Annotated in this window: 195 protein-coding genes and 1 tRNA gene (2 of these 196 only partly in view); 96 read left to right on the top strand and 100 right to left on the bottom strand. The window is 55.8% G+C overall.

Annotated elements, in window-relative coordinates; translation table 11 throughout:
• Window positions 1-1,173: the 5' portion of a histidine kinase gene (locus tag PVT68_RS02020; RefSeq protein ID WP_280320910.1), read on the bottom strand. The gene continues 423 nt to the left of window position 1, outside the view; the window shows 1,173 of its 1,596 coding nt (coding positions 1-1,173); the start codon lies at window positions 1,171-1,173; its stop codon lies off the left edge, out of view.
• Window positions 1,174-1,653: 480 nt separating this feature from the next.
• Here PVT68_RS02020 and PVT68_RS02015 point away from each other — a divergent pair, with 480 nt between their 5' ends.
• On the top strand, window positions 1,654-1,989 hold the full coding sequence (locus PVT68_RS02015; protein ID WP_280320908.1) for a hypothetical protein: 336 nt from the start codon (window positions 1,654-1,656) through the stop codon (window positions 1,987-1,989).
• A gap of 23 nt (window positions 1,990-2,012) precedes the next feature.
• Here PVT68_RS02015 and PVT68_RS02010 read toward each other — a convergent pair whose 3' ends face one another.
• The 5 genes from PVT68_RS02010 to PVT68_RS01990 form a co-directional block, all read right to left on the bottom strand.
• Entirely contained in the window at window positions 2,013-3,002 is a 990-nt protein-coding gene (locus PVT68_RS02010) for a hydrolase (protein ID WP_280320906.1), read from the bottom strand.
• Window positions 3,003-3,087: 85 nt separating this feature from the next.
• Entirely contained in the window at window positions 3,088-3,615 is a 528-nt protein-coding gene (locus PVT68_RS02005; RefSeq protein WP_280320904.1) for a DUF411 domain-containing protein, read from the bottom strand.
• Window positions 3,599-4,582, bottom strand: coding sequence for an L-histidine N(alpha)-methyltransferase (gene egtD / locus PVT68_RS02000; protein ID WP_280320902.1), 984 nt, complete (start codon window positions 4,580-4,582; stop codon window positions 3,599-3,601). The genes PVT68_RS02005 and egtD overlap by 17 nt, the downstream gene beginning before the upstream one ends.
• The gene (gene egtB / locus PVT68_RS01995; RefSeq protein ID WP_280320900.1) at window positions 4,579-5,955 is read right to left on the bottom strand and encodes an ergothioneine biosynthesis protein EgtB; all 1,377 of its coding nucleotides are present in this window, start codon (window positions 5,953-5,955) and stop codon (window positions 4,579-4,581) included. The genes egtD and egtB overlap by 4 nt, the downstream gene beginning before the upstream one ends.
• A gap of 177 nt (window positions 5,956-6,132) precedes the next feature.
• Complete coding sequence (locus PVT68_RS01990; protein WP_280320898.1) at window positions 6,133-8,799, bottom strand: TonB-dependent receptor; 2,667 nt, start codon at window positions 8,797-8,799, stop codon at window positions 6,133-6,135.
• A gap of 323 nt (window positions 8,800-9,122) precedes the next feature.
• Here PVT68_RS01990 and PVT68_RS01985 point away from each other — a divergent pair, with 323 nt between their 5' ends.
• Window positions 9,123-11,480, top strand: a complete 2,358-nt coding sequence (locus PVT68_RS01985; RefSeq protein WP_280320897.1) for a penicillin acylase family protein — start codon at window positions 9,123-9,125, stop codon at window positions 11,478-11,480.
• Window positions 11,481-11,579: 99 nt separating this feature from the next.
• Here the strand turns inward: PVT68_RS01985 and PVT68_RS01980 are convergent, their stop codons facing one another.
• From PVT68_RS01980 to PVT68_RS01950, 7 genes are all read right to left on the bottom strand, one after another.
• Entirely contained in the window at window positions 11,580-11,843 is a 264-nt protein-coding gene (locus PVT68_RS01980; protein ID WP_280320896.1) for a hypothetical protein, read from the bottom strand.
• 81 nt (window positions 11,844-11,924) lie between these two features.
• Window positions 11,925-13,304, bottom strand: a complete 1,380-nt coding sequence (gene cysG, locus PVT68_RS01975) for a siroheme synthase CysG (protein ID WP_280320895.1) — start codon at window positions 13,302-13,304, stop codon at window positions 11,925-11,927.
• 19 nt (window positions 13,305-13,323) lie between these two features.
• Window positions 13,324-14,601 (bottom strand): serine--tRNA ligase, encoded by a 1,278-nt coding sequence (gene serS / locus PVT68_RS01970; RefSeq protein WP_280320894.1) that lies wholly within the window; start codon window positions 14,599-14,601, stop codon window positions 13,324-13,326.
• 20 nt (window positions 14,602-14,621) lie between these two features.
• Complete coding sequence (gene crcB / locus PVT68_RS01965; RefSeq protein WP_280320893.1) at window positions 14,622-14,996, bottom strand: fluoride efflux transporter CrcB; 375 nt, start codon at window positions 14,994-14,996, stop codon at window positions 14,622-14,624.
• Window positions 14,997-15,052: 56 nt separating this feature from the next.
• A complete protein-coding gene (locus PVT68_RS01960; protein WP_280320892.1) occupies window positions 15,053-16,402 on the bottom strand; it encodes a replication-associated recombination protein A in 1,350 nt (449 codons plus the stop codon).
• Window positions 16,395-17,012 carry an outer membrane lipoprotein chaperone LolA gene (gene lolA, locus PVT68_RS01955; RefSeq protein WP_280320891.1) on the bottom strand — a complete coding sequence of 206 codons (618 nt, stop codon included), beginning with the start codon at window positions 17,010-17,012 and terminating at the stop codon, window positions 16,395-16,397. Before lolA ends, PVT68_RS01960 begins: the two co-directional genes overlap by 8 nt.
• Before the next feature lie 126 nt (window positions 17,013-17,138).
• The gene (locus PVT68_RS01950; protein ID WP_280320890.1) at window positions 17,139-19,463 is read right to left on the bottom strand and encodes a DNA translocase FtsK; all 2,325 of its coding nucleotides are present in this window, start codon (window positions 19,461-19,463) and stop codon (window positions 17,139-17,141) included.
• Window positions 19,464-20,027: 564 nt separating this feature from the next.
• On the opposite strand from PVT68_RS01950, the gene trxB reads away from it, so the two are divergent.
• From trxB to infA, 4 genes are all read left to right on the top strand, one after another.
• Entirely contained in the window at window positions 20,028-20,969 is a 942-nt protein-coding gene (gene trxB / locus PVT68_RS01945; RefSeq protein WP_280320889.1) for a thioredoxin-disulfide reductase, read from the top strand.
• A gap of 113 nt (window positions 20,970-21,082) precedes the next feature.
• A complete protein-coding gene (gene aat, locus PVT68_RS01940) occupies window positions 21,083-21,817 on the top strand; it encodes a leucyl/phenylalanyl-tRNA--protein transferase (RefSeq protein ID WP_280320888.1) in 735 nt (244 codons plus the stop codon).
• A gap of 174 nt (window positions 21,818-21,991) precedes the next feature.
• Window positions 21,992-22,711, top strand: coding sequence for an arginyltransferase (locus PVT68_RS01935; RefSeq protein ID WP_280320887.1), 720 nt, complete (start codon window positions 21,992-21,994; stop codon window positions 22,709-22,711).
• 208 nt (window positions 22,712-22,919) lie between these two features.
• On the top strand, window positions 22,920-23,138 hold the full coding sequence (gene infA / locus PVT68_RS01930; protein WP_010130378.1) for a translation initiation factor IF-1: 219 nt from the start codon (window positions 22,920-22,922) through the stop codon (window positions 23,136-23,138).
• Window positions 23,139-23,232: 94 nt separating this feature from the next.
• Here the strand turns inward: infA and clpA are convergent, their stop codons facing one another.
• Window positions 23,233-25,518: an ATP-dependent Clp protease ATP-binding subunit ClpA gene (clpA, locus tag PVT68_RS01925; RefSeq protein ID WP_280320886.1), complete on the bottom strand. Its 2,286-nt coding sequence runs from the start codon at window positions 25,516-25,518 to the stop codon at window positions 23,233-23,235.
• Window positions 25,519-25,643: 125 nt separating this feature from the next.
• On the bottom strand, window positions 25,644-26,039 hold the full coding sequence (clpS, locus tag PVT68_RS01920; RefSeq protein WP_280320885.1) for an ATP-dependent Clp protease adapter ClpS: 396 nt from the start codon (window positions 26,037-26,039) through the stop codon (window positions 25,644-25,646).
• 353 nt (window positions 26,040-26,392) lie between these two features.
• Between clpS and cspD the strand changes: the two genes are divergently transcribed.
• Entirely contained in the window at window positions 26,393-26,677 is a 285-nt protein-coding gene (gene cspD, locus PVT68_RS01915; RefSeq protein WP_280320884.1) for a cold shock domain-containing protein CspD, read from the top strand.
• Between the two features lie 246 nt (window positions 26,678-26,923).
• Here cspD and icd read toward each other — a convergent pair whose 3' ends face one another.
• Window positions 26,924-28,174, bottom strand: a complete 1,251-nt coding sequence (gene icd, locus PVT68_RS01910; RefSeq protein ID WP_280320883.1) for an NADP-dependent isocitrate dehydrogenase — start codon at window positions 28,172-28,174, stop codon at window positions 26,924-26,926.
• A 218-nt stretch (window positions 28,175-28,392) separates the two neighbouring features.
• On the opposite strand from icd, the gene PVT68_RS01905 reads away from it, so the two are divergent.
• The 6 genes from PVT68_RS01905 (at window position 28,393) to PVT68_RS01880 (ending at window position 34,356) form a co-directional block, all read left to right on the top strand.
• The gene (locus tag PVT68_RS01905; protein ID WP_280320882.1) at window positions 28,393-29,073 is read left to right on the top strand and encodes a pseudouridine synthase; all 681 of its coding nucleotides are present in this window, start codon (window positions 28,393-28,395) and stop codon (window positions 29,071-29,073) included.
• 279 nt (window positions 29,074-29,352) lie between these two features.
• On the top strand, window positions 29,353-30,570 hold the full coding sequence (mnmA, locus tag PVT68_RS01900) for a tRNA 2-thiouridine(34) synthase MnmA (protein ID WP_407666118.1): 1,218 nt from the start codon (window positions 29,353-29,355) through the stop codon (window positions 30,568-30,570).
• Window positions 30,567-31,202, top strand: a complete 636-nt coding sequence (gene hflD, locus PVT68_RS01895) for a high frequency lysogenization protein HflD (RefSeq protein WP_280320881.1) — start codon at window positions 30,567-30,569, stop codon at window positions 31,200-31,202. The genes mnmA and hflD overlap by 4 nt, the downstream gene beginning before the upstream one ends.
• 69 nt (window positions 31,203-31,271) lie before the next feature.
• Entirely contained in the window at window positions 31,272-32,645 is a 1,374-nt protein-coding gene (gene purB / locus PVT68_RS01890) for an adenylosuccinate lyase (RefSeq protein WP_280320880.1), read from the top strand.
• 34 nt (window positions 32,646-32,679) lie between these two features.
• Window positions 32,680-33,876, top strand: a complete 1,197-nt coding sequence (locus tag PVT68_RS01885) for a cupin domain-containing protein (protein WP_280320879.1) — start codon at window positions 32,680-32,682, stop codon at window positions 33,874-33,876.
• Window positions 33,877-33,894: 18 nt separating this feature from the next.
• Window positions 33,895-34,356: a GNAT family N-acetyltransferase gene (locus PVT68_RS01880; protein WP_280320878.1), complete on the top strand. Its 462-nt coding sequence runs from the start codon at window positions 33,895-33,897 to the stop codon at window positions 34,354-34,356.
• Between the two features lie 88 nt (window positions 34,357-34,444).
• Here the strand turns inward: PVT68_RS01880 and PVT68_RS01875 are convergent, their stop codons facing one another.
• Complete coding sequence (locus PVT68_RS01875; RefSeq protein WP_280320877.1) at window positions 34,445-35,983, bottom strand: SulP family inorganic anion transporter; 1,539 nt, start codon at window positions 35,981-35,983, stop codon at window positions 34,445-34,447.
• Between the two features lie 223 nt (window positions 35,984-36,206).
• Here PVT68_RS01875 and PVT68_RS01870 point away from each other — a divergent pair, with 223 nt between their 5' ends.
• Window positions 36,207-36,875, top strand: coding sequence for a response regulator transcription factor (locus PVT68_RS01870; RefSeq protein WP_280320876.1), 669 nt, complete (start codon window positions 36,207-36,209; stop codon window positions 36,873-36,875).
• Window positions 36,872-38,332: a sensor histidine kinase gene (locus tag PVT68_RS01865; protein WP_280320875.1), complete on the top strand. Its 1,461-nt coding sequence runs from the start codon at window positions 36,872-36,874 to the stop codon at window positions 38,330-38,332. Before PVT68_RS01870 ends, PVT68_RS01865 begins: the two co-directional genes overlap by 4 nt.
• On the opposite strand, the gene PVT68_RS01860 is transcribed toward PVT68_RS01865, so the two are convergent.
• From PVT68_RS01860 to PVT68_RS01840, 5 genes are all read right to left on the bottom strand, one after another.
• Window positions 38,329-40,659, bottom strand: a complete 2,331-nt coding sequence (locus PVT68_RS01860) for an FdhF/YdeP family oxidoreductase (RefSeq protein ID WP_280320874.1) — start codon at window positions 40,657-40,659, stop codon at window positions 38,329-38,331. The genes PVT68_RS01865 and PVT68_RS01860 overlap by 4 nt on opposite strands.
• Entirely contained in the window at window positions 40,656-41,573 is a 918-nt protein-coding gene (gene fdhD, locus PVT68_RS01855) for a formate dehydrogenase accessory sulfurtransferase FdhD (protein ID WP_280320873.1), read from the bottom strand. The genes PVT68_RS01860 and fdhD overlap by 4 nt, the downstream gene beginning before the upstream one ends.
• A 59-nt stretch (window positions 41,574-41,632) precedes the next feature.
• Window positions 41,633-41,953: a heavy metal-binding domain-containing protein gene (locus PVT68_RS01850; RefSeq protein ID WP_280320872.1), complete on the bottom strand. Its 321-nt coding sequence runs from the start codon at window positions 41,951-41,953 to the stop codon at window positions 41,633-41,635.
• Window positions 41,954-42,092: 139 nt separating this feature from the next.
• Window positions 42,093-44,267, bottom strand: a complete 2,175-nt coding sequence (locus PVT68_RS01845; RefSeq protein WP_280320871.1) for a malate synthase G — start codon at window positions 44,265-44,267, stop codon at window positions 42,093-42,095.
• 119 nt (window positions 44,268-44,386) lie between these two features.
• Window positions 44,387-45,322: a LysR family transcriptional regulator gene (locus tag PVT68_RS01840; protein WP_280320870.1), complete on the bottom strand. Its 936-nt coding sequence runs from the start codon at window positions 45,320-45,322 to the stop codon at window positions 44,387-44,389.
• 176 nt (window positions 45,323-45,498) lie between these two features.
• Here PVT68_RS01840 and PVT68_RS01835 point away from each other — a divergent pair, with 176 nt between their 5' ends.
• The 4 genes from PVT68_RS01835 to pta all read left to right on the top strand — a co-directional run bounded on the left by PVT68_RS01835 (window position 45,499) and on the right by pta (window position 53,343).
• Window positions 45,499-47,097, top strand: coding sequence for an isocitrate lyase (locus tag PVT68_RS01835; RefSeq protein WP_280320869.1), 1,599 nt, complete (start codon window positions 45,499-45,501; stop codon window positions 47,095-47,097).
• Window positions 47,098-47,369: 272 nt separating this feature from the next.
• A complete protein-coding gene (locus PVT68_RS01830; RefSeq protein WP_280320868.1) occupies window positions 47,370-49,760 on the top strand; it encodes a glycoside hydrolase family 9 protein in 2,391 nt (796 codons plus the stop codon).
• Window positions 49,761-49,965: 205 nt separating this feature from the next.
• The gene (locus PVT68_RS01825) at window positions 49,966-51,201 is read left to right on the top strand and encodes an acetate kinase (RefSeq protein ID WP_280320867.1); all 1,236 of its coding nucleotides are present in this window, start codon (window positions 49,966-49,968) and stop codon (window positions 51,199-51,201) included.
• 3 nt (window positions 51,202-51,204) lie between these two features.
• Complete coding sequence (gene pta / locus PVT68_RS01820; RefSeq protein WP_280320866.1) at window positions 51,205-53,343, top strand: phosphate acetyltransferase; 2,139 nt, start codon at window positions 51,205-51,207, stop codon at window positions 53,341-53,343.
• 96 nt (window positions 53,344-53,439) lie between these two features.
• Here the strand turns inward: pta and PVT68_RS01815 are convergent, their stop codons facing one another.
• The 7 genes from PVT68_RS01815 to ppsA all read right to left on the bottom strand — a co-directional run bounded on the left by PVT68_RS01815 (window position 53,440) and on the right by ppsA (window position 63,618).
• Window positions 53,440-53,856: a (R)-mandelonitrile lyase gene (locus PVT68_RS01815; RefSeq protein ID WP_280320865.1), complete on the bottom strand. Its 417-nt coding sequence runs from the start codon at window positions 53,854-53,856 to the stop codon at window positions 53,440-53,442.
• Window positions 53,857-54,066: 210 nt separating this feature from the next.
• Entirely contained in the window at window positions 54,067-56,277 is a 2,211-nt protein-coding gene (locus PVT68_RS01810) for an acetyl-CoA hydrolase/transferase C-terminal domain-containing protein (protein WP_280320864.1), read from the bottom strand.
• A gap of 57 nt (window positions 56,278-56,334) precedes the next feature.
• Window positions 56,335-58,557, bottom strand: coding sequence for an acyl-CoA dehydrogenase (locus PVT68_RS01805; protein WP_280320863.1), 2,223 nt, complete (start codon window positions 58,555-58,557; stop codon window positions 56,335-56,337).
• A gap of 134 nt (window positions 58,558-58,691) precedes the next feature.
• On the bottom strand, window positions 58,692-59,534 hold the full coding sequence (locus PVT68_RS01800; RefSeq protein WP_280320862.1) for a DMT family transporter: 843 nt from the start codon (window positions 59,532-59,534) through the stop codon (window positions 58,692-58,694).
• The gene (gene rraA, locus PVT68_RS01795) at window positions 59,521-60,021 is read right to left on the bottom strand and encodes a ribonuclease E activity regulator RraA (protein ID WP_280320861.1); all 501 of its coding nucleotides are present in this window, start codon (window positions 60,019-60,021) and stop codon (window positions 59,521-59,523) included. The genes PVT68_RS01800 and rraA overlap by 14 nt, the downstream gene beginning before the upstream one ends.
• A 192-nt stretch (window positions 60,022-60,213) precedes the next feature.
• The gene (locus tag PVT68_RS01790) at window positions 60,214-60,912 is read right to left on the bottom strand and encodes a L,D-transpeptidase (protein ID WP_280320860.1); all 699 of its coding nucleotides are present in this window, start codon (window positions 60,910-60,912) and stop codon (window positions 60,214-60,216) included.
• 342 nt (window positions 60,913-61,254) lie between these two features.
• The gene (gene ppsA / locus PVT68_RS01785; RefSeq protein ID WP_280320859.1) at window positions 61,255-63,618 is read right to left on the bottom strand and encodes a phosphoenolpyruvate synthase; all 2,364 of its coding nucleotides are present in this window, start codon (window positions 63,616-63,618) and stop codon (window positions 61,255-61,257) included.
• A gap of 256 nt (window positions 63,619-63,874) precedes the next feature.
• Here ppsA and ppsR point away from each other — a divergent pair, with 256 nt between their 5' ends.
• The 3 genes from ppsR to PVT68_RS01770 all read left to right on the top strand — a co-directional run bounded on the left by ppsR (window position 63,875) and on the right by PVT68_RS01770 (window position 66,785).
• A complete protein-coding gene (gene ppsR / locus PVT68_RS01780) occupies window positions 63,875-64,741 on the top strand; it encodes a posphoenolpyruvate synthetase regulatory kinase/phosphorylase PpsR (RefSeq protein WP_280320858.1) in 867 nt (288 codons plus the stop codon).
• A gap of 223 nt (window positions 64,742-64,964) precedes the next feature.
• Window positions 64,965-66,296 carry an aminodeoxychorismate synthase component I gene (gene pabB / locus PVT68_RS01775; RefSeq protein ID WP_280320857.1) on the top strand — a complete coding sequence of 444 codons (1,332 nt, stop codon included), beginning with the start codon at window positions 64,965-64,967 and terminating at the stop codon, window positions 66,294-66,296.
• Between the two features lie 207 nt (window positions 66,297-66,503).
• Window positions 66,504-66,785 (top strand): hypothetical protein, encoded by a 282-nt coding sequence (locus PVT68_RS01770; RefSeq protein WP_280320856.1) that lies wholly within the window; start codon window positions 66,504-66,506, stop codon window positions 66,783-66,785.
• An 81-nt stretch (window positions 66,786-66,866) separates the two neighbouring features.
• Here PVT68_RS01770 and cysB read toward each other — a convergent pair whose 3' ends face one another.
• The 5 genes from cysB to PVT68_RS01745 all read right to left on the bottom strand — a co-directional run bounded on the left by cysB (window position 66,867) and on the right by PVT68_RS01745 (window position 73,600).
• Window positions 66,867-67,841: an HTH-type transcriptional regulator CysB gene (gene cysB, locus PVT68_RS01765; protein ID WP_280320855.1), complete on the bottom strand. Its 975-nt coding sequence runs from the start codon at window positions 67,839-67,841 to the stop codon at window positions 66,867-66,869.
• Window positions 67,842-68,051: 210 nt separating this feature from the next.
• On the bottom strand, window positions 68,052-68,981 hold the full coding sequence (locus PVT68_RS01760; protein ID WP_280320854.1) for a 5'-nucleotidase: 930 nt from the start codon (window positions 68,979-68,981) through the stop codon (window positions 68,052-68,054).
• Window positions 68,982-68,987: 6 nt separating this feature from the next.
• Entirely contained in the window at window positions 68,988-69,668 is a 681-nt protein-coding gene (locus PVT68_RS01755; RefSeq protein ID WP_280320853.1) for a TetR/AcrR family transcriptional regulator, read from the bottom strand.
• Between the two features lie 128 nt (window positions 69,669-69,796).
• Window positions 69,797-72,169, bottom strand: a complete 2,373-nt coding sequence (locus PVT68_RS01750; RefSeq protein ID WP_280320852.1) for a TonB-dependent receptor — start codon at window positions 72,167-72,169, stop codon at window positions 69,797-69,799.
• 123 nt (window positions 72,170-72,292) lie between these two features.
• Window positions 72,293-73,600, bottom strand: a complete 1,308-nt coding sequence (locus PVT68_RS01745; protein WP_280320851.1) for an NAD(P)/FAD-dependent oxidoreductase — start codon at window positions 73,598-73,600, stop codon at window positions 72,293-72,295.
• 281 nt (window positions 73,601-73,881) lie between these two features.
• On the opposite strand from PVT68_RS01745, the gene PVT68_RS01740 reads away from it, so the two are divergent.
• Window positions 73,882-75,216 carry a glutamine synthetase family protein gene (locus PVT68_RS01740; protein WP_280320850.1) on the top strand — a complete coding sequence of 445 codons (1,335 nt, stop codon included), beginning with the start codon at window positions 73,882-73,884 and terminating at the stop codon, window positions 75,214-75,216.
• 67 nt (window positions 75,217-75,283) lie between these two features.
• Here PVT68_RS01740 and PVT68_RS01735 read toward each other — a convergent pair whose 3' ends face one another.
• The 7 genes from PVT68_RS01735 to PVT68_RS01705 form a co-directional block, all read right to left on the bottom strand.
• Window positions 75,284-76,942 carry an alanine/glycine:cation symporter family protein gene (locus PVT68_RS01735; protein WP_280320849.1) on the bottom strand — a complete coding sequence of 553 codons (1,659 nt, stop codon included), beginning with the start codon at window positions 76,940-76,942 and terminating at the stop codon, window positions 75,284-75,286.
• 257 nt (window positions 76,943-77,199) lie between these two features.
• Entirely contained in the window at window positions 77,200-78,237 is a 1,038-nt protein-coding gene (locus PVT68_RS01730; RefSeq protein ID WP_407666117.1) for a D-cysteine desulfhydrase family protein, read from the bottom strand.
• A 90-nt stretch (window positions 78,238-78,327) separates the two neighbouring features.
• Entirely contained in the window at window positions 78,328-78,660 is a 333-nt protein-coding gene (gene yajC, locus PVT68_RS01725) for a preprotein translocase subunit YajC (RefSeq protein ID WP_280320847.1), read from the bottom strand.
• 134 nt (window positions 78,661-78,794) lie between these two features.
• Window positions 78,795-79,241 (bottom strand): helix-turn-helix domain-containing protein, encoded by a 447-nt coding sequence (locus PVT68_RS01720; protein WP_043316188.1) that lies wholly within the window; start codon window positions 79,239-79,241, stop codon window positions 78,795-78,797.
• 417 nt (window positions 79,242-79,658) lie between these two features.
• Window positions 79,659-80,135 carry a thioredoxin-dependent thiol peroxidase gene (gene bcp, locus PVT68_RS01715; protein ID WP_280320846.1) on the bottom strand — a complete coding sequence of 159 codons (477 nt, stop codon included), beginning with the start codon at window positions 80,133-80,135 and terminating at the stop codon, window positions 79,659-79,661.
• A 99-nt stretch (window positions 80,136-80,234) separates the two neighbouring features.
• Complete coding sequence (locus PVT68_RS01710) at window positions 80,235-80,756, bottom strand: DUF2244 domain-containing protein (RefSeq protein WP_280320845.1); 522 nt, start codon at window positions 80,754-80,756, stop codon at window positions 80,235-80,237.
• Between the two features lie 87 nt (window positions 80,757-80,843).
• Entirely contained in the window at window positions 80,844-81,101 is a 258-nt protein-coding gene (locus PVT68_RS01705; protein ID WP_280320844.1) for a hypothetical protein, read from the bottom strand.
• Here PVT68_RS01705 and asnS point away from each other — a divergent pair.
• A complete protein-coding gene (asnS, locus tag PVT68_RS01700; protein ID WP_280320843.1) occupies window positions 81,085-82,485 on the top strand; it encodes an asparagine--tRNA ligase in 1,401 nt (466 codons plus the stop codon). The two genes, PVT68_RS01705 and asnS, sit on opposite strands and share 17 nt — an antisense overlap.
• A gap of 83 nt (window positions 82,486-82,568) precedes the next feature.
• On the opposite strand, the gene PVT68_RS01695 is transcribed toward asnS, so the two are convergent.
• The 15 genes from PVT68_RS01695 to PVT68_RS01625 form a co-directional block, all read right to left on the bottom strand.
• Window positions 82,569-83,549, bottom strand: coding sequence for a malate dehydrogenase (locus PVT68_RS01695; RefSeq protein WP_280320842.1), 981 nt, complete (start codon window positions 83,547-83,549; stop codon window positions 82,569-82,571).
• Window positions 83,550-83,655: 106 nt separating this feature from the next.
• Complete coding sequence (locus PVT68_RS01690; protein ID WP_280320841.1) at window positions 83,656-84,270, bottom strand: dUTP diphosphatase; 615 nt, start codon at window positions 84,268-84,270, stop codon at window positions 83,656-83,658.
• A gap of 31 nt (window positions 84,271-84,301) precedes the next feature.
• On the bottom strand, window positions 84,302-85,078 hold the full coding sequence (locus PVT68_RS01685; protein ID WP_280320840.1) for a TatD family hydrolase: 777 nt from the start codon (window positions 85,076-85,078) through the stop codon (window positions 84,302-84,304).
• A 142-nt stretch (window positions 85,079-85,220) separates the two neighbouring features.
• Window positions 85,221-85,574 (bottom strand): PilZ domain-containing protein, encoded by a 354-nt coding sequence (locus tag PVT68_RS01680; RefSeq protein ID WP_280320839.1) that lies wholly within the window; start codon window positions 85,572-85,574, stop codon window positions 85,221-85,223.
• Between the two features lie 161 nt (window positions 85,575-85,735).
• Window positions 85,736-86,770 carry a DNA polymerase III subunit delta' gene (locus PVT68_RS01675; RefSeq protein WP_280320838.1) on the bottom strand — a complete coding sequence of 345 codons (1,035 nt, stop codon included), beginning with the start codon at window positions 86,768-86,770 and terminating at the stop codon, window positions 85,736-85,738.
• The gene (gene tmk / locus PVT68_RS01670; protein WP_280320837.1) at window positions 86,767-87,405 is read right to left on the bottom strand and encodes a dTMP kinase; all 639 of its coding nucleotides are present in this window, start codon (window positions 87,403-87,405) and stop codon (window positions 86,767-86,769) included. The genes PVT68_RS01675 and tmk overlap by 4 nt, the downstream gene beginning before the upstream one ends.
• Before the next feature lie 40 nt (window positions 87,406-87,445).
• Window positions 87,446-88,558 (bottom strand): endolytic transglycosylase MltG, encoded by a 1,113-nt coding sequence (mltG, locus tag PVT68_RS01665; RefSeq protein ID WP_280320836.1) that lies wholly within the window; start codon window positions 88,556-88,558, stop codon window positions 87,446-87,448.
• 61 nt (window positions 88,559-88,619) lie between these two features.
• The gene (locus tag PVT68_RS01660; RefSeq protein WP_280320835.1) at window positions 88,620-89,525 is read right to left on the bottom strand and encodes an aminotransferase class IV; all 906 of its coding nucleotides are present in this window, start codon (window positions 89,523-89,525) and stop codon (window positions 88,620-88,622) included.
• Between the two features lie 68 nt (window positions 89,526-89,593).
• Entirely contained in the window at window positions 89,594-90,835 is a 1,242-nt protein-coding gene (fabF, locus tag PVT68_RS01655) for a beta-ketoacyl-ACP synthase II (protein WP_280320834.1), read from the bottom strand.
• 171 nt (window positions 90,836-91,006) lie between these two features.
• The gene (gene acpP, locus PVT68_RS01650) at window positions 91,007-91,243 is read right to left on the bottom strand and encodes an acyl carrier protein (protein WP_010130751.1); all 237 of its coding nucleotides are present in this window, start codon (window positions 91,241-91,243) and stop codon (window positions 91,007-91,009) included.
• A gap of 224 nt (window positions 91,244-91,467) precedes the next feature.
• Complete coding sequence (gene fabG, locus PVT68_RS01645) at window positions 91,468-92,223, bottom strand: 3-oxoacyl-ACP reductase FabG (protein ID WP_280320833.1); 756 nt, start codon at window positions 92,221-92,223, stop codon at window positions 91,468-91,470.
• A 66-nt stretch (window positions 92,224-92,289) separates the two neighbouring features.
• Window positions 92,290-93,234: an ACP S-malonyltransferase gene (fabD, locus tag PVT68_RS01640; protein WP_280320832.1), complete on the bottom strand. Its 945-nt coding sequence runs from the start codon at window positions 93,232-93,234 to the stop codon at window positions 92,290-92,292.
• Between the two features lie 83 nt (window positions 93,235-93,317).
• Window positions 93,318-94,352 carry a phosphate acyltransferase PlsX gene (plsX, locus tag PVT68_RS01635; protein WP_280320831.1) on the bottom strand — a complete coding sequence of 345 codons (1,035 nt, stop codon included), beginning with the start codon at window positions 94,350-94,352 and terminating at the stop codon, window positions 93,318-93,320.
• 3 nt (window positions 94,353-94,355) lie between these two features.
• A complete protein-coding gene (gene rpmF / locus PVT68_RS01630; protein WP_043316110.1) occupies window positions 94,356-94,547 on the bottom strand; it encodes a 50S ribosomal protein L32 in 192 nt (63 codons plus the stop codon).
• Window positions 94,548-94,626: 79 nt separating this feature from the next.
• Window positions 94,627-95,169, bottom strand: a complete 543-nt coding sequence (locus tag PVT68_RS01625; protein ID WP_280320830.1) for a YceD family protein — start codon at window positions 95,167-95,169, stop codon at window positions 94,627-94,629.
• A gap of 122 nt (window positions 95,170-95,291) precedes the next feature.
• Here PVT68_RS01625 and PVT68_RS01620 point away from each other — a divergent pair, with 122 nt between their 5' ends.
• A complete protein-coding gene (locus PVT68_RS01620; RefSeq protein ID WP_280320829.1) occupies window positions 95,292-95,873 on the top strand; it encodes a Maf family protein in 582 nt (193 codons plus the stop codon).
• Window positions 95,874-95,915: 42 nt separating this feature from the next.
• Here PVT68_RS01620 and PVT68_RS01615 read toward each other — a convergent pair whose 3' ends face one another.
• Both PVT68_RS01615 and rluC read right to left on the bottom strand, forming a co-directional pair.
• The gene (locus tag PVT68_RS01615; protein WP_407666168.1) at window positions 95,916-96,554 is read right to left on the bottom strand and encodes an HAD-IA family hydrolase; all 639 of its coding nucleotides are present in this window, start codon (window positions 96,552-96,554) and stop codon (window positions 95,916-95,918) included.
• Window positions 96,555-96,611: 57 nt separating this feature from the next.
• Window positions 96,612-97,535, bottom strand: coding sequence for a 23S rRNA pseudouridine(955/2504/2580) synthase RluC (gene rluC / locus PVT68_RS01610; protein ID WP_280320827.1), 924 nt, complete (start codon window positions 97,533-97,535; stop codon window positions 96,612-96,614).
• Window positions 97,536-98,439: 904 nt separating this feature from the next.
• Here rluC and rne point away from each other — a divergent pair.
• From rne to PVT68_RS01595, 3 genes are all read left to right on the top strand, one after another.
• On the top strand, window positions 98,440-101,538 hold the full coding sequence (rne, locus tag PVT68_RS01605) for a ribonuclease E (protein WP_280320826.1): 3,099 nt from the start codon (window positions 98,440-98,442) through the stop codon (window positions 101,536-101,538).
• Window positions 101,539-101,660: 122 nt separating this feature from the next.
• Window positions 101,661-101,748: transfer RNA gene (locus tag PVT68_RS01600), tRNA-Ser, on the top strand.
• Window positions 101,749-101,987: 239 nt separating this feature from the next.
• A complete protein-coding gene (locus PVT68_RS01595; RefSeq protein WP_280320825.1) occupies window positions 101,988-103,268 on the top strand; it encodes an MgtC/SapB family protein in 1,281 nt (426 codons plus the stop codon).
• A gap of 575 nt (window positions 103,269-103,843) precedes the next feature.
• Here the strand turns inward: PVT68_RS01595 and PVT68_RS01590 are convergent.
• The gene (locus tag PVT68_RS01590; RefSeq protein WP_280322566.1) at window positions 103,844-104,692 is read right to left on the bottom strand and encodes an alpha/beta fold hydrolase; all 849 of its coding nucleotides are present in this window, start codon (window positions 104,690-104,692) and stop codon (window positions 103,844-103,846) included.
• Window positions 104,652-105,017 carry a hypothetical protein gene (locus PVT68_RS01585; protein WP_280320824.1) on the bottom strand — a complete coding sequence of 122 codons (366 nt, stop codon included), beginning with the start codon at window positions 105,015-105,017 and terminating at the stop codon, window positions 104,652-104,654. The genes PVT68_RS01590 and PVT68_RS01585 overlap by 41 nt, the downstream gene beginning before the upstream one ends.
• Here PVT68_RS01585 and PVT68_RS01580 point away from each other — a divergent pair.
• The 8 genes from PVT68_RS01580 to PVT68_RS01545 all read left to right on the top strand — a co-directional run bounded on the left by PVT68_RS01580 (window position 105,016) and on the right by PVT68_RS01545 (window position 118,005).
• Window positions 105,016-105,699, top strand: coding sequence for a hydrolase (locus PVT68_RS01580; protein ID WP_280320823.1), 684 nt, complete (start codon window positions 105,016-105,018; stop codon window positions 105,697-105,699). The two genes, PVT68_RS01585 and PVT68_RS01580, sit on opposite strands and share 2 nt — an antisense overlap.
• 43 nt (window positions 105,700-105,742) lie before the next feature.
• Window positions 105,743-107,761 (top strand): amidohydrolase, encoded by a 2,019-nt coding sequence (locus PVT68_RS01575; RefSeq protein WP_280320822.1) that lies wholly within the window; start codon window positions 105,743-105,745, stop codon window positions 107,759-107,761.
• 16 nt (window positions 107,762-107,777) lie between these two features.
• Entirely contained in the window at window positions 107,778-109,424 is a 1,647-nt protein-coding gene (locus PVT68_RS01570; RefSeq protein ID WP_280320821.1) for an MFS transporter, read from the top strand.
• A gap of 32 nt (window positions 109,425-109,456) precedes the next feature.
• Entirely contained in the window at window positions 109,457-110,848 is a 1,392-nt protein-coding gene (locus PVT68_RS01565) for an alginate export family protein (protein WP_280320820.1), read from the top strand.
• Between the two features lie 191 nt (window positions 110,849-111,039).
• Window positions 111,040-111,744 carry a TVP38/TMEM64 family protein gene (locus PVT68_RS01560; protein WP_280320819.1) on the top strand — a complete coding sequence of 235 codons (705 nt, stop codon included), beginning with the start codon at window positions 111,040-111,042 and terminating at the stop codon, window positions 111,742-111,744.
• Window positions 111,744-113,987, top strand: coding sequence for a hypothetical protein (locus tag PVT68_RS01555; protein ID WP_280320818.1), 2,244 nt, complete (start codon window positions 111,744-111,746; stop codon window positions 113,985-113,987). The genes PVT68_RS01560 and PVT68_RS01555 overlap by 1 nt, the downstream gene beginning before the upstream one ends.
• Complete coding sequence (locus PVT68_RS01550; RefSeq protein ID WP_280320817.1) at window positions 113,984-115,264, top strand: glycosyltransferase; 1,281 nt, start codon at window positions 113,984-113,986, stop codon at window positions 115,262-115,264. The genes PVT68_RS01555 and PVT68_RS01550 overlap by 4 nt, the downstream gene beginning before the upstream one ends.
• 65 nt (window positions 115,265-115,329) lie before the next feature.
• Window positions 115,330-118,005, top strand: coding sequence for an endonuclease/exonuclease/phosphatase family protein (locus PVT68_RS01545; RefSeq protein WP_280320816.1), 2,676 nt, complete (start codon window positions 115,330-115,332; stop codon window positions 118,003-118,005).
• A 32-nt stretch (window positions 118,006-118,037) separates the two neighbouring features.
• On the opposite strand, the gene PVT68_RS01540 is transcribed toward PVT68_RS01545, so the two are convergent.
• Complete coding sequence (locus tag PVT68_RS01540; RefSeq protein WP_280320815.1) at window positions 118,038-118,463, bottom strand: protein tyrosine phosphatase family protein; 426 nt, start codon at window positions 118,461-118,463, stop codon at window positions 118,038-118,040.
• 249 nt (window positions 118,464-118,712) lie between these two features.
• Between PVT68_RS01540 and PVT68_RS01535 the strand changes: the two genes are divergently transcribed.
• The 5 genes from PVT68_RS01535 to PVT68_RS01515 all read left to right on the top strand — a co-directional run bounded on the left by PVT68_RS01535 (window position 118,713) and on the right by PVT68_RS01515 (window position 120,887).
• Window positions 118,713-119,393, top strand: coding sequence for a Bax inhibitor-1/YccA family protein (locus PVT68_RS01535; RefSeq protein WP_280320814.1), 681 nt, complete (start codon window positions 118,713-118,715; stop codon window positions 119,391-119,393).
• Between the two features lie 75 nt (window positions 119,394-119,468).
• Window positions 119,469-119,861: a sulfurtransferase complex subunit TusD gene (gene tusD, locus PVT68_RS01530; RefSeq protein ID WP_280320813.1), complete on the top strand. Its 393-nt coding sequence runs from the start codon at window positions 119,469-119,471 to the stop codon at window positions 119,859-119,861.
• Window positions 119,862-119,865: 4 nt separating this feature from the next.
• The gene (gene tusC / locus PVT68_RS01525) at window positions 119,866-120,231 is read left to right on the top strand and encodes a sulfurtransferase complex subunit TusC (protein WP_280320812.1); all 366 of its coding nucleotides are present in this window, start codon (window positions 119,866-119,868) and stop codon (window positions 120,229-120,231) included.
• Window positions 120,232-120,266: 35 nt separating this feature from the next.
• A complete protein-coding gene (gene tusB, locus PVT68_RS01520; protein WP_280320811.1) occupies window positions 120,267-120,545 on the top strand; it encodes a sulfurtransferase complex subunit TusB in 279 nt (92 codons plus the stop codon).
• Window positions 120,546-120,551: 6 nt separating this feature from the next.
• Entirely contained in the window at window positions 120,552-120,887 is a 336-nt protein-coding gene (locus PVT68_RS01515; RefSeq protein WP_280320810.1) for a TusE/DsrC/DsvC family sulfur relay protein, read from the top strand.
• A 17-nt stretch (window positions 120,888-120,904) separates the two neighbouring features.
• On the opposite strand, the gene PVT68_RS01510 is transcribed toward PVT68_RS01515, so the two are convergent.
• A complete protein-coding gene (locus tag PVT68_RS01510; RefSeq protein WP_280320809.1) occupies window positions 120,905-121,318 on the bottom strand; it encodes a secondary thiamine-phosphate synthase enzyme YjbQ in 414 nt (137 codons plus the stop codon).
• A gap of 83 nt (window positions 121,319-121,401) precedes the next feature.
• Here PVT68_RS01510 and trmA point away from each other — a divergent pair, with 83 nt between their 5' ends.
• From trmA to PVT68_RS01495, 3 genes are all read left to right on the top strand, one after another.
• Window positions 121,402-122,493: a tRNA (uridine(54)-C5)-methyltransferase TrmA gene (gene trmA / locus PVT68_RS01505; RefSeq protein WP_280320808.1), complete on the top strand. Its 1,092-nt coding sequence runs from the start codon at window positions 121,402-121,404 to the stop codon at window positions 122,491-122,493.
• Window positions 122,494-122,596: 103 nt separating this feature from the next.
• Entirely contained in the window at window positions 122,597-124,396 is a 1,800-nt protein-coding gene (locus PVT68_RS01500) for a copper resistance system multicopper oxidase (RefSeq protein WP_280320807.1), read from the top strand.
• 26 nt (window positions 124,397-124,422) lie between these two features.
• Window positions 124,423-125,304, top strand: coding sequence for a copper resistance protein B (locus PVT68_RS01495; protein ID WP_280320806.1), 882 nt, complete (start codon window positions 124,423-124,425; stop codon window positions 125,302-125,304).
• 45 nt (window positions 125,305-125,349) lie between these two features.
• Here PVT68_RS01495 and PVT68_RS01490 read toward each other — a convergent pair whose 3' ends face one another.
• Genes PVT68_RS01490 through rmuC form a run of 3 tightly spaced genes read right to left on the bottom strand, consistent with a single transcriptional unit; the run spans window position 125,350 to window position 128,168 of the window.
• Entirely contained in the window at window positions 125,350-125,814 is a 465-nt protein-coding gene (locus PVT68_RS01490) for a DUF2489 domain-containing protein (RefSeq protein WP_280320805.1), read from the bottom strand.
• On the bottom strand, window positions 125,811-126,755 hold the full coding sequence (locus PVT68_RS01485; protein WP_280320804.1) for an AEC family transporter: 945 nt from the start codon (window positions 126,753-126,755) through the stop codon (window positions 125,811-125,813). Before PVT68_RS01485 ends, PVT68_RS01490 begins: the two co-directional genes overlap by 4 nt.
• A 3-nt stretch (window positions 126,756-126,758) precedes the next feature.
• A complete protein-coding gene (gene rmuC, locus PVT68_RS01480) occupies window positions 126,759-128,168 on the bottom strand; it encodes a DNA recombination protein RmuC (RefSeq protein WP_280320803.1) in 1,410 nt (469 codons plus the stop codon).
• A gap of 93 nt (window positions 128,169-128,261) precedes the next feature.
• On the opposite strand from rmuC, the gene murI reads away from it, so the two are divergent.
• From murI to PVT68_RS01400, 16 genes are all read left to right on the top strand, one after another.
• Window positions 128,262-129,125, top strand: coding sequence for a glutamate racemase (gene murI / locus PVT68_RS01475; protein ID WP_280320802.1), 864 nt, complete (start codon window positions 128,262-128,264; stop codon window positions 129,123-129,125).
• A 109-nt stretch (window positions 129,126-129,234) separates the two neighbouring features.
• On the top strand, window positions 129,235-131,955 hold the full coding sequence (locus tag PVT68_RS01470) for a PD-(D/E)XK nuclease family protein (RefSeq protein ID WP_280320801.1): 2,721 nt from the start codon (window positions 129,235-129,237) through the stop codon (window positions 131,953-131,955).
• Entirely contained in the window at window positions 131,952-133,010 is a 1,059-nt protein-coding gene (locus tag PVT68_RS01465; protein WP_280320800.1) for an alpha/beta hydrolase, read from the top strand. The genes PVT68_RS01470 and PVT68_RS01465 overlap by 4 nt, the downstream gene beginning before the upstream one ends.
• A 5-nt stretch (window positions 133,011-133,015) precedes the next feature.
• On the top strand, window positions 133,016-136,474 hold the full coding sequence (locus tag PVT68_RS01460) for a UvrD-helicase domain-containing protein (RefSeq protein WP_280320799.1): 3,459 nt from the start codon (window positions 133,016-133,018) through the stop codon (window positions 136,472-136,474).
• Between the two features lie 316 nt (window positions 136,475-136,790).
• The gene (locus tag PVT68_RS01455; protein ID WP_280322565.1) at window positions 136,791-137,858 is read left to right on the top strand and encodes a 3-deoxy-7-phosphoheptulonate synthase; all 1,068 of its coding nucleotides are present in this window, start codon (window positions 136,791-136,793) and stop codon (window positions 137,856-137,858) included.
• 128 nt (window positions 137,859-137,986) lie between these two features.
• Window positions 137,987-138,907: a hypothetical protein gene (locus tag PVT68_RS01450; RefSeq protein ID WP_280320798.1), complete on the top strand. Its 921-nt coding sequence runs from the start codon at window positions 137,987-137,989 to the stop codon at window positions 138,905-138,907.
• 430 nt (window positions 138,908-139,337) lie between these two features.
• Window positions 139,338-139,685 (top strand): hypothetical protein, encoded by a 348-nt coding sequence (locus PVT68_RS01445; protein WP_280320797.1) that lies wholly within the window; start codon window positions 139,338-139,340, stop codon window positions 139,683-139,685.
• 472 nt (window positions 139,686-140,157) lie between these two features.
• Window positions 140,158-140,562, top strand: coding sequence for a hypothetical protein (locus PVT68_RS01440; RefSeq protein WP_280320796.1), 405 nt, complete (start codon window positions 140,158-140,160; stop codon window positions 140,560-140,562).
• Window positions 140,563-140,679: 117 nt separating this feature from the next.
• Window positions 140,680-141,024 carry a hypothetical protein gene (locus PVT68_RS01435; protein ID WP_280320795.1) on the top strand — a complete coding sequence of 115 codons (345 nt, stop codon included), beginning with the start codon at window positions 140,680-140,682 and terminating at the stop codon, window positions 141,022-141,024.
• 516 nt (window positions 141,025-141,540) lie between these two features.
• Complete coding sequence (locus PVT68_RS01430) at window positions 141,541-141,834, top strand: hypothetical protein (RefSeq protein ID WP_280320794.1); 294 nt, start codon at window positions 141,541-141,543, stop codon at window positions 141,832-141,834.
• A 154-nt stretch (window positions 141,835-141,988) separates the two neighbouring features.
• Entirely contained in the window at window positions 141,989-142,258 is a 270-nt protein-coding gene (locus tag PVT68_RS01425) for a hypothetical protein (protein ID WP_280320793.1), read from the top strand.
• Window positions 142,259-142,423: 165 nt separating this feature from the next.
• Window positions 142,424-142,852: a hypothetical protein gene (locus PVT68_RS01420; protein WP_280320792.1), complete on the top strand. Its 429-nt coding sequence runs from the start codon at window positions 142,424-142,426 to the stop codon at window positions 142,850-142,852.
• A gap of 133 nt (window positions 142,853-142,985) precedes the next feature.
• Window positions 142,986-144,167, top strand: a complete 1,182-nt coding sequence (locus PVT68_RS01415) for an SEC-C metal-binding domain-containing protein (RefSeq protein WP_280320791.1) — start codon at window positions 142,986-142,988, stop codon at window positions 144,165-144,167.
• Between the two features lie 88 nt (window positions 144,168-144,255).
• Window positions 144,256-144,681 (top strand): Sbal_3080 family lipoprotein, encoded by a 426-nt coding sequence (locus PVT68_RS01410; protein WP_280320790.1) that lies wholly within the window; start codon window positions 144,256-144,258, stop codon window positions 144,679-144,681.
• Window positions 144,682-144,809: 128 nt separating this feature from the next.
• Window positions 144,810-146,369 (top strand): IS1182 family transposase, encoded by a 1,560-nt coding sequence (locus PVT68_RS01405; RefSeq protein ID WP_280320789.1) that lies wholly within the window; start codon window positions 144,810-144,812, stop codon window positions 146,367-146,369.
• 198 nt (window positions 146,370-146,567) lie between these two features.
• A complete protein-coding gene (locus PVT68_RS01400; protein ID WP_280320788.1) occupies window positions 146,568-147,332 on the top strand; it encodes a hypothetical protein in 765 nt (254 codons plus the stop codon).
• A gap of 110 nt (window positions 147,333-147,442) precedes the next feature.
• Here PVT68_RS01400 and PVT68_RS01395 read toward each other — a convergent pair whose 3' ends face one another.
• Window positions 147,443-148,126: a winged helix-turn-helix transcriptional regulator gene (locus PVT68_RS01395; RefSeq protein ID WP_280320787.1), complete on the bottom strand. Its 684-nt coding sequence runs from the start codon at window positions 148,124-148,126 to the stop codon at window positions 147,443-147,445.
• A 194-nt stretch (window positions 148,127-148,320) separates the two neighbouring features.
• Between PVT68_RS01395 and PVT68_RS01390 the strand changes: the two genes are divergently transcribed.
• Entirely contained in the window at window positions 148,321-148,545 is a 225-nt protein-coding gene (locus tag PVT68_RS01390) for a tautomerase family protein (protein WP_280320786.1), read from the top strand.
• Between the two features lie 281 nt (window positions 148,546-148,826).
• Window positions 148,827-149,468 (top strand): hypothetical protein, encoded by a 642-nt coding sequence (locus tag PVT68_RS01385; protein WP_280320785.1) that lies wholly within the window; start codon window positions 148,827-148,829, stop codon window positions 149,466-149,468.
• Between the two features lie 106 nt (window positions 149,469-149,574).
• Here the strand turns inward: PVT68_RS01385 and PVT68_RS01380 are convergent, their stop codons facing one another.
• Entirely contained in the window at window positions 149,575-150,516 is a 942-nt protein-coding gene (locus PVT68_RS01380; RefSeq protein ID WP_280320784.1) for an alpha/beta hydrolase, read from the bottom strand.
• 235 nt (window positions 150,517-150,751) lie between these two features.
• On the opposite strand from PVT68_RS01380, the gene PVT68_RS01375 reads away from it, so the two are divergent.
• From PVT68_RS01375 to katG, 9 genes are all read left to right on the top strand, one after another.
• Window positions 150,752-151,336, top strand: coding sequence for a DJ-1/PfpI family protein (locus PVT68_RS01375; RefSeq protein WP_280320783.1), 585 nt, complete (start codon window positions 150,752-150,754; stop codon window positions 151,334-151,336).
• A gap of 100 nt (window positions 151,337-151,436) precedes the next feature.
• Window positions 151,437-151,784, top strand: coding sequence for a GFA family protein (locus tag PVT68_RS01370; RefSeq protein ID WP_280320782.1), 348 nt, complete (start codon window positions 151,437-151,439; stop codon window positions 151,782-151,784).
• A 571-nt stretch (window positions 151,785-152,355) separates the two neighbouring features.
• Window positions 152,356-152,742, top strand: a complete 387-nt coding sequence (locus PVT68_RS01365) for a thioredoxin family protein (RefSeq protein WP_280320781.1) — start codon at window positions 152,356-152,358, stop codon at window positions 152,740-152,742.
• Between the two features lie 45 nt (window positions 152,743-152,787).
• Window positions 152,788-153,117 (top strand): transposase, encoded by a 330-nt coding sequence (locus PVT68_RS01360; RefSeq protein ID WP_280320483.1) that lies wholly within the window; start codon window positions 152,788-152,790, stop codon window positions 153,115-153,117.
• On the top strand, window positions 153,078-153,956 hold the full coding sequence (locus PVT68_RS18390) for an IS3 family transposase (protein ID WP_407666142.1): 879 nt from the start codon (window positions 153,078-153,080) through the stop codon (window positions 153,954-153,956). Before PVT68_RS01360 ends, PVT68_RS18390 begins: the two co-directional genes overlap by 40 nt.
• Before the next feature lie 439 nt (window positions 153,957-154,395).
• A complete protein-coding gene (gene trxC / locus PVT68_RS01355) occupies window positions 154,396-154,851 on the top strand; it encodes a thioredoxin TrxC (protein WP_280320780.1) in 456 nt (151 codons plus the stop codon).
• Window positions 154,852-155,273: 422 nt separating this feature from the next.
• A complete protein-coding gene (locus PVT68_RS01350; protein WP_280320779.1) occupies window positions 155,274-157,010 on the top strand; it encodes an alpha/beta hydrolase in 1,737 nt (578 codons plus the stop codon).
• Between the two features lie 369 nt (window positions 157,011-157,379).
• Window positions 157,380-158,147, top strand: a complete 768-nt coding sequence (locus PVT68_RS01345) for a hypothetical protein (RefSeq protein WP_280320778.1) — start codon at window positions 157,380-157,382, stop codon at window positions 158,145-158,147.
• 210 nt (window positions 158,148-158,357) lie between these two features.
• Complete coding sequence (gene katG / locus PVT68_RS01340) at window positions 158,358-160,532, top strand: catalase/peroxidase HPI (RefSeq protein WP_280320777.1); 2,175 nt, start codon at window positions 158,358-158,360, stop codon at window positions 160,530-160,532.
• 143 nt (window positions 160,533-160,675) lie between these two features.
• Here katG and PVT68_RS01335 read toward each other — a convergent pair whose 3' ends face one another.
• Entirely contained in the window at window positions 160,676-162,307 is a 1,632-nt protein-coding gene (locus PVT68_RS01335) for a sodium:solute symporter (RefSeq protein ID WP_280320776.1), read from the bottom strand.
• Between the two features lie 257 nt (window positions 162,308-162,564).
• Between PVT68_RS01335 and PVT68_RS01330 the strand changes: the two genes are divergently transcribed.
• On the top strand, window positions 162,565-163,008 hold the full coding sequence (locus PVT68_RS01330) for an HD domain-containing protein (RefSeq protein ID WP_280320775.1): 444 nt from the start codon (window positions 162,565-162,567) through the stop codon (window positions 163,006-163,008).
• Window positions 163,009-163,022: 14 nt separating this feature from the next.
• Window positions 163,023-163,652 carry a nucleotidyltransferase domain-containing protein gene (locus PVT68_RS01325; RefSeq protein ID WP_280320774.1) on the top strand — a complete coding sequence of 210 codons (630 nt, stop codon included), beginning with the start codon at window positions 163,023-163,025 and terminating at the stop codon, window positions 163,650-163,652.
• A 21-nt stretch (window positions 163,653-163,673) separates the two neighbouring features.
• On the opposite strand, the gene pelA is transcribed toward PVT68_RS01325, so the two are convergent.
• The gene (gene pelA, locus PVT68_RS01320; RefSeq protein ID WP_280320773.1) at window positions 163,674-165,221 is read right to left on the bottom strand and encodes a pectate lyase; all 1,548 of its coding nucleotides are present in this window, start codon (window positions 165,219-165,221) and stop codon (window positions 163,674-163,676) included.
• A gap of 91 nt (window positions 165,222-165,312) precedes the next feature.
• Window positions 165,313-165,957: a thiopurine S-methyltransferase gene (gene tmpT, locus PVT68_RS01315; RefSeq protein ID WP_280320772.1), complete on the bottom strand. Its 645-nt coding sequence runs from the start codon at window positions 165,955-165,957 to the stop codon at window positions 165,313-165,315.
• Window positions 165,958-166,089: 132 nt separating this feature from the next.
• Here tmpT and hrpB point away from each other — a divergent pair, with 132 nt between their 5' ends.
• Window positions 166,090-168,627, top strand: coding sequence for an ATP-dependent helicase HrpB (gene hrpB, locus PVT68_RS01310; RefSeq protein ID WP_280320771.1), 2,538 nt, complete (start codon window positions 166,090-166,092; stop codon window positions 168,625-168,627).
• 92 nt (window positions 168,628-168,719) lie between these two features.
• Here the strand turns inward: hrpB and PVT68_RS01305 are convergent, their stop codons facing one another.
• From PVT68_RS01305 to PVT68_RS01295, 3 genes are all read right to left on the bottom strand, one after another.
• On the bottom strand, window positions 168,720-169,208 hold the full coding sequence (locus PVT68_RS01305; RefSeq protein ID WP_280320770.1) for a TIGR00645 family protein: 489 nt from the start codon (window positions 169,206-169,208) through the stop codon (window positions 168,720-168,722).
• 99 nt (window positions 169,209-169,307) lie between these two features.
• A complete protein-coding gene (gene nfuA / locus PVT68_RS01300) occupies window positions 169,308-169,910 on the bottom strand; it encodes a Fe-S biogenesis protein NfuA (protein WP_280320769.1) in 603 nt (200 codons plus the stop codon).
• A 142-nt stretch (window positions 169,911-170,052) separates the two neighbouring features.
• Complete coding sequence (locus tag PVT68_RS01295) at window positions 170,053-170,739, bottom strand: type 1 glutamine amidotransferase domain-containing protein (RefSeq protein ID WP_280320768.1); 687 nt, start codon at window positions 170,737-170,739, stop codon at window positions 170,053-170,055.
• Between the two features lie 208 nt (window positions 170,740-170,947).
• Here PVT68_RS01295 and metH point away from each other — a divergent pair, with 208 nt between their 5' ends.
• Both metH and PVT68_RS01285 read left to right on the top strand, forming a co-directional pair.
• Window positions 170,948-174,643, top strand: a complete 3,696-nt coding sequence (gene metH, locus PVT68_RS01290) for a methionine synthase (RefSeq protein WP_280320767.1) — start codon at window positions 170,948-170,950, stop codon at window positions 174,641-174,643.
• Window positions 174,644-174,776: 133 nt separating this feature from the next.
• Window positions 174,777-174,986 (top strand): DUF2970 domain-containing protein, encoded by a 210-nt coding sequence (locus tag PVT68_RS01285; RefSeq protein ID WP_280320766.1) that lies wholly within the window; start codon window positions 174,777-174,779, stop codon window positions 174,984-174,986.
• A gap of 101 nt (window positions 174,987-175,087) precedes the next feature.
• Here PVT68_RS01285 and PVT68_RS01280 read toward each other — a convergent pair whose 3' ends face one another.
• Window positions 175,088-175,222, bottom strand: coding sequence for a hypothetical protein (locus PVT68_RS01280; RefSeq protein ID WP_280320765.1), 135 nt, complete (start codon window positions 175,220-175,222; stop codon window positions 175,088-175,090).
• Window positions 175,223-175,505: 283 nt separating this feature from the next.
• On the opposite strand from PVT68_RS01280, the gene PVT68_RS01275 reads away from it, so the two are divergent.
• Together PVT68_RS01275 and PVT68_RS01270 are read left to right on the top strand one after the other, a co-directional pair.
• The gene (locus PVT68_RS01275; protein ID WP_280320764.1) at window positions 175,506-177,170 is read left to right on the top strand and encodes a nitrite/sulfite reductase; all 1,665 of its coding nucleotides are present in this window, start codon (window positions 175,506-175,508) and stop codon (window positions 177,168-177,170) included.
• Window positions 177,154-177,711, top strand: coding sequence for a DUF934 domain-containing protein (locus PVT68_RS01270; protein ID WP_280320763.1), 558 nt, complete (start codon window positions 177,154-177,156; stop codon window positions 177,709-177,711). Before PVT68_RS01275 ends, PVT68_RS01270 begins: the two co-directional genes overlap by 17 nt.
• Before the next feature lie 67 nt (window positions 177,712-177,778).
• Here PVT68_RS01270 and PVT68_RS01265 read toward each other — a convergent pair whose 3' ends face one another.
• The 5 genes from PVT68_RS01265 to PVT68_RS01245 all read right to left on the bottom strand — a co-directional run bounded on the left by PVT68_RS01265 (window position 177,779) and on the right by PVT68_RS01245 (window position 183,077).
• Window positions 177,779-178,903: an ArsA family ATPase gene (locus PVT68_RS01265; RefSeq protein ID WP_280320762.1), complete on the bottom strand. Its 1,125-nt coding sequence runs from the start codon at window positions 178,901-178,903 to the stop codon at window positions 177,779-177,781.
• Window positions 178,894-179,190 (bottom strand): cory-CC-star protein, encoded by a 297-nt coding sequence (locus PVT68_RS01260; protein ID WP_280320761.1) that lies wholly within the window; start codon window positions 179,188-179,190, stop codon window positions 178,894-178,896. The genes PVT68_RS01265 and PVT68_RS01260 overlap by 10 nt, the downstream gene beginning before the upstream one ends.
• Window positions 179,187-180,872, bottom strand: a complete 1,686-nt coding sequence (locus PVT68_RS01255; RefSeq protein WP_280320760.1) for a carbon starvation CstA family protein — start codon at window positions 180,870-180,872, stop codon at window positions 179,187-179,189. Before PVT68_RS01255 ends, PVT68_RS01260 begins: the two co-directional genes overlap by 4 nt.
• A gap of 170 nt (window positions 180,873-181,042) precedes the next feature.
• A complete protein-coding gene (locus PVT68_RS01250) occupies window positions 181,043-181,783 on the bottom strand; it encodes an MliC family protein (protein WP_280320759.1) in 741 nt (246 codons plus the stop codon).
• 70 nt (window positions 181,784-181,853) lie between these two features.
• The gene (locus PVT68_RS01245; protein ID WP_280320758.1) at window positions 181,854-183,077 is read right to left on the bottom strand and encodes a CaiB/BaiF CoA transferase family protein; all 1,224 of its coding nucleotides are present in this window, start codon (window positions 183,075-183,077) and stop codon (window positions 181,854-181,856) included.
• A gap of 206 nt (window positions 183,078-183,283) precedes the next feature.
• Between PVT68_RS01245 and PVT68_RS01240 the strand changes: the two genes are divergently transcribed.
• Complete coding sequence (locus PVT68_RS01240; protein WP_280320757.1) at window positions 183,284-183,643, top strand: DUF962 domain-containing protein; 360 nt, start codon at window positions 183,284-183,286, stop codon at window positions 183,641-183,643.
• Here the strand turns inward: PVT68_RS01240 and PVT68_RS01235 are convergent.
• Complete coding sequence (locus tag PVT68_RS01235; protein ID WP_280320756.1) at window positions 183,640-185,115, bottom strand: TyrR/PhhR family helix-turn-helix DNA-binding protein; 1,476 nt, start codon at window positions 185,113-185,115, stop codon at window positions 183,640-183,642. The two genes, PVT68_RS01240 and PVT68_RS01235, sit on opposite strands and share 4 nt — an antisense overlap.
• A 184-nt stretch (window positions 185,116-185,299) precedes the next feature.
• Here PVT68_RS01235 and phhA point away from each other — a divergent pair, with 184 nt between their 5' ends.
• From phhA to PVT68_RS01215, 4 genes are all read left to right on the top strand, one after another.
• Window positions 185,300-186,094 (top strand): phenylalanine 4-monooxygenase, encoded by a 795-nt coding sequence (gene phhA, locus PVT68_RS01230; RefSeq protein ID WP_280320755.1) that lies wholly within the window; start codon window positions 185,300-185,302, stop codon window positions 186,092-186,094.
• Window positions 186,095-186,410: 316 nt separating this feature from the next.
• The gene (locus PVT68_RS01225; protein ID WP_280320754.1) at window positions 186,411-186,881 is read left to right on the top strand and encodes an Lrp/AsnC family transcriptional regulator; all 471 of its coding nucleotides are present in this window, start codon (window positions 186,411-186,413) and stop codon (window positions 186,879-186,881) included.
• Window positions 186,882-187,044: 163 nt separating this feature from the next.
• Window positions 187,045-188,649, top strand: coding sequence for an aminotransferase class V-fold PLP-dependent enzyme (locus tag PVT68_RS01220; protein ID WP_280320753.1), 1,605 nt, complete (start codon window positions 187,045-187,047; stop codon window positions 188,647-188,649).
• 166 nt (window positions 188,650-188,815) lie between these two features.
• On the top strand, window positions 188,816-189,985 hold the full coding sequence (locus PVT68_RS01215; protein ID WP_280320752.1) for a cation:proton antiporter domain-containing protein: 1,170 nt from the start codon (window positions 188,816-188,818) through the stop codon (window positions 189,983-189,985).
• Window positions 189,986-190,381: 396 nt separating this feature from the next.
• On the opposite strand, the gene PVT68_RS01210 is transcribed toward PVT68_RS01215, so the two are convergent.
• Genes PVT68_RS01210 through PVT68_RS01200 form a run of 3 tightly spaced genes read right to left on the bottom strand, consistent with a single transcriptional unit; the run spans window position 190,382 to window position 196,235 of the window.
• Window positions 190,382-193,537, bottom strand: a complete 3,156-nt coding sequence (locus PVT68_RS01210) for an efflux RND transporter permease subunit (RefSeq protein ID WP_280320751.1) — start codon at window positions 193,535-193,537, stop codon at window positions 190,382-190,384.
• Window positions 193,534-194,775: an efflux RND transporter periplasmic adaptor subunit gene (locus PVT68_RS01205; protein WP_280320750.1), complete on the bottom strand. Its 1,242-nt coding sequence runs from the start codon at window positions 194,773-194,775 to the stop codon at window positions 193,534-193,536. Before PVT68_RS01205 ends, PVT68_RS01210 begins: the two co-directional genes overlap by 4 nt.
• Window positions 194,775-196,235: a TolC family protein gene (locus tag PVT68_RS01200; protein ID WP_280320749.1), complete on the bottom strand. Its 1,461-nt coding sequence runs from the start codon at window positions 196,233-196,235 to the stop codon at window positions 194,775-194,777. The genes PVT68_RS01205 and PVT68_RS01200 overlap by 1 nt, the downstream gene beginning before the upstream one ends.
• Window positions 196,236-196,588: 353 nt before the next feature.
• Between PVT68_RS01200 and PVT68_RS01195 the strand changes: the two genes are divergently transcribed.
• The 4 genes from PVT68_RS01195 to PVT68_RS01180 all read left to right on the top strand — a co-directional run bounded on the left by PVT68_RS01195 (window position 196,589) and on the right by PVT68_RS01180 (window position 201,439).
• The gene (locus PVT68_RS01195; protein WP_280320748.1) at window positions 196,589-197,773 is read left to right on the top strand and encodes an acyl-CoA dehydrogenase; all 1,185 of its coding nucleotides are present in this window, start codon (window positions 196,589-196,591) and stop codon (window positions 197,771-197,773) included.
• 297 nt (window positions 197,774-198,070) lie between these two features.
• Window positions 198,071-198,688, top strand: coding sequence for a trimeric intracellular cation channel family protein (locus PVT68_RS01190; RefSeq protein WP_280320747.1), 618 nt, complete (start codon window positions 198,071-198,073; stop codon window positions 198,686-198,688).
• 51 nt (window positions 198,689-198,739) lie between these two features.
• Entirely contained in the window at window positions 198,740-200,488 is a 1,749-nt protein-coding gene (locus PVT68_RS01185; protein WP_280320746.1) for an alpha/beta hydrolase, read from the top strand.
• 93 nt (window positions 200,489-200,581) lie between these two features.
• A complete protein-coding gene (locus PVT68_RS01180; RefSeq protein ID WP_280320745.1) occupies window positions 200,582-201,439 on the top strand; it encodes a sulfurtransferase in 858 nt (285 codons plus the stop codon).
• A 72-nt stretch (window positions 201,440-201,511) separates the two neighbouring features.
• On the opposite strand, the gene msrA is transcribed toward PVT68_RS01180, so the two are convergent.
• Window positions 201,512-202,141, bottom strand: a complete 630-nt coding sequence (gene msrA / locus PVT68_RS01175; RefSeq protein ID WP_280320744.1) for a peptide-methionine (S)-S-oxide reductase MsrA — start codon at window positions 202,139-202,141, stop codon at window positions 201,512-201,514.
• 41 nt (window positions 202,142-202,182) lie between these two features.
• Complete coding sequence (locus tag PVT68_RS01170) at window positions 202,183-202,800, bottom strand: class I SAM-dependent methyltransferase (RefSeq protein ID WP_280320743.1); 618 nt, start codon at window positions 202,798-202,800, stop codon at window positions 202,183-202,185.
• 222 nt (window positions 202,801-203,022) lie between these two features.
• Here PVT68_RS01170 and PVT68_RS01165 point away from each other — a divergent pair, with 222 nt between their 5' ends.
• Both PVT68_RS01165 and PVT68_RS01160 read left to right on the top strand, forming a co-directional pair.
• The gene (locus PVT68_RS01165) at window positions 203,023-204,288 is read left to right on the top strand and encodes a porin (protein WP_280320742.1); all 1,266 of its coding nucleotides are present in this window, start codon (window positions 203,023-203,025) and stop codon (window positions 204,286-204,288) included.
• A gap of 57 nt (window positions 204,289-204,345) precedes the next feature.
• Window positions 204,346-204,882, top strand: a complete 537-nt coding sequence (locus tag PVT68_RS01160) for a J domain-containing protein (protein ID WP_280322564.1) — start codon at window positions 204,346-204,348, stop codon at window positions 204,880-204,882.
• A 21-nt stretch (window positions 204,883-204,903) separates the two neighbouring features.
• Here the strand turns inward: PVT68_RS01160 and PVT68_RS01155 are convergent, their stop codons facing one another.
• On the bottom strand, window positions 204,904-205,683 hold the full coding sequence (locus PVT68_RS01155) for a methyltransferase domain-containing protein (RefSeq protein ID WP_280320741.1): 780 nt from the start codon (window positions 205,681-205,683) through the stop codon (window positions 204,904-204,906).
• A 47-nt stretch (window positions 205,684-205,730) separates the two neighbouring features.
• Window positions 205,731-206,435, bottom strand: coding sequence for a DUF599 domain-containing protein (locus tag PVT68_RS01150; RefSeq protein ID WP_280322563.1), 705 nt, complete (start codon window positions 206,433-206,435; stop codon window positions 205,731-205,733).
• A 284-nt stretch (window positions 206,436-206,719) separates the two neighbouring features.
• On the opposite strand from PVT68_RS01150, the gene PVT68_RS01145 reads away from it, so the two are divergent.
• The 4 genes from PVT68_RS01145 to PVT68_RS01130 all read left to right on the top strand — a co-directional run bounded on the left by PVT68_RS01145 (window position 206,720) and on the right by PVT68_RS01130 (window position 213,056).
• Window positions 206,720-209,632 carry an insulinase family protein gene (locus PVT68_RS01145; protein WP_280320740.1) on the top strand — a complete coding sequence of 971 codons (2,913 nt, stop codon included), beginning with the start codon at window positions 206,720-206,722 and terminating at the stop codon, window positions 209,630-209,632.
• Window positions 209,629-210,381 (top strand): carboxy-S-adenosyl-L-methionine synthase CmoA, encoded by a 753-nt coding sequence (gene cmoA / locus PVT68_RS01140; RefSeq protein ID WP_280320739.1) that lies wholly within the window; start codon window positions 209,629-209,631, stop codon window positions 210,379-210,381. The genes PVT68_RS01145 and cmoA overlap by 4 nt, the downstream gene beginning before the upstream one ends.
• A 15-nt stretch (window positions 210,382-210,396) precedes the next feature.
• Window positions 210,397-211,374 carry a tRNA 5-methoxyuridine(34)/uridine 5-oxyacetic acid(34) synthase CmoB gene (cmoB, locus tag PVT68_RS01135; RefSeq protein WP_280320738.1) on the top strand — a complete coding sequence of 326 codons (978 nt, stop codon included), beginning with the start codon at window positions 210,397-210,399 and terminating at the stop codon, window positions 211,372-211,374.
• 296 nt (window positions 211,375-211,670) lie between these two features.
• A complete protein-coding gene (locus PVT68_RS01130) occupies window positions 211,671-213,056 on the top strand; it encodes an L-serine ammonia-lyase (RefSeq protein WP_280320737.1) in 1,386 nt (461 codons plus the stop codon).
• 35 nt (window positions 213,057-213,091) lie between these two features.
• On the opposite strand, the gene PVT68_RS01125 is transcribed toward PVT68_RS01130, so the two are convergent.
• From PVT68_RS01125 to PVT68_RS01105, 5 genes are all read right to left on the bottom strand, one after another.
• Window positions 213,092-213,889, bottom strand: coding sequence for a class I SAM-dependent methyltransferase (locus PVT68_RS01125; protein ID WP_280320736.1), 798 nt, complete (start codon window positions 213,887-213,889; stop codon window positions 213,092-213,094).
• A 78-nt stretch (window positions 213,890-213,967) separates the two neighbouring features.
• The gene (locus PVT68_RS01120) at window positions 213,968-214,363 is read right to left on the bottom strand and encodes a SpoIIAA family protein (protein WP_280320735.1); all 396 of its coding nucleotides are present in this window, start codon (window positions 214,361-214,363) and stop codon (window positions 213,968-213,970) included.
• 218 nt (window positions 214,364-214,581) lie between these two features.
• Window positions 214,582-214,989 carry a hypothetical protein gene (locus PVT68_RS01115; RefSeq protein ID WP_280320734.1) on the bottom strand — a complete coding sequence of 136 codons (408 nt, stop codon included), beginning with the start codon at window positions 214,987-214,989 and terminating at the stop codon, window positions 214,582-214,584.
• 456 nt (window positions 214,990-215,445) lie between these two features.
• On the bottom strand, window positions 215,446-216,075 hold the full coding sequence (locus tag PVT68_RS01110; RefSeq protein ID WP_280320733.1) for a hypothetical protein: 630 nt from the start codon (window positions 216,073-216,075) through the stop codon (window positions 215,446-215,448).
• Window positions 216,076-216,136: 61 nt separating this feature from the next.
• Window positions 216,137-216,787 (bottom strand): OmpA family protein, encoded by a 651-nt coding sequence (locus tag PVT68_RS01105; protein WP_280320732.1) that lies wholly within the window; start codon window positions 216,785-216,787, stop codon window positions 216,137-216,139.
• Window positions 216,788-217,271: 484 nt separating this feature from the next.
• Between PVT68_RS01105 and PVT68_RS01100 the strand changes: the two genes are divergently transcribed.
• Window positions 217,272-217,544 carry a hypothetical protein gene (locus PVT68_RS01100; protein WP_280320731.1) on the top strand — a complete coding sequence of 91 codons (273 nt, stop codon included), beginning with the start codon at window positions 217,272-217,274 and terminating at the stop codon, window positions 217,542-217,544.
• An 82-nt stretch (window positions 217,545-217,626) separates the two neighbouring features.
• Here PVT68_RS01100 and PVT68_RS01095 read toward each other — a convergent pair whose 3' ends face one another.
• From PVT68_RS01095 to PVT68_RS01085, 3 genes are all read right to left on the bottom strand, one after another.
• Window positions 217,627-217,854, bottom strand: coding sequence for a SlyX family protein (locus tag PVT68_RS01095; RefSeq protein WP_280320730.1), 228 nt, complete (start codon window positions 217,852-217,854; stop codon window positions 217,627-217,629).
• Window positions 217,855-217,872: 18 nt separating this feature from the next.
• Window positions 217,873-219,018 carry a serine hydrolase domain-containing protein gene (locus PVT68_RS01090; protein WP_280320729.1) on the bottom strand — a complete coding sequence of 382 codons (1,146 nt, stop codon included), beginning with the start codon at window positions 219,016-219,018 and terminating at the stop codon, window positions 217,873-217,875.
• Window positions 219,019-219,140: 122 nt separating this feature from the next.
• Window positions 219,141-219,974 carry an ion transporter gene (locus tag PVT68_RS01085; RefSeq protein WP_280320728.1) on the bottom strand — a complete coding sequence of 278 codons (834 nt, stop codon included), beginning with the start codon at window positions 219,972-219,974 and terminating at the stop codon, window positions 219,141-219,143.
• Between the two features lie 199 nt (window positions 219,975-220,173).
• On the opposite strand from PVT68_RS01085, the gene yciH reads away from it, so the two are divergent.
• Window positions 220,174-220,497, top strand: a complete 324-nt coding sequence (gene yciH, locus PVT68_RS01080; RefSeq protein ID WP_280320727.1) for a stress response translation initiation inhibitor YciH — start codon at window positions 220,174-220,176, stop codon at window positions 220,495-220,497.
• A 65-nt stretch (window positions 220,498-220,562) separates the two neighbouring features.
• Here yciH and PVT68_RS01075 read toward each other — a convergent pair whose 3' ends face one another.
• Together PVT68_RS01075 and PVT68_RS01070 are read right to left on the bottom strand one after the other, a co-directional pair.
• Window positions 220,563-223,238, bottom strand: coding sequence for a hypothetical protein (locus tag PVT68_RS01075; RefSeq protein WP_280320726.1), 2,676 nt, complete (start codon window positions 223,236-223,238; stop codon window positions 220,563-220,565).
• A 311-nt stretch (window positions 223,239-223,549) separates the two neighbouring features.
• Window positions 223,550-225,073 (bottom strand): alanine/glycine:cation symporter family protein, encoded by a 1,524-nt coding sequence (locus PVT68_RS01070; protein ID WP_280320725.1) that lies wholly within the window; start codon window positions 225,071-225,073, stop codon window positions 223,550-223,552.
• A 205-nt stretch (window positions 225,074-225,278) separates the two neighbouring features.
• Here PVT68_RS01070 and PVT68_RS01065 point away from each other — a divergent pair, with 205 nt between their 5' ends.
• Window positions 225,279-227,291 carry a S9 family peptidase gene (locus PVT68_RS01065; protein WP_280320724.1) on the top strand — a complete coding sequence of 671 codons (2,013 nt, stop codon included), beginning with the start codon at window positions 225,279-225,281 and terminating at the stop codon, window positions 227,289-227,291.
• On the opposite strand, the gene PVT68_RS01060 is transcribed toward PVT68_RS01065, so the two are convergent.
• From PVT68_RS01060 to PVT68_RS01050, 3 genes are all read right to left on the bottom strand, one after another.
• A complete protein-coding gene (locus PVT68_RS01060) occupies window positions 227,288-229,225 on the bottom strand; it encodes an LTA synthase family protein (RefSeq protein WP_280320723.1) in 1,938 nt (645 codons plus the stop codon). The genes PVT68_RS01065 and PVT68_RS01060 overlap by 4 nt on opposite strands.
• A gap of 92 nt (window positions 229,226-229,317) precedes the next feature.
• On the bottom strand, window positions 229,318-230,040 hold the full coding sequence (locus tag PVT68_RS01055) for a phosphatase PAP2 family protein (RefSeq protein ID WP_280320722.1): 723 nt from the start codon (window positions 230,038-230,040) through the stop codon (window positions 229,318-229,320).
• Window positions 230,037-230,686 carry the end of a phosphoethanolamine transferase gene (locus PVT68_RS01050; protein ID WP_280320721.1) on the bottom strand. The gene runs 952 nt beyond the window's last position, so 650 of the gene's 1,602 nt are visible here — the last part of the coding sequence; its start codon lies off the right edge, out of view; the stop codon is at window positions 230,037-230,039. Before PVT68_RS01050 ends, PVT68_RS01055 begins: the two co-directional genes overlap by 4 nt.

The raw sequence follows: 230,686 nt of genomic DNA, 5'->3' as shown, positions 1-230,686 counted from the left end.
TGATAATACGGACCTTCTTGCTTCTCCCAGGCTTTCTCTGGCTAATCCGATCGCGGCATTGATGTGCTCCTGGGACTCCTTCAACAGTGATTTTGACCTGGCATCGACCGCGGCCTCTAGTTGAATGATTATCCCGGTAAAGCCTTGCGCCAGGGTATCGTGCATATCCCTTGCAAGGCGGTTTCGTTCATTGATAATTGCCGATAGTTTAATTTGATTTGAAAGGCGCATAACTTGAATTGCTAATGTGGCAATTTGAGAAAGCGCTCGTGCCAGGCCAATCTCTTCCAGTCTAAAATCTACGGCCCCAGTAAACCGAATACTGATTAAACCAGTTACCCTACCAGATAAGAAGATTGGAACTGAGAGCGTATTGACAACGCCGTCAGAATGCAATTTTTTAGCGATAGCTTTAATAGTATCAGTGGATCCCCATTCGTGCCATTTAGACTCTGAAGACTCGGCATTACATATATATATTGATTCTTCTTCAATTTTCCCTTTAACACAGTAGTGGCCAGTAAGAAGAAAATCGCTCCAGACCGGATGGAAATCCGTCCCCTCAGGAATCAGCATTTGATCATATAAACCATTGCTTTCAACAATTTCCAGTTTGTTCGAGGAATAGCTAATCGCTAATTGAACACGATTTTGATCGTCCTTTAGCTCCCAAATACTCAAACTATGCGCGCGAAACTGCGACGTAATCATTTCAATTACGTGTTTTAAGAATTCTTCCGGATCCGATTCCCTTGATAAGGCTGACAAGGTTAGCTTGAGGGCTTCCACTTGACCCCGTATGACGTGCTCAGATGCATGCAGTGCTTCTACATCGGTATTTGTCCCATACCATTTAACTATTTCCCCGCACGAATTTTTTAATGGTACGCCCCGAAACAGGAACCAGCGATATTCACCGTCATATCTTCTCAACCGTGCTTTATATTCCCCTTCTATTCCTGACGCTAAAATTGACTTCCAGTACTCCACAAGACCTAGGATATCTTCAGGATGCACCCCTTCTTGCCAACCCCAGCCTTTTGCCCTTTCTTGCGTTAAACCCGTATAGTCCAGCCACCGCCTGTTCAAATAGTCGATACTGCCATCAGGTAAGCCCGTCCAAACTAAACCAGGTATGGTATCAATAGCTATGCGTAATTCGCTTTCTGCCACGTTTCTTTGCTCACTATCGTTGTGACTTCCTATGCTGGGCATATATTCGTACTCACTTAAACTTATTGCAGAATACCTGTGCTGGCTAATCGCTAGTTGAGCGTAATTCCAAACTCCTTGCCAGCAGCATTCTATTTACTGCAATTTATCTGCCTTTATCGATCCAAATAGAAAAAATTAAAAAATTAAAATGCTAGATTAATCATCGCTTGGCTGTAAATAGTTATTCCTTCAATGTACACGGATAACCAAATAGGAATACACGGGATACCTAAGGCTGCCAGGAGAGTTCGGATCAGAAAGGCTGAATAATTTCGGAGCGACGATACAGGGATACCCGCCTCGCAATCGGTGGTATAGGTGCCAATCTACAACAAATAAAGAAACAGTCGCCAAGCCTCGCTGGTTGGCGGTCAATGCTCTTTGGTATTGATACCTACTCGATTAGTATGCCTGCCTCTTTTTCGGGGGGAATAGAGAATGTCGATCGGACAAAAAATCTACCAGTTGATTGAACAATTCGCGATTGAGCCAACATTTTGGAAGCAATTTGCACATGCTTTCCGGGACGTACTGGTGGATCAGGGTACGGCGGATCATCTGGCTCAAAAATTAGCGACCATCGCCTCGGAGGCTTTACGTCTGAGGGCCGGGAGTGACTACCATCTTGGGATGGTTGAAGTTATCGCCCTGCACCCAGAATTTGAGCATACGATGTATCAGGATATTGCTGCTGCTAGTGCGATGCATAAGTACATGACGTTCTGTATGCATTTGGACGATCTTCAACCGGCTTCAGGTTTCACAAGCCATTGATGCAAAATGATGTAGCGATTCTATTAGCTGTAGCGGCCGGCTGAGCGCCATCCCGTCAAAAATTGCGGAATGCGCTGTTCAAGCCAATATTCCGGGCGCCAAATACTGCCGCTGACGAAGCCTACATGACCTCCCTTGCTGGTGATATCCAGTTCGACATTCGGGCTTATTTCAATGTGACTGGGGACAGCGCTTGGACAAACGAAGGGGTCGTCTGTCGCATGGATGATCAGTGTCGGGGTCTGAATAAGCCGCAATAACGGCTTGCTGGATGCCCGGGTGTAATAGTCGTCTACACCCCGGAACCCGTGCAACGGCGCGGTGAAGTGGTCGTCGAAGTGGCGGAAATCCGTAAAATATCGCTTATCATCAAGCGCGGGCATTTGTCGCGCCAACTCGGGATCAAGTGCCTTTTTCCGCAGGCTCTGCTGAAGGCTGTTGAGTAAATGCCGCTGGTAGACCTTTGAAAACCCCTGCCCCATTCGACGACTTGAAGCATGTAAATCCAGCGGGGCCGACACCGATACGGCGGCGCTAATTGGGGTATCAGCCCCGTCCTCGCCAAGCCACTTGAGCAACACGTTCCCTCCGAGCGAATAGCCTACCGCCATCAAGGGGGTATTCGGGTACCGATCGCGCAGGTGAGAAGCGAGCCATCGAGGATCTTCGCTAACACCGCTGTGATACGCCCGTGGTAGCAAGTTAGGTATCCCGCCGCAACCACGGAAATGCAGTACCGCCACCTGGAAATCCTGTGCCAACAGCGCCTGCATAAGGCCCTGAACATAAGGAGACTCGACGGAGCCTTCAAGACCATGCAGCACCAGAATGATCGGTCGTTCTTGGGTATCCACTAGCGGCGCGGGAGTGTGTAACGCGAGCCGATCGCCATCCGGCGTAGCCAGCCACTGGCACTGGGTGCGAATCCAGGGTTTGGGGCGGTGAAATCTGGGGAATATGGTTTGCAGGTGGCAATTGCCAAGGCCCACTGCGGGGGAAAAAGGTTGAATCATCGAACGGACCACGGCCCTTACTACGGGTTGAGGGGAGCGCAAGCCTAGCGCCCAGGGATTACAGAATCAAATGGATTCGCCGCGATCAATTCGCTTCCGGTACGGTCACTCTTTCGTAAAAGCGGTATTCACCTTCGGGAAGAATCGAGTAGACCACGTAAGGTTCAAATTCACCGCCTCTGTACATACCGGGACTTCCTTGGGGCATTCCTGGTACTGCAAGACCGATACTACCCTTCGGTGGATTTGCCAAAAACTGACGAATCAAACGCGCAGGTACATGTCCCTCAAATACAAATTGGCCGCGCCACACGCCGGTATGGCAACCCTGCATACTGTGTGGAACGTTCCACCTTTGTTTAATTTCCGCGGTATCCAATCCGTTTTGGGTCTCGACAACTAACCCATTCTTTTTGAGGTGGTTCACCCAGTCATTACAACAGAGACAGAATGGCGATTTGTATACCACTATATCTTGAGCGGTATTTGCGCTGTCCGGCTTCTCTGAAGCTCTGACATTGCCACTGAGCGAAATCAGGATTCCGATTGACACCAGTTGAAGGATGTTGAGGGTCCGCCTTAGGAGCGGCAATTGGTTACCGTACTTCTGCATAATAAATTGCATAGTGTTGTTTATTGTCGGTCCAGAATTTTTGTGTGGTAAACCCTGTCTCATGCAGTAACGTCCGTAATCCGGACAGAGTGTATTTGTGGCTGTTTTCCGTATGAATGGTCTCGCCCTCCGCAAACTCGAACTGCTGTCCGGAAACCTCTACCTTTTGGTCCGTGAGACTGACCAGGTGCATTTCCACCCGCTGGCGTACGCGATGGTAAAAGGCGCGGTGAGCGAAGTCATCAATATTGAAATTTCCGTTCAACTCATTGTTGATACGGGTTAAAAGATTTTTGTTGAAGGCTTCTGTCACATGCGCGCTATCATGATAGGCCCGCTCCAACACAACCGAGTCTTTTACCAGGTCGGCTCCCAATAATATTCCTTCACCCGGACGAAGCTGCTCGGCAAACCGCTGCAAAAGTTCCCGGGCTTGTTCAGGGGTGAAGTTGCCAATCGTTGAGCCAGGGAAAAACAGTACCTTGCGCTGGTGGGATTTTGGCAGTTGTTGCCAGACTGTTGTGCTGGTGAAATCACCGATTACAGGCACAACATCCAGTGTCGGCAGACGTCGCTGTATTCTTTGTTGTGCGGCAAGCAATATTTCGGGGGAAATATCCAGTGGGTAATACGCCACCGGGTCGTTCATGGCGACAAGCAGGGGTTCAGCTTTTTCACAGTTACCCGCACCTGGCTCAACCAGTGCGACCCCCTGCCCCAGGACCATCGTCATTTCATCCAATGCGCAGGAGAAAATATCGGCTTCAACCCGTGTCAGGTAGTAATCTTCTAGTTCACAAATACTTTCGAACAGCTTCGAGCCGATCTCATCGTAAAAATATTTACACGGCAACGTCTTCTGCGGTGCGGCCAATCCGGCTAAAACATCACGCTCAAACTGAAGTCGGTGATTCGATGGTGAGTCTGGCAGCCCCGCCCTACCTGCTGTAGGAATTGCCATATTCATTGCCAGTCCCCCGCCAGCCGAATACCAGTAAACTGCCACGCTTGATGCGGGTAAAAGAAATTCCGGTAACTAATACGAATATGATTGCGCGGCGTGACACAAGAGCCTCCGCGCAACACCATCTGGTTGCACATAAATTTTCCGTTGTACTCCCCTACGGCGTCTTCACTGGCGCGGAAACCCGGATATGGCCCGTAGGCACTCGAGGTCCACTGCCAGAGATTACCCATCAGCTGAATTTGGTTAACGCCTGCGGGCTCGGCAACAGGTCTGAAATTCCGGCTTTCGAGCATATTGGCCCGCTGCGCCGCGTCCTTTTTACAGTGCAGCCAGGCAGCAATCTCCCACTCAAATTCCGTCGGTAACCGCCTGCCTGCCCAAGTGGCATAAGCATCGGCTTCGTAATAACTGATATGACTAACCGGGGCGTTCAGATCCAGAGGCCGGATCCCGCCGAGGGTGAATTGCAGCCAATCGCCCTCAATAAACCGCCAGTAAAGCGGACACTGCTGCCGCTCGCTCTGCACCCAACGCCAGCCATCGGATAGCCACAAGCGCGGCTCGTCATAACCGCCATCCTGCAGAAACTCGAGAAACTCACCGTTGGTCACCAGATGGGAAGCAATGCGAAACGCTGGCTGGTAGCGCTGATGCGCGGGGCCTTCATTGTCAAAGCTGAAGTCCTCGCCCTCCCCCCCGACCGTATAATTATCTTCCGGTACGCTCAGCCAATGCTCTCCAGGGGGTTCAGCCTCCGTATCGCCTTCAAACTCTGGATCTTCACAGTACGCCGGCGCCAGAGGATTGATGGAAAAGGCATGCTTGATATCCGTCAGGAGCAATTCCTGATGTTGCTGTTCATGGTTAATGCCCAGCAGCAATAGGTTTGCCTGCTCCCGAGTGACCTCTTCCTCCGTCAACCACCGCTCAATACTTCGATCCACCTGACAGCGGTAGGCGAAAACCTGCTCAACGGAGGGGCGTGACAAGAGCCCCCGATGCGCTCGGGTAAACGGCTGGCCCAGAGTGTTGTAATAGGAATTGAAAATATGGTGGAAGGCGGGATGGAAAACGGCGTATTCGGGAAGGTAAGAGCGGAGGATGAACGTCTCAAAAAACCAGCTGGTATGTCCCAGATGCCATTTGCTGGGACTGGCATCGGGCATGGACTGCAGTAACATGTCTTCTGCAGTTAGGGGATCTACCAGGAACTCGGTTTCTCTGCGTACCACCTGATACTGTTCAAGCAGGGCGACACATTCATCGAGGGACAATTCCCGTACTGGCCCCTGCCCTTCACCTGGCTCCAGCCCGCCATTTCGTTCCTGAATATGTGACGATACCTCTGAACCTGCTTCTGAAATCAGACTCATGTTTTGGCCCGGTCAACTGCGGAGATTGCGTTCGATCATACAACCATTGTGGCGGAATCCTATGACAATGTGCGAAGTTGCGATGTAACGGGCGCCAGGAATTCTGCCCTGCACCTCGTCTCTTGAGGCACAAAAAAGGGCCGGCGAGCCGACCCTTTCGTGTGACAAAAGACGTGATCAGAAGCGAACGGTGAAGTCCGCGCCGTACATACGGGGCATAAAACGCCACGCTGGGCTGGCACCAATCGCCGCACCAGTACCGCCGTAGCCACCGGCGATTTCTTCGTCGGTCACGTTCTGTACCCACAGTGCTGCGGAATAACGATCGGATGCGCTGTTCCAACCTGCGCGCAGGTTCATCAGCTGGTAATCAGGGATTACGCGAGCGGGGTCACTTACAGAACCGACACGTTCGCCAGTCCAGTTATAGTCACCACGCAGAACCACATCACCGCCAGAGCCCAGCTCCCAGGTGTATTCGGCCAGAATGTTGAATTTGTTCTCTGGCGTACCTACGCGGGGCTGGCCAGTGCGGTCATCCTCTGGACCTTCGTTGACAGGAGGCTGATCCAGCAAGGTGTAACGGGTGTATTCGGTATGCAGATACGAGTAGTTACCGGCAACAAACAGGTTATCGGTAGCGGCCCACTGCACCTCGAATTCGGCACCACGACCTTCGGCGTCCGCGTTGCGCAGGTAATAGTTCGGAATCGGCGCGCCGACAAGATCCAGTTGCTGCAGATTCTTGTAGTCGTACGCAAACACAGACGCGTTAAAGCGAACCGCGTTGTCGAACAGGCTGCTCTTGAGGCCAATTTCCAGGTTGGTTACGCTCTCCTGGTCGAAGGACGGATCAATACCCTCGGCAACGGTAAAGCTGTTGAAACCGCCGGCCTTGAAGCCATCTGCCAGAGAGACGAAAGTCATCACATCGTCATTCCAACGGTAATCCAGCACGATTCGGCCAGACAGATCACTCCAGGAGTCGCTTAGTTTCTCGTTGAGGACCGGAGCGCCGTTGTTGTTGAACGCCATACCAAATGATTGTCCCAGCACCACACCCGGGAGGGTGATGGAATCCAGAACGGCACCATTCGGCAGAGTGATTTGCACCGGATTGCCATTGTCATCTACCAGGCCGACAGTACCTACGAGAGCCACCGGCAGAGAGTTTTGGTAGGCACTATTGATGGTGAAATCTTTTTCGTCCGCGGTATAGCGGGCGCCAACGGTGAGATCCATCTTGTCGGTGATGCTCCAGGTCACATCACCGTAAATGGCCGCTGAGCGGTAATCACCGGTATTGAGGACAGATTCATTCCACGGAGTATCTGCTGCTACCCAGGGAGCGATACCTGACATCAGAGATGCCATCATATCCGCGCGGCTCAGGTTCTGCGCGCCAAAGTTTGTTCCCAACATAGCGTTTAACGGCGCCAGCTGCGCGGCAATCTGCTGCTGGAAATCCTGGGAGTTCATGAGCAGTCCGTAAACGACTTCGGTAACTGCTGAGCCTTCCGGCATACCCGGTAAAGCGCCCGCGGCCATCGCGGCCCGGGCTTTCGCCGCAAGATCTTCGATTTCCGTTTGTGTTTCAGGAGCGGCAACCTGGAAGGCTGCGGCTAATACCTGCTGGAGCTGCTCACTACCTTTTATTCCCTCATAGAGGGCGAACGACTCGAGCGAGCCGGCAGTAAAGTACGCATCCGTCACGTGCTCCAGCTCCTCGCGGGAGTACGATGCACCCAGAGTCCATTTCAGCGTGTCCGTCGCGCCATTGAGACGAAACTCCTGGGAGAACTGGGTCTGATCGTCGAAGTTCGCGGAGCCGAACATGTAATCCGCATTGTCGGTGCCATCCTCATCCTGCTGCAGGTGGGCTTCGAAGCCGCGGTAGGCCGTGATCGAGGTAAAGCTAAAGTCTTCGAAATCGTGGGTAACCGTGACGGACCCGCCCCAGGAATCCCGATCTTCAATGGTCGGGGTATCCAGTGCGTAATCACCAAATACGTCCGTGCCGCCCCCATCTGCCTGAAGGGTGGGAACGATGGAACTGCGCAGGGCACTGCCCTGATCCATGATGCCGTAGTCGGCGCGGAACAAAACTTCAGTATTCGGGCTCGCTTCCCACAGCAGGGATGCGCGGTACGTCTGGGTATCGATGTTGCCGACGGTGAAATCGTTTTCTGCGGAAATGTTATCCGCAAAAGAGTCGCGACGGTTGGTGGACGCGGTAAAGCGGGTGTAAACGGTATCGCTCAGTTGGCGGTTGATCAGCAGGTCGGTTGACTGACGACCGTAATTGCCGGCGGTCAGGTTCAGCTCGGTGGTATCGTCTGCCTGAGGCTTCTTGGAAATAATGTGGATCGCACCACCGGTTGCGTTGCGTCCGAACAGCGTACCCTGCGGGCCTTTCAATACTTCAACACGCTCAATATCCGCCAGCGGAATCTCGGCGCCCGCCCCACGGCCGGTATAAACCCCATCTACATAGACGGCAACCGCCGGGTCGGAACCCACGGTAAAATCACCGGTTTCGATACCGCGCACGCTATAAGTCGGCTGCAGCGGTGTATCGTTATTCATTTCTACACCTGGGGTAAATTTACCCAGGTCTGTCAGGTTCTTGACACCCATCGCCTTCATGCTGTCGCCAGTGAAAGCGGAAATGGCGATCGGAACGTCTTGCAGGTTCTCCGCACGTTTCTGCGCGGTAACTACTACCTCCTCGATCTCTGCGGCAGAGGCAGCAGCGCTCAGGGCTGTAGTCACAGCGATAGCGGCAGAGAGAGTGGACAGGGAGAAAAACCGGTTTTTACCGGACAGATCGGCGTCGTACATCATCGCGTCCTCGCATTTTAGTTATATATAAAGCGTGATGGAAAATGGTCGTTTTTGATAGTCAAGTTGGGCCATATTACGGGTGTAAATGTCCCAAGAAAAGCTAGTTGTGACCTTTTTGTTGTGACTGGTCAGTTTCGTGCTGCGTAAGAAAGCCATAGTGCGCCAATATGGCGCATTATTCAACTTTATTGGTGCTATTGTGACCAGATTAAGTCCGTTGGTAACCAATTATGAACAACAAGTCACTGATAGACTCGGATACACACCAAAAGGGCTAAAAGTCCCAAAATAACAATTTTGTGCTCACCCGAAGAGATCTCAAGATGATGAAAAGCCTGTCCTTACGGGGCTACCTGTTGCGTGCCCTACTCGCTGTCTCTGTCCTGTTAATACTGGTAGTCGCCATCACCTGGGTATGGCTTCGCCAAAGTCTGCCGGTGCTAAATGGTGAGCTAGACACTGGCCAGCTGGAGAATGCCGTTACCATCGAGCGCGACGCACAGGGTGTCGCATTTATCACTGCCGAAAGTCGTGCCGATTCAGCTTTTGCCCTCGGGTTCCTGCATGCCCAGGAACGCTTTTTCCAAATGGACCTGTTGAGACGCAACGCCGCGGGGGAACTCTCGGAATTGGTGGGTGAAGCGGCACTGGAACACGACCAGGATGTACGCCTGCATCAGTTCCGGGCGCGCGCTGAACGCAATATCGCGGCGATGCCGGAACATCAACGGCAGATCCTTGCGCAATACGCCAGAGGGGTGAATTACGGGCTGAGTAAATTGGATGCGGCACCATGGGAGTACGCCCTGCTCCGCCAGCAACCGCGAAGCTGGGTACCAGCTGATAGCCTACTGACCATATTCAGTATGTATATGACCCTGCAGAGCCGTAGCGGGACCTTTGAACAGCGAGATAACGCACTTGCTGAACTCCTGCCCGGAGACCTCTACCAGTTCTTTGTTCCCAAGGGTGGAATTTGGGATGCGCCCCTGATCGGTGAGGCGCGCGGCCCACTGCCACTGCCGGAAACGGATATCGCCGCACTGGTTGAGGGGGATACACCCATGGCTTTCCATGAAATGGAAAGCGAAGACATGATCTTCGGCAGCAATAACTGGGTCGTGGGTGGCGCGCTGACCGAGCACGGTGCGGCCATTGTTGCCGATGATATGCATCTGGCAATCACCGTCCCCAACATCTGGTTCCGCGCGGGCTGGAATGTACCCGGTACGGATTTTGTAATGCGTGGCGCGACCCTGCCCGGCGGCCCTATCGTAGTCGCTGGCAGCAATGGGAAAGTCGCCTGGGGCTTCACCAATACCACCGCGGACTGGGGTGACCTGATTCCACTGGAGGTGTCCAAAAATGGCAAGCAGTACCGTACTCCCGAAGGCTGGCGCGATTTTGACGTAGTCGAGGAAGAAATTCCTATTAGCGGCAAGGCATCGGCCGTGGTCGAAGTCCGCAAAACAATCTGGGGACCCGTTGTCGCCGAGAATCACAGCGGCACGCCGCTGGCTTACCGCTGGGTGGCCCACGATGTGCGCGGAGCCAACATGAATTTGTTGAATCTGGAAACGGTGGGCACTACTCGCGACGCGATGAACCTGGCACCAGAACTGGGTATTCCCCACCAGAACCTTGTACTGGGCGATAGCCAGGGCAATATAGGTTGGACGGTTGCGGGCCCCGTGCCTCGCCGTGTTGGCCTCGATGGCAGTCGCTCCATAAGCTGGGCCGACGGCTCCGCCTACTGGGATGGTTACCTGAGCCTCGAGGAACATCCTCAGGTGTATAACCCGCCCTCCCACCGAATCTGGACTGCCAACTCCCGCACCATGGATGGCAGATATCTGGAGATTATGGGTGACGGCGGCTATGCGTTGGGGGCGCGGCAGCAACAGATTCGCGACGACCTGTTCGCCCGCGACCGGTTCACCGAACAGGATTTGCTGGATATCCAGCTTGATGATCGCGCTGTATTTCTACAGCGGTGGCAGGAGCAACTGGTAGCGCTGCTGAAAGACAAGGATGAATATGCGGAAGTACGCGAGCAGATCCTCAACTGGGGTGCACGCGCCAGTGCAGACTCTGTTGGTTATCGCATTGTGCGTAATTTCCGCCTGCGTTTTATCGACCTGTCTACGGCGCCGGTGCTCACTTATATGCAGCGGTTCCAACCAGAATTTTCCTTCGGTCGCGTAAACCGCCAAGTTGAATATCCCGCATGGGAAATGCTGTCCGCTGAGCCCGCGCACCTGTTGAATCCCGAGTATGAGTCCTGGCAAGCCCTGAAGTTGGCCGCGCTGGATCTGGCATTAGACAAGATGGCGAAAGACGGGCTGCCGCTTGCGCAACAAACCTGGGGCGTACAGAACACGGCCGAGATTCAGCATCCGCTAGCGCGCGCCGTTTCCGCGATAAACTGGTTCACAGCGATGCCACAAGATCACCTTCCTGGCGACTCTCACATGCCTCGCTTCCAGTCATCCACCAATGGCGCGTCCGAACGTATGGTGGTAGCGCCGGGACATGAAGAGCTGGGAATTTTTCATATGGCTACGGGCCAGAGTGCACATCCACTGTCGCCATTTTTTGCAAATGGGCATAGCGACTGGGTCGAGGGCAATGCGTCAAGTTTCAATGAACAGGCTATCACCCACGTCCTGACTCTGAAATAAGGAGACCCTGGTTCGCCGGCGACGATGGGACTACCGGGGGCAGGTTTTGGAATCTGCCACTCGGTACCAGCATCATGTCGCCGAAGCCAGGGTACGGATTCAAGCGGTTTCGTCGAGAATTGCGAAAGAAAGGAATGAAGTGAACAGCCCCAGGCCGAGCACAAATGGCAGGAGCGGAAAGCAGATCATCAGCAGCGATGAGCCAATCCAGAGATTTTTGACCCAATTGCGTTTAACCCGGTAATGGTAGGTATAGCGACGAAGATGACTGTCGTTATCATCCGGCAGCGCAATTTCACTTTCCCCGGGCAAAAAATTTCGAATTAGTAAGGTGCAGTAAAAGCGAAGCAGCATCCAAAACATAGAACCACCACTGGCAAACATCTCCTTCAGTATAGATAGGGGTTTGCCAGTGAATGGGAGTCGGGCGCGCCTTACTCCGGATTACTGATACCAGCCGAGACTTTCGCGCAGAGTGACCACGCCGCCGATAATTGTCAGCGCCGGTGCTCCCACCTTGTGGGTTTCCGCCAGCTCGGGAAGCGTGGCGATGGTGCCCACGATGACACGCTGATCCCGTGTCGTACCCTTTTCCACCAGTGCCGCTGGGGTGTCGACATTCATGCCGTGAGCGATCAATTTTTCCGAGATGGTCGGCAGGCCGGCCAGCCCCATATAGAACACCAGTGTCTGGTTCGCGGTAATCAGTTCCTGCCAGGGCAGAACCAGATCCCCCTGTTTCAGGTGGCCGGTAATAAAGCGCACTGATTGTGCGTGATCCCGATGGGTGAGAGGAATGCCCGCATAGGCAGAGCAGCCGATCGCCGCGGTGATCCCGGGCACGACCTGGAAAGGCACACCGGCCTCTGCGAGCTTGTCCATCTCTTCGCCGCCGCGGCCAAACACGAAGGGGTCGCCCCCTTTCAGGCGCAGGACCTTTTTGCCTTCTTTCGCCAGATCCACCAGCAGCTGGTTGATATCATCCTGGGGCACGGAGTGAAACTGCTTCATCTTGCCCACATAGATGCGCTCGGCATCCCGGCGCACAAGCTCCAGCACCTCGCTGGACACCAACCGGTCGTAAAGCACCACATCCGCCTGCTGCATCAATCGCAGGGCGCGGAATGTAAGCAGGTCCGGGTCGCCGGGACCTCCCCCCACAAGGTAGACCTCGCCACTGGGGGCGGGCCTTTCCTGCCAGCGTTCCAACTCCTGCAGCAGCGCCTGCTCGGCTTCCGCCTTATGACCGCGCTCCACCTCGCCGACAATGGGACCGTTAAATACCCAGTGCCAGAAATCTTTGCGCTGCGCTTCCGGCAATGCCGCTTTCACCCTGTCGCGGACAAGTCCGGCCAGTTCGGCGATAACACCGAGTCCCGGCGATAACAGTGTCTCGATCTGTGCCCGTAGCATGCGGGTCAATACGGGGGCAGAACCCCCGCTACTGATACCGATAGCCAGTGGCCCCCGTTCGACAATGGAGGGAAAAGTGAAGGTGCATAGCTGCGGGGAGTCGACTACGTTGACCGGCAAACGCTGTGCGCGGGCATCGCTGGAAACCTGAGCATTGACATCGCTGTCTGCGGTAGCGGCAACAACCATTTCCACATTTTCCAGCAGGTCCCTGCGATACCGGCCAACGATGTATTCGCCGCCACTAGCCAGTACCAGCTGGCGCAGCTCATCGGTAATATCCGGAGCCACCACCAGCAGGCGGGCCTCCGCTTTGTTAAGTAACCGCGCTTTGCGCGTGGCAATGGATCCGCCCCCGACAATGAGACAGGGACGGTTTTTCAAGTCAAAAGCGAGAGGCAGGTAACGCAAACTAGTCTTCCAATACTACTTAGCCGATCTTGGCCGCGCCTCCCATATAGGGGCGCAGTACTTCTGGCACCTCGATACTACCATCGGCCTGTTGGTAGTTTTCCAGCACCGCGATCAGCGTACGCCCTACTGCCAGCCCGGACCCGTTAAGGGTGTGCAGCAATTCTGGCTTGCCCGTTTCCGGGTTGCGCCAGCGGGCTTTCATACGCCGGGCCTGGAAGTCGCCCATCAGGGAGCAGGAAGAAATTTCCCGGTACTTGTCCTGAGAGGGGATCCACACTTCCAGGTCATAGGTTTTGGTCGCACCAAAACCCATATCGCCGCCACACAGCACCACCGTGCGGTATGGCAGATTCAGTTTCTGCAGAACTTTTTCTGCATGACTGGTGAGTTGTTCGAGCATATCCAGGGACTGATCCGGTCGGGCAAAACATACCAGTTCGACTTTTTCGAACTGGTGCTGGCGGATCATGCCGCGGGTATCGCGCCCATGTGAACCGGCTTCGGAGCGAAAGCAGTTGGTGTGACTGACAAATTTATGCGGCAGGGAATCGGCGTCTTCGACGATTTCATCGCGATAAAGATTGGTCAGCGGTACTTCTGCCGTGGGGATGAGATAAAAACCGCGCTCATCTTCCAGCTTGAACAGGTCCTCAGCAAACTTGGGCAGCTGCGAGGTACCGTACAGGGAATCGCTATTTACTATTACCGGCACATTGGCTTCTTGATAACCGTGCTCTTCTACATGCAGGTCAAGCATGAACTGTGCCAACGCGCGGTGCAGTTTCGCTACGGGGCCAGTCATGACCGCAAAGCGGGAACCGGTGATTTTACTCGCCACCTCGAAATCCAGGCCGCCAAGGCTTGCCCCCAGGTCCACATGGTCACGCACATCAAATGCAAAGGTCCGCGGCTCACCCCACTTGCGGACTTCAACGTTATCGTCTTCGTCCTTGCCTTCCGGCACAGAAGCGTCGGGCAAGTTGGGAATGGCCAGCAGGATATCGTCCAGCTGGTTTTGCAGTTCGGTAAGCGCGTGCTTGGCCTCGGTGAGCTGCCCGCCGAGTGATTCGACTTCTTTCAGCAACGGTGCGATGTCTTCACCTGAAGCCTTCGCGCGGCCGATATTTTTGGATTTGCTGTTGCGCTCGTTTTGCAGCGCTTCGGTGCGTACCTGCAGTTCTTTGCGTTGCTCTTCGAGCTGTTCCAGCCGGGCTGTGTCCAGCGTTACGCCGCGCTTCGCCAGCGCCGCTGCAACTTCGTCGAGTTGGGTACGAATCAGTTTTGGATCGAGCATGGTGTTTATTGATTACCGCGTTACAGATATTTCATTCCCAGTGCGATCGCTGCAGCGGTTGCTGCCAAGCACACCAGAAAGCTGACCACCACATAGGCCAGCGCCGTTAAAGGCTGGCCATTGTGCCACAAGAGCACGGTTTCCAGCGAGAAGGTAGAGAAAGTGGTGAGGGCGCCAAACAGGCCGGTCATGATCAGCAAACGCCACTCTTGCCCGAGCATCCCCCGCTCCACAATCGCCACGTAGGCTATGCCGATCAATAAAGAACCGAGAACGTTAACAATCAGGGTGCCCAGGGGGAATCGCTGCTCGAAAACCGGGAAACTCCAGATGGCGATCAAATGTCGCAGAATGGCACCAACGGCACCGCCGAGCGCAATAGCAATCCACTGCATAAAAAATAATCCGTCAGTTGAAACATGCCCTATGCCGGGGGCAACTGTGGCGGATTCTAACCTTTTTCGAGGCCCGGGTACCGCTGGTTGGGGCTGGTCCGATTGAGCTCACGCAAACGCTGCAGCTTTTCTTCGATTTTCATTTCCAGTCCGCGATTCACAGGCTGGTAATAGCGACGCCCGGCAATAGCCTCGGGGAAATAATTCTCGCCGGCGGCAAAGCCATCCGGCTCGTCGTGGGCGTAACGGTATTCCGCGCCGTGAGCCATTTCCTTGGCGAGCTTGGTGGGCGCATTGCGCAGATGGATCGGGACTTCGTGACTGGGCTCTCTACGGATGTCCGCCAGTACGCGTTTGTAGGCGCTGTAGACAGCGTTACTCTTCGCGGCTACAGCCAGGTAAACGACTGCCTGGGCAATGGCAAGCTCCCCTTCCGGACTGCCAAGACGCTCTTGTACGTCCCAGGCATTCAGGGCGATTTCCAGCGCCCGCGGGTCTGCATTGCCAATGTCCTCACTGGCCATACGCACAACCCTACGGGCTACATAAAGGGGGTCGCAGCCGCCATCGATCATCCGTGCGAACCAGTAAAGTGCGGCATCGGGATCGGAGCCGCGCACGGACTTGTGCAATGCAGATATCTGGTCGTAGAAGTAGTCGCCGCCTTTGTCGAAGCGACGCACATCCGCGGTAAGCACCTCCGCCAGGACACCCTCATCAATGACCTGGCGCCCGCTTTCGTCTCGCGACAGATCGCAGGCAATCTCCAGTAAATTCAGCGCGCTGCGGGCATCACCATCTGCACTCAGGGTAATTTTCTGCAGAACCTCAGGAGCAATCTCGATCTTGCGGGCGCGCAGCTCTTCATCTTCCGTTAGGGCGCGCTGGAGTAGCCCCGCCAGCTCTTCCTGGCTCAGGCTACGCAACAGGTAGACCCGGCAGCGGGACAGCAGTGCATTGTTCAGCTCAAACGCGGGATTCTCGGTAGTGGCACCGACGAAGGTTACCGTGCCCTCTTCCACATAGGGCAGGAATGCGTCCTGCTGAGCCTTGTTGAAGCGGTGAACCTCATCCACAAAGAGAATTGTTCCACGCCCAAACTGCGCGCTGTGCTGCTCAGCCTCTGCCACCGCCTGGCGAATTTCTTTTACGCCGGCCAGTACCGCAGACAATGTCGCGAAACGCACATCGCACTCTTGGGCCAGAAGGCGTGCAAAGGTGGTTTTGCCAACCCCAGGAGGGCCCCACAACACCATGGAATGCAACTGGCCTCGTTCTACCGCCTCCCGCAGCGGTTTACCGGGACCCAATAAATGCGTCTGGCCCACATAGTGGGCCAGTGTCTGTGGCCGCATGCGGGCGGCCAGTGGCTGGTGCCTGGGTGGCGCCTGAAACAGATCATTCATCGCGGATGATGTCAGTACCTTTCGGTGGTTTGAAATTGAATATGGATGACGACAGCCGGGGATTGGCCTGCAGGCCATCAAACTGAATGTCCGTGGTTTGCCCCATGCCATCCCTTACAGTCATTGCGGAGGGAAGTCCCTGGCTATTGAAGCGGATCACCATCGACTTGAAAGGTGCGGAAGCGCGCTTGGGGGTCAGGTAGTAAGCCCCCTTCTTGTTCTCCACACTGAAGGAGCTGCGAATATCTTCCACCTTGCCTCCCAGCAGTAAAGCGGGTGTCTCCTTCATGCGATTGTCTACCGGGCGGACGGTGACCTGTTCTAGGTCCGGATCGTACAGCCATAGCTGCTTGTTGTCGGTTACCAGCAGCTGGGGAAACGGCTCTCCGGTCTGCCAGCGAAGTTTGCCGGGGCGCTGGACGGAAAAGTTACCGCTACTCTTCTGCAGAGTTTTGCCCTTCTGATCTTTGAGAACCTGACGGAAATTGCCCGAGATCGAACCCAGGGGCTGGAGCAGCCGGCTCAATTCTTCGCTGGCATCGGCTTGTGCGCCTGTAGCCCCAAGACCAAAACCCAGTGCGGCCAGAAAAATGCTCAGTGTACGTATCATAAATGCCTTCCACTTTGCTGTTGCGGGGATTTCCTTAAAAGCCTAGTCGGCGGCAAGTGAACCCGGCCTGAACCGGGCTCCAAAGTTTGCGACCCTTGCTATTTTGGGATGTGATGGCCCGCTGGTTCAGGCGGGTGGCGGCACCAGTACCTCACGGTTGCCGTTGGGCTGCTGCGGGGAGACCACCCCTGCAGCCTCCATGGCCTCGATCATCCGCGCGGCGCGATTGTAGCCGATGCGCAACTGCCGCTGTACCGAGGAAATCGACGCCTTTCTGGACTTGGCGACAAATGCCACCGCTTCGTCGTAAAGTGCATCGGCTTCCGGGTCATCTTCACCACCTTCAGTGGCCATACCCGGCACCGGGATGCTGTTGTTCGAATCGTCCACAATGCCATCGATAAAGTCGGGTTCACCGCGACGACACCAATCTGCCACAACCTGGTGCACTTCATGGTCATCGACAAAGGCCCCATGCACCCTTATGGGCACTGCTGTACCCGGCGGAAGATATAGCATATCGCCGTGGCCCAAGAGCTGCTCCGCACCCCCCTGATCCAAAATGGTGCGGGAATCCACTTTCGAGGAAACTTGAAACGCCATACGGGTTGGCACGTTGGCCTTGATCAGGCCGGTAATTACATCCACAGACGGGCGCTGGGTGGCCAGCAAAAGATGAATGCCCGCCGCCCGCGCCTTCTGTGCGATCCGCGCGATCAGCTGCTCTACTTTTTTGCCAACGATCATCATCATGTCGGCAAATTCGTCGATCACAACGACAATTGCTGGTAGCGGCTTCAAGTGAGGAGCAGTCTGTTCGGCTTCTGGGACGCTGGACATGGGGTCAGGCTGCCAGATGGGATCCGTAAGCGGCTCTCCCGCAGCATTGGCCTCTTTAACCTTGCGGTTGAAGCCTGCCAGGTTGCGCACACCCATGGCTGCCATCAACTTATAGCGCCGCTCCATCTCCCCCACACACCAGCGCAGACCGTTCGCGGCGTCGTTCATATCGGTAATGACCGGCGTCAGGAGGTGCGGAATGCCCTCGTACACCGACAGCTCAAGCATCTTCGGGTCCACCAGAATAAGACGCACCTCGTCCGGGGTGGATTTGTACAAAAGGCTGAGCAGCATCACGTTGATGCCCACAGACTTACCGGAACCTGTGGTGCCCGCCACCAGCAGGTGCGGCATCTTCGCCAGATCTGCCACCACCGGTTGACCGGCAATGTCATGTCCGAGTGCCAGGGTCAACGCAGAACTGGCCTTGTCGTAGACTTCCGCACTCAGCACCTCGGACAGACGCACCATCTGGCGATTTTCGTTCGGTATCTCGATTCCCACCACAGATTTACCGGGAATAACCTCGACCACCCGCACACTGATCACCGCCAGCGATCGCGCGAGGTCCTTAGCCAGGTTAGTGATACGGCTGACCTTGACCCCGGGTGCGGGCTGAATCTCAAACCGTGTCACCACCGGCCCGGGAAGCACCGAGACCACCTCGGCGACCACCCCAAAATCCTTCAGTTTGAGCTCCAGAAGGCGCGACAGCGCCTCCAGTGCTTCGCGTGAAAAGCCCGCCTTCTTGTTGGCGTCCGCGGCGTCGAGTAACGACAACGGCGGCAAGGTGCCTGTCACCGGTCCGTTGAAAAGCTCACCCTGTTTCTCCTTTACCGCTCTCGGGCTCTGCTTGGGCGGCGGCGCCACTGCAGCAATCTGCGGGGGCTGACGTTTCGCCGTACGCTGTTTTTCCTCTTCAATAGCCGCCTTGCGTACCACTACCGCCTCACGCGCAACTCGCTGCTCTTCGCGGTTCTTGCGCGAACGCGCCATACGTCTGCCTATCCAACCAAGGACAAACAGCACACTGCGGCCAATATCTTCGAACAACTTCAGCCACGACATACCGGTAAATACTGTAACCCCGATAGCAAACATGGCCAGTAAAAGGATGGTGGCCCCGACATAGCCGAGGCCGGTTTCCATAAAATGGGAAATTGCAGCGCCCAAGATACCGCCATTGGAAAATGGCAGCGGTTGTTCCGCCTGGCTGAAACACAGGGTGGCAAGCGCGGCGCCGGCTATCAGCAGCGCAATCAGACCGCCAACACGCAGCGCAAAAAGGGGACCGTGGAAGCGCGCGTTCTTATCACGCAGAATGCGGAAGGCCCGCCAGCCGATCAAAATTGGAAACAGGTAAGCCATCCATCCGAGGAGTGAAAGACTGACATCGGCCAGCCAGGCACCGGTGGGTCCGATGGCATTTTCTATGCCACTGCCACTGCCGGTGTGGGACCAGCCCGGATCCCGCGGGCTATAGCTCAAAAGGCTTATCCCCACCAGCAGCGCACCCGCCAGCAGGGTGATCAAGGCACCTTCACGCACAATGCGGGCAACCAGAGAATCGGGAATGCCTGCCCCAGTCTCAGTATCACTTTCAGCCTTCACTGGCTTACCTCGGTTTTACTTATTCAGTCTGTTAACGGCGTCTACCGGATGTCGGAGAAAACTACGACCAGTGAAACCCACACTAGTTTGCACTGTGTACTACAGCCACTGTACAAATGCTACCGCAGGCTCTCTTCAGAGATCACTTTAGCTATCAATTTTATTCTTTAAATCAATAAGTTAATGGACATACCTCACGTTAATTAAACGATTTAAGTGAAATTTGTCGAGATCAAAAACAGCCCGTGTAGGCCACCGGTAAACTTCGAAACCCGACCTGCTTATGGTACAGACACAAGCCATATTCGCACCCGCACACCCCGCGCTGATTATTTGATCAAACTATAAAGACCAGCAATTAGATAAATAAGGTCTAACTATTTGGTGACTGAGATAGCATCCCTTATCATTGCCGGCAATTTTTGCACTGGTGACAAGTTCGCCGGCGGGAGCCCCTGGCCGCGAGCCGGTAACCCGGTGGGTACCCACCCGGGCTAATAAGCGCCGACGGCATTGCTGGTGTAGCGATCGATTCCCTTCAATTGAAGTATTGCGAGTTCTGTCATGAGCAACCATCACCGTCTGATCATTCTCGGTTCCGGCCCTGCCGGTTACACCGCCGCCATTTATGCCGCTCGCGCGAACCTGAACCCGGTAGTCATTACCGGCATGCAGCAAGGCGGTCAGCTCACTACCACAACCGAAGTGGAAAACTGGCCGGGTGGCACCCACGACCTCCAGGGTCCAGACCTGATGGTACAAATGCAGCAGCACGCCGAGCGCTTCGACACCAATATCATCTTCGACCACATTCACGAGGTAGACCTCAAACAGCGCCCGTTCACCCTGAAAGGCAACGAAACCTACACCTGTGACGCGCTGATCATCGCTACCGGCGCTTCTGCCCAGTATCTGGGTCTTCCCTCCGAGGAAGCCTTCCAGGGGCGCGGCGTTAGTGCCTGCGCAACCTGTGACGGTTTTTTCTATCGCGACCAGAAGGTGGTGGTTGTCGGCGGCGGTAACACCGCAGTTGAAGAGGCCCTGTACCTATCCAATATTGCCAGTGAGGTGACTCTGGTACACCGTCGCGACGAGCTGCGTTCGGAAAAGATCCTGCAGGACCGCCTGCTGGAGAAGGCTGAGAATGGAAATATCACCCTCTGTTGGAATCACACCCTCGACGAGGTACTCGGCGACGACAACGGCGTCACCGGTGTGCGTTTGAAGAGTGTGCAGGACGGCTCCGCCAAGGAAGTGGAGGTTTCCGGAGTGTTTATCGCCATCGGCCATAAGCCGAATACTGACATCTTCGCGGGTCAGCTGGAAATGAACGGCGGCTACATCGTTGTGGAGAGCGGCCTGAATGGCAACGCGACCCAAACCTCGATCCCTGGCGTATTCGCGGCAGGTGACGTCTCCGACCACATCTACCGCCAGGCGGTAACCTCCGCCGGTACAGGCTGTATGGCAGCCCTGGATGCGGAGCGCTACCTGGACGCGCAGTAACACCGGCCACTTTCCGGTAAACTCAAAAAGGCGACTTTTTAGTCGCCTTTTTCTGTTTGGAGTACCCTCTCTCCTAACCCCAATAATGGCAATTGCCAGGAAGCACAGAGCCTGTGACCGATAACGCAGACGAAATACTGACCCTGCTGGACCCCGACGCGGTCAATTTTCCCGATACCGGCAAAGCCCTGAAGGACCCTAATGGCTTGCTGGCTGTAGGCGGTGAACTCAGCCCCGAGTGGCTTCTTGCGGCCTACAGCAAAGGGATATTCCCGTGGTTTTCCGACGACCAACCGATACTCTGGTGGACCCCGTCGCCCCGCTGCATCGTTCGCCCCCAAAACCTGCGCTTTAGCCGTAGCCTGCGCAAAGTGATTCGCCAGAAGCGCTTTCAGGTAACTTTTGACCAGGCTTTCGCCGACGTCCTGGATGGCTGCGCCGGCCCCAGAGCCTCCGAATCAGGCACCTGGATTACTCATGATATGCGCCAGGCCTACATTGAAATGCACCGGCAGGGACATGCCCACTCCGTGGAAACCTGGTTGAACGGTCAGCTGGTTGGCGGGCTGTATGGACTCGCCATTGGTCGAGTTTTTTTTGGCGAATCCATGTTCCACCGCGCCACAGATGCCTCGAAAGTTGCGTTCGCATTTCTGGCAAGCCAACTGCGAGAATGGGGGTGCGAACTGATTGATTGCCAGGTATGCAATCCACACCTGTCCAGCCTGGGCGCCGTTGAGGTCTCCCGGGCTATATTTGAAACACTGCTGGTATCAGAAGTACGCAGACCGTCGTTCCCATCTCCATGGCCTCCAGCACCTGCTCCGGCCCTGTTCGATACAACCTGAGGCTTACAAACCCAGAAAACGGGTTTGTATTTTTTCTGACCCCAAATTACCCTCTGGTCTGACAGGCTTGTGAGAACCGGCTCCGGCTACCCCCATAGGTCTGCGCGTGAAAGGAGTGTTGCCGACAGTGAAAAAAGTGATATGTGCCGAAGCGTCCCGCATGGGCTGCCTGTCATGAGCAAATACTCCCAACTCGACTCCGTGCGCTTGCTTGCCACCCTCCCCCACCCCTGTGGCTATCTGGAAGATCAGGAAGCCACCACGGTGTTTGTTGACCCTCAGATACCGATTGATCAGCGTCTGTATAGCCGCCTGTCTGAACTGGGCTTTCGGCGCAGCGGTAACTACCTGTACCGCCCCCAATGCACCGCCTGTCAGGCCTGCATTCCCGCCCGAGTACCTGTAGAGCTATTTGTTCCGAACCGCAGCCAGCGGCGTTGCTGGCGCCGGAATCGGGATCTGGATGTCTTCCATCGCCGCGACATTGATACCGATGAACAATACGCACTTTATGCGCGCTACATAGAAAACCGCCATAGTGACGGTGAAATGTATCCCCCAACTCGCGAGCAATTTCGCAGCTTTCTCAATAATGCCTGGGGCAGTACTCGCTACCTCGAATTTCGTGCCCGGAACCGCCTTGTAGCCACGGCCGTTACCGATGTATTGAGCGCCGGTGTCTCCGCAGTCTATACCTATTTTGATCCCGACGAAGTGAAGCGGAGCCTGGGTAGCTACGCCATTCTCTATCAAATTGAGTGGGCCCGGCGACTCGGGCTGCCCAGCCTTTACCTTGGTTACTGGATCGCCAACTGCCACAAAATGACTTACAAAAATCAGTTTCAACCACTGGAACTGCTAAAAGATAACCGTTGGACCCTCAAGCCTGACTAAACTTCCTCCTGAGCCACGAACAATCAGTCACAGATTTAAATATTGATTGGGCTGCCTCCACTCGGACAAATCACCGAGTACCGTGGTTTTACTTGGCCTCACATCACTTTTCGTGCAAAATGCACGCCCGTCGTACCGCCGGGCCAGTTGTTTGGCCACACTTACCGGGCGGAAGAGCTAGTACAATACATTCAAAGGTTAATGCCGCATGGCAAAAGACGATTACATTGAAATGGAAGGCGAGGTCATTGATACCCTGCCAAACACCACATTCCGCGTAAAACTGGAAAATGGACATGTGGTAATCGCACACATCTCCGGCAAAATGCGCAAAAACTACATTCGTATCCTGACCGGTGACAAGGTAAAAGTGGAGCTCACTCCTTACGATCTGAGCAAGGGTCGCATTACCTATCGCGCACGCTAATCACGCACAGAATCCGGCCTCTTTGGGCGGACGCAAAAAAGCCACCTCGCGGGTGGCTTTTTTCGTTTTTGCTGTCGCACATACTCCAGCGATCTCAGTGCAGGGCGGGAACCGCCGTGGTGATCTTGAGCTGATCGTTTTCGACGGTAACCTCCACTTTGCCGCCATCCTCTGACAGGTCTCCAAACAGCACGGCTTCCGCTAGTGGCTTACGCAATTTCTCGCGAATGAGTCGCGCCATTGGGCGGGCGCCCATTTTTTCATCGTACCCATTCACAGCCAGCCACTCCCGGGCTTCATTGTCGACAACCAGGGTGACCTTGGATTCATCCAGCTGAGCCTGCAGCTCAACCACAAACTTGTCCACCACGGTTTTGACCACATTCAAATCCAGCGCACCGAACTGAATGATACTGTCGAGGCGGTTGCGGAACTCTGGAGTGAACATTTTCTTGATCTGCTCCATTCCGTCACTACTGTGATCCTGATTCGTGAAGCCGATAGAGCGCCGGCTCATCAACTCCGCACCAGCATTGGTAGTCATGATCAGGATGACGTTGCGGAAATCCGCCTTGCGGCCATTATTGTCCGTCAGCGTACCGTGATCCATCACCTGCAACAGCAGGTTGAACACTTCAGGGTGCGCCTTCTCTATTTCATCCAGCAGCACCACGCTGTGCGGATGCTTAGTGACAGCATCGGTGAGCAAGCCTCCCTGGTCAAAACCCACGTATCCGGGGGGAGCGCCGATCAGCCGAGAAACCGTGTGGCGCTCCATGTATTCCGACATATCGAACCGGATCAACTCGATTCCCATCACTTGGGCGAGCTGGCGGCAGAGCTCGGTTTTACCCACCCCGGTAGGGCCGGCAAACAGGAAAGATCCAATGGGCTTTTCCTCCGCACCAAGACCGGCGCGAGCCAGTTTGATTGACGTACTCAGCGCCTCAATGGCCATATCCTGGCCGAAGACCACCATTTTCAGGTTGTCCTCAAGCTTGGCCAGGGCCGCTTTGTCCGAGGCAGAAACGCTTTTGGCGGGAATTCGGGCCATCTTGGCCACGATGTTCTCGATTTCCGTCACGGTGATCGTATCAGTGCGCTGCTCCAGGGGCAGAAGTGACTGGAAGGCCCCAGCCTCATCGATGACATCAATCGCCTTGTCTGGCAGGAAGCGCTCGGTGATATGGCGATTGGCAAGCTGCGCAGCGGCCTCGAGGGCTGCGTCGGTAAAGCGCACCTTGTGATGATCTTCGAAGCAGGACTTCAGGCCCTGCAGAATCTGCACCGTTTCCTCAACAGAGGGTTCATGCACATCGATTTTCTGGAAGCGACGAGACAATGCGCGATCTTTTTCAAAAATGCCTCGATATTCATTGAACGTTGTAGATCCAATACAACGCAACTGACCACTGGAGAGCAGCGGCTTCAACAGATTGGAGGCATCCATCACGCCGCCAGACGCGGCGCCGGCACCGATAATGGTGTGAATTTCATCGATAAACAGTACCGCATGCTCACGCTTTTTGAGCTCAGCCAGCAGCGCCTTGAAGCGTTTCTCAAAGTCGCCGCGATATTTGGTTCCCGCAAGCAGAGAACCGAGGTCAAGGGAGTAAATAGTACTGTCCTGCAAGGGCTCCGGCACCTCACCATCGACGATACGGCGGGCCAGCCCCTCCGCAATAGCGGTCTTGCCCACGCCGGACTCACCCACTAACAGGGGATTGTTTTTGCGACGGCGAGCCAATACCTGAGTGACACGCTCCACTTCAGGTCCCCGTCCCACCAGCGGATCGATACGGCCGAGAATGGCCTCCTGATTCAGGTTGGTGGCATAGCTTTCCAATGGATCAGAGCTACCGGACTCAGAAGAGGCGCCAAGATCTTCGTCCACCTGTTCCGGGGAAGGATCCGGCGCACTGTGCGAGTTGTTGCCGCCAGAGCTCACGCGGGAAATGCCGTGGGTAATGTAATTCACCACATCTATCCGGGCCACGCTTTGCTGCTTCAGGTAGTAAACCGCCTGGCTCTCCTGCTCACAGAAAATAGCCACCAGTACATTGGCACCAGTGACTTCTTTCTTGCCGGATGACTGGACATGAAAAACGGCGCGCTGCAGAACACGCTGAAATCCCAGGGTGGGCTGGGTTTCGCGCTCGGCGTCGTTTTCGGGAATCAGTGGTGTCGTCGAGTCCACAAACTCAAGCAGCTCACGGCGCAGCGCACTCAGATCGGCGCCACAGGCGTGTAGTACATCTGCCGCGGATTCATTGTCCAGCAGTGCCAGCAGCAGGTGTTCTACGGTCATGAACTCGTGGCGTTTCGCCCGCGCACCTTTGAACGCCAGATTAAGCGTTACCTCTAAATCCTTGCTGAGCATCTAAACCTCAAACCTTACTGGCCAATGTCATCCGGGCTACTCAGGTCTACACCCGGTATTCGTGGTTTTGCCGGTTTACCGGCTGCGGCGCACCTGACTTAATTCAGGCGCTGGACAACTTCCCTCTACTCCTCCTCGCCGTTTTCGTCATCTTCATCAGCTTCGATTTCACACAGCAGCGGGTGCTCATGGTCCCGCGCGAACTGATTTACCTGCGCGGCCTTTGTTTCCGCTATATCTCGAGTATAGACACCGCAGATCGCTTTTCCCTTAGTGTGTACCTGCAACATCAGTTGAGTGGCACGCTCACGATTCACGTAAAAGAAAAGCTCCAGCGCCTCGACAACAAACTCCATAGGTGTGTAATCGTCGTTAAGCATGACCACCTTATACATTGGTGGTCGCTTGAGGCGCGGCTTGGCTTCTGCCAACGCCGTGTCCCCTTCCGCTCCATGGAAAATGTAGTCATCTTCTCCCTCGTCATGACTCGAGTGTAGTTTAATGATTAATGATTTTCCCATAGCGCCAGTCAATCAGAATTCAGGAAATGGTTCACAGTATTGACGCACCTGTTGCCGCTGATTTCCCCTCCCAGGGAGTTCGACCAGGTATCCTAAACTGCAGTAAATTTTTCGACTTGGCATTGTAACCCTAAACGGCTGCCGGCACAGTCCGCTGCGGGAGCCGATTTGCTTGACAAGGGCTGGGGTCTTGGCTACAAGAGGTATTAACCGCGCCAATGCGGTTTAAAGGCAATAGCCGATGATGTACAAATGAGTTCGTACGCAAAATGAAGCGCATGAAGCGCGATAACAATAATTAATACAACGTTTGGCGGCCAGCAGTCGCCCCGGCAATATAGAGGGATTTCGCCATGCCTACCGGTACCGTAAAGTGGTTCAATAATGCCAAGGGATATGGATTTATTCTTGCGGATGAAGGTGGAGAAGATCTGTTCGCGCACTACTCGGCAATTCAGATGGAGGGTTATCGTACCCTGAAGGCCGGGCAGCAAGTCAATTTCGATATCATCCAGGGCGACAAAGGCTACCACGCAGCCAACATCAGCATCGCCGACGCCACCCGCAAACCTGCGGCACCCGCGCCAGCCCAACACACGGCGGTGCGAGAAAAAGAGACCGAAGAAGCGCTGGACTGAATCTAGCCAGCACCAAAGCCTTCGATACAGTGTGCGCCCTGAACCCAGGGCCCTGTAAATGTCTCAGGCCAAAACTGGAACCATGGTGCCAGGTAACTGCGCACCTCAACTCCATGATTTGACCCACAATTCAGTAGATTCGCGGATGCGCCAGAGCGTATCCGGACAATGCGTAACCGAGATTTATTCCAGACACAAAAAAGCCCCGCATCTTTCGATGCGGGGCTTTTTATTGACTCAGAAGAATCAAGCCATGTGCTTGATAACTTCTTCACCGAACTCGGAGCAGGACTTCAGCTCTGCACCTTCCATCAGACGCTCAAAGTCGTAAGTTACGGTTTTGGCTTCGATAGCACCTTCCATACCTTTAACAACCAGCTCTGCAGCTTCGTTCCAGCCCAGGTGACGCAGCATCATTTCAGCGGACAGGATCAGGGAACCCGGATTCACCTTGTCCTGGCCAGCATACTTCGGCGCAGTACCGTGGGTCGCTTCGAACAGTGCAACCTCGTCAGACAGGTTGGCACCGGGGGCGATACCAATACCACCCACCTGCGCAGCCAGGGCGTCGGACAGGTAGTCACCGTTCAGGTTCAGGGTGGCGATTACGTCGTACTCAGCCGGACGCAGCAGAATCTGCTGCAGCATGGCGTCCGCGATTACGTCTTTAACCACGATTTCCTTGCCGGTATTCGGGTTTTTGAAGCTGCACCAGGGGCCGCCGTCGATCAGCTGGGCACCAAACTCTTCGCGAGCAATTTCGTAACCCCAGTCAGCGAATGCACCTTCGGTGAACTTCATGATGTTACCTTTGTGCACCAGGGTCAGGGAGTCGCGATCCTGATCAATGGTGTACTGCAGTGCTTTGCGCACCAGACGCTTGGTGCCTTCCTCGGAAACCGGCTTAACACCGATGCCGACGTTCTGCGGGAAGCGGATTTTGGTAACGCCCATCTCTTCCTGCAGGAATTTGACAACCTTGTTGGCTTCGTCAGTACCCGCTTTCCACTCAATACCAGCATAGATGTCTTCAGAGTTCTCACGGAAGATCACCATATCTACCTTGTTCGGCTCTTTCACCGGAGAAGGCACGCCACTGAACCAGCGCACCGGACGCTGACATACGTACAGGTCCAGCTCCTGGCGCAGAGCAACGTTCAGGGAGCGGAAGCCGCCGCCTACTGGGGTAGTCAGCGGGCCTTTGATGCTGACTACGTAATCTTTGATCGCTTCCAGGGTCTCAGCCGGGAACCAGTCGCCGCTGTAGGTTTCCGCCGCTTTTTCGCCGCAGAAGATTTCCATCCACGCGATGGACTTGTCGCCGCCATATGCCTTGCTGACTGCAGCGTCGATCACCTTGATCATTACCGGGGTGATATCCACACCGATGCCGTCACCTTCGATGAAGGGAATGATCGGCGTGTTCGGCACGTTCAGAGAACCATCTGCGTTGACTGTGACTTTTTCGCCGTTGGCCGGCACTTGGATGTGACCCATTAAGTTGACTCCCGTAACTCTTTGACTAAACGCCCGGCTTTACAGGGGAAAAACGGGCATAATGCGCCGAATCATCCACCGCCGGTCTTGGTTGCCGCCCATTGTTTGCGCCGTTGCACACGCCGTGGCGGCTAAAAATCGGCGGGATTATACCAGTATCCATCCGTTTTTGTAGTTTCATTACAACCAAGGCAGTAGTGCCTGCCGCAAACAGCCAAATGAGTCGACTAATCCTGATCAACAAGCCCTACGGCGTTCTCTGCCAATTCACAGACCCGGACGGGCGCCCCACCCTGGCGGATTACATCAAGACACCGGGGGTCTATGCCGCGGGCCGCCTGGATTACGACTCAGAGGGGTTGCTGCTGCTGACAGACAACGGCCGCCTGCAGCACCAGATCGCACACCCGAAAAACAAGCTGCCCAAAGTGTACTGGGCGCAAGTTGAAGGGGAAGTAGCAGAAGACGCCCTTTACATGCTCCGCCAGGGTGTCGACCTGAAAGATGGCCGCACCGCCCCGGCCAAGGCAAGAATCGTCCCCCAGTCAGAGGTGGAGCCATGGCTGTGGCCGCGTACCCCACCGATCCGCGAGCGCAAATCCATTCCCACGGCGTGGATCGAACTCACTATAACCGAAGGACGCAATCGTCAGGTGCGGCGCATGACCGCAGCTGTCGGCCACCCCACGCTGCGCTTAATCCGGAAATCCGTCGGCAATTGGCATCTGGGGGACCTGAAACCGGGAGAGCTGCGAACAGAATCCGTCAATCTGCCTCAACCCAGCGCCATCCCCCAGCACAAGTCTCGCCACAAATCCAGGACGGGAGCGGGCAAGTTCGGTGCTGGCCGCAGCACTAGCCGTAACGACCGGCACAAGAGCCCCGGCCGCAAACGCTGAAGGCGTCACAGGCACAAACGCTGAAGGCGTCACAGGCAATAGCCTCACAGCGAGTGACCTCCGCCTGATCAACTAGTCTGATGAGTGAATTGGCGCGAAGATTTCCGGCCGTCCTCATTGGTAAATCGCGCAGCCCAAAAGCGACATATTGGTCAGCAACGGTATTCACAGGTAAAATGCGCCCCCAATTTTCCGCCCCCAGTGGGCTTCGGGGCACTTGGACCTGATTGACGGGATTGAACCCCCTGTGTGCCCCTTACTGCAACAACCCGGTATTCCATGTCAGATTCGGATACATCTGTGCCTTCCAGCTCCATTGACCAGTCAGTTAATGTCCCAGGCTCCCCCAAGCGGGTCATCGTCGGCATGTCCGGCGGTGTCGACTCATCTGTGGCCGCGCTGCTCTTAATGCAGCAGGGATACCAGGTCGAAGGCCTGTTCATGAAGAACTGGGATGAGGACGACGGCACCGAATACTGCACCGCCAAAGATGATCTCGCGGACGCGCAGTCCGTTTGCTCCCGCCTCGGGATCAAACTGCACACAGCGAACTTTGCTGCGGAGTACTGGGATCACGTGTTCGAGTATTTCCTTGCGGAATACCAGGCTGGGCGCACGCCGAACCCGGATATCCTCTGCAACCGGGAAATCAAATTTAAAGTCTTTCTGGAATACGCCGAAATGCTCGGCGCTGATGCCATCGCCACCGGACACTACGCGCGCCGGAAAGATATCAATGGCCGCACCTACCTGTTGAAGGGGCTGGACGGCAACAAGGACCAGAGTTACTTCCTGCATGCGGTGGGCGAAGCCGAGTTTGCCCGCTCTTTGTTCCCCCTGGGGGAACTCGAAAAGCCGGAAGTGCGCCGCATCGCGGAAGCCAACGGCTTCATCACCTCTACCAAGAAAGACAGCACCGGGATCTGCTTTATTGGTGAGCGCCGCTTCAAGGACTTCCTGGAGCAGTATCTGCCCGCACAGCCGGGCGAGATGCAGACACCGGAAGGTGAGGTAATGGGGCAGCACAGCGGCCTTATGTACCACACCATCGGCCAGCGTCAGGGGCTGGGTATTGGTGGCGTCAAAGGCGCAGGTGACCAGCCGTGGTATGTCGTCGGCAAAGACCTGGAGCGCAATGTGCTGCTGGTTGCCCAGGGCAAACACCACCCCCTGCTCTATTCCACAGGCCTCACTGCCTCCCAGACTCACTGGATCAATGGTGCGCCGCCCACCACGGAATTCCGTGCAGCGGCGAAGACCCGCTACCGTCAGGAAGACCAGGACTGCACGATTTCCGTCGCCGAAAATGGCGACCTCCGTATCGCATTCGACCAGCCACAGCGCGCGGTGACCCCCGGCCAGTCGGTAGTGATCTACCAGGATGACATCTGTCTCGGGGGCGCAGTCATCGAGCAGGCCACCGGCGTCGGGGCAGCTATCGGGGCAGCTAAAGTATCGGATCGCGGACCAAAGCTGGCAGCTGGGAGCAACTCTTGAGTAATTGGCGAGATCAAGCACTGGCCCTGGCCGGTGTATTCCAGACTGCAATCCTGGTAGAGCGCCTGGCGAAAACCGGCACTGCACCAGCAGATCAGCTGGAAACCGCGGTGTACAGCCTGTTTCAACAGAACCCGGAGACCACGGAAGACGTGTTCGGGGGGGTTGAGAAACTACTGCCTGGTCTGCGCGGCGCCCGCCAGCTGCTGGCTACCCGCAGCCATCCGGAATACACAGACTGCCTCCGCTACGTGTTGTCGATCCTGTATTTACAGCGGCAGCTGGCGAAGAAGCCGGACCTGCTGTCGATTATCGGCAGCCGGTTGGAAAAGGCCCAACTGCAGACAGATCACTTCGGCATTGGTCACGAGAACGTGTACGCCAACCTGGCCAGTATTTACAGCGACACCCTCAGCACCTTCCGCTTCCGCATCCAGGTGCTCGGTGACTTCAATTATTTGCAACAGCAGCGGATCGCTAATCAGATCCGCACCATGCTGTTTGCCGGTGTTCGCGCCGCGACCCTTTGGCGACAACTTGGCGGGCGCAGGCTGCACCTGCTGTTCCAGCGCAAGAAGCTGATTGCCGCCATGGACGCACTGATCGCCAAGTACGAATCACTGGAACATTAACGATTTCCACTTTCCGCCGCACCCGGCAAACTGCCCACCTGCGGCTGACACTCATATCGGAGAGATACAATGACTGTCGAGCTATCCGCACTTACTGCGGTTTCCCCCATCGATGGACGCTACGAAAGCAAAACAGCAGCCCTGCGGGACATTTTCAGTGAGTACGGCCTGATCCGTGCGCGGGTGGAAGTGGAAGTGCGCTGGCTGCAACAGCTGGCCCGTCACGAAAAAATCACTGAAGTGCAGCCATTTACCGGTAACAGCAACCAGATTCTCGACGATATCGTCGCGCAGTTTTCTGTAGAAGATGCCGAACGCATCAAGGAAATCGAGCGCACCACCAACCACGATGTGAAAGCGGTTGAGTACTTCCTCAAGGAAAAGGTTCAGGGTGACGATCAGCTGGCGGCGGTCAGTGAATTCATTCACTTCGCCTGCACCTCGGAAGACATCAACAACCTGTCCCATGCACTGATGCTACGCGCCGGGCGCGACCAGGTACTGCTGCCGGCGATGAACCAGATCGTGAATGAAATTGCCACCCTGGCCAAGAGCTTTGCGGATGTGCCGATGCTGTCCCGCACCCACGGCCAGACCGCCAGTCCCACTACCGTGGGCAAAGAACTGGCAAACGTCGTGGCTCGCCTGCGCCGCCAGGTCAAACAAATCCACGAAGTGGAATTACTGGGCAAAATCAACGGTGCCGTAGGCAACTACAACGCCCATCTGTCCGCCTACCCGGACGTGGACTGGCAGGCCAATGCGGAAGAATTTGTGACTTCCCTGGGACTCACCTGGAACCCCTATACCACCCAGATCGAACCTCACGACTATATCGCCGAACTGTTCGACGCTATCGCCCGCTTCAATACCATCCTGATCGACTTTGACCGCGATGTATGGGGTTACATCTCCCTGGGTTACTTCAAGCAGAAAGTCGTGGCCGGCGAAGTGGGCTCTTCCACCATGCCGCACAAGGTCAACCCCATCGACTTTGAAAACTCCGAGGGTAATCTGGGCATCGCCAACGCCGTGTTCCAGCATCTGGCAGCAAAATTGCCCGTCTCCCGCTGGCAGCGTGACCTGACTGACTCCACCGTACTGCGCAACATGGGCGTTGGCGCCGGCTACTCTGTGATTGCCTATGCCGCTACCATGAAAGGCCTTGGCAAACTGGAAATCAACCGCGCGCGACTGGCAGAAGACCTGAACAACGCCTGGGAAGTCCTCGCCGAGCCGATCCAGACCGTTATGCGCCGCTACAACATCGAAGAGCCCTACGAGAAGCTCAAGGCATTGACCCGTGGCCAGGGTATCACCAAGGAGACCCTGGCAGTCTTTATCGATGGCCTGGATATGCCGGAAGACGCCAAGCAGGCACTGCGCGAGATGACTCCCGCCAGTTACATCGGCAATGCCATCGCACAGGCCAATAGCATCTGAGTCTTCGTTACCTAAGCAATCCGGGAGATGTTCGATGACGGCATCGGTGTATCGCTCCATTGAACCGCTAACCCACCTGGGAGAAATCCCGGTGGAAACTTTTTTGCGGGAATACTGGCAAAAAAAGCCATTACTGATCCGCAATGCATTTCCCGGGTTTGAATCCCCTATTTCCGGCGAGGAACTCGCCGGTATGGCGCTGGAAGAGCAGATTGAATCCCGCCTGATTGAAGAGTGCGGTATCGACGGCCCCTGGCAGTTGCGCAACGGCCCGTTTACCGAAGAGGACTTCTTTTCCCTGCCGAAAACCCACTGGACCCTGCTGGTCCAGGCGGTTGACCAGTGGATCCCGGAAGTGGCCGAATTGAAAAACCGCTTCCGCTTTATTCCCGACTGGCGTCTCGACGATGTCATGATCAGCTATGCCGCGGATCAGGGTAGCGTTGGCCCCCATTACGACTTCTACGACGTATTTCTGCTGCAGGCGGAAGGTAATCGCCGCTGGCAGCTGGGCCCGAAGGCCGATGCCAGCAGTCCGCGCGTTGAAGGCACACCACTGAACATCCTGAGTGAGTTTAACGCGGAGTCCAGCTGGCTACTGGAACCCGGCGACATGCTGTACCTGCCCCCTCAGTACAGTCACTGGGGCATCGCCGAAGGTGGTTGCACCACCATTTCCATTGGTTTCCGCGCTCCCGCAGCGCGCACTATGCTGGAAGATCTCGCCGCAGAACTCGGCGCGGGCCTGCCAGACCACTACCGCTATACCGACCCCGATCTCAACCTGCCGACAAACCCCGCGGAAATCGACAGTGACACCGTGGCGCGGGTGCAACGCCACCTGGCAGAGTGGCTCCAGCAACCGCAGAATATCGCCCAGTGGTTCGGCGCCATCATGACCGAGGCGAAATACCCGGATACCGTCGCCATCGATGCCGGCAGTGCGGAGGACTGGCGCGAACATCTGGCCGAAGGTGGTGCCCTGATCCTGAACCCAGGCTCCCGATGCGCCTTCTGTCGCGACCCCGCGACTCTGTTTGTAGACGGCGAGTCCCTGCCCGCCCCACTCCTGTTCGCGGAGAGCTTTTGTGGCAGTCACATGGTGAACCAGGCGGATATCGACAGCCATCCCGACCTGGCGGCGACAGATGGCCTGCTTGACCAGCTGGTTTCTCAAGGCAGTCTCATTTACCCTGAGCTTCTGGAAAACGACGAGCCAGACGAAGAATAATAAGCGGGAGAACTTTGCATGACTCTGTTTGTACGCCTGGCGGACTGGCAAGCGGATCAATCCACCATTCGCAAAATTCGGCAGAAAGTGTTTGTTGAAGAGCAGCACGTACCTCCGGAACTGGAGTGGGACGAACAGGAGGATTCAGCCCAGCACTTTCTTATCTACCAGAAAGACAAGGCTGTTGGCACCGGTCGCCTGACGGCCACCGGCAAGATCGGGCGCATGGCCATCCTCAAGGATACACGGGGACTGGGCGCCGGCCTCGAACTGCTGAAACGCATCTGTAAATTCGCACGTATCGAAGGCCAGAAATACGTCTACCTCAATGCCCAGGTACAAGCCGTGCCTTTTTATGAAAAAGCGGGGTTTGTCGTAGCCGGTGAAGAGTTCATCGAAGCGGATATCCCCCATGTGCGCATGGAGCTGTCCCTGAGCGACTACCAGCCCGACGAAAAAGTCGACGACTGGAATCGCTAAGTCCGTTCACAACAGCCCGGAAAACGAAAAGGATCTGGCTGCAGATACAGCCAGATCCAGATTGGTTTTCGGGGTTCGCTATTCGCGCTTACGCTACCGCACGAAACTCTCTCTCCTCCCAGATGGGGACCACATTTTTACGCTGGATGATATCGACATCGATTCCGCGAGCCGCTGCGGTGGCGATAAAGTCTGCAATGGTCTCTGCCACATCGTGATTGATATACACGCAGTTGCGCTTATCGAGAATCACGTGGGCATTGTCCGGGATTTCACTCAGCTCCTTGCGGATAGCACCTTTGTTCAAGAAGGTTACTTCTTCCGCCAGTTGCATATTGATCCGGATGCGATTGCCCTCTTCCGTATCCTGTTTTTTGTGCAGGAAATGAGAGTTGAGGTAATTGCGGCGCAGCAGTGCAAAAATTGCCGCAACCATCCCCACGCCAACACCGGTCAACAGGTCCGTAAACACCACCCCAAGCACAGTGATCAGAAACGGCAGGAACTGCTCCATACCGTTGCTCCACATTTTGCGAAACAGGGCCGGCTTGGCAAGTTTGTAACCGGTAAGAATCAACACCGCGGCCAGCACCCCTAGCGGGATCATATTGAGCCAGGTTGGCAGGGTTGCAACACATACCAGCAGCAGAATACCGTGGCAGATGGTGGATCCCTTGGAGCGCGCTCCGGTCTGCAGGTTAACGGAACTGCGCACAATCACCTGGGTCACTGGCAGGCCGCCGATCAGGCCGGAAAAAGAGTTACCCACCCCCTGCGCCACCAGTTCGCGATTGGTGGGTGTCGTCCGCTTCAGCGGGTCCATTTTGTCGATAGCCTCCACACTGAGCAGTGTTTCCAGACTCGCCACGACGGCGATGGTCGCCGCTACCGTCCACACCAACGGATTACCCAGCTGCGAAAAATCCGGTAGCGTAAACAGGCCAACAAACTCATTGAAACTCGTCGCCACCGGCACACTGACCAAGTGCGACGGATTCAGTCCCATGGTCGCGGAATTGCCCAACATCAGATACAACAGCACCGAGGAAAGTACCGCGACCACGGGACCCGGCACCATTGCCAGCCAGCGCGAACGTTTTACCAATGGCGTTTCCCAAACAATCAACAGCGTCAGGGAGAGTGCAAAAATTGCCAGCGCGCCCGGGTGCACTGAATTCAGCAGAGACACTGCACCGTCACTTATGGATGTGCCGGAGTCCAGGCCAAATGCATAGGGAAGTTGTTTCAACACGATAATCAGGCCGATACCCGTGAGCATCCCATTAATCACCGACGACGGAAAGAAATACCCGAAAATTCCAGCGCGTAACAGCCCGAGCACGATCTGCATCAGACCGCCTATGACCACCGCCAGTAAAAATATCTCGAACGAACCCAGTGTTTCGATGGCGCTCAGTACAATTACCGTAAGTCCTGCGGCCGGACCGGAAACACCGAGGCGCGATCCACTTGCCGCCCCGACGACAATACCCCCGACAATACCGGCAATCAGACCGGAAAATAGCGGCGCGCCGGATGCGAGCGCCACGCCAAGACATAGCGGTAGAGCGACAAAAAACACCACCACACTCGCCGGAATATCTTTCTTTAAGTTCTGCAAATCCATCACCTACAGCTCCTGTACAACTCATCAGTCAATGCGATCGACGGAAATGAAGCGGCCAGCGCGTTATACCCAGCGATGACCATGAATTCGGCGAGATTACTGACACCCCCTTTCAGCAACCTTTCAGCGATGAAATTTTCCGATTGTCTCAACAGTCACGTACAGATGCGCAGAATCGTGTAATCTTCCCCGCATTCGAACCGTCAACGGTGAGCTCAACACCATGAATGTATTGCTGGTAGAAGACGACCCACTAATCGCCCAGGGGTTATTACAGGCACTAAAGCAAAACGCCTATACGGTGGTGCACGCGTCCTATGGTGAGCGCGCTGAGGGCTTGCTTCTCGCCAACGACGTAGACCTGATCATTCTCGACCTGGGGCTACCGGACATGGATGGGCTCGAGTTGTTGCGGCGCCTGCGTGCACGCCAGAACCGGGTACCGGTACTGGTACTGACCGCGCGCGACGGCGTCGAACAACAGGTCGCGGCACTCGACCAGGGTGCCGACGACTATATGGAAAAACCTTTCGATCTGCGCGAGCTGGAAGCGCGATTGCGGGCGCTGTTGCGTCGCAGCCACAACCTGTCCACCGATGAGGTCAGCCTCGGCGCGCTGCAATTGAGCCCGTTCCAGCGCACCGCCACACTCAACGGTGACCGACTGGAACTACCGGCACGCGAGTATGAAATTCTGGAGGTTCTGTCACTCAATGCACACCGTGTAGTCACCAAGGCTCGCCTCGCGCAGCGTCTCAGCCGCGAGGGTGACGAGGTCGGAGACAACGCGGTGGAAGTGTACGTGCACCGGTTGCGCCGCCGACTGAAAGACTCCGGGCTCGCCATCCGCACCCAGCGCGGCGCCGGTTACGTGCTGGAGGAAGCCTGTTGAATACCAACCTGGGGTTGCGCGCTCTACTGCTGCTATTGGTCGGTGGCCCGCTTTTTGTACTGCTGCTGATTGAAACACTGGTCACCTTTGGTATTGGCTTGCATGTGACCAATCAGGTGTTTGACCGCTGGTTACTGGACTCCGCGTATTCTCTGGCACAGGAAGTTCGCCAGGAAAACGGCGAGTTGGTGCTCTACGCCGATGAAGCCGCCATCGAGGTGTTTGAATGGGACGAACTGGACGAAGTCTACTACCGCGTTTCCACCCTGGATGGGCGCGTGCTGGGTGGAGAAACACAAGCCTGGATAACTCCGAGCTTGACCGCGCTTAAGCAGGGGCCGGTATTCACCAATATAAAAATGGGCGGCGAGTGGGTGCGCAGCGTAACCGTGCTCACCAATCCGAATACGCCGAGTGAAAGTGCGCTGGTGAGCGTGGCGGAAACCTTGCATAAACGAATTCCGCTGTCGCGCACCCTGATGTTTGAAGTGGTGTTTTCGAAGGCAATCATGATCGTGGCGGCACTACTCGTGGTAGCACTGGCCCTGAGCAAGGGAATACGCCCACTGCTCCGCCTGAGCCAGGAAATTGCCAACCGCTCACCGCGAGACCTGACGCCTATCAGTACTCAATCAGCACCGAAAGAAGTGCGCACCGTAATCGACAACACCAACCAACTATTGGAACGACTCGACGACGCGTTCAATGCCCGTGAGCAGTTTATCGGCAATATTTCTCACCAGCTTAAAACCCCACTCGCCGGCATCAAATTGCAGGCGCAGCTCGCACTTCGGGAAAAGAATCTCGAAAGTGCACATCAGGCGCTGGAGCGTATCTGCCAGACTACCGACGCAATGACGCACCTGAATATCCAGCTACTGAAACTCGCGCGTGCAGAGGCCGCGTCCGGTCGCGGTTTACGCAACGATTCAGTCGCACTGGACAACGTCGTAAGGGAAGCGGCGGAAAGCCTGCGTGAGCTGGCCCGGGGCCGCAACGTCACGGTGCAACAGAATTTTTCCAGCGCTCCCGCAAACCCCATCCCCGAAATCTTCCCCAGCTTTAAAGTTGCCGGAGATTACTATTTGCTGCGGGAACTGGTGTGGAACCTGATGGAAAACGCCATCCTCTACGTACCAGAGGGCGGCAATGTATGGGTAGCGCTATCGCGGGAAAACGGCAAGATACGCCTAAGCGTCAAGGACGACGGTTTAGGCATCCCCCGGGAACACTGGCCGGTAATCTTCGAGCGTTTTTTCCGCTCGAAGATTAGTGGCGATGGTTGCGGGCTGGGACTCGCAATCGTGCGGGAAATTGCTTTCGCCCACGGTGCCACCGTTGAGCTGCAGGAAGCGCCCGGAACTACACCCGGCACACCCGATACTACGCCCAGCAAACCCGGGACTACAGGCGCCTACTTTGTATGTATTTTCCCCGCCGAAGAAAATCCCGGCTAAACGATCCGCTCCGGCACCGAGCTGGGCTCCAGGCGAATCGCAATATATTTTGAGGTCGGTGTATAACTACCGACACCGTAACTTTCCAGGGGAACCAGCGGGTTGGCTTCGGGATAGTAGGCTGCAGCCTGGCCCTTGGGAATATCGAAAGCGATCAGGGTAAAACCGCGAACCCGGCGCTGTTGTTCATCGCTCCACAGGGACACCACATCCACTTTCTGCCGGTCTTCAAACCCCAGACGGTGAATATCATCGAGATGCGCAAACAGTACCCGTCGCTCTCCCTTCACGCCGCGGTAGCGATCATTAAGACCATAGACAGTGGTGTTGTACTGGTCGTGTGAGCGCAGGGTCTGCAACACCAGGTCTGCATTTTTTCCGGCTTTATCCAGTGCGCTCAGCACCGTTTCCGGCAGAAGCGTCGGCAACGCCTGGGCGACAAAATTCGCTTTGCCATTTTCCGTATTCCACTGCCGTTTGCCGGCGGAATTCTCCAGATAGAAACCGCCCGGTGCCTGGATTTTCTCATTGAAACGTTCGAATCCAGGAATCACATCCTGTATCAGCTCCCGGATGCGCCCGTAGTCCTCGATCAGTGACAGCCATGGAACCGGCTTTTCACCCAGCACTGCCTCGGCCATACCGGCGACAATCGCCGGCTCCGAGCGCATCTCCGCCGACAGCGGCTGCAATTGTCCAAAGGATGCATGCACCATACTGAAGGAGTCCTCCACCGTCACCGCCTGCGGGCCGCTGCGCTGGTAATCGATATCCGTGCGCCCAAGACAGGGAAGAATCAGCGCTTCGCGGCCGGTGATCAGATGACTGCGATTGAGCTTGGTGCTGATCTGCACTGTCAGATCGCACTTCTGCAACGCCTCGTGGGTGCGATCACTGTCCGGTGTCGCCTGGGCGAAATTTCCCCCAAGGGCAATAAAAACCTTCAACTGATCGGCGAGCATGGCCTCAATTGTCTGCACCACATTAACGCCGTCTTCCCGTGGTATCGGGATCTGAAAGCGTTTTTCCAATGCATCCAGAAGTGCCGCCGGGGGTTTGTCATCGATCCCCATGGTGCGGTCACCCTGTACATTGCTGTGACCTCGCACCGGACACAAACCTGCGCCGGGCTTGCCAATCTGGCCACGCAGCAATTGCAGGTTGGTAATTTCCTGGATCGTGGCAACCGAATGCCGGTGCTGCGTGACCCCCATCGCCCAGCAGATGATGGTGGCATTGCTGCGACAGAATATATGCGCAGCCCGCTCCAGCTCTTCCTTGTCGAGCCCACCGTAAGCGAGAATTTCGTCCCAGCTGGTCGCATCCACCGCTGCGCGATAACGTTCAAATCCCTCGGTGTGCTCTTCAATAAATGCTTTGGCCAGTGGCTCGTCACCGCCGGAGCGCTCGGCCTCGTCCTGCCACTGAAACAGCCATTTGGCGATACCGCGGATCACCGCAATATCGCCACCCAGTGCCGGGCGGAAATACGCGGTGTTGAGAGCAAAGTCACCATTGGTGAGCATCTGCACCGCGTTCTGGGGTGCCTGAAAACGCTCTAACCCCCGTTCCCTCAGAGGGTTGAAGACAATAACCTGCGCGCCGCGTGCTACCGCTTCGCTCAGCGGTTCGAGCATCCGTGGGTGGTTGGTACCAGGATTTTGGCCGATCACAAAGATGGCTTCCGCGTGCTCGAAATCCTCATAGGTCACCGTGCCCTTGCCCGTGCCAATGCTGCCTTTCAGAGCCACACCGCTGGCCTCATGGCACATATTGGAACAATCCGGCAGGTTGTTGGTGCCGAAAGTACGGGCAAAGAGTTGGTACAGAAATGCCGCCTCATTGCTCGCCCGCCCGGACGTATAGAAAGCAGCCTGGTCGGGGGAAGAAAGGCTATTCAGGTGTTCGGCGATGCGCTTGAAGGCGAGATCCCAGCTGATTGGCCGATAGTGTCCACTGTTGCCGTCGTAATACATCGGCTCAGTCAGGCGCCCCTGGTACTCCAGCCAGTAATCGTCCTGTGCCAGCAAGTCTTCAATGCTGTGCCGGGCGAAAAACTCAGCATCCACGCCGCGACCGGATGCCTCCCAGTTCACCGCTTTGGCGCCATTTTCACAGAATCGGATACGCCCCTCTTTGGGCGCTTCGCCCCAGGCACAACCCGGGCAGTCGAAGCCCCCGTTCTGGTTTGTCTGCAGCATCGCGCGCAGGTTCTTGAATGGCTGGCGGCTGTCGAGCCAGGCATGGGCTACGCTGCGCAGCGCTCCCCAGCCAGCCGCAGGTCTCTGATAGGGCCGAAAACGAAAGCGATCCACCGGTGTTTTCACGAAAAGGTACACTCCCCAAAATACATCTTTTTTCGCGATGCAATATCACCGCCCTGCGATCCACTTGCGTTGCGTGAATCCCCGGATGAGCTGGTGTATGAATCGACACTCTGATTCGATGCAGGCGAACCACTGTAAACTCGCGGCGCGCCGCTGGCTGGTATATGGACCAGATTGAGATGGTAGTCCCAGGCCCAGCGCACACTGATGTCGGACGGCGAAGACAGGCTCGCCAGGGTGCCGACGCCGGCACGTATGGATTTCTGCACCAGTTCCAGGCTACAGCGACTGGTCATGGCGGCAAACCCTTCAGCCATCGGATACCCGGCTCTGGCACAGGCGCCAATGAGTTTATCCAGCGCATTGTGACGGCCAATATCTTCGCGACATAAGACCGTATTCCCACGACTATCCACAAACAGGGCTGCGTGCATGGCGCCACTGGATTTCCGGTGTTTTTGCGCACACTGAAAGCGCTGTCGGAGGTTGGCAAAATGCCGCACCGGAGGCAGCGCGGGCGCAAATCCTGGCTGACTGCTATCAATCGGCGCTAATGCCTGAGATAGAGCTTCAATCCCGCAAAGTCCGCAGCCGCTTGAGCCGGACTGGGCTCGGCGCTGTAACTTGAGCCGATTGAATGCGCGCTGGCTGATGGTGATATCGAGTTCCGCGGCATCTTGTGTGTGACGGATGTCCAGATCCATCAACTGGTCGCTGTGGCTGATTACGCCACTGGTAATACTGAAACCAAAGGCAAAATCATCCAAAGCCTCTGGCGTCGCCATCATGACGGCGTGATTGATTCCGTTGTAGCTGATGGCAACTGCCACTTCCCGGGCAAGTGGCTGGGACTGCGTTGATACCAGCTGCACATCGGACTCTGCGCAAACGTAATAGGTGTAGGCGTTATCCACGTAATTGTTAACACTCGTTCATTGTTGGTGGCGGCTCACGATGTTTTTAACTGTAGTTGTCAGCGATATTTAACTGCGGTGCCGCTAACACTCACCATCATCATGCCCCCCTTCTCACCTACCACTTCGTAATCGAGATCGATACCGACAATCCCGTTGGCACCGAGTGAGCGCGCCTGGGCTTCGATTTCAGAAAAAGCGATTTTGCGCGCTTTACCCATTTCTCTCTCGTAAGACCCGGAGCGTCCACCGATGATGTCGGTTATGGAGCCGAACAGGTCCTTGAAGATATTCGCACCCAAAATGGCCTCACCCACAACAATACCCAAATATTGTTGTATTTCGTGGCCTTCGATATTCGGCGTGGTGGTCTTAATCATGGGGATACCTTTCCGTTAGGGTGGGTCCGTTTGGGGGAAGCGCGGCGACAGATTCACAGTCGCGTTCGCAATTATAGAAACACAAAGCCCCGCGAGTCGCGAGGCTTTGCTGATCGAGATAAAGGACTTGTAAACGAAATCAGCCTTGGCGGGCTTTGAACTCCCTGCGGCGGCGATGCAGAACCGGCTCGGTATAGCCGTTGGGCTGTTCACAGCCCTCTAGTACCAGTTCGCAGGCAGCCTGGAAGGCGATGCTGTCATCAAAATTTGGCGCCATATTCCGGTAATTGGCATCTTCCGCATTCTGGCGATCCACAATCGCAGCCATGCGCTGCATCGTCTCCAGTACCTGCTCTTCGGTACAGACGCCCTGCTTTAACCAATTCGCGATGTGCTGAGAGGAAATCCGCAGGGTGGCGCGGTCTTCCATCAGACCTACGTCATTGATATCCGGTACCTTGGAGCAGCCGATACCCTGGTCTACCCAGCGCACAACATAACCGAGAATGCCCTGGGCATTGTTATCCAGCTCACGCTGAATATCTTCCTGACTCCAGTCAACGCTCTCCGCCACCGGAACCGTGAGGATATCGTCAAGACTGGCATGAGTGCGGCGTGCAAGCGCCTCCTGGACAGCTGGGACATCCACCTGATGGTAGTGCAGCGCGTGCAACGTGGCCGCAGTAGGCGACGGAACCCAGGCCGTGTTAGCGCCCGCTTTGGGGTGACCGATTTTTACGTCCATCATAGCGGCCATTTGATCCGGAATCGGCCACATGCCCTTGCCGATTTGTGCGCGGCCCTTGAGGCCAGTGGCCAGACCGACATCCACGTTCCAGTCTTCATACGCGGCGATCCACTTGGACTGTTTCATGTCCCCCTTGCGGATCATTGGGCCCGCCAGCATGGAGGTATGAATTTCATCCCCGGTGCGATCAAGGAAACCGGTGTTGATAAACACCACCCGCTCCTTTGCCTCGGCAATACATGCCTTGAGGTTAACCGTGGTGCGGCGCTCTTCGTCCATAATGCCCATTTTCACAGTGTTGCGGGCGAGACCCAGGGCGTCTTCAATCCGGTTGAACAGGGTGTTGGCGAACGCCACCTCTTCCGGGCCGTGCATTTTTGGTTTCACGATATACACACTGCCGGCACGGGAATTCTTGTGCGGCCCGGTACCGCGCAGATCGTGCATGGCAATCAGGCTGGTGATCATGCCGTCGAGAATACCTTCGGGAACCTCGTTGCCGTCTTTGTCGAGCACCGCGTCATTGGTCATCAGGTGGCCAACGTTGCGCACAAACATCAGGCTGCGTCCCGGCAGGATCAATTTGCCACCTTCCGCGCCGCGATATTCTCGATCCGCATTCAGGGTCCGCACCAGTTCCTTGCCACCCTTGACCAGGGTTTCCTGCAAATCGCCTTTCATCAGGCCAAGCCAGTTCCGGTAGACAACCACTTTGTCTTCCGCGTCGACCGCAGCTACCGAATCTTCACAGTCCATGATGGTCGTGAGCGCGGCCTCCACCAGCACATCCTTCACTCCAGCCTTATCGGTTTTGCCGATCGGGCTTTCGCGGTCGATCTGAATTTCAAAATGCAAGCCGTTCTGCACCAACAGCAGGGCTTCCGGCGCATCCTGTTCGCCGCGGTAACCGACAAATTGACGGCTGTTTTGGAGTGCGGCCACCTTGCCGTTACTTAGCACGACTTCCAGCAGCGATCCGTTGATGCGGTATTCGACAACATCCTGGTGACTGGCGCGATCCAACGGCGCGCTCTCGTCGAGAAACTTGCGTGCGTATTCAATCACTTTGGCCCCACGCACCGGGTTATAGGCACCACCCTTTTCTGCGCCCTGCTCTTCACTGATAACATCGGTACCATACAGAGCGTCGTACAGGCTGCCCCAGCGGGCGTTGGCCGCGTTCAGCGCATAGCGCGCGTTCATCACCGGCACCACCAGCTGCGGGCCGGCCATGGTCGCAATTTCCGGGTCTACGTTTTCTGTTTTTGCGGAAAAATCTGCGGGTTCCTCTACCAGGTAACCGATTTCCCGCAGGAATGCCTTGTATTTTTCCAGATCCCGGTAACCTTGAGGATTATCGCTGTACCACTGATCCATACGCGCCTGAATTTCATCGCGTTTTTTCAGCAGTGTGCGGTTTACCGGCGCCAGATCGTTGACGATATTTTCGAGTTCAGCCCAAAACACCTCGGTACTGACGCCGGTGCCCGGGATCACCTCTTCTGTAATCAGTGCATGCAATTCTGCAGCGATTTGCAGCTCGCCAATTCGGACTCGTTCCGTCATGTCTGACCTCTTGGTACTGGTAGTTTTTTCCGCATTCTAAACATGGCACGATACATGTCGCTAATTTATAGCTGCAATCTTCAGTATTTGCGAGGTGAATTTTGGTTGGGTCGAAGACCCTACAATTGCCGTCCAACATCAAGTATCAGGCGTCGCATCCAGCGATGAGGGGCACTCTGCTGCAACAGCGGGCTCCAGGCCATTTTCAGCTCAAGGGGCGGGATTTTAAGCGGCGGATCCCTCAGAACAATACGCGGATTGCTGGCACCGAGCTTGGCCAGACGGGTGGGCACGGTGACGATAAGGTCGCTTTCCTCCGCCAGCAACATGGCCACCTGGTAGTGACGGGTGAACACGGAGATATCCCGTTTGCGCCCCACACGGCCGATGGCCTCATCCACCCATCCAAGGCGCTGCACGTCTTCCGGGTTCACACCGACGCCGACCCCCATGCCGGTTTTACTGACCCAGATATGCTGTGCCCGCAGGTAACTCTCCAGATTGTAGTCATGGAGCATGGGGTTATCGGCGCGCATCACGCAGGAAAAGGTGTCGGTCCAGATGGTCGCCTGATGAAAGCTCTGGGGCATGGAATCAAAACGGTTGATGACCATGTCGACCTTGCCCTGCTCCACGTCTACAAAGCTCACGTCGCTGGGCGTCATGATATCCAGACTGATACCGGGAGCCCCCACACGCAGCTGCTTCAGCAGGGGTGGGATCAGGGTAGATTCGGCATAGTCACTGGCCATGATGCGGAAAGTGCGGCGCGCTTCGGCAGGGTCAAAGTCCCGGTTGGGCTGGATTACCTGATCGATGGCCGCGAGCGCTTCGCGCACCATTGGCTGCAGCTCCATCGCCCGTTCCGTGGGCATCATCCCCTCGCGAGTGCGCACCAGCAGCGGGTCGCCAAACAGTTCTCGCAGTCGCTTGAGCCCATTGCTCATGGCGGGCTGCGATAAACCAAGTTGGTTAGCGGCGCGGGTGACATTACGCTCACGCAGAAGTACATCGAGGTAAACCAGCAGGTTGAGGTCGGCTCTTTCCAGATTCATTGATGGGGCTCTCTGCCGGTCTTACCAGCCGGCTTAACGGTCACGAATTTTCAGGGAAATCGCCATGTATTCACACTGTGGATAGCGGAAATAATGACAATAAATTAGCCAAATTATGCCAGCACTCCTAGGATGCATACAACCCAACCGCAGTCACCTTTTCGAGGAAACACAGCATGTCCAATTACTCTAAAGAAATCCAAGCGGCAGCCAAGCTCTGTGACACCAATGGCAGCTCCTGGGATGCCATCAACCCGGAATCCGTGGCGCGGATGCGCCTGCAGAACAAATTTAAAACCGGCCTTGATATCGCGAAATACACCGCAGATATCATGCGCAAAGACATGGACGCCTACGACAAAGACTGCACCAAGTACACCCAGTCCCTGGGTTGCTGGCACGGCTTTATCGGTCAGCAGAAAATGATTTCCATCAAGAAGCACTTTGAAGGCAACACCGACCGCCGTTACCTGTACCTGTCCGGCTGGATGGTTGCCGCCCTGCGCAGCGAGTTCGGCCCCCTGCCCGACCAGTCCATGCATGAAAAAACCGCGGTAGCCGGCCTGATCGAAGAGCTGTACACCTTCCTGCGCCAGGCGGATGCCCGTGAACTGGGCGGCCTGTTCCGCGAACTGGATGCGGCCCGCGAAGCCGGCGACCAGGTCAAGGAAAAATCCATTCAGAACAAGATCGACAATCACGTGACCCACGTCGTGCCGATCATCGCCGACATCGACGCCGGTTTTGGTAACGCCGAAGCGACTTACCTGCTGGCGAAGAAAATGATCGAAGCGGGTGCCTGCTGTATCCAGATTGAAAACCAGGTTTCCGACGAGAAGCAGTGCGGCCACCAGGACGGTAAGGTGACTGTGCCTCACGAAGACTTCCTCGCCAAAATCCGCGCAGTACGCTACGCGTTCCTCGAACTCGGCGTAGACAACGGCGTGATTGTTGCCCGTACCGATTCCCTCGGTGCCGGCCTCACCAAGCAGATCGCGGTGACCAAAGAACCCGGCGATCTGGGCGACCAGTACAACGCCTTCCTGGATTGCGAGGAAGTTTCCGCCGGGGATCTCGCCAATGGCGACGTGATCATCAACCGCAACGGTAAACTGCTGCGTCCGAAGCGCCTGGCATCCAACCTGTTCCAGTTCCGCAAAGGGACCGGTGAAGCCCGCTGTGTACTGGATAGCGTGACCTCCCTGCAAAACGGCGCTGACCTGATCTGGATCGAAACCGAGAAGCCCCACGTGCGTCAGATCGGCGCCATGATGGAAGAGATCCGCAAACAAGTGCCCAACGCGAAACTGGTGTACAACAACAGCCCGTCCTTCAACTGGACCCTGAACTTCCGCCAGCAGGTATTCGATACCTGGCAGGAAGAAGGCAAAGACGTATCCGCCTACAACCGCGAAAATTTGATGAGCGCCGAATACGACGACACTGAGCTTTCCAAGCTTGCCGATGAGAAGATCCGCACCTTCCAGGCAGACGCGGCCCGCGAAGCCGGTATCTTCCACCACCTGATCACCCTGCCGACCTACCACACTGCGGCCCTGTCTACCGACAACCTGGCCAAGGAATACTTCGGCGAAAAAGGTATGCTCGGCTACGTCGAGGGCGTACAGCGCAAGGAAATCCGTCAGGGCATTGCCTGCGTGAAGCACCAGAACATGGCCGGTTCCGACATGGGCGACGACCATAAGGAATACTTTGCTGGCGAAGCGGCGCTGAAAGCCGCCGGTACAGACAACACCATGAATCAGTTCAGCTAAGCGATCGTCTCTATCCAATATCCCTGAGATTCGCTTTTATTACTTGATGGGCCGCATTGCGGCCCTTTTTTCGTTTCAGTCGTGCGATTTAGCGCCTGATTGAACAGTCTTGCGTGACCTTGTTTCCACTTCTGTATATTTGCCTGCTTTCCTATTCCAACCTCTCCTCACTTTCCGTCTCCGGCACGTCTTCTAATAAGTCATACATTTCATACGAATCTCGCAGAGATTCATTTCCATAAAAAAACTGAGAGAAACCGGAGGATCCTTTTATGCGTCTATCGCATTTATTGTTGTCCGCGACCGTGTGCTTTGCCGCACCAGCCGTATTTGCGGCACAGGCAAGCATGAACGTCGTTAACGACTGGGGACAGGGGGCGCAAGCCGATATCGTGGTGCTCAATGACGAGTCGGCGCCACTAACCAATTGGTCAGTGGAGTTTGATCTGAACGCGCAGATCACCCAGATGTGGAATGGCGTGGTGCTGTCCCAAAGTGGAAGTCACTATGTGGTGGGCCCCGCGGCCTATAACAGCACCATCGGGGTGAACGGCCAGGTCAATATCGGCTTTCTTACTACCCCGGGCGGCCTCACTGCGGTGCCAGTGACGGTCAATGGGGACGGAGGGTCTTCCGGCGGCTCGTCGAGTAGTTCCAGCAGTTCCTCAAGTAGCAGTTCCAGCTCTTCTTCCAGTAGTAGCTCCAGCTCTTCGAGCAGTAGTTCATCCAGTAGTTCCAGCTCCTCCGGCGGCAGCTCTTCCTCATCTTCCAGCTCGTCTTCAGGATCCTCTTCATCTTCTTCGTCAGGCGGGTCCGGCAGCGGGCACCTGAGCTACGAACAAAGTTCCTTCATTACCGTGGATCAATTTGGCTATCTGCCAGGCAGTGAAAAAGTTGCCGTATTGAGAGACCCGCAGCAGGGTTACGATGCCGCCGACAGCTACACACCGCCGTCGGATATCCGTGTGGTTAACGTAGACAGTGGCGCAGTCGTATATACGGCGCAGCCCCAACCATGGAATGGTGGCGCTACCGCCGAATTTTCCGGAGACCGTGTGTGGCACGTGGACTTTTCGGCGGTGACCACAGCGGGCAACTACATTCTCGCCGACGAATCCGGTGAACTGCGCTCCGCAGAATTCCGCATTGCCGCCGATGTATACCGCCCGGTACTGGTACAGGCCGTGCGCACCTTCTACTACCAGCGCGCCGGATTTGCTAAACAGGCCCCCTATGCCGATGCGCGCTGGGCCGACGGTGCAAGTCACCTGGGTGCCGGACAGGACCCGCAAGCCCGGCGGTACAACGCCACCGGCGATGCCAGCACCGAAAGGGATCTGCGCGGCGGCTGGTACGATGCCGGCGATTACAACAAGTACACCAACTGGCACGCGGACTACCTGATTTCCCTGTTGCATAGCTATCGGGAAAATCCCGCGGTATGGACCGACGACTTCAATATCCCCGAATCCGGTAACGGTATTCCCGACCTTCTGGACGAAGTGAAATGGGGCATGGACTGGCTGGTGCGGATGCAGGAAGACAATGGTTCGGTGCTCTCTGTCATGGGACTCTCCCACGCCAGTCCGCCGTCCTCTGCCAGCGGTGCCAGCACATACGGTCCCGCCACCACCGCGGCCACTTACAGCAGTGCCGCAGCCTTTGCTCTCGGCAGCCATATTCTGGGTCAGGTGCCCGGGCTACAGAGTTACGCAGCAGACCTCAGCGCCCGCGCCGAATCTGCATGGCAATGGGCCCAGGCCAACCCGGCGGTGACCTTCCGCAACTCCGATAACGGCGTGGCCGCGGGCGAACAGGAAGTGGACGATTACGGGCGTTTCGCCAAAAGCCTGATGGCCGCCATCAACCTGTACCGGGCCACCGGTGATACGCAATACCGCAGCTTCGTGGAAAGTAATTATCAGACTGCCCACTTGATGGAGTGGAGCTGGGTATCCATTTGGGAAGTGGAAATGCAACACGCGTTGCTCTACTTCGCCTCCCTTGATGGCGTCACCGCAGCGGTTGCGAGCAATATTCGCAACACCTACGCGGCTGGTATGAATGGGGATGACAACTGGCCGGCAGTCAGCGGCAACGCGGACGCCTACCGTGCCTATATCCCGCAGTACACCTGGGGCAGCAACCGCAGTCAGGCGCACCAGGGCAACCTGTTCCTCGACCAATTCCAGTACAGTGCCGGCGCCCCCGGTGAAACCGCCGCGCGCAACGCCGCCCTGCGCAACCTGAACTACCTGCATGGCGTAAACCCACAAGGCAAGGTGTACCTGTCCAACATGGGCGAGTTCGGTGCAGAAAACTCGGTGGACAGCTTCTATCACACCTGGTTTGCCGACGGCAGTGCCCAGTGGGATTCGGTCAGTGAGTCCTCCTACGGTCCGGCGCCGGGCTTCCTGGTCGGCGGCCCCAATCCCAGTTACGACTGGGATGGCTGCTGTCCCAACAGCTGCGGCAGTGCGGAAAACAACGCCCGCTGCGGCATTGCCCCCCCGGAGCCACCCTATGGTCAGCCCGCACAGAAGTCCTTCCTCGACTTCAATACCAGCTGGCCGCTGAACTCCTGGGCGGTCACCGAAAACCACAATATGTATCAGGTGGCATATATCCGCCTGCTGTCGAAGTTTGCAACCAGCAGCAACTGATTCTCCACGAACGGGGGCCGGCTACGGCCCCCAATGTTCAACGCCCGTCCCCCACACTTCACACCTCTTCTCGACATTTGCCGGTCAACCGGCCACTTCAAACCCGACAAGGCGCTGACGCATTTTTGCACTAGTCTTATGGCAAGACTGCAACAAATCCGTGCAGCTATCACTCAGTGATTGCACTCTTATACAGACGTCCAGCATGCCGACCTCCAGCCAAGTCCTTGTTCTTAACTGCGGGAGTTCCTCGCTCAAATTTGCCGTGATCGATCCCCGCAATGGCGATTTGTCTGTGAGCGGTATCGGCGAGGCGCTGGGTGAGGAAGAACCTCAGATCAAGTGGTCGATCCACGGGCAAAAATTCGCCACCAGCCTGCCTGGCGATGCCCGGCACACGGAAGTCATCCGTTTTCTGGTGGAACAGATATTGAACGACAAGCCTGAGTTGCGCGACCACCTGGTAGCAATAGGCCACCGTGTGGTGCACGGGGGCGAGAAATTCTCCCATTCGGTACTGATCAATGACGCAGTGATCAACGCCATTCAGGAGTGCGTCGCTCTGGCCCCACTACACAATCCCGCGCACTTGCAGGGCATCCAGGCTGCGCGCGAGGCATTCCCGGAATTGCCCCAGGTTGCGGTATTCGATACCGCTTTTCATCAGTCGATGCCCCGCCATGCGTTCGTCTACGCCCTACCCTTCGCCCTGTATCGGGATCACGGAATCCGCCGCTACGGTATGCACGGTACCAGCCATCGCTTTGTCACCGAGCGAGCCGCCGAACTGCTGAACCTGCCGGTAAACGAGGTCAATATCATCTCTGCTCACCTGGGCAATGGCGCGTCCATCACCGCGATCCACAACGGCCGCAGCATCGATACCAGCATGGGGTTAACGCCACTGGAAGGGCTGGTAATGGGCACCCGCTGCGGGGATGTGGACCCGGGATTGTTGATGCATCTGAGCAGCCGGCTGGATTACTGCATGAAAGAAATCAGCGATATGCTGAACAAGAAAAGCGGCCTGCTGGGAATTTCCGAACTGAGTAACGACTGCCGCGCACTGGAACAGGCCGCCTCCGAGGGGCACGATGGCGCGCAGCTGGCAATGGATATTTTCTGCTATCGCCTGGCCAAATACATCGGCGCCTACCACGCCGTGCTGCCGCAAGTGGATGCACTGGTGTTTACCGGTGGTATCGGTGAGAACTCCAGCCTGGTCAGGGAGAAAGTACTCGGCCAACTGAGGGGATTGGGGTACGAGCTCGACCTCGGTAAAAACGCACGCGCGCGATTTGGTGAAGAAGGCCCCATCGCTTCCGACCGGTCCTGCGTCACCCTGGTAATTCCCACCAATGAAGAGTGGGTCATTGCCCGCGATGCCGCCGAACTGGTACCACCAGACACCCCAAACCATGACCCGAGTGTGAGGGAATAAGGCATGTCTCGCACGATTATGCTGGTGCCGATCAGCTCCGGCGTCGGCATCACTTCTGTTAGTCTCGGGACCCTGCGCGCGCTGGAGCGCAACGGTGTCAGCGTCAGTTTTTTCAAGCCCGTCACCGAAGCGGTGAAAAACGAAAAGCACCGCGATCGCAGCAATGAAATATTGCGCAGTGCCTCCAGCCTCAACGTCCCCGATTCATTCAGCATGCAACACGCTGAATCCATGATCGGGCGCGGAGATCTTTCGGAGCTGCTTGAGGACATACTCGCACGCTTTCAGGAGTGCGCCAGAGTCGCCGATGTCGCGATTGTCGAGGGACTGGTACCCAATGCGGAAAACCAGCTGGCAAGCCAGCTGAATCTGCAGATTGCCAAAACCCTGGACGCGGAAATCGTGCTGGTGGTATGTCCGAACCTCGACTCCACCCAGCAGCTGAAAGACCGGCTGGAAATGGCCATGGCCAGTTTTGGCGGTGCCAAATCTGGGCGTGTGGTCGGCTGTATTGTCAACAAGGTTGGCGCCCCCTCCCAGCTACCGGACACCCCCGGCGCGGATATTACCGGCATGTTCGAGGCGCCGAGAGCGCGCCGCGGCAACCTGGAAATTCTTGCTCTGTTTGGCAAGAGTCCACTGCCGATCATCGGCTGTATTCCCTGGAACGCAGACCTGATAGCGCCCCGCGCCAAGGACCTCGCCGATCATTTTTCCGCCGAAGTCATCAATTACGGGGAACTGGAAACACGCAGGCTGCGCAGTATCACCTTCTGCTCCCGCTCGCTGGCAAACATGATTTATCGCTTTGAGCCCGGCTCCATGCTGGTAACGTCCGGGGACCGGCCCGATGTTATCGTCGCCGCCTGTCTGGCAGCCATGAACGGAGTAAAAATCGGCTGCCTGCTGTTAACCGGTGCTTATTACCTCGAGCCACAGGTACGCAAGCTCTGCGCACCGGCCATGGAAACCGGTTTACCGGTGATTCTGGTTGGCACCAATACCTGGCAGACGGCTCTGCAGTTACAGTCCTTCAATACCGAGACTCCCACCGATGACCTGGAGCGTATCGAAAAGGTCCAGGACTTTATCGCCGGCCACCTCGACAACCACTGGGTGGAATCTCTTGGCCGCGACTCCAATCGCCCCAAGCGCCTGTCACCGCCGGCTTTCCGCTTTCATCTCACCGAACTGGCCCGGCGCGCCAACAAGCGTATTGTATTGCCGGAGGGCGATGAGCCACGCACCGTGAAAGCCGCACTGATCTGTGCCGAGCGCGGTATCGCGCGGCCGGTATTGCTGGGCGATCCGAAAGAAATACACCGGGTTGCTGAACAGCAAGGACTCAGTCTCAACGACAAGATCGAAATCATCGATCCGCGCAGTGCGCGCGGTAAGTACGTTGAGCCAATGGTGAAGCTACGCAAAAGCAAGGGGCTGACCGAAATCGTCGCCAAGGAGCAGCTGCAGGACAATGTGGTGCTAGGCACCATGATGCTGGCGGAAGGCGAAGTGGACGGTCTGGTCTCCGGCGCAGTCCACACCACCGCCAATACCATCCGTCCCGCGCTGCAACTGATCAAGACCGCACCGGGCGCGGCCCTGGTTTCTTCGGTGTTTTTTATGCTATTGCCAGATCAGGTGCTGGTTTATGGCGACTGCGCGATCAACCCCGATCCGGATGCGCAGGAACTGGCGGATATCGCCATTCAGTCCGCCGACTCTGCGAGCGCATTTGGTATCGAACCCAGAGTAGCCATGATCAGCTACTCTACCGGAACTTCCGGCAGTGGCAGCGATGTGGAAAAAGTGCGCGAAGCGACCAAACTCGCACAGGAAAAAAGGCCCGACCTGATTATCGATGGGCCGCTGCAGTACGACGCCGCGATCATGGAAAATGTAGCGAGGAAAAAAGCCCCGGACAGTCCGGTGGCGGGACGCGCAACCGTATTTATTTTCCCCGACCTGAATACCGGCAATACCACCTACAAGGCCGTACAACGCAGTGCAGACCTGATCAGTATTGGCCCGATGTTACAGGGCATGCGCAAGCCGGTTAACGATTTATCGCGGGGTGCGCTGGTGGACGACATCGTCTATACCATTGCACTCACCGCGATACAGGCCAGTCAGTTAAAGTAGAAGCTCCTTATGAACTACTTCAAAGGTAACATTTCGATCATTGACACCTCACAAGCTCCCGAGCGCTTTTTGTCATGACCAGCCCAGAAAGCGCTCTCAATCAGTCTCTACTGGAGAGTGGTATTGCTCATCACTTACTTTCTCCAGCCAATTCACTGGAGAACCGTCAAGCGCTTCCTGGATCGCAATGTGGCTCATGCTGGTGGTATCGGTAGCCCCGTGCCAATGCTTTTTACCGCAGTTACAGAACACAACATCCCCCGCACGGATCTCCCTTTTGGGCCCACCCCAACATTGAGTCCAGCCACAACCAGCAGTGACGATGAGATGTTGGCCCAGAGGATGGGTATGCCAGGCTGAACGGGCGCCCGGCTCAAAAATCACCAACGCGGCGGAAGTTCGAGCTGGCTCAGTAGGGCTGAACAACGGATCGATCCGGACATTTCCCGTAAAGGTTGCTTCAGGACCAGCGATCGATGGCTGGGACCCAACACGGTAAATCTTCATATCCATGAAATGTCACTCCTACCGATAAATCGAATCCGGAACTGGCTCAACACCGCATTCATTGACGCCAGCGGGCAATGATTAGCCCGACAATCCGCTATCTACTTATGCGGATTATTCACAAATTTAGACCAAATGCTTAGCCTGGGTTAGAAAGGATTCAACAAACGCACAGGACAGATGCCCCCGAATATGGGTGAATCCTTGGGTTGCTGGTTACTCCGCGGCGGTCGGATCTGTGACATCCCCTAGCAGGCGGTCATTGTCCAGGTTGAGCAGTAGAGACCCCGCCACAAGATATGCCTCGAGACGATGCTCGAATGTATCGCTGTATTCAAATTCCATACGCTCGAGACAGGCGTGAATGTCCCGGTACTCTGGCGCCTGGCTTTTGCACACCTTGCGCCCCCGGCGCAGCAGCGGCCATAGTTCCCAGATTTTCCGTCCCTCTTCCTTTAGCGCCTTGAGTCCTATGGCTAGCTGCGCCTCTTCACGAGTCAAGTCGGTCCCCAGCGGGTAGTAAGGTAGCAGCTGCCGGCGATGTCCCTGCTGGAACACGGACCGAATACGTTCCGGGGTGTTGTTGGTAAATTCAGCAGGAATTTCATAGCCCCCCTCTACTTTGTGGGCTGATTTGGCCTTCTCCAGCAACTCCTGCTGAAAGCGCGAATCGGTAATACACAGCAAGGCGACGATCACATCGCGATCGCATTTACCCCGTAAGTCAGCCACGCCGTACTCAGTTACCACGATATCCCGCAAATGACGGGGGATGGTGCAGTGGGGATATTCCCACACCAGGTTGCTGCGGATATGCCCCGCGCTCTGGCGGGTACTAGGAAGGGTAATAATAGAACGGGCCCCGGGCAGCTCATGGGCCATGGCGACAAAGTTGTATTGGCCCCCAACGCCGCTAACCACCTGCGCATTTTCCAAACCATCGGAAATCACCGCCCCATTCAGGGTAACCATCATCGCGGAATTCACGAACCGCGCGTGTTGGCGTTGGGCGATTTTGAGCGCCCTGTCCTGCTGTAACTCGTTGATGAAATCGATCGCGGTCATATTGATTCCGGCCATTTCACCCGCGGGCAATTCCCGCAGTGCTTTATACATGGCGCCCGAGCCGAGATAAAAGCCACCGTGCAACCAGGTACCTGGAAGCTTCCGGCCCGCGCAGGCGCCGAGCAATTTTTTTCGCCCGCCACTGCTGTGCAGGTCGCACTCTTCAAGCTCCCCGTTTTGGTCGAGAAATTTATGCCCTCGCCAACTGTAACTGGGGTCGACGATACCCATAGCCTGAAGGAATTTGGTGTCCTCCTCGCGGAGTGGACACTGCACGCGCCCCGCCTCTCGCAGTGCAATCAGCAGCTTCTCATCCACGACGTCACTTACTTTGCCGGCGTTCAACAGCTGTTGCAGCGACGCATCGCCACAGACTTCTCGCTTGAGTACACCGGCCCGGCGCAGGTGCAGGAAACCTTCGGTTACCATCTCACTCGCACCATACAATCCGTTCTCAAAGACGCCCAGCTCAAGCGGCAATTTACATAATCGATGTTCGCCATCTCCGTGCAAAGACTGCAGGATTTCCCGGTAATCCCGGTTGTTGCCGTGACGCAATCGCAACACATGGCAGATAGCGTCTCCCAGGGCGCCGATGCCGATCTGCAAAGTGCCGCCGTCCTTGATAAGACCGGCGATATGGAAAGCCAGGGCATACTCTGTCAGCTGCACCGGTGGATTGGGTGCCGGAAATATCTGGCAATCGAAGGTGTCGCCTTCAAGAATAAAATCAAACAACTTGCGCCCAACCCGCGCATCCCCACCGAGAAACGGCAACTGCGGATTCACCTCCGCAACCATGGTGATGTGCGGATAATCGCTCGCCTGCGCCAGCGCCACCAATGGCAGGGTTAGATCCGGATTACTGCTCAGGCTGAAATCACCGCTGTCATCCGGCGCTGGTGACACCATCTGCGCGACCACATTGACGCCCCTGTCGAGAAGATCCCGGGGTACATGGGTGTAATTGGCGCTGACATAGCTTTGTTGTGCGGAGGGAGAATGCAGGAAGCTGCCGGGCTGCATGAAAAACTCACACACTTCGACATTCTTCGGCAACAGGCCTTTGCGGCGTGCCTGATTGTAGGCAAGGTCCTGGTAGTCACTGTAGAGACGATCCAGCAGCGGCTGGACAAAGCGCCGCTGCAACTCGCTACTGGCAGATGGGCGCTCCAGGGTAAGGGCAGTGAAGATCGTAAGGGAAATTTCCGGATCGCGCTCCGCGCGCGCGTAGATGGCATTGACAAAGTGGTTGGCCTTGCCGATAGCCAGTGGCAACCCCAGCACCACCCGCTTGCCAACCTTTGCAAGCACCGCATCAACACAGGCCTCTGCGGTGCTGAACGTATCCGCTTGTGCCATGGATACCCCTCTGCGATTTGCAATCCGATTGATTTGGTGGCGTGCAACACCACCCGATCAGGCGGATTTGGACAATGATTCGAAGTGGTCGACCTGGATCGCCTTGTCTACTGCATCGAAGGTTACTTTGATCTGCGCGCCCTCCTCCTCGGTAATCAGCTTATCGGCCACGGCTTTGTCGATGGTATCCGGCCGCAAGGCACGCAATCCGCCCTTCTTCATCTTTTCACGAATAGCCGCCGTTTCGTGGCTGCTCAGAAACGCCTTCTCGACGATATCGATACCGTCACCGGTAACACCGGGGAATACACCGGCAGTCAAACGGTCGCGGGTTTCCGAGGGTTCCATTATCAGGTTGGCGCAGGCCTGTGCCTGACGGTCGGAAGCTGCGCGGATACTGTGTCCCCAGGGCATGGTCAGGAACTGCATCAACTGTCCGACAAAGCGCAGGGGGAAATTGTGGAAGACCTCAATCAGGCTCACTTCAATATTGTGAAAGCCGGAGCGCATGGCAAATTCCAGCAGTGGTCGATCTGTCCTCGGGCTTCCGTCGTCCTTGAATCGCTTCAGTGTGCAGCTCATCAGGTAGAGTTCGCTCAATACATCTCCGAGCCGTGCAGAAATCATTTCCTTGCGCTTGAGCTCACCGCCCAGCGACATCAGTGAGATTTCGGTCACCAGCGTCAGTACCGCCGAGTAGCGGTTCATCTGCCGATAGTACTTGGTCGCATCGCCGACGCCTTTCGGGCTGCTGGCAAAAAGCCCACCGGTCCAGCCGTGGAACACCGCGCGGGCGAAAGTTTTAACCTGGAACAGGAAATGTTTCGGCAGCAATGCATCCAGCTCTTGCACCCCGGCATCATGATCCGGGTTGGTGGCGGCCTCCATTTCCTGCAACAGATAGGGATGACAACGGATGGCGCCCTGCCCGAAGATCATCAGGCTGCGGGTCAGGATATTGGCCCCTTCCACCGTAATAGCGACCGGCACAGCACGGTACACATTCCCCAGATAATTACTCGGGCCATCGATGACCGCCTTGCCCGCATGAATGTCCATGGCATCGTTGATCGCCTGGCGCAGTCCATTGGTGGCATGTGCCTTCATAATCGCAGAAATGACGGCCGGCTTGCGCCCCTGATCCAGCGCGCGGGTGGTGGTTTTGTGGGCGGAATCCAGTACATAGGCAATACCGGCAATTTCTGCAAGACGACGCTGTACGCCTTCGAACTTGCCGATGGGAATCCCGAACTGCTCGCGAACGTGGGCGTAGGCACCGGTGGTACGCGCGGCGAGTTTGGCCCCGCCAGTAGACAGCGACGGCAGCGAGATGCCCCGCCCGGCAGCCAGCGCGCTCATCAACATATGCCAGCCGCGGCCAATGTTCTCCTGACCGCCGATAATCCAGTCCATGGGAAGAAAGACGTCCTTGCCCCAGTTGGGACCGTTCATAAACGCCTGCAACGCGGGGATATGCCGCTGCCCAATGGTTACTCCGGGGGTGTCTGTCGGCACCAGAGCAACGGTGATGCCCAGTTCCTCCTGATCACCAAGAATGTGTTCCGGGTCATACAGCTTGAAGGCCAGTCCGAGAATGGTCGCCACTGGCCCCAGGGTGATATAGCGTTTGTGCCAGTTCACCCGCATACCCAGGGTCTTTTCGCCCTGATACTCCTCGTAGCAGACCACTCCATGGTCGACCATTGAAGCGGCATCGGACCCGGCCTCCGGACTGGTGAGACCAAAACAGGGGATTTCCTGTCCATCAGCCAGTCGCGGCAGGTAGTAGTTCTTTTGCGCTTCGGTGCCATGTGCCATCAGCAATTCTCCCGGGCCGAGAGAATTGGGCACCATGACAGTGACGCCGACCGTGGTGCTGCGGGTGGAAATCTTGGTGACGATTTGCGCATGTGCCGAGGGGGAGAAGCCGAGGCCGCCAAATTGCTCGGGAATAATAATACCGAAAAAGCGGTTTTTCTTGAGGAAGTCCCAGATTTCAGGGGATATATCGTGGTCTTCGTAGGAGATCTGCCAGTCGTCGAGCATACGGCAGAGTTCCTCTACCGGCCCGTTAAGAAAAGCCTGTTCTGCCTCGCTCAGTTCAGGTGGCCCCATATTCAGTAACTGTTCCCAGTCTGGCTTACCCGAAAGGAGTTGTGCGTCCCACCATACCTCTCCCGCCTCCATCGCCTCCCGTTCGGTATCCGAGATTGGCGGCAAGACCTTTTTGATCCATTTCAACAGGGGGGTAGTGATCCACTTCTGGCGCAGGGTACTCATTACTTATCCTTGTTTGAGAAATTTGTTGGCCGACAGCAGCGGCGTCGCTGTAGACACGCAGTGAGGAATGGTGATTTACCGGCGACTTTAGCCTGCAACTAGACGTTAGCCTGCAACTATAGGCAAAACGCCGATCAGGCAAGTGCCAGAGTGCCAATGCCAGTAAAAATTATCAACGCGGCAAATACCCTGTGCGCGGAGAAGCGTTCATTCAGCAGCACCACGGATATTACCGCGGCAAACAGAATACTGACTTCACGGGTGGCGGCAACTGCCGCCACCGGCATTACGGAGGTGGCCCACAGTGCGATGCCAAAGCCGCAGGTCGCCAGTACCCCGGAAACCGAGCTACGGACAAAGTGGGTGCGAGCAAAGGCGAACCCGATCAGCGGCCGGGTGAGCAGAACCGTGAGTATGATGCCGCCACCAGACAGGATTTCGAGCCAGGCCACATAACTAAGGGGATTCTCTACGGTGCGCACGCCAGCAGCCCCCAATGTGGTGTACCCGGTAATGGCAATACCCGTACCCAGGGAATAGAAAATTCCTTTCCCGCTGACGCGAAGCTCCTTCATGATCAGGGCAAAAATACCGCAAGTAACCAGCAAAATACCGGTCAACTGCAATGGCTGCAGAGACTCATCCAGAAATAGAAGCGCGGCGGTAGCAACCATAAGCGGGGTTACCCCGCGTGCCATGGGGTATGCGGTGCCATAATCCAGCGCTAGATAGGAACGGGAAAGCAGGTAGAAATACAGGTATTGAAAGAAGGCCCCGCCGAGCAGAAACCCCAGCGCATTCTCTCCCGGCAGCGGCAACTGGGTAGCCAGTGCCGCACCCACAAGCAGGCCGACACTGCGAATCATCGCCAGTTGTAGAAATCCTTCTTCGCTGTGTTTGACAACCGCATTCCATACGGCGTGAGCAAGCGCAGACAGCAGGATCAGCGCAAATAAGGCAGGCTCAGATATTTCCAATTTCTATAAGTGATTGGGGAGAAACTATCACACCGTTATTATCAGCGTACACATACTCTCCCGGTTTAAAGGTGACGCCGCCAAAAGTCACCGCAACGTTAAGTTCGCCGATACCTTTTTTATCGGTTTTCATAGGGTGGCTTCCCAGCGCCTGTACTCCTAACTCTAGCTCAGAAATGGCATCCACATCGCGGATACACCCGTACATCAGGATCCCCTCCCACCCATTGACGCAGGCCTTTTCAGCCAGCAGATCACCGAGACACGCGCGCCGCATGGAGCCGCCCGCATCCACCACCAGCACTTTGCCCCTGCCCGCCTTAGCCACCTGTTCCCGCACCAGTGAATTGTCTTCAAAGCATTTGATGGTGACGATCTCTCCCCCAAATTGCTCTTTACCGCCGTAGTTAATGAACATGGGTTCCAGCACCTGTATCAGGTCCGGGTATTCATCGCACAGGTCCGGGGTGGAAATACGCTGGCTCATGGATCGCCTCCTTGGAGTAAAAATCAGTGCATATATAGGTGGCTGCCATCATAGCGCTTGCAGATAGGCAACACAGCGCACCTATAAAAATGCCGGGTATTACCCTGATGGATAATCCCGGCATTTGCACGTGCTGCAACGGAAAATATCCGCACAATCACTACATCCCTTCACTCCTGCTGGAGGCCTGCTTCAATAACTCACGCGAACAGGCATTCCGACGCGGGCATATTGGAAGAACTTTTGCGCCATATGCGGCGGCATACGCACACACCCGTGGGACGCGGGGTAGCGCGGAACATGCCCCGATGCGTGCAGTCCGATACCACCATTAAAGCGGATATAGTGATTCATTTTCGCGCCGCGGTAGTAGGTGCCCGGAGGACGGCGATGCTTGCGGGTATCCACGTCTGCCTTCACCACCCTTCCGGTACTGCGGTCTACATAGCTGCCGTAAATGGTGGAGCGGTGGTTGGGACGCTTGGCCAGTACCCGGAAGTGGCCCGCACTGGTTCGAAAGCCGGCCTTTCCCGACGATACGTTAGACACGCCAACGAGACGGCTACCTTTATAGAAGTACGCCTTCTGTTCACTAAGGTTGATCCGGATCGACGGTGAACCGGACGAATGCATCGCTGCGTCGTCATCGAACCAGTTGGTTCCCGTATACGCATTCCCCAAGCTCGGCCACAGGCTGCCAACGAGAACGCCCACAAATAGCATGGCAGCCACCAGCAGTCGATGCATCTCCCGGGAGGCCTTGTCGGCAGCGGCAACACTGCGGTAATAACCCGATGTTGCGGTTCCACTTGCCGACAGATCGCCGGCACAGGCAAGAGGTATCAGCTCTGTGAGATATTTTTCTGGCGTAGACGACGAAGATTTTTGCATGACAACACCTCAATCAATACTTCAATCGAAGATTCCTGTTTGTATAAACAGTCCCCCTGAAACTCTCGATATAACAGGGACTCTTTCGATTCTATTGAGCGGGCTCTCCACGCTTAGAATACTTTTTATGCCGAAAAGCGGGTTTTATCGGGTTTGGCAATGCACTTAAGGTAATTGCCTGATGTTCACAAGAACAAGGATGCCCATTCAACAAATCCTCGTTTGCAAACCTGCGCAAGACTTTAGGAAATTGTTTCACGGACAGACACAAAAAAAGCGACCTGGAAAGGTCGCTTTTTTCAGTTCCGGAGCAGGGCTGCGCGGCAAGGTTCTGGGTTTTCCTTACGCCTGAGAGTTCGCCAGATACAGCCAGGTATCCACCGCGGTGTCCGGGTTCAGGGAAACACTGTCGATCCCCTCTTCCATCAACCACTGCGCAAAGTCCTTGTGATCTGACGGCCCCTGGCCACAGATACCGACATATTTACCGGCATTTTTACAGGCCTGGATGGCGCGGGACAGCAGCATTTTCACCGCTGGGTCACGCTCATCAAACAGTTCCGCCACCAGGCCGGAATCACGGTCCAGCCCCAGCGTCAGCTGGGTCAGGTCATTGGAACCGATGGAAAAACCGTCGAAATATTGCAGGAACTCGTCCGCCAGTAAGGCATTGGACGGGAGTTCGCACATCATGATGACCTTGAGGCCATTCTCTCCACGTTTCAGACCGTTCTGTTCCAACAGCTCGACAACCTGACGCGCCTCGTCCGGTGTGCGCACGAAAGGCACCATGATTTCTACATTGGTGAGCCCCATTTCGTCGCGCACCTTTTTCAGTGCACGGCATTCCAGCGCAAAGCACTCGCGGAAGTCCTTGGAGCGATAACGCGAAGCGCCGCGGAAGCCCAGCATGGGGTTTTCTTCACTGGGCTCGTACATCTGCCCGCCGACCAGGTGCGCGTACTCGTTCGACTTGAAGTCCGACAAGCGCACGATCGTGCGGTTGGGGGCAAAGGCCGCCGCCAGGGTGGAGATGCCCTCCACAAGCTTTTCGACGATAAACTCTTCTGGAGACGCGTAGCCACCGATGCGGTTGCGGATGTTCTTTTGCAGATCCATCGGCAGCTTGTCCAGCTCCAGCAGTGCCTTGGGGTGAATGCCGATCATGCGGTTCAGGATAAACTCCAGTCGCGCAAGTCCGACACCCTGGTTCGGCAGGTTGGAGAAGGCAAAGGCGCGATCCGGGTTACCGACATTCAGCATGATTTTAAACGGCAGATCCGGCATATCGCTGACTTCGGTGAGCGAACGCTCGAAGTCAAGCTCACCTGCCATGACGAAGCCCGCATCGCCTTCGGCACAGGTGACGGTAACCGGTGTACCGGTGGACAGCTTTTCAGTGGCATCGCCACAACCCACTACGGCGGGAATACCCAGCTCGCGCGCGATGATCGCCGCGTGACAGGTACGGCCACCGCGGTTGGTCACAATCGCACTGGCTTTTTTTAGTACCGGCTCCCAATCCGGGTCGGTCATGTCGGTGACCAGCACCTCACCGTCCTGCATTTTGGCCATGTCCTCAACGGACTCCAACACCCGCACGCGACCGGCGCCGATGCGCTGACCGATAGCCCGGCCCTCGCAGAGGATATCGCTACGCTCATGCAACTTGTAACGCTCGATACTGGTGCCGGTATCGCGGGAGCGCACGGTCTCCGGACGCGCCTGGACAATAAACAGCTTGCCAGTATCACCGTCTTTAGCCCATTCAATGTCCATCGGGCGCTGGTAGTGTTCTTCGATACGGCGAGCCTGAATGGCCAGATCTGTAAGCTCGGTGTCGCTCAGGGAAAAGCGCAGGCGATCCGCTTCCGCCACCTGCACGGTTTTGACGGAACGGCCACATTCGCCGCTCTGGTCGTAAACCATCTTGATTGCCTTGCTTCCGCGATTGCGGCGCAGGATGGCCGGGCGCCCGGCATCCAGGGCCGGCTTGTACAGGTAGAATTCGTCCGGATTCACCGCCCCCTGTACTACCGTCTCACCGAGACCGTAGGCTGCGGTAATGAAAATCACATCGCGGAAACCGCTTTCGGTATCCAGTGTGAACATTACCCCGGAGGCACCGGTTTCACTGCGCACCATGTGCTGGATACCCGCAGACAGGGCCACGCCTACGTCCGCGTAGCCAGTGTGTACCCGGTAAGCGATTGCACGGTCGTTGTACAAGGAGGCAAAGACCTCTTTGACCGCCTGCAGTACCGCGTCGATGCCGCGGATATTCAGGAAGGTTTCCTGCTGACCGGCGAAAGACGCATCTGGCAGATCTTCCGCGGTTGCGGAGGAGCGCACCGCTACAGCGGTCTCACCGCCGCCAAGAGCCTCGTAGCCAGAGCGAATTTCCGCCTCCAGCTGTGCGGGAAATGGGGTGTCTAGCAGCCAGTTGCGAATTTCGTCACCGGCGGCGGCCAGCGCAATAACGTCCTCAACATCCAGACCCTGCAGTCGCTCAGCGATACGGGTATCCAGCTGTGCACCGGCGAGAAATTCGCGAAAAGCGTCCGCGGTAGTGGCAAAGCCGCCCGGAACACTGACTCCGGCCCCGGAAAGGGAGGAAATCATTTCCCCCAGGGATGCGTTTTTGCCGCCGACCTTGTCGACATCCGCCATGCCCAGCTTCGCGAAATCGATGGTGTAAGTGGTCAATGGATTGCCCTCTGCAACTACTGTTCTGGCGGCAGATTATAAGGATGGGATTTGTAAATAATACCCCGCAAACCCGGCCAAAATTGCGCTATTTTTGTTGTAATTCTCCTACAAGAATTGGGAGCAGCCGAGATTCCTGGCCTTGGGCGGATGCCAAATTGCACACACGAATTTTCGTGGGCAGTGATATACCATTAACAAAATTATTCAACCGCCATCCGTCAAATGCCGATGCGAAACCAGGAAACCAGAGACCATGAGTGAAATACGCGCTGGCGTCACAGCACCGGAAACCACCGACTACAAAAAGCGCACGGCATTTTTCATCTCCGACGGCACCGGCCTCACCGTGGAAGCCATTGGCCACAGCCTGCTGGCACAGTTTCGCAATCAGCAGGTCGAACAGGTAACCCTGCCCTATGTGGACTCGGATGAACGGCTCAACCAGGTACTTCATCGTATCGAGCGCGCCGCGAGTGAATCCGGCCTACAGCCAATAGTCATCTCCAGCATCATCTCGGACGACATTCGCAGGCAATTGCATCAAAGCTCTGCGTTGATGCTCGATGTGTTTGAAAGCTATCTCGCGCCACTCGCCGCCCTGTTCGGCACTGATCCCGCACACACCGTCGGCATTTCACACGGTATCGCCAATGATCGCCGCTATACCGCGCGTATCGATGCCGTTCACTTTGCCATGGACAACGACGACGGTCGCCGCACCCGCGAATTTGAAAGTGCCGATATTATTCTGGTGGGCGTCTCGCGCTCAGGTAAAACCCCGACCTGCCTCTACCTCGCCCTGCAGTTCGGCTTGCGCGCCGCGAACTACCCGATCACGGAAGAGGACATGGACTCTACCGCGCTGCCGAAAATACTGCGTCCCTTTCAACACAAACTTTTCGGGCTCACCATTGATCCCCGCCGCCTGATGAGTATCCGCCAGGAACGCAGGGCCAATAGCCGCTACGCCTCGCCTGAGCAGTGCGAATTTGAAGTGCGCCAAGTTGAACAGATGTTGCGGCGCAGCCAAATCCCCTACCTGGACGCCACCGAACTCTCGGTAGAGGAACTCGCTACCCGCCTGATGTCCCAGGCAGGAATCGAGCGTAAAATCAGCTAGATTTTGTTAAGGGCACAGGATTCTGACAACTCGTTGCCGGCAGCCGTGATAAGCGCCCGCTAGATGGGTGTTTCGAGGTAACCTCGGGCCAGCCTGGAGCTATGCCACAGCTAGCGGGAAACGCCTTGAAGTGAATAGGCGCAGGGCTGGTTTTGGAGTAAAGTAGCTCCGCTCAAATGGTGCACTCTTTGTGGTGAGTGTGCCCGGATATCTGGTTGACGTTTTGCAAATCATTTCCCTGCCTTATTCGATGAATACCGGTGCCGCATTCGCAGCGCTGGCGGATCTGCCCTGCCCCGTTTGGTTAGACTCCGGAAATCCCAGTGCTCGCGGCGGCCGCTTTGACATACTCAGTGCCGACCCGATATCAGATCTGCGATTGAGTGCAGACAGCAACACGCCTTTCCAACAGATAGACGACCTTCTGTGCGAACTGGCGCCCCAGGAAGAAGATCAACAACTCCCGTTCTGCGGTGGTGTAATCGGCTACGCAGGCTATGAAATTGGTAGCAGTAGCAACTTTCTGCCACCGGACAATCGCAAAACACCGTTGCCCGGCGGCTACTTCGGACTTTACACCTGGGCGCTGATCGTCGATCACCAGTTACAAGCCAGTCACCTGGTGTTTCATCCAGCCTGCACCGAACCGCAAAAACGGGACCTGCGCGCACGATTTAGTGGCCTGGATTGGCACAGGACGCCGGCGGCGGAACACTTCCGCCTGACTTCTACGTTCAAGCATGAGTTCACCGCCGAGCAGTATCAGGCTCAGATCTCGCGCATCCTCGAATACATTCGCGCTGGTGACATCTATCAGGCGAACTTCACCCAACGCTTTGATGCGTGCTACGAAGGCAATACCTTCGCCGCGTATCTGGCCTTGCGGCAGAGGGTAGCGGGCCCATTCTCCGCGTTTCTTGCCCTACCGGAAGGGCAGCTCCTCAGTCTTTCTCCCGAGCGCTTTATTCGCGCCGACGGCAGCTTTCTGCAGACCGAGCCGATCAAAGGCACAGCTCCCCGCAGTGGCGACCCGGTGGAGGACTCCGCGTTCGCCAGGTCCCTTATGGCCAGCCGCAAAGACCGCGCGGAAAACCTGATGATTGTCGATCTGCTGCGCAATGACTTTGGCAAAGTGTGCCGCCGCGGCAGCGTGCGGGTACCGGCACTTTTCGAGCTGCAGAGCTTTGCCAATGTCCACCACCTGGTGAGCACCATTACCGGGCAGGTTCCGGAAGACGTGGAATTCCCACAGGTACTGGAAGCCTGTTTCCCCGGCGGGTCGATTACTGGCGCTCCCAAGCGCCGCGCGATGGAAATTATTCGCGAGCTGGAATTGAGTCCCCGGGGTGCTTACTGCGGGAGCATCGGCTACATCAGCAGCTGCGGCCGCGCCGATACCAATATTGCTATTCGGACACTGACGGCCGCCGCTGGCAAGATCAGCTGTGCCGCCGGCGGCGGTATCGTGGCCGACTCGGACCCAGCCGCCGAGCACAGGGAGTGTCTCGATAAAGTCCGGCTGATTCTGGAAACACTCGAGAGCCGGTTTCCCTGATTCCGGCAATCCTCCCGATGACTTGTACAATGAGTTCTGCAGCCAACCTCAGGCCGTCACGACAGTTATAGAGCTATCGCCGTTTGGTATTTCCCTGAACCCGCTGCCTCTGGTAGATTCCGCGCCACTATTTCTCTCAACCGAATTCATGCAGGTCCGGAATGATCCGGGCAGCAGTTGGTCCGCATTAACATAAGGCAGTGACAGATGCGTATTACCCTGGTCAAAAAAATTCTTGCCGATGGTTCTCTGTGTGCGAAGTGCCGGGATGTAGAACAAAAGCTCAAGGAAAACGACCAGGAAAAGTTTCTCGATCAGGTATTGATTGCCGACGAGCGAGATCCTCAAAGCCCTGGCATGCAAATGGCGCAGCGCCTTAATGTTCAGCGTGCGCCATTTTTTGTAGTGGAAGCAGAGGGTCAGGAACCAGAGGTTTATACGGTGTACTTCAAATTTGTCAAAGAGGTTTTGAACAAAGCCTCAGCCTGACCAGGCAGCCCCTGATATCAAAGCACACCGAAAAGCCCGGCCATTTTGCCCGGGCTTTTTCGTCTCTGTCTGGAGGAATATCTAGTAAACGGGCAGATCAATATGCGAAAAGAGCTCATCGATCTCCGCACGGGAAGAGGCCTGGGCGGCCTGCTCGACCACTTCGCGGGTCAGGTGGGGCGCGAATTGCTGGATAAATTCGTACATAAATCCTCGCAGGAAAATCCCCTTGCGGAAGCCGATCTTGGTCACACTGGATTGGAACAGCTCACTGGCATCGAGTGCTACCAGATCACTGTCTTCATCTTCCACCGCAGCCATATCTGCAACAATGCCGATGCCCAGCCCAAGTCGCACATAGGTTTTGATCACATCCGCATCGGCTGCGGTAAATACCACCTTCGGCGAAAGACCTTTTTCCAGAAAGGCTTCATCCAGCTTTGAACGCCCGGTAAAACCAAATACGTAGGTCACGATCGGGTACTTGGCGACCTCCTCCAGAGTAAGCTTGGAAAGCTGGCAAAGCTCGTGCCCCTTGGGGACCAGAATACAGCGATTCCACCGATACACGGGCATCATCACCAGATCACTGAACAGTTCCAGCGCCTCGGTGGCAATGGCAAAGTCTGCCGTACCGTCTGCCGCCATTTCTGAGATTTGCATGGGCGTGCCCTGATGCATGTGCAGAGACACTTCAGGGTAACGGGCGATAAACCCCTTGATCACCGGAGGCAACGCATAGCGGGCTTGGGTATGGGTGGTAGCAATGGCGAGGCTGCCGCGCTTGTCGTTGCTGAACTCCTGCGCCACCTGCTTGATATTTTCCACCTTGCGCATGATTTCGCCGGCGGTTTTCAAAATGGCCTCTCCGGCCGGAGTGACCCGCGTCAAGTGTTTGCCACTGCGTGCAAAAATCTCCACGCCAAGCTCGTCCTCAAGCAGCCGGATCTGTTTACTGATACCCGGTTGTGAGGTGAATAGACTCTGTGCCGTGGCAGATACATTGAGGTCGTGGTGCGCCACTTCCCAGATATAACGCAGCTGCTGCAGCTTCATAGCCTCTCCCTGTCAAACGTTGGCAGCACTCGTCAGGCACTGACAATGCTCATTTTTACGCCAACTGTTGGTTATAAAAACTCTATACCTATATGCGGCAAAAGCATAGCAGCGAAACCTGCAGCGAGCCAACAGATAAACCTCGACAAATGACAATCGTGTTGAAAAGAGTTACAGAATGAAACGCCGGCGAGAAGCGGTTACACCGATTTACACTTCGACATTGGCAATGCCGTGAGGGACATGACCGGTTGCCACATGGGCGGCTGCCGAAGCGCAGTGGTTGGGCTGGTCATCAAAAAATACATCGGCACCAAAGGCCCGCAGGAACTCCCCTTTTGGAAGCCCCCCAAGAAAAATGGACTCGTCGATGCGGATGTTCCATTCGCGCAGAGTTCGGATTACGCGCTCATGTGCAGGTGCGGAGCGCGCGGTGACCAGCGCTGTTCGGATGGGACAGCTTTCTGGATGAAACTCTGCCTGCAGTTGCTGTAGCGCTTCCAAAAAACCTTTGAAGGGACCGCCCTGCAAGGGTTGCCTGGCGGAGGCGCGCTCTGCGGTGGTAAAGGCGGCAAGACCATCACGTTTGAAAATCTGCTCTGCCTCGTCAGAAAAAATCACCGCGTCACCATCAAATGCGAAACGCAGAGTGTCATCGCCGCGCTGGCGCGCACCTCCGGGAATAAGGGTTGCCGCGGCGATACCCTGCTCCAGTGCACGTCGCACATCGCTTCCATCGGTCGACAGAAAAAGATGGCAACCAAAAGGGGCTATGTAACGATAAGGACTTTCGCCATTACAGAACGCGGCACGACTGATGTTCAGGCCATAGTGCTCGATGGAGTTGAACACGCGCAACCCGGTATCAGCACTGTTGCGCGACAGCAGGATCACCTCAACCCTGGGCTCACCGTCGAGACGCTGGTTGATCTGTAAAAATTTTTCGACCAGGGAGAACGCCTCCCCCTTTGGCAGCACATCGTTTTCGCGCTCAATCTGGTAGGCCGCAAACGCCTCCACCCCCTGCTCTTCGTATACCTGGTGGCTCTCGCGCAGATCGAACAGCGCTCGCGAGGAAATCGCGATAATGAGTTTGTTGTTACCGCTGGCGACTATTGATGGACTAGATGAGCTGCTCATGTTGTCTCAGGGCGCCTCCACATCATCCAGGCCCGAGGGGGTTTCGTCGTTGCGGTGGGGCTCCAACAGCACCAGCAACATATTCAGCAGATCTTCCCGGGTGCGTCGTGAGCGCACTCCCTGCTGATTGACAATAACCAGTAGCATGGCGTGACAGGTTTCCAGGGTGGCACGGGCCAACCGGTTGGTTTCATTCGGCGGACAGGTAAAGCCGAGTCGCCGGAACATATCCACCAGATGATTGATCACAAGCTCATCGTGGCGCTGGTCAAGCTCATGCAACTCCGGGATTCCCCACATTGCCTGCACCAGTGGCAGCAGGCCGCGCTGTTCCCGATAGACCGATTCCCAGCGAAACAACAGGTCACCGAGAAAATTCTTCAGCGACAGTTCTTCCAGATTGCCCGCCGCCAGATCATCCAGACGCTCGGTAAGACTGGCCAGCCACTGCTCCCCCATCGCATAGAGAATCGCGTGCTTGTTAGGGAAGTAGTGATATACAGAGCCCACCGAAACCCCCAGCTCCTTGGCGATGCGGATCGTGGTTAGGTCGTTCAGTCCTACCTGCTCCAACAGGCGACCAGTGGTATCCAATATCTGGCGGGCGCGCTCGCGAGCCCGAGCCTGTACTGGCTCCCGTCGCGGCGACAACTGATTTCTGCGGCGATTCTGTTCTGCGCTCGACACTTCGTAATCCTTTCTGCTGAGTTGCCATTTTTAACACAAATAGAGCACCTGATTAACAAAAAAGCCGGCAATCATTGCCGGCTTTTTTGCTCATCCTGTGAGACGAAGGTCGAAAACGAACGTGCGGATCAGAATCGGTAGTCGAGATTAACCCCCGCCACACGACCGCGAGAGGGGTCAGTCTGGGTAGCCGGCAGGTTGTAATCCGCTGCAGCGTAGCCCCAGTGGTAGTATTCCTCACCTGTAAGGTTTTCGACGTACAGACCCGCAGTCCATTTTTCCGATGGGGCGGTAAGCGACGCCCGCAGGTTTACCAGGCTACGGCTTGCCAGCTTCACTTCCTCGGTGTTTTCGAGATCGGCGAACTGCTCACCGGTATAGGTATATTCGCCGGAAAGCGCCATGGTGCCGAACCCCAGATCTCGGGTATAAGTCAGCACGGTAGCGGAGGAAAACTCGGGTGAGAATGCCATCTGGTTACCATCACAATCCTCACACAACTCTTCCGGCGCACCGGTGAACTCGGTATCCAGCCAGGCGAGTCCCAGGTAGAGGTCGAGGCTATCGGTGATCAACCAGCGGGCATCCACTTCCATACCCCGCCCTTGGCTTTCTCCCACATTACGGGTAACGGCGGCGGCACCGATAAAGAATGCCTGTTGCAGATTGTCATAGGTGTACTGAAATGCCGCCGCATTGACATGCAATCGGTTATCCAGCAAGCGCGCTTTCACGCCAAGCTCATAGGACAGAACCTGTTCTTCATCAAAGTTGTTGGGCTCGCCGGTAGCACTATCGACGGTCCACTCATACTCTTCGAGCCAGGCATCCTGATCTTCTGCAAAGGCCGGATCAGTTACGCGGTAGGTCAGATAATCGAAACCACCGGACTTGTAACCGGTAGCCACACTGGCATAGGCGGTGACACGATCGCTGAAATCGTGATTCACGGTGGCACGGCCGGAAATATTGCTCCAGGTGTTATCGCCGGTAATCGGACCATCGGTAAACATGGCCTGATAGTTCCAGCCACCGGTCCAGGTATCTGGCCACGGAGAATCCACGGTGTATTTTTTGTGGTCTTCGGTGTAGCGCACACCCAGACCGAGACTGGTGGCCTCGGTGAGGTCAAAGGTGGTATTCGCGAATACACCCCAGCCGCTGAATTCACCGCGAGTATAGGCCTCTTCTACAGACATGCCGTTCGGTACCCGGACACCGCCCGGAATAGACATGCCTTCGGTTGGGGCATACTCCCAAGGGTCGCCACCGGTCCAGAAGGCATCGTCCATTTCATCAGGAAACGCCAGCGCGAGCTCTTCACAGGTCATGGATGAATCCACATCCAGCTCGTAGTCGACTTCCATGGCGCCAGCACAGATGAAGTCTTCGGAATCGACGCCGGCAAAGTAAGCGTTCAGGTTTTCCCGGTAATAACTCGCTCCCAGCACCCAATTAAAGGGCCCTGAGTTGTCGGAAGTCAGGCGGAATTCCTGACTGAAAAAATCTCCGGACTGATCGCGCACAAACGTATCAATGGACTGCGCGGTCCCATCAAAGTCCTCGACATAGGTGTAGTTGTGGGTTTTATAGCCGCTAATAGCGCTGAGAGTGATATCCCCCAACTGGTGTTCGACAGTGAAAATCACATCGCCGATTTCCGCTTGGTCTGTGCCCTGCTGGTCGTTGTAAACCTCATCATAGGCGCCTTCAGTACCCAGCGCCCGGTAAATGGTTCCGTCACTGATGCGGTCTTCATACTGCGCGAGCAGTGTCATGCTAGTGTTCTCAAACCCGCTGTAAACGGCGGTCACACGCATGGCATCCGCTTCACTGGCACCCAGCTTACGGCCGCCTTCAAGGTTTTTCACATGGCCGTCTTCCTGCTGGTGAATACCGGATATGCGCAGCGCGAGATCCTCACTCACCGGCATGTCCACGGCCCCTTCGAAATTCGCCCGGCCGTACTGGCCGGCGTTGATGGAGATTTCTCCACCAAAAACGTCACCAGGCTTGCGGGAAGTCATCGCGATGGCACCGGACGCCGTATTGCGCCCAAATAGGGTACCTTGAGGCCCCTTGACGATCTCTACCCGTTCCAGGTCATACATGGTCGGCGTGGCACCGGTGCGACTCTGGTAAACGCCATCAAGGAACACACCCAGAGCCGGATCACTACCGGTGCCAAAACTGTTGTTATTCACACCGCGTACGGACACCGTATCGAAGAAGGAATCGGTGGTATCGCCCGATATACCGGGTGTAATGGCAAACAGATCTTTGAAATCGCTGAGGTTGGAATTCTTGATCGCCTCACCAGAAAAGGCACTGACGGACATGGGTACGTCTTTCAGGGACTCTGCGCGCATCTGCGCGGTGACAGTCACCTCTTCAATTTCCGGCGCAGCGCTCGCACCGCCGGCGATGCTCAAAACGGCTGCACCGATGGTGGAGGCCAGGATGTGTTTCTTGGCGGCAAACGGCTGGATAGATTGCGTCATCGTTACTCCCCGTGGGTTATTGTTGTGCGGGTTTCTACCTATTCACGACCACTCAGGATGAACCCGGCGATGGCCTTGGCAATTTGTTATCCCACAAACCGAACAAATATTCAATTTTCATATTCACCGGCCCAGCTTGTCCTTCAAGCTGTAATAAAGCATTCCCGCTACCAGCCCTGGCCAACGCAGTAGCGTTCCCCCGGGGAAGCTCGGCGTTGGAATACGCGACAATACATCAAACTGCTCTTCCGTGCCGCCAATTGCTTCCGCAAGCAGTTTTCCAGCAAAAGTCGCCGTGGGAACCCCGTGCCCAGAGTACCCCTGGCTGTAATACACATTGGGTTCAAGACGGCCGATACTCGGCATTCGATTCAGGGTGATCGCCAGAGTACCGCCCCACCCATAGTCAATACGGGTATCGGCCAATTGCGGGTAGGTTTCTAACATGTACCTGCGTACGAATGCGCGTATATCCTGAGGGAAGCGGGAGGTGTAGTTCTCCCCTCCGCCGAAGACCAGACGGTTATCACCGGAAAGCTTCCAGTAATTGATCACAAAAAGGGTGTCTTGCAACGCGTAATCGTTCGCGATCAATTCCCGCGCAGTCTCTTCCGGGAGAGGCTCGGTCGCGAGAATGAAGTTGTTGATAGGCATAATCCGCCCCGCCATCCGCGGTTCCAGATTGCCCAGATAACCATTACAGGCCAGCACCACATTGCGGGCCTTCACCTGCCCCTTGGCGGTGTTGACCACACACGGGCTGCCACCGGTGTAACTGGTAACGCGGCTGAACTCATAGAATTGAACACCAGCGTTCGCGGCAGCGGCCGCCAGGCCCAGGGCGTAGTTCAGTGGGTGCAGGTGCAGTGAGCCGCTGTCGATCTGGCCGCCATAAAACCGCTGGGACCCCACCAGCGCGCCCACTTCTTCTCTGTCCGCATAACGCATCTTGTCGTAGCCATAGCGAGTATTGAGCAGCTCGACTTCTTCGCGTAACCAACCATCGTGACTGGGCTTGGCCGCGAGGTGCATGATGCCCCGCTTCAGGTCGCACTGAATGTTGTGCTTGTGGATCAGGTCTTCCACGGTCTTTACCGCTTCCAGCCCCATGTCCCACAGAACCCGTGCTGCGTCCAAGCCAAGCATCCGCTCAAGCTCTTCCTGCCCTTTGCGCTGCCCTACCCCGACGTGGCCGCCGTTACGACCTGAAGCCCCCCAGCCAATACGCTCGGCCTCAAGCACCACCACCTTATAGCCCTGCTCGGCGAGGTGTAGTGCGCTGGAAAGCCCGGTGTAGCCAGCACCAATGATGCACACATCCGCCTCAACTACTTGATCAAGAGCTGGATAGAGGGGTGCATTATTCGCGCTGGCGGCGTAATAAGAATCGATATGGCCTAGCAGTTTGGTGACTGTTCCGCTGGCTGGCATGGGTAACTCTCCGTTAAACCGGGTCTTGTGTATTGCCTCAGCGCCAGCCCCACGATACAGAGTTTGCTATGGGGGGCGAGTGCCATCACACAAAACCGAATCATTATTCAATTTAAATTGAATGATAATTCGGTTTCCTGTCATAATCAAAACCTGCCCCGGGATTTTTTTGTCAGCTCCCACGGGCGACCCGGCCCTCTCCGACTATTTGGGTCCTGAGGGCGGGATATATACTAATGAACCCCAGCCGGGGAAAAGACCTTTCAATAACAAGGTGTACCATGGACAAGATTACCCAGTGGCTCGCAGAACACTCAATTTCCGAGGTCGAGTGCCTGGTACCGGACATGTCCGGAAACGCGCGGGGGAAGTTTACCCCAACCGATAAATTCCTCACCGAAGACAGTCGCTTGCCAGAAAGTATTCTGGTGCAGACCGTTACCGGTGACTATGTCGATGAACATAACGAACTGGTAGATCCCGCAGACACGGATATGCTGCTGGTACCTGACCCGGATTCGATCCGCTTGAACCCCTGGGCCAACGAACCAACCGCCCAGATTATTCACGACTGCTATACCCGTGATGGAAAACCCCACCCCATCAGCACCCGCAACATCCTCAAATTTGTTCTGGAAAAATACGCTGAACAGGGCTGGCAACCGGTGGTGGCACCGGAGGTGGAATTTTATCTGGTCAAGCGCAACCTGGACCCGGATGAAAAACTGTCTGCCCCGGTAGGACGTTCCGGGCGTACGGAAAAAACCCGGCAATCCTACAGTATCGATGCAGCGAACGAATACGAGCCGATCATTGAGGACATGTACGACTTCTGCGAGGCCCAAGGGCTAGATGTGGACACCCTGATCCATGAGTCCGGCACCGCACAGATGGAAATCAACTTTCTGCACGGTGACCCTCTGAACCTGGCCGACCAGGTATTTACGTTCAAGCGTACCGTGCGTGAAACCGCCCTGCGCCACGGTATCTACGCGACCTTTATGGCAAAGCCAATGGAGGATGAACCCGGCAGTGCACTGCATTTGCACCAGAGCGTCATCGACACGAAAACCGGGAAAAACATTTTTGTGAATGACGACGGCTCCGAAAATGAGCGTTTTATGCACTTTATTGGCGGCATGCAAAAATACACTCCGGGGTTCATTACCTTCTTTGCACCCAACGTAAACTCGTACCGTCGCTTCACACCGGAAATGGCAGCGCCCACAAGCCTGCATTGGGGATATGACAACCGCACTACCGGACTTCGCGTACCGGACAGCTCGCCGCAAGGCAAGCGCCTGGAAAACCGCTTCCCCGGAGCCGATTGCAACCCCTACCTGGCGATAGCAACCTCCCTGGCGTGTGGCTACCTTGGCATGATGAACAAGATAGAACCCAGCGAACCTTACAAAGGTGACTGCTCGAGTGAACCCATCACCCTGCCGCGAACCCAGGAACACGCCCTGACATTACTGGCGGAATGTCCTGAGGCGGTGGAAATGTTTGGCGATACCTTCGTGCGCGCCTGGGCGGCGATCAAACGGGATGAATACGAGGAGTTCAACCGGGTAATCAGCTCCTGGGAGCGGGAATACCTGCTGCTGAACGTATAAACGACCACAACTCAACCATAAAAAAACCCGGCGCATGCCGGGTTTTTTTATGGTTACAAGCAACGAATTACTTGTGGCTGGGATCCTTCCAGTAATCCTTGACCGTATCCTTCATTTCCTTCGCCAGGATAGTGATCCCGAACAGGTTAGGCAGCGTCATCAATACGATGGCAACGGCAGAAAGGTTCCAGATCACCGTCGTATCCTCAACCGCCGCCCAGAAAAAGGCCACCACATACACCAGACGATAGGGCATCACGGCTTTGGGGCCGAACAGGTAAATCATTGAGCGATCGCCATAGTAAGACCAGGCAATGGCGGTAGAGAAAGCAAACAGCAGAATACCCAACGTTACGATGTAACTGCCGTAATCACCAAAGAAGCCCCGCTGGAAGGCTCGGTTTGTAAGAGCTACCGAGTGCAACAGCGAATTACCCCACACATCGACGTTCGGATTTACCAGACGGCCATCATTAACCTTCAAGGTGCCGGAATAATTATCACCTGCCACCCGAAACTCCACATCCTCAGCCACGGAGCGGGAGTTCAGCACAGTGAATTCACCCTTGTTCAGAGGCTGCCCATCGGCCACTACAATGGTGCCGGTATAGGTACCGACATCGCTGGGTTTGCCACTCAGGTATCCGAACAGCTGCTTCACCTGCGCTTCATCTTTGTCCGAGTAGCTACCGGTGACGATGGTCATATCCGCCCGTTCGAAGCGGTTCATATGCTTCTCGGTCCACACACCGGAAGATAGAATCACCAGGCCGGTCAGCGTACAGATGATCAGGGTATCAATGAACGGCTCCAGCAGGGAAACCATACCCTCAGAAACTGGTTCATCGGCGCGAGCCGCGGCGTGCGCAATGGGCGCGGATCCCTGCCCTGCTTCGTTAGAGAAGAGTCCCCGGTTTACACCGCGATTAAAGGCATAGGCGAAGCTGGCACCAAGGAAGCCGCCTACCGCGGAGCTACCGTTAAACGCATCGGAAAATACCGCTGCGAATGAAGGAATGATGTTCTGGTAGTTGTAGAGGATCACTCCGAGCGCGCCAACGATATACAAGACCGCCATCACAGGCACGATGGTCGAGGTTACTTTGGCGATACGGGTAATACCGCCGATAATCACCAGACCAAGCAGAATTGCCAGCACACCACCGGTAAGCATCTTGCTCAAACCAAAGGTGTCGTACATGGCCTGTGCGATATTGTTGACCTGCGGCAGGCTGCCGGTACCAAAAGAACTGATCACGGTAGCTATGGCAAAAATCACCGCTAGCCACTTCATATTGAGACGGCGCTCCATGTAAAACATGGGACCACCCGCATAAAAGCCGTCAGCGGCCTTGATACGATACTTGTGGGAAAGGGTTACCTCGACAAACTTGGTCGTCATACCAAGGAAGGCAGTGACCCACATCCAGAAGAGTGCCGCTGGGCCGCCAAGAAAAATTGCCAGACCTACACCGCCGATATTACCAGTACCCACGGTACCGGAAAGCGCAGTGGACAGCGCCTGAAAGTGAGAGGTATCACCTGGATCGCCAGGCTTGTCGTACTTGCCCTGAACGATCTTTATTGCGTGACCAAAATAACGAATCTGCGGAAATCCGAGATACACCGTAAAGAAAAAACCCACCCCGAGAAGAACCCAGGGAAACCAGGGCGCAGACCCCAGCAGTCCATCCAGGGATAACAACAATTGATTGAATGATTCCAAACCAACCCCCACTGCTTTTATTTTGTGTGATTATTCGCCAAGTCTTCGCTGTGTAAACCAGCAAAACAAGAACCGGCCTCTGCAAGTGCACGGCAGGTTATCAGCTTCCCTGCGACGAGAACAGCAATTCACCAGCCATCGGCAGCATAGCTCTCGTTTCTGCCAAAAATTAAACAAAAACCCACCTTTTTAACCAAAACCGGCAATTTTGTCGCAAATCTATTTCTTACCACGGGATGCTACGAATGGGCATGCCATCAGAGCCCGTCTAGATATTGCATAAATTCCGCCCGGTGTGGAAACACCCCGAACTGCCCCCCGGTGTGCACAAATACCAAATGATTACTGCCGCGGTATTTACCGTTCCTGACATCCTCTAACAAACCATGGAAGGCCTTTCCGGTGTACACAGGATCCAGCAATATCCCTTCCAACTGCGCAGCTTCGGCAATGGTTCGGTAAATTTCCGGCCCCGCCAACGCGTAGCCCGGGCCGATAAACGAATCTGTCACCTGGATTTTGGATTTATCAAACCCGAATGTCTGGCCATAGCGCTGCCGCCAATCCGCCACATCCGCGACTATTTTGTTAACGAAATAGTCTGCATCATCACATACGGCATAACCCGTTACAGCACTCGCCACCCCAAGCAATTGGCAGCCCAGTGTGAGCCCCGCCTGGGTCCCGCCACTGCCACTGGCACAGACGAGATGCTCCGGCACAAAATTCAGTGCGGCACAATCCGCCAGCACTTCCTCTGCGCACTTAATGTACCCCCAGATGCCGAGACCGTCACTGCCTCCGGTGGGAATACACAGCGCCTTACCACCAAGTTGACGGTAATGTTCAGCCCAATATTCAAACAATGCCGGCAACTGTTCCACATATTCCCGCAGCGGATAAACAGATACCGCTGCACCGGCCAGATGGTCCACCAGCAAGTTGCCATCAGCCGGCAGCTCATCACTGCCGAAAAGCGCTTTTCCGCGAAGAATCAGGTGTGCCCTAAGACCGGTTTTTGCTGCTGCAAGTGCGGTTGCCCGACAGTGATTGGATTGCTCACCACCACACGTGATCAGGGTATCGCAACCCAGCGCTTTGGCTTCAGCGACAATGAATTCCAGCTTGCGAAGTTTGTTGCCGGACATAGCGCTTTCAGTAAGATCATCCCGCTTGATCCAAAGCTGCGGCCCCCCATAGGGCGTGGAATACTTTTCGGTAATTCTGTTTAGCGGCTGCAGCGGGGTTGGCACATTGGCCAGGCGCTCTCTCGGCGGGTACTGAATTGCCACCAATGGATCCTCCTAGTTTTTTCCATGCATAAAAAAACCCGGGGAAACCGGGTTTTTTGAGCCGTTCAGGCCTGTAGAGACCAGGAAACAGCATCAGATGTTCTTGATGGTGCCCTTCGGCAGCACCGCGTGTACCGCTACCTTCTGGAATTTCAGCTTCATATTTTCCGCCACTTCCAGAATCACATAGTCATCGTCGACCTTTTCCACGCGCCCCAGCATGCCGCTGGTCATTACTACTTCGTCGCCTTTTTTAAGCGCGGAAACCAGTTCCTGATGCTCTTTCTGACGCTTGCGTTGCGGGCGAATAATAAACAGCCACATAAACACGAACAGGCCACCGAACATCAGCAGAGTTATCAGTGGGTTGCCCTGAGGAGCTGGAGCTGCCTCTTGTGCCACAGCAGCAGGAATAAAGAAATCCATGGTCTAAACCTCGATAAAGTCAGTCAAAAATCTGGGGCCAACTCTAACGGCTTTGACAAAATGAGGCAATCCAGAACACCGGAAACACCGGTGCCCTGGATCACGTGATGCGAGGTGTATTGCCGAAACGCTGGTTAAAAACGTTGTCGAACCTGACGGCGATAACCCGTTGGGGACATTCCGGTCCAACGCTTGAAGGCGCTGGTAAAGCTAGTTCTATCGGAAAAGTCCAGGATACGGGAAATGCCATCCACGCTGAGTGCAGTATCTTTAAGAAAATGCACCGCGTGGCGGAAACGTACGTGATCACGCAGAGAGGCGAAACTCAGGTTGTGCTCCTGCAGGCGACGCTGCAGGGTCCTGGTGGACATACTGAGGTCAGATGCCACCGGGCGAATTGCCAGAGATGCCTTTCCAATCCGTTGTTCCAGCACATCAATTACTCGAGCGGCGATCCCGAAGCTGGTTGCTTCCGGCGGCGCCAGCAACTGGTCAAGAATGTTCGGATCACCGGACAGTCTTGCCTGCTGCAAGGGTTTGTCTTCTGAGAGCGAAGCTTGGTCTGGCTGAATATGGTTCATTGAGCTGCTCCTTGATGGGTTCCTTGAGCCGCGGTTATTGTTCTACGCCCGCTTCCTGCGAGTCCCTAATTTACCACTGCCGACAAAATTGCCGACTACAACCTGGGTGCGGGGGCGCACCTGAAAACAGGCATCGAAGCCTACCCAGAGTGTTCACTTTTTGTACTGCAACCTCGCACCACACCCAATCGCTCTGGGCAACACGGTTGAGCGGCGCTCGTTTACACAAGGCAGTATAGACCATCTGAACAGAATGCAAGGGGCGACAGTGCAATTTTTTTTAAAATTCTGCAAAAGAATCTGCCGCCTCCCCAGTCTTATGGATCGTGAGGTGCTCCCCCGTCTTCACACCAAAAGTTACTCATGTCTCAAACCTGACTTTTTATCACATCACCGAGTACTCAGGCTCTTAGCTACTCAGGTCAAATTCTCGTCAATCCAGCGCAGCACGTCCTCGTGGTGCGTTTTGGTTTTGACCTTATCGATGATGTGTTGAAGTCGACCACTCTTGTCGACGATAAACGTGGTACGGAGCAGCCCCATATATTCCCGACCCATGAATTTTTTCAGGCCCCAGCATCCATACTTGTCGGCAACCTTGTGGTCCTCGTCCGCCAACAGGTCAAAATTGAGCTCATGCTTTTCAATGAATTTCTGCAATTTGCTTTCCGGGTCCGGGCTGATACCAAAGACAACGGTATCGCGTTTACTGAACTCATCCACACTGTCACGGATACCACAGGCCTGGGTAGTACATCCCGGTGTCAGGGCTTTGGGGTAAAAATACAGGACAACATTTTTATGATCGCGAAAGTCTTTAAGAGCGACGTTTTCACCGCTCTGATTCTTCAGCGTAAATGCCGGTGCCAGATTACCGATCTTTGGAAATGCCATGCTCCCTCCCCTGCTGGAATTCGTCTTGTCTTCACGTTGGTGTAGCAACCCTTCAATCGGGAAGCTCCGTGCGCATTATATCTGCAGAAAACGATAACTTTAAAAGTCCTGCAAGCGGTAACCTTCCTCCCTGCGTGCACGCAAGCCACAGCTACCGAGCTTTTCTATCAGCGCTGCCTTTTCGACATCGGTAAGAAACTCTCCTACTTCCAGACACCCCTCAGGCCCGGAGAAAGTCACCGCTGCAGGTTCCGCCGGGTTCGCACCCATACGCACCAGTATCGCGAGGCTGCCGCGATCAAATTCCGCGTGGTACACCGGCCGCTTAAGATTGCCGCGGCTACTGTCGAGCATAACGCGATCATCACTGATCCGAATCATTTCCCGTCGAGTCCCTTCGCTGTACACATAACCGAACAGCACAGCCAACAATAGCACCTCTAAACTGGCAAACGGGATAACCATCCACGCTCCTGCCAACGCAAAGGCGATGCTAATGCCCAGAGACACCGCTACCAATGAAATAAAAACCCAGAGATTGCCCGTCATAGACAGGGATTGATTGGGCGCGAGAAGAATACAGGCCCGGCGCCCGCGCGCGCCGCCGACTTCTTTGACCATGAGCGCTTCACCCCATCACTGCGATGATTTCAGTGTAGGACAGAGGCTTGATGAACCAAGAGTCACATCCCGCTTCTATACTGCCTTCTAGGCCCCTGTTAGCTGCACCAAGGAGTCACGCCATTTTTCACGCAGGGTGTGCTGTCGTACGACGTTTGGAACACCACTAATGCGGGGGTGGATTTTCCGGCAAACAGGCGGCAAGATGCCGCCGGAAAGCGCGACCACAAGCCGCGCATAGATAACCGCGCCGATTCCCTGGGCCGCCATTTCAGCCCAGGGGCAGAGCATCAATTCTGAAAGCGCGCACGACAACAAGAGCACCATCATGCAAGTTGAATCCATCGATACTCTCCTGAAATCCAGCCAGCGTGAAGGCGATACCACGCGCGTACAGGGCTGGATCCGCACCCGCCGGGACTCCAAAGCGGGCCTGTCTTTCCTCGCCGTGCACGACGGCAGCTGCTTCGACCCGATTCAAGTGGTCGTAGAGTCCAACGTCAACAACTACCAGTCTGAAGTTTTGCGCCTGACCACTGGCTGCGCTGTAGACATTGAGGGCACCATCAAAGCGTCTGAGGGCAAGGGCCAGGCTATCGAATTGCTGGCCACCAGCGTAACGGTGGTAGGCTGGGTCGAAGACCCGGATACCTATCCGATGTCACCCAAGCGACACACTATGGAACACCTGCGCGAACACGCGCACCTGCGCCCACGGACCAATGTAAGCGGCGCCGTCGCCCGCGTGCGCAATGCCATTGCCCAGGCGATTCACCGCTTCTTCCACGAGCGGGGCTTCAACTATATACACACGCCGATCATCACCGCTTCTGACTGCGAAGGCGCCGGTGAAATGTTCCGGGTAAGCACTCTGGATCAGACCAACCTGCCTCTGACCGATAAGGGTGAGGTGGATTACTCACAAGATTTCTTCGGCGAAGAGACCTTCCTGACCGTTTCCGGCCAGCTGAACGTGGAAAGCTACTGCCTCGCGCTGTCCAAGGTGTATACCTTTGGCCCCACCTTCCGTGCGGAAAACTCCAATACTACCCGCCACCTGGCGGAGTTCTGGATGGTGGAACCGGAAATAGCATTTGCCGATCTGGCGGACTGCGCCAATCTCGCGGAAGAGATGCTGAAATACGTATTCAAGGCAGTACTGACGGAGCGTCCCGACGATATGGCGTTCTTTGCCGAGCGCATCGACAAGGAGGCCATCAGCCGCCTGGAAAATATCATCGACAACGACTTCGCCCGTATCAATTACTGCGAAGCCATCGAGATTCTTGAGAAATGTGGCGAGAAATTCGAGTTCCCGGTTTCCTGGGGTATCGACCTGGCCTCCGAACACGAGCGCTACCTGGCAGAGAAACACTTCAAGAAGCCGGTGATCGTGCTGAATTACCCGAAGGACATCAAAGCCTTCTATATGCGTGTAAACGACGACGGCAAAACTGTGGCGGCGATGGACATCCTGGCGCCCGGTATTGGTGAGATCATCGGTGGATCCCAGCGTGAAGAGCGTCTCGACAAACTGGATGCGCGTATGGATGAGATGGACATCCCCAAAGAACATCTGGACTGGTACCGCGACCTGCGTCGCTATGGCACCGTGCCACACGGCGGTTTCGGTCTCGGCTTTGACCGCATTGTTTCCTACGTTACCGGCATGGGCAACATTCGCGATGTAATTCCCTTCCCGCGCACCCCGCGCAACGTCAAGTTCTGAAGATTTACCAATCTCCAAAACAAAAAAAACCCGCATGAAAATGCGGGTTTTTTTGTGGCTTTTACCTGATGAAAAGTAAAAGCTTACGGCAGCAGGTGGGCAACTGCGTCGCGCTCTTCTGCCAGTTCCTGCTCAGTCGCAGTCATCTTCTCGCGAGAGAAATCATTGATATCTACGCCCTGCACAATTTCCCAGTCACCGTTCTTGCAGACAACCGGGAAAGAGTAGATCAGGCCTTCCTGGATACCATAGGAGCCGTCGCTGTATACGCCCATGCTGGTCCAGTCACCTTCAGCGGAACCCAGCGCCCAATCGCGCATATGGTCGATGGCGGCGTTGGCTGCAGAGGCGGCAGAGGAGGCACCGCGAGCCTTGATGATGGCTGCACCGCGTTGCTGTACGGTCGGAATGAAGTCGGTTTCGTACCACTCCTGCTCCACTTTGCCCATGGCGTCTTCGCCATTTACCTTGGCCTGATGCAGATCAGGATACTGGGTAGCAGAGTGGTTGCCCCAGATGGTCATGTGGGTGATGTCGTTAACCGTGGAATCGGTTTTGTTCGCCAGCTGGGTCAGCGCGCGGTTGTGGTCCAGACGAGTCATGGCGGTAAAATTGCGCGGATCAAGGTCCGGCGCATTGCGCTGGGCGATCAGTGCGTTGGTGTTGGCAGGGTTACCTACGACCAGCACCTTTACGCTGCGCGCAGCAACGTCGTTCAGGGCCTTACCCTGAGCGGAGAAGATTGCAGCGTTGGCTTCCAGCAGGTCTTTGCGCTCCATACCCGGACCACGAGGACGGGCACCAACCAGCAAAGCGTATTCCGCATCTTTGAAGGCAACGGTGGCGTCATCGCTCTGCACGATTCCAGCCAGCAGCGGGAATGCACAGTCCTCAAGCTCCATGGCTACGCCTTTCAGCGCTTCCAGTGCCGGGGTGATTTCCAGCAGCTGAAGAATGACCGGTTGATCTTTGCCGAGCATCTCGCCGGAAGCGATGCGAAACAGCAGCGAATAGCTGATCTGACCGGCGGCGCCGGTAACTGCAACACGAACAGGTGCTTTCACGATTAATCTCCGTTGTTTTCAGGCGCCCGCATTATAGGGCCTCGCTAATAAATTTCATTAGCCTTTAATCAGCTTCGGGCAAAATTTGTCTGGCCAGTGCCTTTGCTTACCCCGGATAACGGGTTTTCAAGGCTCCATACAATTCCGTACTGAAGCTTTCAGCGGTACTGTCCAAAGATTGTACGATTTCCGCCAGATGCTCGTTGTCTTCACGCCCCTGCCAAAGTTTTTTATAGCTTCCATCCTTGTAGCCATGATCCTGGCGGAAACGGTTGAGGACATTTTTACCTACATAGCGGCGGTAAAGATCTTCAAAAGACATATCGCAATCGATCATAAGTTGCGCGAAGCCCACAAGATCAAACTGTTTTGACGACAGGGTATTGAGAGTAAAGGCTTCCAGATCTTCCTTGAAATCACCGCTCACCGGATCCAATGCAGCAAGCTGTTGTCGCATATTTTCCGCAACCACTTCCGGTGCGCCCTGCTGTAATTCCAGGCTGAGCCCAAAATGCCAGATATCCACCAGTTCCAGCTTTACCTGCTCCATATCCGGCAGCTGCTTTTTCCACCACTTCCAGCCGTAGTGATCCAGCAACTCGGCGCTTTCGACCCAGATCGCGCGGTACCAGGCAAAGTTCTGCTCGCGCCAGTTATCGTTAACCAGCGTATTGATGTCGTCCTGCAGTGCCAGCATGGCCTGCAATTGCTGTTGCAACATAAGCAATTCCTGAATTTTTTAATACGCGCGGTCAGGCCGCACGCGGAAAAAGTCGGTGAAAATTATTGGTGGTGATTTCAGCCAGCTCTTCATATGCCAGCCCGCGCAGATCTGCGATGAATTCAGCCACTTCCCGCACATACGCGGGAATATTCGGCTTGCCGCGATAAGGTACCGGGGCAAGGTAGGGAGAGTCGGTTTCAACCAGCAGGCGATCCAGCGGCACCTTACGAGCCACATCGCGCAGCTCTTCGGCATTCTTGAACGTTACGATCCCGGAAAGCGAGATGTAATAGTTCAAATCCAGTGCCGACCTGGCCATATCCCAGCTTTCGGTAAAACAGTGCAACACACCGGCGTGCTCACGGCTACCGTGCGCACGAATCAGTTCAATCGTATCTTCCCGTGCATCCCGGGTATGCACGATTACCGGCAGGCCCACCTGCGCCGCGGCCTCCAGGTGGGCGACAAAGCTGTGTTGCTGTACTTCTTTGGTTTCGGTGCTGTAGTAGTAGTCCAGCCCGGTCTCACCCAGTGCAACCACCTTTGGTCGGGCAGCAAGCTGCTTCAACTTTTCGACATCCGCCAGTCCTGAGTCCACATCCAGGGGATGGACGCCCACGGAACAAACGACATCGTCATAACGGGCTGCCAGGGAGACCACCTGGTCCACATTCTCCAGACTGATTCCAACACACAAAAACTTGCCGACACCACGACTGCGTGCGAGCTCGAGTACCGCATCCAGATCGCCTTCGAATTGATCAAGTTTGAGTCTGTCGAGATGACAGTGGGAATCTACCAGCATGGTTTAGGGACCTATTGGTCAGAAGGTGTATTGGGACTTGGGCAATAAAGCGGGGAATTATACAGATTGAAGCCCCGGGTCGCGCGGATGATTACACCCGCTGAACAGTTGGAGGGCCAGGGGGAGCTGCGCTCCCGGAGATCTACAGAGTGTGTGTGGGTCGGCTGGATTCGAGCGAACCCGCTAACAGGGTCTCGATCTTACTCTGCGTGATATGTTCTTTGTCATTGAACTGGATACCGATTCCCGGGGTGCGATTACCCTGAGCGCCGCCAGGAGTAATCCAGACAACTTTGCCCGCAACCGGCAGCTTTTCCGGCTCGTCCATAAGGCTGAGAAGCAGGAAAACTTCGTCGCCAAGGTTGTAGCTCTTGTCGGTATTAATGAACAGGCCGCCGTTTTTTACAAATGGCATATAAGCTGCGTAAAGCACAGACTTGTCCTGAATCTTCAGCGACAGGATGCCATTGCGGGCACCGCCCCCCATACCTTTCATGTGCAACCCCGTATCGGAAACAACCGGTGAATCGTTTTTGTTGTAGCTCAGGCCGGGCCGCTTGCCCGGATACTGTGTAACTTACCCCGCCAGCCTGCAGCCTGTCTACTCCATCAACTGCCTCGAAAGGCGGACGGAACCTTCACGGGCAGCCGCGGATATCATCGAAACAGTGCCGCCCAACGGATTAGCAGCTCTTCCAGTAGCAGGCGCTTGTTTGGATTGCTGTTGCCAACCAGCAGGCCGCGGGCTTTGAGCAGGTGGTCATAAAAAGCAAACAGCGGACGCAAACTCTCAGTTCCAGAGCCTGGAGTACGCTGCAATAATGCCATGATCTGCAGGTCTCCCGCTTGGTCTGTCGAGCGTACCCTTAGCATCTGACCTACCCAGTTCTGCCAAAACTGCAGCAACTGCGTGAGCTCCACACCTTCTCCCGGCGATTCCCAGCGCCCAGCGAGAGTGACCGCCGCCTGATCACTGCGCGACAACGCCACTAGATCAGACAGAAACTGCTCGCGCATTTCGCGAGCTTCCGGCTCCATCAGGTTCACGGCAAGCAGCGGCGCACCGCCGGCCAGTGTCAGCGCACTGGCAGCCTCGTCGGTATCGACACCGCTATCGTGTAGCCAGCGCAGTGCCGACTGTGCAGAGGGAACCGGAAAGGCAATGGCTTGACAGCGGCTGCGAATGGTGGGCAACAAACCGGAGGGGTTGTCGGTCACAAGTAAAAACACCACAGAGCCAGAGGGCTCTTCCAGATTCTTCAGGAGTGCATTGGCCGCGTTGACATTCATCGCCTCCGCAGGCGCCAGCCACACGATTCTGACGCCGCCACGGCCACTGGTACGACCGACAAATTCGCCCAGCTGGCGAATCTGCTCCACCTTGAGCGGCCCCTGCTCCTTTTCCGGTACCACACGGATAAAATCAGGGTGAGAGCCGGCAATACGCAACTGACAACCGCGACACTCCCCACAAGCGAGCCCGTGGCGGGGCTGATCACACAGCAGCAGCGCGGCAAATGCATCGGCGAAACGACGCTTGCCAAGCCCAGGCTGTCCGCTAATCAGAAGCGCATGGGGACAACGCCCGGCGGTCCACTGAGCACCCAATCGCTGCCATTGCGCCGCCTGCCAAGGCAGCGGGGAAGGGATAACAGGCTGCAAGCCCTCACCATTCACACTTTCACTGCTCATGGCGTGCCCGCTATGATCTCAAGTACATGCGCGAGTTGCTGCTGCACCTCTGGCAACGCCACTGATGCATCAATTACCGCATATCGATCTGGATCCGACTCTGCGCGCGCCCGGTAAGCCCTGCGCACCTTGCGAAAAAAATCCAGCTGCTCACTTTCAAAGCGATCAGCCTCTCCAGTAGCCGCAGCGCGTTCAAGACCGATCACGGGATCCAAGTCCAGCAGCAGCACACGATCCGGGCGCAGATCTTTCTGGACAATATTTTCGAGCTGAGCGATCAAAGTGCGATCGAGCCCGCGCCCGCCCCCCTGATACGCATAAGTAGCGTCGGTAAAGCGGTCGCAGACTACCCACTTGCCAGCGGCTAGCGCCGGAAGAATCTGCTGACTCAAGTGCTGCGCGCGAGCAGCGAACACCATCAGCAATTCCGCAGTAGGGTCCACACGCTCGTCGCGCTTTTGCAGTAACAGGGTGCGCAATTGTTCTGCCAGCGGTGTGCCACCAGGCTCACGAGTCTGGATAAATTCGATACCGCGGTTTTCCAGCCACTGGGTGACAAAACGTAAATTGGTAGACTTACCTACCCCTTCGCCACCCTCAAGGGTGATGAACTTGCCTCTACTCAATTCTGACATTGATTCAATAACAACCTGCAGGCGCCTGCTGCGCGCATTTCTAATTTGTCGGATTCGTATCCGCCGGTCTGGAACGATAGTCTGAGCGGCGCTTCAATTGAAACTCACGCACTGCACGATTGTGCTCATCCAGGCTGGAAGAAAAGTGGTGGGAGCCATCCCCTTTCGCCACAAAGTACAGGGAACCTCCCTCCTTCGGGTGCAACGCCGCCCAAATGGCCTCACGCCCTGGCAATGCAATCGGAGTCGGCGGCATGCCATTGATGACATAGGTGTTGTACGGTGTAGCGGTCCGCAGATCCGCGCGACGAAGATTGCCGTCGTACTTATCACCGAGACCATAAATTACCGTTGGATCCGTCTGCAGGCGCATGCCTTTGCCCAAGCGCCGGACGAAAACGCCCGCGATTTCATCCCGCTCAGAGGGCACCCCCGTTTCTTTTTCAACGATGGAGGCCATGATCAACGCCTCGTACGGACTCTCGTACGGCAGCCCTTCTGCACGATCCTCCCACTCTCGCTGCAACACCGCAGCCATTCGCTCAAATGCCTCCCGCAGAAGGTCCATATCGGTCGCCCCGGAGCGATAGACATAAGTATCAGGGAAAATACGCCCCTCTGGATTACCCTCGATACCCAGCGATGCAGCGGCCACCGCTACCGATGCCGCAGCATCCGTTGGCTTCACTTTACGGCCATTGCGAATCTGCGTGAGGGCCTGTTCGAAAGTCCACCCCTCGACGATGGTGATTCTGTAGCGCGTGACATCACCGCGGTGCAATCGCCCCACCAGGTCCATCGCGTTGCTACCCGCGGGAACCATATATTCACCCGGGTGGATACTACTCTGCCGTTTTATCCGCGCATAAATACGGGCCCAGAGTCGCGAAGGCAGAACACCCTGCTCCTCAAGTCGATACAAAATGGTGGAAAGGTTACTGCCGTTTTCAACGTCGATACGCATGCCATCCACCGGCAATACCAGTGGACTAACAAGCGCCTTTTGCGCGGACCACAGGCCGACAGCAACGGTACACAGCAAAAGAAAACACAGGATGAATAACCAGCGCAGCCAGCGGAACCGGACAGAGTGTGCCGACTTGCCACGAGACTTGGTCGAGGTACTTTTACTGTTACTTTTCTTGCTAGTCACGATTTGTATTTACTGCCTGTGCCTATCGCAATTAGCGAGGGGCGCTATTACCGGGGAAACGCTACTGCCAGAGAACTCGATGTACCAGCTCTTGCAATTCGACAAGTGCCGGATCCACATGGCGCCGGGAATCGAAAAGAACCCGATCTCCGGCAAACAATTTTATGACCGGCACCACGCCCCTGACACTATTACAGACCGCAAGTGCATCAGCCTGTTCAAGATTCGCCAACACAATATCATCTTCAATGATTTCCACGCGACCTGCCAACCACTCACGCATTACACCGCGGACACCAAAGTAGGTCAGATCCGGCGTCCACCAGGCACCGCCACGACGAATCAGCAGGTTGGTACGCAGGCCTTCAATCACTCTACCCTGGGGGTCCCGAATTAACCCTTCCCGCTCGGCAACTGCGCCCTCAGCCTGAATATCCGCCGGCGAGGTGCTCGCACCAAATTGCGAAAGCTCTGCTGCCGCTGCTCTGTAGTTGTCTCTGCACAATAATTTACAACCTCGTACAGGCTCCTGCGCAGCGCCGTTTCTCGTTTTACTTAAAAGGAACGGCGACACTGTAGCCAACGGCTCTAACGGGGTCTCGCAGACATACAAGGCAACCCCATTATCCCAAGCTGTCGCTACCTCAAGCGCAACCGCCGTCAGGTCCCAGCGCAAACGCGGGCTGACATCCCCCATTTGGCCACCATGAAACCAGCCGTAACGCAAACGTATGCGCGCGCCACCGGGCCAGCCTTCCGTACGACCAGCAAGGTCTTGCGCGGCACGCGCAATATCATCAAGCACTGTGGCTTGCAGTACACCACAGCGATACAGCCGCGCTAGATGTAGCGACAAAAGTGGAATCTGCCCACGATGGGCGCGCATGGTCTCGAGGAGGCCGGATGAGAAATCACGATCTTCGGGCAGCCCACCGGCAAATCCCGCAGCGTCGTCACGATAGAGCATTGAAGGTGTCATCGCGGGAAGTTGTAGCCGGCACTGACAATTGTGCAAACCATCAGCGCCGGATACCGTCAGACGCGCTTGAAAATCAGCGAGCCGTTGGTGCCTCCAAAGCCGAAGGAATTGGACAGCACCGCATCGATTTTCATTTCCTGCGCAGTGTGCGGTACGAGATTTACCCCTGCGCAATTTTCGTCGACGTTATCAAGATTGATTGTGGGCGGTGCTACCTGGTCCCGCAGAGCCAGTACAGAGAAGATCGCCTCGATGGCACCGGCAGCACCTAACAGGTGCCCGGTCATCGATTTGGTAGAACTCACGGCCAGCTGGTCCAGCGCGCCGGCGAATACCGAGCGTACCGCAGCAATTTCCGCCTTATCACCCAGAGGCGTCGATGTACCATGTGCGTTGACGTAATGAATATCGCCAGCACCCATGCCGGCGTCCTGCAACGCATTGGCCATAGACAAAGCAGCGCCTGCGCCATCTTCCGGCGGTGACGTCATATGGTGTGCATCACCACTCATACCGAAGCCGCTCAACTCGGCGTAAATTTTTGCACCGCGCGCTTTTGCATGTTCGTACTCTTCAAGTACCAGAACACCGGCGCCCTCTCCCAGCACGAATCCATCGCGGTCTCTGTCCCAGGGACGGCTGGCAGCCTGCGGGTCATCGTTCCGCGTAGACAGCGCGCGCGCCGCACAGAATCCGCCGAGACCCACCGGCGTTGTCACCATTTCTGCACCACCACAGACCATCACGTCCGCATCGCCGTACTGAATAGTGCGTAAACCCAGACCTATGGCGTGAGTGCCAGTCGTGCACGCGGTGGTGGTTGAAAGATTCGGGCCTTTCATACCGTATTTAATTGAAAGGTTGCCGGACACCATATTGATAATGGCACCAGGCACAAAAAATGGAGAAACCCGGCGAGGACCCTTCTCTGCAATCAACATTGCATTGTTTTCAATCGCCTGGATGCCTCCCATTCCGGAACCAATACAGGCACCCACACGCGGGCCTGTTGCGTCCGTTATCTCCAGCCCGCTGTCCTCCATTGCCTGAATGGCAGCGCTGAGCCCAAACTGTAAAAAGATGTCCATCTTGCGCGCTTCTTTCAGCGGCACATGCGGTTCGGGGTTGAAATCTTTGACGGTGGCGGCAAAACGTGTGGTAAATGCGGAAACATCAAAACTATCAATGGGCACAACGCCGCTTTTGCCTGCCAGCAACGCGGACCAGGTATCTGCAAGGGTATTTCCCAGCGGGCTCACCATACCCATCCCGGTAACTACTACTCTTCTACGCGACACTAGCGCCTCCCCCGAAATCAATAATCACGCCGGAAACTGTACTTCTACAACCGGTCGCATTTTTACAAGGTTCAAATAGACGGAGAGCCGCGCTATGCAACATAGAACGGCTCTCGCAATGCCAGTAATGGGTAACGCTAATTACCCTTTACCTAAACTATCCAGCAGGAATCAACCAAGGTTTTGATTGATGTAGTCGATCGCCAGCTGAACGGTAGTGATTTTTTCTGCTTCTTCGTCAGGGATTTCGGTTTCGAATTCCTCTTCCAAAGCCATTACCAGCTCAACTGTGTCGAGGGAGTCAGCGCCGAGATCTTCAACAAAGGATGCTTCAGGCTTTACATCTTCTTCCTTCACGCCCAGTTGTTCAGCAACGATCTTTTTTACGCGCTCTTCAATGCTGCTCATGATTCAATTTAACTCCTAGTGGATAAAAATCTGTTTTGGTCACTGTTTAATATTCACCCAGAAACAATACTGGGTCAGTAACCGGCTAACACAGCTTATGGTTAATGCGAGGCGGCATTGTACCCTGATTTTTTCGGGATGTAATGCACCGTCTCCCAGCAACCATTGAATGATAAAAAAACTTTTACCAATCAATTACTTACGGAAATTTTCCCGAAAGAAAATCACCCCATATACATGCCGCCATTCACGTGAATGGTCTCTCCGGTCACATAACCGCCAGCGTCGCTGGCCAAAAACGCGACAACGGACGCAATCTCTTCGGGGGCACCCAAACGGCCCAGAGGAATCTTGCCCAGCAATGTTTCCCGCTGCGCCTCCGGCAGAACCTTGGTCATATCTGTGTCGATAAAACCGGGCGCTACAGTATTTACAGTGATGCCACGGGAACCAACTTCAGCGGCGAGGGCACGAGCAAAACCACCGACGCCGGCCTTGGTCGCAGCGTAGTTGCTTTGACCAGCGTTACCCATGCTTCCGACAACGGAACTGATATTGACAATACGCCCCCAACGGGCTTTGGTCATATCACGCAAACAACTTTTGGTCACGCGATAAACTGCGGTCAGGTTGGTATTGAGCACAGAATCCCACTCATCGTCTTTCATACGCATGAGCAGGTTGTCCTGCGTGATACCGGCGTTGTTCACCAGTATGGTTGGCGCACCGAACTCGGCTTTAATGGACTCCAGTACAGTAGCGATACTTTCAGCGCTGGTCACATCCAGCTTTTTACCGGCCCCATTTAGTCCTTTCTCCGTAAAACGCGCAGAAATTTTTTCAGCGCCAGCGTCACTGGTGGCAGTACCGATAACGATCGCACCCTGCGCGCCCAGGAGATCAGCAATGGCCGCCCCTATACCGCGGCTGGCACCAGTAACCAGTGCCACCTTGCCTTCAAGTGAAGTTGTAAAAGACATTATTTCCCCCAGAGACCAGTGCGCATCGCCTAACACAAACAGCGACGACACTGTGTTTCGTTAAAATTATACTGCTGTAGACGCTATCGCTTCCGACATCTGAGCTGGTGATTCGATACTGAATGCCGCGAGGCTCCGATCAATGCGCTTGGTGAGGCCAGCAAGCACTTTGCCCGGACCGCATTCAACCAGCTGCGAAACGCCATCCACTGCCATAGCCTGCACACAGGAAGTCCAGCGTACCGGACTATAAATCTGCTCTACCATCAGCGCCTTGATCGCCGCTGGATTCGCTTCGCTTTTAGCGTGAACATTATGAATCACCGGCATTTCCGGTGCGTTAAACACCGCAGCCTCAATTTGCGACGCCAGTTTTTCCGCCGCCGGGCGCATCAGCTCGGTATGAAACGGGGCGCTCACGGGCAGCGGCATAGCGCGCTTCGCACCGGCAGCCTTACAGGACTCGATCGCCCTTTCCACTGCGGCCGCTGAACCGGCAATAACCACCTGCCCCGGAGAGTTATAGTTGACCGCAGCAACCACGCCACCCTGGGCCGCTTCGGCACAAGCGGCTTCAACAGCCTGATCATCCAGACCGATAATGGCAGCCATGGCACCCTCACCAGCGGGAACGGCTTCCTGCATCAAGCGCCCCCGCTCACGCACCAGGCGCACAGCGTCGTCGAAGGCCAGCACACCAGCACACACCAATGCCGACCACTCACCCAAACTATGGCCCGCCATACACGCAGGTTTTACACCGCCGTTAGCAAGCCAGGCACGGTAGAGGGCAACACTTGAAGTCAACAACAGGGGCTGAGTGCGTTCGGTAAGGTTGATATCTTCCTGGGCGCCATTCTGGCACAGATCCCACAGATCATAACCAAGAGTGGAGGAAGCCTCGGAAAAGGTCGCGCCGATTTCAGGAAATGCCTTAGCAGTGTCACTCAGCATCCCAATTTGTTGGGAGCCCTGGCCCGGAAATACGAACGCCAAAACTGGGTTGGTCATGGAACATCCTTAAACCAAAAAAAAAGAGCCTTGCCTGGGACTGAGGTGGCAGGACAGGCCGGCCGCCGACCAATAACGGCGAGCTACTCAGATCCAGCTTGGCGCTGAACCTGCATAGACATGGCACTGCCTACTTTGTGCGCCAGGTCGGACTCAGCACACTCTTTCGCCGTTAGTAAAGCGCGGTAAAACGCCTCACTACTGGCACCGCCATGACTTTTAATGACGTTGCCCTCCAGCCCCAGAAAGCTGGCGCCATTATAGCGACCGGGCTCTAGCTGTGCGCGCCATTTTCGCAACAGATTTATGGCTAATTGGCCAAAAAAACGCTTTATCGGCGCTTTTTTGTCGATCGTAAACGTTTTTTGACCTATCAGTCGAATGATGCCTTCGGCGGATTTCATCGCAACATTGCCCATAAGGCCATTGCAAACCACCACATCAACAATACCGGTAAAAATATCGTGCCCTTCGACAAAGCCCACGTAATTGATTCCGGGATCTGACTGCAGCAACTTGCCGGCGCGGCGAATCTCTTCCGTTCCCTTGTGTTCTTCGGCACCGATATTCAACAGCGCCACCGTCAGATTACTTTTCCCGGAAAAGATTTTCTGCGCTTCCATGCCCATACGCGCAAACTGGACCAGGTCCTCCGCGCTACAGTCGATATTGGCACCGAGATCGAGCAGGAAGCAGGATGCATCTGCCGTAGGCAGCGACTTCCCCAGCGCTGGGCGCCGCACCCCCTCTACCGTGCCCAATATACTGCGACCAAGCGCCAGCAAAGCCCCAGTATTACCGGAGGTCACCATGGCACCACATGCGCCACTGGCAACAGCCTCCAGGGCCTTTGCCATTGAGGATTCACGCTTGCGGCGAAGCGCCTGAATCGGATTGCAACCCTGAGTAATGACCTGGGCACAGTCGATCACTTCCAGGCGCTCGCGCACGGAAGGGGGCTGCTTGATAAGGAGGGATTGTAGTTGAGAGCGCGGGCCGAACAGGCTGAGTTCTGCCTGCGGAAAGCGGATAAGGAATCTTGCGCAGGCCGGAACGACAGAGCGGGGACCTAAGTCCCCGCCCATCGCATCCACGGCCAATCGTAATTGGCTGGACAAAGCTTACTCTTCTTCGGAAGAGCCGCCGACGTCGATCACTTTGCGACCGCGGTAGAAACCATCTTTGGTCACATGGTGACGGTGATGCTTTTCACCAGTAGTCGGATCTACGGACAGAGTAGGTCCGCTCAGTGCATCGTGAGAACGACGCATACCGCGACGGGAACGGGTTTTTTTGTTCTGCTGAACAGCCATTTGGTGCTCCTAAACATAACTAACAGTTAACACCGGAACCGGGGCGCCTACCGGCGAGCCCAAACCCTTCAAACAATTCTCAAGACTTGTTTGACGAACCCTTCAACTGTTCCAGTACTTTAAAGGGGTTTTCTCGTTGCTCCTCCGCTTCTGCTGCCTTGCCACTACTTTGAAGATCGTCTCGAGAGACACACTCCACTTCGTGGTAAGCCACCATCGGCAGATTGAGCAAAATCTCATCTTCCAACACTTGATACAGATCCAGCTCATCACCTTCCTGTATCACCGGATCAAGAGACTTGGGCAATGCGTTGCCCTGCTCTTCCGTCCAGACGAACCCCCAATTGACCTCTGCTTCAATACGCTCGGTCACCGGCTGCAGACAACGCTGACACAGGAGATGCACCTGCACTTCCAGATGGCCACTGGCAATCTGGTTGCGCTGCAGATCCCGACCAAACGCCAGCTGCACCTGCACATCACCATCTATTGACTCGGTAGACGAGACCAGTCGAGGCAATGCATCCGATGGCACGGTGCCGTCCAATTGCTGCTCGCGCTGCACCAATTTTCGTGCATCAATGCGGCGCGGGAGCGCAGATTTCTGGGGGGGTATCGACATAAGCGCGCAATTCTATGGACTCATCTGAGCCTTGTCAAAACAATTCAGCGACCGCATGATCGCCGTTCCCAACACCACCAACAGCAGCACACGCCAAGCCACGAATCCGGAACCCCGACCTCATGCGACAACTGATACTGGCGTCCAGCTCACCCTATCGCCGCGCACTATTACAGAAGCTGGGGCTCCCCTTTCAAACCGCATCTCCCCATATAAATGAAGAAGCAGCACCCAATGAAAGCGCGACGGTACTCGCCACGCGACTAGCCAGGGAAAAGGCACAGGCCCTGCGCCACGAATTTCCCGACGCCCTGATTATTGGCTCCGACCAGGTGGCAGAATGTGACGGTCAACGACTGGGAAAACCGGGAACCCCTGATAAGGCTGCACAGCAACTGCAGCTCTGCTCCGGCAAAACAGTAATTTTTCACACCGGACTCTGCCTTTTTGACTCCAGAAGTGGAGCCCATTCCACCCTGTGCGAACAATACGCCGTTCAATTCAGAGCGCTCAACTCGCGAGAGATAGAGCGCTATATCGAGCTGGATTCCCCACTGGACTGTGCAGGATCATTCAAAGCGGAAGGTTTAGGGATCGCACTTTTCGAAAAAATGGAAGGAAACGATCCCAATACCCTGATTGGCCTCCCATTAATTCGATTGATGGAGCTACTCAGACAATACGAAGTGGACCCGCTCGCCTGAACCTCTCCACCCTTCCAGAAGCCTAACTCAGGATCCAAACTATCAAGCCACCAGCGGCGGCCACTCCAGTAACTCACTGAAATGGTCGATAATCTGACGCGGACCGCAGCCATGTAGACGTGCGCGATCGTGCACACCATAACTGACACCGATAGCGTCCATACCAATAGCGGCCGCCATCTTCAGGTCGTATTCCGTATCCCCCACCATCACCGCCTGCGCTACCGGGTAGCCGGTCTCTCGCAAAATCTCATTGAGCATGCGCGGATCAGGCTTGGACGCCGTCTCATCTGCACAGCGACTGGACAAAAACAAATGCCCAACACCGTGCACTTCAAATTCACTATTGAGTCCGCGCCGGCTCTTCCCGGTGGCCACCGCCAACTGATGACCCGCCGTCAATAGGCGATCCAGGGTAGCCAGAACACCATCGAACAGTGACAGAGGTTCCGCCCGCGCCGCGAGCCACTCCTCTGCATAGTAATCCCGAAGCAGAGCACGCTGCTCACTGTGCGCTTCAGGAAACAGGGCTGCTATCGCCTCAGGCAATCCAAGACCAATAATCTGACCAATGGCAGCAGGCTCCAGCACTGGCAGCCCAACCCTGTCAGATGCGCGCTGCATACAACGGGTAATGCGCTGCTCTGAGTTACAAACAGTTCCATCCCAATCGAGAATCACCAGCACTTACCGGCACCTCCAGCAGCTGAGACTGACACCGACACAGAACAACCCACCTCAGCTCTTGCGCAGATTGTCCAACACCAACTCGAGCTCCGAAGGCAAAGGCGCCTTTACCTGCACCCTTTCACCACTGGGGAGCGTGCAACCGACTTCCGCGGAATGCAAAAACAGACGCTTCAACCCGAGCCCACGAAACTCACCGTTCACCTCATCAGGGGTGTATTTGGCGTCCCCCGCCAGAGGGCAGCCAACAAACTGCGCATGCACCCGTATCTGGTGCGTTCGTCCGGTTACCGGCTCAGCCGCCACCAGGGTAGCGCCATTGAAGCGCTCCGCCACCTGAAAACGCGTCGTCGACGGCTTGCCTTCGCCATCCACAACCACCATGCGCTCGCCGCTTTTCAGGGTGTTCTTCTTCAGTGGAGCCTCCACCAGCTTGCACCCCCGCGGCCATTTTCCTGCCGCCAGGGCCAGGTAGGACTTACCCAGCTTGCCCGCCCGCAGCTCGGCCTGTACATGCAGCAGCACCGAACGCTTTCGCGCCACCAGAATGGCGCCACTGGTATCGCGATCCAGGCGGTGTACCAACTCCATAAACGGGCTGTCCGGATACATCTGCCGCAGCGCCTCGATCAGGCCCAGGCGCACACCACTGCCACCATGCACAGCCAAACCCGCAGGTTTGTTCACCACCAGCAAGCCGCCCTTGTCATAAAGTATGGCTGCCTCCAGTGTCCGCCGCAGCTGATCGCCAGCTACCGCTGGCGCAGACTCTTCAGACACCCTGATCGGCGGCACGCGAACCTGGTCGCCCCCTTTAATCCTATACTCCGCCTTCACTCTTCCTTTATTAACGCGCACCTCCCCCTTTCGCAGAATCCGGTAGATCCGCGAACGGGGCACGCCTTTGAGTCGCGCCTGCAGGAAATTGTCGATTCGCTGACCAGCAAGTTCTTCTGGCACGGTGAGAAACTGCACGCCAGAACCCTTTGCCGCGGACGACTGGTCGGCGTCACCGGCTTCCGGTTTACTGGATCGAGGGCTATTTTTAGGGGGGATACTTCGCATGCGGCGCATGATAGCCGCAAGCACTGTGCATTGAAAGCAGCCCGATTGCTGCCGAAGACCCACCATGATATATTCGGCCGGTCTGAATTGGGGCTGGTTTTCGGCGGTGCACGGTTTTTCTGCTATAAAAACTCAGGTGCCGTTCTTGAGAAAATACCGCCAGTCAGGCCGGTGCGCGGAACGCCGCGTGATCAACAAAACTTTGTCGGTGAGACTCCTTGTGAGCGCGTCGAAAGGCTGAGCTCAAAGATCGCGCCCAAAGAGAGTGCCCAGGGAACGCAGCAAAATTGCACCCCCCCGAAGCTCTCACCGACTTGACCCCGCTATTGCGGGATTTTTGCGAAGGTAAGACGGGCTGACGCCCGCAGCGCTTGGAAAAGACTCGATTCGTTACATCTCGCTCTGAGATTTTGTCGCCAGCGACCGAACTGGCCCCCGGCGTTTGCAGCCGATGCACCATGGCATCCCTGCGGCGCAGGTAACAAACAGGTAAGACCACAAGGGCCCAGTTACGAACCGGCCCCAGAGCCAGAACTGCGATGTAACCCATGCTGCCCCTACCCGGGAAGCAGCCAGGAGCCGCCCGAGATATACACGCGGCCGCCCTGGCAGGAAGCGAATACCGTATGAACTGGGTATTCAGAGTTAAAAATATGAACCCGGCAGGCATCGCCCATTTGCGCTGCCCATAGACCGGGCCACATATAAAACAGCAGTGATTACAGGGACATCCCCGGTCACAGCCGTATCCACTCAAGCCTGCGAGCTTCAGCGGTGTTTTTGCCTTTGCACAACGCAAGGAAAAAACTGACGCATGAAGAGAATGCTGATCAACGCAACCCAGCCGGAAGAGCTGCGCGTTGCACTGGTCGATGGCCAATGGCTGTACGACCTCGATATCGAAAACCGCACCCGCGAACAAAAAAAAGCCAACATCTACAAAGGTAAAATAACCCGCGTAGAACCCTCCCTTGAAGCCGCTTTTGTCGACTACGGCGCTGAGCGCCACGGCTTCCTGCCGCTGAAAGAAATATCCCGCGAATACTTCATAAAACAGCCCAAAGAGATCGAAGGCCGCATCAAAATCAAGGATGTGGTCAAAGAGGGCATGGAAGTTATCGTCCAGGTGGACAAAGAAGAGCGCGGGAATAAGGGCGCAGCGCTGACCACCTTTATCAGCCTCGCTGGCCGCTATCTGGTATTGATGCCCAATAACCCCCGTGCTGGCGGTATTTCACGCCGCATTGAAGGCGACGATCGCAGCGAACTGCGCGATGCCCTCTCCAGCGTCGACGTCCCCTCCGGTATGGGCATCATCGTACGCACCGCCGGTGTCGGCCGCAGTGGCGAAGAACTTCAGTGGGACCTCAACTACCTCCTGCAGCTGTGGACGGCGATCAAGAAAGAGGCGGATGACTCCAAGGCCCCCCATTTCCTGTTCCAGGAAAGCAACGTCATCATCCGCGCGATCCGCGACTATATGCGAGACGATATCGGCGAAGTCATCGTCGATGAGAATGGGGCTTACCAACTGGCGGCAGAGTTCGCCCGTCAGGTCATGCCGAACTACGCCCATAAGGTTAAGTTCTACGACGACAACATCCCGCTATTCAATCGCTACCAGATCGAAAGCCAGATCGAGACCGCGTTCGAGCGCGAAGTGAAACTGCCTTCCGGTGGCTCCATCGTCATCGACGTCACCGAAGCCCTGGTGTCTATCGACATCAACTCCTCTCGCGCCACCAAAGGCGGCGATATTGAGGAAACCGCGCGCACCATCAACCTGGAAGCGGCCGACGAGATCGCTCGCCAGTTGCGCCTGCGCGATATGGGTGGCCTGGTAGTCATCGACTTTATTGACATGCAGAGCAAGTCCAACCAGCGCGAAGTTGAAAAGCGTATGGAGAAGGCCCTCGGCATGGATCGTGCCCGCGTTCAGGTAGGTCGCATTTCCCGCTTCGGTCTGCTGGAAATGTCCCGCCAGCGCCTGCGCCCCTCCCTGGGTGAAACCACTTTCCGTGTGTGCCCCCGCTGCAGCGGCCAAGGCACCATTCGCGGCACCAAATCCCTGGCACTGTCTATTCTGCGCCTGGTAGAAGAGGAAGCCAAAAAAGAGCGCAGCGCCGAGATTCGAGCAATCACTCCGGTGAACGTCGCAACGTACCTGCTCAACGAAAAGCGCAAGGCGATCTCCAATATTGAAGCGCGCAACAATACCCGCGTGGTGGTTGTTCCCAACGCCGATCTGGAAACCCCGCATTTCGAAGTCCAACGCCTGCGTGATGACGATTCCGCTACTCTGGAAACGTCCTACAAAATCGCCAGCTCGATCGAAGAAGTGGCTGATAAAAATCAGGAAGAGGAACCTCTGCGCGCACCAGCACAGCCCGCAGTTCAGCAGATTGCCCACACTGCACCGGCACCCTCTCCTGCAGAAAAGCCGAAGGCAAAAGCTAGCAAGGAATCCAAACCGGGACTGTTCAGTCGCCTGATCAGCGCTATCACCGCGCTGTTCAGTGGCGAAGAAGAGTCCTCTAACAAAAAGCACCAGAAAGGCAAAGGACGCGGCAAGAACTATCAGCAGCGCAATCGCAGCCAGCGTGGCGGTCGCGGACGCGGACGCAATACTCGCGGTGGCCGCCGCGACGATCAGCGTAGCGACGAGCGCAAAGACGAGCGCAAAGACGAGCGCAAAGAGGACACTCGCTCCAAGCGTAACGACAAGCGCCGCGAAGACACTGAAGCCACAGAGCGTCGCAGTGATAACCGCGATAACGCACGCAGTGAATCCGGGCGCGAGCAGAGCAGAGATGGCAACCGTGAAGGCCAGCGTCGCAGCCGACGTCGCCGTGGCGGTGATCGCCGCAGTGAGCAGCAGAGCCCAGCCGCCGAGGTGGAAACCACCAACCTCGACAGCGCGGCTATCGAAGTTGCAGAAACCGGCGACGATCAGCAGCGTCCATCGCGCCGTCCCAGCAACGTGCGCGCCCGTCCGCAGCCTCGCCGTCGCGGTCGTCGCGGTGAAACCGGTGGCGCCGATGAAAGCGAAAGCGCCGAACAGCAGGAACTGAACCGTGAGGTAAACGAAGCCATCGATAGCGCCGAGCGTGAAGCGACGGCCAAACCGCGCCCGGAGCGCAAGCCTCAGGAAAAACCGGCTGAAAAGCCGGTGCAAAAGCAACCGGAGCAACAGGCAGAGAAACAGATCGCCGAGCCCGCACAAGCAGCACGCAAACCCTCAGGCGACCGGCCACAGCCAGCCCGCCAAGAAGTAGCGCAGAAAGCCGAAAAGCCGCCTGTAGAAGCGCAACCAGCAGCTGAGCCGGCCAGCGCAACATCTGTGCAAGCCTCCAGCGCGCATCCCGAAGCCGTAGACGCTGCAGAAGCGCCCAAAGCAGAAGTTGCTGAAGCGCCCAAAGCGGAAGCCCCGGTAGAAGCAGCACCGGTTAAGGAAACAAAACCCGCTGTCGAAGAGGAAAAATCACAGGCTGAATCACCGTGGAACACCGCTGCTATCGCGCCGAGCGAGCCAGCAGAGGTGGAAGAAACTCCAGCAGTGCTTGAAGACGCTACTCAAGAGTCAACCGCGGAAATTACTGAAGTGCCTGCCGAGGAAGTCCCTGTACCGGTAACTGAGACAGCTGAAGCCCCATCGGCAGAAAAAGTGGCAGCGCCGCACGCCGCGGCAAAAACCACCCGCGCCAGTAACGACCCTCGTGTAAACCCCAACCCGCTTGGAGAGTTCGAGATCGTTACCGCGCGCCCGGCAATCGGCGAGCTGCGCCCTCTGGATACTGCACAACCAGCAGCCATCCAGCACCAGCCCCGCCCACTGCAACGCCCGGTGAACGACCCTCGGGTTAAGCGCAGTGCTACAGTGGAAGCCGACAGCGACTCCGCCGAAGCCAGCTGATTCTTGCAGGCAGGAAAATGGGTTAGCTGCTCAAAAATGCAGCTAACCCATTGAAGTTATTAAAAAAATCTCAGATGCACTTGTACCGGAACAACAGCTCGGTATAATGCGCAGCACAATTTGGTGGGGTGGCTGAGTGGTCGAAAGCGGCGGTCTTGAAAACCGTTGACTGTAACAGGTCCCAGGGTTCGAATCCCTGCCCCACCGCCATATAAATGAGCCCGGCTATATGCCGGGCTTTTTTTATATGCGCTGGGGGAGATTTGGAAGAGAACCCCCGTTCGAGCCGAAGCCGGCAAAGCCAGCAGAGACCAGCGAGCGAAGCGAAGCAAATTCCAACCCGCCAGATATGATCCGGTACCGGGCAATCCTCTCCCAACTGGTCACGCCATAAAAACCCAACTCTGTCCTCCACTACAATGATGTGACAACCAGAACCTCACATCACAATGGCCCCAGACAGCCCTTTAACCCCCCATCAATTACTCGACTCCGAAAGCATCCTCGCCTTCGCCATCGCTCTGGGCCTTGGCCTACTGATCGGCCTGCAACGGGAACGCACTTCCGACCGACTTGGCGGCATCCGCACCTTCCCACTGATTGCCCTGTTTGGCGCCCTGACCGGGTACCTGAGTCAGGCGCCAGGACTCAACTGGCTTATGCTCACAGGCTTAAGCGTTATGACAGTACTTATACTGTTAGGGAATATAGAGCGCCTGCGCGGGAAGGATGATTACACCGGGATCACGACGGAAGTGAGTGCGCTCCTTGTCTATCTGCTGGGCGCATTCATTGTACTCGGCGACAAAACCGTGGCGGTGGTGGTGGGTGGAACCATAGCTGTGCTGCTGCATTTCAAGCCCGGCATGCATGCCTTTGCAGAAAAGCTCTCGGAAAAAGATTTGCGCTCAATCATGCAGTTCGCGGTGCTGTCGCTAATCATTCTACCGATACTGCCCAATCGTACTTTCGGTCCCTATGACGTACTTAACCCCTTTTCCATCTGGTTACTGGTGGTGCTGATTGTCGGCATCGGTCTCGGTGGTTACGCGGCATACAAGGTCGTGGGCGCACGTGCCGGCACTCTGCTTTCAGGCCTGATCGGAGGATTGATTTCCTCGACCGCCACGACTGTCATTTATGCCCAACAGGCCCGGAACCAGAAAAAAGCCGCGGTACTGGCCGCACTTGTGATATTGATCGCATCCACCACAATGTTTATCCGTATGTTCGTAGAAATAGCCGTCGTAGCACCGCGACAATTGATGGAGTTTCTGCCACCACTAGGCCTTCTATTTGTAATCAGCCTGCTAATCTGCGCTCTCACCTTTCTCTGCATCCGGCAGCAGGAAGACGCAATGCCCGAGCCCGGAAACCCCGCAGAATTGAAGCCTGCACTGATTTTTGGTGCCCTGTACGCACTCATTACAGTCGCCATCGCGGCCGCCAGAGAGTATTTCGGTATACACGGCATTTATGTCGTGGCGCTGATTTCCGGGTTTACCGATGTCGATGCCATCACCCTTTCCACCGCCAATCTCGCTGCCAACGGCAACATGGATGTGGGTACAGCCTGGCGCTCAATGGTCATCGCAAACCTCGCGAACCTGACCTTCAAAGCCGTCGCCTCTGGCGTTCTCGGTGGCGTGATCCTATTTCGCTGGGTCCTGCTACTGTTTGCCATTCCCTTTACCGCAGGTCTCTCGTTGTTGTGGCTATGGCCCAAATAAGTTCACAGTGATTTAAAATCCGGTTGAATTTTCAAGTACCCCTTGTACACCCAGCAACGTGTTTCTCGTTAGAGAAGGAACTCATCAATGAATGCCAAGGTACAAACAGATTCCATAAGTGCAATTGATATTGCTATCTAGTATCAAGTTTGAAGTGCAACGCAGCCGTTGGCCGCGGATGCCAGCCATGCCCGTATCGCCGAGCGGATCAAAGATGGCCAATCGCCACCAATCCCCCTGGATACCTTAATACGCATTCTTCAGGAATCTTACGATCCAACAGCGGCATTTCCCGTTCCAGAGGGCAGCTATACAGAATTGTTGGCCAACACTGCTATTCCGCTAAAGTCACTGTGCGGCGATCACCATTTGGCATTCCCAGTGGAGAACTGGTATCGACTGAATCGAACCCGGCCATCCCTTTACATCGTAACCGTCCCTCAAGCCGGGCACGCCCCCAACACCAGGAACCAGAATTCTGCGCGGTAGTCATCGCATCGTTCGTCAAAAATATGCTCGGCGCCGGCGGCTGATGCGGCGCTACGATATGATTGCGGCGCAAGTATCTAAAGTACTCAATTTCTGAAAAAAGCCAGAAGATCGGGATTGATGATATCCGGGTGCGTCGTACACATCCCGTGAGGCAATCCCTTGTAAGTTTTCAGGATGCCATTTTCCAGTAACTTCGCGGATAACGGTGCCGAGTCATCAAAGGGGACAATCTGGTCATCATCTCCATGCATCACCAGGGTTGGAACCGTGATCGCCTTAAGGTCGTCTCTGAAGTCAGTTTCACTAAATGCCTTGATGCAGTCGTAGTGAGCCTTGGCGCCGCCCATCATGCCCTGACGCCACCAGTTCCAGATGACACCCTGATCGACTTTTGCTTGCGGGCGGTTGTAGCCATAAAACGGACCGCTCGGTATATCAAGGAAAAACTGGGCGCGATTTTCCACTAGCGCCGCACGAAACCCATCGAAAACCTCTATCGGCAGTCCGCCGGGGTTTTTATCCGACTTCACCATGATCGGCGGAACCGCGCCGATCAGTACAGCTTTGGCAACACGACCGGCCTCGGCACGCGCGACATAGCGGGCGACTTCACCACCGCCGGTCGAATGCCCGACGTGGATCGCGTCTTTAAGATCGAGATGATCGACCAGTGCCGTAACATCTGCGGCATAGGTGTCCATGTCATTTCCACTGAATGTCTGGGTAGAGCGACCGTGACCGCGGCGGTCGTGGGCAATCACCCGGTATCCATGGCCGAGGAAAAACATCATCTGGTTGTCCCAATCATCCGCAGAAAGGGGCCAGCCGTGGTGGAACACGACCGGCTGAACGTCACGAGGCCCCCAGTCCTTGTAGAAAACCCGTGTCCCGTCACTGGTGATAACTCGATTGCCGATTGCGCACGTTTCCATCAACCCGACTTCCCGTGGAAAAACTTTCTCTAACGATAGATCTGTTCTCACCCACAAAGATCAAAATACCCGCAAATTTACCTAGCGTAATTTTAAGCCGGCAATCGCGATCAATCACGAAAGTAGAGAGCTGTTGAAATAATACCGGCGCATATTCTTCCGCACCTGCTAGGCTAATTTCCGTGCGTGCTTTTGCCTCCGAAACAGGTTCACTGCCTTCGTATCCCTGACTGAAAATCGTCGTAACCACAGGCATTGCCGTCGGCACTTCCACGTCACTTAAATGATTCACAACCCAATAATCAAACAGGAGCTCTCGTTTCATGTCCGCTAAACCTGAACTTTTGATACCGGGAAATTGCCAGCTGATTTTTATCGACCAGCAACCCCAAATGGCATTTGGCGTTCAATCGATCGACCGTCAGGTATTGAAAAACAACGTAGTGGCACTGGCCAAGGCCGCCAAGGTATTCCAAATCCCGACCACCATCACCACCGTAGAAACCGAAAGTTTCTCCGGGCACACCTACCCCGAGCTTCTCGCGGTTTTCCCTGAACTGCCGCTATTGGAACGCACCTCGATGAATTCTTGGGATGACCAGAAAGTGCGCGACGCACTCGCCAAAAATGGCCAGAAAAAAATTGTGGTTTCGGGACTTTGGACCGAAGTCTGCAACAACACCTTCGCATTCGACGCCATGCGCGAAGGCGGCTACGAAATCCACATGGTGGCCGACGCCTCCGGTGGTACCTCGAAGGAGGCCCATGACTACGCGATGCAGCGCATGATTCAGGCCGGAGTAATCCCGGTTACCTGGCAACAGGTAATGCTGGAATGGCAGCGGGACTGGGCGCGCAGGGACACCTACAACGATGTAATGGATATCGTCAGGGAGCACTCAGGTGCTTACGGAATGGGGGTAGATTACGCCTACACCATGGTGCACAAGGCCGAAGAGCGGGTGAAACACGGCGTGGTAGAAGCCCCGGTCGCTGCGAAAAAATAGGCAACACCGGCAAACAGTGACAACAACAATGGTGAGTTGACCGATGGATGCGCCCTCCTCTGATAATCCGCAAACGTCACCCGACAACGTCTCACGCAGGGAGGTGGTGAAAAAAGCCGCAAAAGGAACCGCGGCCCTGGGGGCATTTGCCCTACTTGGTCCGCTCGCCACCACTCGCAGCCACGGAGGCAATAACGTTTTGGCAGACCTGATTCTACGCAACGGAAATATCACCACATTCGATCCTAAAAATCCGGAAGTGAGCGCAATCGCCATAAAAGACGGACTGGTTCAGGAGATCGGCAGCGACAGCGAAATCATGGCCCTCGCCGGTGATAAAACTCAGGTCATCAACCTCGACGGCAAACGGGTTATACCAGGTCTGAATGACAGCCATATGCACCTGATCCGGGGTGGACTGAATTACAACATGGAGCTGCGCTGGGAAAATGTCCCCTCACTGGCGGATGCTCTGCGAATGCTCAAAGAGCAGGCGGACCACACACCGGCGCCACAATGGGTGCGCGTGGTTGGCGGCTGGTCGGAATTCCAGTTTGCCGAGCGGCGCATGCCGACCCTTGCAGAAATCAATCGCGCGGCGCCCGACACCCCGGTGTTCATTCTCCATTTGTATTCCCATGCTCTATTAAATCGCGCCGCACTCAGGGCCGCGGGTATCCAGCGCGACACACCCAACCCTCCCGGCGGAGTGATCGAAAAGGATGCCAATGGCGAGCCTACGGGAATGCTGATCGCCAAACCATCGGCAATGATCCTCTACACGACTCTGGCCACGGGGCCTAAATTGCCAATACAGGATCAGATCAATTCCACCCGGCATTTCATGCGGGAGATGAACCGGTTGGGGATCACTTCGGTGATCGACGCCGGTGGTGGCGGTCAAAACTATCCCGATGACTATCAGGTGGTGCAGAAACTGCACGACGAAAAACAACTGACGGTGCGCATCGCCTACAACCTGTTTGCCCAGAATGCGGGCGCGGAACTCGGCGATTACGAGCGCTGGGTGAGAATGACAGAACCCGGTGCCGGTTCGGCCATGCTGCGCATGAATGGCGGCGGCGAAAACCTGACCTGGTCAGCGGCGGACTTCGAGAATTTTCTCGAGCCGCGACCGGAACTGGCGCCGACCATGGAAAAGGAACTGGAGCCTATCGTCGCCCTGCTGGCAGAAAACGCGTGGCCGTTCCGCATTCACGCCACCTACGACGAATCGATCGACCGTTTTCTCACCCTGTTTGAGCGGGTAAATGGCAAGACCCCATTCAAGACGCGTTTCATCATTGACCATGCGGAGACCGTCAGTGAGCGCAATATGGAACGCATCAAGGCTCTGGGGGGTGGAATCGCCACACAGCACCGAATGGCATTCCAGGGCGAATATTTTGTCGATCGCTACGGTGCAGACGCTGCGAAAACCACCCCGCCAATTGCAAAAATGCTGGCGATGGATCTACCCGTCGGCGCGGGCACCGATGCCACCCGCGTTGCGTCCTATGATCCCTGGACCGCGCTGTACTGGATGACCACCGGCAAAACCGTCGGCGGCCTGTCACTTTATGACCGCGAAAACATTCTGGATCGTGCGACGGCACTGCGCCTATGGACCGAAGGTTCCGCCTGGTTTTCAGGGGAACACGCAGTGAAAGGCTCGCTGAGGCCGGGTCAATTCGCTGACCTTGCGGTGCTATCTCAGGATTACTTCAAGGTTTCCGATACGGCCATCCGGCAGACTGTGGCCGAGCTGACCGTGGTTGGCGGAAATATTGTGTATGCCGCTGGTCCATTCTCCAGGTTCGATCCGCCACTACCACCGGCCAGCCCCGACTGGAGCCCGGTCAATCGGGAAGCTTCACCGGCAATGCGCCAGACCAGTGCGCCAATACAAGCGCGAGCATTCAGTCGCGCCTGTAGTGATGGATGTACCAGCGGTTGCGCCCTCCACGGACACAATCACCAGATTGCCTGGAACTCCCCAATCCCCGCGGGCAACCAGCGGGATTTCTGGGGTGTGCTTGGCTGTTCCTGTTTTGCCGTTTGACCGGTGAAGACGCGCTGTGGCCGCTGACCAAAAGCGTAAACCCACCTCGGGCTGGGCACCGTTTCACCACATCGCTTTTGCGGTACTGTGGACCGCAACGGTCATTTCCAATATCGGCACCTGGATGCACGATGTCGCGTCGGGATGGCTGATGACATCGCTCGCGCCCTCACCACTGATGGTGGCCCTGGTCCAGGCCGCCACCAGTGCGCCGATTTTTTTGTTCGCGCTGGCCGCGGGCGCCCTCGCGGACCTCATCAGCCGACGCAAACTACTTATCGTCGTAACCGTATTACTGTTTTGCAATACGTTATTGCTGGCGGGCCTGGTATTCGCCGGCGAAGTCACACCCGGGATCTTGCTCGTATTCACCTTTGTGAATGGCACCGGTGCCGCCTTTGTCGCTCCGGCTTGGCAAGCTATCGTCCCGCAACTGGTGCCCCGTGAACATTTGCAATCCGCCGTTGCCCTGAATGGGGTAGGCATCAATATCAGTCGCGCCATTGGCCCCGCTCTGGCTGGTGCCATAATCGCGGCCATCGGAATCGCGTGGCCTTACGGCATCAATGCCGTGAGCTATCTGGTCGTTACTGCTGCGCTGCTGTGGTGGAAACCGCCGGCAACGGCCGCCAGTGACCTCCCCGCCGAGCGCTTTTGGAGCGCCATGCGCGCGGGACTGCGCTACACGCGCGCGAGCCGAGTCATGCGATCGACGCTGATCCGTGCAATCGCTTTCTTCCTGTTTGTCAGTGCTTTCTGGGCCCTTCTTCCCCTGGTAGCCCGCCAGGAACTGAAAGGCGGCCCACAGCTCTATGGCTTCATACTTGGTGCTGTAGGCGTGGGCGCCGTAGCCGGCGCCTTTCTGCTTCCAAAGCTGTCGAAGAAATTTCCCCCTGATCATCTGGTGGCGATCGGCACACTGGGAACTGCTGTGGTGCTTGTGATATTGGCTCTGGTCAAACGTACAGATGCGGCACTGGTGGCAAGCCTGCTCGCCGGTGCCTGCTGGATCACCGTGCTGTCGCGCCTGAATGTCTCCGCCCAACTCGCGCTACCCGACTGGGTCCGCGCGCGCGGGCTATCCATATTCATTACCATTTTTTTCGGAGCAATGACGCTCGGCAGTATTGTGTGGGGTCAAGTCGCCTCCCACCTGGGAATCCCCGTCGCCCAGTTGATTGCCGCCGCCGGCGCGTTAATCGCCGCAGTACTCAGCTGGCGCTTCAAATTGCTGAGCGGAGACGCGCTAAACCACGCCCCGAGCGGATATTGGCCGCAACCGCTGGTGGCGGATGACATAGCACTGGATCGCGGACCGGTGATGGTAACGGTCGAGTATCAGATTTCGCCCAGGGACACCGCAGCATTTATGCAGGCCATGCGCGGTTTGAAAGCGTCGCGAGAACGCCACGGCGCCTACGCCTGGGGACTTTTTGAAGACGTCGCCATTCCGGGAAGAATGCTGGAATACTTCATTGAGGAATCCTGGGTGGCACACCTGCGCCACCATCAGAGAACCTCCGTGCTCGACAATGAAATTCAGCAGCGCGCTCTCCAATACCAAAGCCCGGATACCGCGCCAATCGTCACCCATATGCTGGCACCGGACCCGGCAAGACAACTCCCTGCAGACAAAACCTGTGGGGACGGCACGTTAAAATGACGCCGCAACACCGGTACAACCCCGGTTCCTGTGTGCACCGAACAGCCTATCAGCTACTCGCAGCCCCCCTATTTACATTGACGGTGAATGTCGCGGCTGCTGAGCTTCCGCCTATCCAGAAACTGCGCTTCAACGAGGACTATTCGGCACTTCTCACCCAGTCGCGCTCTACCTGCTGGCCGGAGTACTGGAAAGCCATCCCCCTGCAAAATGGTGCCGGCGGCTACCTGAATATCGGCGGGGAAATCCTGCAGCGCTACGAATACACCGATAGCCCAGTTTTCGGGCAGGACCCACAGGATCGCCACGGGGTATGGTTCCAACGCTATGCGATACTTGCCGACTTGCGCTGGAGCTCACACCTTCGCCTGTTTGCACAACTTAACAGTGCTCTCGAGTCCGGGCGTCGCGGAGGCCCGAGTCCCGTGGACGAAAACAAGCTCGAATGGCAAAACCTGTTTGTGGATTTCGACATCGCAACATCGAACAATGGAACACTGACCCTGCGACCGGGCCGCCAGGAAATTGTGCTGGGTTCAGGTCGCCTTGTGGATGTGCGCGAAGGTCCGAATGTTCGCCGCACCTTTGATGGAGGCCGCATATTATTCGCAGATAATCGCTGGCGGCTGGAACTGTTCGCAGTGCGTCCGCGAGAAGATCACGCGGGAATTTTCGACGACTCCACCAGCGACCGCTATTCCCTTTGGGGTGCCTACGGGACGATCAGGCAGCCATTTGAAACTGTCGGCGATCTGGACCTCTACTATCTCGGCTATAGAGACACCGATGCGCTTTACGTGCAGGGAAGCGGCCGTGAGAGGCGCCAATCGTTCGGAGCGCGCTATTGGGGAGAACACGGAAGCTGGAACTGGAACTGGGAATCACTGATTCAAACAGGAATATTCGCCAGTGGCGATATCGCTGCCTGGACGCTGGCCACAGAGACCGGCTACCGCTTTGAACACTTTGCCTGGAAACCGGAATTGCGGTTCAGTATCAATATTGCCAGCGGCGATGATGATCTCGACGATACGGACCTCGGTACGTTCAATCCGCTGTTCCCACGCGGTAATTACTTTTCCGAAGCCGCTGTATTTGGCCCTCGCAATTTTTACAACGTCCACACATTCCTGAATCTTCTACCCAACGCCGACTGGTCTCTCACCGCCGACCTGAATCTGTTCTGGCGCCTGGAAACAGCCGACGGACTCTACAGCCCGAGCGGCCAGATCGTCCGTTACCCGAACGGCAGCACAGCACACTTTGCGGTGACAACCCTATCTCTTACTGCGGAGTACAGTCCGGTGCGTGGGTTGGTGTTTACCGCCACACACACCTTCGGCAAGCCCGAGGCCTTTCTCGAAGAGACCGGGACTCACGAATTTCTCAACTTTACCGAGCTAACGATGCAGTACCGGTTTTGACGATCGAGATCTTCCTATTGCTGACGGGTCATTCCACGAATTTCCATCGGCTATATAGCGATTGGAAATATCAACGTATTCATTCTGCCTTTGAAAGCAGGTCCCCATCACCCGACGCCTTCCGATTGGCTAGGCTATAGTGAGGCGCCAACACGAATTGGTATGCTCATAAAACTGCAGGCAGGAGTGGCGTGAAATTTTCCCCTATCTGGCTGGCCATCATCAGTGTCGCGACGGTCGCGGTGGTACTGTCCATCCTGCACTACTTCGATCTGGACGACCGCCTGATTGAGCTGATGCAATGGATGGATACCCTCGGCTGGGAGGCGGGCATCTGGTTTATGCTAGTGATCGCCGTGGCGATTGTGTTCCTCTTCCCCGGAGTGATTTTCACTATGGGCGCCGGTTTTGTATTCGGCGTGGTGAAGGGAACAATTTACGTGGTGCTCGGCACCACAATCGGTGCGGGAATAGCATTCCTGATTGCCCGCTACCTGTTCGGCAAACGCACTTCGGCGTGGGTGATGTCGAAAATCAAACCGGACAACCTCGGCGAAATCGTACGGAATGAGGGGTGGCGCATGATCATGCTCACACGCATGGTGCCACTCTTCCCGTTTAAGCTGACGAATTATTTCTTCGGGCTGACACCGCTTAAATTTCGCGATTTCGTTATCGGCACCTTTCTTGGTGTCATTCCGATTACCGTGAACAATGTGTATGTAGGCTCCATCGCAGCGGACCTCGCGAGTATCGGGAGTGAACGGGTCGAGCGCACGGCGACAGAGTGGACACTGTATGGCCTGGGGTTATTGTTTGCGGTTATCGCCATCATCGGCCTTACCCGTATGGCGCGTCGTGCATTGAAACAGAAAATCGATGGAGGAAACCTTTAATGCCCTGGATGAAATGGCTTCCCTGGCGATTCTTCGTACGCAAGTTTGCGACCGCCCACGGGTTTCTCGATCCACTGGCGGTAATGGCCCGACTGCAGCGTTTTGCCGAACCTTCGGAAGTCAGTGAACCCATCGAACTGCTGCGCGCCGGTGTAATTTTTCACGCGCGGGCCTTGATGAACAGCAAAGTCATCCAGCACAACCTCGACTGGGTCTGGCCCTACTGGATCGAGCGGCAATTTGATCCTGCTGATGTTTCGTTTATTCCCCGGGCATTTTCCATCACGCATTGCAATCTGAGCCATCGCAACTGGACCGCGGTAGGTGTGCCCGGCAGTGAAGAAATGCCTATCGTCGATCCCAGAGGCCTGCTCACCCCTCACTACGATGGGTGGTCAATCGACAGCTGGATTATCGGTGACGACGAACAAAACCTTTACCCGTCGCAGCATCAGGACGTCGATCAATATCTGGACCTGAAAGATGGTGTTGCGGTTGTCACCGAGTCGACATCCGATTACTGCCAACTCTCAACCAGGGTGTGGGCTGAACTCGACCCACACAACAACAACTGCCACCTGCAGTTGAGGGTCAGTCACAATGCCGGCGGCTGGCTGGTGGTGGCGTTGAGACCCTGCAACCCGGAAGGCGTTGCGTTTATTAACAAGGTGGCGCTGGACAGTAATCGCAATCGCTGGCTTGTCGATGGCAAGGACAAAATCCTGTTCGACAGGCCAGTGGACCGCCATCACGCCTCCGACTACCGCAAGGGCGATATCGCCCTGCACCTGCTAGACGAAGGCAATGAAACACACACCGAATGTGAGGTGGGGATGGCCACTGCCGCTGCCCTGTTTCGTATTGAGCCCGGAGCAACCGTCGACACGCTCGTTACCATTCCCCAGCATTGCAAATTGAATAGCGGTAATGCCCCGCCCGGGTGGAAGCAGAATCTCGATCACCACTGCGCGATGACGGTTCCCGATCCCGAAATGCAGTTTATTTACGACGCCGCAGTGCGCACACTGATACTGCACTCACCCCATGACGTGTACCCGGGACCCTATACCTACAAGCGCTTCTGGTTCCGGGATGCCGCGTTCATGATCCAGTCACTGCTTCACGCAGGACTACTCGATCGCGCTGAGCGTGCACTGGAGCGGTTTCCATCCCGCCAGAAACACAATGGCTATTTTCATTCCCAGGATGGCGAATGGGACTCCAACGGCGAAGCACTCTGGATCATTGACCAGTACTGCAGAATCACCGGCAGCCAACTCAAGCAGGAATGGCTCGACCCGGTGCTTCGAGGCACCCACTGGATTCACAATAAACGCATGCCCAAAGACGGCAGTCTCACCGGCGGACTGTTGCCTGCGGGATTCAGTGCCGAACACCTGGGCCCCAATGACTGTTACTTCTGGGATGATTTCTGGGGAATTGCCGGACAACAGTCTGCAGTGGCCATCTGCACTCGGGAGGGGAAAACCCGGGATGCGGAAATCTTTCAGGGTCACGCCGACGACTTCATGCTCACCGTAGACAATGCTCTGGCGCAGTGTGAGGCCAGGCTGAATCGTCCGGCGATGCCCGCATCCCCCAAGCGCAGGCTGGATGCTGGCGCCATTGGCTCAATCGCCGCAGGTTACCCGTTGAAGCTTTATGCCGAAGACGACCCGCGCCTGTTGGATCTGGTAGAGTTCCTGCTGGAAAACTGCTTCGTTTCCGGCGGATTTTTTCAGGACATGATTCACTCGGGCATCAATGCCTATCTCACCATTCATGTAGCCCAGGTGTTGCTGCGTGCGGGTGATCCGCGCTGCATCGAACTGATGCGCAACGTCGCCAACCTCGCCTCGCCCACCGGCCAGTGGCCGGAAGCCATTCACCCGCACTCGTTCGGCGGCTGTATGGGTGATGGGCAGCACGCGTGGGCCGCCGCGGAGTGGGTCACCATGCAGCGCAATTGCTTTGTGCGCGAAGAAGGGGAAAAATTGATTCTCGCGTCCGGCCTGCCTCCAGAGTGGCTTCAGGGCACCAGTTCGCAAAAGGCGATTCGTTTTGGTCCCGCGCCTACGCATTTCGGCAGTATCTCTCTGGAAATAACCCCCGGAGAGAGACCGCGCGTATCCTGGTCTGGAAAATGGCACCAAGAGGCGCCGGCAATCGAAGTGCGCGCCTTTGGCTATAAGCCCGCCATTGCAGGTAACTATATAAAACACCTGGAGCTGCAACCTCTGTGAATATCGTCATGCTCACCAACACCTACCTGCCCCATGTTGGTGGCGTGGCACGATCGGTGGATGCGTTTTGCAGGGCCTACCGCCAGCGGGGGCACAATGTATTGGTGGTCGCTCCGGAGTTCTCGGAAAAGATTGCCAATGAAATGGATGTGGTGCGGGTGCCTGCGATCCAGAATTTTAACGGCAGCGACTTTTCGGTAGCACTGCCGCTGTCACTGGAGCTGGACGACCGGCTGGATATTTTCGAGCCCGATATTGTGCACTCCCACCATCCTTTTCTGCTGGGTATGACCGCCCTCAGGATCGCGCGCAGCCGCGAGTTGCCGCTGATCTTCACCCATCACACATTGTACGAGCGCTATACCCACTACGTGCCCGCAGACTCCGAAACCCTTAAGCGCTTTGTGATCGAATTGGCTACCCGCTACTCGAACCTCGCCAGCATGGTGTTCGCGCCCAGCGAAAGTGTGGCAAGCCTGCTGCGCGAACGTGGGGTGAAGACCCCGGTTGCCGTGGTCCCTACCGGCGTACAGCTGGACAATTATTGCGACGGCAATGGCGCAGCGGCGCGCCTGCAATATGGCATCCCGGAATCCGCCTTTGTTGTAGGCCACCTGGGGCGACTGGCAGAAGAGAAAAACCTTACCTTTCTCGCCTCCGCAGTGCTCGAGCTGATGCAACGTAACCAAGACATCCATTTCCTGCTGGTGGGCACGGGCCCAATACAGAGCCAGATAAAATCACTGTTCGACGCCAGAGGGCTCAGCCCGCGACTTCATCTGACCGGAACATTGCAGGGCGAAGCCCAGCGTGACGCGTACAGTGCGATGAATGTATTCGCGTTTTCTTCCACCAGCGAAACCCAGGGTATGGTGCTCACTGAAGCCATGGCTGCGAGTGTACCGGTGGTAGCGCTGGATGCCAGTGGCTGTCGCGAGGTGGTGGAAGATAGAATCAATGGTCGCCTGGTACTCAAACACGGTGAACGGGAGATGATTGCAGCCCTGCAGTGGGTACATGATCTGCCCGAGGCGGACTATGCAGAGCTGTGCAAAGCAGCGCGGCAGACTGCAGAGCACTTTTCCATGGAAAACTGCGCGGACTCTGCGCTCACCCATTACCAGTCACTGGCGCACCAGCACTGGCCACTGGATGACTCCCTTTACGCCCAGTGGATGCGATTACGCAATACCATTGGCGCGCAATGGGAAATTCTTGAAGGTGTCACCAGTGCCGCCAGTGCTGCGCTGGAACACTCCGGCAAAAGCAAATCCTGAAAGTGAGCGTATAACCATCACCCCAGTAAATACAGACCGTTACTAAGAATCGGATTGCCCCCTTCATGCTGACCCGTATCGAGAGCACCCTGCGCCGTTGGCGCCGCCGAATGAGCCGCAGTGAATGGCTGGCGCGAATGCTCAAGTTACAGATCAACGAGCGCGACCCGGATGCGCCTGCACTGGTTCTGATTCAGGTCGACGGCCTGGCCCGCCCGCAACTGGACCAGGCCCTGGCAGAGGGCAAAATGCCCTTCCTGAAAAAACTGATCGAACGCGAACATTACCATTTGGACCACATGTACTCCGGCGTACCCGCGACGACGCCCGCGGTACAGGCGGAGATTTTTTATGGGGTAAAAGCCGCAGTCCCGGCATTCGGATTCATGTCCACCGAATCCCAGGAAATGCTGCGGATGTACGAATCCAACGCCGCCAATCAGGTAGAAAAGCGTCTCGAGGACGCGGGACACGAGCCGCTGCTGAAACAGGGAAGTTGTTATGTCAGCGTATTTCGCGCCGGGGCACTGGACGACGAAGCCCATTTCTGCCCCGCGTCAAAAGGCTGGGGCGAATCCCTAAAGCAGGCCGGACCGCTGGCCCTGGTGGCGCTGGTACTGGCCAACCTGTGGAGCCTGGTACGCACCGGGGCACTGTTGTTTCTGGAATTGATTCTGTCCCTGGTCGACTTCATCCGCGGCCTTACCAGCGGTCAGGATTTTATCCGCGAACTGATGTTTATCCCCACCCGCATCGCCATCACCATCTTATTGCGGGAACTCTCAACCGTCGGGGTAAAAATCGATATTGCCCGCGGCTTGCCGGTGATTTACATCAACTTTCTCGGCTACGACGAACAGGCGCACCGCCGGGGCCCGAGTTCCGCGTTTGCCCACTGGACACTCAAGGGTATTGATGACGCCATCGCCCGTATCTGGCGAGCCGCCCACCGTTCTTCTCGCCGCCACTACGACGTATGGATTTATTCCGATCACGGGCAGGAAGACAGTATCGCCTACGAGACACTTCACGGGCGTCCGCTGGCGGACGCCCTGAGTGACGTCTTTTCCGAACTGTCAGAAGCGCCCGACAGCTATCGCGCCACCCTCAATCACGGCGTCCAGCTGCAACGGGTACGACTGTTCGGCGGTCAATGGATTCAGAAGCTGTTTCCCATCAACTACCCTCGCACGGAACGGGAAGGCCCGGCCTGTGCCGAAACTGCCCCTATTGCACTCTCCGCGATGGGGCCGCTGGCACTGCTGTACAACCTGAACCTGACCAGTCTCAACCAGGCTGAAATTGCGCGCCTGATCGTCGAGAAAACCGGTGTACCGATGGTGCTCTACGAAGATAAAAGCACCGCGAACATCGCTGAGAGTGAACCGCCTAAGGCGAGTAAAATCCGCGGCTGGTGGAAACACGGCCCGATCTCCCTTCCGCAAGATGGCCGCAAGATCATGGGGGAACAACATCCCTTTGCGGATGAGGCAGCGGAAGACCTGGCAAACCTGTGCCGACATCCGGATGCCGGCGACTTTGTCATCAGTGGCTGGTGCGCAGGCAGCGAGAGTATTTCTTTCGCCATCGAAAATGGCAGCCACGGCGGAGCCGGCCCCAATGAGACCCACGCCTTTGCGCTGATGCCCGGAGATATTCACTTCCCACCCGGAGGTCGCCAACACTGGCGGCCGAAGGACATTCGCGAAGCAGCCCTGTCGTTTCTGAAGGCTCAACCGGCGAAAAAGTTGAAGTCACCGCCAGCGGTTGCCATTGTCGGCTCGCCGCCCAGCCCCGAAACGTCCGGCTCTAACACCCGCCCCTCACCAGGCCCCGCAGCAACTATTTCTGCAGCCGGGCCAACAGGTAGCGACAGTGGAATCTACGCCGCGGAGAAGCCTTCCCCTGCGCCAATACATCGGCAACAGTCCGAAGCGCGCCCCATTCCCGAAACCGGTCTCACTCAGAACCTGCGCGTGATGACCTACAACGTGCACATCTGCCAGGGCGTGGACGGCAAGCTGTCTCCGGAGCGTATCGCTCGCGTGATCGCCCGCTATTCACCGGATGTGGTGGCGCTGCAGGAAGTAGATGTACGGCGCCAGCGCACCGGCGGCATTGACCAGGCACATGAAATTTCCCGCCTGCTGACCATGGACTGCCACTTCCAGCCCGCCATGCACCTCGAGGACGAGCGTTACGGCGACGCCATCATGTCCCTGCACCCGGTGCGACTGATCAAAAAGGGCATCTTGCCGGGGCCACCCAAGAGCGCCAGATTGCGCGACCGTGCCGAGCCCCGTGGTGCACTCTGGGTTGAGGTGGATTTCCACGGCACCAAACTGCAGATCTTCAACACCCACCTGGGGCTGATCAAATCAGAACGCATGCGGCAGGTGGACGCACTGCTTGGAGAGGAGTGGATGGGCAGCCCCGCGTGTTCGCGCCCGCGTATTCTGGTGGGCGACTTCAACGCCCTGCCCGGCTCAACGGAGATCAGGCGCCTCTCCCAGGTGCTGGGCGATACGCAGCTGAAACTGCCCGGACACTCACCCAAAGGTACCTTTTTCAGTCGCCTGCCCAAGGCGCGTATCGACTATGTATTTGTGGATCCGGAGCTGGAAGTGCGGGATGTCCATGTGCCCCGCAGCGAACTGACCCGACTGGCATCGGACCACCTGCCACTCATCGTGGACCTGAAGGTTCCCATTCCGACCACCGAGGACAGCTCATCTGAGTGAGCTGCCAGCCAGTGAACGCCTCCAGTCCGAATTTATTCGAACATTTTCCGCACTTGTGCTTCACGGGAAGGCCGCATCCCGGCCGTGCGCCCCTCTTCAATCGCGATGTCCAGAGGAATGCCGCGTTTCGCGCGATAGATGGCCCAGACTGTGCCCACCCGGTTACCGGACGCACAATGGAGCAAAACAGGTCCAGCAGAGGCATCTTCCAGGATCGCGCCCAACTCGGCGATAAGTTCATCCGATGGCGCGCCGCCGGAAACCGGCAGGTTCACATAGCGAATTCCCGCCGCCTCCACCGCCGCCTTTTCTTCCGCGGTGCCCTCTTCCGCTGTGCGCAAATCAATAATGGTGCGAAAGCCCTTTTCCTTGAGCGATGCCACCTGCGCGAGATCTATACTGCCTCCGGTAGCCAGTTGTGGGCGCAGACGGTTGTAATTCGCTACCTCCGCCCCCATCTTGTCTCCGAAGGGCACTTCCGCTGCCTCAGCCGAAGACTCTGCGGCCACAGCGCTGGCTGTAAGCAAAGTGAAAGCACAGAGAAGCCATACTGACAATTGTTTTGAAAATTTCATTTCTAACCCTCGATATTTCGCGCTATTTTGCCCCAAGTTTTATAGGATCGTCGAACCAGCCGTCCACTTGAAGGTCCAATGCGCTGGTTATATGATCGCGAAAGATTTTATGTTCACTAGCAGGAGACGCTAATGCAGCCGCAAGTTTATTCACAGTCCAGAGCACTGGAACGCTCGGAAGCCGCCAAGGTACTGCGTAACACCTACGCACTGCTGGCAATGACTGTTCTCTTCAGCGCAGTCACCGCTGGTGTATCCATGGCCGTAGGAATGCCACGCGGCCTGAGCCTGATCTGCTCCATCGCCGCCATCGCGCTAGTGTGGTTTGTACTGCCGCGCACTGCCAACTCCGCTTCCGGTGTGGGTGTTGTATTCGCCTTCACCGGCCTGCTGGGCGCCTCCCTCGGCCCAATGCTGAACCACTACGTCGGTCTGCCCGGCGGTGGCCAGGTTGTTATGCAAGCCCTGGGTACCACTGCACTGATCTTCTTCGCGCTGTCTGCCTACGTGCTGACTACCCGCAAGGACTTCAGCTTTATGGGCGGCTTCCTGTTTGTCGGCCTGATCGCGGTTCTGGTGTGCGCCCTCGGTATGATGATTGCGAGCTTCTTCGGCGTGTACATGCCGCTGGCCAGCGTTGCCCTGAGCGGTGTGATCGCGCTGCTGTTCTCCGGTTTCATCCTGTACGACACCAGCCGCATCGTGAACGGTGGTGAAACCAACTACATCATGGCGACCACCTCTCTGTACCTGAACATCCTGAACCTGTTCACCAGCCTGCTGCACATTTTCGGGTTCGCTTCCGACGATTGATCAGCCTATAGAGCAAGTTCTAACAGTGCCCCGCTCTGCGGGGCATTTTTTTATCCGCCGGGAATCCGTCTCCACATGCAATTCACCCTGGTCGTTTACGGCGCTCCCCACGCCTCGCAAGGCGCCGCCACAGCCTTGCGCTTCGCCCGTGCGCTCCTGGCATCAGGACACAGTATCTACCGGGTATTTTTTTACGGCGACGGCATACATAACGGCAGCGCACTGGCCGCCCCCCCTCAGGACGAGCGGGACCTGCTTGGCCAGTGGCAACAGCTACAACAGGATCACCAACTGGATCTAACCATTTGTATTGCCGCGGCCCAGCGACGCGGAGTACTGAGCGAAAGTGAAGCCAACCGGCTGGAAAAGCCTGCGGCCAACCTGGCTCCCGGCTTCGAATTGTCGGGGCTCGGTCAACTGGCTGAAGCCGCTGCTCTCAGCGACCGCCTTGTGACGTTCGGAGGCTGACCCGATGGTTGACAGCAAATCCCTGCTTGCCCTCTGCCGCCATGCGCCTTACGGCAATTCCATGGCCCGCGAAGGGCTAGAGGCCGTACTGGCCTGTGCCGCTATGGATCAGACACCTGAAGTGCTGTTCATCAATGACGGCGTATTCCAGTTAATGGAGCAAAACCCGGTGGCTATCGGCGAAAAAAACCTGCGCAGAAACCTGCAGGCGCTACCGATATTCGGTGTTGAGACGCTCTTTGTATGTGAAAACAGCCTGCGCACCCGCGGCCTGAAACCCGAACAGCTGGAAATCCCCGGTGCGGAAGTGAAACTGGTAAAGGATACCGGCGCATTTATCGCCGGATTCGATCAGGTTCTGAGCTTTTAGTTACCGCACCTAATTTGAGACGCCGAGTTACTGAAATGACCCTGCATATCGTCAATCAATCCCCCTTCGCCGGCAGCGCCCTCAGCGACTGCCTGGATGCATTCAGCGACGGCGATGCACTACTGCTGATCGAAGATGGCGTGTACGGCGCATCTGGAAACCAGGACAGACTTCCAACGAGCAGTGTCTACTGCCTGAGTACCGATGCACTGGCCCGCGGTGTTGAAATTGCTTCCGGCATCACCGCAATTGATGACGAGGGCTGGGTCGCGCTGTGCACCGGGCACAACCCCATCGTCAGCTGGTTCAGGTAAACGTTTGTGAAGAATCTGCTCATTGAAGGGAAAGAGATCCCGCTGGACAAAGAAGGCTTCCTGCGCCACCTGGAAGACTGGAGCCCACAGGTAGCGGAGGCGCTTGCCGCGCAGGAAAACATTGCACTGACCGAGGACCACTGGGACGTAATACGTCTGCTGCAGGATTTTTACCGGGAGTTTGAACTCTCTCCGGCGATGCGCCCCCTGGTGAAATATGTTGGCCAGCATCTGGGCGCAGAGAAAGGTCGCAGTATTTTTCTTATGCAGCTGTTTCCGCCAAGCCCCGCGAAAATCGGCAGCAAGATCGCGGGCTTACCCAAGCCGACCAACTGCCTCTGAGTTGCCTGCCCAAAAACTCAACTGCTCACATGCACAATCACCCGGCGCTTGCCGCGGTGATGCCGATGCTCCCAAAGGTAAATCCCCTGCCACGTCCCGAGCATTAGCCGCCCGCTTTTTACCGGTATCGAGAGGCTGCTGGACGTAAGCGCGGCCTTGATATGCGCAGGCATATCGTCGGCCCCTTCCATGGTGTGCGTGTACAGGGGATCATTTTCCGGAACCAATCGATTCAACCAGTTTTCCAGGTCTACTCGTGCACTGGGGTCCGCGTTTTCCTGAATCAGCAAGCTCGCCGAGGTGTGCTGGATAAACAGGGTGCACAGCCCGTCTCTGGAATAACCCTGACTGTTCAGCCACCCCTCAACTTCGCCGGTAAACTCGTGCAGTCCCTGCCCTCGCACTAGAATTTCCAGCTGTCCAACCGCCATTGCCTCTCTCCCGGGTTAATTGTCTGGGCGCTTCCGCTATAATCCGCGCCCGATTTCATTTGGCATATTGTACGGCTCTGCTCATGGCACTTCACCGCGTAAACTCTGACGATTATCCGCAGCAACTGGACCAGAAGGTGGCCCGTCTGCGACAGGCATTCGCGCCCTATACCGAGCTGGCCCCGGAAGTCTTCCCCTCCCCACCCAGCCACTATCGCCTGCGGGCTGAATTCAAGATGTGGCAGGAAGGCGGACGGGTGGACTACGCCATGTACAAACAGGGTGAGTACAAAAAGCCGTTTGTGATCGAGGAGTTTACCGTCGGTTCCGCGCGGATCAACGAACTGATGCCGGTATTGCTGGAAGCGATCAACAACAGCGAAATCCTGCGCAAACGCCTGTTCTGCACCGAATTCCTCACCACCCTCAGCGGTGACGCACTGATCACGCTGATCTACCACAAGCCGCTGGATGCGGCCTGGGAAGCGGAAGCCCGCGCACTGCAGGCTCAGCTGGGCGTTCCCGTGCTCGGCCGCTCACGCAAGCAGAAACTGGTGCTCGAGCGGGATTACGTGATTGAAAAGCTGGAAATCGACGGCCGTACTTACCAGTACAAACAGGTGGAAGGCAGCTTTACCCAGCCCAACGGTGAAATCTGCCGGTCGATGATCCAGTGGGCAAGAAGCTGTTGCGAAGAAAGCGCCGACGGTGATCTGCTGGAACTGTACTGCGGCAATGGCAACTTCACCATTCCGCTGGCAGAGAAATTCCGCAACGTACTGGCAACAGAAATTTCCAAGGTTTCGGTGAATGCCGCGCAGGAAAATATCGCCGCGAATGGGGTGGAGAACCTGCACATCCTGCGCCTGTCCGCCGAGGAGTTCACCCAAGCCATCGACAAGGTCCGCCCCTTCCGCCGCCTGAAAGATTTCGATCTCGACAGTTACCACTTCTCCACCATACTGGTAGACCCGCCCCGCGCCGGCCTGGACGCAGACACCTGCGCGATGATCGCGCGCTTCCCGCGTATCCTCTACATCTCCTGTAACCCGGAGACCCAGCTGGAAAATCTCGCCGAGCTGACCAAGACCCACGACATCGAGCGTTTTGCGATCTTCGACCAGTTCCCGTACACCGACCATACCGAGTCCGGGATATTGCTGGTTAAGAAATAACTCACACGTCTTCATTCGGGAAATCTGGCGCACTTCGCCCTGCCAAGCGCGTTAGCTGCGCTAGCTTGGTTGGTACACATCCGGTACACAGGGATCGTTTACCATGGCACAGCAGGAGGAAGATGGCCTGAAACCGCTGTTCGGCACGCGGCGACGGTTCCTGCAGACTCTGGGTGCCGGGATGTTTTCCGCCGGCATCAACGCCGCCTTTCCCCTGGCATCCTGGGCCCTCTCCTCGCCCAAATACCTGCATAACGGCATCGGCGACTACCACCCGGAAACCTATTTCGACCTGGCCTTCCGTTACACCCCGCTGGAAATCGACGGCCGCACCGGCACTTCAACCGCCATCAACGGTACCGTACCCGGGCCGCTGATCCGCTGGCGCGAAGGCGACACGGTGACCATGGATGTCACCAACCACATGCACGACACCAGGCACACCTCGATTCACTGGCACGGCATTCTGGTGCCATTTCGCATGGATGGCGTGCCCGGAGTCAATTTCAGCGGAATACAGCCAGGCGAAACCTACCGCTACCAGTTCAGGGTCAAGCAGGCTGGCACCTACTGGTACCACAGTCACTCCTTTCTCCAGGAGCAGAGCGGTTCCTACGGGCCGCTGGTCATCGACCCCAAGGGTGGCGAGCCCTTCCACTACGATCGCGACCATGTGGTAGTACTGTCGGACTGGGCCTTCACAGATCCGGAAACCCTGTTCCGCAATATCAACCTCTCACCCGAGTACTACATCTACTACAAACGCACGGTGTTCGATTACCTGCGCGATGTCCGCAAGATGGGCTTTGCCGAAGCCAATGCGGAACTGCTGCCGTTTCGCCGGATGAATATGAGCCCGAGGGACCTGTCCAATGTCACCGGCTATATCTACACCTACCTGATGAACGGCCACTCACCGGATATGAACTGGAGCGGCAAGTTCCTGCCCGGTGAGACGGTGCGCTTACGAATTATCAACTCGTCGTCCATGAGTAATTTTGACGTGCGCATTCCGGGGCTGGATATGGACGTGGTGATGGTGGATGGCAAAGCGGTAAAACCCGTGCGCTGCCATGAATTCCGCATCGGCGTTGCCGAGACCTACGATGTCCTGATCCGCCCCCGCGAGGCAAACGCCTATACCCTGTACGCGGAGTCCCTCGACCGCAGCGGCTATGCGCGCGGCACCCTGGCACCGGAACCGGGAATGCAGGCACCTGTGCCTGCACTGCGGCCGGTCCCCGACCGCAAGCTGGAAGATATCGGCATGGGGATGATGAAGGGGAAATACTTCGGTGGCATGAGCGACGCGATGAAGGAAAAGTTGCACCACAAGCGTATGCAAATGCAGGACGACGCCATCCCCGGCCCCAACGGCCCCATGCCTTTCCTGCCGGAGAAAGACAATCCTAACGTGGCCATGGTGGTAATGAACCCGCAAAACCGCCTGGCGGAACCCGGCGTGGGACTCGGCAACGACGGATGGAAGGTACTCACCTACAAGGATCTGGTCTCCGCCGAGCCGCAGCCGTATAAAGCGACCGTCGACCGGGAAATGTGCATCAATATCACCGCCAATATGGAGCGGTTTATTTTTTCCCTGGACGGAAAAAAATTCACCGAACAGCCGGGCCCCTACCTGTTCAAGTACCACGAGCGACTGCGGTTATTCCTCGTCAACCACACCATGATGGAACATCCCATGCACCTGCACGGCATGTGGATGCAGCTGGAAAACGGCGCCGACCATGAAGAAATTCCCTACAAGCATACCATTCTGATCAAGCCCGGAGAGGCGCTGTCGGTGCTGATTACGCCGATCGAAAAAGGCGATTGGGCCTTCCACTGCCACCTGCTCTACCACATGGAAGCCGGCATGTTCCAGGTAGTGCGGGTCGCGTGAACACCCCCTCAATGAAACGTCTGGCTATGAAACGTCTGACCATAAAAAACGTCGCCACCAGTCTCACCATGCTCCTGCTCTCGCCACTGCTGCTGGCTCAGGAACCGTCACCGCAGACGGTACCGATCCAGGCCAGTGACGACGGCACCGAACCCAAACCGGAGGGTTACCGCAGCCCACCGCTGCCTCCGCCGCCCGGCCAACAGATCCGGAAATATGCTGAAGATACGCCGGGCAAACCCCAGCAGAATTTCGGGGTCATCCCCATTCACGACAATCAGAAATTTTTTCAGGTGATGGGCAAGCGGCTTGAGTACCGCCGCGACGGTGACGACGACAAAGAATTGTGGGAAATCGACGCCTGGTACGGAGCCGACCGCAACAAGCTCTACCTGGAGTCGGAAGGCGAACGGGAGGTGGGAGGCAAGACCGAATCAGCCTGGCTGGAGGTTTTCTGGAATCACGCCGTACGCTCCTACTGGGACCTGCAGCTCGGCGTTCGGCACGACTTCAATCCCGGGCAGAGTCGCTCATACTTCGCCGCTGGATACCAGGGCATGACGCCCTATGGGTTTGAAACAGACCTGACCGGCTATATCAGCGAGGACGGCGATGGGTCCTGGCGGCTGGAAATCGAACGCAGCTTTCACTTTACCCAGCGCCTGGAGCTGGAGCCGCGACTGGAAACTGGCTTTTCCTTTTCGGATATTCCCGCCTACAACATCGGCGACGGCTTCACCGGCGTCGAACTGGGGCTGCGCCTGCGCTACATGATCACTCCCAAATTCGCGCCCTATATCGGCGTATCCTGGGAGCGCAAATTCGGTGGCACCGCCGACCTGATCGAAGCCGACGGCGGAGAAACCGAGTTCACTTTCGCGGTTGCAGGATTCCGCTTCTGGTTTTAATCAGCAGTCCACCGGTTCCGGACAACCACGAATCATCGCTAAAACTCAGAACGTGCGACCTAGAATCCGCTTTGCCGCATCCAGTGCGAAATCGCGGTACTCATCCTCTACCCGCGCCATTTCCTTTTCAAACGCAAACTTTTCCTTGCGCGATAACTGTTTCCAGTCCTGCAGAATCGGAATATGGCTGGTCTTGTCTGCAATCTGATAGAAGGCCACGAACTCTTGCTTGACCGGATCTTCCACCTGCAACGAATCCAGCAGCACCCGAATACGCAATGAAGCCTCCGTCAGGCCCACACCTTCATCCAGCAGGGTTTTGGCAATGATCTGGATACTGGTATTCACCCGATCCCGCTGCGCATGTGCCGCCGCTTCCAATTCCGCCAGCCGCTGCTTCTGATTCCTGCGCACCTTGCGCAATTCCAGCACGTAATAGGTGGCAATCGCCGAAAGCACAATAATAATCGCAGCGGCAATAATCAGGATCCAGACGGGAACTTCGGTCATGGGAGATATACCTTCAACAACGCCAGTCCGGCACTGGCGGTAACAATAGATAACAGGGTGCTGATCGCAATGATATTGGCCGCAAGCTGGCTGTTGCCGCCAAGCGCGCGGGCCATGATAAACGATGCCGATGCGGTGGGCGCTGCAGCCAGCAGAAACAGGATAGCCATCGACTGGCTATCCAGGCGGAACAGCCAGCCAATCACCAGCAATACCAGCGGTACGACTAACAGCTTGAAACCACTGGCCAGAAATGCGCCGAAGGAACTGCGCCGCAACATGCTCAGATCCAGGCTGGCACCGATACACAGTAGTGCCAGCGGCAGGGTCACAGAGGCCAAGTAATCACCGGTCTGCACCACCATCTGCGGCAACTTCAGGCCAACACCCTTGGCCACCAGCGCCAGCACGATGGCCACAATCAACGGATTGCGGGCGATGTCCTTCAGTAATTTACCCCAGGAGAATTTCGCCTTCTGGCTGTACACCGCAAACAGCGCCACCGCCGCCACGTTGTAGAAAATGGTAATCACCGCCATCAACAGCGCCGCCTGCGCGAGGCCGGCACTGCCATAGGCGTTGGCCGCCCAGGCGAGGCCAATAATACCGAGGTTGCCGCGAAACGCGCCCTGGATAAAGGCACTACGATCGCCATGTTCCAGCGGGCGCGCGGTGAGCCAGGCGAGCGGCACCGTCAGTATGGTACCAATCAAGCCCGCCAGCAGCAGCGGCCATTCGTCCCCGAGGTGTGCATCGGAGCTGAAGATATTGAAAAACAACAGCGCCGGCAGTGTGACCAGAAACACCAGCTTGGAGGCATCATCAACAAATGACTCGCTAAGCAATCCTGCCCTGGCCAGCACGTAGCCAATCAGCAGGGTCAGGAAGATCGGTCCGGTTACCGACAGGGCAAATGAAAATGTGGCGAGGAAATTTTCCAAGACTTATTCCGTTTCGCTTTCGAAGGCGAGTTCTGCTTCCATTTCTTCCGCGTCTGACGCCATTTCCGGAGCCGGCAATTTGTGGCTGTCTTCTGCCTTCTCGCGCAAATCTGCCGCGATCTGCTTGCGGGTTTTCGCCCCCAGTTTGCGCAAGCTGTCGATCCGCTTCACCGCGTTGCCGCGGCCGGTAGCCAGGCGCTTGTAGGTTTCCTGGAACGCTTCGTCCGCCTGCCGGATGCGGCTGCCCAGATTGTCGAGTGACTCCAGTACCAACGCAAACTGATCGTGCAGCTTGCCCGCCTCCGCCGCGATCTTTTCCGCGTTCTTGTTCTGCTTTTCGTAGCGCCAGATATTTTCCACTGTGCGCAGGGTCGCCATCAGGCTGGTGGGGCTTACCAGCACGATCTGACGCTCATAGGCAAAGCGGAACAGCTCCGGGTCCGCCTGCATGGCGAGCATGTAAGCCGCTTCGATGGGCACGAAAATGAATACGAAATCGAGGGTGCGCACGCCTTCCAGTTGTTCGTAGGCCTTTTTGTTCAGACCGGTGATATGCGCGCGCAGGGAATTCACATGCTGCTTGAGCGCCTGGGTCCGCTCTTCATCGGTCTCCGCAGAGGCATAGCGCTCGTAATCCACCAGCGACACCTTGGAGTCGATGATCAGGTCCTTGCTTTCCGGCAGGCGCACGATCACGTCCGGCTGACGACGGCGACCATCTGCGGTAAAGCTCACCTGGGTCTCGTACTCGCGCCCTTTCTGCAGGCCGGATTCCTCCAACAGTCGCTCCAGTACCACCTCGCCCCAGTTGCCCTGGATCTTGCGATCGCCCTTGAGCGCGGAAGTGAGATTCAGGGCCTCGTCGCTGATGCGCTGGGTCTGCTCGCGCAGCGCCTTGATCTGGCCCACCAGGCTGTTGCGCTCGGCGGCCTCGCGGTCGTAGACATGCTCTACCCGCTTGCGGAAATCCCCCAGCTGGCGTTCCAGCGGGTCCAGGCTCTTACGCAGGCTGTCTTCGCTGCGGCGCACAAACATCTGCTGCTTTTCTTCAAAAATCCGGTTGGCGAGGTTTTCAAACTGCTGTGTCATGGCCGCACGGGTCTGCTCCAGCTGCTGCTTCTGTTCCGCCAGCGCAGCCTCACTTTTTTCCACCAATACCTGGCTGCGGGCCAGTTGTTGTGATCTGGCGGTGAGCGCCTCCCGGGTTTGCTGCAGCTCCACACCCAGCTGGGTCTCACGCTCACGGAGGCTTTGCAGCTGAGACGCCAGCACCTGCTGCTCCGATCGCACCGCCTGCAGCTGACTCACCAGACGCGCCCTGCCCATCCACAACACCAGTAACAGCAGGGCCAGTACGCCCACACCGGCGAGGATCGCGTGCTCGAGGGAAATTTGCAGGGGAAACCAGGTCATAAAACTCACTTAAACTTATTGCATGGCGGCGGCTGGGGTATGCTTGTCACTTCCTCGGCAACACCCAGTGCAGGAACGGGAGAAAAGTTTTACATGCCAACAGGAAACGGCCATTCTACCAAGGGCCCCAGCGCATTGATATTCGATTCCGGCGTCGGAGCCATCAGTATCGCGCGGGAAATCCGCCGCCAGATCCCCGGCCTCACCCTGCATTTCGGCATCGACAACGGCTTCTACCCCTACGGCAACAAACCCGAAGCGCTGCTGCGCCCGCGCATTGTTGAAGTGGCCAGCAATATGATGGCCGCCTGCGGGGCCGATATTTTGGTAGTGGGCTGCAACACCGCCAGCACCCTGGCACTGCCACAACTGCGCGAAGTACTGAGCCAGCCCGTGGTGGGTGTGGTGCCGGCCATCAAGCCCGCTGCGGCCAGCAGCCGAACCCACACCATCGCCCTGATCGCCACCGAAGGCACGGTAAACCGCCGCTACACCCGCGAGCTGATCGAAGAATTTGCCAACAGTGCGCGGGTCATCAACGTACCCGCCCCGGAGCTGGTCACCCTCGCGGAAGCCAAGTTGCAGGGTGAAACCATTACTGCATCCGATCTGGCACCCGTTATCGAGCACATTTTTGAGGTTCCCGGTGGCGAATCCGTAGACACTGCCGTGCTGGCCTGCACCCACTTCCCCCTGCTGCGCGACGAGCTGGCCGCGGCATCCCCGCGCCCGGTTACCTGGCTGGACTCCGGTGATGCAATCGCCCGCCGTGTATCCTGGTGGCTGGGCGAGCTGAACCTGGCACTGCCGCCAACCCCGGACAGCACCCAGTTGCTAACCAGCAGCGACGAGCACAGAGGGACGATCCTGCGGGCCTTTGCCGAGTTCGCGCCCGAATACCGGCATACTTCTACTCCAGTTAAACTTCGGCCCCAGTTAAACTCTGACCCCGGTTAAACTCTGACCCCGGTTAAACTCTGGTGCCGTAAACGCACAGTGCCAGACAACCAAGTCCTTCCGGCGCAGCGAAAAACGCAACGACAACAAGAATTCACAGCCACTGACCATGCTACAACCCGCATTTCCGTTTTTTCATATCCTTCAGCAATTGCCGGAGGGTGGTCTGCTGCTGACGCCCACCAACCGCCTGCGCAACCGCTGCCAGCAGGTTTACGGCACCAGCCAGCAGGCGAGCAAAAACTGGGCACCGCCCCCCGTTGAATCCCTGCAGGGCTGGCTCGACAAACTCTGGTTCCAGCTGCAGCAAAAACAGTGGCAACCGGCTATGTGTCGGGTACTGAACCGGGAGCAGCGGCAATTGCTGTGGCAGCAGTGTGTGGAAGAAAGCCTGGACAAGGGCCTGATCAACACCCAGCAGCTGGCAGGCAACTGCGATACCGCCCTTGCCCAGCTGATCCAGTGGAATCTTGTTACGGACCTCGCCGACACTGACCAGGCCATGCAGCCCCACTGGGAGAAAACCGGCCTGCTGCCGGATGACTTCCCCCTGTTCAAAATCCTGCCCAAGTTCCACCGGGAACTGCAGCAGCGCAACGCCATCACGCCAGACCAGCGCGACCTGCTGATTGCCCGCGCCTTCGACGAGGGCCAGCTGCCGAGGTTGCCGCAAATCTCCCTTGCCGGCTTTGTACAGAATTCCCCACTAGTGGATCGGCTGCTGACCAACGCCGCAGATTCCATTGAACGATTTGCGATTCCTGAAAAGTCGGACACTGCATTGCGGGTTGCGCCCTGCCACAGCCTCGAAGACGAACTGGTACAGGCGGCACGCTGGGCCGCGGAAAAACTTTCACAGGCCCCGGACAACAGCATCGGTATCGTGGTGAACAACCTCGGCCAGTGCCGGCCGCTGGTGGAACAGGTGTTTGCGCGGGTACTGGAACCCCAGTGGCTGGATCCCACCCAGCCCGCCTACACCTTGCCGTTCAACTTCTCCGCCGGCACCCCCCTGGCAAAAACGCCGGTGGGCGCCGCCACCCTGCAATTGCTGGAAAGCCTGCGCGATCGTTTCGATTACAGCCAGCTGCGCAACCTGCTGTTTTCTCCCTTCTGGGGCGGCGACAGCGCTGCCGAGCAACACCTGCGCAGTGCCCTGTTCCGCCGCCTGCAAAAGCAGGAACTGAAAGAAATCCCCGGAAACGTACTGCGCACCTGGGCGGAAAAGCTGGCCGCGGAAATCGCCCCGGACAGCGCACTACCGGCGCAACTCAACCAGCTCGGCGATTGGGTGCGACGCTGGCAACGGGCACCGGCCGAAATCTGGGCCCAGCGTTTTTCCGAACTGCTGCTGCGCCTGCAGTGGCCGGGCAAGCGGAACCCCAACAGTCAGGAATACCAGCAGCTGATGCTGTGGGAACAGGCGCTGGAAAGTTTCGCCGGACTCAGCGAATTCAGCGGCAGCCTGCCGCTGACCAAGGCCCTGCAGCTGTTGCGCCAGATCGCCAGCCGCACCCCTTTCCAGGCCGAGACCCGCGACGGCCCATTGCAGATTCTCGGAGTACTGGAAGCCGGCGGTCTCGCCTTCGACCATATCCGCCTGGTGGGCTTCGGCCAGCAACAGTGGCCAACACCTCCCGCTCCCAATCCCATGCTGCCGGTACTCTGGCAAAAGGACTGGAAAATGCCCCGCGCCAGCGCGGAGCGGGAACTGGAACTCGCACAACAACTCACCCGCGACCTGCTGAATGCCAGTGACGATATCGTGGTCAGCTATGCCAGCGAGGAAGACGGCGTGGGCCAGGCGTTGAGCGCTCTGTTCGGCGAGCCGGCAACGGCGAGCAGTATGCCCGGCGACGCCCTGACCGATTTCTACAATATTCTGGAGGAAGGCCCGGCACTGGAAAAAATCGGCGATACACAGCTGCCGGAACTGGGCAGTGATGAGTGCGCGCAGGTCCGCGGCGGCGCCGGCGTACTGAAAGCCCAGGCACTTTGCCCGATGAACGCACAGCTGCGCTATCGCCTCGGCGCGGAGGATTTTGCAGAACCCGGGCTGGGGCTGAGCGCGGCCGAGCGCGGCAACCTGATCCACGAAATGCTCGCCGCCTTCTGGACCCAGTGCGAAAACTCGCAAACCCTTGCGCAAATGTCCCCGGAGCAGCGAGGCCTGCAGATCGCTTCCAGCATCACAACCGCCATATCACGCCTGCAGAAAAAGCACCCGGAATTACCCGCGGCCTTCTGGCAACTGGAGCAAACCCGCCTGCGCGATATCTTCGAGCAGTGGCTGCCGCTGGAACAGGACCGCCCAGGCTTTGCCGTCACCGGGGTGGAATCCGATCTCACCGTCACCCTCGCCGGGCTAACCTTCACCCTGCGACTGGATCGCCTGGATACCCTGCATGAAGGCGAACAGCTGGTGATCGACTACAAAACCGGGCAGACCTCGGTGAATGACTGGCTTCAGGACCGCGTGCGGGAACCCCAGCTGCCGCTCTACGCCCTGTTTCAACCACAAGCGAAAGCCATCGCCTTTGGCGCAATCAAAAATGGCGACTGCAAATACCAGGGTTGCGGGGAGCTTTCCCAGCCCATCAATGGCATCAAGTCCGTAGCAGACAGTCAGAAAAGTTCAAAAGATGAAGTGCCGGAAATCATTCAATGGGACCAGCTGAAACTGCACTGGCAACAGGCCCTGGAAACCCTCGCCACCGAGTACCGCACCGGCTACGCCGCGCTGGATTTTGATCGTCCCGCCGACAATGACAGCCAGAGCGCCCTGTGGCCATTGAACCGCTGGCCGGAGCGGGAGCAGGCAAGCTCGTGATTAACAAGCGGCAGAAAAACTCCCACGAAGGGCGCGCGACTGCATCACTGCTGTGTGCGCTGATTTCTCTACTGTCAGTGTCACTGGGCGGCTGTGCCCAGATGGTCACCTCATATATTGAAGCGCGCAGTATCAGTCCGGAAGACGCCACAAACGCATCAAAAGAAGTACTCGCAGAAATGAGCAAGGGCGGATTCAGCGGATTTTCCAGCGAGGAATATTGCCCGGAAGGAAGCCTCCCGTGCCTGCGCTACCTGAAAGCCGGCGCCGCGCCGATCAGTGAAATCGAAGAACTTGCCTACGACTTCAAGCTGCAGAATCTCGCCGCCGCTGCGGGCGAACGCATTTCTCTGCAATTGTCCCGCAAGGACAGCGCGCCGTTTCAAGGCCTCGTAGTACTGCTGCACGGCTTCCGCGCCGCCAAAGAAGACATGCTGGCAACCGCCATTTATTTCCGTTTTCTGGGATTTGATGTACTGGCTCCCGACCTGCTGGGTCACGGCGAGTCGGAAGGCAGACTAGGTTTCGGGATCACCGATGGTGAATACCTCAATGAATTGCTGGATGCGCAGGCGGGTCCGTCACGCCCCATATTTCTGGTAGGTAATTCCATGGGCGCCCTCGCCGCACTAGAGCTCACTAAGCACCGCACGGATATTACCGGCGTTATTCTGCAGGCGCCGATGCTGCCCTTCGACGAAGCCGCAGTGCGGATCGCCCGCCAGTTCTCGCCACTGCGCTCCGCGCTGATTCCCGACAACAGCATTCGTCAGGGCGCCATTACGGCACTGGAACATCGTGGCCTCACGATTGCCGACACCGATATCCGCCCCGCACTGACAAAATCCGCAGTGCCCATTTTATTGCTCGCTTCGCCAGACGATACGGTGTCGCCGCTCTCCTATTTCTCCGATATCCAGGGCCCACAGCTTTCGGTCGTCCAGATCCCGGAGCGCAGCCATTTCGGCATGGCCCTGATCGGCCAACAACAACACGCAACCATTCACGCCTGGTTACAAACCACCCGTGAACACCCAGAACAGCAGCCGAATTGAATAACATGACGCAAACCCCGCCGCCAGCGAATCAACCCGTCGATGCCGAAGCCCGCGCGCAGGCGCTGGATATTTCCCAGAGTTTCGCCGTCTCCGCGCCGGCGGGTTCCGGTAAAACCGGCCTGCTGACCCAGCGCCTGCTGAAACTGCTCAGCGCCTGCCAGCAGCCCGAAGAAGTGCTCGCCATTACCTTCACCCGCAAAGCCGCGGGAGAAATGCGCGAGCGTTTATTGCACGCACTGCTGGATGCCCGCGACAACCCCGAGCCCGACAATCCTCACGGTCGTGTCACCTGGCAACTGGCCCGGGACCTGCTGGCACACGACGAAAAACAGCAGTGGCATTTGCTGCAGAGCCCGCAGCGGTTGCGCATCCAGACCATCGACGGCCTGTGTCGCAATATCGCCAGTCAGCTCCCCATCGACAGCGGACTCGGCGCCCCCGGGGAACCGCTGGAGCAGCCCGCCATCGCCTATGAAATGGCCATCGCCAATCTGCTGAAAAAGCTGGAGCAGGAACAGCTGGACGAAGATCTCGGCCGCCTGCTGTTGCACCTGGACAACAACCTGCCGGAGGTTTCCGGGCTGCTGCAGACACTGCTGGAAAAGCGCGAGCAGTGGTTGGAACCGTTGCTCTCGGTGCACAACGAGGAAGCCGAGGATTACTTCACCTTCGTAATCCACGAGCTGATCCGGGAACAACTGGAAACCTTCGGCAAATCCCTCGGCAGCTTCGCCGGAGAATTGGTGCAACTGGCGGGCTACGCCGGCAGCAATCTGCAAAAAGAAAAACCCGAACATATCGTCAGCGCCCTTGCGGGTATTGCGGCGTTACCGCCCTGCTCCGATGAAGGCCTGCCGCAATGGCTGGCACTGGCAGAGCTGCTGGTTACCGGGACAGGCACCTTCCGCAAGTCCATTTCCAAAACCATTGGTTTCCCCCCGGCGGACAAAAAGTCGCCGGACCCGGAGCGAGCCAAGGCGGCGAAGGATGCCATGACCGCGTTGCTGGCAGACATCAGTGAAAACACCGAGCTGCTGCAGATCGTCACCGAAGTCCGCACCCTGCCCAGCGGCATGGACGACAACCAGTGGCAAATTCTGCGCGCCCTGGCGAGAGTGTTGCCGCTACTGGTAGCGGAACTGAAACTGGTATTCCAGCAACTGGGCAGCACCGACTTTACCGAAGTGGCCCAGGCCGCGCTGGTGGCCCTGGGAGAAAGCGACTCTCCCACCGATGTAGCACTGAAGCTGGACGTACAGCTCCGCCACATTCTCGTCGACGAATTCCAGGATACCTCGCAGCTGCAGCTGGAACTGCTGCAGAAACTGACCGCCGGCTGGGAGCCGGATGACGGCCGCAGCCTGTTTATCGTCGGCGACGGCATGCAGTCCTGTTACGGATTCCGCAACGCCAACGTGGGCATTTTTCTCGATGCGCGTAACGAAGGTATTGGCGAACTGCCGCTGTCGCCGCTGAATCTGCAGGTCAACTTCCGCTCCAGTAACGCGGTGGTGGACTGGGTCAACCATACCTTCCGCCAGGCCTTCCCGCGAAAGGACAATATCAGCCGTGGCGCCGTGCGCTATCTGGATTCGGTCGCCTTCAAACCGGAAATCTGGGGCGCACCACCGGTCAGTTTCTATGGCTGTATCGACGACGCAGAGCGATTGCAGGAAGCCGAAAAAGCCGTAGACATTATTCAGTCCCTGCAGGCCACCGCCCCGGACGACAGCATCGCGATCCTGGTGCGCAATAAAAAGCACCTGCAACAGATACTCCCGGCACTGACCCGCGCGGGTATCCCCTACCAGGCCCAGGACCTGTCGCCACTGGCGAGCAAAATGGTCGTGCTCGATTTGCTCAGCCTGACGCGCGCATTACAAGACCCCAGTGATCGCATCAGCTGGCTGGCTGTGCTCCGCGCCCCCTGGTGTGGGCTGACGTTGCCAGATCTTTACGCGGTAGCAAATCACAACGGCGCCGAGCTGGGCGCCCGCGATCCCCGGGTACCGCCGGTCCTCAACAGTCTCGGCGAACTGGACCAGATCACAGGCCTGAGCGAAAGCGGCCGCAACCGCCTCCAACTCTGTGCCGATCTGCTGCTAAACAGCTGGCGGGAACGGGGGCGCAAACCCCTGCGCGTATGGGTGGAAGGCCTGTGGCTGGCCCTCGGTGGGCCGGCGACGGTGGCAGACAAAAAAGAGCTCAGCAACGCGGCAGACTTTTTCCAGTTGCTGGAGAAATACGATCAGGGCGGCAGCATTGCCGACTGGCCCGCGTTCGAGCAGGCTCTTGAAAAGCTCTTCGCCCGCCCGGCCCAGGAAGCCAAAGTACAGGTGATGACCATTCACAAGTCCAAGGGCCTGGAGTTCGACCACGTATTGATTCCCGGACTGGATAAAACCGGCGGTGCCGGCGGCAGTGACCAGCTGCTGCGCTGGTGCACCTGGCTGAACAGTGAAGTGGAAACCCGCTTCCTGCTCGCACCCAAAAGCCCGCGCAGCGGCAAGGACCCGCTCTACGCCTATGTGAAACACGACAACAGCGAGCGCGAACGCCTGGAAGGCACCCGCCTGCTCTACGTAGGCTGCACCCGCGCCATCCACTCCCTGCACCTGCTAGCCAGCGTCAAATCTTCCGACAAGAAAAACGAAGACTACAAAGCACCCGCCTCCGCATCTCTGCTGGCCAGCATCTGGCCCGCACTGGTGGAAAATCCGGATAACGGCTGGTGCCACTGGATAGAAACCGATGCCCTCGCGGAAACTTCCGAACGCGCCGATTACAGCTACCTGCTGCGCCTGCCGGAACACTGGCAGCGCCCGGCGCACCCGCGACAGGACTATCTCGCCCGTTACCGGGTGGACGTGCTTGAACAGAAAGAGGACGACGAACCCAACCTGCCGGAACTCGGCCAGGTCCAGCAGCGCTGGTTTCGCCACGCAGGAACCGTGGCCCACGAAAGCCTCGCCACCCTGGCAGAATCACCACACAGGCTGGCGGCACCACCCGCGCAACTGATCGAAGAGATGCGCCCCCTGTGGCAACTGCGACTTTCGCAGGCCGGCCTCAACGGCAGTAATCTGGAATATGCGCTGGAGAAAGTCGAACAGGCCCTGCTCCGCACCCTGAACTGCAGCACCGGCCGCTGGTTGCTGGATGCCGGTCACCAACAGGCGGCGGCGGAACTGGAAATGCATAGCGGTGGCCAGCAGTTGCGACGCAATATTGTCGACCGCACCTTCGTGGATGCCGAAGGCACCCGCTGGATCGTCGACTACAAAACCGCGGAGCCCGCGGCGGGCGAACCCGAAGAGGCATTTGTCGAATCCCAGCTGGAACAGTACCGCAAACAGATGGATAACTACCGCCGGCTGTTCTACCAGCGCGGAGAAAAGAATATCCGCTGCGCGCTGTATTTCCCGTTGCTGCAGCGTCTGGCAGAGCTCCCACCCGAATAGCCGTCCCAGGCGCTTCAATGTCGGTTGGGCGACGCAATACGTGCCCAACCGTCAATTTAACCGGGAACTACTCAGAGCCCACCCCATCCTAATCCCCCAGATAACGACCAATGATCCCGCAATCTCATCCCAGAAACCCCACATCAACCAAGACAAACCTCCCCCAACCGCCCAAAATCCGTGACGCGCAAATTTGTTTCAAATGAAACCCTAGCCCTACCCCCGGCCACTGGTTAGCATAACTGCCCCGCAGTCACACTTTGCGGGCAAGGAAGACCCTTTTATTACAATTAGCAGTGACAGTGACACCATGACCATGCAGCAGTTCGACGACTTAAATGTCCTCTCCCAGGACATTCTCATCACTCCGGAAGCGCTGAAATCGGAACTGCCCGTCAGCGAGGCTGCCGAAGCATCCGTAGCCGCCGGCCGCGCCGCAGTGCGCGACATTCTCGACCGCAAAGACCATCGCCTGATGGTGGTGATCGGCCCATGCTCCGTACACGACGTAGACGCAGCCATGGACTATGCGCGGCGCCTGAAGGCGCTGTCTGACCTGGTCGCCGATACCCTGCTGATTGTCATGCGCGTGTATTTTGAAAAGCCCCGCACCACCGTGGGCTGGAAAGGCCTGATCAACGACCCGTACCTGGATGACTCCTTCAAGATCGAGGACGGACTGCACATCGGCCGCAAGCTGCTGCTGGATATCGCCGAACTGGGTCTGCCCACCTCCACCGAGGCACTGGACCCCATTTCTCCCCAGTACCTGCAGGACCTGATCTCCTGGTCCGCCATCGGCGCGCGCACCACCGAATCCCAGACCCACCGGGAAATGGCCAGCGGACTCTCCTCCGCCGTGGGCTTCAAGAACGGCACCGACGGCAGCCTGGAAGTGGCCATCAACGCCCTCCAGTCCACCGCCAACCCGCACCGCTTCCTCGGTATCAATAAGGAAGGCCAGGTCGCCATCATCCACACCGCCGGCAACAAATACGGCCATGTGGTACTGCGCGGCGGCAACGACAAGCCCAACTACGACTCCGTCAGCGTCGCCATGTGCGAACGCGAGCTGGAAGCCGCCGGCCTAGTGCCCAACATCATGGTCGACTGCAGCCACGCCAACTCCAACAAAAACCACGAACTGCAGCCGCTGGTAGTCGACAACGTCACCCACCAGATTCTGGATGGCAACAAGTCCATTATCGGCATCATGGTCGAGAGCAATATCAAAGCCGGCAACCAGAAAATTCTCGCCGACCACAGCCAGATGGAATACGGCGTATCCGTAACCGACAAGTGCATCGACTGGGAAACCACCGAGAAGCTGCTGCTGAGCATGACCGAGCAACTGCGCAATACATTGAAGACACGCAACGGCTGAGGCTTAACGGTCTCCTGCCCCTCTTCGAAAAGGCCGGAAAATCCGGCCTTTTTTTATAGCCATACTTTTTATATACAATGCGCGCCTGAACTGCGGTTGCCGCAGCCAAACGCAATGAGGTAATAACCATGAACAATGACAACCCATCATTCACAAGAGTCGAAGACAGCGGCAACGTGTGGCTGGCCCAGAATACAGCGCAAGACGCCGAGCTGAGCGATCACGGCATCACCCCAACCGTACTCGACACCGAAGCAGCCGTCGGCCAGGCGATGCTGAATGAACTGCTTGAAACCGCCGCCCAGAAAGACGGCGATATCAATATCGCGCTCCTCGGCGGCCGCGGCGCCCAGGCCCTGCACCGCCTGCTGGGTGAACTGGCCAAAACCTCAGAACAGGACGAACTGCTCGGCCGCCTCAACGTATTCACTCAGGACGCCCTCGCCCCCATGAGCATGGGCAACTGCTTCAGCTTCGTGCGGGACTTCGAGCGCATCCTGGGCCCGGACTTTTTCAAAAAGATCAAAAGCTTCACCCCGATGCAGACAGATACCGACGATCTGGAAGCCGGACTGATCGCGTATCTGAACAAACTGGAATCCCTGGGCGGCCTGGATATCTTCTTCATCGGCCACGGCCCGGAAGAAAACCAGGCCTCCCACCTCGCCTACATCAAACCCTTCTCCGGCGCCCAAAGCGACCATGTAGCCGGTGTAATCCCGATTTCCAGCAGTATCCTCGAGCACCATATCAGCAAGTTCAAAGCTGGCGGCAGCGCGGTGAATGAACAGGATGAAGCAGAATGTCGGTCTGCCGAGTACATTCTTACCTTGGGTCCGGCGGCGATTCTGCAAGCGAAGAAGGTTGTGCAATCTGTTGTGGATGTCGATACAGCACCGGCGAAGGTGCAGACTTATGCGAATGTGCTTAATACGCGACTGAGTTCAGACAAAGATGAAGCGTTGCAGCAATTGAATGCGAATCCTGGACTGTGGATCAGGCTGCACCCGAATACCAAATCTTTTGTGCTGCCGAATTTGGGGCTGTAATAATCACCCAATACTTTTAAATATGGCCCATAAGGGCTAATTAGGAATTGAATTAATCAATTCAACTCAGAAGGGTCGGTATTGCCGGCCCTTTTTATTTACCAACAAGCGGTTTAAGCCAATTTACAGACTGGCAGCAAATATCAAATAAAGTTATAAATACAACAGAAAAATGATCACCACACCCACTATCTAGCGTGGAATCTGGGCACAGAATATTTTTCCCCAAAAAACAAATACTTATATCCTCGCTAAAACAGGCCGGATAGGGGGCATGGCGACCACTTTGCCGCTTGGAAAACATACACAATGAGACGCAAATAGCCTGACTGATATGGGATTCAAGCAATTTGGATAAGTATTCGACGGAAAGATAGTGATCACCAGAAATACGATCACGATACCCACTATATAACTGTTAAGCATCAAAATGAACTACGGATTTACTAAACTGGCAACCAACTGGAATGAAAAGGAAATGAATGGTATCGGCGTTCGTTTAATCAAAGCCATTCTGTTCTTTGTTCCACGAACTAACCCCGATCAGGAAAAGCTATATCCGTCTGTGGCCAAGTGGCTCATCGAAATAGACGAAAGCGGAATTCCAATACGAGAAATAGGAATGGATAAGAACAACGCCCCTTTATTTGCCGCTCCAAATAACCGCAATTTTGGGCTCTGGACAGACAGTAACAAGAGATTTGAAGTTGGAGAGCTGGAGCCATCTACCAAAGAAGAGTTTGAGTCTCTCTGGCAAAGAGTGGTGCAAAATGCTTAACAAGGCGCTGTTGTCGCCGCTATCGCGGCTGGGACAGCCTACGCGTTGCTCCGGCTGCCCCAAAGCTTGGCGTTATGGTGCCGGTCAGTATTTTTGGGTTTTTCGTGGTTGCTGAAAATTCAGTGCCACTAAATAGCATCCAATGTTGAGCCGCTTTGGCCGGTTGCTATTCAAGCTTGTTCGTTCCTAGAGTGTTTGCTCGGGTTCGGCAGAATAGGGTAGTCCGCAGCATTATCGTGGAGTGCCAGTAAGATAATAATTTGGTGGGGAAAGTGCGGTATTCTTTCCTCGTAATATTCGGGCAGTGGCCAGCCAAGCCGTGGCTGGCAAAGTGCTAGTAGGTAATCCGGAGCGCGTCAGCCATAACCAGGCTAGGCAGGCTCGCCCATCCCCTTCGGGGCTGGGCTGGACGTCCAACGCTACGCGTCGGCCGCCCCTGCTAGCAACGTTATGGCAATCGAGTAGAGAGAGCATGGAAGAAGTCATTTCTTATGTGAGCCTAGCAATAGGCGTGGCAAGTTTCGGATTTGCGGTTTATCAAACCAATGAAAAGAGAAAGCTCAACGAGTATGTGAGAGCGAATAATTGGTTCAATTACCAGAGAATGGAAAATACTAACGGAACTGTTCAGTTGGCCAAACGCCTTTATCTAGAGAAACATAAAGATAACCTCGTTCCAGAGTTGCTGGATCGCCTATCCATGGCTGATGCGCACGGGCAAGAGCTGCTGAAAGAGTCGATTCGGCAAATACAAATCGCAGAGCCTTCATTTAGATCAAAAGATATTGAGCGCTGGAAGAAGGAAGGAAAGATTTCCGAGGCCAAAGAGAAGCTGTTTACTCAGTTTTCCATAGACGCGGAGCTATCAGCGCCATAACAATGCAATGCAGCCGACGTCTTACTTTGTGCACTTTTTGCACGGTCGCTGCGCTCCCATTTTCGTGCAAAAAGCACAAAAAGTAAGCCGCGTCTGATTGCGGCGTTATGAGTCGAGATGACCTCCGAAGAGTATAAAAATATTTGTAGTAAGGTGAGTACATTCAGGGTTTCTGATCTTGAAGATACCTTATCGCTACTGCAGCAAAAGAGATCTTCTGAAGCTTCAATTGTTGCTACAGCAATAAGCCAGGGAACAGTGGAAAAGCCGGCAAAGCATAAAGGAAGTTCAATTAGCGAGTTTTGCGTAGTTACATGTACTCTAGAAGAAGCTACTTCAATCGTAGATTTTCTAATTGAAGCGGAGGCTTCCGCTGTTTCTAAAACAGGTCAATCCACAGCGGCTGCCGGCAGGTTCGCTGATCTCGTAAACAAGTGGGCGAGCTTTCGTAGTTCGCTATAGTGGGGAACTCATAACAAGCAGCGGCAGAGCGACAGCCAACGCTACGTGCTTTTTGTGTTACTCGCTGGCGCTCAAACATTAACACAAAAAGCGCTCCGCGCTGGCTGCGCCTGCGCTGGGCGTTATGGTGCCGGTCGGTAAAAATTAATATTTGTGCCGTGGCAAGTTTGGCTCACAGTTTTGGCGTCCAACATTTGGCGTTTTTGCCACGGCACATTCAAGCAGTTTCGTTCCTAGAGTGTTCGCTCGGGTTCGGTAGAATTGGGCAATTCCGCTGCAGTATTTTGGCGTGGCTCTAAGATAAAAATAGATTGGGGAAAGTACGGTATTCTTTCCTCGTAATTTTCGGGCGGTGGCCAGCCAAGCCGTGGCTGGCAAAGTGCTAGTAGTTGGTCCGGAGCGCGTCAGCCATAACCAGGCTAGGCAGGCTCGCCCATCCCCTTCGGGGCTGGGCTGGACGTCCAACGCTGCGCGTCGGCCGCCCCTGCTAGCAACGTTATGTGTCCGGCATAGAAAATGAAGAATAGAGTCACACCAGTTTCTGTAATATTTTTCGTTCTTTTTGCGTTATCTGTTCTATTCGGGTTTGCATATGAAGAATGGGATGGTCTCTGCGGCCACAAAAAAGAGTTTGGTTTGTTTCCATTCTATCGTGTAGGCACACCAACAGATCCATCCGGTGAGTGTTCGACTGGGGTTATTGTTAAAGGAGCAATTCAAACTTCTGCTGCGTTAGTGTTTTTAACAATATTCGCATTTTCTGCTCGGCGGAAACTCAAAAGGAGGTCAGGTGCGAGTAGTGGCACATAACAAGGCCGGGCAATTTGCTCCGGGCCTGCGGCCCTCCGCGGGACAGCTTACCTTGTGCACATTTTGCGCTGGTCGCTACGCTCCCATTTTCGCGCAAAACGTGCACAAGGTAAGCTGCCCCTGCCGGCGGCGATAGTGCATAAGGAAATCTAGATTGTCAATTTACGTAAGACGTGAATCAGATAATGAAAGAATTGCCTGGATAGCTAGAGATGAGTGGGAGCTTCCCGCGCAAGTTGAGAGCTTAGAAAAGTGGCTCATTGAAAATGAAGAAAAATTACCCTCGGCAAGTTATATCGCTGACATTGGTTTTAGCATGAGAGAAAACGCGTGCGGCGGCGGTGCAATTTTAAGCGTTCGAGCTATGTCAATAATGTCTAAGCTGGGAATAAAGCTGTATCTTTCAGAGTATCCAGATGAATAGCGGGCGCATCTGCACTAACAAGGCCAGGCAGTTTGCTACGGGCCTTCGGCCCTCCGCGGGACAGCTTACCTTATGCACGTTTTGCGCGGGTCGCTGCGCTCCCATTTTCGCGCAAATCGCGCACAAGTTAAGCTGCCCCTGCTGGCGGCGTTATGAGTAATCCAGATGATTAGAAAATTATTGAGAAAATGGGATGGATTGCAGTTTGATGCAATGATCAAGCAGAGAGTTGAAACGGCAAAATGGTCACTGGATAAGCACGGACAACCTACTGAGCGCGACATTGATGTGATATGTACAAGGTTTGCAAAAGAAATAGTGCTCAGAAACTTGAAAAAGGAAGATCCAAGTCAGGTTGAATTGATTAAAAAGAAAATTCAAGATGCAAGAATTGGCATTCAAAAAATGTTCATGGAGGATGGTCATAGCCATGAATTCAGCAATGTTCTTTCCTATATATGCGTCGGCTGGGATTGGGATGCATATAAAGATAGAAACCTTAAACACAATTTAACAATGAATTACCTCCTAAAAAAGCATACTTTTGCCGGTGCTTTTTTTAAAGAATCCATGCTCTTTGATAAAAGCTCATAACAAGCAGCGGCAGGGTGACAGCCAACACTACGCACCTTTTGTGTTACTCGCTGGCGCTCAAACATTAACACAAAAGGTGCTCCGCGCTGGCTGCGCCTGCGCTGGGCGTTAAATGTTCGGAGATATTGAGCGCATGGATGATATTTCTAAACAGATAAGCGAAATGATTAAAGGATTTAATGATGAGTCAAAAATGAGATTTGCTCATGCAATCCTGACCGCAGCACAAACTAAACCCGATGAGCCATGTTGGTGCAAAAGCGGAAAGTCCTTCAAAGACTGCCATCTTGATAGAGAAAGTAAGAGAAAGGTTAGCGAGGGTGAGCTGAGGAAAAACCTGTCTAGAATATTTGATTCAAAAAAATTCTGCTGTGCATCTTTCGATAGAAAGAATTGTGACCTTCCCATCAAGGGAGCGCATACAGTTCAGAGAGGGAGGGTACTATCTAGCTTTTGTAAAGATGGTCATGTAGGAACGTTCTATAGAAATACTAACGGTTTTGAAAATGTAAGAGATATAAAGTCGGGAGTAAAAAAGCAGGCATCAATATTTTATGGGTTTTGCAGCTATCATGACACCGAGCTTTTCAAGAATATTGAAAATATCGAGTTTTCTATATCTTATGAAAACTGTTGGGCAAGTTCATATCGTGCCGTGTGCCATGAGCTTTACCAAAAGAATGCTGCAAAGGAAGCTGTAGAATGGCAAATCAACAACATTGATATGGGCTATAGGTTAAGCGACCAGATAATTTTACAAGAAGAATTGTGGTTTTTAAAAAGAGATATATATAAAGGGTTTGGCGATATAGACTCAATAAAAGAAAAGTACGAGGATCTATATAAAAAAAGTAATTTTGATTTTTTAAAATCCTATGTTATTGAACTGGATGCCCCTATCTCTGTAGCTGTATGCGCGTCAATTTCTCCTTATTACAAAGTCGATGGCACTAAATTTCAGAATTTGGGTGATCCTTCATACAAGTTTCAGCATTTTTCATTATCAACGGTAACGATTAACGGTAATGCGGCGTATATTATATCTTACTTGGAGGAGCACAGTGTTATTGGTGGCTACCTGTTGGATGTCTTCTCGCGTGATACAAAGTTTATTAAGGACTGGCTTTTTAAATCTATATTTGCGTACGCAGAAAACGTGTATTTTGATCTTGATTGGTGGGATTTGCTCGATAAAAAAGCAAAAGAGACAATATATAATTTGGCTATGACCGAAAATTATACTAAGCCATTTGAGATAGATGGCGAAGTCTCAAAAGATGTCTCTGGGTCAATATCGTCAGTGACCCACATTTAACAAGCGCATGTTGTCGGACTGCTTTTCCGCTGCGCTCCAAATCAGCCGCAAATGCGGGCGTTAGCACTCAAAACAAACCGGAGATAAAATGAAAAAAATAGCTCTATTAACGGCAGTAACTTTTTTCGCTGGCTGTACCGCAATAGATGTGAAACAAGTAGACTCTTCGCATCAAATTGATCATGTTTGCTTTGAAAACAACCCAAAAGTCATCGTTGCAGATTTTGTGAGCACTGTAGAGGATGTTTTCCATGATCATCATATTACGACAGAAGTGTACTCCGGCCGAAAGCCAGAACACTGTAATTTTAAACTTACATATACGGCGCTTAGATCCTGGGATTTTTCTCCCTATCTGAGTCACGCCGAGCTTAGGTTGTTCAAAGGTCGTGAGCGAATTGGCTATGCTGAATATCACCTGAATGGCGGTGGAGGCTTTGCCCTAAACAAATGGGCAAGTGTAGAGAGCAAAATGACACCTGTTGTAAATCAGCTGTTGGCTCAGTACAAATAAGTGCCAACAAGGCCAGCCAGCAGGACGCAGCAGAGCTGCGCCTCTGCTGGCGGCGTTGAAACTGTAGAAAAACTCCCGATTCCCGACGTTTTTCGATAAAATCTGGCATCGCACAAAGGATTGTTGTCATGCCGAACTTTAAAAGGTACAGCTACGCCCAAAATGCCATGGTGGTTGTGGATTTTGAGCAACAAATCCGCCCGGGTACCTTCGAGTTTACCTTGCACCAGCTGATTGAAAACCACATCGATCTGTCAGCTTTCTACGATAAATACAATAATGACGCTGGTGGTCGTACCGCCTACGACCCGGCAATTCTGCTGAAGATTATTCTCTTCGCCTACTACCATGGTGTGCGCTCCAGCCGCGATATTCAGTGGGAATGTGAGCACAACATCCTGTTTAAGGCCCTGTCCTGCGATACCGTTCCCCACTTTACGTCCATTGCCAGTTTTATCAGCAGTTACCCCGATGCCATCGCCAATGTGTTTGAGCAGGTGCTGTTGGTGTGCGACCAAGAAGGCCTGATCGGCCATGAACTGATTGCCATTGATGGCTGCAAGATCGCCTCCAATGCCTCGAAGGAACACTCAGGCACACTGGAAGAGTTGGCACAAAAACGCGACAAAATATATCGCCAGATCAAGCAGTGTATGCGAGAACATCAGAAGCTTGACCGGCGAAAACCCAGGGATAGAGAACGCAAAGATCAGGTGGAGCAAGCCATCAACACACTAGGCAAGCACTTCCACAAGATCGACCAGTTCCTAAAGACCGCCGCCCCAAGGATGGGGCAGAGAAAGCGGCCAAAAGAAGTAAAGAGTAATATCACCGACAACGAGTCGGCCAAAATGACCACCAGCAAAGGCACCATTCAGGGGTATAACGGTGTGGCAGCGGTCGACAAAAAACACCAGGTTATTGTGGACGCCCAGGCCTTTGGCGAAGGTCAGGAGCACCATGCTCTGAAGCCTATTATTGAAGGTGTTCAGAATCACTATAAAAGAAGCGGCATTGACGTAGACCTCGTTGGCGAGGACGTAGTTATCACTGCAGACACCGGTTTTGCCAACGAAGCCAATTACGCCTGGCTGAAAGAAGAAGGCTATAACGCCTATGTACCGGACAACCGGTTCCGCTCGCGGGACCCTAAGTTCACGGGCCAGAAAGCCAAGCACGGCAAGCGTCACCGCGACACAGTAAAGGGCGTCAAACCCACCATACCCGCAGCAGAGTTTAAGCTGGATAGTGAAAATAAGCTGTGCTGGTGCCCGGAAGGTAAGTTGCTGTGGTTATACCATGAGACCATCGATGAATACGGTAAGCAGAAGCTCTACTTCGAAGGCAATCTGACCGATTGCCGTCACTGTCCGCGCAAGCATGAGTGCATGCGCAACCCCGAATCACCTGATACGCGGGAAGGCCATGGACGGCAAGTGTCGTTTACGGTAAATACCCATCATTCACCCATGCGCTGGATGCAACGGCGGGTGGACAGTCGGTATGGCAAACAGGTTTATGGCCATCGCATGTCAGTGGTTGAGCCGGTGTTTGCCAATATCGGTACGCAAAAAGGACTGAATCGGTTCTCCTTGCGAGGAAAAAATAAGGTGCAAGGCCAATGGCAATTGTACTGTATGGTGCATAACATCGAAAAAATTGCCAATTACGGATCGATAGGAAGGTAACTGAGAGAATATCGACTTATCACAGAGGGATCGTGGTCTGTACGCACAATAGTTGAATATTTCAAATGGTCCTGGTCGATATTTGTCGGATCAATATTAAAGAAGGAGTGCTGTAGAAACTATTTTTCTTGGAAATGTTTTTCTACAGTCTCGTTAATGGTCTGAGTTACCCACAGAAAGGTCGAATCAAGGAATATTATGACCGCTTTTGCTTTAGGACTATTGGCTGTATCGGGCTGTTTACTTGGTGCGTCTTCGCTACAAGCGATCAAGGAGATGGAAGTGTCAATACTAGGCTTCCCTATCGATCGGGCATGCGGCTATTTAGGTGTCATATTATTTGCAACTGGAATTGCGCTGATCTTTGTAAGATGGGCCATATGGTCCCTCTTGTATTCGTTTGGCCGCTTGCGAGACAGTCTTCCAGAATTTCTAGATCCGGTTTATATGGCTAGACCCGCATCAAGCATGGAATTAAAACTTATCTTTAATATGGGTGAAGATTTATTTGAAGGCGGTGTATCGTCAATTAATCAAATGAAGGCTTGGTATAAAGTAAACCCTAATATTTTTTGGGTGCTTAGGAGAAAAGGTGAAGGGAAACGAGACCCCATCAGAGGATACTTCTGCATTATTCCTCTAAAGGCGGAAGCTGTTAAACTTCTAAAAGAAGAACAAATTACTGGGCAGTCACTTACAGCCGCTCATATAAGCAAAGAGATAAACCCAAAATCTGTATATGTCGGTGCGATAGCCGCGAAAGGGTTTAAGTCCAAAGGTGCCGTACTACATAAAATGTTAAATCAGATTGAAATGCTTAAACAAAAAGGTACAAAAAATGTATTTACACGACCAGTCACTAAAGACGGCGTCAGACTAGTAGAGAAATTTGATTTTTCCTGCATTGGTTACGGTGAAGGTGCAAAAGGGAAGCTTCATCACCTTGACCTGCTATGTTTTTAAACTAACAAGGCACTGCTGTAGGTCATGATTCTCACCCGTTTTAACGGCTACAAAAGTAGATCACCGACTACCGGGTTTAACCAGCAAGCTTTACTGGCGGCACATTTCGTTTATATCTGTCGAGCAGAAGGAATCCCCGAAAAAACACTATCCGAAATCCAACTCTGAATATTCCGTGTAAGCGCCGAAGGCCCTACGAGTTTCATACGGCTATCCGCTACCGCTTCCCGATAACTTTCATCCCCCATCCAGCAATTCACCATGGTGCGCAGGTCTGTGGTCAGGTAAACGTCGACATCCTGTCCAGGATCTTCTAGGCATATATCCACATTGGGGCCTTTGACGATCAGCCACCAGCTGTGAAGTTTCTGTAGATCGGTGAAGCGAAACTGGATGACGGATTGATCCCCCGGCAACATGTCCGTTTTGATACTGCGCTGCAGGTAGAGCATCAGTAGCTCTACATCGAGCTCGCTGTCGCGGATATCACCGCGCGCCCAGCGCATGCCCCATTCACCCACCAGCCGCAACATCGGCAATGTCTCCTTGCCGGCCTGGGTGAGGAAATATTCATTGCCACGCTGGCCGGGAATCTTCTTCCGCAGGACGAGTTCGGCGTCAGAGAGCTCTTTGAGGCGTTTGGTGAGGATGGTCGGAGATATTAAAGGCAGGCCGCGCTGTAATTCGCTGAATCGCGTGCCACCCATATGCAGTTCGCGCAGAATCAGCATTGTCCAGCGTTCGCCAAGCAGATCCATCGCTTTGGCTATGGGGCAGAATTGACCGTATTCCATGGTTTTCTCCGCTGCAACGGGCGTTGCAGGCCATAGTTTGTGATTTGTAGCTGGTTACTACAGAAAACGTAGTGGAATACTACATCTCGCAAAGCAATGAAAACAAGCCTCTCCCCTTAATCTACTCCTATCGGAACGCGGTGTTCTGATCATTCATCAAACACGAACTTGAATCTGAACTTAGGAGAACCATCATGCCGTTGATTACTGTAAACCTGATCGAAAACGTATTCAGCCAGGAAGAGAAAGCCGAAATCATCACCCGCCTGACCGATACCATGGTCGCCATTGAAGGCGAGCATATGCGCTCAGTTACCTGGGTAAAAATTGAAGAAGTACCGGAAGGCCTGTGGGGTATTGGGGGTATGGCGCTGACAGCCCCCATGGTGCACAAGCTGCAACGGGATGGCGCGCTGTAATTCATTCTGCAGAAAGGAAGGCCGGCGTTCGCTGGCTTTCCTGATCATTTGCCAGCCTCCCCCCCTCTTTCTGCCCATCTGCCTAAAAATGCCGAAATAGTTCAAACAGCAAACCACCCGACATTTTTGTCGATCCGCCAACTCCGGTGCAGTACCGAAATCATACGCGTTCATAAATACCCGAAGTGAAATACGAAAGCCGTATAAAAACATCCGGCACAATATCTGATGGCAACTATCCTTCTGTGCGACTCGAAACACTTGTTTGAGGAGGCAGCCCCATGACAACCCCTAAGAACGTGGTCTTGATACTGACGGCTTTTGGACTCTTCACTGGCCTTGCGTCGGTATATGCCGCACCAGATAAAAAACCCGTCAATGCACTGATTATCAATACTCCAGAATTTGCAGTACCGGTCATCCCCATCGAACAGCCGCCGTTACGGCCAGACGTGCTGGATTTCCAAAGAGATTATTGTGCGAGCTTTAAACGCGGCGACGTGCTGTCCGAAGACGCCACGCGGCGTCTTATCGAATACACCGCAAAATTCGACACAATATTTTTCCCGGAAGGGGTTTACTGGGAGGGGCGGTTACTCGGAAGGTTTATCGGCCCGGACGATAATGTATCCATCGGCTGGGGCGGCGATATCGATTTGATCACCAATTGCGGCATCCCCGAACCTCCCGCTTCCATGCTCCGATTCATCCCGCAACTGGATCCGTCGACGCTGAACCTGTATCGCATTGATCATAATGTGCGCGATTTCGTGTGCAATTTTAGTGGCGGCTATCCCGTGGATATCAATGTCCGGGCCCAAGTCCTTGAATTCAAGGAGTTGCAGAATGCGTTACCCAGTTTGACCCCAGATGGGCAGGGCCAAATATGTCTGGATATAACCAAGATCCTGGCGGTTCCATAACGCACTGGATGCCATGGGGCAGTGTTGCGGGTGGGTTTAGAGGCTGAAACCGAACCCTCCCCCGCGGACCAGACTATAAAGCGCTTCCGAACTGATCAAATTTCACTCAGGTCCCCGCTACGGCTTTACCCATAAAAGCATCAATGACTTCAACGGTTTGCGTAAGGTAAGGGTCGAACAGCCAGTAGGTGTGGATCACTTGGGGAAATTCGTAGTACTGATAGGGAATATCAAAACCCTTGAGTACCTGCCCTACCTCTTTGTGGCCCGCAGTAAAACGGGGCTGACCGCTGCTGATGACCAGCGTGGCCGGTGAGACCTTGGAAAGATGTGATACTGGCGCCGCTTCCCGCCACAGTTCCGGTGACTGGCTAATGTCACTGCCGAGCCACTGCTCCAGAGGGGACTCAGGATTGGGACGTTCATGCTCCAGACTGAGTACCCCGTCGAGATCAATCAAGGCATTCACCTGCACGTCACTCTTGCCGAAAAGCTGTGATGGCCCGGCATAGGCCAGCAACGACGCCATATGCCCACCGGAAGAACCGCCGAGCAAGGCGATCTTGTCGGTGTCTATGCCGTAGTCCCCGGCAAACTCGCTTAACCAATGCAGTACATCGTTGATATCCTGCATCCCTGCCGGGTATTTGGCTTCCAGCGACAAGCGGAATTCCGGCAGCACCAGGATGTAACCCCGCTGAGCTAGCTGGTTCGCCATCGCATACAGATGAGAACGTTCGCCCGATCGCCAGCCACCACCGTGAATCATCACAATGGTCTGCCGATTGCTCGTTTTCGCGGCAGGCTTGAAAATATCCAGGTGCAGTTCGCGCTTGCCGATGGTCTTGTAACGGCGATCGAAATACACCTGCTGCCCCTCGGTAAAGGTTAACGCGGGCCATTTCAGTGACGAGTCTTGCTTTTTATAGCGGTAAAAGCGTTCTGACGGGGTGTAAGAATCGTCGACCGGAATCGTGGTGAGGCCGAGGCAGTGCTGAGCAACAAGTAGTAAGAGCGATAGTATCGATGTGCGGAATACAACTGTCATAGACCTGGGCCCTTCGTTTCTGGGGTTACTGCATTAGTTGACGCGATACGTCGTGCATATCTGCGGAGGCGAATTTTACCAAGAATAAAGGAAACAGACCGGATTCAATGACCAGGGCCTTTACGAAGACTTCTAAGTCGAGTGCAGTAAAACCCAACCGGCCGTAGACTATGGGAACACCGTATTCTGCATCTGCAACATAACTCAAAGATTACGTAGTATGAGGAAGAGCATCTTGAATATAGGAATATACATTTACGAAAATGCTGAGGTGCTCGATTTTTCCGGCCCATTTGAGGTGTTTTCAACCGCGAACAGATTGGCGGATTCCAAGGGTGCTTTGAATGTTTTCCTTGTGGCCGAACACAGTACTCCGATTATTGCCAGAGGTGGGTACTCCATTAACCCCCACTACGATTTCGACAATCACCCCGATATCGACGTATTGATCGTTTCCGGCGGCATTCATAACGGTGAACTGAATAAATCCGATGTAATCAGTTGGGTGGCAGCCACATCAGAAAACGCCAGCATAGCAGCATCCGTGTGCACAGGGGCTTTTCTTCTAGCCAAAGCCGGATTGCTGTCGGACCTTAAGGTAACGACGCACTGGGAAGATATCGAGGATCTCAGGTGCGCCCACCCGGACCTTACCGTCGTGGACTCGGTGCGCTGGGTGGATGAAGGCAAGTTCGTAACCTCGGCCGGTATTTCGGCTGGTATAGATATGAGCCTGCACCTGGTTGCAAGGTTGGCCGGACCAGAACTGGCCGAGAGAACAGCACGACAAATGGAATTTGATTGGCGCAAAAACTCGTAACAATCGAGAAAGAAAGAACCTTCGATGGCTACAGCCTGACACACGCGCCGATCGAAGGTTAGTATTCCGCGTTACCCAACTCGTATACAAGAGAGAATTAATGAAAGCTTTCGGCAGTTGCCACTGCGGCAACATCACCCTGCAGGTCGCCAGTCTCCCAATGGAAGTCACCCGCTGCAACTGCTCCCTGTGCCGGAGATACGCGGGGCTTTGGGCCTACTATGAACCCGGTGAAGTCACCATCCACTATCAGAACCCTGTAAAGAGCACCTATATCTGGGGAGACCGCGATATCGAATTCCATCGCTGCCACAACTGCGGCTGCGTGACACACTACACCTCGACAGAAAAATGCCCAGTAAAACGTATCGCAGTGAATGCCCGCATGGCCGACCCGAAGCTATTATCTGACTTGAAAATCCGGGAAGTGGATGGCGCCTCCCTATAGTCTGAATCAGAGTTCGTCCCAAAGCTTGAAGAACTACTTTAGTTTTTTAAGGAACTTAGATCCCTTTCTGGAACCGGCTTTTCGGATATATATATGAGTTTTACCCTTAAGCAATTTCGAGCGCAGTATGGATTAGTGACCAATAAGGGCTAACGGAAAAATAATTCAAGGGAAAAATATAGCGAATCAATTTTAATCGCTCTTGTTAGCCAGAAAGGACTAATAAAATCTAATTAAACTTTATCTAAGTAGAAATTCCTGTCCTTTTATATATCTAAATCGCAATTTGGAACACAAAATAGTGGCACTTTAAGTGGCTCACGGCTATAAAATATACCCTTCAATATTTCATCGAATCCATATCACACCTCCAGCAGAAAAGGTGACGGGAAAATGCAATCGATTAAATTCCCCAAATATGAGTTGCAAGGCTTGGCGCGCGATGAGCAAAGCCATACCGACAATCCCCAATAAAAAGTGACACAACAAAGGAATCGATATTAGTAGACCTTCACACACCGAAGGGACGCAATACTCTATACAAAAAAAATTGAACAGGAGATTCAATACAATGAAAGTCATAGCATGGATGCTTTACACCTCATTGACCTTGCTTGTTTTTGGGTGCGTTGTTGATAACCCTCCACTAGACTGGAACGATGAAGTACTCAACTGGTCGAGTTATGAAATAGGAGTACGAGAACTTAAAACGAGTGGCCAAAATGGGATCATCATTCTTTATTCGGATTGGTGCCCAACTTGCACGGAATATTCAACCCTTTTCAAAGATTCGGAAGTTGTTCAGGCCCTGGATGCTTTAGTTCTGATTCGGGTAAATATTGAGCTGGAACCTGAAATTGCTGAGATATTCAGTCTAGATGGCGAGTACGTCCCAAGAACCTTTGCGCTAGATTCTTCAGGGCGGATAATTAAGTCTCTAAACTCGCAAGGAACCTAACCCGCTTTTGCACACACCTCCATCTAACTGAATTGGAGGTGTCAAATGGCACGAAGAAAGCACTACAACCGCTACGACGATGATTTCAAGGCAACAGCGGTCTCGCTATCCGAGATTCCTGGCGTGTTGGCCAAGCACGTGGCTGAAGCTCTCGATATCCATGAGGTGATGCTTTATCGTTGGCGCATGGAGATGCGGCGGGGACAGATCATGGCCAAAAAGAAAAACATACAGATAGATCCTGAGGTTAAATCAGAGCTGAAACGACTCAGGAAGCTGGAGCGGGCGCATAACCTGCTCCAGGAAGAGCATGCCCTTTTAAAAAAAGCCATCCAATTCTCTTTACAACAAAAAGGGAAATCTTCGAATTCATAGACGAGCACCGGGGAAAGCACAGCATTAGCATGATGTGCCGGCTTTATGGTGTTACCCGGGATGGGTACAACTCGTGGCGTCGCCGCGGTGCATCTAACCGTGAGCGAGAAGATAGCGAGTTATTTGAGCATGTAAGGTCAATATTTAACCGACATGACGGTTGCTATGGCAGCCCTAAAATCACGCAGGAGCTTAAAAAGAAGGGTATTCACGTTGGCCAAAAGCGTGTCGCGAGAATCATGCGAAATCACGGTCTCAGAGCTGTTAAATCAAGGATTTACACGGCTAGGCCGGGTACGTATAAGCATGTCTACGGGATCAAATGCAAGATAGAAGGCATTAAGTTAACACGGCCGAATCAGCTCTGGGTGGGCGACGTCACCTACATCAAACTGAAAGATGGTAGCTGGCAGTATTTATCTGTAGTCATGGATCGCTTTAGCAGGAAGGTTGTTTCTTGGTCTCTGAGTGATCGCAGGGACGTATCTCTGACGCTATCTAGCATCGATAGGGCGGTACGAAACCGCGGGCATCACCGGGAGCTGATCTTCCACTCTGACCGCGGCAGCGAATATCTATCAGGGCAGTACCGCGAGCGCTTACGACGGTATGGTATCAGCCAGAGTATGAATCGCTTTAAGAATATGAATGACAATGCCTTCATGGAGTCATTCTTCCATCAGTTTAAGACTGAAAGGATTAAGCGCCAGGTCGTCGAATCGGCAAAACAGCTAAGATCGACAGTGACCGAATATATGCGCTACTACAACAATCAGAGATCGCATTCTTCAATTGGGTATGTTTCCCCTCAAGAATTTGAGTGTAGAATCAATTGCTAACAACTAGGTGTGTGCAAAAGCGGGTTAAGTTCCCAAGACTCTCGATGGTGGTATTTTCTCCCATCCGATGACCCTGAATTCTTAGTTCACTTCGCCGAGAGAGTTAAGAATTTCAACCAGAGTATATAAAGACACTTACAAACTGTATCTTTAGCCAGGGATATGTCGGCAGCAAGCCGACTGCAAGCCCTGTGAGGTATCTTTACGCTGCGAGAATTCCCCATTTCCGGAGCGATGGGAACACTGAATGCCAGCTCTGCTACAACTCTGTGGTATGGCGCTCTGTTCCATAGCGGAAAGATACCCTATTAAAATCACAACCGTGAATGCCCGTATGGCCGCAATGGGGCTATCGACCAGCTTTTTGATCCAGCAGGTGGATGGCGCTTCCTTCTAGGTTGGTTCACAATTCTCCCAACCTGAGCAAGGAGATATGTCCATGACCACCACACTACTCACCCAGATCGTCTGCCCGTCCTGCACCACCCAAAACCGCGTTCCCCAGCAACGTCTTGGCGATCGCCCGCTGTGTGGAAAATGTCGCGCCCCCCTGATCAGCGGCCACCCGATCAATGCCACCGATGCGAATTTTCGCCGCTTTATCGACAAAAGCGATCTGCCTGTCATTGTGGATTTCTGGGCCACCTGGTGCGGCCCTTGCCAGCAATTCGCCCCGGTATTCAGCCAGGTGGCTGCAGAAATGGCAACGCAGGCTGTATTCATAAAGCTGGATACCGAAGCCAACCAGCAGACTGCCAGTACCTTCCAAATTCGCTCCATCCCTACCCTGATGATTTTCCACCGAGGCCGCGAAATCGCTCGCTTGTCTGGTGCCTTGCCCAAACCGCAGTTTGTGCAATGGGTGAATCAGCAGTTGGACTTAATCTTAGATTAGTGCAGAGACTTCGAGCTCGACAGAATTATGGCGGCAAGTGGTAACTGCATACGATCATGCACCTATATAGCGCCATAACCGCTATTTGAGAATGCTTCAGACACGATAACTATCGAAGCATCACTATCAAACCTAGCCACACCACAAAAAACCCTCAATAGCCAAAAGTGGCTAACCGACTACATAAAAATCATAACAGCGAATATTTTTGACGCTCCTTATTATTTCGCACAAAAAAAATATTGAAAAAACGTGTAGGCCATAACAACAAAATATGCTAAAACAAAATTACCGGAATTTTATAACAGCCGTCTCGATATATCCCTTCTCACGCAACCAGCACCAAATGGGGTGTTTATTCAAACATCATGCAACAAAATAAAATCAAGAAACACAAAGTATCGGGATTTGAAGAGAGGGGAATGTCTACTGAACTTATTGTGCTAATCCATGCATACATGAGCTCTCCAATAAAACTCACATCTTTGCGAGCGCTCGTTACGAGGGAACTTCCAAATGCTGATTTATACATACCAGACCTAAATGCGGGGTGGTCATCTACTGAAACACCCGTAAATATCACTCAAAACCTTCTCGAAAATATAGATCAAATATGGGAGGTTAGAGAAAGACAGAAATCTAAACCATATGAAAGGATAATATTTGTCGGACATAGCTTTGGCGCCTTGATCGCAAGAAAGCTATACGTTTGCGCTTGCGGAGAAACCCAAGCAGCCCCATTTGAGAACGCAATTTCTGCAAAAATTGCACGACCATGGGCATATAAGGTTGAACGCCTAATATTGCTGGCCGGAATGAACAGAGGCTGGAGAGTATCTCATCATCTTTCACTTTCAAATGCTGCAATATGGTCTGCAGGGAATCTTATCGGAAATATTTTATCGTTACTACGAAGTTCACCACCGCTAATATTTTCTGTACGCAAAGGTGCACCCTTCATAACGCAACTTAGACTCCACTGGATTCACATGCGAAATCAGGCCAAAGAGAGAAAACTAGGAGATGCACTAACCATTCAATTACTTGGGTCAATCGATGATATGGTATCACCTGAAGACAATGTTGACCTTATCTCTGGACGTGATTTTGTTTATCTAGACGTACCCTATTCTGGACACTCCAACGTTATCGATATGTCTGACCCTTCCCCCGTACCAGACTTTCATGAATTGGAAAAGAATAAAGTACATACAGTTGGCGAAGCCAGATCTGCTGTTTTACGAAAAGCTTTACGAAAAAGTAAAGATGAACTGCTAACAAGCACAATGCTGCCAGCAGACTTACCCCCCGAAAGGCGCAGACTTGAAGTAACAGATGTTGTATTCGTCATTCACGGCATCAGAGATAAGGGATACTGGACTCATAAAGTGGCTCGCCGCATTCTTGAGTTAGAAAAAAAACAGGGGACTGGAAACACAATTTTTGCCACTGAGACTTCTAGCTATGGTTATTTTCCCATGCTTCCGTTTTTGTTACCCTCAAAGCGAAGAAAAAAAGTCGAATGGCTGATGGACCAGTATGCAGAGGCGCTTGCGTTATATCCCAACGCGAAATTTTCATTTATAGGCCATAGCAATGGGACATATTTACTAGCCCGCGCCTTACATGATTACCCTGCATGTAGATTTAAAAATGTACTTTTGGCCGGTAGCGTAGTTAGAACGCAATATAATTGGACCACCGTAATTTCAAGAGGCCAAGTAGAAAAGATTCTAAATTATGTGGCAACCGCAGACTGGGTAGTAGCCATTTTTCCACGCGCAATTCAAATGCTTCGACTTCAAGACCTGGGCAGCGCCGGCCACGATGGATTTATTGCCAAAAAAAATGAAGTTGAACAAATTAAATTCGTTAAAGGTGGCCATGGTGCCGCACTGAACGAAGCGAACTGGGATGCGATAGCTAGATTTATTATCACTGGCAGCCCACAAGAGCCCCCACTACCCATAAAAGGAAGGGCACAAGCATGGTTAGTTAAAATTCCAGGGTTAGTTGCACCTTTAATATGGTTACTAATAGCATCAATAGTATATTTCATATTTAAAGCCATTTGGAGCCTGGATCTGGGAGAGTCGGAAAGAACACTATTATCGGTAGGCCTTGGATTTCTTATTTGGAAGGTTGTGACTACTGTTTGACCTATTAATTAGAAATACAGCAAACTGGATACGCGCAAACTTTCATTGGATGTTCAAATAACATTCTTTCAATGTCTTCCCCGAGAACAATTTTCCCTACATGCTTTAAGCACTCTTAACACCAGAGTGCATAAAGTAACCGATATCACCTGAACATTGTGAACATTAACAGCTCTACAGAATCTACCACATCGACACACAACCATGTGTAAACAAAAATTTCCTGACATTATTAAATATTCTTTTCAGAAAATTACTTTGAAACCCTTCTAAAAAATTCATATATGACCAATCTCGAAGATTATCTAATATGGAGTATTACAAGAATACAAAATCAACAATCGACCTCACAAAAGGACAGCTAACCTAATGAAACCCAATAAGTTCAATCTTGCCAATATTTTTTTGTATTTTCTCATCGCCGCTTACTCTCTACCCTGCTTTTCAATTACCGAGAACATGGTCCAGAAGGACACAAATCAACAAGGTGAAAATATAGAAACCCCACCACTAACTATCAATCTTAGCGCTATTGACAGCGAGGCCGGCGCGGCAGGGACTATGAGATTAAATTTATTGAGCTCGACGGGAGCTTACTTGGATAACAGCAGTAAGTGGCCTGTTAAATATAATGCGTTTATTGACCTATCTTCGGGAATAGACACGGAAAACCCAGAGGAAGCCGCTCAAGAGTTCTTACTAAATGGTGGTGATGGGGGTTACGGCCTGGAAATTAGTTTAGGGCGAAAAATTGAAACCAGCGACGGTCCGGCAAGCATTTTTTTTGACCAAATAAGAGGCTTTATTTCTTATCAAAGAAACTGGCTGAATGTGGATCTGGACTTCGAATCAAATACTCGGCAGGTGATAGATGACCAAGTTCAACGTTACGCCGGGGGATTTATTTTAGACAAAGATAACTTCCATATAATTTTCGAGTGGTCAAAGTCGGATTATCAGGGTCCAAACGCCGGGGCTTTTTCTGAGATTTTGGAAGGAAAGACTCCTTTACGTATTTCTTGGCTCCGGAAATATGAGATTTCTGAAACGAGCAACTTCACTGTTCGTATAGATACCTTGACCTCCAAAGAGGGCGATATTTCTCAAATAACACTATCCAAACCGATTTCATTATAAATACTCAATTCAATAGGCCGCCAAAGCGGCCTTTTTTGTTTAAGCTACATATCCACAATCACCCTCCCCTACCTCTACAACTCGCATCCCCATGAGTTAATTTACGTCACCCTGAACAATTCGATACATCTGATACTGGCGTATGTACATTCCAAGACATATATTCATGCTTCGACCTTCAACCAACATAAAAATGGCAGGGTTTGGAACATGGAAGATAGCCAGGGAAAAACCGGCGGAAAATGCCCGGTAATGCACGGCGGTGCCACAGAATGTGGCATGTCCAATATGGAATGGTGGCCGGAGGCACTGAATATCGACATCCTGAGTCAGCACGACACCAAAACCAACCCGCTGGGCGCGAAGTTCGACTATCGGGAAGAGCTGAAGAAGCTCGACATCAATGCATTAAAAAAAGACCTGCACGCACTGATGACGGACAGCCAGGAGTGGTGGCCTGCGGATTGGGGGCACTATGGTGGTTTGATGATTCGTATGTCATGGCATGCGGCGGGCAGTTACCGTATCGCCGATGGCCGTGGTGGCGGTGGCACCGGTAACCAGCGTTTTGCGCCGCTCAATTCCTGGCCGGATAACGTCAGTCTCGACAAGGCGCGTCGCCTGCTGTGGCCGATCAAGAAGAAGTACGGCAACAAGATCAGCTGGGCGGACCTGATTATTCTTGCCGGCACCATCGCCTATGAATCTCTGGGTTTGAAGACCTTTGGCTTTGCTTTTGGGCGTGAGGATATCTGGCATCCCGAGAAAGACACTTACTGGGGTTCTGAAAAGGAGTGGCTGGCGCCAACTGACAACCCGAACAGCCGCTATTCCGGCGATCGGCAGCTGGAAAACCCGCTGGCTGCGGTGATGATGGGCCTGATCTACGTGAATCCGGAAGGTGTAGATGGCAAGCCGGATCCGCTGAAGACGGCCAAGGATGTGCGCGTAACCTTTGCCCGCATGGCGATGAATGATGAGGAAACGGTGGCACTCACCGCCGGTGGTCACACCATCGGCAAGTGTCATGGCAACGGTGACGCGGCTGCACTGGGACCGGATCCCGAGGCGGCCGATGTGGAGGAACAGGGATTTGGCTGGCGTAATCCCAAGGGCAAGGGCTGCGGGCCGGATGCGATCACCAGTGGTATCGAGGGCGCCTGGACCACCCACCCTACCCGCTGGGACAACGGCTATTTCGAGATGCTCTTCAACCACGAGTGGGAATCCAGAAAGAGTCCTGCCGGGGCCTTTCAATATGAACCGGTGAGCATCAAGGAAGAAGACAAGCCCGTCGACGTGGAAAATCCTTCCATCCGCTACAACCCGATCATGACCGATGCGGACATGGCGATGATCAAGGATCCGATTTATCGGGAGATTTCCGAGCGCTTCCACAAGGATCACGATGCGCTGTCCGAGGCGTTTGCCCGCGCCTGGTTCAAATTGACCCACCGCGATATGGGGCCCAAGTCGCGCTATTTCGGGCCTGACGTTCCGGATGAAGACCTGCTCTGGCAGGACCCGGTGCCCGCGGGTCCGACGGGTTACGATGTCCAAGCGGTGAATGCGAAAATCAAGGACAGCGGCCTTACCATCAGCGAGATGGTCTGCACCGCCTGGGACAGTGCGCGGACGTTCCGGGGTTCCGATATGCGCGGTGGCGCCAACGGTGCGCGTATCCGTCTGGCGCCGCAGAAGGACTGGCCGGGAAATGAGCCGCAGCGGCTCGCTAAGGTGCTACCGGTGCTGGAAGGCATTGCCGCCGAGACGGGTGCCAGTGTGGCGGACGTTATCGTGCTCGCCGGCAATGTGGGTGTCGAGGCGGCGGCCAAGGCTGCGGGATTTGATATTTCCGTGCCCTTTACGCCCGGCCGCGGCGATACGACGCAGGAGATGACGGATATCGAATCCTTCGAGCCTCTAGAACCCATCCACGACGGCTATCGCAACTGGTTACAGAAAGACTACGCGGTTAAACCCGAAGAACTGATGCTCGACCGCACCCAACTTATGGGGCTGACGGCGCCCGAGATGACCGCGCTTGTGGGCGGGATGCGGGTGCTCGGCACCAACCACGGCGGTAGCAAACACGGGGTGTTTACCGATCGCGAAGGTGCGCTGACCAATGACTTCTTCGTGAATCTGACGGATATGGCCAATGTCTGGAAGCCTATGGGCGACGGTCTGTATGAAGTGCGCGACCGCAAGACCGATGCGCTCAAATGGACGGCGACGCGGCTGGATCTGGTGTTTGGCTCCAACTCGATCCTGCGGGCCTATTCCGAGGTTTATGCGCAGGATGACAGCAAGGAAAAATTTGCACAGGATTTTGTGGCGGCCTGGACCAAGGTTATGAATGCGGACCGCTTTGATGTGGCATGACCTCGGTCAGTGTTGGGCTCGTTGTTCTCCGTAGCCGATCTCGTAACTGCCCTTCCCCGCTCGCGGCACCCTACCAAGGGTGCCGCACTATCCGGGAATCCATACGCGTCAGGTTACGACCAGTAGCCGCGCGTTAATTTCCCCTAAGTGCCCAACCCCATCCACAACAGCAATACCAACAAACCCACAAACCAAGCGACCAGTACCAGACTGCGGCGGTACCAGTTACAGCGTGCTTCCTCTCGCAAATGATGACGGATCGCGGTTTCATACAGGTCATTCCTGATTGCCCGGTTTCCGTTCCCAGGCCACAACCGGGACAGGATCAATGCCACATTCACCGCTACGGCAAAGCCGATAACATTCCACCACAGCCAGGAAATTTCCGGCAACGTCAACCAGCAGATGCCGTTTACGGAAATGCCGGCGAGCAGTCCGGCGATTGCATGCCTGCCCTGCACCCGATGGGTAAGGAATCCCAGCGCGAATACCGCAAGAATGGGCCCATTGGCGAGAGAGCCAATTTTGTTGATAGCTTCCAATACGGTTGTGGCGATGTCATCCACAAAAAATGCCATCACCAGTGTGACTCCACCCCACAGGGCGGTGATTACCCGGGACAGGATCAGCTCTTTATGAGGCGTCCAGCGACCGCGATGGAAGCCGCGCACAAAGTCTTCCATGGTGGTGGCGCTCAGAGAGTTGAGTACGGAATCCAGCGAAGACATGGCGGCAGCGAACAAGGCGACCAGACTCAACCCTACCAGGCCCACCGGCAATACATTGATCATGTAGAGCGGCACCGCGAGGTTGTACTCGAGACCGTTTCCGGAATCCGGAAGTGCGGCGACAAATTCAGGGTGACCAGTGGCAAACACGGCAATGCCGACGCCCACAAGGCAATAGAGCAGCACCAGGGGGAAACGCAGCAGACCGTTGATCAGCAACGCGTTGTTGGTCGCGTCGATATCACGGGTACTCAGCTGGCGCTGTACCTGGCTCTGATCGCAGCCGTAGTAGGACACATACAGAAACAATCCACCCAACAGCATGGGCCAGAACGCAAAGGTCTGACCATCCCCGAAGCCGTGATGGGCAAAATCCAGCGTGGTTTTGCGCTCTGCCGCAAACGATTGCCACATCTGTTCAAAGCCTCCACTCGCGTCCACCAAAAATGCCAACACCAGCATTAGCATTACCGCGAGAATCAGCAGCTGTATGACATCGGAATAGATCACGCCGCGAATCCCGCCCATCACGTCGTAAACGACGGTAAACGCCCCCAGTAGCATTACCGATGCGGTGAACCCCAGACCGGTAATCAGGTTGATGACCAGTGCAATACTGTAGACGGTGACCGCGGTCGCAAAGGCACGCACAAAAAGGAATAACCCGCTCAACGTCAGGCGTGTTTCCAGATCAAAGCGCTGTTCAAGGTAGGCGTAGACAGAAACCAGCTGCAGGTGACGAAACAGCGGCATCACAAACAGAATCAAAACCACCATTGCCAACGGCACCGCCAGCTCGTACTGCAGCCACAGCAGGCCGCCACCTGCCGCAAAGGCGACGAATGCCGGTGCCCCCAGGATACTGTTGGTGGAACACTGGGTGGCCATAATGGAGAGACCTACCGGCCAGGGGCCAACATTGCGACCCGCCACATAATAATCTTCCCGGCTCTCCTGACGGCGTGCGAGCCAGTACGCCATGGCCAGCAAGCCGATGCAGTAGATTGTGATGATCAGCCAGTCGATCCAGGAAATACTCTGGTTCATAGGGCTTCCCTTGTTATTGTTCTAGCGATTTACTTTTGTAGCGCGTATTTCTGACGTGGACTTCCGGGTCAACTGGGACTGACCATAACAGCCCGCGTGTTCAGGCATTCAGACTGATGGCCCCCCGGAGTTGAAATTGCCGCACGGTCAGAAATATCCGTTTGCGAATCACAGAGTACCCTCTTAGACTTCTACGGTGTACCGCTTAAACGGTGCAGCAAGTCATCATCAGACAGCCAGCCTCGACTGGTTTCATCTTGTACGATTACCTTTCCAGCCTGCTTGAGGACCTCGACGGTATCCAGCAGCACCCCAAGTACCATCCGGAGGGAGACGCCCTCTTCCATTCACTTCAGGTCTTCCAGCTCGCCCTCCAGGCCACCGATGATCCGGTGATTTGGGCCGCAGCCCTGTTCCACGATGTGGGCAAAGCCGTAGACAGTCCCCGTCATGCAGAAGTGGGGGCGGAGATGCTTACCGGTGTTCTCAATCCACGGATCGTATGGCTGGTGGAGCACCATCTCGACCTGATGCGGTTCCCGCAACGCACACGCAACAAATTCGCCGGGGAGCCCCGGTTGCAACAACTGCAGCTGTTGCGTCGCCTCGATGTCGGTGGTCGCGACCCCGTGGCCCGCGTCATGGACTTCGAGGACGCCATACAACTGCTGAAACCCCACCACGCACTGATCGCGGCCTGAAGCCGCCAGTCTCAATGAAAAAACAGGAAAGAATCCGCCTCCTGATCACCCGGGAGGCCGCACGTTTGATGTATGAGGAAGGTGTCGGCCAGTATTTCGATGCCAAACGCATGGCCGCAAAGCGCCTGATCGGTAAACAGTACCGGTTTACTCCCAAGTACCTGCCTTCCAACGGCGAGATCTCCGATGCACTGTACGAGCTCAGCCAACTCAAAGACCCCGATACTCACGAAGAACGCCTGTATCGCATGCGCTGTCGGGCGCTGGAAGTGATGGAGCAGCTTGAGCCGTTTTCACCAAGGTTAATCGGATCGGTCAGTACCGGGCGTATCCGTGAAGGCAGCGATATCGACCTGCACGTGTTCTGCGATGAAATCGAAGAGCTGGAACACTACCTGAATACGCTCGGCTGGCACTATGAACGGCAGACCACCACCATCAATGTGAACGGGCGCTTTGTGGACTACCAGCACATTCATCTGGATTTCGATTTCCCGATAGAACTGTCGGTTTACCCGTTGCGTGAACTGCGTGTCGTCGGCCGTTCCAGCACCGACAACAAACCCATCCGGCGCCTTTCCGCCACCAAGGTACGCCAACTAATCACCGACGAGCACTGGTCCCTGTATATAAAATCGGGCTAGCAATTTAGTCCGGGATGCACCCTACTTTGCCTGAGACTCCTTGATCATTTTTGTAATCTGATCGGCAAGATCGTTCGGTATCGGAAAGTGCAAATTGTACTGGGCGATCTTCCACTGGCCGTCTTCCCTGACCAGCACACCGCTGCCGCGGCATTCGCCATAGGAGGCGTTGTCCAACAGTTCATCGAACCAGGCAACATCACCGTGGAGCACTATCGTGCGATCCCGCGGTACATAGGTCCAGCCCTTACCCTGGTCAAAATAGGGTTTCGCATATTGCTTGAATTCCGCGACCGACCAGCGCTCCGTCGCATCGGTGCCGAGAAACACGCCGTCTTTGCTGAACAGATTGAAATAGCCCTCAGAATCCGCATCGGAAGCTGCCTGGTGAAAGCGGTCGAGTTGTGCGGCGATGGCGGTTTTCTGCTGCCATGCGGGGTATTCACTTTCCAGAAAGCTCGCAGGCCAGTAACCATACCAGCTGTAGCCTGTGCGGCGATCGGCATCGACATCGGATAGCCGGTAGACCCGCTTGCCATCGCGGTTCGCGAGGAACGGCTTGCTGGTTTTCAGATCGTAGAAGCGTGCCCAGATCGGCTTTGCCTTACTATCGTCAACGACCACAAGATCGTAGTCTGCGGCGTGGTAGTCGAATCGGCGGTGGTCGCTATCAACCCGATCAACGCGAAAACCGGAGAGTTTTACGAACTCGAGCCAGGCGGCGCCCGCGTTCACCGCTTCAATGATTTCTGCGGATGGATTGTCAATAGACATCAGGTATTGCAAAACCGGCACCGTTTCCCAGGCGAGAACGCCCGGCAGTTCGTAGGAACGGCCCTGTGCGGGTTTGAGTGTACCTTCATGATACTGGCCGGCCCAGCCTGTACGTTTGCCATCGATACGTACCTGCAAATCCAGCAGCAGCATATTGCCTTTGGTGACGGCTTGCGCAGTCTGGTTACGCAGTCCTTCGTCGATATAGTCGAAGGGGTAATCGCCACTGGCCACTTTGCGCAGGAAAGCGAGCACCCCCGGCATTACTTCGTCAGCGATGGTGATATGGCGATAGTAAGCGCGTTCAGTGCGATCCGGGGAGTGGGCCCAGCCACCATTGGGATACTGGCGGTCCAGCGTGTAGTGCAGGCCTTTTAACGCGGCGTCGCGGTAACGGGTATTGCCGGTCTGGCGATAGACTTCCGACAGGTACTCGATCTGCGGGTAAATGTTGCGGTTGTCGAAGCTGGCATCCGCCAGGGACTTTTCCGCATTTGCCTGCGCACGCTCCTCTGAGGATACGACTCTCAAAGGATGTTTGTTGGTAGGCCAGCCGCCGCTGTCACGCTGGTAGAGCAGTAAATTGTCGGCAATGGATTCGATCTGATTCAGCGGGTAGTGCGCAATGCCCTCCTCGCCGGTGCGGTCATTCCAGTGCTTGATGGCATCGTAAAAGCCGTCGATGGAAATTGGCTGATATACCGGTTTCTCCGGCTCTGCACTAGCCGTAGTGATGAAGCCGGCCAGTAGCGCGCCGACTACCGGCACGAGAAATTTACGGCGTATGTACGTCATTATTTATTGCTCTTTTCTATTCTGCTTAGTCTTTTCTGCTCAGTCTTTGAAAATTCGGCTGCGGAATCATCTGTGGAGTCATATGGTTTCATCATGAAACGTGGGGCTGGAGCAGCCAAACCTTTTCCAGTGCGGCGACCTTTCCCTTCAGTCCACCTTCCACATCCACGGCATCAATCAGCTCCAGATTATATTCACCGCTGTATAACCCCTGCACCTCATCGTCGTCCACGCAGAACGGCGGACCGGGCAACTGGCTCTGGTCGTAATCAAACGAAATCAACAACTGTGGCGCGCACCCCGTAAGCTTGCCCAAATGCTTAGCGTACTCTATGCGCATGCGGTGCGGCAGTGCGACCAAGGCGGCACGATCGTAGACTGCATCCACCTTGCCCAGTGCTTCCCACGTCAAGTGGAAAAAATCTCCGACGAAAATATCCAGCCCCGCTGCGCTGTAACGCTTCAGCTGGCCTTCTTCTGTGATTTCCGGTGTAAGCGCCAATTCTTCGAACAACTGCTGTACCGCCATCTCACTCAATTCGGCACCGGCCACACGATAGCCCTGCGCCAGTAGCCAGCAGATATCCAGGGTCTTGCCGCAAAGCGGCAGAAACAGCCGCGCCCCAGGCGCCAATCCCAAACTGGCAAAGTGCTTGACCAGCAGTGGATGCGCTTCCGAATTGTGGAAGCCAATTTCATTGCGCTGCCACTTGTCCAACCAGAATGCTTTTTCCATAAACCGTCCTAACAATCAGGGATGGCTACGTCAGCCATTCAACCCGGGAATCTGCGGTGTGACATTTCAGTCACGCCGACGATGTATCCCATAAATGTATCCCATATCAGGGACACGAGTATAATCGCCGCCATGTCAGATTTACCCATCCATGAGGTGCTGCCAGCTCTGCTGGACACGCTCAACACCCACAACAATGCCGTGCTCCAGGCCCCGCCCGGCGCAGGCAAGACCACAGCCGTACCCCTCGCCCTGCTGCAAAGTCCCTGGCTGGATGGACGCAAGATCATCATGCTGGAGCCGCGTCGCCTCGCCGCACGCTCGGCGGCGGCACGCATGGCAGAGCTGCTCGGTGAGTCCGTCGGCAAAACCGTAGGCTACCAGATACGTGCCGAGCGCAAGTCCAGCCGCGACACCCGTATTCTGGTAGTTACTGAGGGTATCCTCACCCGCCTGCTGCAATCCGACCCGGAGCTTGCGGATACCGCACTGGTGATCTTCGACGAATTCCACGAGCGCAACCTGCAGGGTGATCTGGCGCTGGCCCTGTGCCTGCAGTCCCAGGAAGTACTGCGGGAGGACCTGAAACTGCTGGTAATGTCCGCAACCCTGGATGCGGACGCAGTGGCGAGTCTGCTCGACAATGCGCCGGTCATCACCAGCGAGGGCCGAGCCTATCCGGTGGAAGTGGAGTACCTCTCCCACCAGCAAATTCCGGATGACCCGCGCCAACTGCCGGCACTGATGAGCCGCAAAATCCGCGAGCTGATCGAGCAACAGGAAGGCAGCCTGCTGGCATTCCTCCCGGGAGTCGGTGAAATTCGCCAGGTAGAAAGCGCATTGCGTGAAGCGCTGGGTAGCCGCAACGACATTCTGATTGCCTCACTGTACGGCGACCTGAAGAAAGAACAGCAGGACGCTGCGATTACCCCCTGCCCCGAGGGCCGCCGCAAAATCGTATTGGCCACCAACGTGGCGGAAACCTCCCTCACCATTGAGGGTATCCGCTTGGTGGTGGATTCCGGACTGATGCGGGAATCGCGTTTTGATCCCAACACCGGCATGAACAGGCTGCTGACCACGCAAATTTCCCAGGCCTCCGCCACCCAGCGCACCGGCCGCGCCGGGCGCCTCAGCGCCGGCTACTGTCTGCGGCTGTGGAGTGAATCTACCCAACGCGGAATGGCAAAGAAGAATTCGGCAGAAATCCTGATCAGTGACCTGGCACCGGTGATGCTGGAGCTCGCCAAATGGGGAGTAAGCGATGTGCGCGAGCTGCGCTGGCTGGACTTGCCCCCACCGGGACCGACGGCCCAGGCCCAGGAGCTGCTGATCGAATTAGGAGCACTGGACCGGGAGCTGCGGATTACCGATCACGGCACGATGATGCTCAATCTCGGCACACACCCGCGACTCGCGCACATGATGCTGAAGAGTGTCGAATTCGGTCTCGAAGAGTCTGCATGCCTGCTGGCGGCACTCCTTTCCGACCGGGATATTTTCCGGGGTGAACAGCGCTGGGACCGGGACATTCACAAGCGCATGGAAGTACTTATCGGGGTAGCCAAAAATAGCGGCGCGGATTTTGGAGCTATACAGCGAATTCGACAGCAGGCAAAAACCTGGCGTGCGCAGCTGCCAGGAAATTCTGACGGCAAAGCCGAGGCACCGGACCAATTCGACATCACTGGTGTGCTGCTGGGCTTCGCCTACCCGGATCGAATCGCCAAAAGCCGCCACGACCGGGAGCGACGCTTCCTGCTGTCCGGTGGGCGCGGTGCGCACTTTTCCCACGACGACGAGCTGGCACTGCAAGACTATATCGTGGTTGCCGATCTTGACGGCCAGGGCCGCGACGCGCGTATCCAGCTGGGAGCGCGTATCAGTCGCGATGCGCTCGAAAAATATTTTTCTGATCTTATCGAAACCGACGAATCGATAACCTGGGACAACAATGCCGGGCGCGCTGTCGCCAGTATTCAGACAAGGCTCGGCCGTCTGGTAGTGGAAGAAAAACCGGCTAAGGATATATCCCCTGCGCTGCTCAGCCGCGCACTGCTGGATGCCATCCGCCAGACCGGGTTGCGTATACTGCCATGGGACAAAGACGCAGAAAGCCTGCTGGAGCGCGTGCGATTCCTACAGACTGAATGTGACAATTTCAGTGATCTTGTGGGCTCGCTCTCGCTCCCGGATTGGACCGAGAAATCGCTACTGGAAACACTGGATGAATGGCTGCTGCCGCACCTGGACGGCTTCAGCAAACTGGATCACCTGAAGCAACTGGACGTGAAAACCATTCTCCAGTCACAACTGGACTGGTCCACCCAGCAGCAGCTGGAAAGTCTCGTACCCAGCCATATCGAGGTACCCAGCGGTTCACGTATCGCCATCCAGTACCGCGAAACACCGCCGGTACTCCCCGTACGCTTGCAGGAAATGTTCGGCCTGGCTCAGACCCCGACCATCCTCAATGGCCGCTATCCCCTGATGATCCACCTGCTCTCCCCCGCCCAGCGTCCGGTGCAGGTCACGCGAGATCTGGCGAGTTTCTGGCAAAATACTTATCAGGACGTAAAGAAGGAACTGCGTATCAAATACCAGAAACACTTCTGGCCGGATGATCCCACCACCGCACAGGCGACGAATAAAACCAAGAAGCGGATGTAGTACAGAGGTCTGGCCTACATGGCGGGATTCATAAGTTTTGACGGGATACCCCATAGGCAACTGCGCCATGGGGTACCCGGATTTGGCGGGGATCAGTGTTTGGTGAGTTTGTCCAGATAACCCATCAAAAAGGCGGACAGCACAAACGTCAGGTGAATGATTACGTACCACATGAGCTTTGTGTCGTCCGTTCTCTCCACTGCCATGAAAATTTTCAGCAGGTGAATGGAGGAAATGGCCACGATGCTCGCGGCAATTTTTGCTTTCAGCGACGACGAATCCATTTTTCCAAGCCAATTCAGCTTTTCTTCGTCATCCCCGATGTCCAACTGGGACACAAAATTTTCATACCCACTCATCATCACCATGACCAGCAGACCGCCCACCATGGCAATGTCGATCAGGCTGAGGACCACCAACACCATATCGGCTTCTTTGATGGTGAAGATGTGCGCGAGCAGGTGGAAGGTTTCCTTAAAAAACATTATTGCCAGTGCCACCACAGCCAGACTCAGCCCAAGATAAATGGGCGCCAGTAACCAGCGGGAGCGGTACATGGTTTGTTCGATCAGCTTTTCCAAAGTTACCTCGTATCTGTTTTGCAATTCGCGTTAATAATGGATACGCAACAAAAAAATCGCGGCCAGGCCGCGATTTTTTTTACTCAGTAATTCTTTAACTCAGTAATACGCCTGAGACTTGTCCGTGTGGTCGGTGATGTCTTTTACCCCAGCCAACTCTGGAATCTTTTCTTTCAGAGTTTTCTCAACACCCTCTTTCAGGGTCATATCCACCATGCCACAACCCTGGCAGCCACCGCCAAATTTGAGTACGGCGTACATGTCTTCGGTAACTTCTACCAGGCTTACCTGTCCGCCGTGAGACGCGAGACCAGGGTTCACGTCGCTGTACAGAACGTAATTGATACGATCTTCAAGCGGACTGTCATCGGTCACCTTGGGCATGCGCGAATTGGGCGCACGGATGGTGAGCTGGCCACCCATTTTATCGGACGAGTAATCCACCCGGGCTTCGTCCAGATAGGGAATGCTGCGGCCTTCAAAATAAGCTTTGAGACCATCAAGCTCCAGGGATACATCGCCTTCCTTTTCCTCGCCCGGGCGGCAGTAGGCAATGCAGGTTTCCGCATTCGGGGTACCCGGATTGGATACGAACATGCGGATGGCGATACCTTCACAGTCCTGCTTGGCGAGCAGATCGCGCAGGTACTCCTGAGCGGAGTCGGTGATCGTGACGTTCAATTCTGACGGCTGTTCTGACATAGACCTTCTCAAATAACCGGACTTCCTGAAACCGAACCCGACAGCAATAACCAAGTTCAGCGGTCAGGTATTCTACGCGCATCCGCGGCCAAGTTAAACCAGGCCAAAGAGCCAAGTAATCGGGAGATTGCAGAACGTCCGGCTACCCCGCCTGCGACACGGCCTCGAGCAGTGCATGCGCAGTGGCCTCCGACGACGCAGGGTTCTGGCCAGTGACTAGCAACCCGTCAATACAGACATGGCTCTGCCAGTCATCCGCCTTGGAGTAGCTCGCGCCCCGCTCTTTGAGCATATCTTCCACCAGAAAGGGCACCACATCGGTCAGCCCTACCCCATCCTCTTCACTGTTGCTGAAGCCAGTTACCTTTAGGCCGCGGACCAGTGGTTCGCCCTGTTCGTCCACCGTATGGCGAAACACGGCCGGTGCGTGGCACACCGCGCCCACCGGTTTACCGGCCCGATAGAAGCCGTGAATAATGACCACGGAACGCTGATCCTCGGCCAAATCCCACAGGGGGCCGTGGCCACCGGGGTAAAACAGCGCGTCGAAGTCGTCGGTATCCACTTCATCCAGATCCAGGGTGTGCGCCAGCGCCTCCTGGGCAACCGGGTCGTCGCGAAAGCGCCGCGTGGCCGGCGTCTGGGCATCCGGGGCGTCGCTTTTGGGGTCAAGCGGCGGCTGTCCGCCCTTGGGAGACGCGAGGGTCACGTCGGCTCCCGCATCCACAAACACGTAATAGGGCGCGGCAAATTCCTCCAGCCAGAAGCCGGTTTTCTGGCCCGTGTCCCCCAGCTGGTCATGGGATGTCAGTACCATCAGGATTTTCATGGGTTCCTCCCCTGTCGTCAGTTCACCGAGTGTAGTGTGGGTATTGCTGGAACCGGCCCTGGGACTGATCCCAGAACGATCGGTTACAAGGTAATGAATACTCGGTCTTTAGCCGTGACCAAGGCGCCGAAGAAGTTGGGCATCTGTGCTAACATTGCCGCCAATTTTGGTCCCTGGCCCCTTTTTATTTTTGGTATAGGAAATTCCCATGTCCCAGCAGTCCCGCGATCAACGCCTGAAACAGCTCTACGCCGCCCTGGGCGAGCGCATCCTGATTCTGGACGGCGCCATGGGCACCATGATCCAGCGGGAGAAGCTGGGTGAAGCGGATTACCGCGGTGCGCGTTTTGCGGACTATCCCTCCGACATCAAGGGAAACAATGACCTACTGGTTCTGACCCAGCCGGACCTGATCGAGCGGATTCACCGGGACTACCTCGAGGCCGGTGCCGACATCATCGAGACCAACACTTTCAACGCCACCCGTCTGTCCCAGTCTGACTACGACATGGAAGACCTGGTGCCGGAACTAAACCGGGTGGCTGCGGAAGTGGCGCGCCGTGCAGCCGATGCCCTCTCCACGCCGGAGAAGCCCCGCTTTGTCGCGGGCGTGCTCGGTCCGACTTCCCGCACTGCGAGCATCTCCCCGGATGTAAACGACCCCGGCGCGCGCAATGTGACCTTCGAAAAGCTGGTGGAAAACTACATCGAATCCACCCATGCACTGATCGACGGCGGCTCCGACATCATCCTGATCGAGACCATCTTCGACACCCTGAATGCCAAGGCAGCAATCTACGCGGTACAGGAAGTGTTCGAGCAGCGGGGCTTCGAGCTGCCAATCATGATTTCCGGCACCATTACCGATGCCTCCGGCCGCACCCTGTCCGGCCAGACTACCGAGGCCTTCTACTATTCGGTTGCCCATGCCAAGCCATTGTCTGTCGGCCTGAACTGCGCCCTCGGCGCCACCGAACTGCGCCCTTATATCGAGGCACTCTCTGGCGTGTGTGCGGAGCACGTATCCGCCCACCCCAATGCGGGCCTGCCGAATGAGTTCGGTGAATACGACGAGACACCGCAGGAAACTGCAGCCATTGTGGCGGAATTCGCCCAGAGCGGTTTCATCAATATTCTCGGCGGCTGTTGCGGCACTACTCCTGAACACATCCGCGCCATTGCCGATGCCGTCGCCGACATCGCCCCGCGCAAGCGCCCGGAAATCAAACCGGCCCTGCGCCTCTCTGGCCTCGAACCATATATCGCCGACGAAAATTCGCTGTTCGTCAATGTCGGCGAGCGCTGTAACGTCACCGGTTCAGCCCGTTTCAAGCGCCTGATCATGGACGAGGATTACGATACCGCCCTGCAGATCGCCGCCGCCCAGGTGGAAGACGGGGCCCAGGTTATCGACTTCAACATGGACGAGGCGATGCTGGATTCCGTCGCCGCCATGCGCCGCTTCCTCAACCTGTGTGCCACTGAGCCGGACATTTCCAAAGTGCCGTTTATGGTGGACTCTTCCAAGTGGGAAGTCATCGAGGCCGGTCTGCAGTGCGTTCAGGGCAAGGCCATCGTCAACTCCATCAGTCTCAAGGAAGGAGAAGAAGAGTTCGTCGAAAAAGCCCGCCTGTGCCTGCGTTACGGTGCGGCGGTGGTGGTAATGGCGTTTGACGAATCCGGCCAGGCGGATACTTACGAGCGCAAGATCGAAATCTGCAAGCGCAGTTACGACATTCTTGTCGACAAGGTTGGCTTCAATCCCACGGATATCATTTTCGATCCGAATATCTTCGCGGTCGCCACCGGTATCGAGGAACACAACAACTACGCGGTGGACTTTATCGAGGCCACCCGCTGGATTCGTAAAAACCTGCCGGGCGCGAATGTTTCCGGTGGCGTTTCCAACGTGTCCTTCTCCTTCCGCGGCAACAACCCGGTACGCGAGGCGATCCACTCCGTATTCCTGTACCACGCCATCAAGGCGGGAATGAATATGGGTATCGTCAACGCCGGCATGCTCGAGGTTTACAGCGACCTGCCCGACGAACTGCGGGACAAGGTCGAAGACGTCATTCTCAATCGCAACGACAATGCCACCGAGGCGCTGCTGGACATTGCGGAAAAATACCGCGGCGATGGCTCTACCGCCGAGCGCAAGGAAGACCTGGCCTGGCGCCAGTGGCCGGTGAAAAAACGCCTGGAGCATGCGCTGGTCAAAGGCATCAACAATTTCATCGAGGAAGACACCGAGGAAGCCCGCCAGGAGTCAAAACGTCCGCTGGACGTGATCGAAGGCCCGCTGATGGACGGCATGAACGTGGTGGGTGACCTGTTCGGCGAGGGCAAGATGTTCCTGCCGCAGGTGGTGAAATCCGCACGAGTAATGAAGCAGGCGGTGGCCTACCTGCAGCCCTACATCGAGAAGGAAAAAACCGCAGACAGTAAACCGAACGGCCGCATCCTGATGGCCACGGTGAAAGGCGACGTACACGATATCGGCAAGAATATTGTCGGCGTGGTACTGGCGTGTAACAACTTCGAGGTAATCGACCTGGGCGTGATGGTACCCGCGGAAACGATCCTGCAAGTGGCGAAAGAAAAGCAGTGCGACATCATCGGTCTGTCCGGTCTGATTACCCCGTCTTTGGACGAAATGGTGCACGTGGCAGCAGAAATGGAGCGACAGGGCTTCGATGTGCCGCTCCTGATCGGCGGCGCGACCACCTCCAAAGCGCACACGGCAGTAAAAATCGAACCTCAGTTCAAGCGCAACCAGGTGATTTATGTCGCGGACGCCTCCCGCGCGGTGGGCGTAGCCAGCAATCTGCTCTCCGATGAACTGCGTCCGGCATTTGTAAAAGGTGTACAGGACGAATATGTAAAAGTCCGCGAACGTACCGCCAATCGCAAACGCAACGACCCAAAACTGAATTACGCCGATGCCCTGAAAGCGGGCCCGCAATTGGACTGGGCCAACTTCGCACCGAAAGTGCCGAACAATCCTGGCCTCACAGTACTGGATGACTTCCCGCTGGAGAAACTGGTCGACACCATCGACTGGACCCCGTTCTTCATTTCCTGGGATCTCGCCGGCAAATACCCGGCGATCCTGAACGACGCCGTGGTGGGTGAAGCGGCTACGGATCTGTTCAAGAATGCCCAGACCATGCTCGCGGATATTATCGACAACAAGCGCCTGACGGCCCGTGCAGTCTTCGGCCTGTGGCCGGCGAATGCCGATGGCGACGATATCATCGTGTATTCGGATGAGAGCCGCACACAGGAACAGGCGCGCCTGCACCAGATGCGCCAGCAGATTCAGAAGCGCGGTGGCGACGGTTTCTGCCGCTCGCTGGCGGACTTTATTGCACCGGTCGGATCCGGCGTGGCGGATTATGTGGGCGGTTTTGCGGTGACCACCGGCATCGGCGCCGACGAGTTGGCGAAAGAGTACGAAGCCAAGCACGACGATTACAGCGCAATCATGGTGAAGGCGCTGGCGGATCGCCTTGCGGAGTCCTTTGCCGAATTTCTGCACCGGGAAGTACGTAAGAACTACTGGGGTTACCAGCCTGACGAAATTCTGAGCAATGAAGACCTGATCAAGGAAGCCTACAATGGTATCCGCCCCGCCCCCGGCTACCCGGCCTGCCCCGACCACACGGAAAAGGCCACTCTGTTCAAACTGCTGAACGCCGAGGAGAATGCGGGTATCGAGCTCACCTCCAGCTTTGCCATGATGCCCGCGGCTGCCGTCAGTGGCTGGTACTTTGCCCACCCGGAGTCCAAGTATTTCAATGTGGGCAAGATCCAGCGCGATCAGTTGCAGAGCCTGGCCAAGCGCAAGGGAATGAGCGAAGACGAGCTGGAACGCTGGTTGCGGCCAAATCTGGAAGATTGAGGTTTTCGCTAGACACCCACATGTAGGAGCCTGCTTGCAGGCGAACTCAAGCTGTTTTCATCGCTACAAATGTTCGCCTGCAAGCAGGCTCCTACGGGGTGCGAGTCAGAGTGGAGATACCACAGGAGTGCGTATGGAAGACAAGAACCGGAAACCATCGTTCGGCCAGGTAATTCTGAGCACGCTGGCCGCCGCCATCGGCGTTCAATCGGACAAGAACCGGGAAAGGGATTTCAGCGGGGGGAGCTTCAAGGCGTATATCGCGGCGGGCATCATCTTTACTGCCCTGTTCGTAATCACCCTGGTGCTGGTGGTAAAGACCGTTTTAAGCAATATGGGCTAATCCACGAAGCGCACTACTTCGCGGTAGAACCGGAACCCTACCGTACAGGGAAAGTCGATCACACTGCCCTACCGACACAAGTACCGGCAGGCAGTGTTTCTCTAGGCCTGAGAGGCCACCCAATAAACACAGGTCGCAACAAAAATGGCCACCAGGGCCACCGCCGCTACTGCGTCCGCCAGGTTATCGCTATCGTCAGATACAACTACTACTTCTTTTGCTACTTGATCGCTCATCGGAATACTCCGTCAGTCAAGAATTCATTATTGTTTTAGAGGGTAGCAGCACCGCGCAAACGCGGCTTTTTCAAGTAGATCAAATCCGTTTCCGGTGTGCAACAGCCCTGAATTCGGGCAGGCCCCAGCTTATAACCACCAGTTACTAAGATAGCGAAAAAAATTGTTATTTTTTGCATAAGGCGGCTGGTATGTTATGCGCCACTCAGGCTCATCAGTAGGGTCCCAAAATCCCATCCGAGCTTGAGTATCGGCGTAAAAAAGCAAATGGAATCAAGCCTTTATGTATCGATACGACGAACAGGACCACAAACTAATCCGGGAACGGGTGGCCCAGTTCCGCGGCCAGACCGAGCGCTATCTTGCCGGTGAGCTGAGCGAAGAAGAATTTCTGCCCTTGCGACTGCAAAACGGTCTGTATGTACAGCGCCTTGCACCAATGCTCCGTATCGCCGTGCCCTACGGCTTGATGAACAGCACCCAGGTGCGCCGCCTGGCACATATCACCCGCAAGTACGACAAAGGCTACGCGCATTTCACTACCCGCCAGAATGTGCAGTTGAATTGGCCCAATCTGGAAGATGTTCCAGATATTCTTGCGGAGTTGGCCGAAGTCGAAATGCACGCGGTGCAGACCAGCGGTAACTGTATCCGCAACACGACTACCGACCAGTTCGTGGGCGTGGCCCAGGACGAACTGATCGACCCGCGCCCCTATTGCGAGTTGATCCGCCAGTGGTCCACCTTTCACCCGGAATTCGCCTTCCTGCCGCGCAAATTCAAGATTGCCGTGTGCGGTGCAGAACATGACCGTGCCGCGATCCGCGCCCACGATATCGGCGTGCAGATCGTGAAGAACGCGGAGGGCGAAACCGGCTTCCAGATTTTTGTTGGCGGCGGCCTCGGGCGCACCCCGATCATCGGTGTTTCCATCCGCGACTTTTTGCCGGAAACCCACCTGCTCTCCTACCTCGAAGCCATCGTGCGCGTGTACAACCAGCTCGGTCGTCGCGACAACAAGTTTAAGGCTCGTATCAAGATTCTGGTGAAGGCGCTGGGTCCGGAAGAATTTGCCCGCCGCGTGGAAGCGGAATGGGAGCAGATTAAGGATGGCGCCGACCAGCTAACCCCGGAAGCCATCGCCTGGGCAAAACGCTTTTTCCCTGAACCCGTTTACAAAACCGTCGACGCGGCGCACGCCGGTGCCTTACTGAGAGATCAGGCCGGCAGCAATAAAGCCTTTTCCCGCTGGCTGGAGCGCAACACCTTCCCCCACCGGGTACCGGGCTATCAGGCGGTAACCCTGAGCACCAAACCTACCGGTGTGCCCCCGGGTGATGTCACCGACCGCCAGCTGGAGGCAATTGCCGATCTGGCAGACCATTACAGCTTCGGCGAAGTGCGGGTAACCCACGAACAGAATGTGGTGCTGACAGACGTGGAGCAGGAAAAGCTGTTCGAACTCTGGGAAGCGGCGCGGAAACACGGTTTCGCCACGCCGAATATCGGTACCCTGACCGACATGATCTGCTGCCCCGGCGGCGACTACTGCTCGCTGGCAAACGCCAAGTCCATTCCGGTGGCCGAGGCCATCCAGCGCAAATTCGACGATCTGGATTACCTCTACGATCTGGGCGATCTGGACCTGAATATTTCCGGGTGTATGAATGCCTGCGGCCACCACCATATCGGCCATATCGGCATTCTTGGCGTGGATAAGAAAGGCGAGGAATTTTACCAGGTACAACTTGGCGGCAACGCCAGTGAAAATGCCAGTCTCGGCAAGGTACTGGGCCCGAGCTTTTCCCGTGAGGAAATGCCGGAAACCATCGGCAAGCTACTCGACGTTTTTGTGGAAAATCGCCAGCCGGATGAACTGTTTATCGACACCTACAACCGTATCGGGCTAGAGCCATTCAAGGAGCGTGTGTATGCCAAAGCCAGCTAAAAAGCCCGTAGGTGCCCAACCGGAAAACCCACAGCGCGTGCTGTGCGATGGAGCCGTCGTGGAAAACCAGTGGCAGCTGCTGCAACTGGGTGGCGACGAAGATGTCAGCGCGGAATCCCTGCCCGCCGGTAACCTTATTCTGCCACTGACCCTGTGGCTGGAACTGCGCGGCACCCTGCAGGCGCGCAAGAATGAAATCGGCGTGTGGCTGGACAGCGATGAAACCGCAGACCTGATCGGTGACGCGGCAAAAGAACTGCCTCTGATTGCGGCCAATTTCCCCGCGTTTACCGACGGGCGAGCCTTTACTGCCGGACGCCTGTTGCGCCAACGCTACGGCTTTACCGGAGAACTGCGCGCGGTCGGAAACTTTATCCGCGACCAGCTGACTTACCTGACGCGCTGCGGGTTTAACGCCTTCGCGTATCAGGGAGACCAGCCCATGGAAGGACTGCTGGATTCGCTGCAGGACTTTTCCGACAGCTACCAGGCTGCAGTGGATCAGACCCAGCCGATCTTCCGTCGCCGCGCGCTGGCATAAATTGCAGGTATAGATTACCGGGATTGTTTGCCGGAAAATTTTAACCAGTGCCTTTTGATCAGCGTATTTACAACTGCCCGACAGCCTCGCTGTCGGGCAGTTTTTGTTTCTGTCCCTCACAGAGCTCAGCGGCCTGTAGCAGTGTGGCGACAAAACATCCCAACCCTACCCTGCCGCGGGTAACCGTACCCGACATGGGTAATCTCAACTGTGGTATTTCCCCCAGGACGTCACCCACTTCAAGTAGCACTTCGTCCTGCAACTGCAGCGCGCCCTGCAAAAATTCCACCGTTTGAGCGGATTCTGGCAATAGCCTGTTGATGATCAGCCCGACAATGGGAATGCCGGCGGCATTCAATGCCGAAGCCGCGCGCCGTGTTTCCTGCAAGGGCAGAGTTTCCGCCGTCATCACGAAAACGAATCCGGTTTCACTCGCATCTTTCAAAACCGCGACACTCTCGCGAAAGCGCGCCTGACGGTCGAGTAACGGTTGCAATTCTCGGGGGACATCAGCCGCACCCTGCTTGTCCCCGCCCACAGGATTATGAATATCTCCGCCGCTTTTCAGATGCGCCAGAATATCTGCGAACCGCCCACTGCGCTGCTTCTGTGTCAGCAGGCCGTCAGTCCAGGCAGACATGATGCGGGGTAGATTGATTAGTCGCAGAGTATGTCCAGTGGGCGCAGTATCGAAAATTATCAGGTCGTAGTCATCCCGCCGCTGGATGATTCTGGTCAGCACATCCAGCAGCGCGGCTTCTTCGGCACCGGGGGAATGACGACTCAATTTCAGTTGCTGTTCCAGCTGTGGCCGCAAACCCACCGCTATATATGCGAGCATCTGTTGTCGAACACCGGCCAGATAATCATCCAGTACCTGCTCGGGATTCAGTTCCAGACCAAAGAGTGACGCGGGGGCGTATACCGAATCCCCCAATGCAGATTCCGGGGGCAACGGGGGCGGGTCGAGCGCGACGGGATCAGTTGCGGCGCCACCAGCAAAGCCAAACAGGTCGCCAAGATTGTGCGCGGGGTCGGTGGATACCAGCAGTGTCCGTTTGCCGCTGCGCGCGGCGATGGTAGCGAGCCCGGCAGCAACACTGGTTTTGCCCACCCCGCCCTTACCGCCAACGAAAAGCAGACGGCGCTGCAACAGGTTTGGCAGGTCCAGCGCGGGCATTTTCAGCAACACCGCAGTTCATCCAGTGGCGATCGCTCCATCCCCATACGCTGATGCCACTGGTGAAAGCGCTCGAGTAAAAGCGGCTGTAGTTCCAGGGTATACAGACTGACGGGGTTCGGAATGCCAAGGGACTCGCAGTGCACAAGGAGCATAAACAGATCCTCTTCATCGCGCTGAGCCTTGGCAATGTCGCTGCGATAAGGCCCATTGTAATAGGCTTCCAGCTGTTCGCTGATGCGGTGAAAAACCAGTTGCAGGTTTTTCGGCAACCCCGGTTCGGGAGGTGTATCCGTCATCTCGCACTCCTGTCGTCCGTTACAGAAATCGCGGCTGGCTTACGCAGTGCGGATGCGCACTCCAGAGCCACCAGAATTGCCGCCACCAGCGCCACAACGTCAAGACCGAGCAAAAACCAGTCTTTTTTCTGGAAAAACTCGTTCAATTGGATTAACAACGCCAACACTGTCATCAGCAGCAAGAACACCAGCGGTACCAACGTGACCCACACTGGGCGTTTCAGGCGCACCAGCATCACCGTCACCACCAACAGCGTAAGCCCGGCCAACAGCTGGTTGGTGGTGCCGAACAGTGGCCAGATCAATAAGCCTCCGGATCCATCCGCGCCGCCGGCGCCAAACGCCAGCAATATGCAGCAAGTCACCGCCATTAGCGTGGCCGGCAGTGGCCGGCCAAGCCAGCGGATACCGTAAATTTCGCCAAATTCCTGAAAGATATAGCGCTGTAGACGCAGGCCGGTGTCCATGGTGGTGCCGGCAAACAGGGCCGCCATCACCGTCAGCATAGTGCCAGCCACCGCGCTACTGATGCCGATTCCATTGCTCAGAATCGTCGCCCCACCGTCCACAAACGCCTGTACCCCGCCCTGACCAAATCCCTGGTACACCGTCTGCCAGTCCGCCAGAGTGGCGAAGCCCGCGGTAGCGGCAAGGATTGCCGCCAGCGCCAGGGCGCCCTCACCCACCGCACCGAAATAACCAACAAAACGGGCATCGGGCTCCCGATTCAATTGTTTTGAGGTGGTGCCAGATGCGACGAGACCGTGAAATCCGGAAATGGCTCCACACGCAATAGTGACGAACAGCAGCGGAATCAGCGGTGGTGTATCCACCGGCACCTGGTGATTGATCATGGGGGCGACGACTTCCGGGTTGCCGACCAGCACCGCGGCATACAGCAGGATCAAACCGACAAACAGCTGCAGCCCGTTGATGTAATCCCGCGGCTGCAACAGTACCCATACCGGCAGCAGAGAGGCCACCGCCGCATAGGCAAATAGAATCAGAATCCAGCTGGCGCCGTCGGAAAGCCCGGCCACAGATTCCGGTAGCGACACAGGGACCGAGGGCCCGATGTAAATCAGCAGATACAGCGCGATCACGCCGAACAGGGAAACCAGGGCAAGGTTGAATTTGAAGCGGTAAATCAGCTGCCCGATCACCAGCGCCACCGCGATTGCTCCCCATATCGGCACCACCGAAGCGGGGTTTTTGATCAACAGGCCCGCGATCACAACGCCAAATACCGCGTTGACCATCAGCAGAACCAGAAAAATCACGATCATGAAAATGCTGCGGGCCCGCTTGCCCACAACATCACCGGTGAGTGAGCCCACGGAAACCGCACGATTGCGCACGCTGGCCCAGACGGCGCCGCTGTCGTGAACACCGGCAAAAAATACGGTACCCAGAATTACCCACAAGAAAGCGGGCAGCCAGCCCCAGATCACCGCAATTGCGGGTCCAACGATGGGTGCCGCACCGGCCACGGAAGTAAAGTGATGGCCCCAGAGCACGAATTTATTGGTGGGCACATAGTCCACACCATCCTCAAATTCGTGGGCGGGCGTGATAAAATCCGGGTCGAAGCGATAGATGCGATCGGCGATATAACGGGAGTAAAACAGGTACCCGCCGGCCAATCCCCCAAGCCCCAGAAGCATCAGTAAAATCGCACTCATGCAAACCATCCCTGTTCTGCATTATTGGTTGCGCAACCCCGGCGATCCAATCCTGATGCCGGTTCTGTTTCGTGGAAAATGTCGCCCAGGCCCCGTGATACTAGCCCAGACGCATTAAACATCAGAGAAATCTACGCGAAATTCATCCTTATAGCCACCAAAGTGCCATTTTAGCTGCGCAGTTTGCAGCGCATCTCGCTGGCACCGTATCCCCACACCACCGTCGCTTCGGTCTGATGTTCCCACAGACTTTCATTGCGTCCGCGATAGCGGGTACCGCTGGCGGTAGGCTCCAGTACCATGATTGACTCGTCTTCCTTGTATTCCGCGAGGGCTGCGCGGGGCTCGGTATCGTAGTAAGTCACCGTTAAGGGAGCGCCGTCGCAGAGAAAGGTCGCAGAACCTGCCGCCGGCAACAGACCGTAGCCAACCTGCAATTCAAGAATGCGGCGCCGGTAACTCTCCACCACACACTGGCGCTTGTCATCCGCCTTCCAGCATTCATTGCGGCCTTTGATCCAACCTCGCTGATAGGCTTTAAAATATCGATCCTGCCGAGCCTTTTCCGTTTCACCGGCCGCCTTGTATACCGACGCCATTTTCTGATCGAGTTCCGAGAGCGATTCATCCGCACAGATCATTTTTTCGATCGAGCTCACGCGTGCCGCGGCGCAGTCGTAGGAGGGATTGAAATTCGAGGACGCAGGAGCAGTACTCGTGTCGTCTGCACCCGCATTCCCGGATATGGTATTTACCCCGATACTCTTGTCTTTGGTGCCCGTGTCTTTGGCACTCTTTTCCCTGGTGCTGTGCTGGCTGTCGGGCGGAGTTTCGCTACCCGCTTGGGGGTTCTTTTCACACCCGTAAACGGCCAGCGACATCACCATTATCACCAGTACCCATCTAGCCACTGTTTTTTGTCCTCGGTTGTACATCCTGTTTTGTGTCTCTGCCGTTGCACCGCTCCGTTTACAGTTCAGGCTAGATGACACCCTGCGAGTGCAGCATCTCAATCTCCTCCTCGGACAGGGAAAGTTCGGACTTCAGTATCTCCGTCGTGTGCTCACCCAGTATGGGTGGTGCCTGCGGGTACTCCAGTGCTGACGCGGAAAAAATTACCGGGTTGCGCACCGTTTTCACCTTCGCGGCGGTGGGGTGATCCTGTTCCACCACCATGCCGCGGGCCTGCACCTGAGGGTCCGCGAAAACCTGCTCCAGATCATTGATCGGTCCACAGGGTACCAGGGCCTCACTGAGCATTTTCAGCCACCAGGCGGAAGGATGTTTGCGGGTGGCCAGCTCAATCCGTGGCATCAATGTCTGCCGGGCCATTACCCGGCCCTTGTTACTGGCGTATGCGGGATCGGCGGCGACATCGTCCAGTCCGGCAATAGCACAGAACTTCTGAAACTGCGCATCATTGCCTACCGCCAACATGAAATAGCCGTCACTCGCGGGCACCGCCTGATAGGGAACGATATTGGGATGCGCCGTACCCTGGCGCCGGGGCGCTTCGCCCGAGGTGAGGAAATTCTGCGCCTGATTCGCCAGCCAAGCCACCTGGGTATCCAGCAATGCGAGGTCGAGCTGCTGCCCCTCTCCGGTTCTGTCGCGGTGGATAATTGCCGCGAGGATGCCGGAAACTGCATACATCCCGGTCATCAGATCCGCCACGGCGACGCCCACCTTCTGCGGCCCAGCGCCGGGCTCACCGTCCGGCACACCCGTCAGGCTCATCAGCCCCCCCATTCCCTGAATCATCGCATCGTAACCCGCGCGACTGGCATAAGGGCCTGTCTGCCCGAACCCGGTGATGGAGCAATAGACAATGCGCGGATTGACTGATCTCACAGATTCGTAATCGAGCCCGTATTTCTTCAGGCCGCCGACTTTGTAGTTTTCCAGTAATACATCGCACTGTTGAGCCAGCTTCAGGATCAGCTGCTGCCCCTCGGCTTGCGTGATATCCACGGTGATGGATTTCTTGCCGCGGTTGGCGCTCAGGTAATAGGCCGCCTCACTGGTATCGTTACCCTCCGGATCCCTGAGAAAAGGGGGCCCCCAGTGACGGGTGTCGTCACCGCGCTCCGGGCGCTCTACTTTGATGACTTCCGCACCAAAATCCGCCAGCACCTGTCCTGCCCAGGGACCGGCGAGAATACGGCTGAGATCGAGTACTTTTAAATGGGCCAGTGGACCGGACATAAATTTGCCTATTTGCCGTTACTGCCTGTTGATTCCACATCGCCCAGAATATCGGCTTGTACGCGAGCCACGCATGGCAATGTGATCACAAAAGTTGAATCCCGGACAGTAGCAGATTCCCTGCTTATTGGTCCAAATTTCAAACCGCCGTACACTGTGGCGAGCGGACTAATCCGACCCAAAGGATCTAATAACAGGATAGCGAGATGGCAGACACCACCATGGGCAATCAGCAGAACGAACCCCAGCCGGCGACAAAGGAAACGCCGCGCTTTACATCCTTCAAAGAGTTTTATCCCTTTTATCTGGGAGAGCACAGCAACCTCACGTGCCGCCGCCTGCATTTTGTCGGCACGGCACTGGTGATTGGCCTGTTGATCACCGCTGTTACCACCCAGAAATGGTTATTACTGGCAGCGCTGCCGGTAGCCGGCTACGGCTTCGCCTGGGTAGGGCATTTCTTTTTTGAGCACAACCGCCCCGCCACCTTCAAAAACCCACTGTATTCCCTGTGGGGGGATTTCGTGATGTTCAAGGATATTCTGCTGGGCAAAATACCTCGCTAGCTTCGTTGGTCCTCACTTTCCCGCGGTTTGCGGGCAGCGCCTGGCAACTCGTACTTGCGCAATTTATTGGCGACAGCCGTATGAGAAATTCCCAACCGCTTCGCCAGCTCCCTGCTGGAATGCAATTCTTCGGGAAGCTCCGTCAATATTTCGGCGAGTATCGCCCGCTCCACCTTTGCCAACTGCTCCGGCAGGGTCAGCCCCCGCCCCCAGTTTTGCCACGGCAGTCGATCATCCACGGCTGCCGCGGGTAAATCCTCCCGCTCTAAACAAGTCGCACCGCGTCCACGGGCAGACAAAATCGCCGCCTGTAGATGCGTCTTCAGCCCCCTCAGGTTACTCGGCCAATCTCTTAGCCTGAGCTGCTCAATCAGGGAATCGGCACACTCCAGCGGCTCTCCACTGCCGCTCGCTTGCAGAATTCTCGTTGCGAAGCCCTGGATTGCCGGGCGCATGGAGCGCAATGGTGGCAAATGAATCTGGCCAGTGGCGAATATTTGCTGCAGTGCCGGTTCCAGCCCGTGACAGGCAGTAGCAGTAACCATCAGGCGGGCAATGAGGTGCCCTCCCAGCAGATATTCCGTCAATTTTCGCTGGGCTTCGGCTGGCGCCCGCTGCAAATCGTCAATCAGTACTACCGCGTCTTTTCCCAGGGCAGCGGCCTCGGTGACTGAGGCGCTTACAAAATCTTCGCCCGAATACAGACGAAACTGTCCCTTCTCGGCCAGTGGGCAGAGGTAGTAGGCAGCATGCAAAAATGTGGTTTTACCGCTTCCGGGTTCCCCGCTGATCAACAGGGGTTCCGGCAAGGGTGCCAACTGCTGCAACCGCAGACAGCTTTCACGTCGCCGGTCCAGGTCCCACAGAATTTCAGGCGGAAGTTCCTGGCCGGAACTGCCACTTGCGGGGTTCTCCTGCAGAGTCAGTACCGCACCCGCAAGTGAGGCGACCACGCCCGGGTCGTCCGCCAGGGCAATTGGCGACCAGTCCAGGGTGTACGCCCTGCCCCGCACAGTGACCGGAAACCCGTATCGGGGTGCGGTTAATCCCCGCAGTAATTCCGTCAACTGCAGGCGCGGCAGAAAGCGCTGCAACTGCATACCCGGAACCTCGGTGAGGCTGACCCCGAAGGCCCGTGCGGCAGCCAGATTGGCCGCAACAATATGCCCCTCCCGATCGACCGAGAGCACTGGGTCCGTAACGTGGCGCAGCAGGGTGTCCAGTTCGAAATGCCGCCGCTCCGAGGGAATTAACGAGATTCGGCGCACCTTCTGTACGCCGGGGATACGGTGCAGGGACTTCTCTATGGCCTGGTACTGATTAGCCAGCAGGCCGGGGGCGGACAGATAGACTTTGTCACCGCTGTCACCACCGAGTTCTCCCGACCGCACATTGATCCGGAATTCACTGAAGATACCCATTATTTCTTGCAGTATTCCCACACGATTACTGCAGGTGATCTCAATTCTCATGGGCCACCTGTAAACAATTATTTACAGAAAGTATAGTCACCCTGTGGCTGCTACCGCAAGTTTCAGGCTCCAGCCCCTGCCAAGCCCCATGCCGCTGTCTAAGAATTAAGAACAGATAACAACAGACGCAGCGGCAGCCTCTGACCCTGCGCATTGAATTCGGGCAAATGCCCAGGAGACCGTGATGGGTAAACAGACGAGCAAATATGTCGCGCGGCAACCGGATGCCTCGGGCGTTATCGAATACTCTGACCTTGAGAACCAGACCTGGCAGCGCCTGATAGAACGGCAGCTGAAGGTGGTACAGGGCCGCGCCTGCGACGAGTACCTGCACGGGCTTGAGCTGCTGGACCTTCCACGAGACCGCATTCCGCAACTGGATGAAATCAGTCGCGTACTGCGTCGGGAAACCGGTTGGGAAGTGGCGCGAGTTCCGGCCCTGATTGGCTTCGAGACCTTTTTCCAGCTGTTATCTGAACGCAAATTCCCGGTAGCCACCTTCATCCGCACCCCGGAGGAATTTGACTACCTGCAAGAGCCGGACATCTTCCACGAGATATTTGGCCACTGCGCCATGCTCACCAACCCGGCCTTCGCCAACTTTACCCAGAAATATGGGGAACTGGGCTTGAAGGCCTCCCCTAAAGAGCGCGCTTACCTGGCTCGCCTTTACTGGTTTACGGTGGAATTTGGCTTGCTGAACCGCCAAGACGGCCTACGAATCTACGGCGGCGGCATACTTTCCTCCCCCAAAGAGACCCTGTACGCCCTCGGTGAAGAACCGGTGCGCGCGCCTTTCGAGGTGGTGGATGTACTGCGCACCCCCTATAGGATCGACATAGTGCAGCCGATTTACTATGTGATCGACGATCTGGAACAACTGCAGCAGCTCACTGAAATCGACCTGATGGCACGGGTGCGCGAAGCCATGGCGGCAGGACTGTTCGAGCCCATGTTCCCGCCGAAAGAAGCTGCCTGAAGCCACAGCACATTTTTCCAACATATCCCTGTTGTTTGGCCGGGCATTGCCCGGCTTTTTTGCGTCCGCCTGTTCCTGCCGGTCGTGGAAAATTTGAAGTTAAAAGTCAGGAGAAAAATTCCACTACTGCCACGCCCGAACAGAGATTATCGTTACAGGCATCGGCAGAGGTGCAGCCAAAGGGTTCTTCCGAGCCCGCGCAACGTCGGATCCAGCCGCACCGCTCAAAATCACTGGGGTATTTTGTTGCAATGGATGGCGAACTAAGCGCATTTCAGGGAAGCGATCCCCGCGTTTTCGGGAGATATGTAGAACTATGTCCTCACTCGACGCGATTGATCGACAACTTCTTGCCATCCTTCAATCTGATGTTAGTCTCTCCATCGAAGAGCTGGCGGAGCGCGTGGGTCTCACCAAAACCCCCTGCTGGCGCCGGATTCAGAAATTGGAAAAAAGCGGCATCATCCGTCGCAAGGTCGCACTGCTGGATGCGAATGTACTCGGGCTGCCGGTATCGGTATTCGCCCAGGTGAAAACCAACCAGCACAGCGCGGAATGGGCAGAATCCTTTTCCCGTGCCATGGCGGATTTACCGGAAGTGGTGGACTGCTACCGCATGGCCGGGGACTACGACTACATTCTCCGCGTCGTGGTCAGCGATGTAGCGGCCTATGATCACTTCTATAAAAGGCTGATTGCCCACTCCGGGATATCCGATGTGGCTTCCAATTTCGCGATGGAACAGATCAAAAGCACAACAGAATTACCCATTCCTCCGAGCGAATGATCCGGCCAGCTCAATAGCTACATAATCAATAGCGAAACCATTAACTGCCCGCGGGTGATCCCTGCCGGGCAGTTTTCAGTATATTGAGGTCCGCATGTCCGCTCACGCTCGAACAAAAAATAGCGCAATAAACCCAGAGTCCGAGTCCAAAACAGAAACGCTTTTGCAGCGCATTCGCGACAACGTCATCGGCGAACGCATGCCGATGCAGACTCCTTTTGGCGAACGCCCGCTGATCTATGCCGACTACACCGCCTCCGGCCGCGCGCTGACATTTATCGAGGACGCTATCCGTAACCGGGTTTTGCCCTGGTACGCCAACACCCACACGGAAACCTCCGCCACCGGGCGCCAGACCACCGCTTTTCGCGAGCAGGCGCGCGCCGCGGTGCGTAAATCCGTGAGCGCAAGCGATGAACACGCAATCATTTTCTGCGGCGCCGGTGCCACCGCAGCGGTCAACCGTCTGGTCGACTGCCTGGGCCTGCGCGCCGACAGTTACGAACGGCTTGGCGGCAACAGCGGCAGCATTCCGGAACACCAGCGTCCGGTCGTTTTTATCGGTCCCTACGAACACCACTCCAACGACCTGCCCTGGCGTGAATCCATTGCTGAAGTGGTGACCATTCCGCAGAACAGCTGCGGCGGTGTTGACCTTGCGGCGTTACAGGGCGCACTTGATCAGTACGCCGAACGCCCTCTGAAAATTGGCAGTTTCTCCGCCGCGTCCAATGTCACCGGTATCCGAACCGATGTCGACGCGGTTACCCGTCTGCTGCACGAAAACGGCGCCCTGTCCTTCTGGGACTACGCCGCTGCCGCGCCTTATGTGGGAATCGATGTTCGGGGAAGCGACCCGGGCTGCAGTAAAGACGCGCTGTTTATTTCCCCGCATAAATTTGTCGGTGGCCCCGGCACCCCGGGCATATTGATTGTGCGACGCGCCCTGCTCCCTGCGGGCCAGCCAGCGGTCACCGGTGGCGGCACGGTTTCCTGGGTAAGTCCGGCCCGCCACACCTACCTGCCGGCCGGAGAGCGCCGCGAAGAAGCCGGCACTCCCGCCATCGTCGAATCTGTGCGTGCGGGCATGGCATTCGCATTGAAAGATCAGGTAGGTGCAGAGGTTATCGAGGCGCGAGAAGCCGAATGGCTCACTCGGGCCTTTGCCCGCTGGGCTGACAACGACAACATCCAGATACTCGGTGGTACAGAAGCGGAGCGCGTGAGCATCGTCTCACTGCATATCTTGCATGACGACAAACCGCTGCATCACGGTTTCGTAGTCGCCCTGCTTAACGACCTTTTCGGTATCCAGGTTCGCGGCGGCTGCTCCTGCGCCGGTCCCTATGGTCATCACCTTCTGCACCTGACGGATGAACAGAGCACTGCCATCGAAAAACTGGTCAGTGAAGGTGAAAATATTCTCAAGCCCGGCTGGGTGCGGTTGAATTTCAATTACTTCCTGGATGAAGAAACCGTCGACTACCTGATCGACGCCATCGACCTGGTCGCCGAATTTGGCTACCGGATGCTGCCCTATTATCAATACGACCCCAGTCACGGGGTATGGCGATATCAGGGTCAGGCGGCGGATGATCCATTGCTCCTAAGCTTTGATATCGAAGACCGCGCGCCCGGTCGGGTGACAACGCCGCTGCAGGAATTTATCCAGCAGGCGCGTCCAATTATGGAAAACCCGCCAGGGCGGGAGTGCGAACAACCGATTCTTTCGGTTGAGGGAGAAAATCTGCGCTGGTTCAAGCTCTAATTTTCTCTAGTTCCCACTGAAAAGTGAGCCAGGGCGGGCAGCGTAGATTCGGTGTCCGCCAATTGTGAAAAAGATCCAGGAAACGCGAGCGGACGTTGAAAGAAGCTCCCTTCCGCACCGATAATGCAGACAAGCCCTTCAATCAAGTCTGCTACAAGGATGCGCAGTGCCTGAGACCTCCCTGTTCCAGTCGTTTTTCCTGATCTTCACCGGCGCCGCCATCGTCGCATCACTCGCACTCTGGGGCCGTCAGCCCCTGCTCGTCGCCTACATTGCCCTCGGCGTACTGCTGGGCCCATCGGCTCTCGGCGTTATCGACAATGTGGAACTGATGGCAGAGATGTCCAACATTGGCATTATCTTTCTGCTGTTTCTGCTCGGCCTCGACATGCAGCCGAAAGCCCTCATTGCGGTGCTGCGCAAAGCCACATTCGTAGGTCTCATCAGCTGTGGTATTTTTCTCGGCCTTGGCTACGTCATCGGTAAACTCTTCAGTTTCACCGATACCGAATCCTGGGTAATCGGTATGGCGATGATGTTCTCCAGTACCATCATCGGCATCAAACTCCTGCCAACCACGGTACTGCATCACAAGCACCTGGGAGAGTTGATGGTGGGCCTGCTGCTGTTCCAGGATTTCGTCGCGATTACTTGTCTGATGATTCTGCTGAGCGGCAGCACCGGCTCTGTCGATTTCACCCGCCTCGGCATCTCCTTCGCCGCGCTACCGTTACTGATTGCCCTCGCGTGGGGCGCCGTGCGCTACCTGCTGCAACCGCTGCTGGCCAAATTCGACCGCTTTCACGAATATGTATTCCTGCTTGCCATTGGCTGGTGCATGGGGCTCGCGGAGCTGGCGGAGCTGATGGGATTGTCCCGGGAAATTGGCGCCTTTATTGCCGGTATTACCCTCGCCACCAGCCCCATTTCCCAGTACATCGCCCTCAGTCTCAAACCCCTGCGCGACTTTTTCCTGATCCTGTTCTTCTTCAGTCTCGGAGCCCAGTTCCACCTCGAGATGGTCCCGGAAATTGCCTTCCCGGCACTGGTCGCCGCGATCGCCGTGCTGATTATTAAACCGGTGGTGTTCCGCTACCTCCTCGGACAGCAGAGCGAGAGAACCATTCTTGCGTGGGATATCGGCTTCCGCCTCGGACAGATCAGCGAATTTTCGCTGTTGATTGCCTACCTGGCCATGAGCCAGCAATTGATCGGCAGTGCCGCATCGCACCTGATCCAGGCGACGGCGATTCTTACCTTTCTGGTTTCTTCTTATATTGTGGTTTTGAATTTTCCCAACCCGATTGCGATCAAGGACCACTTACGTCGGGATTAGTTTTTTTTTGCAGGAGCGCTTCGTAGCCAGCTCCCTGGCGAATTGAAGCAGGCCCTGTGGCGGCGGATCACTGGGAAGTTGCTTTCAGGACCGCGGTGAATACATCCCTGTACGCTCTGTCGCAAACGTCCCTGTTTGCGACAGTCCTGAAAGCAACTTCCCAGTAATCCACCTTCGATTCAACGTTCATCACTCCGAAGCAGTTGATACTAACGAAGCTCTGAATTTCGAATTGAAGGCGATGTGGCGGGGATGGGTTTTCGAAAGCGTCGGCGACAGGGACGTCGCCGACGCAGCGTACAGGGATGTATTCACAGCGGTTTCGAAAATCCATCCCCGGCACATTGCCGCCACCCAACCAGCTTCAAAGCGCCAAGGACTCGGAGGGAGAACATACTACGACGTTGTGCCTCCCAAAGTTCGTCCCTTCAATATCCCAAACAACGCCGGAATATCCCGCGAAAACATCAGATACAAACAGGGCACCAGCAACAGGGAAATTGTGGTCGCTGCGAGGATGCCATAGCCAAGAGAAATCGCCATGGGAATCATGAATTTCGCCTGCACCGACGTTTCAAAAATCATCGGCATCAGACCACAGAAAGTAGTTACCGTGGTCAGAATGATCGGCCGGAAACGGCGGGCAGCGGCGGCTTTGATGGCGTCGGTAATGGGTGTGCCCTGCTCTCGCAGGCGATTACCGTACTCGATCATCACCAGGGTATCGTTGATCACGACCCCCGCCAGCGCCACCATGCCCAACAGGCTGACCATACTGAGCCCATACCCCATCACCAGATGGCCAAGCAGAGCGCCGATGACCCCAAACGGAATCGCCACCATCACCGTCAGCGGTTGAATGTAACTTTTCAGCGGAATCGCCAACAGAAAATACAACACCGCCATCGTCAGCGAGAACGTCATCCCCAGCGAAGACAGCCCTTCGCGCTCATCCGCCTGACGCCCCTCGTAGGAAATCGACAGGCCCGGGAACTGCGCCCGCAACTGCGGAATGACCGTCTGATTGAGCTCATTGATCACCAGCGCCGCCTGATCCGCCGGTTCCACATTCGCGGTTACCGTCATCACCCGCCGCCCCTCGCGGCGATTGATGGTCGCGTAAGCGCGGCCCTGGTCGATTTCGACAAGATCCGGCAAGGGCAGCCACAGACCGTTCCCGGCACGAATCATGATGTTGTGGACGTCGTTCAGGGTAACGCGCTCCGCTTCCGGCAAACGCACCATTACTTTCACCTGGTCGCGACCGCGCTGCTGGCGAATGGCCTCGGCACCGTAGAGTGAGGCCCGCAACTGGCGGCCGATATCTTCCGCACTCAGACCCAGACTTTTCGCCGTGTCTGTCAGGGTGAGATCCAGCTGACGCTTACCCTGGGAAACACCCGCATCAATATCCCCCACGGCAGGAAAACCCTTCAGGGCATCCGCCAACTGCATGGCCGCGTCTTCGAGTAAATCCGTATCCGCGTGGCGCAGTTCCACCGTCAATGCCGGCCCGGCGCCGGGGCCACCGCGATCGCTGGCAAAACTGGAGCTGAGAGCGCCGGGCACCGGCCCCACTTGCCGCCGCCAGCGCTGCACGAATTCACCGGTGGTCACCGTGCGCTGGTCGCCCGGGGTGAGGTAAACATCCACCTGCACCTGATCGTCGCGGATCAGACCACGCATTCCGAGGAAAACCCCCTCGCGACCGACCTCATCGAGAATAAGGTTGCCCGCATCCATGATCTGGCGGCGTGCGCGCTCCAGTTGCGCCTCGGAGGTGCCGGGTGGAAAGGTGACCTGTACCCGACCGGAATCGCGCTCTACCTTTGGCATCAAGGTAAACCCCATACGGCCGCTGGAGGCGTAGCCAATCATCACAATCAGAATCGCTACCGAGATTGCGATGGTGATATAGCGATGGCGTACACACAGATCCAGAAATGGCTTGAAACGATTTTCCACAAACCGGTCCAGGCTGCGTGCCAGCATCTTCTGGCGCGCGGCGAAGCGGCGCGCGGACCGGCTCTTGTGACCCCGACGGGAATACGCCAGGTGCGCAGGCAGGATAAACAGAGCCTCCACCCAGGAAATGGCAAATACCGCCCCCACCACAAACGGGATCACACCAAAAATCTTGCCCATAAAACCGGGCAATTCTGTCAGCGGAATAAATGCGACGATATTGGTGAGAATGGCAAAGGTGAGAGGGACCGCGACCTGGCGGGCACCCGCCACCGCCGCTTCGAAATTGCTGTAGCCTTTCTGGCGCCACTCGTGAATATTTTCACCGGCGATGATCGCATCATCCACTACGATCCCAAGGGCAATGATGAAGGCGAACATGCTCACCATGTTGATGGAAATATCCATCGCCGGCAGGAACAGCAAAGCGCCGAGAAAACTGACAGGGATGCCGAGAGTTACCCAGAATGCCAGACGTAACTCCAGGAATGCACCCAGTACCGCGAACACCAGCAACAAGCCGATAAAGCCGTTTTTAAGCAACAGCGACAGACGTTCTTTGAAAATCTCCGAGTCGTCATCCCGTACGCTCACATGAATGCCCGGCGGCAGTGTCTCGCGCAATTCTTCCAGCACCTGGTGGGTCGCGTCGCTGACGCTCATCGGCGTCTGGTCGCCAATACGGTATACATCGATTCCTGCCGCGGGTTCGCCGTTGTAAACCATATCCCGGGGCTCATCCACCAGTGCGTCGCGGATACTTGCGATATCCCGCAGGCGCACGGTGCCGCCGGCATCGGTCTTGGTGATGGCAATATCACCAAATTGCCGCGCCCAATCGCGCCGCTCGGTCACCCGCACCAGTATCTCCCCCGCCTCGGACTTGACCCCTCCAGCAGGCACATCCACTGCCGCATTACGGATCAGCTGCGCAATATCCGGCAGTGACAGGTTGTAGCGGCGCAGGTCGTCGCGCTCTACTTCGATGGCTACTTCGTAGTCCTTTACCCCGTAGGCTTCGAGCTGGGTAATATCCGGGTGCGCTTCCAGCTTGTCGTACACCTGCATGACAAATTCACGCAGAGTGCGGTCGTCCACCTTCCCGTGCACCACCAGATCGAGCACATCCCGTTTGCGATCCGCAAGGCTGACCTGGGGACGCTCGATGTCGCTGGGAAAGGTCGACACGCGATCGATCGCTGCCTGTACGTCCTGGAAGACCTTGTTGGGATTGGCATCCTCTTCCAGTTCCAGAGTAAGGCTGGCACGACCCTCGCCAGCGCTACCGCGCAACTCCTTGATACCTTCCAGCCCTGTCACCGCCTGCTCGGCGGGAACCAGTACACCGCGTTCCACTTCTTCCGGACTCGCGCCCGGGTAAGAAATACTGACACTGACCATATCGAGGCTGAATTCGGGGAACACCTCTTTCTTGATCGAGAATGAAAAGAACAGCCCGCCGATCAGGAACACCAGCATCAGCAGGTTGGCGGTGACGTGGTTGTGGGTCATCCAGGCGATAGCCCCGCGGCGGGTTTCCACCGGAGGGCGTTTGGGACTGTGCCCGAAGCTGCCGTTATCGCTCATCCGCGCTCACCATCGGCGCCGTCACTGCGGGGGCGCTCCGGCAACTCCGGGGGCTCGCTTTTCTGGGATTGGGTTTTCTGGCGCGCAGTTTCCGCAACGCGCACCGGCATACCATCGGTCACACTGGCGAGCCGTGTCGTTACCAGGATTTCACCACCGCGCAGACCACTTTCCAGCACCGCAAATTCTTCATTGAAATGCGCAACCCTGACCGGCTGGATAACGATTTTGCCATCGCGCACTATCCACACCCGGTCCCCATCCTGCAGCGCAGTCAGTGGAATACGCACCTGCTGCCCGTTGGCACGGCCGGTAATTTCCACACGGGCGAGATCATTGAGCAGTAATTGCGGGCGCGAAGGGTTTTCGATACCCAGAGGGTCGTCCAGCTCTACCAGCACCCGTGCCAGGCGGCCCTGCTCTTCCAGTACCGGAATTACCCGCACAAAACGCCCGTCCCTGTACTCCCCCGCAGGCCACTGACTGCCGCGAATACGCACGGTGGCTTTGGGAGTGTTGAGCTGTGGCAACTGGCGCGCGGGCACTTCCACTTCGATCTGGAAGCGGTCGGCACCCGCCAGGTTGTACATGACGGTGCCCGGTGCCACACGGTCACCGATATCCACACTGCGCGACACCAGCAGTGCCGTGAAGGGACTGGCAATGGCGGTCAGACGCAGGTCGCGCTGAGCCAGGTTGACCGATGCGTGCGCCGCATCCACGCGAGCGCGGGCAGCCGCCAGTTGCGGCTCACGCAACACCAGCGCGCGATCCGCATCGGGCAGAGAGCTGCCGAGCAGTTCGAATTCTTCCTCGGCAACCGTGCGCTGCCCCTCTTCCTGCTGCAATTCTGCGCGGCGCTCCGCCAGGCTACTGCGGGCGCTCTGTAGTGCCAGCTGATAGGGCTCGCGCTCGATGCGCATCAGTGGCTGGCCTTTTTCCAGGGTCGAGCCCGGTCCCAGGTCATAGTCAAGCCATTCCACCCGGCCTTCTACCTGTGGCTGCAGCTCCACCAGCTCGCGCGCGGCTACCTTGCCCAGCGCTTTGATTGTGAGCGGGAACTGTCCGTATTCCGCCTCGGCGACTTCGACGGTAACCGGTGGCGCCTTGCGCTCTCCGCGCTGCATGGTGGGCTTTTCTTCCAGCAGCCAGTTGGACAGCAACAGGGCCATGCCAATCAGCGCAACCGGAATCACGATGCTCCAGTTGAGTTTGTTCAGGATTCCAAATTTAGACATCAATGGGTCTCCACCCGGTAAACATCCAGCTCCACCTTCGGCGGCTGCGGTAGATCTTGTGCCGCCAGCCCGCCGGAAAGCGCACGGTAGAGTGTTACCCGGTTTTCCAGTAATTCGCGGCGTGCAGTGAGATGCTGCCGCTCCAGGGATTGCTGATTGTTGGTCGCCGACAGCACGTTGAGAAAATCAACCGTGCCGCGCATGTACGCGCGCCGTTGGCGCACGGAAATCTGATCCGCCAATTCGATTCTGGTCTGTAAGTAATGCAAGCGGTCGCGGATGGCCTGCTCATTGATCAATGCCTGCTCCACTTCTCCGAGTGCCTGCATCACGGTATTGCGAAATACCGACCACCGTTCCTGCTCTACCGCCTGCTGCTGGCGCTTGGCCGCGGAGAGCGCTCCGCCATCAAAGATCACCGCCTCGACGGCTGCGCTCAGGTTCAACAGCCAGTCCTCGGCAATATCGCTCAGGGAGTTACCGCCACCACTGAAAAATACACTCAGGGTGAGACCAGGCAAGCGCTCCGCCCAGGCCTGATCCGCCAGGTAATGCCCCTGTAACAGTTCCCGCTGCGCGCCGTTTACGTCCGGGCGTCGCAACAGCAGTTGCGAGGGCACTCCAGTGTCTGGCAGCGCCGGAATTGTCGGTAAGGCATTTCCCCGATTCACAAAGGTCGGCAACCGCTGTTCTGTTGTCCCCAGCAATGCCGCCAACTGCACCTGTAAGTTCTGGATGTTTGCCCGGCTTGCATCCAGCTGTTGCATGGATTCCTGTACCAGCTGGCGCTGCTGCAATACATCGGCGGCGGCACTCACACCGCCACCAAAACGCAGCTCCAGCACTCGCAGGGTTTTGCGATTGGTCTCCAGCTGTTGTTCCAGTAGCTGGAGCTGGCCCCATTGCTCCTGCAATTGCAACCACACCCCAGTCACTTCCGCTACCAGGGTAAGCGCGGCGGTCTGCAGGTTTTCTTCCTGTGCCAGGCGCCCCGCCTCAGCGGCACGGGCGCCACTGCGCACCCGCCCCCACAAATCCACCTCATAACCGGCCGCCAGACTGCCGCTCCAGCTGCCGCCTTCGTTTTCGGCACCGGAAAAGTCGAAGCCGTCGGAGGAAGCCCGGCGCTGGTTGGTGTTGTCCAGGGAGCCAGTCAGGCGCGGCCAGAAACCACTGCGCGCCTGAGCGGCAGCGGCATCCGCTTGTTGCAGGCGCCAGTAGCTTGCCTGCAAGTCCGGACTGTCCGCCAGCGCCAGGGATACCAGCTGGTTGAGCTCGTCGTCAGCAAAACTCTGCCACCAGCGCTGCTCCGCCGCCAGCGTGCCAGAGGCGCGGAACTGCTCCGGAAGTCCGAGTGTCTGCTGCGGCAATTCCGGCGGCAGCGTCTGGCTACTGCAGGCAGTCAGGCAGAGGACACACAGTACGCGCCCCAAAACGGGAATTTTTGTCAGGTACCCCATAGCACTTTTTCGATATAACGAGAGTTGTTTTCATTATCTGAACTTATATAACACCGGCAAGGCGTTTTACGTTCATTAACGTAAATTGCGAGACGAATGGTGGGGTCCTTGGTCCGGATATTTTGCCGGCTCCAAATCGACCGAGAAAAAATGTGATCACAAACGTGATTCCCGGAAAATTGTTCGCTATGATCGACGGATAGCAATAAAGCCCCCGGCGATCTCGTATCGCTGCTGAATCAATTCTGCCGCTACGCCACGGGCTTTTGCTTAACATTCTGATACATAGCGATTTCACAGTTTGTCTTAAGTTTTCTATTAGTTTCCCTTAAGTTTTCTACGGACCCGAAACCATGAGCAAAAATCAGCCTTTGGCACACTGGGACGATATCCTGCTGCTGGACCGCCAGCTCACCGATGAAGAGCGCATGATCCGCGACAGCGCGCGGGAATACTGCCAATCCAAGTTGATGCCGCGGGTACTCGAAGCAAACCGCCATGAAATCTTCGACCGCGACATCATGTCTGAAATGGGAGAACTGGGGTTGCTTGGCTCTACCATTGAAGGCTATGGCTGTGCGGGATTGAACTACGTGTCTTACGGTCTGGTGGCGCGGGAAGTGGAACGTGTTGATTCCGGTTACCGCTCCGCCATGAGCGTGCAGTCGAGTCTGGTGATGCACCCGATCTACGCCTACGGCAGCGAGGAACAGAAGCAGAAATACCTGCCGAAACTGGCCACTGGCGAATGGGTAGGCTGTTTCGGCCTCACCGAGCCGGACGCCGGCTCCGATCCCGGCGGCATGAAGACCCGGGCTCGTAAAGTGGACGGCGGCTACCTTATCAGCGGCGCCAAGATGTGGATCACCAACAGTCCCATCGCTGACGTATTCGTAGTCTGGGCAAAAGATGACGAGGGGGATATCCGCGGCTTCATACTGGATAAAGGTATGGAGGGCCTGGCGGCACCGAAAATCGAAGGCAAGTTCTCCCTGCGCGCTTCCATTACTGGCGAAATCGTCATGGACAATGTGTTCGTGCCGGAAGAAAACCGTTTCCCGGATACCAAAGGCCTGGGCGGCCCCTTCGGCTGTCTGAACCGCGCCCGCTATGGGATTTCCTGGGGCGCTCTCGGTGCAGCGGAGTTCTGCTGGCACGCCGCGCGCCAGTACGGCCTGGACCGCAAACAGTTCGACAAGCCGCTGGCGCAGACCCAGCTGTTCCAGAAAAAACTCGCGGATATGCAGACTGAGATCACCCTCGGCCTGCAGGCCTCCCTGCGCGTGGGCCGCCTGATGGACGAGAACAAAGACTTCGACCCGACCATGATTTCCCTGGTCAAGCGCAATAACTGCGGCAAGGCCCTGGACATTGCCCGCACCGCCCGGGATATGCATGGTGGCAACGGTATCTCGGACGAATTTCACGTTATCCGCCATGTGATGAACCTGGAAGCCGTGAATACCTACGAAGGTACCCACGATGTCCACGCACTGATACTGGGGCGTGCGCAGACAGGATTACAGGCGTTTTTCTGAGACCAGCAGCCCGGAAATCCACACGATCCTGCAGCATCGCCGCTAAGGTGCTGCTGCCGGGTACAGCCTTCCGAGACCTTCGAAAACAGGATGTTTTCGCAGAGCCCCCAGGGATGGGTTCACGGCGTGTCTCGGAAGGCTGTACCCGGTAGCAGTACCGCCACAGAAGTATCTACAAAGGACCATTGCAAAGGTCCATTGCAAAGGTCCATTGCAAAGAACCCTTGCGCTGTACCTTCGTGACAGAGGACCCCATAATCTCCGCCTCACCGACAAGACTCACGCGGACGGGTACCCATGGAACAGCTGCTGCACTGGTTTGACCTGATCGGCATTGTCGTTTTCGCTTTTACTGGAGTGCTGGCGGCGGGTCATAAGCAGATGGACCTGTTCGGAGCCGTGGTGCTGGCCTGTGTCACCGCCACCGGCGGCGGCACTACCCGCGATATGATTCTCAATGTCCCGGTGTTCTGGCTGTCCGACAGTCACTACCTGTGGATCGCCGCCGCCACCGGTGTCATCAGCTTCTATCTGATCCGCTATTTGCACGTCCCCATGCGCCTGCTGATGATCGCTGACGCCGCAGGGCTCGCGGTATTCGTGGTCATCGGCACCCAGAAAGTGCTGGACCTCGGCCACTCCTCCGCTATCGCCATCGTCATGGGCGTCATGACCGGGACCTTCGGGGGGCTGATTCGCGATATTCTGTGTGGTGACATCCCGCTGCTGCTGCGGCGGGAAATTTATGCCACCGCGGCCTTGAGCGGCGCCTCTGCTCTGGTAATACTGGACGACATTGAAGGGCTGCCCGGGGAAATCGTGGTGGCCATAGCGGTACTGGTCACCCTGGGGATTCGTCTGGCGGCGCTGCGCTGGAACCTCTCCGCCCCTATCGCGCGAATGCGCCCCAACTGACCTCCGCAAGCGGCGTTTCAACCACCGGATTCCAATTCAGGCAATCGTAATATGCCCCTACGCTTTACCCTGCCCCACCGTGCTCTGTGTGCGCCCCTGCTTGCTCTCGGCGCGCTGCTGTTTTTGGCTGGCTGTGACAAGCCGGTAAAAACCGCCGGAGAGACCCCCAACCAGCTGATCAGCAAACCCTGCTGGTTTGACACCGAGCCCAGCTGGCCCACCACCCAGTGCTTCATGATGGAAGTGCCGGAAGACCACACCAAGCCCGAAGGCCGTAAAATCCAGTTCCCGGTGGTGCGCTTCTTTGCCCAGATTAGTGACCCGGACAAGGAGCCACTGCTCCACCTGGGTGCCGGCGGACCCGGCGCCAGCATGGGACTGGAGCCGGAAAATGCCAGTGACTGGCTGTGGGTCAACTATGCGGACATGACCGTGGAAAGCGGCCGTGACCTGATCGTCATCGACCCCCGTGGCACCGGTATGGCAAAACCGCGGCTGGCCTGCGACGAGTTCATCAAGGATGCCGACCTCGCCTTCACCCGCAAACTGAGCACCGACGAGGAATCCCGGGTATTCACCTACAGCATGGAGCGCTGCTACACCCGCCTCAGCCAGAGTGCCGACCTCGCCCATTACAACAGTCTCGCGGTCGCCAGGGATGTCGAGGCCCTGCGCCAGGCCCTCGGACTGCCCAAACTGAACCTCTACGGCGTCTCCTATGCCAGCCGCTACGCGTTGACCATTGCCCGGGAGTTTCCCGATTCGGTACGGGCCATGGTGCTGAACAGTGCGGTCTTCCCCAATATCATTTACGCCCAGCAACTCCCCCAGGACGTGCTGGCCGCCTATGAGCGCGGCATCGAGTTTTGCAGCAAAGACCCGGACTGCAACAAACGCTATCCGGACCTGCAACGGAGACTGGAAGCACTGGTACAAACGCTGGATGAAGAGCCACTCACGGTCGACACCGGCAATATCCACCCCGGCGAGCGCTACCCCTTTGTTCTCAGCGGCCAGCGCCTGCTGCGGGTGCTGTTTCAAGCGCTCTACAACGAACATTTTTACCGGGAATTGCCCGCCATTATCGACCAACTGGAGACCGGCGAGGCGGAACTGCTCAAGCCCTCTATTGCCAGTTTTATGGGACTGGTACTGGACCCGAATTTTGGCGACGCCGCCGGCATCAGCCATTTCTGTTACGAAGAAGCCCCCTTCGTGGACTTCGACCTGGCCCGCCAGACCGCTGCCAACAGCGGTACGCTCGGCGGCTCGGTGCGCTCGGACATCGACATGATGCAGGTGCAGTGCCGAATCTGGGCCATCCCCTCTGCGCCGCTACTGGAGTCCCAGGCCATCAAGACACCGGTCCCCACGCTGGTCATGCACGGTGCCCTGGACCCGGTACTCGCTGCCAACGACGCCGACAGGGCACGCAAAAAACTGCCCAACCACCAGTGGCTACTGTTCCCGAACCTGGCCCACGACGTGATTTCAGCCAGTGACTGCGCTGCGCGGGCCGCTGCAGATTTTCTCGATCAACCGGCCCAGCCGGTCGTGGAAACCGCCAACGCCTGCCGCAAAGAAGAACTGGCCCATCAGGCGGAGCTGGAGCGCAAGATCGCGGAGATGGAAGCACAGCGGGAGGCTTCACAGCAGCTGGCGGCAGAGCCAGGAGCTGAATCCGGGACTGACGAAGACCTGCCCAACGGCGAGCAACACGAGAAACCAAACGAAAGGCTGCGGGAAGCTCCAGCAGGTAGCCGCTACTCTGAGGCCCGCGAGAATCCAGCGCCGCAATAGGCTGCCGACACTCACGGATACGTAAGTGATTGGACTGGACAAAAACCCGGGCGGGCCTTACTTTCGCCACAAACGAAGATAAAAGCAGTCACTATGAACTATCAGCGTGTGATTACCGTCTCCGAGCTTTCCGCCTTACAGAAACAACAGGCTGAAGGCCTCTGCGATCTGGTGGTTCTCGACTGCCGCTACGATCTGGCAGATCCTCAGGCCGGTGAAAACGCCTTTCTTTCGGGACATATTCCGGGCGCCCACTACGCCAGCCTGCACCGGGATCTTTCGGCACCCTGTGCAAGATACGGCGGCCGCCATCCCTTTCCCTCGGCATCCCAGATTACCGAATTTGCCCGCGCCGCCGGTATCAACCGCGACACTCAGGTAGTGGCTTACGACGACCAGCGTCTGGCCTTTGCCGCCCGCCCCTGGTGGCTGCTGCGTCATTTCGGCCATGACAAGGTGGCCGTCCTCGACGGCGGCTTCGGCGCATGGAAAGAAGCCGGAATGGAGGTAGAGGAAGGCACCGCTTCGAGCAGCGCACCCGGCGACTTCGTCGCCCACCCCCGCAGTGGCGAACTGATGCATTACGATGACATCTATCCGCACTTGCAGAACCCACCATGGCAGCTGGTCGACGCCCGGGATGCCAAGCGCTTCGCCGGCAATGAAGAACCCATCGACCCCATTGCCGGTCACATCCCCACCGCGGTCAACAAACCCTGGCAGCTCATCACCAACGACCAGGGTTTTATCCGCCCCATCAACGAACTGCGGGAACACTGGCAAAGTATTCCCGCAGATGACGATATCGTGTGTTATTGCGGTTCTGGAGTCACCGCCTGCGTCAATCTATTAGCGCTGAGCCTGATCGATCGGGAGGCCCGGCTGTATCCGGGAAGCTGGAGTGACTGGTGTGCGCATATCCTGCATCCAGACACGCCTGCGAAGACATAGACCACCGAAGACATAGTTAGAGACGGTATAGCATGCTACGAAAAAGCGCCCCGATTGGGGCGCTTTTCGCGATCAACGCAACAGGCAGGCACCGGTACCTGCCAGGCCGCAGTAACCTCCTGGATTCTTCGCCAGATACTGCTGATGATCCTCCTCTGCGTAAAAGAAGGTCGGCGCGGGGAGAACCTCGGTAGTAATGGCTCCGTAGTCCCGATCCTGTAGCGCCTGCTGAAATTCCCGCTCGGTTTCCTCGGCCTGTGCCTGCTGCTCTTCGCCGTAGGTATAAATACAGGAGCGGTACTGGGTGCCCAGATCATTGCCCTGGCGCATACCCTGTGTGGGGTCGTGTTCCTCCCAGAAGTGGCGCAGCAACTCCCTGTAGCTCACTTTTGCCGGGTCAAAGACCACCAGCACCACCTCCGCATGGCCGGTGCCACCACTGCATACTTCGCGGTAGTTCGGATTGGGCGTGTGCCCTCCGGCATAACCCACGGCCGTTACGTAAACCCCGTCGATTTCCCAGAACAGGCGCTCTGCCCCCCAAAAGCACCCCATTCCGAAAACCGCCTGTTCCAGGCCCTCGGGAAATGGCGGCTGCATTGGGTTGCCGGAGACAAAATGTTTGCCACTGATGGGCATGGGCTCTGCACGACCGGGCAAGGCCTCGTCTGCACCTGGGATCTGGGTTTTGTCGTAATGCATGTTGAACACCTATTTGAGCATCTGGCAATTGGTCGCCGGCGCTATTTGCCCGCAAGCATAATGCAGCCCGTTGCCTTTAACGGGCGCTGAGTCTGCCACTCGTGGTATTGCGCGTCGAGTTTTTCTTGAGCCCGCGCCGCCAGCCGCCGAAACGGTGAACGGCCCGGATCCACCAGCAGAACCCGCTCGACACCCGCCCGCAGCGCGCGCCGGGTAAGATTGTAAAGTGGCGCTTCCAGCTTGTCCCAGAAGCAGATGTCGGTGCCGATCACCGCGTCAAAATCCCGCAGTGCCGCTTCCGTCACCTTTTCGTAGCGGCAGCGCCAGGTTTTGATCTGCACACCGTTCAATTCCGCGTGGTACTCCGCGAACGGAAACACGCTGGGGTCCGCATCCAATGAAGTCACCTGCGCATCAAATTCTTTGGCACAAAAGATCCCACCAAGACCCCAGCCACACCCCAGATCCAACACCCTGGCACCGCTTTCTAACGGGTGTCTTTTCAGAAAATCCATGGTCAGGCAGGAACTTTTCCAGAACTTGTTGCCGTGCAGGGACGCGTCACCCGCTTCCCGGCGCAGCCTGCGCATATCCGCGTGTGCATTGTTGCGCACCGTCAGCCCGAACATCCGGCGACTGAGAGATGTACTTTCTGCCAAGGTTCTCTCCCCTATTTATCTACATTTTTAACGACAGGTATTCTGCATTGCGGTCATTTCGTCAAAATTAAAGCAAGTACTGCCAAAAATGTGCAGTGTACCCATTCGGATATCCACCTTCAGCCCGCGGGTCTATTTTTGCATTGGAATCCAGTTCAAGCGTATTGCACTACTTCGCCTCCAGGTCCGCCTCCGGACGGATATGCGAGCAAGAGACCAGGCATGAATATACATTTCCGCATACAACTTCTGGCAGCGGCGACCCTTCTGGCGACTTCAAACGCACACGCAGTCCCTATCTACCAATCGAACGAAGTCACCCTGTATATGGAGGGGTACTTTACCGCGCACATGATCAACATCGAAGGCGATACCCAGATGCGGGACGGTGCTTCCCGCATTCGTATTGGCCTCAATATACCGGCATACGACAATTGGGATGCCGGGATGAACCTTGAGTGGGGTGTAAGGGCCATATCTTCCGCGCAGGACCTGATTATTCAGGGTGACCAACAGGCTGCACCCGGCGATGAAAGACAATCACTCTATTTGCGCCAGGGGCACGCGTTTGCGAAACATCCCACCTGGGGTGAGTTCACTCTCGGCAAACAGTGGGGCGTCTATTACGAGGTCACCTATATCACCGACTGGTACCACGCCTCCGGCGGACTCGCCAGTGGTACCTACGCCCTCGGATCCGACGGCGGCACAACCGGTAGCGGTCGTGCAGACAGCGCGATCACCTGGCGCAAAACCTGGAAGGTCGACGCCGGTGAATTCAAAATCGGTGTGCAATACGCTGCTCACGTGGCAGACCTGAACCTCTCGGTCAACGATGTCGCAGGTCCGGATACTTTGCTGACGTGCCCGCCTGGCGACTGCGAGTATGGCATCAACCACAGCATTGCCGCGGTTTACCGGGCAGACATCGGAAAAGGGCTATTTATCGGCGCCGCGTACAACCGCGTGAAACTGGATGTGAGTACGGATAACGGTATTCTCATTGACCTGGCGGGCGATACCGAAGAGATCATCCGTACGGATTTTCCCATCAGGGCCAGCAGTAACAACTGGACCACAGCACTGGGCATGTACTACGGCGGCGAGGCGTATTCCAAGGGTTTTTATGGCGCACTGGTGATGCAGCGCTCGCAGAATAATGAGCTGGCACCGACCGGATCCGTCATGGGTATAACCAACTTTTTCGATGCCAAAGGGTCCGAATCTTTTATGAGTTACACCTGGGGGCGCGACAACTGCTACTCCATTTACGGCGGCCACAACTACCTCGTCTCGGACGACCCTACCTTCGAGGCTGCATTGGTCGAGGGTAATCGGTACAAGCTGGCTCTCTACTACTTCGGCTTCCAGTATCGCTGGAACGAGCGCATCACACTCTTCTTTGAGAATGCGGTTGACGACAGCAACGAACTGGCCACGCCCCTGGGTGACCACTTCTCTGCAGTCGGCTTTCGCGTCGACATCTGATACGCTTGCGGCCCGTTTGCAGTAATTGCGCTTGATAAGGGGACGACTTTGGGCCGCATGATTCTGTTGATTGCCGTGGGCATTTTCGCCTGGCTGGCAGTCCAAAAGTTCAAATACAGCCCGCCTGAGCAGCGGCGCAAACTTCTTATCCAGTATGTGCTGATTGCGCTGGCCGTCGCTGCGGTACTCCTGGCGATTACCGGTCGGCTGCATTGGGTTGGTGCCGCGGTGGCGGTAGTACTGCCATTGCTCAACCGCCTGTGGCGCACCTTCGGCCGCCATCTGCCATGGATTGCGCCACTCATCGCCAAACACGCACAGGCCCGGGCCGAAAAAAATCGCGCGCAGAATCAGGGAACATCCGAGCAATCACAACAGCGCCAAAGCGGCAAGCAGGCGGGAGAACCGCAGCTGACACTACAGGAAGCCCGTAAAATACTCAGCGTCAGTGCCGATGCCAACCGTGAGGAAATCATCGGCGCCCACCGCCGGCTGATTCAGAAATTCCACCCGGACCGCGGCGGCAACGATTACCTGGCCTCCCGCATCAATGCCGCCAAAGCGCTGCTTTTAAAACACCTCGACCAGCACTGAGTGCACGACCCAGGACAACCCTCAGGCCCGCCGACACAGAAGGTGCACGTAGCGGGCCAGTTGCCGATAAGGATCCACTCGGGAATACACCAGTTCCTTTTCAACAATGGCCGCCGGTGGCAGCTTGTCGCGCATTTCTGGCGTCATAAAATCGTGAAAACAGCGAATACCACTGTGCGCCACAATTGAAAGCCCCGCCTGCTCTACCCACCCCATCACCTGCTCAGGCACCAGTGGGTTTTTCGGTGTCAGGCTGCCCGGGTGTCCTCCCCAGTCGCCACTGGCCACATTGCGATCCAGTTGGCGCAGGCTACCCCGCTGTAGCAGTCGGAACTCCAGCGCGCGACGGTTATAAAACGTGAGGGAAAGATAGCCACCTGCGCGCACGCTGTTTGCCAGATGCGCCAGCGCCTGCTCGGGCTGTGCCAGCCATTCAAGCACCGCATGGCAGAGCAGCAACTGTGCCGAGGGAATCTCCGGGGAATCTGCCAGCGACTGCAAGGGCACCTGGGCAATTTGCACCCGTTGCGCCAACCCGCGCTGCTCGGCCTGCTCACCAGCCAAGGCCAACATGGATGCGGAGATGTCCGTAATCCACACCCTATGGCCAGCGTCCGCCAGATCCAGCGCAAACTGGCCCTGTCCGCCACCAGCGTCGACCACAGTCAGTGTGTCGTTCTGTGCCGCCAGGAATGGTGCCAGATCACGGTTGAGTACTGCGAGGCGAATATCCCCCTTGAGGCCTCCGTAAATCCGCTTTTTGAAACGGTGGGCCAGATCATCAAAATTGCGGTCTGTCATGGTCGGCAGATTCGCGCACAATTCGTTTGCAACAGCATCCGCACCGGTTATTTGTCCTTCGCCTGATCAAGAGAACGGCCCTCGGCGGCCAGAATGACCTGCAGGGTTCGCGAGCGGAATTCGCGCATATACAGCACCCAGATGACGCCCAGATAACCGAGCACAAACAATGCCGGGTGTACAAACCAGCCCATCACGGCCATGGAAAAGTAGAAACAACGCAATCCGTAGTTATAGCTGTGACCCGCCTGATCAATCACCTTGGCGGCACTGATGGCGTAACGTCGGCGCTCCTCTCGACTTATTTCCTCTTCATCCACCGCCGGCGCGGCACCGAGCAGTACATTGGCGAAAGAGTACTGACGCAGTGACCAGGTGAAGTTAAAAAAGGCAAAGATATAGATGAGGATCAGTACCAGCACCTTGAGCTCAAACTGCTCCACGCTGGTTCCCTGCGCAAAAGGCAGGCTACTCAGCAGCTCCACCGCCGCACTATTGGCGGAGAGTGCGGTAACCAGACCCGCGAGAATCAGGATGCTGGTGGATGCAAAAAAACCAATCACGCGCTCCAGATTACCGAGAATGGCGGCGTCGGGGATGCGCACATCCCGCTCCAGCATTCGCAGCATCCACTCCACCCGGTACCACTGCATGGACGAGGCCAGACACCAGGCGGTTTTCGCCTTCCTGCGGGCAAATACGGTATACCCGGCCCAGATAAAGCAGAAACCTGCCAGGCTCACATAGTCCATCCAGTTCAACGCACAACCTCCTATCGACTACATTTATGGCGTCAATGAATCACGAACGCACCGCTGAAATCCCCAGCTCCCCCCAACAGGCATCCGCTCGCTGGGATTTCAATGGCACCGGTAAATTATGGGGGGGCAGTTTCGCACCAGTGACGCAGGTGTCAACAGTCTCCTGTCAACCCTGTCATTTGGTCGGCGCAGGGCGCTAAAATGGCCGCCGTTTTTGCCAATCTCAGAGCCTGTCTGAGTCAGGGCAACCGCAAACTACCCATTGGAGCTGACACTTGAGCAACGTACACCCCGCATTTGAAGCCATTACCAGTGCCGAGATCGAATCCCTCGGCGTCCGCGTGGAAGAGTACCGCCACCGCCGCACTGGCGCCCAGCACCTGCATATCGCCGCCGACAACCCCGAAAATGTTTTTCTGGTGGCCCTGCGCACCGTTCCCCACGACTCTACCGGCGTCGCCCACATTCTCGAACACACCGCCCTCTGCGGCAGTGACAAGTATCCGGTGCGCGACCCTTTCTTCATGATGATACGCCGTTCGCTCAACACTTTTATGAACGCCTTTACCAGCTCAGACTGGACGGCCTACCCGTTTGCCAGCCAGAACCGTAAAGATTTCGACAACCTTCTGGATGTGTACCTGGACGCCGTGTTTTTCGCGCGCCTGGACCCGCTGGACTTCGCCCAGGAAGGCCACCGCCTGGAATTCGCCGAGAGCGACAATCCGGATAGTGATCTGGTGTTCAAAGGCGTGGTCTTCAATGAAATGAAAGGGGCGATGAGTTCAGTGACCTCCCAGCTGTGGCAGAAACTGAGCAAATACCTGTTCCCGACCACCACCTATCACTTCAATTCCGGCGGTGAGCCCGCGGATATCCCCGATCTCACCTACGAGCAACTGGTAAATTTCTACCGCACCCACTACCACCCCAGCAACGCCATCTTCATGACCTTCGGCGATATCGAGGCGGCGGAGCATCAGGCGGTGTTTGAAGAAAAAGCCTTGCACAAATTTGACCAACTTCATCAGAAGATCGAGGTTGGCCGGGAAAAACTCTACGTATCCCCGGTGCGCGTGGAAGAAAGTTACCCTCTGTCCAATGACGAGGGGCAGCAGGAAAAGACCCACATCGTACTCGGCTGGCTGCTGGGCGATGTCACCGACCTGGAACAATCCCTGACCGCGCACCTGCTCTCGGGGGTACTGCTGGACAACAGCGCCTCGCCACTGATGCACCTGCTGGAAACCACCGAGTTGGGGCAATCCCCCTCCCCGCTGTGCGGTCTGGACGACAGCCAGCGCGAACTGGTGTTCGTGTGTGGCATTGAGGGCAGCGAGCGCGAGCGCGCGGACGAGCTGGAGCAGGCGGTACTCAAGGTACTGCAGGATGTGGCGGAAAATGGAGCGCCTTACGAGCAGGTTGCCGCGGCACTGCATCAACTGGAACTTCAGCAGCGCGAGATCGGTGGCGACGGCTACCCCTATGGGCTGCAGTTGATCCTCACTGCGCTTACCGGTGCCACCCATCGCGGCGACGCCATCGGCCTGCTCAATATCGACAGTGCCCTGGAAAAACTTCGCGAACAGATCAAGGACCCCGATTTTATCGCCGGTGCCGCGCGCAAACTGCTGCTGGAAAACCAGCACCGCGTGCGTCTGGTTCTGTCACCGGACGCGGATATGGCATCCCGCGCCGAGCAGGCTGAGAAGTCCCAGCTGGCCGCAATCCGGGAAAAGCTCAGCGACGGCGAAAAGCAACAGGTCATCCAAACGGCCAAGGCCCTGGCCGAGCGCCAGCAACGCAAAGACGATGAGTCCATTCTGCCCAAAGTCGGCGTCGAGGATATTCCCCCGGAACTGCCGAAGGTCGAAGGCGAACAAGTCGCCATCAACCACAGCAAAGTGACCCGCTACAGCGCGGGCACCAATGGTCTGGTGTACCAGCAACTGGTGACCACACTGCCGGAATTCAGCGACGAAGAGCGCATCCTGCTGCCCTACTACTGCCAGAGCCTGAGCGAACTCGGTCTGGGCGAAAAAAATTACCTGGAAGTGCAACAGTGGCAAGCGGCGGTGGCAGGCTCCCTGCATTCGTTCACCAGTCAGCGTACGGACCTGGACAACCTGAATAGCCAGACCGGCCATTTCATTCTTTCCGGCAAGGCGCTGGCGGCAAACCAGGCAGCCCTCAGTGAATTGATGCAGGCCACCATGGAGCAGGTGCGCTTTGACGAGCTACCGCGCATCAAGGAATTGCTGTTGCAGACCCTGGCCCGGCGGGAACAATCTGTAGTCGGCAACGGCCATGCACTGGCCATGGCTGCCGCCAGCGCCGGCTTTAATCGCGCCGCGGCAGACGGTCATGAGTCCGGTGGCCTGCAGGGCCTGCGCCAGCTGAAGGCACTGGTCAAAACCCTGGACAGCACCCAGGGACTGGAAATCCTGGCGGGGAAATTCAGCAGTATCCACCAGAAAATCAACAACGCCGGACGCCAGTTCCTGCTGATCGGTGAGGAAGAAAAACTCGCGGAATTTACCGAGGCCATGGCACCACTGGCGAATGGCAAAGAGACCGCCAGCAACAGGGATGATGCGCCCTTTGCGCCGCGCAAGGTTCAGGAAGTCTGGGTCGCCAACAGCCAGGTAAACTTCTGCGCCAAGGCCTACCCCACCGTGCCCATGACCCATGCGGACGCACCGGCACTGGCCGTACTGGGCGGCTTCCTGCGCAATGGCTACCTGCACCGCACTATCCGCGAACAGGGCGGCGCCTACGGAGGCGGCGCCAGCCACGACGCCAACATCGGCGCTTTCCGCTTCTATTCCTACCGCGATCCTCGCATGGGAGAAACTCTGAAGGACTTCGATGCGTCGGTGGAATGGCTGCTGAATGAAGCCCATGAAGACCAGCAGGTCGAAGAAGCCATTCTCGGCGTGGTGGGCGGTATGGACAAACCCGGCTCTCCGGCGGGCGAAGCCAAGAAGGCCTTCCATTCGGCACTTTACGGCCGCACCCATGCCGTGCGCCAGGAATTCCGCCGCAAGGTCACCGAAGTCACCCTCGCGGACCTGCAGCGGGTAGGAAAAACCTATTTGCAAGCCGACAAGGCCAACACCGCAGTGGTCACCGGCAACCAGGGACGCGATGCGGGACTCGCACTGGATCTGCACGAAGAGAAACTGTGAGCAGCGCAGTGAGCAAGAAAGACGATATTTTTGCCAAACCCCTGGGTGAAGTCGCGGGCTTCACCTTCGATCAGTCTGTGGTGGAAGTGTTTCCGGACATGATCCAGCGTTCGGTGCCGGGCTACACCACGATCGTGGCCATGATCGGCACCCTCGCCGAGCGCTTCGCCCAGGCCGGTAGCCGCTGCTACGACCTGGGCAGCTCCCTCGGCGCCGCGACCCTGGCCATGCGTCACCGTATTCCCGCAGCGGATTGCGAAATCATCGCCGTGGACAATTCCCCGGCGATGATCGAGCGCGCCCGCACGGTACTCGCCGCGGACAGCGGCCAGGTTCCGGTACAGCTGATCTGCGACGACCTGCAGGATGTGGTCATCGAAAATGCCTCGGTGGTGGTGTTGAATTTCACCTTGCAGTTCATCGCCACCAGTGAACGCGAACAGATTCTTCAGAAAATCTATGACGGGCTGCGCCCCGGCGGCGTACTGATCCTGTCGGAAAAAGTGGCATTTTCAGACAGCGATCACCAGGAACTGATGATCGACCTGCACCACGCATTCAAAGCCGCCAACGGCTACAGTGCACTGGAAATTGCCCAGAAGCGCAGCGCACTGGAAAACGTATTGATACCGGAAACCCTGTACGACCACCGCACACGCCTAAAGAGCGTGGGCTTTCACAGTGTCGATGTCTGGTTCCAGTGTTTCAACTTCGCCTCGCTGATTGCCATCAAACAGCGCGCAGACTGACAGACCACGACTCCGATGATCGACTACACCCCGCTTTATGCAGGCCTGCAACATATTCCAGCCCTGCGCCCCTGGCTCACCACCCTGCCGCAGCAGATCAGCGAGGGGCTCAGTGCCGCGCGCTGGGGCGACCTGCCCGACTGGCAGGCAGTTTTGAATGCGCTTCCCGACATTACGCCCTCCTCCCTGGAAACCGTCAGCGAGGTGCGCGTGGGCGGCGCCAGCGATGCCACGGAACAGCAGTTGCAGCAACTGGAAACACAACTGCGCAAACTGCACCCCTGGCGCAAAGGCCCCTGGACACTGTTCGATATTTTTATTGATACCGAGTGGCGCTCCGACTGGAAATGGGATCGGGTGGCGCCGCATCTGCACGACCTGAGCAACCGCCTGGTACTGGACGTGGGCTGCGGCAGCGGCTATCACTGCTGGCGTCAATTCGGCGCCGGCGCCCGACGGGTGATTGGTATCGACCCGTCCGCTAAATTCGTCGCCCAGTTCTACGCGCTGAAAAAATACATGGGCCTGGAGAAGCCCGTCGATGTTTTACCCGTTGGCATCGAGGCCCTGCCCGCCAATCTGCAGGCTTTCGACACCACTCTGTCCATGGGGGTGCTGTATCACCGTCGCTCCCCTCTGGATCATCTGCGGGAACTGAAAGAAACCCTGCGCCCCGGCGGCCAGTTGTTACTGGAAACCCTGGTGATCGATGGCGGCCTCGGCGATTGCCTGGTACCGGAAGACCGCTACGCAAAAATGCGCAATGTGTGGTTCTTCCCCAGCACCGCAACTCTGGAAAGCTGGCTGCGGAAAACCGGCTTTGTGGATGTTCGTACCGTGGACCTCGACCGCACCCGCCTCGAGGAGCAGCGCAGCACGGACTGGATGCGGTTCGAGTCTCTGGTGGATTTTCTCGATCCCGAGGATCACAGTAAAACCGTCGAAGGCCATCCGGCCCCGCTGCGCGCCACCCTCACGGCGATCGCCGGTTAGGTGGCCAAACAAGCTCGGCCCCCAACGACCGGTCCTGCCCACCCATTCGCAACATTCTCTGCGGCTGCCGGCACGAACTTGGTAGTTTGTTGCATAGGCAGCCCGCAAAGCCAAATAAAATCGTGAATTCTGTTCAGGCGGTTGCACCGACCAGCGCCTTCGGCGAACGTGTCGCCCGCCAGGGTCCACGGTGCTCGAAACGCGCCCAAATTCCCCGATAACTACACTTATATTGTGCGGCACCTGCTATCTGCGCTGCCGCTTTGATGAGAAAACCAAGGTTACGAAAAGCAACTATGAGCATCAGTGTTTTCGAGCTGTTCAAAATCGGCATCGGTCCCTCCAGCTCCCACACCGTGGGCCCCATGGTGGCGGCGCATCAGTTTGTTACTGACCTTGAGCAGCGAGGCGCACTGGCCAGGACTGAACGGGTGGAAGTCCACCTGTATGGTTCTCTTGCGCTGACCGGAGTGGGGCACGGCACCGATATGGCCGTGCTGATGGGACTGGAAGGCGAGGCTCCCGACACAATTGATGTCGACAGTATCGACAACCGACTCGCCAGTATTGAGCAGCACCAGCAGCTTATTCTCAACGGTACCCGCGCCATCCATTTTGAAAGGGAGCGGGACCTGCTGTTCCACAAGGAAGAGTTCCTTCCCCAGCACTCCAACGGCATGACCTGTAAAGCGTTTGCCGGCGACGAGTGCCTGTTCGATTGCAGCTATTTTTCCATCGGCGGCGGCTTTGTACTCTCAGAGGAAGACTTCAAGCACAAGGAGCAGATCGCTACCCTGCTCCCCTACGATTTCAGTTCTGCGGTAGAAATGATGCAGATGTGCGAGGAGCACGGCTGGACGATTGCCGAACTCGCGATGGAAAACGAGAAAGCATTCCGCTCCGAGCAGGAAGTAAAGGACGGGCTCTGGAAGATCTGGGAAGTGATGGACGCTTCCATCCAGCGAGGTTGCCACCAGAGCGGTGTGCTGCCCGGCGGCCTGGGCGTGCGCCGCCGAGCCGAGGAGCATTACCGGGAGCTGTCAAAGCAGTCCGACGAAGAGCGCCGCCAGGGACTTTCCATCCTCGACTGGGTGAGCCTGTTTGCACTGGCCGTGAATGAAGAAAACGCGGCCCGGGGACGTATTGTGACAGCGCCAACCAACGGCGCCGCCGGGGTCATCCCGGCGACCATTGCCTATTACGTGGAATTTGTACACGACCCGGCGCAACACGGCGACCTGAAGGATCAGGTGGTGGAATTCCTGTTGACCGCCGGTGCTGTGGGGATGCTGTTCAAGAAAAACGCATCGATTTCTGCAGCGGAAGTTGGCTGTCAGGGAGAAATTGGTGTGGCCTGCTCGATGGCATCTGCAGGACTTGCGGCGGTCCAGGGTGGCACCAATCAGCAGATTGAGAACGCGGCAGAAATCGGTATGGAGCACAATCTCGGGCTGACCTGTGATCCGATCGGCGGCCTGGTACAGGTACCCTGTATCGAGCGCAATACCATGGGCGCGGTAAAAGCCATCAATGCCGCCCGCCTGGCTCTGCGCGGCACTGGCGCGCACATCGTGCCGCTGGACAGCGTGATTGAAACCATGCGCCAGACCGGTATCGATATGCAGAGCAAGTACAAGGAAACATCTCTCGGCGGATTGGCGGTCAATGCGGTGAACTGCTGACGGAGATCAGTTCCGTCTTCCCGTCTTGCTTCAATTCAACCCGGCACCCCGTGCCGGGTATAAACATCAAAACGCCCGGACTTCCCCTCGAGTCTGAGATTTGGCTTGTGCCCCGCCAGGTCAGGCGCCAGCTTTGGACGCTTGACCACAGTGCGGTAGTAACAGGCAGCAAGGGCCGGCGCCAGCAGCGCATCGGCATCTTCGTCACTTCCCACCAACTGGTGAAACGCCGCCATATCCTTTTTGACCTTGGCACTTTTGTCGCGGCTGGGAAACATCGGATCCAGATAAATAACCGGAATGGATTCGTGAGGCAGCTCACCCAACCAGGCAACAGCGCTTTTTACCCGGGGTTCGAGCATCATACGCGCTGCAATCGGGGCAAGTTCCGGATCGGTTATCGCCGCCTGCTGCAACCGCTCTAAACCGTCTGCCAACAGCGCATAGACAACCGGGTTGCGCTCCAACATTCGCACTTCGCAGCCGAGAGATGCAAGCACAAAAGCGTCTCGACCAAGGCCCGCAGTGGCATCCAGTACCAGCGGCTGAAAGCCACTGCGCACGCCGATGGCCTTGGCAATCGACTGCCCTTTGCCTCCGCCGAATTTGCGCCGATGCGCCGCCGCGCCGGTAACAAAATCCACACTGATCGGCCCCGGTGCCTTGCGCCCGGTAGCGCAGAGCTGGAGACTTTCGCCGCAGCGAAGTACAAAGGGAAACTCTTCGACAAATTTTTCTGCTACAGCGCCAAGGAAAGGCAACTGCAGCTCACTGGCAAGGGCTTCAGCCCGGGGGCAGGTATTGTCGTCCGCAGCAGTAACCGCCAACTGCATGATATTCACTCGTCCGTCTGGTAAAGACGGAAATTTACCCGTATTGACCCGGTCGGTCTACGCCTGACAGCAGTGCATTTATTTTTGTCCGACGCTGATTGATCCCCGTCTTGAGTGCAACAGCCAATCCAGTGCCAACTCTTCTGCCTCCGCCGGGAAGGGGCGTACTTCTGCGGAAACAAAGTGATTGAGCAGCTGCGGCATAAACCCCAGCATGATGTTATCCGACAGTACTGCAATCCGATGCAGGTGACGGTGTTGGTTGCGAATGAACACACAATTGGAAATCAATGCGGCAAAGTTTTGCCACCCGCGCACATGCCGCGCGTCAATCAGAAGACCCTGTAAATTTCCATGGGCACAGATAACCGGATCTACCTGCGCCGCCAATGCGCGAAACTCGGACGGTTTTAAATCCGCGACGGGGCGAATTTCAAGAATTTCGTGATCGTGATGCCAGCAATGCTCGATCATGGTCTGTCACAACTTAGGAACTACCGGAGTACCGCAATGAACCTGACAAATTCTATTTGCCTGCTATTAAAAGGGTAGGAAACAACAAAGCCGCGAACCAGTCGCGGCTTTGTTTATGTGATACCGGTCATATCCGGTGTGGCTCTATTGCTGTCGATAGACTCCCATCGGCACTATCAACACTCCTGTCGAACTATCGATCTATCGATCTATCGATGCTATTGGGGCTCGTCGTCAGTTTTGTCTTCGTGCCTCAGTTTGTCCATCGCATCTTCCGCAGCATCCTTGGTGGCCTCACCTGCATCTTTCAAGGCATCACCAGCGTCTTCGGCTGCACCTTTAATCACATCGCCGGTCTCGTCGACGGCGCCCTTGATGGCATCACCGGCTTCACGGGCCTCATCCCTCAGCGTGGATTCGGGCTCCTCCGGCATCGGTGTCTCGTCGCTATCCGGGGGAATGGTGGTGTCTACGTCAGGCTCGGGAACTGGCGATGTTTCCATGCTTTCAGTGCCCGGTTTTTCCAGCTTGTCGTAGGCATCGTCTACGGCGTCGTGCGATTTCTGCGACATGAAATAGCCGATAATGAGCAGCAGAATAATCAGTGGCAAAAGTAGTTTCATCATAAACCCAATGACCCCTTGTCAGTTGTGAACTGTTCAGAACGAAAGTGACAAACTCCTGGGAAGGTGCGGTACAACACGTACGCACTCCTGAATCCCGCTGACAGGCTCCATTTGCCCTGACGTTACCGGTTGGCAGCAGCCCCTGTATTTGCCGAGATTCAAAAGAGAACCACAGAAGAAGCCGACGCCAATACTGATAAGAATAATCTTCAATTGGCGCACTTCAAGGAACTTTGTTCCTACAGGTAAGTTTAAATCGCTCTAAAAAACCGGTTGTCTATTTGAAGGGATTCTATTGGGGGGCATCCTGTGCCGGATAGCAATCTACACCACATCGTTTTCGGCGCCGCGGCGAGGGGCTGAACCGCGGTTAGCCACTCCCGATACTATCCCCCGATACTATCCCCCGATACTTACCCCCCGATACTTACCCCCCGATACTCGGCCCCTGAAAACTTACCCCTGGTAGTATTGATCGAGCTTGACCAGCAGCGCGCCGGCTTCGGATTCTGAAACTACCGCCTCACAGCCGGTGAGTTTCAGCCGGCCGAGCATATCGCTCTGCGCAAAAATCAGGTACTGCTCACCCCGCTTCAGCTTGCGGTCGCAATCGTTGAGGGTCAGACGGAAAGCAATCAGCTTCGCGGGATCGCCTTTCCACACTTTCTGGGTAATACCGGAGTAGACATACCCCAACAGCGCCACCATGCCCGGCTCGGAAAGCGCTTTATCGATAATTCGGTGGATGCCGGTAACCTTTACCCGCGCAACCAGTTCCGCATTAAACAATCGCAGGGAAAAGCTATCGTCCGCCAGGTATGCGGCCTCCGAATAATCATCTGTGCCCTGCTCCGGCACGGCGGGCCCGGCTTGAAATGCGGCATCTGACACAGCTTGTTCCTCCGCGGCGGAACCCGGGGCTTCAGGTTGTCGTGTCTCGGAAGAAATCGCCCGGGTGTCTTCGCCAGCCAGAGCGCCTAATGGAGATAAAAGACCTGCCAGCAGCAAAATTCCTAAACCGAAGCGCAGGCCCGAACGGTAACCGACTTTGCGAGCGCCCCCAGTGATAGATGTGCGCGCTACCATAACCAATCCCTGTCGTTATTTGCTGCAATAAAAAAGGGCGCCGAAGCGCCCTCTTGTCTCGTTACTGAATCGGAAGCAATTCCAACTCTACCCGACGGTTGGCCTGGCGGCCCGCGTCTGAGTCATTGCTGGCAATTGGATAGCGCTCGCCATAGCCCACTGCCTGTACACGACCAGCGGCAACACCACGAGTGGTGAAGAAACCGGCGACGGATTCCGCGCGACGCTCACTGAGCGTCTGGTTAGTAACGTCAGAGCCAGTGCTGTCGGTGTGGCCACTGACACGGATTGCGGTCTTGTCGAATTCGTTCAGAACCAGTACCACGGAATCGAGTGTGTCATAGAAATCGGTGCGGATTTCAAAACGGTTGGTCGCAAACGTGATATTACCCGGCATGATCAGGCGAATGTTGTCACCCTCTCGCTGTACCCGAACGCCGGTGCCTTCAAGGCGCTGGCGAAGGGCCATTTCCTGGCGATCCATGTAATAACCGACACCACCGCCAATCGCCGCACCGCCGATAGCACCGGTAATGGCGCCCTTCTTGCGATCGCTCTTACTGGCAGTAGCTGCACCAATGATCGCCCCCGCTACTGCACCAGCCCCTGCGCCTTTGGCAGCATTACTGGTTTTACTTTCCTGAGTATAGGGGTCCAGGGTGGTACAACCGACCAGTGAGCCCAGGGCAAGAATTGCTACCCATTTTTTCATTTAAGCTTCTCCTAACGCTTTTACTGATGACGGGTGAGAATCCGGCGAGCCGGGTATTGGCATAAAACACAGGGTTTTTCACCCGGGAAATCCCCCATGCCATTTGCACTGTGCCGCCTTTATCCGGCTTGTGAATGCAGTATTGCTTGGCCTAACTGACTACAAGCTGAACCGCATCCGCCATGGGCAGGAAGACTATGCGGAAAGTCTCGCAAGGTCTAGCGCCCACCTCTCAATTTTGTCGTCTGCTACATGTCTCTGTAGCAAAACAATTTGTCTCCCTCCTGCAGAAATTTTTTGTCGGCCACAGTCTCCTTTATTGATGCTTTTATTGGCGCTTTCGAACTGGCACTCCCCGAGTATCGCTCGCGGGGATGGAACGATGCACTGCGAGATGTCGTTACGTGGATACCCTTTCGACGAAACACCGCATTTCGTGTGCCTGCGTGTAATTGGTTCTTCCACAGGATCTGTGGATAAGTTTGTGAATGAAACCGGGCAACCGCGTGACAAACGGCGTACTCCCTTGCCACCAGCGAATTGTGCATTTTTTATGCAGAGAAAATTTATATATAAAAATCAATTAGTTACGGATGATTTTAATATTTGTGTACCAACTATCTCCCGATTGGCCACATTGGGGAAAAGAGGTCGCCTCGTGTGGAAAAAATATTGTCAAGGCTTGACTTGGCGGGAAAAAGCGGGATTTTCTGACTTTCGCGACAGCGATAAGGAACCGGGCGCAATGCCCGGCTGAAATGCCCGTCACGCAATGGTTGCAACCGCTGCCAACTCACCGGGCACCACCGCAAATCCGCTGACCGGCCCTGCTTGAGGCATCAATAGTGTGGCGGCTTTTCGTCACCAGGTTTGAGCCCCTTTTGCATTTCGTAGCTCAGGTCCTGATATTTGTCCGCCATATCCTTCACCCTGCCGAGCAGGGCCCTGAGCTGGGCGTCCTGGGCAGCAATCACGTCATTCAGCTGAGTGATTGTGTCTTCCTGGAAAGCCAGACGAGTTTCCAGCTCATCCACTCGGGCACAGAGCTGTTGCACTTCGTTCTTCATAGTTACTGCCTCAGTTTTTTACAGCAGCCGGTACAGACATTCCATCATGCCAATAGCCCGCTGATCCATAAACAGACTCTGCCCCATCCGGGAAGTCACATAGCCAAATCCCAGTTCGGCCTCCGGATCTGCGAATCCGACACTACCACCGGCACCCGGGTGCCCAAAACCCGCGGGCCCGCCAAACTGCAGGTCTCGCGCAGCGGCGGATTTAATAAAGCCGCACCCAAAGGCAACGTCTGCCTGCAATATGGCGTCCTGACCCCGGCTCTGTTCCGCGGTGGCAGAGTGCAGCAGATCCCGCGGCAGCAGCTGCGGATCTTCACTGGCGAGATCACCGTAGACGGTGGCGAGGTCTCGGGCACAAAAATGGCCATTTGCCGCGGGAATCAATGCGCTTCGCCACTGCTCGCTATTGGTCCCTGTCATCAGTGATACCGGATTAGTAAAGGCGGTGGCCACAGGTCCCTGGCGGTCCTGCTTGATCGAACGGCCGATGGCATTGTCACGCAGCTCCGGGAGGGGCTTCTTCAATGCGCCGACGTCGGCAATCTCCGCCGACCGGTGCCCCACCGCACCGAATCCGCCGGCCAGAGCCAATGGGTCGGCAATTCCAGCGCGGTACAGTGACATCAATGACTGGCCGCTGGCTTTTTCAATCAATCCACCCAGCGTCCAACCGTACAAAAACGGCGAATATCCCTGTTGCGTACCGGGCTCCCACCAGGGCGCGGTGCCCGCTACCTGAGTTAGCGCCCCCTGCCAGTCATAAATCAGTTCGTCGGCAACCCGGTCACGGAAGGCAATCACACCGGAACGGTGACACAGCAGCTGGCGCCCGGTAATGCTCTGCTTGCCCGCCGCAGCGAACTCGGGCCAGTAATGGGCCACCGGCAGATCCAGATCCAGGTTTCCGGCCGCCACCTGCTGCAGGGCAATCAGGGCGAGAATACCCTTGGAGGATGAAAATACATTGACCAGGGTGTCTTCTTCGAAGGGCCGCTCCCCGCCCCGATCAGCACTTCCCGCCCACAGAGAAGCCACTATCTCCTGCTGGTGAACCGCGCAGAATGATGCTCCCACGTCGCCGTGGTCGCTGAAGTTGATGGCGAAAGCATCGTACAGGGCTTCAAACCCCGGGGCACAGTATCCCTGAATATCCATCGGTGCGGATTACCAATATCGAGAAAGGTGAATGATGGGCGCCGCCAGTGACGGCGGCGAAAACGGGGCGCAAGGATAGCGGATAGTCCGGGGGCTGTTAAGGTGCACCTGATACCATCCCCCTACTCTTCCGCGAGCAGATCGAAATCCTCCAGCTTGTAGCCGCAGTGCTTACAGTATTCGGAATCGCTGTCATGCCCGGCGCGGCCACAGTTGTGACAGCGCGCCAGCTGCTTGTCCTTGCGCAATTCATGGGCAAGCTCCGCGGTCACAATGCCGGTGGGCACGGCGATGATCGAGTAGCCAATCAGCATGGTCATGGAGGCAATCGCCTGGCCCAGTGGGGTTTGCGGAGTGATATCCCCGAAGCCCACGGTCGTGATGGTCACGATGGTCCAGTAGACACTCTTGGGGATACTGGTGAAGCCGTGCTTCGGCCCTTCGACCACAAACATGACACTGCCAAAAATGATGCACAACACCAATACGCAGGAATAGAACACCAGGATCCGCCGGCGCGCCTGCCACAGCGAGCGCACCAGTAGATTGGCATCCCTCAGATACCGGACCAATTTCAGAATGCGGAAGATACGCAGCACCCGCAACAACCTGATCACCATCAGGTAGGAGGCACCGGTAAAGATCAGGGCGAGATAACTGGGCAGTATCGCCAAAAAGTCGACAACCCCGTAAAAGCTGAAAATGTAGGAGCGACGATCCTTCGCACAGTAAATACGTGCAAAATATTCGACCGTGAACAGCGCAGTAAAAAACCACTCCAGCACGAAGAAGATATCGCCGTAGCGCACCCACCAGCTTTCCACGGACGCCAACAACACCAGCACAACACTGACCAGGATGGTCCAGATTAAAATAACGTCGAAGTTCTTTCCCGCGGGGGTATCCGTGCCAAAAATCACCTCATTTAGCCACTTGCGGGTACCAGTCAGGGCCATCCGATATTTTCCTTATTGGGCAGCCAGGGATCTGCAGCGTATTTGAGCCACGCCCTGGATTGCTATTTTGAATGCGGGAATGGGTGACATTTTAGCCGAAGCCACGGGTTCAGATTCAAGCCTTTAAGCACCCACCCACCTTCAGCTATGCTTGCCGCCCGGGCAAACCGCCCCAGATCCAACCGACTGACGGGTTTCCATGAGCGACAAAAACCGACTTGTATATTCCACCGACCGCGGAAGAATCAAAGAAGCTGCCGCGCCAGAAAAACGCCACCAGGGCGACGGCATCGTGCGCATCCAGCGGGAGACCAAGGGCCGCAAAGGCAAAGGCGTGACCTGTGTGCGTGGCCTGGAGGGCGCCGACAGCGAACTCAAGCTGATTCTCGCAGAACTCAAGAAGCGTTGCGGCTGCGGCGGCACATTGAAAGACGGGGTTATCGAGATTCAGGGCGACAAACGCGAAGAGATCAAAGCCGTACTGGAGACGAAAAATCTGAAGGTAAAACTGGCTGGCGGTTGACTCGCCGCCGCGCCGACACCTGCGCGACTGCAGCAGGCGTCCGCGAACGGTCATTCTGGCCGCCGCTAAAGTGCGCCGGCCAGGCGCAACGGCCGAATGTTCCTGCGCTGCTCTTCTGCCAGGCATACCTGAAGTAATCCGGCAAGACACTGGTGATAGCTCTCCATGACCAGCACCACCAGGTTTTTGCAATGTAACTCCACCGCCTGTAAACGCGTCAGCGGGTCGCGCTGGCCTTCGGCGACAAGTCGCTCCCGTGCCTCATTGAACAGATCCAGGCGATCCGCAAGATCAACGCCCAGTTCAGCCGCGCCATTTCTGACCGCCACTGACAATATTTCACACTGCTGCAAAGCGAGGGTGACATACTTCTGCAACAACGGTTGCGGAATCTTGTCTACCGGTAGGCGATCAATTGCGACACTGATCAGATCCCCGTAGCGCCCCACCGCAACAAGGGGTTCCCGCAAATACTCGTACGCCGTCAGGCGCTCTAGTGCCACCTGACAATCTCGCTGGCCTGAAGCCGTCATCCCCTCAACCGCGTGCAGGATACGCTGATAGAACATGGAGATGATCTGCCCTCGCTGCTGCATGCAGTCTTGTAGTCGTGTGTGGTTGTCCCGTATCGACTCATCAATCGCCCCGCGAGCAATACCGCCGAGACAATAGTCGGCGGGTGTTACTTCGAAGTTGACGCGGATCAGACCTGCGCCCAACTGCATTTTCGCGCCCTGCACCTGCAGGCTCGCAAGTCGCTGTTCCTGGTCCTGTAGCTCGATTAACCGGCTGCGCAACCAGTCCACGGTGCGCTGCAAATCCAACCGCTGTAAATCTTCGCTGATCGGCAACTGCAGTGGCAGCAGATCGGCGGGCACTATGCGGTTGAAAAATGCCACCAGAATCCGCTGAGCTTCTTCCGTTTCCTTACTCGCGCTCATCAGCAGCTGGTTTTCGACCGCGCGACAGTGATCGTCAACATCCAGCCGACTGACACGGGCGCTCAAACTCTGAAAATCGGCAAACAAGCGGGTGAAATTGAAGTCTGTGCGCTGCAAAAGAGACGCTAGTTTTCGGTCTTCGACCTTATACACGCGGGCGATATCGGCGGGCTCAGCGAGTTGCCACAGATCTGCCGTATCCTCCATCGCCAACTCGATACTCGCTCGGGTTTCCTTATCGAGGTTGTGGTACAGCCAGTTCACTGCAGCCGGAAAGTCGGCCAGACACTTGCCCACCAGTTGCGCCTCCCGGTTGATTTCCCCGGTCACCAGCTCCGCATGGCTCAGCTGGTGCCAGCGCGAGACAAACGCGGAAAAGCCCTCACTGCCAACCAGACAAGCCGCCACCGAGTCAGCACGCTCTGCGAGCACCCGACCAAGCTGTCGACTTGCGGCATAGTGAATTGCCTGTAACCTTTCCACAACCGGCACCACGACCAAGCCGCAGGCTGCCATCACCTTGCGTAGCGGTGCTGTGACACCACTGGCAGAGTTATCAGAAAGAATACTTTGTCCGTTCTCCAGCGCCTCCTGCAAGGACTGCAAACGTTTCGCAGGTACTACAAGCAACCAGGTGGCAAGCCGGCTGCACCGGGTCTGGTAGTAACCCAGCGCTCGGGCAATCAGCGCAAGATTGTCGCCCCCATTCAATGTCACCACTGACGAGAGGCCGATGGAAAGCGTGAATTCGCCACGCATATGAGATAAAAAATTATTTGGTAAAACTTCCGTTTCCGCCCCACGATGCACGCGTACACCCTGCGGCACAGGCACCTGGACCTTGTCACTCAGCAGCTCCAGCATCTGAAACAGTCCCGGCGCTGTATTTTTCTCCAGGCGTAACGTGGTTTTTGTAGCGCCATACCCGGCGCGATAATACGGCAGCCAGAACATTGCCGCGAAAAAAGCCAACACCAGCAGCGAGAGGCCTGTTCCCACAAGCGCGCCCGCCATCGAAGTACCCTGCAGAACGGCGGTGGGTATTTTCCACAACGCCGTAGCGGCTTGATATACCGTAGCTAGCGCAACCAACGCCATCAGTAGCGGCACCAGTGCCGCGGCAGGCATGGCAAGCATCAGTCGGATATTTCCGGAGGATAATGTCTTCGCCAGAGTAGAACTCACGCCCTGCTCGCCAGTGAAGAGGGCGGACAGCTGCTTGCGGATGGCCGTATTTTGCGGGGATGGAGGAGCACTCTGGTTGGCATTATCACCCGCGTTCAAGTCGGACGCCGCAACCGAGACAGAAACCTGTTTAAGGGAGACCGCAGTATCGGAAACCGGGGAAACTGGGGGTATCTGCAACGGCTTTTTGGGCTCCTGTGCCGATGGACTTCTGCTACTTCCTGCATTTGCAGTGGATGACACTTTCTCCCTGACGACATTCGCCCCTACTACACTGCCCCCGACAACATGCGCTGCGCCCGTGTTCTCCCGACCAACTTTCCGCGCCTGACGCTTTTGGGCGAACTGCACTCGGGCCAGCAATGCACGGTTGTCAAATTTCCCCGCGGGGTGGACCTCGATTTTCAGGCCGATCTGTTGCAACTGGGTGCGGTACTGAATGACCTCAGCCGGTGAGAGTTGATCCTTGATCACCCAGCCCTTGAGAAACAGCTTGCGCGCTTGCTGGGTCGTTATCGCGAACCGTTCAGCCAGCGCAGTCAGCACTTCGCCCACAGCTTTATCCCGCAGGACTTTTCCCGCAGAGACAATCTGGAATTTTTGCTGTTCCGCCATCAACGGCTCCCTCCCCCTTACTTTTGAAATTCCTGGCCCCGAAAACAGAACAAACGCCTCAGCGCAGCACATCGTGGCGGTGGCGAAGCATCAATGAGGGGAGATTAATGGAATCCAGCGTACGCGGGTGCGCACTGGTTCTCAGACGTTTGTGGCGGGACCGCAGCCTTACAGGAACGCTGACTGGTGTCACAGCGGAAGCGGCGACCAACTCTCACCGCAATAGTGATTGAAGTTTGAACCTGTTGCTCAGAGGTATCGGCGAAAATGCGTGCGAAGGGTTAAATGCGGACCCCGGGATACGGCAACGGCTACTTTTTTTGCTGATGCTCTGGCGGGCCGCCGTGCTCACCAGGAATATGCGGCCCACCGCGCCAGACATCCGGCTCTATACCCGGAATCTTATGGCGGCTTGCGTCAAATACCGGTTCTTTAATCCCGCGTTTGATTTGGCCTTCGTAGTCCGCAAAAACCCTGAGCGCCACTCCTGACAACAGCAACATGGCCAGCAGGTTGGCAGAGGCCATAAAGCCCATCGACATATCCGCCATATTCCACAGCAGTTGGAAATTGCCTTCACTGCCACTCCAGGCTACCCAGGCACCAAACAGGATAAAAGCGATATACAGCGCGCGGTAACAGAAAATGGAGAAACGCGTGTGCCAAAGATAAAAAATATTGGTTTCCGCGTAGTAGTAATTGGCAATGATGGAAGTAAAGGCAAAGAACAGTAGAGCCAAGGCAATAAAACTGTTGCCCCAACTGCCCACCTGACTGGACAGTGCAGACTGTGTCAGTGTAACCCCCTCCACCATGCCGCTCAGTTCGACATTACTGAGCAGAATGATCGCCGCCGTTGCGCTGCAGATCATCATCGTATCGAGAAACACCGAGGCCATTTGCACATAGCCTTGCACCACCGGGTGCTTTACATCCGCAGCCGCCCCCACATTGGGTGAAGACCCCATGCCCGCCTCATTGGAGAACAACCCGCGCTTGATCCCATTTGCCACTACCGCCCCAAAAGCGCCGGCACCGGCCTCCTGAAAACCGAAGGCGTTGCTGATGATGATCCCGAAGACTTCCGGCACCCTGGAAATATTGGCGAAAATCACAAACAGGGCAATGGCGAGGTAGCAGAGCGCCATAATCGGCACCACTATGCCGGCAAACCGGCCGATGGACTGGATACCACCAAAGACAATGATCGCCGCCAGTACCGAGATCAGCACGCCGACCAGCAATGGATTGATACCCCAGGCCGCGTGAATGGCTTCCGCCATCGCGTTGGACTGCACCGCGTTAAAAAAGAAACCGAAGCAGATCACCAGGAACACAGAAAATACGATCGACAGCCATTTCCAGCGTCGCCCCAATCCCTTATCGATGTAGTAGGCGGGACCGCCACGAAACGTGCCGTGAACCTCGCCCTGCTCCTTGAATGTCTGCGCCAGCGTATTTTCAATCAGGCTGGTGGCCATACCCAACATCGCTACCACCCACATCCAGAACACCGCACCGGGACCACCGGCTGTGATCGCCACCGCCACCCCGGCGATATTTCCGGTACCCACCCGCGCCGCAGCACTGGTGGCAAATGCCTGAAACGAAGACACGGAATCGTCGTGCTCTTTACGGAAACTGTGCCCCATTACCCGCAGCATCTGGCAGAAGCCACGGAACTGTACAAAACGGGTGCGCACGGTGAAGTAGACACCCGCCGGCAACAGCGCGACGATCAATATGCCCAGCCACCAGACACCACCAATACCACCCCAGGTAAGGTTATTGCCCCAGGAGACCAGTGCTCCCAGGCCATCCAGGAATCCCTGCATAGGCAACTCCACAAGCGCATCCCACCTTAAGCGTCAACATAGGGGGCGCATTCTCAAGATTGGCGTCTTTGGCCCCTTAAAGAGGCATACAATCTAAGACTAGCAGCCGGTGTGATTGACCCGGCAACTAAAATATTGCCCGCTCAACCATACTGTTGTCCCGGAGATTCAAGCACCGCTTGTACCAGCCCGGGACCAACGTAAAATGGCGGGCAAATTTTCTCACGCCACGTCTTTGCAGAGTATTCACCAGCCCATGCCTGAAACTACGCCTTCGCGAACCAGCGCCACCTGTACAAAAGCACCTTTCGGCAGCTGGACCTCAGAGATCAGCGCAAAATTGCTGACTTCCGGCAATGTGCGACTAAGCGAAACCTGCCTGGCTGACGGCCGCGCCTACTGGCTGGAGTCTCGCCCGGCGGAAAAAGGCCGTTCCGTGCTGGTGGAGTACAGTGAGGCGCAGGGGAAAAAGGATCTGTTGCCCGCGCCCCTGAGTGTGCGCTCGAAAGCACATGAATACGGCGGTGGCAGCTTTACCGTGAGTGACGGATGGGTCTACTTTGTGCTGGCAGCGGATCAGCGTATTTATCGCATGTCCCTGGACAGCAAGGTGCCGGAGCCATTAACACCGGAGGGTCCATTTCGCTACGCCGACCTTGTTCTTGACAGCGCGCGTCAGCGCCTGATCTGTATTCAGGAAGATGAACGCCTGCAGGACCACGAAGCCATTGCCTGTATCGTCGCGGTGAATATCCACGGCACAGAGGCACCGCAGGTACTGGTGGAAGGCGCAGACTTTTACTCCAACCCAGCGATCAGCCCGGACCACAACCAGCTGAGTTTTCTACAGTGGCACCATCCGAATATGCCGTGGGACGCAACGGAATTGATGCTGGCGGAGCTAAACCCCGAGGGCATACCGACCACGACCCGCAAGGTCGCCGGCGCGCCTGGGGAATCCATTTTTCAACCACGGTGGTCCCCGAACGGCGAGCTGCTGTATGTTTCCGACCGCAACAACTGGTGGAACCTCTACTGTCTGGGAGATGAGCGGCCCCTGTGGAACAAAGCCGCCGAATTCGCCACGCCCCAATGGGTCTTTGGTATGTCCACCTACGGCTTTCTGGACTGCGATACACTGTTCTGTACCTTCAGTGAAAATGGGTGTTGGCAACTGGGAATACTCAATCTCGCCAGCGGTGTACACAGAACGCTGGAACACCCCGGCTGCGACTTTGAAGGTATCTGTTGCGAGGACGGAAAAGCACTGTTCATTACCAGCGGTCCGGCGGAATTCCCGTCGATCGCACGCTATGACACCGTTCGCGATTGTTTCGAGACCCTTGCCAGTAGCAGCAGCATCTCGCTCCCCACCGATTTGCTGTCCCATGCCCAGGCCATTGAATACACCGTCGGCGAGCGCAACGTACATGCGTTCTACTACCCACCCTGCAACCCGCGGTTTGAGGCACCGGAAGGTGAATTACCACCACTGATCGTGTTCAGTCATGGCGGCCCTACCGGCGCGACATCCGCGGGGCTCAATCTCAAGGTGCAATACTGGACCAGCCGTGGCTTTGCCATTCTTGATGTGAATTATTCCGGCAGCACAGGTTATGGCCGCGCGTATCGCGACCGACTCAAAGACCAGTGGGGCATCCTGGATGTCGAAGATGTTTGTGCGGGCGCAGACTTCCTGGTACGCAAAGGACTTGCAGATCCTGCGCGCCTGTTGATCAAGGGCGGCAGTGCTGGAGGCTATACCGTATTGGCGGCACTGACATTCCACGATACGTTTTCCGCTGGTGCCAGCCATTATGGCATTGGCGATCTAACCACCCTCGCCCGTGACACACACAAATTTGAGTCCCGTTACCTGGACAAGCTGGTCGGTCCCTGGCCCGAAGCGGAAGCCACTTACCAAGCAAGATCCCCCATCAACCATATCGAACAGCTGCAATGCCCGGTGATTTTTTTCCAGGGTATGGAAGATAAAGTTGTGCCGCCAAATCAGGCCGAAGCCATGGTCAAAGCACTGGAGCAGCGGGGAATTCCGGTAGCCTATATTACCTTTGCAGATGAAGGCCACGGCTTCCGCGCCGCCAGCAGTATTAAAATGGCACTGGAAGGCGAGCTCGAATTTTATAGTCGCATCTGCGGGTTTACCCTGCCCCAACCCGGCCCAGGCATCCAGATTGCTAACCTGCCAACGACCTAGAGTGTTTTCGGCTGACGATACAGCTTGGAGGAATATGCCAGGTTACTCCAAAGGGCATTTCCACGAACATGCAAGATTTCCTCCGCATACTCCCTGGGGTCCAACTCCTTGAGTAAATGGTGGCCATCGTGGGAGTAAACTTTAGGCGGGAGGTGCGGGCGTAAAATTACCGCATGATCCACGCCCAGCCATGAGAAGTTCTCTCCGTATTGCAACATTGCCCGCTGTTTATCCACGGGGACATCTCTGCTCAGGTCAAATCCTAGCATCGGATGTGCCCCGCTGACACCGGCGAGAGACAGAAGCGTGGTTGGGAAATCAATCTGCGAAACCAACCGATCATCGACCTTCGCCTCCACACCGCCACCAAGAATAAGGGCGGGAATCCTGAAGTGGTCAATTGGAACCAGATTTGAGCCATGCACGCGAGAATCGTGGTCGGCAATGACAAGGAAAATCGTGTCCTTCCAATAATTGGATTTTTCCGCCTTGCGGATAAATTCCCCCAGAGCACAGTCTGCATAGCGAATAGCATTTTCTCTACTGGCTCTATCACCAGCATAACTTGCGGGACATCCGTCAGGGTATTCCCAGGGACTGTGATTGGATGTAGTAAATACCAGACTGAAGAAAGGCTGTGAACGCTGATTCAAGGTCAAAAACTGTTGGTGTACTTCCCGATACAAATCCTGGTCGGACGCCCCCCAGGAACCCACAAACCCGGGATTGCTAAAGGTTGCCAGATCGCGAACATCCTCCACACCATTACCGAGGAAAAAACTCTTCATATTGTCAAAATGACTCTCTCCCCCGTAAATGAACTGAGTGAAGTAATCGCGACTTTGCAGAAAAGATGCCAGGGTAAAAAAGTCCGTCTGACTTTTATCAAGCTTTACCACCGAGCGTGACGGCCCGGGAGAAAACCCGGTAAATACTGCCTCTATTCCTCGAACCGAGCGCGTACCTGTCGCGTAGGCATGAGTGAACTGCCACCCCTTTTCCATCAATACATCCAGGTTCGGGGTAAGATCCTCACCGCCCAAATTCCCAACAAACCGCGCGCCCAGACTCTCCTGCAACAAAATTACGATATTTTTTCTCGTCCCAGAATTTGATGCGAGGTGATCCCTTAATGTGGGAATTTCACTGGATTCGAAAGGTATTCCGGATTGATCAGCTCCGAGCCTGACGCTGGCGATCACATCCTCGTAACTCATGCGACCATACAGGTCAGAGGCCTGTGCTTCAGACGAGGTATTGTATACGGCATAAAGCACCGAATAAGCTGAATTCAGAACAAATGAATTCACCAGGTTGTCATTACTGAAATACACCATCGATGGATTAAACGGGCGGTGCTGGAGACTCGAACGGGTTGCAAAGAGGCTGACCAGAACCACCACGACTGTCAATACAACCTTTCTCCCCACCGAGCCAGGCTCGCCGAGTAGCTCCGTCCCAGCCAATAGCTTTCGCCCCAGAAGTAATGCCAGCGCAACGCCGCCAACGGACCACGCGATAGCAAGTTTGTATCCTTGCCATAACATACTGAAAACTTCGTGGGGGTAAATCAGGTAATCAATGAACAGTCGATTTGGGCGAATGTCATACTCACGAATGAATTCCGGGGTTACGACTTCCAAAAAGACAACCAGGACCAATGCAAGTAGCAGCCAAGCCATTAATAACCGACTGAAGTACCTGGAACGCTTCCCGTCCGATATCCAAATACCTGCAAGCAACGGTAAGGTATATAGATACCCCATCAGCACCAGGTCAACACGAATACCATTTAGAACAATTTCAATGACACCAGAAAATGAACCAATCCGGTCAAAATAGGCAATGCACAGATACAACCTGGATGCCAATAAAACCAAAAGCGTACAAGCAATAAATTTTCCTGTGACTACCAGGGCCCTGTGACGATACATAAAAGGATCTTCGCTGTTAACAATTTGACTTCAATGCCCGAAATCTATCAGGCCAATTGTCAAAAAATTGTCAACGAAGGACGTTCAACCACTCAGTGGGGCTCAGACGCCTTTCCGGAAAACCCTTTCGGATAACGGCGGTACAGGCGAGTAACAGCCATCGCAACCGCTATTGTGACGATCCATGCCAGGCACATGGTCACCAAGGTGTGGCTCAAAAAATGGTCACCGATAAGCATTTTGTAAACACCCAGGATCCAACCGAGCCCCATGCCCAAAGCAAAGCCACACCAACGATTCACCTGACGCCGAAACAGGAAAGCAAGGGAGAGTAATGCAAATCCACCGCTCGCATGACCAGCGGGAAAGCAGCGGGCCCGAGCCGCCTGCTCAGGCGATAGAGTATGAATCCAAAAGCTACTAATAGGGTAGTCTCCACCATAGATCGTCAACTGACTCGGACATGGCACATCAGTGACATCCTTCAGGAAACCGACAAGAAGCACCGTTGCGATCGTGGACAGCAACACGATCACTATTCCCGGTTCATGGCGCTGGACCCACTTGCTTTTTTTCGAGAGTGTTAATGTAACCAGGGCCAACACGAACAATACATGCAGCACCGCCTTGGGTCCGGAGTAGAAGACGAGCCGAAAAAAATCGTTGTGCTTATCAACTAACCAGTGCGCAGTACCGGAAATATAAAAGTTATCCTGCACCCACAAGTCGAGCTCTGTCAGCTCGAACACCAGAATCGTAATAGCCAACAGGGAAAGCCCTATCCCCAGCTGGACCAGAAAACTTCGAATATTCACGGATAAAAGATATCCAACTTCGGCTGATACACTTCGGTCTTCACATCAAGAAGTCCCAGCAGAGTATGAAACAGATTGTCTTGAGTGAACTCTCTATGCTCGAAGCCCTGTTCCTTCAATTTTCGATGTTCCCGCCCAAACTCATTCCCAGCCCAGAATATCATTGGGATATGCTTCTGGGATTCCGGTGCAAACGCATAGGGAAAACCATGTAAAAAAATACCATTTTCACCCAGAGACTCTCCATGATCACTAACGTAGAGCATCGCCGGAGAAAACTCCATCGACACAGAGCGCAAGTAGTCAATCACGTGACCAAGAAAAAAGTCTGTATAGAGAATCGAGTTATCATAGGCGTTATCAATTTCTTCCTGGCTACACTTTTCGAGCAAGTTGCTGGAGCAACTCGGCTTAAACCGTTCAAAAGACTTCGGGTACCGCTTCGCATATTCAGGCCCGTGACTCCCCATCTGATGCAAAACGACCAAAATATCGCCGGATAAAGAAGCTGAAACCAGCTTCCTGACACCCTCGAGCATACCGATATCGCGGCATTCATCATCGCAATATGGATTCAATTCTGGAGTTCGATAGCTGGTATATGGAACCCTAAGCGCAACGCCTTTGGAGTCAGAATTATTGTCCA

This window comes from Microbulbifer bruguierae (genome assembly GCF_029869925.1).
Lineage (GTDB): Bacteria > Pseudomonadota > Gammaproteobacteria > Pseudomonadales > Cellvibrionaceae > Microbulbifer > Microbulbifer bruguierae.
This window is presented reverse-complemented; position numbering and strand designations above follow the sequence as displayed.

What these genes read in the sequence shown, in the direction of transcription:
- PVT68_RS02015 (WP_280320908.1), top strand. Translation starts at nt 1,654, where the DNA reads ATGTCGATCGGACAAAAAATCTACCAGTTGATTGAACAATTCGCGATT.
- PVT68_RS02010 (WP_280320906.1), bottom strand. Translation starts at nt 3,002, where the DNA reads ATGATTCAACCTTTTTCCCCCGCAGTGGGCCTTGGCAATTGCCACCTG.
- PVT68_RS02005 (WP_280320904.1), bottom strand. Translation starts at nt 3,615, where the DNA reads ATGCAGAAGTACGGTAACCAATTGCCGCTCCTAAGGCGGACCCTCAAC.
- egtD (WP_280320902.1), bottom strand. Translation starts at nt 4,582, where the DNA reads ATGAATATGGCAATTCCTACAGCAGGTAGGGCGGGGCTGCCAGACTCA.
- egtB (WP_280320900.1), bottom strand. Translation starts at nt 5,955, where the DNA reads ATGAGTCTGATTTCAGAAGCAGGTTCAGAGGTATCGTCACATATTCAG.
- PVT68_RS01990 (WP_280320898.1), bottom strand. Translation starts at nt 8,799, where the DNA reads ATGATGTACGACGCCGATCTGTCCGGTAAAAACCGGTTTTTCTCCCTG.
- PVT68_RS01985 (WP_280320897.1), top strand. Translation starts at nt 9,123, where the DNA reads ATGATGAAAAGCCTGTCCTTACGGGGCTACCTGTTGCGTGCCCTACTC.
- PVT68_RS01980 (WP_280320896.1), bottom strand. Translation starts at nt 11,843, where the DNA reads ATGTTTTGGATGCTGCTTCGCTTTTACTGCACCTTACTAATTCGAAAT.
- serS (WP_280320894.1), bottom strand. Translation starts at nt 14,601, where the DNA reads ATGCTCGATCCAAAACTGATTCGTACCCAACTCGACGAAGTTGCAGCG.
- crcB (WP_280320893.1), bottom strand. Translation starts at nt 14,996, where the DNA reads ATGCAGTGGATTGCTATTGCGCTCGGCGGTGCCGTTGGTGCCATTCTG.
- PVT68_RS01960 (WP_280320892.1), bottom strand. Translation starts at nt 16,402, where the DNA reads ATGAATGATCTGTTTCAGGCGCCACCCAGGCACCAGCCACTGGCCGCC.
- lolA (WP_280320891.1), bottom strand. Translation starts at nt 17,012, where the DNA reads ATGATACGTACACTGAGCATTTTTCTGGCCGCACTGGGTTTTGGTCTT.
- trxB (WP_280320889.1), top strand. Translation starts at nt 20,028, where the DNA reads ATGAGCAACCATCACCGTCTGATCATTCTCGGTTCCGGCCCTGCCGGT.
- PVT68_RS01935 (WP_280320887.1), top strand. Translation starts at nt 21,992, where the DNA reads ATGAGCAAATACTCCCAACTCGACTCCGTGCGCTTGCTTGCCACCCTC.
- infA (WP_010130378.1), top strand. Translation starts at nt 22,920, where the DNA reads ATGGCAAAAGACGATTACATTGAAATGGAAGGCGAGGTCATTGATACC.
- clpA (WP_280320886.1), bottom strand. Translation starts at nt 25,518, where the DNA reads ATGCTCAGCAAGGATTTAGAGGTAACGCTTAATCTGGCGTTCAAAGGT.
- clpS (WP_280320885.1), bottom strand. Translation starts at nt 26,039, where the DNA reads ATGGGAAAATCATTAATCATTAAACTACACTCGAGTCATGACGAGGGA.
- cspD (WP_280320884.1), top strand. Translation starts at nt 26,393, where the DNA reads ATGCCTACCGGTACCGTAAAGTGGTTCAATAATGCCAAGGGATATGGA.
- icd (WP_280320883.1), bottom strand. Translation starts at nt 28,174, where the DNA reads ATGGGTCACATCCAAGTGCCGGCCAACGGCGAAAAAGTCACAGTCAAC.
- PVT68_RS01905 (WP_280320882.1), top strand. Translation starts at nt 28,393, where the DNA reads ATGAGTCGACTAATCCTGATCAACAAGCCCTACGGCGTTCTCTGCCAA.
- mnmA (WP_407666118.1), top strand. Translation starts at nt 29,353, where the DNA reads ATGTCAGATTCGGATACATCTGTGCCTTCCAGCTCCATTGACCAGTCA.
- purB (WP_280320880.1), top strand. Translation starts at nt 31,272, where the DNA reads ATGACTGTCGAGCTATCCGCACTTACTGCGGTTTCCCCCATCGATGGA.
- PVT68_RS01885 (WP_280320879.1), top strand. Translation starts at nt 32,680, where the DNA reads ATGACGGCATCGGTGTATCGCTCCATTGAACCGCTAACCCACCTGGGA.
- PVT68_RS01880 (WP_280320878.1), top strand. Translation starts at nt 33,895, where the DNA reads ATGACTCTGTTTGTACGCCTGGCGGACTGGCAAGCGGATCAATCCACC.
- PVT68_RS01875 (WP_280320877.1), bottom strand. Translation starts at nt 35,983, where the DNA reads ATGGATTTGCAGAACTTAAAGAAAGATATTCCGGCGAGTGTGGTGGTG.
- PVT68_RS01870 (WP_280320876.1), top strand. Translation starts at nt 36,207, where the DNA reads ATGAATGTATTGCTGGTAGAAGACGACCCACTAATCGCCCAGGGGTTA.
- PVT68_RS01850 (WP_280320872.1), bottom strand. Translation starts at nt 41,953, where the DNA reads ATGATTAAGACCACCACGCCGAATATCGAAGGCCACGAAATACAACAA.
- PVT68_RS01845 (WP_280320871.1), bottom strand. Translation starts at nt 44,267, where the DNA reads ATGACGGAACGAGTCCGAATTGGCGAGCTGCAAATCGCTGCAGAATTG.
- PVT68_RS01840 (WP_280320870.1), bottom strand. Translation starts at nt 45,322, where the DNA reads ATGAATCTGGAAAGAGCCGACCTCAACCTGCTGGTTTACCTCGATGTA.
- PVT68_RS01835 (WP_280320869.1), top strand. Translation starts at nt 45,499, where the DNA reads ATGTCCAATTACTCTAAAGAAATCCAAGCGGCAGCCAAGCTCTGTGAC.
- PVT68_RS01830 (WP_280320868.1), top strand. Translation starts at nt 47,370, where the DNA reads ATGCGTCTATCGCATTTATTGTTGTCCGCGACCGTGTGCTTTGCCGCA.
- PVT68_RS01825 (WP_280320867.1), top strand. Translation starts at nt 49,966, where the DNA reads ATGCCGACCTCCAGCCAAGTCCTTGTTCTTAACTGCGGGAGTTCCTCG.
- pta (WP_280320866.1), top strand. Translation starts at nt 51,205, where the DNA reads ATGTCTCGCACGATTATGCTGGTGCCGATCAGCTCCGGCGTCGGCATC.
- PVT68_RS01815 (WP_280320865.1), bottom strand. Translation starts at nt 53,856, where the DNA reads ATGGATATGAAGATTTACCGTGTTGGGTCCCAGCCATCGATCGCTGGT.
- PVT68_RS01810 (WP_280320864.1), bottom strand. Translation starts at nt 56,277, where the DNA reads ATGGCACAAGCGGATACGTTCAGCACCGCAGAGGCCTGTGTTGATGCG.
- PVT68_RS01805 (WP_280320863.1), bottom strand. Translation starts at nt 58,557, where the DNA reads ATGAGTACCCTGCGCCAGAAGTGGATCACTACCCCCCTGTTGAAATGG.
- rraA (WP_280320861.1), bottom strand. Translation starts at nt 60,021, where the DNA reads ATGAGCCAGCGTATTTCCACCCCGGACCTGTGCGATGAATACCCGGAC.
- PVT68_RS01790 (WP_280320860.1), bottom strand. Translation starts at nt 60,912, where the DNA reads ATGCAAAAATCTTCGTCGTCTACGCCAGAAAAATATCTCACAGAGCTG.
- ppsR (WP_280320858.1), top strand. Translation starts at nt 63,875, where the DNA reads ATGAGTGAAATACGCGCTGGCGTCACAGCACCGGAAACCACCGACTAC.
- PVT68_RS01770 (WP_280320856.1), top strand. Translation starts at nt 66,504, where the DNA reads ATGCGTATTACCCTGGTCAAAAAAATTCTTGCCGATGGTTCTCTGTGT.
- cysB (WP_280320855.1), bottom strand. Translation starts at nt 67,841, where the DNA reads ATGAAGCTGCAGCAGCTGCGTTATATCTGGGAAGTGGCGCACCACGAC.
- PVT68_RS01760 (WP_280320854.1), bottom strand. Translation starts at nt 68,981, where the DNA reads ATGAGCAGCTCATCTAGTCCATCAATAGTCGCCAGCGGTAACAACAAA.
- PVT68_RS01750 (WP_280320852.1), bottom strand. Translation starts at nt 72,169, where the DNA reads ATGACGCAATCTATCCAGCCGTTTGCCGCCAAGAAACACATCCTGGCC.
- PVT68_RS01745 (WP_280320851.1), bottom strand. Translation starts at nt 73,600, where the DNA reads ATGCCAGCCAGCGGAACAGTCACCAAACTGCTAGGCCATATCGATTCT.
- PVT68_RS01740 (WP_280320850.1), top strand. Translation starts at nt 73,882, where the DNA reads ATGGACAAGATTACCCAGTGGCTCGCAGAACACTCAATTTCCGAGGTC.
- yajC (WP_280320847.1), bottom strand. Translation starts at nt 78,660, where the DNA reads ATGGATTTCTTTATTCCTGCTGCTGTGGCACAAGAGGCAGCTCCAGCT.
- PVT68_RS01720 (WP_043316188.1), bottom strand. Translation starts at nt 79,241, where the DNA reads ATGAACCATATTCAGCCAGACCAAGCTTCGCTCTCAGAAGACAAACCC.
- bcp (WP_280320846.1), bottom strand. Translation starts at nt 80,135, where the DNA reads ATGGCATTTCCAAAGATCGGTAATCTGGCACCGGCATTTACGCTGAAG.
- PVT68_RS01710 (WP_280320845.1), bottom strand. Translation starts at nt 80,756, where the DNA reads ATGGTCAAAGAAGTCGGCGGCGCGCGCGGGCGCCGGGCCTGTATTCTT.
- asnS (WP_280320843.1), top strand. Translation starts at nt 81,085, where the DNA reads ATGCAAGTTGAATCCATCGATACTCTCCTGAAATCCAGCCAGCGTGAA.
- PVT68_RS01705 (WP_280320844.1), bottom strand. Translation starts at nt 81,101, where the DNA reads ATGGATTCAACTTGCATGATGGTGCTCTTGTTGTCGTGCGCGCTTTCA.
- PVT68_RS01690 (WP_280320841.1), bottom strand. Translation starts at nt 84,270, where the DNA reads ATGTTGCAACAGCAATTGCAGGCCATGCTGGCACTGCAGGACGACATC.
- PVT68_RS01685 (WP_280320840.1), bottom strand. Translation starts at nt 85,078, where the DNA reads ATGCTGGTAGATTCCCACTGTCATCTCGACAGACTCAAACTTGATCAA.
- PVT68_RS01680 (WP_280320839.1), bottom strand. Translation starts at nt 85,574, where the DNA reads ATGAAAGGTATGGGGGGCGGTGCCCGCAATGGCATCCTGTCGCTGAAG.
- PVT68_RS01675 (WP_280320838.1), bottom strand. Translation starts at nt 86,770, where the DNA reads ATGAGCAGTGAAAGTGTGAATGGTGAGGGCTTGCAGCCTGTTATCCCT.
- tmk (WP_280320837.1), bottom strand. Translation starts at nt 87,405, where the DNA reads ATGTCAGAATTGAGTAGAGGCAAGTTCATCACCCTTGAGGGTGGCGAA.
- PVT68_RS01660 (WP_280320835.1), bottom strand. Translation starts at nt 89,525, where the DNA reads ATGCTCTATCGTGACGACGCTGCGGGATTTGCCGGTGGGCTGCCCGAA.
- acpP (WP_010130751.1), bottom strand. Translation starts at nt 91,243, where the DNA reads ATGAGCAGCATTGAAGAGCGCGTAAAAAAGATCGTTGCTGAACAACTG.
- fabG (WP_280320833.1), bottom strand. Translation starts at nt 92,223, where the DNA reads ATGTCTTTTACAACTTCACTTGAAGGCAAGGTGGCACTGGTTACTGGT.
- fabD (WP_280320832.1), bottom strand. Translation starts at nt 93,234, where the DNA reads ATGACCAACCCAGTTTTGGCGTTCGTATTTCCGGGCCAGGGCTCCCAA.
- rpmF (WP_043316110.1), bottom strand. Translation starts at nt 94,547, where the DNA reads ATGGCTGTTCAGCAGAACAAAAAAACCCGTTCCCGTCGCGGTATGCGT.
- PVT68_RS01625 (WP_280320830.1), bottom strand. Translation starts at nt 95,169, where the DNA reads ATGTCGATACCCCCCCAGAAATCTGCGCTCCCGCGCCGCATTGATGCA.
- PVT68_RS01620 (WP_280320829.1), top strand. Translation starts at nt 95,292, where the DNA reads ATGCGACAACTGATACTGGCGTCCAGCTCACCCTATCGCCGCGCACTA.
- rne (WP_280320826.1), top strand. Translation starts at nt 98,440, where the DNA reads ATGAAGAGAATGCTGATCAACGCAACCCAGCCGGAAGAGCTGCGCGTT.
- PVT68_RS01595 (WP_280320825.1), top strand. Translation starts at nt 101,988, where the DNA reads ATGGCCCCAGACAGCCCTTTAACCCCCCATCAATTACTCGACTCCGAA.
- PVT68_RS01590 (WP_280322566.1), bottom strand. Translation starts at nt 104,692, where the DNA reads ATGGAAACGTGCGCAATCGGCAATCGAGTTATCACCAGTGACGGGACA.
- PVT68_RS01580 (WP_280320823.1), top strand. Translation starts at nt 105,016, where the DNA reads ATGTCCGCTAAACCTGAACTTTTGATACCGGGAAATTGCCAGCTGATT.
- PVT68_RS01585 (WP_280320824.1), bottom strand. Translation starts at nt 105,017, where the DNA reads ATGAAACGAGAGCTCCTGTTTGATTATTGGGTTGTGAATCATTTAAGT.
- PVT68_RS01575 (WP_280320822.1), top strand. Translation starts at nt 105,743, where the DNA reads ATGGATGCGCCCTCCTCTGATAATCCGCAAACGTCACCCGACAACGTC.
- PVT68_RS01555 (WP_280320818.1), top strand. Translation starts at nt 111,744, where the DNA reads ATGCCCTGGATGAAATGGCTTCCCTGGCGATTCTTCGTACGCAAGTTT.
- PVT68_RS01545 (WP_280320816.1), top strand. Translation starts at nt 115,330, where the DNA reads ATGCTGACCCGTATCGAGAGCACCCTGCGCCGTTGGCGCCGCCGAATG.
- PVT68_RS01540 (WP_280320815.1), bottom strand. Translation starts at nt 118,463, where the DNA reads ATGGGGGCGGAGGTAGCGAATTACAACCGTCTGCGCCCACAACTGGCT.
- PVT68_RS01535 (WP_280320814.1), top strand. Translation starts at nt 118,713, where the DNA reads ATGCAGCCGCAAGTTTATTCACAGTCCAGAGCACTGGAACGCTCGGAA.
- tusD (WP_280320813.1), top strand. Translation starts at nt 119,469, where the DNA reads ATGCAATTCACCCTGGTCGTTTACGGCGCTCCCCACGCCTCGCAAGGC.
- tusC (WP_280320812.1), top strand. Translation starts at nt 119,866, where the DNA reads ATGGTTGACAGCAAATCCCTGCTTGCCCTCTGCCGCCATGCGCCTTAC.
- tusB (WP_280320811.1), top strand. Translation starts at nt 120,267, where the DNA reads ATGACCCTGCATATCGTCAATCAATCCCCCTTCGCCGGCAGCGCCCTC.
- PVT68_RS01510 (WP_280320809.1), bottom strand. Translation starts at nt 121,318, where the DNA reads ATGGCGGTTGGACAGCTGGAAATTCTAGTGCGAGGGCAGGGACTGCAC.
- trmA (WP_280320808.1), top strand. Translation starts at nt 121,402, where the DNA reads ATGGCACTTCACCGCGTAAACTCTGACGATTATCCGCAGCAACTGGAC.
- PVT68_RS01500 (WP_280320807.1), top strand. Translation starts at nt 122,597, where the DNA reads ATGGCACAGCAGGAGGAAGATGGCCTGAAACCGCTGTTCGGCACGCGG.
- PVT68_RS01495 (WP_280320806.1), top strand. Translation starts at nt 124,423, where the DNA reads ATGAAACGTCTGACCATAAAAAACGTCGCCACCAGTCTCACCATGCTC.
- PVT68_RS01490 (WP_280320805.1), bottom strand. Translation starts at nt 125,814, where the DNA reads ATGACCGAAGTTCCCGTCTGGATCCTGATTATTGCCGCTGCGATTATT.
- rmuC (WP_280320803.1), bottom strand. Translation starts at nt 128,168, where the DNA reads ATGACCTGGTTTCCCCTGCAAATTTCCCTCGAGCACGCGATCCTCGCC.
- murI (WP_280320802.1), top strand. Translation starts at nt 128,262, where the DNA reads ATGCCAACAGGAAACGGCCATTCTACCAAGGGCCCCAGCGCATTGATA.
- PVT68_RS01470 (WP_280320801.1), top strand. Translation starts at nt 129,235, where the DNA reads ATGCTACAACCCGCATTTCCGTTTTTTCATATCCTTCAGCAATTGCCG.
- PVT68_RS01460 (WP_280320799.1), top strand. Translation starts at nt 133,016, where the DNA reads ATGACGCAAACCCCGCCGCCAGCGAATCAACCCGTCGATGCCGAAGCC.
- PVT68_RS01455 (WP_280322565.1), top strand. Translation starts at nt 136,791, where the DNA reads ATGCAGCAGTTCGACGACTTAAATGTCCTCTCCCAGGACATTCTCATC.
- PVT68_RS01450 (WP_280320798.1), top strand. Translation starts at nt 137,987, where the DNA reads ATGAACAATGACAACCCATCATTCACAAGAGTCGAAGACAGCGGCAAC.
- PVT68_RS01445 (WP_280320797.1), top strand. Translation starts at nt 139,338, where the DNA reads ATGAACTACGGATTTACTAAACTGGCAACCAACTGGAATGAAAAGGAA.
- PVT68_RS01440 (WP_280320796.1), top strand. Translation starts at nt 140,158, where the DNA reads ATGGAAGAAGTCATTTCTTATGTGAGCCTAGCAATAGGCGTGGCAAGT.
- PVT68_RS01435 (WP_280320795.1), top strand. Translation starts at nt 140,680, where the DNA reads ATGACCTCCGAAGAGTATAAAAATATTTGTAGTAAGGTGAGTACATTC.
- PVT68_RS01430 (WP_280320794.1), top strand. Translation starts at nt 141,541, where the DNA reads ATGAAGAATAGAGTCACACCAGTTTCTGTAATATTTTTCGTTCTTTTT.
- PVT68_RS01420 (WP_280320792.1), top strand. Translation starts at nt 142,424, where the DNA reads ATGATTAGAAAATTATTGAGAAAATGGGATGGATTGCAGTTTGATGCA.
- PVT68_RS01415 (WP_280320791.1), top strand. Translation starts at nt 142,986, where the DNA reads ATGGATGATATTTCTAAACAGATAAGCGAAATGATTAAAGGATTTAAT.
- PVT68_RS01410 (WP_280320790.1), top strand. Translation starts at nt 144,256, where the DNA reads ATGAAAAAAATAGCTCTATTAACGGCAGTAACTTTTTTCGCTGGCTGT.
- PVT68_RS01405 (WP_280320789.1), top strand. Translation starts at nt 144,810, where the DNA reads ATGCCGAACTTTAAAAGGTACAGCTACGCCCAAAATGCCATGGTGGTT.
- PVT68_RS01400 (WP_280320788.1), top strand. Translation starts at nt 146,568, where the DNA reads ATGACCGCTTTTGCTTTAGGACTATTGGCTGTATCGGGCTGTTTACTT.
- PVT68_RS01395 (WP_280320787.1), bottom strand. Translation starts at nt 148,126, where the DNA reads ATGGAATACGGTCAATTCTGCCCCATAGCCAAAGCGATGGATCTGCTT.
- PVT68_RS01390 (WP_280320786.1), top strand. Translation starts at nt 148,321, where the DNA reads ATGCCGTTGATTACTGTAAACCTGATCGAAAACGTATTCAGCCAGGAA.
- PVT68_RS01385 (WP_280320785.1), top strand. Translation starts at nt 148,827, where the DNA reads ATGACAACCCCTAAGAACGTGGTCTTGATACTGACGGCTTTTGGACTC.
- PVT68_RS01380 (WP_280320784.1), bottom strand. Translation starts at nt 150,516, where the DNA reads ATGACAGTTGTATTCCGCACATCGATACTATCGCTCTTACTACTTGTT.
- PVT68_RS01370 (WP_280320782.1), top strand. Translation starts at nt 151,437, where the DNA reads ATGAAAGCTTTCGGCAGTTGCCACTGCGGCAACATCACCCTGCAGGTC.
- PVT68_RS01365 (WP_280320781.1), top strand. Translation starts at nt 152,356, where the DNA reads ATGAAAGTCATAGCATGGATGCTTTACACCTCATTGACCTTGCTTGTT.
- PVT68_RS01360 (WP_280320483.1), top strand. Translation starts at nt 152,788, where the DNA reads ATGGCACGAAGAAAGCACTACAACCGCTACGACGATGATTTCAAGGCA.
- trxC (WP_280320780.1), top strand. Translation starts at nt 154,396, where the DNA reads ATGACCACCACACTACTCACCCAGATCGTCTGCCCGTCCTGCACCACC.
- PVT68_RS01350 (WP_280320779.1), top strand. Translation starts at nt 155,274, where the DNA reads ATGTCTACTGAACTTATTGTGCTAATCCATGCATACATGAGCTCTCCA.
- PVT68_RS01345 (WP_280320778.1), top strand. Translation starts at nt 157,380, where the DNA reads ATGAAACCCAATAAGTTCAATCTTGCCAATATTTTTTTGTATTTTCTC.
- katG (WP_280320777.1), top strand. Translation starts at nt 158,358, where the DNA reads ATGGAAGATAGCCAGGGAAAAACCGGCGGAAAATGCCCGGTAATGCAC.
- PVT68_RS01335 (WP_280320776.1), bottom strand. Translation starts at nt 162,307, where the DNA reads ATGAACCAGAGTATTTCCTGGATCGACTGGCTGATCATCACAATCTAC.
- PVT68_RS01325 (WP_280320774.1), top strand. Translation starts at nt 163,023, where the DNA reads ATGAAAAAACAGGAAAGAATCCGCCTCCTGATCACCCGGGAGGCCGCA.
- pelA (WP_280320773.1), bottom strand. Translation starts at nt 165,221, where the DNA reads ATGACGTACATACGCCGTAAATTTCTCGTGCCGGTAGTCGGCGCGCTA.
- tmpT (WP_280320772.1), bottom strand. Translation starts at nt 165,957, where the DNA reads ATGGAAAAAGCATTCTGGTTGGACAAGTGGCAGCGCAATGAAATTGGC.
- hrpB (WP_280320771.1), top strand. Translation starts at nt 166,090, where the DNA reads ATGTCAGATTTACCCATCCATGAGGTGCTGCCAGCTCTGCTGGACACG.
- nfuA (WP_280320769.1), bottom strand. Translation starts at nt 169,910, where the DNA reads ATGTCAGAACAGCCGTCAGAATTGAACGTCACGATCACCGACTCCGCT.
- PVT68_RS01295 (WP_280320768.1), bottom strand. Translation starts at nt 170,739, where the DNA reads ATGAAAATCCTGATGGTACTGACATCCCATGACCAGCTGGGGGACACG.
- metH (WP_280320767.1), top strand. Translation starts at nt 170,948, where the DNA reads ATGTCCCAGCAGTCCCGCGATCAACGCCTGAAACAGCTCTACGCCGCC.
- PVT68_RS01285 (WP_280320766.1), top strand. Translation starts at nt 174,777, where the DNA reads ATGGAAGACAAGAACCGGAAACCATCGTTCGGCCAGGTAATTCTGAGC.
- PVT68_RS01280 (WP_280320765.1), bottom strand. Translation starts at nt 175,222, where the DNA reads ATGAGCGATCAAGTAGCAAAAGAAGTAGTAGTTGTATCTGACGATAGC.
- PVT68_RS01275 (WP_280320764.1), top strand. Translation starts at nt 175,506, where the DNA reads ATGTATCGATACGACGAACAGGACCACAAACTAATCCGGGAACGGGTG.
- PVT68_RS01270 (WP_280320763.1), top strand. Translation starts at nt 177,154, where the DNA reads ATGCCAAAGCCAGCTAAAAAGCCCGTAGGTGCCCAACCGGAAAACCCA.
- PVT68_RS01260 (WP_280320761.1), bottom strand. Translation starts at nt 179,190, where the DNA reads ATGACGGATACACCTCCCGAACCGGGGTTGCCGAAAAACCTGCAACTG.
- PVT68_RS01255 (WP_280320760.1), bottom strand. Translation starts at nt 180,872, where the DNA reads ATGAGTGCGATTTTACTGATGCTTCTGGGGCTTGGGGGATTGGCCGGC.
- PVT68_RS01245 (WP_280320758.1), bottom strand. Translation starts at nt 183,077, where the DNA reads ATGTCCGGTCCACTGGCCCATTTAAAAGTACTCGATCTCAGCCGTATT.
- PVT68_RS01240 (WP_280320757.1), top strand. Translation starts at nt 183,284, where the DNA reads ATGGCAGACACCACCATGGGCAATCAGCAGAACGAACCCCAGCCGGCG.
- PVT68_RS01235 (WP_280320756.1), bottom strand. Translation starts at nt 185,115, where the DNA reads ATGAGAATTGAGATCACCTGCAGTAATCGTGTGGGAATACTGCAAGAA.
- phhA (WP_280320755.1), top strand. Translation starts at nt 185,300, where the DNA reads ATGGGTAAACAGACGAGCAAATATGTCGCGCGGCAACCGGATGCCTCG.
- PVT68_RS01225 (WP_280320754.1), top strand. Translation starts at nt 186,411, where the DNA reads ATGTCCTCACTCGACGCGATTGATCGACAACTTCTTGCCATCCTTCAA.
- PVT68_RS01210 (WP_280320751.1), bottom strand. Translation starts at nt 193,537, where the DNA reads ATGAGCGATAACGGCAGCTTCGGGCACAGTCCCAAACGCCCTCCGGTG.
- PVT68_RS01205 (WP_280320750.1), bottom strand. Translation starts at nt 194,775, where the DNA reads ATGTCTAAATTTGGAATCCTGAACAAACTCAACTGGAGCATCGTGATT.
- PVT68_RS01200 (WP_280320749.1), bottom strand. Translation starts at nt 196,235, where the DNA reads ATGGGGTACCTGACAAAAATTCCCGTTTTGGGGCGCGTACTGTGTGTC.
- PVT68_RS01195 (WP_280320748.1), top strand. Translation starts at nt 196,589, where the DNA reads ATGAGCAAAAATCAGCCTTTGGCACACTGGGACGATATCCTGCTGCTG.
- PVT68_RS01190 (WP_280320747.1), top strand. Translation starts at nt 198,071, where the DNA reads ATGGAACAGCTGCTGCACTGGTTTGACCTGATCGGCATTGTCGTTTTC.
- PVT68_RS01185 (WP_280320746.1), top strand. Translation starts at nt 198,740, where the DNA reads ATGCCCCTACGCTTTACCCTGCCCCACCGTGCTCTGTGTGCGCCCCTG.
- PVT68_RS01180 (WP_280320745.1), top strand. Translation starts at nt 200,582, where the DNA reads ATGAACTATCAGCGTGTGATTACCGTCTCCGAGCTTTCCGCCTTACAG.
- msrA (WP_280320744.1), bottom strand. Translation starts at nt 202,141, where the DNA reads ATGCATTACGACAAAACCCAGATCCCAGGTGCAGACGAGGCCTTGCCC.
- PVT68_RS01165 (WP_280320742.1), top strand. Translation starts at nt 203,023, where the DNA reads ATGAATATACATTTCCGCATACAACTTCTGGCAGCGGCGACCCTTCTG.
- PVT68_RS01160 (WP_280322564.1), top strand. Translation starts at nt 204,346, where the DNA reads ATGATTCTGTTGATTGCCGTGGGCATTTTCGCCTGGCTGGCAGTCCAA.
- PVT68_RS01155 (WP_280320741.1), bottom strand. Translation starts at nt 205,683, where the DNA reads ATGACAGACCGCAATTTTGATGATCTGGCCCACCGTTTCAAAAAGCGG.
- PVT68_RS01150 (WP_280322563.1), bottom strand. Translation starts at nt 206,435, where the DNA reads ATGGACTATGTGAGCCTGGCAGGTTTCTGCTTTATCTGGGCCGGGTAT.
- cmoB (WP_280320738.1), top strand. Translation starts at nt 210,397, where the DNA reads ATGATCGACTACACCCCGCTTTATGCAGGCCTGCAACATATTCCAGCC.
- PVT68_RS01130 (WP_280320737.1), top strand. Translation starts at nt 211,671, where the DNA reads ATGAGCATCAGTGTTTTCGAGCTGTTCAAAATCGGCATCGGTCCCTCC.
- PVT68_RS01125 (WP_280320736.1), bottom strand. Translation starts at nt 213,889, where the DNA reads ATGCAGTTGGCGGTTACTGCTGCGGACGACAATACCTGCCCCCGGGCT.
- PVT68_RS01120 (WP_280320735.1), bottom strand. Translation starts at nt 214,363, where the DNA reads ATGATCGAGCATTGCTGGCATCACGATCACGAAATTCTTGAAATTCGC.
- PVT68_RS01115 (WP_280320734.1), bottom strand. Translation starts at nt 214,989, where the DNA reads ATGATGAAACTACTTTTGCCACTGATTATTCTGCTGCTCATTATCGGC.
- PVT68_RS01110 (WP_280320733.1), bottom strand. Translation starts at nt 216,075, where the DNA reads ATGGTAGCGCGCACATCTATCACTGGGGGCGCTCGCAAAGTCGGTTAC.
- PVT68_RS01105 (WP_280320732.1), bottom strand. Translation starts at nt 216,787, where the DNA reads ATGAAAAAATGGGTAGCAATTCTTGCCCTGGGCTCACTGGTCGGTTGT.
- PVT68_RS01095 (WP_280320730.1), bottom strand. Translation starts at nt 217,854, where the DNA reads ATGAAGAACGAAGTGCAACAGCTCTGTGCCCGAGTGGATGAGCTGGAA.
- PVT68_RS01090 (WP_280320729.1), bottom strand. Translation starts at nt 219,018, where the DNA reads ATGGATATTCAGGGATACTGTGCCCCGGGGTTTGAAGCCCTGTACGAT.
- PVT68_RS01085 (WP_280320728.1), bottom strand. Translation starts at nt 219,974, where the DNA reads ATGGCCCTGACTGGTACCCGCAAGTGGCTAAATGAGGTGATTTTTGGC.
- yciH (WP_280320727.1), top strand. Translation starts at nt 220,174, where the DNA reads ATGAGCGACAAAAACCGACTTGTATATTCCACCGACCGCGGAAGAATC.
- PVT68_RS01075 (WP_280320726.1), bottom strand. Translation starts at nt 223,238, where the DNA reads ATGGCGGAACAGCAAAAATTCCAGATTGTCTCTGCGGGAAAAGTCCTG.
- PVT68_RS01070 (WP_280320725.1), bottom strand. Translation starts at nt 225,073, where the DNA reads ATGCAGGGATTCCTGGATGGCCTGGGAGCACTGGTCTCCTGGGGCAAT.
- PVT68_RS01065 (WP_280320724.1), top strand. Translation starts at nt 225,279, where the DNA reads ATGGCGGGCAAATTTTCTCACGCCACGTCTTTGCAGAGTATTCACCAG.
- PVT68_RS01060 (WP_280320723.1), bottom strand. Translation starts at nt 229,225, where the DNA reads ATGTATCGTCACAGGGCCCTGGTAGTCACAGGAAAATTTATTGCTTGT.